Below are 219,114 nucleotides of genomic sequence, written 5' to 3'. Positions count from 1 at the left end.
AAGTGGAGCATCTGACTCTGGGAAGCAATCGCTGGCTTCTGTTTGACCCCGATGTGATCTGGACACCCACACGATCAGATCCATGGGCTTCGAAGGCCGCGAATCAGCCCTGCCTCGACCAGCCGTTGAGAGGACGCGTTGTGCAATGCGGCCTCAGGACCCCAGCGTGCCCAGCCGATTGAGAGGCCAGAACCTCCAGAGCGCCCGGCCGATGATTTGATCTTCAGGCAGGAAAGGACCGCCTGGCCAATAGCGTCCATCCCAGCTGTTGCTGCGGTTGTCACCAAGCGCGAGCACGTGCCCTTCAGGCACCGTCACATTCAGCGTGCGGCAGAGGCTCATTCCCTGTTCATCAACCGGGCAATACCTGGTCACATAGGGCTCATCCACGGGGTCTCCATTCACTCGGACTTCACCTCGCGGGTTCACGGAGACCTGGTCACCACCCACAGCGACAACCCGCTTGATGTAGGCATCACATGCAGGATGACTCAGTCCGGGGATCAGTCCCAGAAGAGGAAAGTTGGCCAGAGCACAGCGGAACGCGGGGGGGGATCCAGCGGTTTTCAATGCTGGATCAAAGGCATGCGGTGAGTTGAACACCACAATTTCTCCACGCTTGGGCCCCCGTCTGGCGTAGGAGAGTTTTTCAACGAGCAGGCGGTCCTGGATCTGCAGACCAGGAAGCATCGAACCGGAGGGGATGAAGCGTGCCTCTGCCACGTAATGACGGATCCCGAGATACAGGGCCAAAGTGAAGATCACAGGTCCCCAGAAATCCCAGAACGGATGTCCCTTCTGGCCCTGCGATTTGGAGGGGGCCGCAGATGAATCCGATTGAGAATCAGCTTGTGAAGGCGAAGCGTCGTGCTGAGCGTCTGGCAACGGAAACCTTGCTGACCTGGGTCATCCAAGATAGGCCTGATGGCGATGGCCTCCTAGCCTCAGCTGAGAACGCTCACACCCATGGTCAGACCTCGGTGGCAAGGTGTGAAACCCTCCGCAAGCCGTCGCTTCTGGCTTGGCTGGGACCGACTGGTCGCAGGAATTGCAGCTCTGAACCTGGCCTGGGTCGTCTTCGACGTGACCTATGTGCCACTGCGCAATTTCTGGCTGCAGCGCACACTGTTTCCCCTGCCCTCGATCAGCCTTGCCGTTCCGCTGCCCTGGCTACCTGACATCACACCCCTGTACGACCCGGTGAAGGGAATTGAGCCTCATCAGGACACCGAGGCTTACATCCAACATTTTCAGCGCCTGGAACGCACCGCCGCTGCCAGTGGCATCAACAGCCCTGCAGCCAAGCAGCTGCGTTTGGAAATGGTGGTGCGCAACAGTCAGCTGATCGATGAAAACCCCTTCGTCAGCTCCAACAAAACGGGAACGCTGGAGAAACTCAAAAGTCGCCTGAGGGCGAGGGCAGGAATGGATTCAGCCAAACAATCGGCCGCCCATCTGCTTGGAGATCGCTATCTGACGGATGAGCGATGGGCAGCGGAACGAAGGTTCTGGCGCAACAGCATTCTTCCGCTTGCTTCCACGAATTACTGGCGCGGCACGGATGAAAACGGGCAGCCGATCGATCTGTCGTGGAGGATCGATCTTCCCTTCCAGATTCTTTTTCTTCTGGACATCATGCTGCGCGCGATTCGGCTGAAGCAGCGCTACCCCGCTATCGCCTGGAGAGACGCACTGCTGCGTCGATGGATTGATTTGCCACTGCTGATTCCGTTCTGGAGGCTGCTTCGGATCGTGCCGGTAACAGAGCGTCTGTCCAGCGCACGCATGATCCAGCTGGAACCCCTCAGAGCCGCGGTGAGCCGCGGCGTGGTCGCTGTTCTCGCTCTCGAGTTGTTTGAAGTGATCACACTGCGCATCCTCGACGCAGCGCAGGACGCGGTGCGCTCACCCCATTGGCCCGACAAGATCCGACGTCTGTGCAGCCATCAGAGCGTCGAATCGGATGGGGAAAGGGAGCTTGCTGAGCTGCTGCGCCTCTGGCTGCCATTGGTCTTGACCCAGGTCGGGCCAGGCATGCGACCCCAGCTGGTTGCCTTGGTGAGTCATGCGCTGCGACGCAACCTTGAGGACAAGGCAATCCCAACGCCGCTGCGAGCACTGCCTGGGATTGACAAAGCCGAAAACCAGCTCAGCCTTCAGCTATCGACAGGCCTCGTTGACTCTCTGTTGAATCTCTCCCGCAACGCAGGCGATCGTTTTGCACAGAAAGATCCGGTGCTTCAGGAGCTGGGAATTCAGACCATCGACCGATTCTGGGAGGAATTAGCGAAAACTCTTGAGCAGGGTCCAGTTCTTGAACGCAGCCAGGAACTCGTGGCGGCTTTTCTGGAAGATTTCAAGAGAAGCAGCATGAACCAACTGAGGGTCCAGAAGGATGTCGATGAGCTGATCACAGAGCTCGACGGATTGAACTTCAGCTCAGAAGCAACTCGGACCAGACCTCGGGCTTGAAACCAACCAGAAATCGACCATCCGGACACTGAACAAATGGACGCTTGATCAGCTTTCCATCGGCAGCCAGTGCTTGAAGGGCCTGATCATCGGTCATGGCTTTGACCACATCGGCACCAATGGCTCTGTAGCTCTGTCCACTGGTGTTGAACAAGGGCTTGACCTGGCCAAACTGCCGATACGCCTGATGCAGAAGATCGGCTGAAGGAGGAACGAGCGTGATGTCGATCACCTCGCATTCGAACCCTTCATTCTCAAGCCACGAAAGCGCTTTTCGGCAAGTGCTGCAGCGGGAATAACTGAAGACTGTGAAACCGGCCACAGTCAACGGCTCAGGAGACTCTTGACGGCACCAATGAGGCTGTTGGAGCCTTGACCGACTCCATCACCGGGATGCGAGCGGATGGTGATGTCACCGTTGACCGTCGTGCGACAGCTGAGGCGGTAATTGGCAGGTCGATCAGCCAGGTAGACCTCTTCAACATCACTGATTGGAGAAAGGTTCTGAGCTCCCTCAAGAACTTCGATGACGCACGTGCCGCACTGACCGACACCACCACAGTTGTTGAGGTTGTTCAGACCTTTGTAAGGGTTGACACCAGCCGAGAGAGCCGCTTTGCGCAGGTTGGCACCCTCAATGCAGCCAATGTCCTGGCCTTCCTGCTCAAAACGGATGGTGGGCACGGATCTTTTACATCAAAGTGTCACTTAATTTACAAGCCTCACGGGTGTAGCCGAGGATCAGTCCGCCAATCCCGGCAGAGCGAGCTGTCCTCCCTGAACCGATGACTGATCAGGCGGAAGCTGCCTGAACACAGGTCTCCAGCAGGGGCTGTACCGCATCCACGTCGCGCCAACCGCCGATCTCGGTCACACGACCTTCCATGTTTTTGTAGGTACGGAAAAATTCAGCAACATCCTCAAGCTGACTGGGTGCGATCTGAACAATGCTGTTAATGGCCTGCTGACGTGGGTCAGCCACAGGCACACAGAGAATCTTGCCGTCGTAATGGCCCATATCGGTCATATCAAGCACCCCGATGGGTCTGGCCTGAATCAGACATCCGGCAAAGGTGGGTTCCGCCATGATCACCATTGCATCAAGAGGGGATCCATCCTCAGCCAGGGTGTTGGGAATAAAGCCGTAGTCGAATGGATATCTGACCGATGGATGCAGCACTCGGTCCAGGGCCATGACCCCGGCTTCAGCGAAGTATTCGTACTTGTTGCTGCTTCCAGCTGGAATCTCAACGATCAGATTCACCACTCCTGGAGACGGAGATGGGGTAAGAGCCCTGAGATCCATAACTCTCCTGGACAGTGACGGAGGAGTGGGTGGGGCGATCAGTCAGCACAGCGGCCAATGGAATGCCCAGTCCTGTAACGGCGAGAGTGAACCCGAGAACAGCAAGAGCAGGAATAGCCGCGAACTGCGCTGCATGCGCAGGATGTTTGGGGGCAGGCTCAGGGTCCATTCAGTGGTGATCGGGGACATCCCAGACTTCAGGCCGAGTGCTTTGAAGTCGTTCAGAACGCCCGAAGACGACCTGTGGGGAAATTGAGCTCTGAATCCGAGAAATCAGAACTCAATTCCATTCTGACACCACTGCAAGTCTTATGCAGCAGGGCGATCCTGCCGATCACGACGCGAGGCGAGATCAGACGGAGCTTCAGGGAGTCCGTCAAGTCGGGCCCTGATCAGTTGCAACTCATCGAGAATCGCTCCAAGCACTTGCTGCGTGGCTGTGGAGGGTGAATTGAGCACCTCAACGGTGACCTCTTTGATCCGCAAGACATCCTTGGCGAATCGAGCGACCTCGTTGGGGTGAAACAGAAGAGGATCTTTTTGATCGCTTCTGTATTCAGGGTTGAGCTTGCGGGGGTTGAAAACAGGGTTGAGGTTGCGTGGATCGGTGTTGGTGTAGCGATACACAGATGCACGCGATCGATTCAACGACTTCTGGACATCGTCAATTCCAACCAACGCATCCGACTGAGAAAGAGCAGCGGCAGCATCACTTCGAAAATCCGATGATTCACTCACGGCCGGTACTGAAACTTCTAACGGCCGAGGAAACATGAGACAGCGCTGGGACAGCTTGGATTTCGCAGAACATAGCAGCTGAGACTCAGGACGCCAGCATCGATCACAGCAAAAGTGACAGTTCCCGGATCGACCGTTTTCTTGGCGGTGATAGCTTCCATGCCCCCTCTATAAATTCCTGTCATGCGCGTCTCCCGCCTGTCGCTGGTGACGTTGAGGAACGTGCCCGCTGACGCTGAAATCCCGTCTCATCAACTGCTTGTTCGTGGTGGATACATCAGACGCGTTGGATCAGGCATCTATGCCTACCTCCCCTTGATGTGGCGGGTGCTGCGCAAAATCAGCACGATCGTCCGTGACGAGCTTGACAGCCTCGGCGCACTTGAGACGCTGCTTCCGCAGCTCCAACCCGCTGAACCATGGGAACGCAGCGGGCGATGGCAGGGCTACACCGCTGGCGAGGGCATCATGTTCCACCTGGAGGATCGCCAGGGCCGACGCGTGGGCCTCGGCCCCACCCATGAGGAAGTCGTCACGGAGCTTGCTGGGGAGCTGCTGCGCTCCTACAAACAGCTGCCGGTCACGCTTTATCAGATTCAGACCAAATTCCGCGACGAGATCAGACCCCGTTTCGGGCTGATGCGCAGTCGGGAATTCATCATGAAGGACGCCTACTCCTTCCATGCCGACGAAGCGGACCTGGAGCAGACCTATGCACTGATGGCCGGGGCCTATGCCCGCATCTTCAAGCGCTGTGGTCTCAACGCCGTTGGAGTGGATGCTGACAGCGGCGCGATTGGAGGAGCCGCGTCCCAGGAATTCATGGTGATGGCCAATGCGGGCGAGGACCTGATTCTCTCCACGCCGGATGGCAGCTACGCCGCCAATCAGGAAAAAGCGGTGTCGCATCCATGCCCAGCAGAGCCACTGCCTCCGGGGGAGGAACGAAACCTTGACACGCCTGCTCAGGCAACGATTGAGGATCTCTGCTCTGCCAACGGCCTCTCCCCATCTCAGACCGTCAAGGTTCTGGTGCTGCTGGCCCGGCTCGACGATGGTCGAGAGCAACCGCTTCTGGTCAGCCTGCGAGGGGATCAGGAGCTGAATGATGTCAAGTTGACAAACGCCGTGACCCAGCGCATGGGGTCCTCCGCTCTGGAGATTGCACCGATCAACCCAGAGCAACTCCGGAAGCAGGGCCTCGAGTCCCTTCCCTTCGGCTCGATCGGTCCGGATCTTGCCGACAGCACACTGAAGACGTCACGAAGCTGGGAAACCCGATTTGAACGCCTGGCGGACCCAACCGCCATGGATCTTGAGCGCTTCGTCTGTGGCGCCAACAGCGCCGACAAGCATCGCTGGGGAGCGACATGGAGCTCCATGCCCGCTCAGATCCAAGCTGATCTCCGCAATGCCAAGGCCGGAGATCGGTCTCTCCACAACCAGGAGCAGATCCTTGAGGAGCGGAGGGGCATCGAGGTGGGCCACATCTTCCAGCTCGGCAGCAAATATTCCGACGCACTCGAGGCGCGCTTCACCGACAAGGACGGCAAGCAGGCATCGCTGCTGATGGGCTGCTACGGCATCGGTATCTCTCGGCTCGCTCAAGCGGCAGTAGAACAACATCACGATGACGCGGGGATCTGCTGGCCGGTGAGCATTGCGCCCTTCCAGGTGATCGTTGTTGTGGCGAACGTTCAGGACTCGACACAGCTGGACCTGGGAGAGTCTCTCTACGGATCGCTGCAATCGGCAGGAGTTGATGCCCTCCTGGATGACCGCAGCGAACGTGCAGGAGTCAAATTCAAAGACGCTGATCTGATTGGCATCCCCTGGCGGATCGTTGTCGGTCGCGAAGCCGAAGCCGGAAGGGTCGAGGTGGTGGAGCGCTCCACCCGCTCAAACAGCACCATGGCGCATCAAGACGCGCTGACCTCCGTACTCGAGGCAGTCCGGGGGTGCACCTAAACGAGATCTGCTCCGCCTTAAAGTTCCTCAAACTTTTCCTGCCATGCGAATAGCGCTGCAACGCCTCAGCCGACAACTCAGGGGATTCACTCTGGCTCTGTGCCTTGGTCTTTCCCTGTTGCTCACCGCCTGCGGCGACACCGTCTCCACCCTGACCGGTGACTACGTCGAAGACACAGTGGCAGTCGTTCACTCTCTGCAGACCACGCTTTCACTCCCCTCCGATGCAGAAGGGCTGCAGACCTCGGAGCAGGAAGCCCACGACCTCATCAATGACTACATGTCGAGGTATCGGCCCAAGCCCCAGGTGAATGGTCTCAGCTCCTTCACCACCATGCAGACGGCCTTGAATTCTCTGCAGGGTCACTACAACACCTACACCAACCGGCCGGTGCCTGAAGCACTTCGCACTCGTGTTGAAAAGGAGTTGAGCAAAGCCGAGAAATCTGCTCTCCGAGGCACCTGACCCTTCAATCCGGGAGGCGTTTCAGAATCCAATCACAATTTCGCAACTCTCTTTGACCTCAGGCAGGTGGATCTGAGAGAGTTCCGGATTGTGCAGAATGGCGGCTTCGGGCCGCGGTGTCTTTGGCCAATGTTGTCGTCATCGGTGCGCAGTGGGGTGACGAAGGGAAAGGAAAGATCACAGATCTCCTCAGCCGTTCCGCTGATGTCGTTGTTCGCTATCAGGGCGGAGTCAACGCTGGCCACACCATCGTTGTGGACGATCAGGTTCTGAAGCTTCACCTGATTCCCTCTGGAATTCTTTATCCCGACACCGTTTGTCTGATCGGTTCAGGAACCGTCGTCGATCCCAAAGTGATGCTTGGCGAACTCGACATGTTGATCGAGAACGGGATCGACATCGCTGGGCTGAAGCTCTCCTCCACGGCGCATGTGACCATGCCCTACCACCGCCTGCTCGACCAGGCGATGGAGAAGCAGCGAGGCGATCGCCGCATCGGCACCACGGGACGGGGTATCGGTCCGACTTACGCGGATAAATCTCAGAGAAGCGGCATTCGGGTCATCGATCTTCTCGACGAAACACGTCTGCGCGATCGCCTCGAAGGCCCACTGAATGAGAAGAACCAGCTTCTGCAGACCATCTACGGCGTGGAACCGCTCGATGCGGAAGCGGTGATCCGTGAATATCTGGCCTACGGCAAACGGCTGGCCCCGCATGTGGTGGACTGCACCCGCGAGATTCACCAGGCGGCACGCGGTCGCAAGAACATTCTCTTCGAGGGCGCACAGGGAACGCTGCTCGACCTTGACCACGGCACCTATCCCTACGTGACCTCTTCGAACCCTGTGTCAGGCGGTGCCTGCATTGGGGCTGGCGTGGGTCCGACCCTGATCGACCGGGTGATCGGAGTGGCCAAGGCTTACACCACCAGAGTTGGAGAAGGACCATTCCCCACCGAGCTCGATGGCAGTCTCAACGATCATCTCTGCGATCGAGGTGGTGAGTTCGGCACCACCACCGGCCGCCGCCGGCGCTGCGGTTGGTTCGACGGTGTGATCGGACGCTACGCCGTTGGTGTGAACGGCCTTGATTGCCTGGCCGTTACCAAGCTCGATGTTCTGGACGAACTCGACGAACTTCAGGTGTGCGTGGCCTATGAACTGGATGGAGAAAGGATCGAATACTTTCCTTCCTGTGCAGAGGCGTTCGCACGCTGCCAACCGATTTTCGAAACGCTGCCGGGCTGGCAGTGTTCAACAGCTGAATGCCGCACGCTTGAGGATCTTCCCGAGAAAGCCATGGCGTACCTGCGATTCCTGGCCGATCTGATGGAGGTTCCGATCGCCATCGTGTCACTGGGTGCCGGTCGCGATCAGACCATCGTTGTTGAGGATCCAATCCACGGTCCAAAACGGGCACTGCTCAGCGCCTGATTCCGACAGAGCCCATCAGGCGTAAGACTGCCGCAGTCAGCACCTGTTTGTTCATGGCCGATTCCTCCCGTTTCCAGCCCAACGCTTCCCTGGATGTGGTGGGAATCGGCAACGCCATCGTGGATGTACTGGTCCAGACCAAGGACGGATTTCTCAGCGAGCACGGTCTGCAGAAAGGGGGAATGTGCCTGATCGATGAACAGCAGGCAGAAGCTCTTTACAGATCCAGTGGTCCTGGACTGGAAACCTCCGGGGGATCGGTCGCTAACACCATGGTCGGCATCGCTCAGCTTGGCGGGCGAACCGGGTTCATCGGTCGGGTGCGTGATGACCAGCTTGGATCGATCTTCAGCCATGACATCCGTGCCGTGGGCACTCGATTTGAGACACCCTCCGCAACCACAGGCGCGACCACTGCACGCTGTCTCATTTATGTGACACCCGACGCAGAGCGCACGATGTGCACCTTCCTCGGAGCCTCAACTCAGCTTGAACCGGAGGATCTCGACCTTTCCATGGTCAAGGAGACCAAAGTGCTCTATCTCGAGGGCTACCTCTGGGACAGCCCTGCAGCCAAGAGAGCCTTCATCGCCGCGGCGGAGGCTTGCCGTGCCGCCGGCGGGAAGGTCGCGCTCTCCCTCTCCGATGGCTTCTGCGTGGATCGCCACAGAGAAAGTTTTCTCGAGCTGGTGAACGGGCACGTCGATGTGCTGTTCGCCAATGAAGTGGAGATCAAAGCGCTTTATCAGACTGAAGATTTCGACACCGCAATTGAGATGGTGCGCGGTTGCTGCTCAGTGACGGCAGTCACCCGTGGAGCCGAAGGATCGGTTGTGCTTAGCGGCGATCAGCGTTGGGAGATCGGCATCTACGGACTCGGGGAACTGGTGGACACCACCGGGGCAGGTGATCTCTACGCCGGCGGATTTCTGCATGCCTTCACCCAGGGCGATTCACTGGAGCGCTGCGGGCAGCTGGGAGCCCTTTGTGCCGGACAGATCGTCACCCAGCTTGGTGCTCGCTCCCAGGTGTCTCTTCCGGCGCTGATCAAGAAGCATCTGAACTGAGGGCATCGAGCGCCCACGCCCCATAGGCATCTCCCGCCTGCGCTGCCAAGTGAAGGACTTCGGGAGTGTCGTAGCTGTGACTTGCTTCGAGAGAAGCAAGAAGCTGCTCCAGGCGCTGAGGGCTCGTCTTGATGATCAGCTGCACTTCCTGCGAACGCTCGATCTTCCCCTGCCAGCGGTAACAGGACTGCACAGGCATCAAGGTGACACAGGCCGCCAACCGCACCGTGATCAATTGGTCAGCAAGGGCTTCTGCCTTGGACTGATCAGCCTCCGTGGTGAGCACCAGTCTCAGGTCCGTTGTCATGGGCATTCAGCTGTTGACACAACTGGTTCACGCTATGAACCACCTCCACGCTGGGCATCGGGTTGGGGCGTTTCAGCTTCCAGAGGCGGATGGAGTGTTGGTGTGCCAGCTCACTCCAGAGTTGATCCGCAGCACCGCCCGACTGACGACACAGCACATCGGTGATCTGCCAGCGTCGACACAACGCAGCCTCCAGCCCCCCGGTGCGATCACCGGTCCCAGGCCTCAACACCGCCAGCCGTTCACCGGACAAGCCCGCAAGACCGGCCTGGCGGATGGCTTCAGGTGTGGGCAGGACCCTGGCATGAACAAAGGCTCCTGCCGTCCTGGCTGCCGTTGCTGCGGCGGCCAGCTGCCGCGCGCCGACGGCAAGCAGCAGATGGTGGCCTGAAAGAGCGCAGCTTGAGAGATCACTGACTGTTGCAAGCAGTGAGTCATCCGACACAACGTGATCAGGCCGCTCGAATCGAAGCAGCGGCAGATTGCACGTGGCGCTGGCCAACCGGAGTTGAGCACTGATCTGCAGAGCGAAGGGATGGGTCGCGTCCAGGACCAAGGTCACGCCCTGCGCTGCCAGGTGTTGCTCGAGCGCTTCCTGAGATGGGAATGGCCCCACATGCAGGTCAGCGAGATGCATGCCGGCATAGGCCCTTGCCGCAGCTGCACTGACAACGCTGATACTGACGCGGTGACCGGACTGCAGCAGAGTCCTCGCGATTCCTGGTCCCTCACCGGTTCCGGCAAAGACCAGCACATGGTTCTGGCGATTCCGCCAGCGGTGCATCAGGATGGCGCTCACCGACCAGGCCGAGGATGAATCACTGCGTACTTGAGGTGGATGTTCTACAGGCTCCCACCCTGCGATACACCCAAGACAATCAGACACCAATCGCTGAAATGGAGGTTGGTTTTGATGCGTTGCGTCCCGATGACCCCAGAGGTCAACTGAAGGTGGTGGGATGGGGCAATCTTGCCCAGGATCTGCAAAACCGTGTGCAGGTGGGCCAGCGCCTGCTGATCGAGGGCAGGCTTCGGATGAACACGGTGCCCCGTCAGGACGGCACCAAGGAAAAACGCGCTGAATTCACGCTCGCTCGGCTACACCCGGTGGCAGGTGCAGCCGGCTCCGCGGCTCCCGCTCAACCTGCAGCTTCTGCTCCTGCAAAACGCACTGAAGCTGCTGCTGCACCCACAGCTGCTCAGGAGCCAGCAGCGCAGTGGAACACCGCGCCGTTGGTTCCAGACACGGATGACATCCCGTTCTGAACCACAGCAAATGCTCTTCAGCGCTGATCTGCGCCGGGGCTGAAATGCTCTGAAGCCCGCTGCAACAGCTGGCCCAGCTCACGCTCGAGTGCCGCCAGGTCCAGGCGGAATTCCTGCCATCGCCCACGGTCAATCTGTTCCAGCAACCAGGCCCTGTCCTGCTCAAGCTGCTGAATCAGCGCCGTTGCATCCTCCATTGCGTTCTGATCCTGATCTTGCGCTTGGGTGCTGTCCATCAACTGCGGCAACAGGCCCATCCATCCTGAACCCCGCATGGTCAGAATGGCGCCACTTCCAATGCCGCATGAACGATCTGCTCTCGCCAGGAAGCCTGGTCACCATCGCCGGAGGTGTGCTCACCGTGGTGGGCGCTGTGGCCTACGGGACCGGCGCCGCCAACTTGAGCCTTCCGACAATTTTTTACGGAATTCCGATCCTGCTGGGCGGACTGGCCTTGAAGTCATCGGAATTACCGCCGGCCAAGCGCGTCACGCCCAAAGCGCAGCTGAAGGGAGAACGCCAAGCTGCCACTCCTGAACTGGGAAAACTTCTCGGCGATGTCACGCGTTGGCGCTATGGCCAGAAAGCCCACCTGGAAAGCTCTCTGGAATCGCTGAAGCTCTGGGATGAAGACAACCCTCCTCAGCTGCTGGAGATTGAGGAGATCATGCACAGCGGTCATTACGGACTGCGGTTGCGTTTCGCCTGTGAAGCCGTTCCCCTTGAGATCTGGCAAGAGCGCAGAGACCGCCTGAGCCGATTTTTTGCCAAAGGCTTCGAGGCAACCATCAAACCTCTGAGCGGAGAACGACTGGATTTGATTCTTCTGCCAGTGGGTGTTCCGGCATCGGATCAGCAAGGTGAAACCGGAGAACTGGCGAATGGATGATGCCCTCAGGGTCTCTGTTCTGAGTGAGGCTCTTCCATACATCCAGCGATTCGCAGGCCGCAGGATCGTGGTCAAGTACGGCGGTGCGGCCATGGCCCATGCTGAACTGCAGACAGCTGTCTTCAGAGACCTTGCGTTGCTCTGCAGCGTCGGAGTACAGCCGGTTGTTGTGCACGGCGGTGGGCCAGAGATCAATCACTGGTTGAAGCGACTGGCCATTGCGCCGGAATTCAGAGACGGTTTGCGTGTGACCGACCCCGAAACGATGGACGTGGTGGAAATGGTCCTGGTCGGGCGGGTCAACAAACAGATCGTGAACGGACTCAACCGACTTGGCGCCAAAGCGGTCGGTCTGAGCGGCAGTGACGGCAGTCTGGTGGAAGCCCGCGCCTGGGGAGATGGCAGCCACGGGATGGTCGGCGATGTGGCCAAGGTCAACCCCGACGTGCTCGAAGCCCTGCTGGAACGCGGTTATGTGCCCGTGATCTCCAGCGTGGCCGCCAATCCCGATGGCGTGGCCCACAACATCAACGCCGACACGGTTGCTGGCGAAGTTGCCGCCTCCCTGGAAGCCGAAAAGCTGATTTTGCTGACCGACACACCAGGCATCCTGCACGACCGAGAAGATCCAGGATCTCTGATCCGTCAGCTGAAGCTTTCAGAAGCCAGGCAGCTGATTCACGAGGGTGTCGTGGCCGGGGGGATGACACCCAAGACCGAATGTTGCATCAGAGCTCTCGCCCAGGGAGTTTCCGCTGCCCACATCGTGGATGGACGCGTCGCCCATGCCCTGCTCCTGGAAGTGTTCACCGATGCCGGCATCGGCACCATGGTGGTGGGACGCAGCTGAAGGATGAGCACAGGGCTTGCAGCAGCCGAACGGGCACTTGAACGGGGTGATTACGGCCTCTGCCTACGCCTTCTGGAACCCCTGGCCGCTGCCAACCCGATCACTGAACAAGAAGGAGCTGCCATACGGATGGTGATGGTGACGGCCTGGATGGGACAGGGCGAAGAACGCAAAGCGATCGCCACCTGTCGTCTGCTCACACGCTGCAAGGATCCTGATCTGCGCAACCGGGCTCGTCAGTTGCTGAGTGTGCTCGAGGCTCCAAGCCTTGAGCGTCCAGCACGCTGGTCGATGCAGTTACCGACGCTGGACATGGCCCCCCGCATGGGGAAAGGGAGCCCCAGCAGCAGCAGACGACGAAAGCCCACTCCACCACCTCCTCCTCCTACCGGTCCAACCCAGGCACCGTCAGCAGGTTTTGCCGTGCTGGTGCTGACAGTTCTGCTCGGACTGACCTTGTTGCTCAGCGGATGCGTTCGGGTCACAGCAGAGATTGATCTGGCGGGTCCCGATCGCCTGGCGATGAGCTGGCGGATCAACAGCCTCAGTGGCCACAGTCTTCCCTGGCAGCAGAACTTCGCCAAGGCGCTGCGTGCCGAAGGCCTGAACTGGACGGTGCAGAAAGACCGAACGGGCTCTCTCAACCTGACCAGCCCCACCCTGGGGTCCGACCAGGCCGCCAGGCTGATGCGCAGCAGTGTGGAGCTGGCTGGACGCAGCGCGGGCGTGACCCTTCCAACGCCCGATCTGTCGATCGTGGAGAGGAACTGGTTGATCGGAGTGCAGCAACAACTGAATCTGCGCCTCGACCTCTCACCCCTTGCCGAGTTCCCCGCAGGTGATCTGCAGGTCAGCGTCAACCCTGTCCACGATCTCCGGCAGGTCAACAGCAGTCCCATGACCGGTCGGTTGAAGGGGGATGTTCTGCTCTGGACCCTCGACAGCGGCAGCGTCAATCAACTGCAGATCCGCCGCTGGCAGTGGAGCCCGCTCGGGCTTGGCAGTGTGCTGATCGGTCTGCTGCTGCTGCTGAGTTTTCTGCTCCAGTCGATGCGGGTTCGACTCGGCTTCGGCTATCCCGAGCTGCCGTCCTGATTCACAGCTGCAAAGGATCCGGGTCAACAGCAAGGGAAACGTCTTTGGGGAGCCCTTCCCAAAGACCGGTACCGGCAGGCAGGGGGATCTCACTGTCCTGGGGACCGTGGAGCAGCAGCTGCCAGCGACTGCGGCCCGCCACCCGAGCCACAGGCGCAGGCGCAGGACCCAGCAGTTGCCAGCCTGCAGCGGCAATCCCTGCACGGATCCTTTCAGCCAGAAGGGTTCCCGCAGTCGCCGTATCGCTCGCGGACTGTCCCGAAAGGCGAATCAGGCAGGCCCGAGCAAAGGGAACCAATCCGGCTTCGCGGCGCAGGGTCGATTCCTCCTCCAGAAAACGTTCGTAACGACCATCCACCAGGTGTCGGATCACTGGGTGGTCAGGGCTGTAGGTCTGAACCAGCACCTCACCAGGCTTCTCCGCACGCCCAGCTCGACCAGCGAGTTGAAGCAGAAGTTGCAGGCACTGCTCTCCAGCCCTCAGATCGGGTCGATGCAAAAGACCATCGGCGGCAAGCACCGCTGCCAGAGTCACGCGTGGCAGGTCCATGCCCTTGGCCAGCATCTGCGTTCCGACCAGCACATCGGCCTCACCCTCCGCGAACTGGTCCAGCAGTCTGCGATGACCATCACGACCACCTGTGGTGTCGCGATCAAACCGCAGCAGACGCAGCTCACTGAGTTCCTCGCCAAGACGCTCCAACACCCGCTGAGTGCCTGCACCAAAGGGCTTGAACGCCAGGGAGCCGCATGACGCGCATGCGGGTGTGATGGGCGCCCGATGGTCACACCAGTGACAGCGGAGCCACTGCTGCGTACCCCGATTGCCATGAACCGTGAGAGGGACATCGCAATGGGGACACATCACCACCTCTCCGCAGCTGCGACAGCTCAGAAAAGTGTTGTATCCGCGCCTCGGCACCAGCACGACGGCCTGCTCCCCTTTCTCCGGGAGCTGCGCCAACCGGTCCATCAGGGCACGACTGATCAGGCGCTTATTGCCCTCGGCCAGTTCATGCCGCATGTCGATGATCCGGACCGGTGGCAATGGCTGGCTGGAAATGCGAGAGCGCAGTCGTGCAAGAACCAAAGGTCCCTGAGGCTGGAGACGATTCCAACTCTCGAGCGAAGGTGTTGCGCTGCCAAGCAGCAGACGGCCGCCCTGCAGCCTCACCCGCTCTGAAGCCATGACCCTCGCGTGGTAGCAGGGCATGGGCGAGTCCTGCTTGTAGGAGTTGTCATGTTCCTCATCCAGCACCAGCAGGCCCAGGGGGCGCAGGGGAAGAAACACAGCGGAGCGCGTGCCCACCACTACCACGGGATCGCCGCTCTCGAGACAGCGACGCCAGGTGCGAACCCGCTCACGGGGGTTGCAACCGCTGTGATATTCCAGAACCCTCCCTCCGAAACGCTGTCGACAACGATCCACGAGCTGAGGAATCAGGCCGATCTCCGGAGTGAGCAGCAGAACGTGACGGCCAGCCAACAGCTCCGCGGCTGCCAGCTGCAGGTAGACCTCGGTCTTGCCGGAGCCGGTGATGCCCCAGAGCAGCAGACCTCCACCCTCAGGAAGTGATTGAAACCGATTGACCACGGACTGTTGCTCATCCGTCAGCAAGCGCGGTGACTCCAGCTCAGCAGCACAGGCTGATGCTTGGTCTGATCCACGAGGGCCGTTCTCCGATTTGCGTTGCCTGTGGATCAGGCCCTTGCTCTCCAGGCTCTTGACCGTGCCCGACTGAAACCCCTCCGCCAGCAGGTCACGCTGCCAGGCGCCACCGCCTCTGCGTTCGAGCTCTGCCAGCAGTGCGCTCTGCCTGCTGGCCTTTGGAAGAGCAGAGAGATCGGCAGCATCAAGCCGCTCAACCCACCAGAGCTGGCGCAAGGCAGGTGCCGAACCGCTCCGCTGGCCCAGCCATCCCGGAGGCAATGCCGCCTTGAGCATGCGAAAGGAACTGGTGTGACAAAGGACCGCCATCGCATCCAGCCAGGTCCGCCAGGATGGATCGACTGCAGCGCGCTGCACCAGCTCTTCAACGGGATTAAGCCGTAGGCCATCGCTGTCAGCAGAATTCGCCTCCGCTGAGATCAATCGACAGCCCGTGACCAACCCCTGCAGTCGACGACCTCGCAGACGGACCGCCACAAGATCGCCCAGTCCCACTCCGAGACCAAGGCTGTCGCAATAACTGAAAGTCCGCCCGTCGCGGCCAGCCTCCAGCCAGACTTCAACTTCCGAGACCGACTGCACGGCAGGAGGACTGGAGGATTGATTGACGGGGGTTGCCGACATCACATGTTTTTCTTAAGATACAGATGTTGGACAGCTCAACAGCTGTTGTCGGAACAGAGCAGAGTTCCGTCCAGTGGGAAGACACGAAGCTCGAGCCAGGGTCAATCCCGACGGCCGACCGGTCTGCGAACGCCCCTGACAGCCCTGCCCTAGCCCAAAGCCCACCAATTGATTCTCGATCACTGTTCTTAGCCGTCTACCTCCATTGCCGGGGGAGATCTGAAAGCTGTGATGCGCCTCCAGGCCGAGCCTGGTTGCGTTTTAGTTGACTGATTTATTTCCGTAAACCCTCACCATCCCAATCCCCATGAGTCCTGCTGCGAGCAAGTCAGCTCAGCCCACCGCTGCAGCGCCCAAGACTGCTTCTTCCAAAGCGGCGTCTTCCAAGGCGACTCCATCCATCGTGATGCTGGCGGATTCCAAGGGCCTCCCGAAGGGTGTGAGCAAGAAGGCCAAGACGGAATCGAAGACTTCAGCGGCAAAGTCCTCCGCCACGAAGTCCTCAGCGAAATCGAAATCGACCGCCAAGGGCAGCGCAGCCAAGAGCGCAGCAGCTGCCAAGACGACCAAGGCAACGAAGAGCGCGAAAACCTCTGCAGCCGCAACCCGTGCCAAGAGCTCGGCCGCTGCCAAGCCCACTGATCTTGATGCCGCAGCTGATCAGTTGCTGGCCAAGACCTCCGGCAACCCTTCCGCAAGCAAGGAGGAGAAAGCCAAAGCAGACGCCAAGGCCAAGGTCTTGGCGAGTATCAAGGTTGGCCCCAAAGGGGTCTACACAGAAGATTCAATCAGGGTTTACCTCCAGGAGATCGGCAGGATCCGCCTGCTGCGCCCAGACGAGGAAATCGAACTGGCCAGAAAAATCGCCGATCTTCTTTACCTCGAGGAGCTGGCGGCTCAGTTCGAAAGCGATAACGGCCGTGAACCCGACAACAAGGAGTGGGCGGCATTGGTGGAGATGCCGTTGATTCGTTTCCGCCGCAGACTGATGCTCGGCCGCAGGGCCAAGGAAAAAATGGTTCAGTCGAACCTGCGCCTTGTGGTGTCGATCGCCAAGAAATACATGAACCGGGGCCTGAGCTTTCAGGACCTGATCCAGGAAGGCAGTCTCGGCCTGATTCGTGCTGCGGAGAAATTCGACCACGAGAAGGGCTACAAATTTTCCACTTACGCCACTTGGTGGATTCGCCAGGCGATCACACGGGCCATCGCTGATCAGAGTCGAACGATTCGCCTTCCGGTTCACCTCTACGAGACCATTTCCCGCATCAAGAAAACCACCAAAGTGCTCAGCCAGGAGTTTGGCCGCAAACCGACGGAAGAAGAGATTGCCGAATCAATGGAAATGACCATTGAAAAGCTGCGCTTCATCGCCAAGAGCGCCCAGCTTCCGATCTCCCTTGAGACTCCCATTGGCAAAGAAGAGGATTCTCGCCTTGGCGACTTCATCGAAGCCGACATCGAGAATCCCGAGCAGGACGTGGCCAAAAACCTCTTGCGAGAGGATCTTGAAGGCGTGCTGGCCACCCTCAGCCCGAGGGAACGCGACGTGCTCCGGCTTCGCTATGGCCTTGATGATGGACGCATGAAGACCCTGGAGGAGATTGGTCAGATCTTCGATGTCACCCGTGAGCGCATCCGCCAGATCGAAGCCAAGGCATTGCGCAAGCTGCGTCATCCCAACCGCAACGGGGTGCTGAAGGAATACATCAAGTGATTGCACCACAGCAACTCTCAGATCAATAAAAAAGGAGGCTTTTGGCCTCCTTTTTTATTGATGCCTGCTTGGGACTTCAACCTTTCAGTGCCACTCGAATCAGTGCGACTCGATGCTGTCGGTGAATTCCTGAAAGGCCTTCTTCAATCGCTCAACGGGTGTTTCCGATGGTGGGCATTCCTGGTTGGTGGAACGGGTGTAGGCCTGAAGAATGCGTGCTTCAGGTTCTAACAGTGCTGCGACTGCAGCCTTGAGCATCACAACATTGCGCTGAGGCGTTAATCCAGACAGATAGGAATGCAGGGACCACGGTCCTGAGTCATCCTGCTTCTCCAGCCGCAGGGGCCTGATCAACTGGTAAGCCCGATCACCATCGGAGTCAGTGGTCTGCCTGAGACGTGCCACCAGCATCACCCCGCTCGTCAGCAGGACCAGTCGGATCGATCCCTCGCTCAACAAAGGCAAAAAAGGCACCGATTCATCGGCCTGAGCCAGTGAGGAGCCGGCGGATGACTGGCTCAGCTTCACCCCGTTGACCACAGGACCAGGCATTGCGACCCTCGAGAACGCTCAGATCGTAAAGCTGCTTGTCTTGAAAAGTGAGTGATGCCGCTGAGCTGGAGGGCCAAGGAGCGATCACGGGCCTGCAATCTGTGAAATCTTGAACGGAACTGGGCCTTCGACTCCGTAGGCTGAATGGCTGTTTCAACGTGCCCATGGCTCTCGAGCAACTGCGCATCGCCTCCCGCCGCAGCCAGCTGGCCATGGTGCAGACCAACTGGGTGAAAGCCGAACTTGAGAGAGCCCACCCAGGCCTGGCGATCTCCGTGGAGGCCATGGCCACGCAAGGCGACAAAATTCTGGATGTGGCGCTGGCGAAAATCGGCGACAAGGGCCTCTTCACCAAGGAACTGGAGGCCCAGATGCTGGTGGGCCGAGCAGAGATCGCCGTGCATTCGCTCAAGGATCTACCCACCAACCTGCCCGACGGCCTGATGCTCGGTTGCATCACCGAGCGGGAAGACCCCGCCGATGCCCTGGTGGTGAACAGCAAGAATGCTGAGTACACCCTGGAAACGCTGCCGGAGGGATCCGTCGTCGGCACCAGCTCGCTGCGCAGACTGGCACAGCTGCGTTATCACTTCCCCCATCTCCAGTTCAAGGACGTTCGCGGCAACGTCATTACCCGACTCGAGAAACTGGATGCCGGTGGCTACGACTGCCTGATCCTCGCGGCGGCAGGCCTGACTCGACTCGGATTCGGAGATCGGATCCACCAGATCATTCCTGGCCACATCTCACTGCATGCCGTGGGACAGGGAGCCCTTGGCATCGAATGTGTCACAGACAACAAAGATGTTCTCAACATCATTCAAGTGCTTGAGCATGGCCCCACCGCCGGACGATGCCTGGCGGAGCGAGCCTTCCTCCGGGAACTTGAAGGCGGCTGCCAGGTACCTATTGGAGTGAACAGCCGCATTGATGGCCATGAACTGGTTCTCACCGGCATGGTGGCCAGCTTGGATGGCAAGCGAATGATCCGTGATGAACGCCGAGGCCCCCTTGGCAATCCTGAAGATGTGGGCCTGAAACTCGCAGCAGACTTGAAATCTCAAGGTGCGGGGGAGATCCTGAAGGAAATCTTCGCGTCGGTTCGCCCCGAAGCCTGACTATGTCCCTGCTGCACACAGCGGTCGGAATTTTCACCATTTCCAATCCAATCGGCAATCTGCCGATCTATTTGTCATTCACGAATGGCAATAAGCGTCAGGACCGTGCGATCGCTCGAAGCAGCGCATTCACGATGGTGATCGCTCTGCTCCTTGCCACCTGGGTAGGCAACGATCTTCTCAGCTTCTTTGGCATCGGGCGACCCGCCTTTCAGGTGGCAGGCGGATTGATCGTGGTGCTGATTGGCCTCTCGATGCTGCGCTCCGAACCTTCGAAGGTTCACCATGATCCGGAATCCGTGGCACGCGACCAGAACTCATCAGTGAAGGGAATCGTGCCCCTGGGCATTCCCCTGTTGGCAGGTCCAGGCACCCTCACGGTGGTGATCGCGGATCCAAACGCCGCCAGCTTGGGAGGAAAACTCAGCCTCAGCCTCGTAGTGCTCGCCATGAGCCTGCTCGTTTATCTGATTTTCAATGCTGGTGAGCTGCTCTCATCCAGGATCAGTGCGTCTGCTTTACAGGTGCTCACGAAAATCATGGGGTTGATCCTCACTGCGATTGCGGTGCAGATGCTGTTCTCAGGATTAAGTGCAGGCTTCCCGGTGCTTCGGGGAATCGGGCTCACCGGGTGATCATGACTGGCGTGCCCACGTCCACCAGTTCGTAGAGCTTCTGAACGTGGGCATTGAGCATGCGTACGCAGCCATTCGACACCGCCGCGCGGATTTTCACCCAATGAGGCCAGGGAGTTCCATGAATTCCGAATTGGTTGGGTCCCTGCTGGAGGAAGCCGATCCAGCGATGGCCGAGTGGGCTCGCAGGCCCTGTCACCGGATGAACCCGGCCGGATTTCGTGCTTTCGTACTGAGGATTGACAAGCTTGGTCTCGACCCGGAACACACCCGTGGGCGTTGGAGTCTTGGGGTCACCAATCGCCACAGGCCAGCGCCCGATGGACTGACCAGCACGGATCACACTGATGCGTCGCTGCTTGAGATCGAGATGAATGCTGGTCTCAGCATTCACTGAATGCACAGTCGCTGAAGCAAACATCGGCGGCGACAGCTGAGGAGAAGCAACTGCTGGACCCGATGCAGCCAGAGCCAAGGAAACGGCTCCAAGAGCCATCAGAGGAGAACAGCCAACGCACTTGAGACCCATCACCAGACAGCCAAGACTCACTGGTCTCAACGTATCCATCGGTCGGAGGAAAAACCGCACACCAATGGAGGACTTTCTGAAGAAACGAGCTCGAACCACAGCGGGGATCGTTCCTGGCCTTTGTGATGGAGTGAGACATCCGCTGAGTCGTGCGATGCCAGAGCAACTTCAGTGGACCGAGCCGGAAGCACGACTCGTGCTCCAGGCCATCAAGAACGTGGGAACAGCCGGCGGAGTGTTGTCGCTGCCGCCAATCACCCTGGAGATGATCCGAGCGATTCAGACCCACGTTCTGCATTCTGAAATCGACCTGCAAGATCTGGAGATCGTTGCTCCAGCGGCCTATCCCGACCAAATCAGCTCTGGAAGCAAGCGTGACCAGCTGATTCAGATCCTGGTGCTGATTCCATATGTGGACATGTCGGTCGATCCGCGCATGGTGGCAGTGGTGGATGACTTCGCCGCTTGCCTGCGTGTCAGCCCGGAGACTCTGAACGATCTCCATCAGGTCAGGGACAACCACCTCAGGCGGTTGCTGCTGAATTATGGGCGGCGGAGCATGGGCGAGTTTCTGATGCTGGATACACCGTCCAAATTCGTTCGTGGAGTGATCAGCGCCATTCATCAGGCCATTGGCGACCCCGTTGTTGCGCAGCGTTATCAGTCCTTGAAATCGTTCCCGGAAGGAAGCCTTGGTCACAGCTTCTTCCACTGGTATCGCGACCGTCAGTGGGCCCTTCCCGGCGAACACAAGAGCACATCAGAACTGTTGGTCAACCATGATTGCTGCCACATCCTGGGCGGCTTCAACACCGACACTCAGGGAGAAATGAATGTGGCAGCGTTTCAGGCCGGTTTATTCAGCGATGGCTTCGGATTTGAATCACTGCTTGAGGTGATGCTCGATTTCCATCTCGGCAAATCCTTCAGCACGTCCACCGGACTGATCGCACCGGAGACTGGTCAGTTCGTACCTGATGCTGCGATGGCTGGGTATGAGAAGGGACTGGCCTGCAACATCAACCTGATTCAGGAGCTTGATTTCTGGGGTGTTGCCGAACAGCAGGTCATCGCGCTGAGACAGCTGTACGCGATCCCTCCAACACTCGGACCTATTCTGCTGAAACCCTGAACGCGCGCTTCAGGACAGCACAGAAAAGGCAAACCAGAGCAGAAAAACAGCGTAGGCGAGGTTGATGAGCTGGCTTCCTGCCCTCAGACGCTGGGGATTGCGCTCACGGTCACAACAATGCAACACCGCTGCCTGCAGCATGTAAATGCCGAACACCAGGATGAGCGAACCAAGGGTCACGGTGCCCCAGTCCAGAGACGAGGCAACCAAAGCGACCACACCCCAGGCGAGGTTGGCGAATCCCACCTCGATCTGGAAATCATTGCGCTTGCCGAGATCCCAGCCCATCCGCACCGCATCGCTGCGATGAAACACGGCATGGCGGACGAATGACAACAGCCCCACACCGCCGACTGACCAGAGCGCTACCCACTGAACGGCAGAAGTCATCTGGCCTGAAGACAGAGCGTTAAATCCAAAGAAAAGGCCGATGCCACCCACAACCCAGGTGACTTGCATCAGCACCTTGGCAATCCGGGGGTGGGTGGGCAGCATCATCATGTTGAACTCTCAGCAACAAGTGGATTAATCCACAAGCTTGGGATCGATCTCAGCCAGATAACGAGCCTCACAGGTCTTGATGATCTCAATGGCTTTGTCCGTCCCGAAGAATCCGTTCACGGTGCAGGTTCCTGGCTTCTTCAGATCCTTGTAGTGCTCCCAGTAATAAGTGGTTTCCTTTTTCCAGTGATCACCAAGGTCCTCAAAGCTCTTGATGTGATCCATGCGCTTGTCATCGGCCAGCACAGCGATGACCTTGTCATCAACCTCGCCACCATCATCAAAGGTCATGATGCCGATGATTCGAGCTTCAACGATCGAACCTGGAACCAGAGGCTCAGTGACATTGACGATCTCAATATCAAGTGGATCGCCGTCTTCATCCCAGGTCCGGGGAATGCAGCCGTAAGCAAAGGGATAGGCCAGAGAGGAATAACCAACCCGATCCAACTTCAGGTGACCGGTCTCGGTGATCAGCTCGTACTTGTTGATGGTGTTCGAGTTGAGCTCCACGATCGTGTTCAGACGCAACTCGGTTTCGTCAGCAAAGGCCGGCAGCACATGCAGCAGGTTCGGCATGCTGCGGCTCGGAGCCTGGTCGAGATTGGCCATGGAGGACGGCGTTCGGAGCGGTGATATTACGAGCACGTCTCAACGCTGCTTCGTGCTCAACCGTCTGGTTCAGCTCTGACATTCACCACACACCGATTCAGCGCAAAGCACCGGGCAGAGGGTTAGGCCCGGACGGCGAACAACTGCTCCAGCTTGGCTTCCAGGTAGTTCAGGAAGGGATCACTTGAGAGAGACCGGCCGGACACCTGCTCCACAAGCTGTTCGGCATTGAGGGCACGCCCGATGGGGTGGACGTTCTCTCGCAGCCAACCGAGCATGACGCCGAGATCTCCACGGCGAACATGCTCTTCGGGGGAACCAATCGCCGCCGTCATTGCCTCGCTCAACTGTGCGCTCACCAGGTGCCCAAGCAGATAGGAGGGGAAATAGCCAAACAGACCTTCGCTCCAGTGCACATCCTGAAGGCAGCCCTGCGCATCATCAGCAGGGGTGACCCCCAGCAATTCGCGGTAACGACGGTTCCATTCGCTCGGGAGGTCCTCCACCGACAGCCCCTCTTCCAGAAGAGCCAGCTCAAGATCCGTTCGAACAAGGATGTGAAGTCCATAGCTGAGTTCATCCGCTTCCACCCGGTTGCATCCGGGAGCCACCGGATTCATCGCCTTCCACAGATCCGACGGCGAACCCAGGGGTGCACCCGCAGCGGCAAAGCGTTCCCACCAGAGTTCTGAAAAGGGCTGGCTGCGGGCCACCCGGTTTTCCCAGAACAGCGACTGACTTTCATGCACGGCCATCGACGTGGCCTGACCGAGAGGCCAGGCAAACCACTGATGCGTCGAGGTGGGCAGTCCCTGCTCGTACAACGAATGACCCCACTCATGAGCTGTGGCCAGAAAACAGGACAGAGGCTGACCAGCCACCACTCGCGTGGTGATGCGGAAGTCGCAAGGACCCAGTGTGATTGAGAAGGGGTGCGGGGAAGCCGCAACGCATGTGATCCCTTTATCCCTGCCCCAGTCGCTGAGGAGCTGATCACAGAGCTGCTGCTGAGTCGATGCGGGCAGATCCCAGCTGAGAGACGACGGTCTTGGGCTGCCCTTGAGTTGCTCCAACAACTCAGGCAAACGTCTGCGCAGCGGCGCGAACAGATTCTGAAGCCGCTGAAGCGTGAGGTCAGGCTCGAACGGCTGCGCGAGAGTTTCCCAGCAACTTCGCGGTTCTGCCAGCTGACGGGCCTGTTCCTGACGCAGCTCCACCATCCGGCGAAGGGCTGGTGCAAACAGAGCAAAGTCGGAAGTCCTCCGTGCCTGTTGCCAAAGGTTGTAACCCTGGGATTTGGCCGTGGCCAGAGCACTGACCAGATCAGGGTCCAGTGCCTGCTGCCGCCGGAGATCCTTCTCCAGCAGATCAAGATTGCGGGCCTGGCCGGTGACAAGTTCAGGGGGATCTCCACTGTTGGAGCGGGTTCGCCACTCATCACGGGCTTCCGCGATCAGCTCCGCATAGTGCTCGGAGCTCTGGCGTGCATGGAGCTGGCGAGCCAGCAGAGCCAGTTGCTCACCCCGCCAGGCTGCACCACCACTTGGCATTCGGGTGTTTTGATCCCAGTAGAGCGTCCTGGTTATGGAATCCATAACCTGGGTTTCGTGAAGGTGCGAGCCAAGACGATCCCAAGCCGTTGTCCCGGCAGCCATTGGCTTCATCGATCTGAAAAGACCTTAACCAGCTTCGAGGTCGGAGCACAGAGCCCAGGAAGCAAATCAAGGATCGATTGGCCTTCAAGTCATCAACTGTCAGGACAGCTCCTGATCGTCATTTGCACTGGTATCGGGTTCCCCATCTTCAGCGCGCAGAGCCCTCTCGAGAGCATTGACCTGGGCTGTTCGTTCAGGGGATTCAACAATGACGCCAACTTGTCGGACAGCGACCAGCTTGCGCCACAGCAGAGTGATGAGCCAGGAGGCCGTGGCGAAGACTGCTGCGAAATACAGGAGTCGCATGATCTCCCAAGAGCCGGGGAAACGCTGTTCTAGTTGAAACGGCGGTTCAAGGGCGGAGTCGAGATCGGCCGTCCGCTTATTGCAGCTCTTCACCATCTTCAGGAGAGCCGCACTCCTGATCTCTTTGTTCCTCGAGCGAAAGCCGTTTCAACTGGCGCTGGGCATCCTGTCGCCTGAACAGCTCATGAAATCGATTGATCAGATAGTCGACGTCTGTCATGAACCAAGCCCTGCTTCGCAAGCTGACCGCACAATCAATGCATTCTCGCGCGGATCTGACGATGGGTTCAATCCTTGCGGCAATAGCCACCACCCATGGGGTTCCAACCAGACGGACAGTTTTCATCCATCGCTGGGCGCAGGGTGTAGCTCATCAATCCGAGAGCGCTGCACTTGCCGTTTGACATGTCGATGTAGCCCATCGGGCACTCAGCAGTGAGTTTCTTGACCACCCGTTGCGACCTTGCAGGAAGCGGTGAAATGCTGACCACGGGAACCAGGAACAGCAGAAGCCAGACCAGTCTGTTGAACATCTATTGACCAGAACCGCTGCTCAAGCACCAGGCTAGAGCTGAAGTTCAATGCCGATGCCCAATGGCAGCACTGCTCAGCCTTCAGGAACGTGAAGCCCTTCGCGCCACTCTGACGCACTGGCAGGTGGGGGATGAGCGCCTCAAACGCCAGTGGCAGTTCAGCGATTTCAGTGAGGCATTCGCCTTCATGACCAGGGTTGCCCTGTTGGCGGAATCAAAGCAGCACCATCCCAACTGGAGCAACGTCTACAACCGGGTGACGATCGAACTGACCACACACGACCTGGGAGGACTCAGCAATCTGGATGCCGAGCTGGCGCGATCGATCGACGCCTTGCAGTAGCCCGCTGCCAGAATGGTTCCAGGGCAGAGATTTTTTCTATGACATCCAGCGTGAAGCGAGCCGCGGTGCCGGTGACGATTCTCACTGGCTTTCTTGGAGCAGGAAAAACGACGCTGTTGAACCACATCCTGAGCAATCAGGAGGGTCTTCAGACAGCTGTTCTGGTGAATGAATTCGGGGAGATCGGCATCGACAACGAGTTGGTGGTGAGCACCAACGAAGACATGGTCGAACTGAGCAACGGGTGCATCTGCTGCTCCATTAACGGCGAGCTGCTGGAGGCCGTCGACCGCATCCTCAGCAGACCCAAACCGGTCGAGTACCTGGTGGTGGAAACCACTGGCCTGGCTGATCCGCTGCCCGTTGCCATGACGTTCCTGGGCAGCGAGCTGCGTGATTCAACGAGGCTCGACTCGATCATCACCTTGATTGATGCTGAGAACTTCGGAGCAGAAGCCATTGCCAGCGAAGTCGGTCGTTCACAGGTGATCTATGGCGACATCCTGATGCTCAACAAAACCGATCTTGTGGATGAAGGGCGCTTGAAGGATGTCGAACAACAGCTGCGCGACGTCAAAAAAGATGCACGCATCCTGCACTCAGTGAAGGGGGATGTGCCGCTGCCCCTTCTTCTGAGCGTGGGTCTGTTCGAATCCGATCGAGTGGTGAACGAAAGCCACGACCATGGGCACAGTCATGACCACGGGCACAGCCATGACCACGGGCACAGCCATGACCACGGGCACAGCCATGACCACGGGCACAGCCATGACCACGGGCACAGCCATGATCATGGATCCGCCGATCATCTGGCCATCGAAGGCTTCACATCACTGTCGTTCTCAAGCAGTGATCCCTTTGACCTGAGAGCCTTTCAGAATTTTCTCGACAACCACCTGCCTGAAAGCGTTTTTCGCGCCAAAGGAATCCTCTGGTTCAAGGAAAGCGAGCGACGTCATGTCTTCCACCTGGCGGGGAAACGATTCTCAATCGACGACAGCGACTGGACCGGAACCCGCAGGAACCAACTGGTGCTCATCGGCCGTGGACTCGACCATGACGCCCTGAGACATCAGCTTCAGGACTGCGTTGTCGTGTCTGTTGATCAGTAAGAGCAGGCGAAGTTGCCCCGTATCCAGCAAACATGATTAGGGTGGCATGCAATGAGGAGAGGGCATGGTTGAAGTTCTCGCGGCTGGCGGCCTGTTGATGGCTCTGGCATTTGCCTTCTGGCTGCTGCTCGACTCCGACGACGACAACGGTGGCGGTGGTTTGATGGAGCCAGCCCTTGTTCCAATTCCCGTGCGTCGCAGCGACCGCTGAACAGCAGGTCTCAACTTGATTCTCTGTCAAAACCCTCACCTCAGGTGAGGGTTTTTTATGCATACATCCAAGTTGTTGAATACGCTTCGCTGAGATGCTGCTGCGCGTGTCTACCCAGCCTTCCTGCCTCGACGCATCGGACTCGGTCAGGATGGAGAGCGCAACTCCTGCTGGCTTCAAGGAACAGACCCGAAAACGTGCTCAGCCCCTGAACACCTCTCGCTGCCTGTAATCCAATCGTGAACAGCGATCGATCCTCAATGGCAGATCCCCTTGAACAAGGACTACTCGCCAGGACGCGCAGCTTGATATCAGGCCGCTTTTTGCTGGTGGCGGGAGCCGTGGCGATTGGGTTCCTTGCCCTGCTTCCGGTCATCGGTCTACTGGGCGAAGGACTCAGCGGCGTGAGCAACGGCAATGCCAGCCTTCGGCCGGATGGTCTGCTCCAGATCCGCGGCACAGTGGTGTTACTGATCGGCACCAGCCTGTTGGGGGGTGTGATCGGAACCGCCAACGGCTGGCTGCTGGCGAACTGCCGTTTCCCTGGCCGCCGCTGGCTGCGGATCGCCCAGCTCATCCCACTGGCCAATCCGTCGTATCTGCTGGCGGCGACCCTGGTGGATATCGGCAGTCTGGAGGGAATCAACATCAACGGAATGGGATGGGGAATCGTTGTGATGGCGCTGACCACCTACCCGTATGTGTTCCTGCTCAGCACTGAGAGCTTCACCATCTGTGGACGCCGGCAACTGGAAGCCTGCCGCTCGCTAGGAGTGGGGCCTTGGAACAGTTTCCGCCGGATCGCACTGCCCATGGCTCTGCCGGCGATCGGTGCCGGCATTGCCCTGATGGGCATGGAGGTTTTGAACGAATATGGAGCCGTGCAACTGCTCGGCATTCCCAGTCTGTCGGCTGGAATCATCGAGGCCTGGCGAATCGAGGGCAATCCCGCTGGTGCTGTGGGACTCGCTCTGATCACCCTCTGCATTGTGATGGTCCTTCTGTTCGGCGAACGCAGGCTGCGCAGCCGCAGCCGTCGCTGGTCCGAAGGCGTAGCCGGCGGAGAGTCACCGGCATGGACGCTGAACGGCTGGCGAGCTCTCTGCGCCCAGACATTGGCAGCAGTACCTCCGTTCATCACGCTTGGTATTCCGCTGTGGTGGGGCGGAATGAACTGGCAACAGCTGGCCACCGGCCTGACACCCGAATTGCTGCTGCTGACCATGCGCACGCTGGGGCTCGCGCTTGGAGCGACCCTGCTTGCGGTCCTGGCAGCTCTGTTGCTGGCCGTCGCCAAACGCTGGAGTCGTGCCAGGTGGCTCAGAGCTGTGACGTTTCTGGCAGGCATGGGCTATGCCATTCCAGGTGCAGTTCTGGCGCTGGCTCTGCTGGTGGTCGGCGCCCCCTGGCAACTGTCTCCAATCCTGCTTCTGCTCTGGGGGTACAGCGATCGCTTCCTCGCTGTGAGCAAAGGTGGCATTGATGCTGCTCTGGAGCGACTCTCTCCCAGCCTTGATGAAGCAGCAACAGGGCTGGGCTTGCGTTGGCCGACCGTGCTCAGACGCGTTCATCTGCCGCTTCTGCGTGGCCCCATCCTGGTTGGCAGCCTGCTGGTGTTCGTTGACACCGTGAAGGAGCTGCCGCTCACATTCGCGCTGCGACCTTTCGATTTCGACACGCTTGCGGTGAGGGTGTTTCAGTACGCAGGTGATGAGCAACTCGCTGCTGCGGTCTGGCCAGCACTGATGATCCTGGTCCTCGGTCTGATTGCTTCATCAGCTCTGGTGCCCCGATTGGATCGGGATATGGAGTAACGGTCGGGGTCAGAAGGCGAAACGATTGGGCACACAGTCGGGCCCGCGCCGCGGAGCCAGAACGGACAGCCAGCTGCTCTGGAAAGGGTGGAAACCATCGTCACTGACCAGCACCAGCGGAATTCGACCGTCTTTCATCGCCGGACCCCAGGCCATGCCCTCCCAGTTGGCTGATGGCAGACCCTCGGCCAGCAGATCCCAGCTTTGCAACGGTTGAATCAGGGGAGCGTTCGCTGATTCACGTGCAGGCAGACCCAGCATCTGCAGATGAGCAGCCCAACCGGCTGGCAACGCAAAACTGCGCAGCAGCCCAAGAACTGCTGCATCACCCTCAAGGGCCAGCAGTTCGGTCAAACCGAGCTTCCGACTGGCCGATGCACCTGCAGGTCCAATCTCGAATCTGCCAAGGGGCTCGAGCAGCTGATCCGGACCGGGGCGGAGACGGGCGATCCGAACCCAGTCCTTGACCTGTTGTGCCCTGTCCTGAATCAGCGGAGCTTCTGCTGCCATGACCAGATCACCGGATGCCATCTGCGTGAGTGCTTCAGGTCCTCGATTGGAGGCAAGCCCCTGCCCATCCCTCTCTTGCCAGTCAGCAAGGAGCGGGACCTCGCGCTGCAGGCGTCCATTCAAGAGGTTGTAACGCTGCAGTCTTGCTCTTCTCTCAGGGCTTCGGCGCCCCTCACTGACAATCCAGACCTGATGGCCATGGAGCACCAGCCCCTCACCGTCAAAGTTCGCAGGCAGAGGTGACCCCTTTCGATCCCTCAACAGCAGACGTCGACCACCCTGCAGCGATGCCTGCTCACCCTGCAACAGACGGCTCAGGCCAGTGAAAGAAACCAAATAACCAGTGGTTGCGTCGCTCAACAACCAGAGGCGATCGTGCTTTCCCTGATAGGCCACAGCGGAGAAGCCACCCACACGAGCTCCATCCAATCCCCGGTCTGGGAGTTCAAGGTTGCGAATCACCTCCCAGCCAGCCGCCAGAGGACAGGGAAGTGCCCGTGCCGGCGATGGCAAAGCCGGCAAGGCTGTGACCATCATGGTTTTAGGTGCCAAGGTCAACTGGAACATCATCACCACAGCCACGACCACGGCCACGACAACGGCCACATCCACAGCCACAGCCACGGGCAAAGTCGACAAGCATTCCGGTGGACGGTTCTGCTCAATGCCAGCCTGAGCGGTTTGCAGATCGCCGTGGGGATCGCCTTCGGATCGATCGCATTGATCGGCGATGCCCTGCATAACGTCGGTGACGTGATGGGACTCCTGCTGGGCTGGGGAGCGGAGAGCCTGAGCCAGAGACCCGCCAAGGGTCGCTTTAGTTATGGCTTCGGACGCTCCACCCAGCTGGCAGCCGTCGCCAATGCCGTCCTGATCCTGATGGCCTCCGCAGTGGTCTGCGTGGAGTCCATTCAGCGGTTCCGACAACCGGAGCTGGTGGTGGCGTGGCCGGTCGCCATCGCCGCAGGCGCTGGCCTTGTGGTGAACCTGGTCTCCGCCCGTCTGTTCGGTTCAGATCACCATGGTGATCTGAACCGCCGAGCTGCTGCTCTTCACCTGCTCGGAGATGCAGCGGTCTCGGCGGCGGTGCTGCTGAGCGCCTTGGTGACCTCCATCACCCGCTGGACATGGATTGATCCCCTCACAGGTCTTGGAGTCGGCCTGAGCGTGGGATGGCTTGGGATCATGTTGTTGCGCGATGGCCTCGCCGAGCTGATGGATGAAGTTCCCCATCGGATTGATCCAGCCGCCGTTCTGGCCGATCTGCAGGCAATGCCAGGGGTGCAGGGCGTCCATCATCTGCACATCTGGTCCATCGGCGGAACGCGCGTGGCCCTCACTGTTCACCTGCAGAGGGATGCGGGCCTGAGCGATCAGGATCCGCAGCTGCTGAGCGGGGTTCGGCAGGCGATGCACCACAAGGGCATCGAGCACTGCACGGTTCAGCTGGAGGAGCCCGATGAGGACTGCGGAGAATCACTGAGCTGAGCGACGCGCAGGGCGATCAGACCATCCATTTTCACGCCTGCCGCGGCCAGCAGATCCGCAAGAGTGACCACGAGGCGATAGCTGAGTGCCACGGCGAGCAGTGCTGCTTCAGGCACGGATGAACCCAGGCGCAGCAGCAGCACCGCCTCGAAGACACCCAGCCCCCCTGGAGCAGCGGGAACCACAAGCCCTGTGGCCCAGGCCAGTGAAAAGGCTGCCATCCAGTTGCCGATCGGCAGCACCGAGGTCAGTCCGAACACCTGAATGCAGCACCAGAAACCGGAGAAGCGTGAGGCGATGAACACCAGCTCGGCCATCAGCGGTGCCCAGGGATAAACATCACGTCCACTGCCCAGCTGTTCAAGGGGAGGCAAGGAGCCCAGATCGGGATCAGAGCGATTGAGTTGCCTTAATCGGCTGCGTTCAAGCCTGCAGAGCAAGGGCTCTCTCCAGCGCGGAAGCAGGAGCAGTGCAGGCAGTGGCGCCAGCAAGGCCAGTCCGTTCTGCCAACCACCGAAGGGCAGCCAGAGCAGGGCCGCCACCGCCATCAACATCGGCTCGAGCAAGACCGACACGAGGGCCGGCCCCGTACCGATGGAAGGACCCAAGGCCCGCACACGCTGAAGGAAATGCCACACTCCACCGGGCAAGTACTTGAGCAGATTGCTGCTCAGATACAAGGGGACAAGAGGAGTTGAGCCTGAGCCGTGGCCCAGCCATCGCACCAGAACCTGCCAGGCGCCGGCATTCACAACCAAACTCAGCCAACTGAGGCCGAGGGCCAGCACAAGCCACCACCAGCCCTGTGACGTGATCGACAAAGAGCGCAGACCTACGGCATGACCAGCCAGCGCCCAGCCCACAAATCCGAGAGTGATCAGAGTGATCCACAGCTTCAGACCTCCGGGGGGTTTCACCAAAAGCAGGGATCGGACATGCTTCAGCATGTCCACTCCTGCTGGGGATTGAACTGAAGAGTCTGCTTGGAAAGCTGTTGCCAGAGAGTTTCTGGAGAGAGACCGGCGCGCTGTGCAAGCTGTTGGAGAGCATCCCGCTCGGGCTTCACGGACTGGCTTCCGTCGGGCTTCAACATCTGCTTGGCCGACAGCTCGCCCCATGGAGTTTGGAGGACTCCTCGACGACGCGGCAGCACCCAGCGCCCCTGACGTCGTTCGCGCAGTCCCAGGGTTGGGCTGTCCCTCCACCAGATCCGGCGCAGATCCGCTGCCTGGTCAGGCAGCACCAGGGCCGTGACGGCGGTTCCTGGACGCCCCTTCTTCATCTGCAACGGATAACAGGCCACGTCTAAAGCACCCGCATCACGCAGCTGCTGGATCAGCCATGCCACGGCTTCAGCCGAAACATCATCAATCCAGGCTTCCTGGATGATCAGGTCCTGCCAACGGGGCTGGTTGGCTTCAACAGGGGGCTGTGAAAGCTGGCGGATCAGGCGCAACAGGTTGGGACGGTCCAGCTGACGATGGCCCAGCCCAGTACCAACCCTTTGCGGAGCCAACTGATTGGGCCATCCGAAGCCGTCAGCAAGCACAGCCATCAGAGCCAGGCCGGTCGGAGTTGTGAGCTCAGCTTCCGGCCAGTCGTCGCCCCAGCGCAGTTGCACACCATGACGTCGCGCCAGCTCGAGAACTGCCGGTGCAGGGACAGGCAGCCGCCCGTGAGCCGTCGCAACCGAGCCGCGTCCCGCTGGAGGAGGGACGCACCAGATCGATAGCGGCTGGAGATGCTCAATGGCAGCGCAGACACCAACCACATCCACCAGGCTGTCAATGGCGCCAACTTCATGGAAATGGACCTGCTCAGCTGGAATGCCGTGAACGGCCGCTTCTGCTTCGGCGAGTGCCGTGAACACCGACAACACCCGCGCCTGCAATGAAGGAGCGAGCACGGCATTGCCGATCCTTTGGCGCAACTCTCCCCAGTGTCGATGCGGTGGATGGGGGTCTCGCTCTTCAACATCCACACGGAGTCCCCTCAGACCGCCGTTTCGCGCCTCCTCAACACGAAGCACGTAGGCGTTCTCAAAACCAAGCTCCCTCAGCGGGGCATGAACCACCTCAGGGGGGACCCCCAGATCAAGACAGGCCGCCAGCAACATGTCTCCGGCCAGACCGGTGGGACAGTCCACCACGTAGGCAGCGGCATTGCCAGGGGTCATGTCAGCTCCGGATCGAGGCCCTCCAGCAGCCTTTCAGCGATGACATCAAGATCCTCGAGACGCTTTTTCAAAAGCTGTTCCACCTCGCGACGAGCACGGCGCTGCTCGCGTTGCGCGGTGGCCACATCCTGACCTGACAATCCCCAGATCCTGCCGAGCAGTGCCCGATCGTCAGCCCCGCCACGAGCGGCCCCCTCCAGGAGTGTCTCGGCCACCATGCCGGCCTGAAGAACACGGCTCCAGCGGCGCAGATCTTCCAGGGGTAATCGAACCTGATCCGGCAGCTCGAATTCGGTGGCTCCATTGCAACGCAGGCCTGCCTCAAGACAAGGACGTGTGCCCACCAGGACGCGCCGCACCTTCATCTCCTCCTCACGCGCAACCAGCCAGTGACCTGCCTCATGGCGCGCCACCCGTCGCAGCCGCATCTTTCCTCCGGGGAGAGCTTCTGCCAGGAGATGTCCCCCCATTCCCTCCAACTGGGAGGCGTCGAGGGTGAGTGCAAGCAAGCCGCCACCCACAAGCAGAGCGATCCAGGCGGCCGAGAGACCAACGAGCGGGCCAAACACCGCGAGCCCTGTGCAACCGGCCACCGCCAAACCGGCAGTGGTGCTGGAAACGGGAGAGGGATTCATCAGGTGCGAGCCGTTCGACTGTGGTCTGCAGGGCGGCGGGAGGCACCACCGCGCCCCTTGCCACCACGGGTGGGCATCGGTGCAATCACCTCGACGGACTGAACTTGAAGCATCTGCCCTTGGCGACGCACGTCAAGGCTGACGAAATGGCGCAGGTGCGCAAGCTCGATCTCGCCACTGAGTTGCAACTTGAACGGCAAGGGGCGAAAGCCATCAGCACGGGGTTGCTGACGCACCTTGACCACAACTTCCGATGCTTCCGGCTTCGTGTAGATGAGCTCGCCCCTGATTGAGAAGTAATCGTCACCCTCAGGCAACTCATCCATGGACGCATCCGCAGAGTCGATCTCCGCATCCGAGGCTGAGAGGGTGCTGGGCTCCCAGATTCCAGCGATCTGGAGATGCAACTGACCGGCTTCCCTGCACCGCGGGTACACCACCCAGAGGTGAGGCTTGTCCATGTCGAGATGACGGCGCATCAACGTCAGCATGCGGCCCAGAACAACAGCATCAAGCTCCTGGCCATCACCATCAATCAAATGGCCCCGGGTGCTCTGATCTTCAGATTCGGGCCGGAACAGTCCGCGCACAACGCCGATAGCCCGGTACTGCAGCGGCTCGGTCACCGCGGGGATGGGATGGTCGCGCATCAGATTCAGGGGCATCCACTGGCCCGCGGCAACTCTAGCCAGCTTCGACAAAGCGCCTCAGACTGGTTGGGCGTTCTCACGACACGGTGCCGGGTTACAGGCGTCAAACAACCGAAACTCTGGTCAGGCTGGGCGCAATCGCCTGCCTTTGTGTGATCGCAGGCTGGACGGTGGCCAAGCTCTGGCCCAAAACGCGTTCTGCAGCCACGGTCCAGAGACAGTCCTCCAACAACGAAATCTCAGGACTGGAGATGCTCAACATCAAGGTTCAGAACCATCCAAGCGACTGGCGCTGGGCATTGTTGCTGGCTCGTGCTCAATACGGGAACGGAGATCGCGAAGCAGCGTTTCGCACCTTGAGGCCTTTGCAGCGCCTTCACCCCGATCGGCTTGAGGTGATGACCCTATGGGCCCTTGTCGCACAAGAGACCAACCAGGGCGCAGAGCCAATCAAGCAGATGACTGAACGTTTCGACTCCCTGCCAGCTGAACGTCGGCTGCAACTCGGATTGTTGTTGGCCGATCTGGAGCGCTTGTCAGGAGCATCAAAAGCGGCTGCCGATCGCTATCGCAATCTGATCAACGACAACCCCAAACGACCTGAACCTTTGCTGGCGTTTGCACTTCTGAAACGGGATCAAGGTCGAGGAGACGATGCCATCGCTCTGCTGCGCAAGGCCATGCCGTTGAGCAAAACTCTGGTCACAACGGGTACTGCTCTCGAGACCCTTGAACTGCGCTGGGCGCTTGAAGCGGCACGCAATCGACCGGCAAGCCCGAGCCCTAAGGCTGTGACAACTCCCTGAGCGCCTCATCAATGGCATCAACTGGATCGGTGGCATCGTTCATGGACGTTGCTTGACGCAGATTCCGCATCAACTCCATTGGATTCGTGACATCCAGCACCGATCCCTTCTTCTTGGATTCCCCTGGAAGAGTGTTGTAGATGTCGCGATCCTCGTTGCGCTCCAGCACAGTCGGCTGTGACATCGTCGTCTGCGACTGAGCAGCGGGGCAAACCGGAAGCAATGCGCTGCACAGAGCGAACGCAAGACCAGAGGTCACGCGGAGCGATTGCATGAGATCAAGTGCTCGGTTCCGGGTGATGCTAAGGGTCTCCAATCAGGTGCATCAGGGTCTCCGTGCAGATCGCAAGCTGGAATGTCAATTCGATTCGCACGCGACTGGATCACGTCGTCCGCTGGTTGGATCAGAACGATGTCGATCTGCTGGCCCTTCAGGAGACCAAGGTCGATGATCCGCTCTTTCCGCTCGAACCCTTCCGTTCAAGGGGGTATGAGGTCAGCTTCCATGGTCAGAAGTCGTACAACGGCGTGGCGCTGATCAGCCGGCAGCCTCTTGAAGACGTGCGTTTGGGGTTCGTGGGAGAACTGGGGGTTGATCCTGAAACTGAAGAGCTGAGCCAGCAGAAGCGTGTGATCAGTGCTCTGGTGGATGGAATCCGGGTGGTCAACCTCTATGTGCCGAACGGTTCCAGCCTCAAATCCGACAAATACGACTACAAACTGAAGTGGCTCTCATGTCTTGCGAAATATCTGCGGGCAGCTCAGACAAGGGATGAACCCCTCTGCGTTGTGGGTGATTTCAACATCGGACCGGAAGCCAGAGACCTCCATGACCCTGATCGTCTCAGCGGCGGAATCATGGCTTCAGACGCCGAACGCAGCGCCTTGGCTCAAGCGCTTGGAGATGATCTCAAAGACGCCTTCCGGTTGTTCGAATCGGGCAGCGGTCACTGGAGCTGGTGGGACTACCGCAGCGGTGCATGGAACCGCGACAGCGGCTGGAGAATTGATCACATCTATCTCAGCAGCGACCTGCAGGAGCTTGCCCTGAGCTGCAAGATCGACAAACAGGAGCGTGACCGCGAGCAACCCAGCGACCATGCACCTGTGGTGGTTGACCTGTCCTGGGATCTGGAGGAGGAGTGCGAAGACGATCCCGAAACCTTCGGCATGGATTAAGCCACAGGCTGCTTTGAAGCAATATTGATCTCAAAAAGGCGATTCCCAGGCGCTTTTGCTGCGGCTTGAATCAAAGGGGGCAAGGACATGCTCGATCCGTCACAGTCTTAAACAAGCCGTTCTTGCGCGGGTCATGCAACGCCGCATGGGGCTGAAAATCGGCTCAAATCCTGCTCAGGCGCTGTTCAGACAGGGTCTGATCACATGCTCAAACACGATGCCGAGGCTTGTATCACAAGTTCCAGAATCCCCGCTTCGTACACAGATCAGCCGTTTTGGCACGTTCTTGGGTCAGGATGTGGCACGGTTTGCATCGGCCCCTTGGCATCCGCCCCCGTGACAGCACCAAGCTTGAACACCAGTCGCTCCCAGGAGCTCTTCAGTGCCGCCCAGGCTCTGATGCCTGGTGGCGTGAGCTCCCCAGTGCGTGCATTCAAATCTGTGGGTGGCCAGCCGATCGTCTTCGATCGCGTCAAGGGTGCTTACGCCTGGGACGTTGATGACAACAAATACATCGACTACATCGGCAGTTGGGGACCGGCGATCTGCGGTCATGCCCATCCCGAAGTGATCAGTGCGCTGCAGGAAACGATTGAGAAGGGCACCAGCTTCGGAGCTCCCTGTGCACTCGAGAACACGTTGGCGGAGATGGTGATCGAAGCCGTCCCCAGCGTGGAGATGGTTCGCTTCGTGAACAGCGGCACTGAAGCCTGCATGGCTGTGTTGCGTCTGATGCGCGCCTTCACAGGTCGCGACAAGGTCATCAAGTTCGAAGGTTGTTACCACGGCCACGCGGACATGTTCCTGGTGAAGGCCGGTTCCGGTGTGGCCACCCTCGGCCTGCCCGACTCACCTGGAGTCCCCCGCAGCACCACCGCCAATACTCTGACCGCGCCCTACAACGATCTGGAGGCCGTCAAGCAGCTATTTGCAGAAAACCCTGATGCCATTTCAGGAGTCATCCTCGAGCCCATCGTCGGCAATGCAGGGTTTATCCAGCCTGAGCCTGGTTTCCTTGAAGGTTTGCGCGAACTCACCAAGGAGAACGGCGCTCTGCTCGTCTTTGACGAGGTCATGACAGGCTTCCGCATCAGTTACGGCGGTGCCCAAGCCCATTTCGGTGTCACCCCTGATCTCACCACCATGGGCAAGGTGATCGGTGGAGGGCTGCCCGTAGGTGCCTACGGCGGTCGACGCGAGATCATGGAGATGGTGGCTCCTGCTGGCCCCATGTACCAGGCCGGCACTTTGAGCGGAAACCCCCTCGCCATGACGGCGGGCATCAAGACACTCGAGCTTCTGAAACAGCCTGGTAACTACGAAAAGCTCACCGCCACCACTGAAAAACTGGTCGCAGGCATCAAGGACGCAGCAACCTCTGCGGGTCTTCCCATCACGAGTGGAAGTGTGAGCGCCATGTTCGGCTTCTTCCTCTGCGAAGGACCTGTTCGCAACTTTGAAGAGGCGAAGGCTACGGACGCTGAACGTTTCGGCAAATTGCACCGCGCCATGCTTGAGCGTGGTGTTTACCTGGCTCCATCAGCCTTCGAGGCAGGTTTCACCTCCCTGGCCCATTCGGACGCAGACATCGAAGCCACGATTCAGGCGTTCCGCGACAGCTTCGCTGCGATCGCCTGAACTCTGAATCAGGGTCACTCCCCATGCCACATCCCAGCATCGGCATGGGTAGCCAGTTCAAAAAGGCGTTGATCGGGCTGACCCTCGTGATCGCATCACTGCAGAGCTCTGCCAGCCGCGCAGGCCCCTTGCAGACATGGCTTCAGCTCCCTGAGTGGCTGGATCTCAGCATCGACTACACGGCTGAGCCCATGGCCGGAATCAGCGGTGGTGCAAATCCATCAGCATCAAGCTGGTATCAGGCGGTGGTGCTCGACCTGTCCCTGAGCAGCGGGTTCGGGAAAAACCAACAGCAGTGGACTGAATTGGACCACTGGCAGCTCAATCTGCAGCTGACCAATGATGCCGGCAACCCCGACCTGAATACCGAGCTGGGATCAGCGTTCACACTGCAGACGCTGGTGAATCCAGTGGGCACCTGGATCACCGAAGCCTCTGTGGTCAGAAATCGCGGCGAGAGCTGGTGGCAAGCCGAACTGGGCGTGATGTCGCTGGATCCAGTCATGGCTGGGGAACCCGGCTTTCTGTCTGTTCCTGCCATGGGCAGTTACATCAGCTCAGTCCTGAACAACACTTTGAACCTGTTGATTACTGGAGTGCCGATCGATCCCTTCGTGGCGCCTGGAGTCAAGCTTCAGGCTCATTCAGAGTCTCTTGGTTCACTGGAATATGCCTACTTCTACCTGAACCCTCAGACCAGTATTGCGGCAAGCCTTGGCGTTGATCCAGGGGTGCCCGACGTCCAGGGCGGTGTTCAAGCTCTGCAATGGACAACCAATCCTCTGCGATCGAGAACTGATCTTTCGGCAGAAATCAACATTCCAGACAGCAATGAGAGCGTGATCAGACAGTTACCACTTCCTGAAGTTCAGCTTGGTGGCTATTTCTCATCAACACGTCTCCTGGTTGACAACGCAAGTGAGCTGGGAGAAGGCATCAACCGTGGCATTTACGGATCACTCACCTGGCCTGTTGATGTACCGCTCGGCCTGGATAATCGAATTTGGGCGGGTGGCACCGTCAGCCTGGACCCTGCCAATAACCCTTATCCAACATTCATCGCAGGGGGCTGGTTAAGCCAAGGCATCATTCCTGGCCGACCACTTGACGTGCTTGCTTTGGGCCTGGGTCGAACCAGTTTCAGCCCGACCATCAACCCGGGGCTGAGCCACGAAGGAACAATTGAGTTGAATTATTCCTTTTATGTTTCAGAAATTTTGCAAATTCAACCCGTAATGCAATGGATCATCAATCCAGGCGGCGAGGGCAAAATCCCAGGAATCTGGGCCGGAGGAGTACAGATTAATTTGAGCCTCTGAGAATCAGCGATAGTTCTCAAACTGAAGAGGCACATCCAGCTCATCCTCTTTTGAACGCAACAACTGAATCACCTGCTGAAGATCATCCTTACTCTTGCCTGTCACCCTGAGGCTGTCTCCCTGAATCGCCACGGTGACTTTCTTGAGCTCATCACGCACAATCTTGCTCATTTTCTTGGCAAGTTCCTGACTGAGTCCTTTCTTCAATTGAACGGTCTGCTGCACACGATTACCACCCACTGTCTCCGCCGGCTGGAAGTCAAAGATCTTCAGAGAGAGATTTCTTTTCGTCGCCTTGGCTCGCAGAATATCTTCAACAGCTTGAAGGGTCATGTCACTGGCGGTGGTGATCACAATCGCTGTGTCTTCAAGATCAATCTCTGAACCGGAATCCTTAAGGTCATATCGCTGAGACACATCCCTACGAACTTGATCAAGCGTATTCACCAACTCCTGACGGTCAAAATCAGAGACCACATCAAATGAATACGAAGCCATTGAACAATCGTCAGTGGTTAAAGGTTAGCAACGCTCTTGAAGCCGCTCTCAACAGGAGATCTGACAGCAAATGGAGTGCAATGAAAGCGTCATCTTCAATCAGCAATCCGTTCCAAACCCCGCTTCAGGCGGCCAGAAGGAAGACGGACGCGGCGACTTGGTGATGCACTCGGGTTGATCGCGTCGATCAACAGTCGATCACTATGGTTTCAACCGCGATTGCCTTGATTGTGTTCATCACGGACCTTCTCAACCAGACACCCTCGGCGCCGTACGCCTTGTCGCTCGTGTTTTCGGGAGCTGTGGTGATCGCCAGCATCATTCCCCTGGGTGCAGCCCGCTCACAGGCGGACTTCACCCTGGACGACATGAAAGCTCCGAGGGCCATGTTCGACCGCCTTCCAGACTGGGGAAAACGAGCCAGCTGGGCCCATCAGAACAGCTTCGAAGCGTTCGGCCTGCATGCTCCAGCCGCGCTTCTAGCCCTGATTGCCGTGCTGCACTCCGGAGAGCTTCAGGGCCTTGCCATGCCCGCAGCTCTGCTCCAGCCCGTGCTGCGTCTGATTTATTTGCCGGCCTATGTGGCCAATGTGCCGCCCCTCAGAGGACTGTGCTGGGCCGGTGCTCTGCTTTGCTCCGGAATCCTCTACATCGAGGGATTGAAAGCTCTGATGGCCGCCTAACTCTTGCCTTGCTGGAATTGTTTCAGGGCAGCAAGCAGTGAGGCAGGTGACTGAGGATCTACCATCAGCACGCTGCCGGCAGGCGAGTCAGCCATGCGCTGCCCCATGGCCATCCAGTTTTCAGCGAGCATCAGCCGTACTGCCTCTTCCGCTTCCGGGCTCTCGGACAGTGCCCTGGCCATGACGCGTGCCGCTTCGGACTTCGCTTCAGCCATCACACCCTGCTGCTTGGCCTGGGCTTCGGCCTCCAGCAGAAGCGCCTCCTTCTGGGCACGTGCATCCAGCACGAGAGCCTCTGCTCGGCCACGCGCCTCATTCAACTGAGCCTCCTTTTCTCCTTCGGAACGCAGAATCGCAGCGCGCTTCTCCCGTTCGGCAGTCATCTGAGCCTCCATCGCTTGCTTGACGCCCGGCGAAGGATTGATGTCGCGCATTTCAACGCGGGTCACTTTCACACCCCATGGATCGGTGGCCTCATCAAGCTCCTTCAGCAGAAGCTCATTGACCTCACTGCGAGTGGTGAAGGTCTGGTCGAGATCCAGCTTGCCCATCTCGGCACGAATCTGGGTCAACACCAGATTCACCATCGCTGCCTGCAGATTGTCCACGGCGTAATACGCCTGGGAATGCTCGAGCAACTGCCAGTACACAACCGCATCGACCTCGATGGAGACGTTGTCTCGCGTGATGCAGAGCTGAGGAGGAATATCCAGAACCCGTTCTTTGAGCGACTCATGACTCACCACCCGTTCGACAACGGGAATCACCACGGAAAGCCCAGGCTGCAACTCACGGTCGAACTTGCCCAGCCGCTCAACGAGACGAGAGCGGCCACCGCTAGTGACCTTGACGCTGCCACTGCCCAGAAGCGCGATCAGGATCAGTGCAGGCAGGCTCAGCAGCGCTTCCATGACGAATGGATGTCTGAGGCGACGCTAGTCCCCAAAGTGAGAAGAAGCAGCCAGCTGACATGCCACCTCTTTGGAGTCCCTTGATCTGGTTGCTGGTGGCGGGCGTTCTGCTGGTGGTGGAGCTGGTGCAGCCCAGTTTCGATGGCTTGATGTTCGCCGTCTTAGCCGGTCTTGTCGTGTCCGTGGTGACGGCCTTGCTGCCGCTGCAGGTCTGGATTCAGATCACCCTGTTCAGTCTCATCACAGTGCTGGGAACGCTGTGGCTGAGCAGGTGGTCTGCGCATCGCAATCCACGGCCCGGAAGGCGGCGGCTGAAAGACAACACCGCCGAGGTCCTGGCAACGATTCAGCCCGGAGGAGAAGGCAGGGTGCGCTGGCATGGCCAAAGCTGGGCAGCCAGTTCACTGGATGTAGAGACTCCTCTTCAGGCCGGAGATCGTGTGCTTGTGATCAGCAGGGAGGGCACCAGGCTCCAGATTCTGCCGACCCCGCCTTCGCCTTAAACGTCAGTCGAAAAACAACAGGCTGACCACCTTGCCCATGTCTTCGGCATTGCGACAGCTGGCAAGCAGTGTCTCGCTGTCATGGAACGCCAGACAAATCAGCTGATCACAACGACTGATGATGTCCTGGTTGCAGAGGCTGCTGGCCATCGGCAGAGGCAGATCGTCGTGTTCAGGCTTCTCGATCAGATGCAGAACCGTCTCCAACTGATCACGGATCTCAGGTCCTTGGCGACTCAGACTCTGCGGCAGAAGCACCGTGAGCTTGGAGGCATCCACAGCCAGCACTCCTCGGATCACCGCTGCATTGACCCCCTGCGCACCTGAGGTCACAAGAGAGTGGCCCTCCTGAGCAAGCGATCGGGCGATCAGCTCGATCAGATGAATGGCGACCACCGGAACATGACGACTTCCGAGGATGGCAATCCTCCGTGCTCCCTTGTCTTGGAGCAAGGCCAATTCCTGGGCAAGGGTGTCGACCCTGTCCATTGCAGGAAGATCAAGGGATCGGCTCAATGACTACCTGCGAGCGTTCCCAGACGCTAGCAGCGGTGAACCCTGTAGGGACAATCACTTTGAGCCGATCGCAAGGTGTTCCAGTCCCACGGAGCTGAGCAGGTCTGCAAGCCGGCAGTGTTCTTCCACAAGACGGAAGGCATAAGTGGCTTTCACCGCTTCGTGCAGACGCACATGACCGAACGCCTGCTCGATCACTTCAACGGTCCCGAGTGTGTCCTGCTCAACCTTGAGCAGTGGAACTTCCAGTTCATCCGCTCGACTGATCAACTGGGGGAGTGGATCACCAGCACCCGTCAGAATCAGACATTGCGTGGATGCCTCCAGAGCCGCCAGCTGGATATCGGTACGATCTGCACCGGTCACCACAGCCATGTTGCGGCGGCGGCGAAAGAACTCCATTGCTGAGTTCACATTCATCGCTCCGATGCTGAGCGTCTCGACCAACAGGTCGAGCTTCTCTCGGCAGCAGATCACTCGAGCATCAAGCCGACGCACGAGTTCGCCCACCGTGACGCTGCGCAGCAGCGGAGAACGGGGCATCACACCAAACACCTTGATTCCAAGGGCCTGGAGAGACGGCACAACATCACGTTCCAGGCTTTCCACATCATCGGGGATGACTGCGTTCAGCACCACCCCGCGAAGTCGATCACCGAGCTGCTGACTGGCGGCCAGCAACGCATCGACGCTGCGACTGTCTTCCCAGAGGTGCACGAGCACCACCGGTGCATCGAGATCGCGGGCCAGTTGCACCAGACTCAGGCCGTAGAGCAAACCCTCATGGAGATTGCCGGCGGCTTCCAGCAGGGTGACACTGTTTTCCGATTGCTCCAGACTGGTCCTGAGTTGCTCAAGTCCTTCTCCGGCGGCCAAGGTTCCCTTCGCAAGCCGTTCCTGGGCAGTCTCGGGGGACAGGAGATGCAGAGAGGGGATCAGGTCCTGATGAGGCAGACCGAGGGTCTCTCCCACGAAACGGACATCGTCATCGATCAACGGTGAAGACAGCACGCCCTGATCGGACTCCCTGTCCAGACTCGTGGCAAGCGGTTTTCCAAAAAGGACCCGAATGCCGACCGAGCGCAGATGCCTTGCAATCCCGAGCACCAGGGCGGACTTGCCGCTGAAGGGTTCACAGGATCCGATCAGCAGCGTTGAGCCCATCAGGGAGATCTGAGGTTGATGCCCACAATTTAAGGGGAACCATCCTCCCCAATCTGCTCAAGCAACAACCACTGCCAGAAGCTGTCCGGGAGATCCTGACGGCCAGCTTCCACAACTTGCATCAGCCAATCGAGCAGTTGATGCGCAGGGCATTCGAAGGGGTACAGCTGATCACCCTGTCCTCGAAATCGCAACTCACAGCGGCACGTCTGCAGCGGGGCATTGGCAGCGCTCCAGTTCAGCAGGTATCGATGGGGCTGAGCACCACTGCAGCCACGCTCTCCATCGAACTGGCCCAGGGGAAGTTGTTCGAGAGCATGCCTGAGGGCCTGCTCTCGACGCAGTCCCCCGCAATAAGGAGCGAACAGAGCCAGTTGAGCGTCACCGGACGGGCTGGACAACGTCATACCGTCGAGCTGTTCCAAGCATGCACCAGTTCACCGCCATGGCCCAGCCTGTGCCAAGGACCCCCGACGCAAGCTCCATGGCAGAGACCTGGTCAGGTCGCAGGGTGGGAATCACAGGAGCAGGAGGTGAACTGGGTCGTGCACTCACGCGCCGACTCAGACAGAAGGGCGCCTGGGTCGTTGCGCTGAGTCATCGCCCTAAGCCAACGGAACTGAACAGCCTGACCGGACCACAGGAGTGGGTCTGCTGGAGCTGCGGAAAGGAAGAGGAACTCGATTCCACCCTGAGTGGTCTCGATCTGCTCGTGCTCAATCACGGCATCAACCCCGGAGGCGATCAGAGCCCCGAGAGCCTGAACAAGGCTCTTGAGATCAATGCCCTCAGCCAATGGAGGCTTCTGCAGCGCTTTGAACAGCTGGAGAGGAACCTCCAGCAAGACACCCATCGTCCGGAACTGTGGGTGAACACCTCGGAAGCCGAGATCCAACCGGCCCTCAGCCCTGCTTATGAGCTGAGCAAGCGCTTGATCGGTCAGCTCGTCAGTCTGCGCTGGAGTGCACCGCGTCAGCAGCGGACGCAGCTTCCGACCCTGCGCAAGCTGGTGCTCGGGCCGTTCCGTTCGGACCTCAATCCGATCGGTGTGATGTCGGCTGATTTCGTGGCAGGTCAGATTCTCTGGCAAGCCGATTTAGGCCTACCGCTGATCATCGTGACCCCCAATCCACTCACTCTGCTGGCGATGCCGTTGATTGAGCTGGGGCGGTTGACCTACAACAGGCTGCTGTGGGCTAATCGCCACGATCCGTGAGGATCTCGCATCCATCGGACGTCACGACAATCGTGTGCTCCCACTGCGCGGAAAGGCTGCCATCACGCGTGACCACAGTCCAGCGGTCCCTGAGCGTGCGACAGGCTTTGCTGCCGGCATTCAGAATCGGCTCCACGGCCAGGGTCATGCCAGGACGCAACTTCACGTTCGGCAAGACGTCCGTTCTGAAGTTGAACACCGAAGGTTCTTCGTGGAGATTGCGGCCAACACCATGGCCCGTGTAGTCCTCCACCACACTGAAACCACCTTCATGGACGCGATCCTCAACGGCTCCAGCGATATCGAGCAGCGTGTTTCCTGAGCGGATCTGAGCCAGTCCTGCCATCAGTGACTCCTGAGCGACCTTGCTGAGGGTCGCCGCCTGATCACTGACCTCACCAACGCAGATGGTGACACAGCTGTCGCCGTGATAGCCCTCGAAAAAAGCTCCCGTATCAACTTTGAGCAAATCGCCGGCATGGATCACCTTTCTGCTGTTGGGGATGCCGTGCACCACCTCGTCGTTGATGCTGGAGCAGATGCTGGCGGGGAACCCGTGGTACCCCTTGAAACTCGGGGTTGCTCCCATTTCCCTGATGCGCCGCTCAGCATGGGCATCAAGATCGGCGGTGGTCTGGCCGGGCTCGACCATCTCCATGATTTCCCGGAGCACAGTCGCCACGATGCGACTGGCCTTGGCCATGATTTTCAGCTCTCTCGCCGACTTGATCTCCACTCCTCGACGCTGCTGGATGCGCGGGCCAGTGGCAGTCACGCTGCCGGTTTTGGTCGAAGCAAGCAGATCAGCGAACAAGTTCATCGGTGATTCCTTCGGGCAGTCCCGACGTCCTGCTGTCACGCTATCAATGGTGACGAGCTGATGCCGGTGGCTCTCTGGATGGCACGACTGCGGCGCTGGCACAGCAGGGTGGCGCCCTTGGTCCTTTTGCCGTTGATGACCACAGTCATCACAGGTCTGAGCTACCGGGTTGCGCGCGACTGGTTCGGAGTGAGTCGAGACAGCGCCCACTGGCTGATGAGCCTGCATGAAGGGGAATGGCTCGGACCGCAGCTTGAACCCGTCGTGGTTGTTCTCAATGCACTGGGAGTGCTCTGGATGTTGATCACCGGAGGCGGAATGATGCTGCAGTCCTGGAGGAATGCCTGGAAGAAACGCTCAGTGGACGGTGGGTCGGCAGGGTAAGCTGGTTGTTTGGCGTGATTACCCGGAGCTGGGATGGCAGCGGACCAGAAAGACACATCTGCACAAGAGAGCGCAGACGTCACAAGCACTGAGAACGAGTCCCCGAAGACTGCTGCTCCAGCCGCAAAGAAGGCTGTACGCCTCAATCCTGCTGAGCTGATCAGGGAATTTGAGCAAGCGCAGCAGAAAACCGACCTCCCAGACATCTATGTGGGCGACACCGTCCGTGTCGGTGTTCGCATCAGCGAGGGCAACAAGGAACGCGTTCAGCCCTACGAGGGAGTGGTGATCGCCAAGCGTCATGGCGGTGTCAATCAGACCATTACGGTCCGCCGGATCTTCCAGGGCATCGGCGTTGAAAGAGTCTTTATGCTGCATAGTCCTCAAGTTGCCTCCATCAAGGTGGAGCGCCGCGGTAAGGTACGCAGGGCGAAGCTTTTCTATCTGCGGGAACGGGTGGGCAAGGCCACCCGCGTGAAGCAGCGCTTCGATCGCTGAGGCTTAGGTCTCGTTCAATCCAATGCCATCACTCCTGTGATGGTCGAGGGGCCCATCGCCTTGCGCCGTTAGTTCAGTTGGTAGAACGCAGGTCTCCAAAACCTGATGTCGGGGGTTCAAGTCCTCCACGGCGCGTCCGATGGCCCCTTCTGCAGTTTCCTAGTTTCGAGCATGGAGTTGGATCTTCAACCTGGTGATGTGGTCAAGGTCCTCGAATCAGCCGCTCTCGGCTGGGTTCGTGCCCGTGTCATTCGCGTCAAATCCGGAGGACGTGTGGTCGTGCAGAGCGACCAGGGCCGTGAGTTCACTGCCCGTGGCAATCAAGTTCGTTTAATCGAGCCCGCAGGTTTTCGTCCCTGATCAAGCTGAATCCGTCCCTTCACGGGATCACTGAGGCCGGTGGCTGTCGCCACCGGTTTTTTATGACGTCGGCGGGCGTTTGCCGGAAGAACCGTTGTTGGTGGATGACCAATGATTCAAATCCGATTCACAACGCCGTGATGCTCTGCAAGAAGCCCTCAGGTTGGTCAGATCTGTTCATGCCCGGTGGATCAAAGCATCCAGGGGTCAGTTGAGCGGAATCTGAAACATGAGCCCATCGCCAGATCTGGTGGCAATCCAGGCGTGGTGGGTTCTGAAGTCACGTCGTTGAGAACCCGACCAACGCGCGTATTGACGGAGGGCAGGGCAACAGTCGATACTTTCGAAGTCGCGAGAGCGACACAGATCAGATTCCAACGGACGAGCACCGTCGATCTGAATCCGATCTGGGACCGTAGTTCAACCGGTTAGAGCACCGCCCTGTCACGGCGGAAGTTGCGGGTTCGAATCCCGTCGGTCCCGTTCTTCATCCCGAGCCCCACCATGGTGCGTGTTCGTCTGGCCCCGAGTCCAACGGGCACTCTCCACATTGGGACGGCAAGAACAGCGGTCTTCAACTGGTTGTTCGCGCGACACCAGAAGGGTCAGTTCCTGCTGAGGATTGAGGACACCGACAAAGAACGCTCCAAGCCGGAATTCACCGCGAACATCTTCGATGGACTGGCATGGCTCGGCATCGACTGGGATGAAGATCCCACGATTCAGAGCGAGCGCGTCCACGAGCATCGCTCTGCCATCCAGCTGCTGCTCGACCGTGGCCTCGCCTATCGCTGTTACGCCAGCGAAGAGGAGCTCGCGAACATGCGAGAGGCCCAGAAAGCTGGGAACAAAGCACCTCGCTACGACAACCGACACAGACAGCTCACGGCTGAGCAGGAAGCATCGTTCCAGGCCGAGGGCCGTGAGGCGGTGATCCGCTTCCGGATCGATGACAGTGAAGAGATCCACTGGCGTGACCTTGTCCGTGGGCCGATGAATTGGCGCGGAGCTGATCTCGGCGGTGACATGGTCATTGCCCGTCGTGCTCCGGCCGATCAGATCGGAGACCCTCTCTACAACCTCGTGGTGGTGGTCGATGACGCAGCCATGGCGATCACGCATGTCATCCGAGGCGAGGACCACATCGCCAACACCGCCAAGCAACTTCTGCTGTACCAGGCTCTCGAGCTGGCTGCACCGGTCTTTGCCCACACCCCGCTGATCCTCAATGCCGAGGGACGCAAACTCTCCAAGCGTGACGGCGTCACATCAATCAATGATTTCCGGTCCATGGGGTACACGGCGGAAGCGATCGCCAACTACATGACCCTGCTGGGCTGGTCCGTTCCCGAAGGGATGGAGGAACGCTTCACCCTCACGCAGGCAGCCGAAGTGTTCAGCTTCGATCGAGTGAACAAAGCCGGTGCGCGTTTCGACTGGGACAAGCTCAACTGGCTCAATGCACAGGTTCTGCATGGCCTCACACCGCAGCAACTGCTGGATGACATCTCTCCGCTCTGGCGCGAGCAGGGATGGAACCTGCCTGAGGACGTGAGCTGGAGTCTGGCTTTGTGCGAATTGCTCGGCCCCTCTCTCACCCTGCTGAACGATGGCGTTGACCAGGGACGACCCTTTTTTGTTTGCCCCGAGCTTGAGCACGATGGCCTCAAGCAACTGGAGGCCGACGGAGCCAAGGTCGCGATCGCTCAGCTTGTGAAATCACTTGAGAGTGATCCATGGGACGGCGGTGACACCACAGAGGCTCAGTCACTGCTTGCAGATGCTGCAAACAAAGCCGGCGTGAAAAAGGGCGTTCTGATGAAATCGTTGCGTGCCGCTCTGCTCGGCCGCCTGCAGGGGCCGGATCTGATCACGACCTGGTCATTGCTGGCCAGGGTCGGGCAGGACCTGCCCCGCCTGAAGCGCTGCCTCACCTGACTCCTCAGGCTCGGATTGAATCAAACCCAAAACGCGTGCCAGGGGTTGGGCTGTCAGTCCCTGGAATCCCACAGTCATCAGGATCGTGAGAAACACCAGACCCTGAAGTCGTCCTGCACCAAGAATCCCTGCCTGCTCAAGACGAATCGAAAACAGGGATGCCACAGCGGCCGTGACAATTCCGCGGGGCGCCAGCCATCCCATGAACAGGCGTTGGCGCCAGTCCAGTGGCAATCCGATCGTGGCCACGCCCACTGCCGCCGGACGCACCAGCAGCATCAGCACCAGGACACAACTGATGCCACCCCAACCCAGCGGACTGAGTTCAGCCCACGACACATCAGCCGCCAACAGCGGGAACAGCATCGTGATCGCCAATCTGGCCAGTTCGCGGATCAGCTCGTCCAGTTGAGCCGCCTGCGTTGAGGGACGACGGCCCACCACAACTCCGGCAGCGACTGATGCCGGCAAACCGGATTCGGGCAGCAGCCATTCGCAGATGGCAAACATCAGGAACAGAACGCCAAGGGTCAGCTGCAGCCGTAAGCCCACGGCATGCTCTGAAGGCAGACGCCTCAACAGCTCCGCCAGCAGCCATCCAACAGCAACTCCGATCAGCACCCCGCCACCGAGTCGCGACAGCAGACCAATCGCCAGACCTCTCCAGCCGTAGAGATCGCCGAGCAACAGCTCAAGCAGCAGCAGCGCCAGAACGGCTCCCACAGGCTCGAGCACCAGTCCCTCCGCTTCGAGCACATCGCCAAGGGGAGGAGCCAGGCGAATCTGTTGCACGATCGGCGTGACCACCGTGGGGCCCGTTCCCAACACAATGGCGCTGTAAACGGCAGCCACGGACCACCCCAGTCCGGCCAGCCAATGCGCTGCCAGGATTCCGGCTCCCAGCGAGAGCAACAAACGCAGCACGGAGATCCGCAGCACGGTCGCCTTGATGGTGTCGCCGGGCAAGCGCAGATTCAGCCCTCCGTCAAACAGAACGAGACTGACCAGCAGGCCAACGGTTGTCTCGAGCCCCTCCCCCAGGTCCAGGGGCTCCACAAGGCCAAGGCCGGATCGTCCGATCAGCAGTCCTGACAACAGCAACAGCACCACCCCTGGCAGTCCTGACAGGGCAGCGAGCAATCGCGCACCGGCCCCGGCAAACACCGTGATGCCCCAGAGCAGTCCAAGCCTCTCAGGCGTCATCGATGGATGCGAATTGCGGTTCCACACGCACGCCGATCACCGCTTCGGGACGGATCACCAGGTATTCCCCTTCGAGATCCCCGAGTGGGACGTTCACGAAAGCCTGACCACTCCCGCCATTCACCAGACCCTGGTACCACTCCTGGAATGTCTCGAGAGTCGGGAAATGCACCACCTCTGTTTGGCCTCCCGAGAGGTGAAGCGAAATCTTGTAGCGGCGAGGGGTGCGTGTCATCAGCGAACCGTACAGGCCCAGGGGAAAAGCTGGCTCCCCGCAGCCACATAGAGCGGGTGTCGAGGTTGACCGCTGCGGGTGGTTCCGATCACCAGTGGAGGAGCCCCCTGCAGCCGCAGAGCCAGAGCCGTGGCGAGCATCATCAGCACCTGCCGGTCACGGCAATAGAGGGCGCCCGACTCACCCCAGCCCAACCAGAGATCGCAGGCGGGTGAGCGGGACCACGACTGAAACCAGTCCGTCAGCACGCGGTCGCAATGCTGGCCCACGGGATCGGCGCAACGACGCAAAGCCGTCGGGGATGGTGAGATCCTCCCGAACAGATTGAGCACCACCAGCTGGTGATAGCCCCAGTTTCGAGCAAAATTCTGGAGTCTCCTCAGTGTGGGGTCATCACGACCAGCATCGGCCAAAGAAGGATTGAGACCAACAAACAGGAGCTGCCTGAGCGGGTCAGCCTGCGATGGCCTGCGGATTGAACGACGCAGCACCCAGCGGTAATGGCCGCAGGGACTGAAAGCGGCATCAGCTGTTGAGTAGGGCAAGTGCGGCTTCAAGAATCCTGCCGCTGGCTCGACCATCTCCGAAAGGGTTCACGGCCCTGGCCATCTGTTCATAGGCCTTCGGATCGTCGAGCAGGCGTGAAGCCTCCCGGGCGATCGAGTCGCTGTCGGTCCCGATCAATCGAGCGGTGCCGGCATCAACAGCCTCGGGTCGTTCAGTCGTGCGACGCAGAACCAGCACGGGCTTCCCCAACGCAGGAGCTTCCTCCTGGAGACCACCGGAATCGGTGAGCAACAGAGTGCACCCTTTCATCGCAGCGACCAGCCGGTCGTAGTCCAGCGGCTCGCTCAGAACGACTCTGGGATGGTCGCCGAGCAAGGCCCGCAGAGGCTCCCGAACCGTGGGGTTGCGATGCAGAGGCAGCAGCAGGACAGCATCAGGATGATCATCAAGCACCTGAAGCATGCCCGCAGCGATGCTGCTCAGTCGCTCTCCCCAGTTCTCCCGCCGATGAACCGTGGCAAGAATCACCCGCTGGTTGGTCCAATCGATCGGCAGATCGGACAGAGCAGGAGCCTGCTCAGCCATGTGCAGAAGCGCATCGATCACCGTGTTGCCAGTGACCATCACATGACCAACCACACCTGAGCAGTTCAGATTGGCTTTCGAGCGCTCGGTAGGAGCGAAATGCAACTGGGCAACTTGAGAGATCAGACGTCGATTGGCCTCTTCTGGGAATGGGTCCAAAAGATTGTCCGTTCGCAGACCGGCCTCCACATGACCAACGGGAATCTGCTCGTAGAAAGCAGCCAGGGCGGCAGCGAAGGCCGTGGTGGTGTCTCCCTGAACAAGCACCAGCCCTGGGGGGAACGCCTGGAAGTCATCGCGCAGGCCCTGAAGAGCCGCGCAAGTCACATGGGTGAGGGTCTGGCGCGGCGCCATCAGATCAAGGTCCTGATCGGCCTTCAACTGAAAGAGATCCATCACCTGCGTGACCATCTCACGATGCTGTCCAGTCAGAACAACCCTTGTTTCGAGCGCTGAACAGGCTCTGAATTCCTGAATGACGGGGGCAAGCTTGATGGCTTCCGGGCGGGTGCCAAGGACGATGGTGACGCGGGGCCTGGCAGCCATAAACCGTGAGTTGGTGGCGAAATCTTAAGCGGGTTTCAGACCCCTCCCAGCAAGCCTTCACTTGCCAATGGCCCAGCTTTGGCGAAGCTGATTAAAGACGTCCAGAAATTGTGTGAGCAAGCCGATCTTTCCACCGGGCTTTCCCACCGGGGCCGTCTCCCCGCCGGGGCATCCCTCTCCAGCAACCGCAACGATCGGCGATGGGAAGGATGAGGTGCCCAGCCTGGAGCAGATCGTGCGCATCGCCCATGACAAAGGACATTCAGACGTTCATCTCGGCGTCGGTGAAATTCCTCGCTACCGGGCCCGAGGCGAGATGCTGACGACTGAGTGGCCCTGCTCAACTCAGCAAACCTTCCAACGCTGGCTGAGGGAAATCCTGACCCCGCAGCAGATCGATGATTTCCATCAGATCAAGGAATTCGACGGGGCCCATGCGTTTCCTTTTGTGCGCGTGCGCATCAACCTTCTGGACTCACTGCGTGGGCCAGCAATGGTTCTGCGGCTCATTCCCCAGACGATCCTGACCCTTGAGCAACTCAATCTGCCCGAGGTTCTGTGTGAGCTGTCCTCACGGCCCAAGGGTCTCGTGCTGATCACCGGCCCGACCGGATCCGGGAAAAGCACAACACTGGCGGCGATGATCGATTGGATCAATCGAAACCAGAGTCGGCACATCCTCACGATTGAGGACCCGGTTGAGTTCGTGCACACAAGCCAGCGCTCACTGATCCGACATCGGGAGGTCGGGCTGCACACCCTGAAATTTCACAACGCTCTGAAAGCGGCTCTGCGTGAAGATCCCGACGTCATCCTTGTCGGTGAGATACGCGACCAGGAAACACTGAGTACGGCACTGGAGGCCTCTCAAACTGGACATCTGGTGTTTGGAACACTGCACACCAACTCAGCGGTCAAAACCGTGGAGAGAGTGCTTGGCATGTTCCCGCCTGAGGAGCAGGAGAGCGTGCGACGTTCTCTGTCGGAGTCTCTGCTCGGTGTGATCTCACAGGGCCTGGTTCGCACCACAGATGGCAAGCGGGCTGCCTTCCACGACATCCTGATCAACACGGAAGCCTGCAAGGACTACATCCAGCGCGGCGCTCTGGATGAAGTGGAGGAGATCATGGAACGGAGTGGGTTCGACGGCATGGTCACAGCCAATCAGTGCCTCCAGAATCTTGTTGAGGAGCAGAGAGTCGAACCGGACCATGCGGTCGCTCAGAGCCTGAAACCGAATGAGCTTGCTCAGGCCCTGAGGGGACGGGGATAACGATCACAACCTGCCGTCAGGCGGCAGGAATTCCAGGGGTTGAGACCCTGATCACAAACAGAATTCCGAGCGCAATTGACAAACCCAGCATGGCCAGTCGGCCATTCCAGATTTCGGCCTGGGGTGTGAAGCCTCTGCGCCAGGCGTTCAATTCGACGGAATCAACCTCCTCGACGTTGTTCTGCTGGCGCGTTTCGGCCTTGATCGACATCACCGGGATGCAAGTCGCGACACCCTATGAACTGAAATTCAGAAAGGCGGATTCGATTGATACAGAGGAGCGCAGTTTTCGAGAGCCCAACGTGCTGAAACGCCCAGAGCCAAAGAGCTGGAGATGGCTTCGGAATTCAGACGTCCAAGGGCAGCAGCCCCCACCATTGCGGCGTTATCGGTGCAGTAGCTGAGCGGCGCCAGGTGCACATCAACTCCCTGTTCAGCCCCCCTTGCATCCATGCATTCACGCAACCGCTGATTGGCCGCCACTCCGCCCACCATCACCAGTGTCGACAGTCCGAGATCGCAACAGCATCGGAGGCTGCGATCGACCAACACATCCACAACGACCTGCTGAAAGCTGGCGGCCAGATCAGCCAGGGGCAAAGGCTCGTCCCAAGTCCGACAAGCCTCCACCTGACGAAGCATCGCCGTTTTCAGGCCGCTGAATGAGAAGTCGTAGGGGTAGAACCCCCCTCCGGGTTTTGAAACACGGCCTTTCGGCAAGCTGAAACGGGTGACATCCCCATCAACGGCAGCAGCTTGAATCGCAGGCCCGCCTGGGTACTCAAGTCCCAGCAGACGTGCCACCTTGTCGAAGGCTTCCCCAGCGGCGTCGTCATGACTGCGCCCGAGGCGCTCCAGCACTCCCGTTGCTTCAACGCGAATCAGTTCCGTATGCCCGCCGCTCACCAGTAAGACGAGATAGGGCGGCGCTGGCGGGGATAAGGCCAGCCGGACCGAGGCCAGATGGGCTTCGAGATGGTGGATGGCGATGAACGGCCGGCCATGAAGAGCTGCCAGGGTGCGGCCCGTCACGGAACCCACCATCAGGGCCCCGACCAGACCTGGGGTGACGGTGGCAGCCACTGCATCCAGATCGCTGATCGACAGTCCCGCGTCATCAAGCGATTGGTCGATCAAGTGGGGGAGTGCTTCCACATGCCGGCGTGAGGCAATCTCCGGCACCACGCCACCCCACTGGGCATGCTCCTCGATCTGAGACGCAATCCGATGCGACAGAACCTGCAGGCGACCGTTGTTCTGCTCCACAACAGCCGCGGCAGACTCGTCACAACTTGTTTCGAGGGCCAGGACCTTGGCCATGCAGGTCAACAGCCTCCACTACCGTCAATTTGATACATCCTGCCTTTCCAGGGCAGATTCAACAGGAACCGTTCCGATGCGTCGTTTCTTCGCCCTCGCGCTGTCGGCCCTGCTGGTATTCGGCTTCGCACCGGTTGCCAGAGCTGATGTTGCAGGACTGACTCCCTGTTCTGAAAGTGCACGATTCCAGCAACGTGCCAGTGCAGCCTCAACACCACAGGCTGTCGCTCGCTTCAAGATGTACAGCAAGGCATCCTGTGGTGAAGATGGTCTGCCCCATCTGATCGTTGACGGTCGCTGGAACCATGCTGGTGATTTTGTCCTTCCCGGCCTGATGTTCCTTTACATCACCGGAACCATCGGTTGGGCTGGCCGTGACTATCTCAAGGCCATTCGTGGTCGCAAGGATCAGAACATGCTCGAGATTCAGCTGGACATGAAATTGGCCTTGAACTCCGTTGTCAAAGCAGCAACATGGCCCGTTGCTGCCATTGCAGAGTTCAACAGTGGCAAGCTGACTGAAAGCGATTCGAAAATCACAGTTTCACCCCGCTGATTACAAAAGCTTCTTTCTTCGACTGTTCAACGATGAAAAAATTTCTCTCCACTGCACCTGTGGTTGCCGCCATCTGGTTCACGTTGACTGCAGGCATCCTGATCGAGTGGAACAGATTCTTCCCTGACCTGCTGTTCCACCCCCTCTGATCGCTCAGGCGTCGGCCAGCTCCATCAACCTCTCTAGATCGATCAGTGCGGTGTCGAGGTCATCATTGATGACAACGGCATCGAATTCTTGCTGAGCTTGGAGCTCAGTTCTGGCACGATCCAGCCGCTTCGCAATCGCGGCCTCCATTTCGGTGCCGCGGCCACGGATGCGTTGTTCAAGCGCTTCAAAACTTGGGGGTGCAAGAAAGATCTGCAGAGCTTCAGGGAAGCTGCGACGCACCTGACGAGCACCTTCGAGTTCGATTTCCAGCAAGACGGGAGTGCCCAGTTCAAGTCTCTCCATCACGGGCTGTTTGGGGGTTCCGTAGCAGTTACCGGCGAATTCAGCCCACTCCAGAAGCCCTCCCTCGCGGACCAGTTGGTCAAACGATTCACGCGATTGAAAGAAGTAATGAACGCCGTCTTGTTCACCCTCTCTTGGAGCACGGGTGGTGGCGGAAACAGAAAGCCAGAGCTGGGGATGACGCTCGAGTAGGCGAGTCACCAGAGTCCCTTTGCCAACACCGCTGGGGCCTGTCAGCAAAGCGAGCCTGGCGTGGCGGTCGGTCGTTGCCATGGCTTGTGTGCGGTCAGGCAGCAGGGTAGGAAGGCACCCCAGTCGAAAGGCCACCGGCTAGCGATGGCGAAGAGCACGCTTCAGGTGATGGACCTCACCAGCCTTCGGGCGGTGCTGGCAGATCTGCGAGCACAGATCATTCCAAGTCGCTTTGAAAAAGCACAACAACCCAATCAGCAGAGCCTGCAGCTGGGCTTCAGAACCCTGAAAGGAATGGTCTGGCTTGAACTCAGCTGGCAGGCGGACGCCGCCAGATTGGTTCAGATTCCATCACCTAAGCGGATTGGGAGTGGCAGCACTCTGGCTCAGCAGGTTCAGCATGGCCTCAGGCAGCTGGCCCTGGTTGAACTGGAGCAGCGAAATTTTGAGCGGGTGGTGCTGTTTCATTTCGCTCCACGGCCTGGCGAGGCGAGCGTGCGCACTTTGGTGCTGGAGCTGATGGGACGTCACAGCAATGTGCTGCTGCTGGATGACCAGAAACGGATCACCGCCATTGCCAGGCAGGTCAGACAGCACCAGTCACGGGTCCGTCCGCTCAGTACCGGAGACCCCTACATCCCGCCGCCGTCGCTGCAGAGCCTGCCGCCAAGCTGCGAGGAACCGTTCGAACAATGGAAGCGCAGACTGACTTTGGTGCCGGTTGATCTCGGCAGAGCGCTGCGCGACACCTATCAGGGCATCAGCCCCGCGCTGACGAGGCAACTCATCAACGTCCCCTCGATGGATGAGGCACCGCCACCGCTCTCAGCCAGCACTTCTGTTGAGGAGATCAGCGATCACCAATGGCGATTGCTGCATAGGCGCTGGACGCGCTGGCTGAACCAACTCAGTTGTGACGACTTCATCCTTCAGCTGGATGAGGCCGGCGGCTATTGCGTCTGGGCCGATCCTGCCGACTCAGCCAGCCACAGCGAATCACTCAGCCTGCGTCTAGGGCTTTACTACACGAAGCATCTCAACCAGAAACAACTGCTGAAAGCAAGCCAGGACCTGCAACAGCTTCTGGAACAGAGCCGACAGCGGGAACAGGCTCAGCGTCTCGAGCAGGTCGAGCGGCTGAATGCCACTGGCGGCGCCGATGATCTGCAACATCGGGCGGATGCCATTTTCTGTCAGGCCGCCCCTGACAGGGAAAGCATTGAGCAGGCCCAGAAGCTTTACCAACGGGCGAAGCGACTGCGCCGGTCCATTCCCTTAATCGAGGAACGACTGGTCCACCACGATCAACGCCTCGCGCTGATTGACGGCAGCGCAAGCTTCCTGGCGGACCTGATGCAGGCGGACTGGGACGATGCCGACGACCGCAACAATCAATTGCTTGAGCTGAAGGCTGAGCTGGAGGAACTGCTCACGCCTCGCCGTCGCCGTCGCCGTAGCGGTCCTCCACCGGGGCAACCTCAGCCACTGGAGATCCGCTCTGAGGGTGGATTGGTGATTCAGGTGGGGCGCAATCACCGCCAGAACGAGTGGATCAGCCTGCGTCAAGCTCGTGCAGGGGATCTCTGGTTTCACGCGCAGGAGTGTCCAGGCAGCCACGTGGTGCTGAAGGCCTCGGAAGCGGCTGCTGCGGAATCAGACCTGCAGCTTGCGGCAGACCTTGCCGCCTGGTTCAGTCGGGCAAAGGGCAATCGACGTGTACCGGTGGTGATGACTGGTGTGGAACATTTGCAGAGAATTCCGGGCACTGCGCCGGGAACCGTGCGACATCGCCAAGCCGAGTTGGTCTGGGCGGAACCGGACCGTGCACACAGAGCCCTTGAAGCTTGGGACCCCCTAGCCTGATCCCAGCCAACTGCTCACTCACCTCTGACGCCGATCACGCCTGAAGAGTCCCCGAAGCTGTCACCGCCGCCGCCGATTCGGATCGGAGTTCAGGACGGTCCTCCCAACGACGTGGAGATGCCTCTGGTCGACCATCTGGAGGAGCTGCGTCAGAGAGTGCTGCGCAGTCTTGTCGCAGTGGTTGTCTGTGCCTTGGCCTGCCTTGTGGCGGTGCGTCCTCTGGTCAGAATTCTGGAAGAGCCCGCAGGTTCGATCCGCTTCCTGCAACTGGCTCCTGGCGAATTTCTGTTCGTGTCGTTCAAAGTTGCCGGCTATGCAGGACTCACGCTGGCGCTTCCCTACGTGCTGTATCAGGGGCTGGCCTTTGTTCTGCCAGGACTGACTCAAGGAGAACGACGGTTGATTGCGCCGTCTGTGGCTGGATCAGCTGTTCTGTTTCTGGCCGGCCTTGCCTTTGCCTGGTGGGCTCTTGTGCCTGCTGCTCTGAATTTTCTCGTCAGCTATGGCGCCGATGTTGTGGAACCGATCTGGTCGATTGAGCGCTATCTCGACTTCGTGCTCTTGCTCATGCTGTCCACCGGACTGGCCTTTCAGCTTCCTGTTCTGCAGCTTCTTCTGGGAGTCTTCGGACTGGTCAACTGGCAACGCATGCTCTCTGCGTGGCGCTGGGTCGTGTTGATCTCAGCCCTTGCAGGCGCTGTCCTGACGCCGTCGACAGACCCGGTCACCATGTTGTTGCTGGCTGGGGCAATCACCGCTCTCTACCTGATCGGAGTGCTTCTTGTTGCAGCGGTTCAACGGTTCAGAGCAGAAACTCCTCCAGAGTCCCCTCCCCCTGCAGCTGCAGACTGAGCGCCTTTCCGAGTCGCGGCTTGTCCCGGGTCGTGAGCAACCAGTCCCGGACAGTCTCCGCTTCCCCCAGTCTGTTGACGATTTCCAGGACTTCCGCGAGATGAGCCCGGTAGTCAGGCTCCTCCAAAGGGAAGGACTGTTGCTCGAGATAGGCCCACATCACCTGGATGTACATCCGTCTGCGCCTGGTGACCAGCTGAAGGTCATAGCTGGCTTGCCAGCGGGAGCGCAAAAGGTCGATGACTTCATCGACGCTCAGAGGGCGCGACTCCAGAGGGGAGGAGTAATCAGTGCGCACTGAACAAGACCTTGAACATCAATGAAAATCCAGTCTCCGCAGAGTGTGACATGACCCAATAGAGCCCATAATTGCGCCATCCAGTGCCCAACGAACGTCAGATATGACTCAGATGCCAGCCGCTGATGTGCCCGGAATGGGCCGCAGGCAGTTCATGAATCTGCTGACTTTCGGTTCCGTGACCGGCGTCGCCCTTGGAGCGCTCTATCCGGTGGTGAATTACTTCATTCCGCCACGGGCTGCGGGAAGCGGCGGAGGCACCAGTGCCAAAGATGAGCTCGGCAACCCCGTGACGCTCAGCGGCTGGCTCAGTAACCACCCCACAGGTGACCGCAGCCTTGTCCAGGGTTTAAAGGGTGATCCCACCTATTTGATCGTTGAAGGGGAAGACGCCATCGGCAGTTATGGCATCAATGCCATCTGCACCCACCTGGGCTGTGTTGTGCCCTGGAACAGTGGCGCCAACAAGTTCATGTGTCCTTGCCATGGCAGCCAGTACGACGCCACCGGCAAAGTTGTGAGAGGTCCGGCGCCCCTCTCACTGGCCCTGGCCAATGTGAGCGTTGAAGACGACAACGTTTTTGTGAGCCAGTGGAGCGACACCGACTTCCGCACAGGTGAGAAGCCCTGGTGGGGCTGATCAAGAACCTTTTGCCCACCGCTCTTTCCCGAAACACGCCTCCGATGCGCCGAATTCTCTCCTCACTTTTCGCAGCCCTGATCGTGGGTCTTGCCGTGTTCACGGCTCCATCAAGCAGCTGGGCTTACCCCTTCTGGGCTCAGCAGAACTACGCCTCGCCCAGAGAAGCCACTGGCAAGATCGTCTGCGCCAACTGCCACCTGGCCAAGAAAATCACTCAGGCAGAAGTTCCTCAATCCGTGCTTCCTGACACGGTCTTCAAGGCGGCAGTGAAAATTCCTTATGAGCAAGGGCTCCAGGAAATCGGTGCCGACGGCAGTGATGTCGGTTTACAGGTCGGAGCTGTCATCCAGCTGCCTGATGGCTTCACCCTGGCCCCACAGGACCGCTGGACCGATGAGATCAAGGAGGAAACCGAAGGTGTTTATTTCACGCAGTACAGCGACGATCAACCCAACATTCTTCTCGTAGGCCCGATTCCAGGTGATCAGCACCAGGAAATCGTCTTCCCTGTCCTTTCACCGGATCCTGCCACCGACAGCAACATCCATTTCGGCAAATATCAGATTTTCGTTGGGGGTAACCGAGGCCGTGGTCAGGTCTATCCGACCGGAGAAAAGAGCAACAACACCGTTTACACCTCGCCCGCCACTGGAACCGTCTCAGCCATCGAAGACGGAGAGAATGGAGCCAAGGTTCTCAGCATCGACACCGCTGACGGCGAGACCGCCACTGAAACCATTCCCGTGGGTCCTGCTCTGATTGTCGGAGTCGGTGACGCCATTGAAGCCGGGACTCCACTGACCGACGATCCGAATGTGGGTGGTTTCGGACAGGTTGATGCGGAAGTTGTGCTTCAGAACCCCGTCCGGATTTATGGTCTGTTGGCGTTCTTCGCAGCTGTTTCGCTCGCCCAGATCATGTTGGTTCTGAAGAAGAAGCAGATTGAGAAGGTGCAAGCCGCTGAGGGTGTCTGAGCTCAGTGTTGATCCCTGCAATTTTCACCTCCCCAGGGCCCGAGCTGTTTCAGCTCGGGCCTTTCGTACTGCGTTGGTACGGACTGCTGATTGCGGTTGCCGTCTTGATCGGACTCAATCTCTCCAGCTGGCTGGCGCGACAGCGTGGCCTCGATGCCAATCTGATCAGTGACCTGCTGCCAATCCTTGTACTGGCAGCAGTCATCGGTGCAAGGACGTACTACGTCGCCTTCGAATGGGATTCCTACCAACGCTCATGGTGGGATGCTCTCGCGATCTGGAAAGGAGGCATTGCCATCCATGGAGCACTCCTGGGGGGATCGCTGGCAGTCGTTCTGTTCTGCCGTTGGCGGCGGGTCTCCTTCTGGGATGTTTTGGACGTTCTGGTGCCCTCGGTGGTGCTGGGACAGGCCATTGGCCGCTGGGGGAACTTTTTCAACTCAGAGGCGTTTGGCGTCCCCACCGATTTGCCATGGAAACTTTTTATACCCACAGCAAACCGGCCAGGTGTTTTCAAAACTGCTGAATTCTTCCACCCCACATTTCTCTACGAATCCCTCTGGAACATTGGAATCTTTGTGTTGTTGATGGTGCTTTTCCGGCTCGGCCGCCAAAAAACAATCTCCCTGCCATCAGGAGCTCTCAGCTGCATCTATCTGCTCAGCTACAGCCTTGGCCGAATCTGGATCGAAGGTCTGAGGATCGACCCGCTCTGCTTGGGCGGACAACCTCCGTTCTGTGACGGTGGCCTGCGGATTGCTCAGCTGATGAGCCTCGGCTTGATGGCCATCGCCGGCTTCGGGCTGTTCTGGCTGTATGGACGCAAGTCGCCACTTCCGGATCCCGGCCTCAAGCAGGCAGACCCTTCATGACCATGATCTCGATTGTGGGAGCTGGCCCGGGAGCACCTGATCTACTGACCCGCCGTGCCGAAGACCGCATTGCCCATGCTGATGTTCTGATCTGGACTGACTCACTGGTGTCTCCCCAGATCGCGGATCTTGCGCCTGCCGGCTGCGAAAAGATCCGGACCAGCACACTCACGCTTGAGCAGGTTCTTCCCCTGATGATCGAGCGTGTGAGCTCCGGAAAGAACGTGGTGCGTCTTCACGACGGTGACCCCTGTCTCTACGGAGCGCTCAGCGAGCAGGTCAGCGGACTTGCCGATGCCGGAATTGAAGTGGAAGTGGTTCCTGGCATCAGCGCTTATCAGGCAACCGCATCGGCTCTCAAGGCGGAACTGACCATCCCAGGCCTTGTGCAAACCATCGTGCTGAGTCGCAGCGGAGGCCGAACCGGCGTTCCAGAACGAGAAGAGCTGAGGCACCTGGCCAGCCTGAGGGCCTCGCTCTGTCTGTACCTCAGCGCCCGCCATGTGGACGAGGTCCAGTCAACGCTGCTTGAGCATTACCCAGCAGACACCCCGGTCGCCATCGGATACCGGGTCAGCTGGCCTGATGAATCACTAGATCTGGTCCCTCTCGATCAGATCGCAAAGGTCACTCATGATCGCAATCTGATTCGCACGACGCTGTATGTGATCAGTCCAGCCTTTCGTACAACCAACCTGCGATCGAAACTCTATTCACCTGATCATGACCACTTGTTCCGACCCAAGCAGTAATCAATCCGGACTGGTGATGTTTTAAGATTGACAGGTGGGGCGATTAGCACAGTGGTAGCGCACTTCCTTCACACGGAAGGGGTCACTGGTTCGAATCCAGTATCGCCCATGCATCTAAAACCCTTGCTTAACAGGGTTTTATTCTCATTATCAAGTGCTGGTGTCGAGCGACTTTAGCCTCAACGAAGTGCACCAAAACCGGCAATCAAAGAATCATCAAAGGGATTGATTGTTCCCCATTTGAGATTCAGCACAGACCGTGCAAGTTCTCTCAAAGGATGCTGTCTTGGCAGTCTTCAGTCGTCACTCCTGTGGCAGAGCTGTGAGCACGCTTCATCGATCAGACACCTGCTTCATGCACAGCACCAAGCAGGACAAGTCCAACTACATTCTGTGCATCAGATTTCTCTTGTTATGGCAAAGGGCTACTGGATCAGCACCGGCACGATTCACACTCCACTGGCCATGGTCCCCTACATCAGTCGACTTACGGAATGGCTACCCACGGTCGGTGCAAAATTTCTGGTGCGCGATATTCAATCTGATGTTCGTGAAGGCTCCCCTGGTTCTTTGAATGTGATCATTGAATTCCCATCTCTGCAGTCAGCCGTGTCGGCCTATGAGTCATCGGACTATCAATCTCTGATTGAGCTGCGAACACCCCACTCGGACCTCACTCTGTCGATCTCAGAAGAATTGGTTGCCTAGATCTTCAAGGTGTTGATCACTACGGATGGTTTGAAGGCTTTCGTGCAAAATCAACCCGTCTTCGGGTCATCAACCGGAGATGCGTCGAACCAAGGAGGGGTGGGACCCTCCTTTTTTCTTGGCCCATGAGCACAACTTGGTATCACGACCGAAGTCAATCCGCAGTTCCCTCAGTGGATACGCCAAGATCTGAAGACTTTCTGGATCATTCGATGCTTCGAATGAAGAACCCGATTGTTCAGAGAATCTGGGCGATCATCACCTGGCGATGGCGCATGCAGATCGCCCTCAATGCGCCTTTCGCGCTGCTGTGGGTTGCTGATAAAACCAATCCAGCCGTGCATGCTTTCAATATGACCGCTCTCTCAGCGATCCATGCTGAATGGCTGGCGCCGATGATTGGCATTGCTTGAAGTTTCAAATCGCAGTCCCAATCAGCATTGAAAGATCAGCGATGACGGACCAGCGATGTTGATCAGCGCTGACGGAGCGTGAGCATCCAGAGCCAGATTGCAAACAGTGTCCCAACGGGAACAATGATCACAAGCAGCTGAGCAATCACCAGGTTGCGCACTTCAGGGTCCATGTTCAGAAGGGAATCACAAGTGACCAGCGCTGACGCCTGTACCGCCAACGCTTGCCTGAGTCCTCCGCCTCTGGCACTGCAGCTGCCACAAAACCTTTCGGATCTTCAGGGTTGTCGCTGACTTCAGCAGCCTCCTCCATCGGCACTTCATAACCGACAAATTGATCAGCTTCTTGCTTGCAAAATCGAACTGGATTTTGGGAAGTGCTGGTCCAGAGACCAACTCTGCGGACGCTGTAGCGTCCGGCGGATTCAGCCCAGCGATCACAGGCCCGCGAGGCTGATTCCGGCGACTCATACCGGCCCAGAGCCCCGATGAAGCTGATGAGATTGGGAACCTGGGTGACCACCAGAGCAGCCAGAAGAAGTTGCGTGACCCGGCTTGATTTCATCTTGCTGAACGCTCTCCCTCACGATCACCGAGAATCCGCATGCCATGAGAAGACAGTGGCTCAGTCAAGCCCGGCTGCAGTCAGAGAAGGTTGATTTCCGATGTGGCAACTCTCTCTGTGTGCCTCGTGGCACTGACAGAACTGGTAATCGAGCTTAATTTCATCGCAATGACTTCAGTGAGGGTCGGATGTGGTTGTCGGATTCCGAGCAGGCGAAGGATGGAGCCACCGTCTCAACCCTGCAGGAGATCGGTGAACTGCTTCGTCAGGCCCGCGTCGCCCAGGGCCTGAGCTGCGATCAGCTGGCTCAGTTGTTGAAAATGGGCAGCGAGCAGCTGCAGGCTCTGGAGACGGGTGATCTGGAGAGACTTCCTGAACCGGTTTTCATCAAAGCGATGACCCGCAGGGTCGCTTCCAAACTCGGCCTCGATGGCGACTCCCTGATCAGCAGACTTCAAGATGTTCTGCCAGCGCCCACGACCGCCAACAACCTGTCCGGTGCTCCTGGTGGTGCTGTAGCCAAAAAAGTTGTTGCAACGGTTCCCGAAAGCAGCAAAACACCAGTGATGCCTTGGCAGCGCCTGGCCCTGGCGGCTCTGGCAGTCGGCGCTGTCACCGGTGGAGCGATGGTGGTGGCCAGTCAGCGTCGCTCTGTTGAGCTTGCCTCCATGAAGGCTGTCACGGTGGTGAAACAACCCACTGAGACGCCCCCTCAACCCGTTTCCCCCGAGGACAAGGCCTCCGGACAGATCTCCATCAGCAGCCAAGAACCCAGCTGGGTCTCAATCCGTAATGGCGAAGGCGAGGTCGTCTATGAGGGAACACTCTCTGAGCGCAAAACCCTCCCTGCAGATTCACAACTGGAGATCCTCCCCGGACGTCCTGACCTGGTCTTGATCAGTGATGGAGACGATGCGCCGAAGCCGCTCGGACCCATCGATCAGGTGCGTTGGTACAAACTCAATCCTGAACTCTGATCTTGAGGTGCAGACCGGTGACATCCCTCACCAGAGCTGAACAACTTTCGAGACTCCACTGTTCAAGGCTGAGGTTCTGATTCACACGCTCCGGCACCAGCTTCAGGATCAGATCATTGTCTTTCACTTCGGCTTTCAACGTCTGAACCACGGGATCTGGACGTCGATCCAGCGCCGCGGCCAAACGCAGTAACAAAGCCATCTCTGACACTGTTCTGCGATTATCCCGGGTCTGAAGAGCCTGCCAGGATTCATGTCGCTTCTTGGGAAGACTGCGGCGGTGGTAACGGGCGATGGCCGCGATCATCAGATGCTCGGATTCGGAATAACCCAGCAGCTCGCCATGGCGAATGAGATACCAGGAATGCTTGTGATAAGCGCTCAGATTGATGTGCTGACCGCAGGCATGAAGCATGGCCGCAGCCCAGAGAAGATCCCGGCCGGATCCATCATCACGGTGCAAGGTCTTGTGGGTGCTGTCGTAAAGAGTGAGTGCGTGGCTGGCAACCCGCTCGGCACGGGCCTGATTGACCGCAAAACGTTGCACCTGATGGACGACGGTGCGCTGGCGGATACTGCTTTGAAAACTGAAGCGGTCTTCAAGAAGGCCATGGCGCAGCATCCAATCCACGATCAACCCTTCTCGCAGAGCCCGCTCGCTCAAAACCAGTTCATCGACTCGAAGCATCTGCATGGTGGTTTGCAGGATGAGCGAACCCGGCACGATGATTTCAGCGCGCCGGTCGTTGATGGCCGCCAGACCACGGCGCTGATCCGGAGTCATGACGGCCAAACGGTCCACGACACGGTTCAGGCGCTGCCTTGAAACCTTGTAACCATGAAGCTTGAGAGGTGGCCGGTCGTCTTCGCTGGCCGCCAACGCACCGATGGCCATTGCCGTGCCGCTGGTCGCAACAAGCACTGGTGTTTCTCCAGGCTTGATCCGTCGATGCACCTTGTCGACGGCCGGTTCCAGCGAGCCCTGGATGAACGCCTGCAGGAATGAGCGGCGTTGGGGAGGGATCGGATCATCCTTAACGAAATCCCGCTGAAGCCGCACGGCACCCACACGCGTGCTGGTGAGTGCGCGGGCATCCCGAGCGTCCGCCAGGATCAGCTCCGTGGAGCCTCCGCCGATATCGAGCACCAAATGGGGACGGTCGCCAAAGGGCATGCCTGACAACACGCCCAGGTAGATCAGCCGTGCCTCCTCCGGTCCACTGACCAGATCGACATCCAGATCAAGTTCATCTTTGACGGTTTGCAGAAAGTCCCTGCCGTTTGGAGCCTCTCGTACAGCACTGGTTGCTGCGACAACGACTTGCTCCACTTGATGGCTCAAAGCCAGCTCACGAAAACGGCGAAGGCTTTCCAAGCCTCGGGTCATCGCCTCAGGTGTCAGTTCACCTGTCTCGGGGTCTCTTTCCCCCAGACGGGTATTGGACTTTTCGGCCAGATCGATGCTGAAGGTCCCCAGTGCCACATCCACCGAAGCCACGAGCATGTGGGTGGAATTGGTGCCCACGTCAATTGCGGCCACAGTTCTGACTTTTGGCGATCCGCCCGGATCACGATGCGATGACTGTCTCGCCGTCTGATTGCTGGGGTCCACCGGGGCCGCTGGGGAAGACTCGGCACCTGACATGGCGCACCGTGATGGAGACGGGCCCACTCTGCCATCGGTGCTCCGGGCCGGGTCGCCGCTGATTAAGGTTCCGAAAACTCAGCTTCGGGTTCTGCGCACGTGACTGGCACGACCTTTTCTCGCGTCATGTCTCCCTGGGTGGCCCTGCTGCGTTGGAACAAGCCGACTGGTCGCCTGATTCTTCTTGTGCCAGCCGGTTGGAGTTTGTGGCTCGCGCCAGACGCCCCTCCCCCTGCAGCACTGGTCGTGCAGATCCTGATCGGCGGCCTGGCCGTGAGCGGGGCCGGTTGCATCGCCAATGACCTCTGGGACCAGAGGATTGACAGAGAGGTTGAACGCACACGCCAACGTCCCCTGGCCAGCGGTGCACTGAACCGGAGCCAGGCGACTGCTGGGCTCGTGCTGCTGCTGGTTCTATCGCTGGGGGTCGTGCTCAGCCTGTCGTCTCAGATGCTGATCTGCCTGCAACTGGCCGTCCTGGCCCTGCCGCCGATCCTGATCTACCCATCCGCAAAGCGCTGGTTCGCATTCCCTCAGGCACTGCTGGCGATCTGCTGGGGCTTCGCGGTGCTGATCCCCTGGGCGGCGTTCACAGGCGACATCACCCCGTCGATCCCCCTGATCGGCTGCTGGTTCTCCACCCTGTGCTGGACCTTCAGCTTCGACACGGTTTACGCCATGGCCGACCGTCCGGATGACGCTCGGCTCGGCCTGCGCAGCAGCGCACTGACTCTCGGGCGCAACGCCATCCGAACCGTGCGAACGGGATATGGGCTCACAGCAGCGTCGCTGGCCATAGCCGCTGCAGCCGCTGACGTGGGGATCATTTTCTGGCCCTTCTGGGTGATTGCCACCATTGGTTTATGGCGCTCCACACAAACCCTGCGAGCCAGTGAGCAACAACCGGCAGCGGTCTATGCCCGCCATTTCGGACGTCAAGTCCAGATCGGCACGTTGCTGCTCATCGGACTTGTGCTTTCACATCTGGTCTGATGTCGCAGTCCACACATCTCTGGTCATTGCCGAGTCCCTTGCAGGTGGGAGACAGCGTCACCATTGCTGCTCCAAGCTCGGCAATCTGCGATGAAGCCAGCCTGCATGCAGGAATCGCCGTGCTCGAGTCATGGGGGCTGTCCGTGAACACCCCGACCTGCCAGGGGCGGCACTGGGGCTATCTGGCAGGTCGCGACAGCGAACGATCCGGCGATCTGTCTGCACACGCGGGAAGCGCATTGCTGGCCTGTGCCCGAGGGGGCTGGGGAGCAGCCCGTCTGCTGGAGCATGCCATTCCCTGGGAAGAAAGGTGGTTTCTTGGATTCTCCGATGTCACAGCCTTGCTCTGCAGCCGCATGGCGAGCGGCTTTGGAGGCGGCATCCATGGACCACTGGTCACAACGCTGGCTGGGGAACCTGAGTGGAGCCAACAGCGTCTTCATGATCTGCTGTTTGGGCATCCGGTTGCGTCCCTTCAGGGAACGAGCTGGGCTGGAGGCATGGGAGCCGGCCCGTTGATCACGGTGAATCTGACAGTGGCATCCCACCTGCTCGGCAGCCGTCACCTACCCGATCTCCGTGGAGCAATCCTGGTGATCGAAGACGTGGGTGAAGCTCCGTACCGACTGGATCGGATGCTCACCCACTGGCGGCTGGTGGGCGCTCTCAACAATCTGGCAGGCCTTGGATTCGGCCGATTCAGCGGTTGCGACGACACAGAGAACAGCGATCCAGCTCACTCGTTCAGCCTGGAGCAGGTTCTGCGAGAACGCACTCAGGACCTGGGGTGTCCGGTGGTTGCGGATTTGCCAGTAGGTCACGGGAACGGCGGCAATGCGGCGCTGCCGATGGGCGTTCGCGCCCAATTGAACGGCATCAACGCCACCCTCACTCTGGAGCTGCCGACTCAACGCTGAGCGAGCACAGCCTCCGCCACGGTGAGATCAAACGGCGTGGTGACCTTGATGTTGGCGGGACCAGCATCCAGCACCCTGACTGGCCATCCCAGCCGTTCAAACAAGGAGGCATCGTCGGTGACCGACCAACCGAGGGCCCTGGCCTGTGCATGGCCTTCACGCAAAGCAGCAACAGCAAAACCCTGAGGCGTCTGTGCGGCCCAGAGCTCAGCCCGATCCGGTGTTTCAGCGATCAGCCCCCCTCCATCCACACGCTTGATCGTGTCGGTGACCGGTGTCGCAGCGATCACCGCATCACCCCCAAGAACCGCTGCAGCGCAACGATTGAACAGACTGGGATCAACCAGACAGCGGGCACCGTCATGGATCAGGACATGCCGCGCATCCGCGGGGAGTGCGACCAAGCCTCGCTCCACCGATTCCTGGCGCGTGCTGCCACCTTCGATCCAGGCGACAGGCTTGGTCGCTCCCTGCAGAAGGGGGGCAATCTCGTTCTGATCTGCAGGCTGACCGATCACCCCGATCCAATCGATGGCTTCAGCCGCAAACGCCGACTCCAGGGTCCAGGCGAGCAGCGGCCTGCCACGAAGCATGAGCAGCAGTTTGTTGCGATCAGCTCCCATACGCCGGCCGCTGCCCGCTGCGGCAATCAACAGATGCACAAGCGACTCCTGCTGCCAGCAGTCTGAAACGGCCTCCATACAATCAGCTCGCACCACCTGTGCTGCTGGTTCATGCGCGTTCTCGCTCTCAGCCCCGGAAGCCTTCAGCAACAGCTCGAGCGCCTGCCGGCTCTCGCTGCTGCCGCTGATCAGCTTGAGGCCAGCCTCCAGGTGGCCTGCGATCCATCCCATCGCGGGTTATGGACCATGCTTCCGGCGGTGAAGAAAGTGATTCCCTTCCCGTTCGAGGCGGATCCGAATCTCTCGGACTGGGCCAATCTTCTCGGCCTCGTCAGGGAACCTGACTTCCAGGCCTGTCTCAATTTCGCCACCGGACGGCAGGTGAATTTAATGCTGTCCATGAGCCATATCCCAATGCGGGTGGCCACGGAAGGCTTTGCCAGTACGGCCTCCGCCACGGTGGAAGCAGGCTGGACGCCACAGAAGCTTGAAGCGTTTCTCTCCCCGATGGGCGTTTCTTTGAATGCCGATGCCTTCCGGCTCAGCCTGCCTGCGGATGCCATGGAGAAAGCCCGCAGTGCTCAGCCATCAGGGGATGGCCCGCTGCTGCTGCTGGCGCCCGGCGCATTCCCTGGTGACTGGCCTCAGGAACGCTGGGCGTCACTCCCGGACACCATCCGCAGCAAGCTGCCCCAGTTGCGCAGCCTTGTTCTGCCGCCCGACCTGCCCGTCGCCGAGCGAGCCGCTGCCGTGGCCTGCGCTGATGTGGTGCTCAGCAGTTGTTCTCTGACCCAGTTGATGGCCACCTACTGCGGGCTGCCTCTGGTCGCCCTGGGCGCCAAAGCGGACCAGCTTCCCGAACGGGACATGATTCGCAGACTGGATCGCGAGGATCTGTCCACACTCACGGTCTCCGAAGTCATGCAAGCTCTCGGCTTCTGATGATGCGCCCCCGGCGGAGCAGACGACACGCTCTGCTCAGGGGCCGTAGCCGTCAACTGAGGCACCTTGCACGACCCTGGTTGCTGCCGGGGCTGGCACTGACCGTGTTGGTTCTCGGCGGAGCCATCGGTTACCGAATCACCGAAGGATGGGATTGGGGGGATTGTCTCTGGATGGTGCTGATCACGATCAGCACCATTGGCTACGGGGAAGTGGAGCCTCTGTCGCAGCCAGGGCGGTTGGTCACGGTGTTGATCATTGCCGGAGGTCTGCTGGTTGTTCAGCTCTCGATTCAGCGCGTGCTGGGGTTGTCAGAATCCGGGTACTTCCGTCAGGTACGGGAGCTGAGATTTCGCCGGATGCTGCGGCGCATGCAAGACCACGTCATTCTTTGCGGCTACGGCAGGATCGGTCGTGAGATCGGCGAGCAGCTGCTGCTCGAACAAGCACCGGTGCTCGTGGTCGAACTTGACCCCTTGCGAACAAAAGCCGCGGAAGAACGCGGACTCCAGGTGCTTCAGGCCGACGCCACCCTCGACGAAACCTTGATAGAGGCAGGGCTCGATCGTTGCCGAAGCCTGGTGAGCGCATTACCGAGCAATGCCGCCAATCTCTACGTGATCCTGAGCGCCAGGGGCCTTGAGCAGCGCTGTCGTTTGATCGCAAGGGCTGACAGCGAGGAAGCGGCAGCAAAACTTGAGCTCGCAGGCGCCAGCGTGGTGGTGAGCCCTTACGTGGCCGGTGGTCGGCTGATGGCCACGACGGCCCTGCGGCCACTGGCGGTCGACTTCACGGATCTACTCGCGGGATCCGACTGCGAGATCGAAGAATTCCGCCTCAGTGAAGACCCCTTGCTGATGTGTCAGATCGCCCATCGCAGCCTGCAGGAACTTGACTTGGCACGACGCACCGGCGCGATGGTGCTCGCCATTCGTGACAACAACACCCTGTTGGCCAATCCCAATGGCGAAGTCACCTTGGCCCCGGGCCAGATGCTTGTTGTGATGGGAAGCAAGCAGCAACTGCAAGATCTTCGACAAATTCTTGGCGATGCCATCGACGCGGTTGAAACGATGCGAGGCATGCAAACGAATGAATGAGAGCTGGTCCTGCTGGTCCGTACGATCAGCCGATCACAGGTCCTTGCATGAGCAGCATCCGCACCCTTGACGGCCAGATCGCTCTGGTGACTGGCGCCAGCCGTGGAATCGGTCGCGCCGTTGCCCTCGCCCTGGCCGAGGCCGGTGCCGAAGTGGTCGTGAACTATTCCAGCTCACCTGATGCAGCCGATGCAGTGGTCAGTGAGATCAGCGAATCTGGTGGTCAGGCTTATGCCCTTCAGGCCAACGTTGCCGACGAGGAAGCTGTCAACGGTCTGATCAAGTCCGTGATCGAGCGGAGTGGCCGGATCGATGTCTTGGTCAATAACGCTGGCATCACCCGCGACGGTCTGCTGATGCGGATGAAGACCGAAGACTGGCAAGCCGTCATCAATCTGAACCTGAGTGGTGTCTTCCTCTGCACCAGGGCCGTGACCCGACCAATGCTCAAGCAGAAAAGCGGGCGCATCATCAACATCACCTCGGTCGTGGGCCTGATGGGCAACGCTGGACAGTCCAATTACGCCGCGGCCAAAGCCGGCGTCGTGGGGTTCACCAGAAGCACCGCCAAGGAGATGGCCAGCCGGGGCATCACCGTGAACGCCGTGGCTCCAGGCTTCATCGCCACCGACATGACCAAGAATCTGGATGCGGAAGGCATTCTCGCGGCCATTCCCCTGGGTCAGTTCGGAACTCCGGAACAGGTCGCCGGGGCTGTTCGGTTTCTGGCCGCCGACCCTGCTGCGGCTTATATCACCGGTCAGGTTCTTCAGGTTGACGGCGGCATGGTGATGGGCTGAACACGGTCAGCTCCGGCCTGCTGCATCAAGGCTCAAGAGGTTGACCCAGCTCATCCCTCAGTTTGCGGATCCGCTGCAGCAATCTGAATCTGCGGCTGCGCTCCGTTGCGGTGAGAAAGATCCGCAACGGCACGTAGACCAGGGCCATGATCCCGGCCAGACCGGCCAGCAGAACAAAGAACAGCGCTCCTGAATTGGCCATGGATCAACGCTAACGAGCACAGCCCCCTCCGGCAGACATCAGCGCCCGGTGATTCGGCTTTCCCCACTTCCAGCAGGGAGTCAAGAGTCCTGTCGTTGTGGGACATTGACGACGGGTAAGTGTCGAACATGGCCAAGCTTCTCAGTTTTTCGGATGAATCCCGCGCTTCGCTGGAGCGGGGGATGAATGCTCTCGCCGATGCAGTGCGCGTCACCATCGGCCCACGCGGTCGCAACGTGGTGCTTGAGAAGTCATTCGGAGCACCCGACATCATCAATGACGGAGACACGATTGCGAAGGAGATCGAGCTCGAGGATCCCTTCGAAAACATCGGCGCCAAACTGATTCAGCAGGTGGCGTCCAAGACCAAAGACAAAGCCGGAGATGGCACCACCACAGCAACCGTGCTGGCGCAAGCCATGGTGGAGGAAGGTCTTCGCAACACGGCAGCCGGAGCCAGCCCGATCGAACTTCGCCGGGGCATGGAAGCGGCGGTTGACAACGTGGTCAAAGGCCTGGCTGAACGAAGCCAGGCCGTCAGCGGAGATGCCATTCGTCAGGTGGCCACGGTCAGCGCCGGCGGCGATGAAGAGGTGGGCCAGATGGTGAAAGAAGCGATGGACAAGGTCAGCGTCGACGGAGTGATCACCGTCGAAGAATCCAAATCGCTGGCCACTGAGCTTGATGTCACGGAAGGCATGGCCTTCGACCGTGGTTACAGCTCTCCCTACTTCGTCACCGACGGCGACCGCCAGATCTGCGAATTTGACAATGCACTGTTGTTACTCACTGACCGCAAGGTGAGTGCAGTGGCCGACCTGGTGCCGGTGCTGGAAGCCGTTCAGCAGTCCGGTTCTCCCCTGGTGGTTCTGGCCGAAGAGGTGGACGGTGAAGCTCTGGCAACCCTGGTGGTGAACAAAAACCGCGGCGTTCTGCAGGTCGCAGCTGTTCGCGCTCCCTCGTTTGGTGAGCGCCGTAAAGCTGCTCTGGCAGACATCGCCATCCTCACGGGCGGCACGGTGATCAGCGAAGACCGGGCGATGACCCTTGAAAAGGTCACGCTCGCCGATCTCGGCCGCGCCCGCCGCATCACGATCAGCAAGGAAAGCACCACGATCGTCGCTGGCGAGGAAAGCCGAGACGCCGTGGCGGAGCGTGTGGCCTCCATCCGACGTGAACTCGACAACACCGAGTCGGAGTACGACCGGGAAAAGCTCACCGAACGCATTGCCAAGCTCGCTGGTGGCGTTGCCGTGATCAAGGTGGGAGCACCCACCGAAACCGAGCTCAAAAACCGCAAGCTGCGCATCGAGGACGCCCTGAATGCCACCAGAGCCGCCGTTGAGGAAGGCATTGTTGCCGGGGGTGGCTCAACATTGCTGCAACTGGCAGGAACCCTTGATTCCGTTGCTGCTGAGATGCAAGGAGATCAGCGGACGGGCGTGGAGATTGTCCAGCGCGCCCTGAGTGCTCCCCTCAAGCAGATCGCCATCAATGCCGGTGCCAACGGGGACATCGTCGTGGAGCAGGTGCAACGCTCCGGCCAGGGCTTCAATGCCGTGACAGGCAATTACGAGGATCTGCTGCAAGCGGGCATCCTTGATGCCGCCAAGGTGGTTCGCCTTGGACTGCAGGATGCTGTTTCGATTGCATCACTGCTGATCACCACTGAAGTGGTTGTGGCCGACAAACCTGAGCCCCCTGCTCCGCCAGCACCAGGCGGTGATCCCATGGGCGGCATGGGTGGAATGGGCGGCATGGGCATGCCCGGGATGATGTAGAGCCACCAACGCACGCCTCGTTCTGCTCAAAGAGCCTGAACCAGGCGTGCGTGAATCCGACAGACAGCCAGTGCTTCGCGAGGGGGCTTGCTGCAGAGATGGCCCAGCTCCCTGTTCAGAGCCTGGAGCTCGCCCATCGGCAGACCGGCAACAGGCAGAGCCAGAACAAGTCCACCGACCATCGCCGGGAGGGAAATCAGGCGCAACACGGCATGAGTCTCGCGGGACTCAGTCAGTCTGCCTTTTCAAGTGCCTGCAGTAGGCCGCCACCTGAAGATCAACACCGGTGATGGCTGTCCCAACAACCACCGCATCTGCTCCGCCATCCATGGCATCAGCTGCGTTCACAGCCGAAGCGATGCCCCCTTCACACACCAGCAGGGTTGAGGAAGGAAGTTGTTCTCTCAGAGGATGGAGCAGGTTGATGGCCGGCGGAGACAGCTGAGCGGTGTCTTCCGTGTAGCCAAACAGGGTCGTCCCAACCCAGTGGCATCCGAGAGCGGCAGCCCTCAGGCCGTTTTCGACACTGTCGATATCCGCCATCAGCGTTGCGCCCAGTTCTGATCTCGCTTGTTGGATCAGCAGCTCAAGCTCTTGGCCCGATGGCCGTTGCCGAGCGGTTGCATCCAGGGCGATCACATCGGCACCAGCAGCCCAGACAGCCCTGACGTCTTCCCAGCGAGGCGTGATGTAGACCGAACTATCGGGGAAAGAACGTTTCCAAAGACCCACGATCAGAGCATCCGGACAACGCTCCCGAACAGCTCCGATGTGCTCGGGACTCTCAAGCCTGACCCCAACGGCACCGTTGCGAAGACTGGCTTCAGCCATGGCGGCGATCACATCGGGGTGTCGCATGGGAGAACCCTCTGGGGCTTGAACCGAAACGATCAAGCCGCCCTGGAGATGGTCCCGGGACAGGCGAGTCTCAGACGACACGACCATGACGTCTCAGGACGCTTTGGGCAGATCATGGTCGCTGACAGGTGTCAGCCAGCGGCGCAGTCGTTGAGGGCCGACTGCTGGAACCGGACGAAGACCCGGGGCCGGCTTGTCGGGACTGCTCTCGGGCTCCACCACGCGACCCACGTCATCCAGACAGTTTTTCAACAACGCGCTGAACCGATTCCCCCCAGGGCTCAGGGTCTCAGATTCCACAGCCGCGGTTGCTTCAGGTTTGGCATCAGGCGCATCAGGCGCTGCACTGGGTTCAGGCGCAGCAATCGGAGCACACTCCGCAACCGGCTGTGCCGTGGATGGTGACGAACAGTCTTCAGAAGCCAGCAAACCCTTCGGCAGGGAGTCGACCCCGAAGCGATGAACCCACTGCTGCTCAAGCCTGATCAACAACGGTTGATCGTCCTGTTGCAGCGCCTGTTCAATCAAGTGCTGAAGGCTGATCTGACGAGGGTCCTGATGCTGGTAAGGGGAATGGTTCACGGAATCAGGCAAGCTTGCGGTTGAGCAGAGGGCGGATCAGGAGGAACAAGGCGGCCGTCAGCAGCGTCAACACCAGAAGGCAGGTGGTGCCGGTAACGGATCCGTAGGGCGCTTCCAACAGAACCGATGACAGATCAAGCGGGCCGGCATATGCGGCGCGAATGGGTTCAATCGCGAAGGTAAGTGGATTTAGCGATGCAAGCCAGCCCAACCAGGGAGGCATGAAACTCAAGGGGGCCAATGCAGTGCTCGCGAACAGCAGGGGCAGGTTTGCCACGAAGATCACCGCAATCAGTTCGATGTGACCGGGCAGGGCAAAGGCCAGTCCGAGGCTCAATGCTGTGACTGCGAACACCAGCAGCAGCAACGTGACCATCACCAGCAGCAAACCAGCCGCGCCTGGCCACCCATAACCGAGCAGAGATGCAGTGAGCATGATCGCCAGGCTCTGCACAAGGCTCAACGTTGTGATGTAGATGACTGAAGCCAGAACAATCGAACTGCGACTGCGCAGCGGAGCGACCAGAAGGCGGTTCAGAAAGCCGAATTCACGGTCGAACATCACTGGAAGCCCTGCATTGAGAGCAGCACTGAAAGCGGTAAACACAATCACGCCCGCTCCAAGAAAACGCCCGTAGCTCATGCCTCCCGGCAGCAGTCCCTCGGGTGCGCGTGAGAACAGAGCTCCAAACAGAACCAGCCAGATCAATGGCTGGAGCACGCCAGCCACCAACGTGGATGGACGCCGTTGCAGCTGAAGGAACAGACGTCGCGTGAGGGCGAAGGTTTCCTGCAGAAGCTCAGCGATCGCAGAGCTGTTGTCGGAGCTGGAGGGGTTGGAACCGAGGGCAGGACTGGTCATTGACAAGACGGAAACTGAAAGAACATCAGGGCAGGCATCAACGCATCGACTGGCGTCGCTCTTGCTTGGGATCGCGCTGACCGGCCACAGCAAGCTCGGCATCCATCAGCGTGCGGCCCGTGGCCTGCAGATACACATCGTCGAGGCTGGGACGACTCTGTGACAGTGAGAACACTTCGAAAGCCTCAGTCGCCAACCGTTGCTTCAGCGCTGCAAGGACATGCTCACCATCGACAACGAGATTGAGTGAATAACCCTGAGCGCGATTAATCACGATCCGTCTCACGCCGTCAACCACTTCGAGAAGTTGACGAACGCGTTCCGCTTCCGGCTGATCACTGAATTCGCGCACTCTCAGAGTCACCCGATCTCCACCGAGCTCACGTTTCAGGGCTTCTGGGGCACCCTCTGCGATCACACGACCGGCATCGATGATCGCCATCCGATCAGCAAGTGCTTCCACTTCCTCGAGGTAATGACTGCTCAGCAGAATCGTCGTTCCCTGATCGCGAAGGTCTCGAAGCACCTCCCAAATCACAGCGCGACTTTCGATATCGAGACCGACCGTCGGCTCATCCAGAACAAGCAGCTGCGGTTGGTGGAGCAATCCGGAAGCAAGATCCAGGCGACGTCGCATCCCGCCGGAGTAGGTGCCGCAGCGACGATCGATCCAGTCACCCATCGACATCCGATCCACCAGTTGATCAATCCGGTTGTTCCGGTCCTGCCGCGGCAGATGGTAGAGATCACCCTGGAGCGCCAGGAGTTCGCGGCCAGTGAGGATCTTGTCAATCGCCACCTCCTGAGCCACGTACCCCATCAGTTGACGCACGGTTCGAGGTTCCTGAAGCGCATCCACCCCAGCAACAACGACACGTCCTTGGTCCGGGGCAAGCAGTGTGGCCAGGATGCGCAGTGCGGTGGTCTTTCCAGCTCCATTCGGCCCCAGCAATCCATAAAGGCAGCCCGAGGGGACCGACAGACTGAGTCCGCTCAGAGCCGAAACGGTCCCATAGGACTTTTCCAGTTGATCGAGCTCAAGCAGTGACATCCCGCCCACAGAAACAATCCTTTGAAATCTAGGAAGCAATCCCAGGGAATCCTGCACTCAGCGTCATCAGCCATCCCCTGAGCTGAAGATCGAACAGAGAAGCAGCGGGAAGACGGCTGATGATCAGCAACAGGCAGATCCCGAAGAGATAAAGAATCGACCAGCGAAACAGCCCTTTGGCTCGATCAATGCTGTCAGGCTCTTCGGAGAGTTTGCCGATCATCTGCAGCAAACGTCCATTGAAAGGAAGCAGCAACAGTCCATAGAACAGTCCTCCCTCCGGCAGTGCCCAGACCCCGAGCATGCTGATCACCACAGTGGCCCAGCCGTAACGGCGAATGGCACGAGCTGTCACCACAGACCCCTTCACCACAGGCAGCATGGGAATGCCGACGGCTCGGTAGTCGTCGCGCAGAAGCAGGGCCAAAGCCCAGAAATGCGCAGGCGTCCAAACCATCACAAGCGCGAAAAGCCACCAGCCGCTCAGCCCCACATGTCCGGTGGCTGCCGCTGCGCCCACCAAAGGAGGAATGGCACCAGCAACGCCGCCAACAACGATGTTCTGGGTTGTCCTTGGCTTGAGCAGGGCTGTGTACAGCAAGACGTAGCTGCAGAGGCCGAGCAACGACAGTCCTGCGGCGAGACAGTTCACACCACTGACCAGCAGCATTGCCGCCGCCAGGGTGCAGGAAATTGCACCGATAAAAGCGGCTGTTGGCGACAGTCGACCCGAGGGCAGCGCACGACCGCTGGTGCGCTGCATGCGGCCGTCAAGTTCCTGCTCCCACAGACAGTTGAGGACTCCTGCGGCTGCGGCCGCAAGTGCTCCACCTCCGAGCGTGCAGGCCAGCCGAGGAGACGAGAGTGGCCAGCCCTCGGTCAAGGCCATGCCCCCGAGTGTCGTGGCCAACAACAGAGGAATCAGTCGCGGCTTGGCCACTTCAAGCCAGGGAGGAAGCTTGATGCGCTTGCGCGAGGGAACAACCTGTTCGCGCGTGATTGGAGCCGAGGGTGCAGCTGTGGTGGAACTAGCCATGACAGGCCTCCAGAGCGGAAGAGTCGAGAACGACGGGCAGTGGATCTGATGGAGCTGGTTGACGCCTGCAGGTCAGCCCTGCGAGAACGGCAACCAGAAGACAAGCCACAAGCTGATGAGCCACGGTCACTCCGGGCTGTGAAAGGCCAAGACGCAGCGTCGTGACACCAAGGCCGATCTGCATGACCACCAGCGAAGGAGCCGTGATCAGAAGCGGCCACTGCTCTCGCCCCCAGCGCCCACTGAGCAAGGCCACCAGCACGAACAGCAGCACAGAGAGAGCAGCCGGCGTGGCCGCGGCACGATGCCAAGACAGCCATTGACAAGACTGACCGGCTTCAAGACAGCGCTGTGAGGCCCAGGACGTGGCCATGCCGGCACCCAGAAGGCACTGAGCTGAAACCGCCAGCACACTCAAGGAGCCAAGAACGGTCCACCAGCGGGGGGCAGCAACGGACTGGGGGGATGACAGAAGAGTCTGGGTCAGACCACTGACCGTGATCACCAGCGTGAGAGCCAAGGCCAGATGAGCCGTGACCACCCCGGAAGGCAACAGCTTCAACACCGTGAGCGCTCCAAGGCCTCCCTGCAGAGCAACCATCAGCACCAGAAGCCCGCTGAGCGGTAGCAACCATCCGGGCAGATCGCGGCGGTACCACCACACGACAAACATCTGCACGAGAAGTGCCACGCCGACAACAAAGGCGTCGAGACGGTGAAACCATTCGAGGAACACCTGGACGTTCATCTGACGACCAGGCAGCAGACTGCCGTAACAAAGAGGCCAGTCAGGGCAGGCAAGACCTGCTTCCATGACCCTCGTCGCTCCGCCGATCACCACCAGAGCCACGAGGGCCACCACGAGATGGGCAGCCAACTGAGCCAGGCGGAGACGGATCGGATTGAGAGACGATGCAGTCAACGCAAACTCCTTAATGGAGATGGTTATCCACGGAACGTAGCCGTCTGAATCAGAACGGCACGATGTGTAGCCGAGTGCAACATCTGCAATCTCAGACTTGATGCGACTTTGCTGACAAGAGAGCCCTTGAACTCAGAAAAGCCGAAGGATTTTCAGGCTTGCTTAACAATCAACGCGTGGTGATTATTAACCAACCTCCATAGCCTGAAGAGACACAAGTTGAGGTCCGGGGTGCCCATCCCCTCAGCAATTCTCACCCTGGTCTTAGGGATGCTTCTCGTACTCGGGGGGCTATGGATCGGCCAGAACATCAACCTTCTTCCAGTTGATGCCAGTGCCAACGCGCCGATTTACGACGAGTTGTTTCGCGTTTTGTTCAGCATTGGCACAATTCTCTTCGTAGGAATAGTCGGATTAATTCTTTTCAGCCTTGTACGTTTCCGTCGCCGCCCCGGACAGCTCGGCGATGGCTTGGCTTTAGAGGGAAATCTTCCACTCGAAGTGTTCTGGACTGCAGTCCCGGCAATCGTCGTTCTCTTCGTTGGCCTCTACAGCTACGACATCTACGAACGCATGGGTGGGATGGTTCCACTCGGCCATGGCAATCATGGTTCGGAGACGGTGGTGGATCAGCGCATCTGGGGTGGCATCGGCTCGGCGCAGGATTCCCAAACGGCAACGACGGCGGGCATCCCGCCATTGCCCATTGAGGTGACAGCGATGCAATTCGCATTCCTCTTCCATTACCCCGACGGTGACTTCATTTCCGGAGAAATGCATGTCCCTGTCGACCGACCGGTTTCACTGAGGATGGAGGCCAAGGACGTGATTCATGCGTTCTGGATTCCCGAATTCCGTCTGAAGCAGGACGTGATCCCCGGACAGCCGACGTTGCTCGACTTCACTCCGACCCGCACGGGCAGTTACTCGATCGTGTGTGCAGAGCTCTGCGGTCCTTACCACGGAGGCATGCGCTCCAGCGTCGTGGTCGACAGCGCCGATGACTTCGACACCTGGCTCCAGTCCAACCGAAAGCTCCCCGCTGCTGAAGCATGACGATCACAGCCCCCCAAACAACAGCGCCTGCGTCACCTTCTCTGCAGCCGACGGGATGGCTTCGCTATCTGAGCTTCAGCGTCGACCACAAGGTGATCGGTCTGCAGTATCTCGTTTGCGGATTTGCCTTCTATCTGATTGGTGGCGCCATGGCGGGCGCGATCCGAACCGAACTGTTGAGTCCGGTTTCAGACTTCATGGCCAGGGATGTTTACAACCAGATCCTCACCCTGCACGGGACGGTGATGATCTTTCTCTGGATCGTTCCGGTGGTCAACGGAGCCTTCGGAAATTATCTGATTCCCTTCTATGTGGGCGCCAGAGACATGGCCTATCCCAGACTGAATGCAGTTGCTTTTTGGCTCATTCCTCCAGCAGGACTGATGCTCATCTGCAGCTATTTCATCACAGGTGCTGCCCAGTCAGGCTGGACAGCGTATCCGCCGCTCAGCATTACAACGCCTGCTACAGGTCAGATCATCTGGATTCTGAGTGTTCTTCTTCTGGGTGGAAGTTCAATCTTTGGCGGCATTAATTTCATCGCCACAATTCTCAAACTCCGCCGTCCTGGACTGAAGCTGATGCAGCTTCCGATGTACTGCTGGGCGATGCTTGGCACCAGCATTCTCGTGGTTCTCTCCACACCAGTTCTCGCGGGAACACTCATCATGCTGAGCTTCGATATTGTTGCTCACACGGGTTTTTTCAATCCTGGCATGGGCGGAAACGTTGTTGTTTATCAACACCTTTTCTGGTTTTATTCTCATCCAGCGGTTTACATCATGGTGCTGCCTGCCTTTGGGCTGGTGAGTGAAATTCTTCCAGTTCACTGCCGAAAGCCTCTTTTCGGTTACACAACCATGGTGTATTCGATCATGGCCATCGTTGTTCTTGGATTGGTGGTGTGGGCTCACCACATGTTCACCAGTGGCACTCCACCCTGGATGCGTCTGTTCTTCACGATTGCGACAGCCTTCATCGCGGTACCAACGGGAATCAAATTCTTCAACTGGCTCGCAACACTCTGGGGAGGCCGAATCAGCTTGAACAGTGCTGTGCTGTTTTCCTGTGGCTTCATTGTGAACTTCGTGCTCGGAGGAATCACTGGTGTCGCGCTCGCACAGGTTCCGTTTGATGTTCACGTTCATGACACCTACTTCGTTGTTGCTCATTTCCACTACATCGTCTACGGAGGCTCGGTGTTTGTGATTTTCGCTTCGATCTATCACTGGTACCCAAAAATCATCGGACGCATGCTCGATGAGCATCTCGGGCGTTTGCATTTCCTGCTGACCTTCGTTGGCTTCAACCTCTGCTTTGCTCCCCAGCACTGGCTTGGCCTGAACGGCATGCCTCGACGGGTTGCCGAGTACGACCCGCAGTTTGAGCTCGTCAATCAGATCAGCAGCGCAGGAGCACTGATGATGGCCATCAGCACCCTTCCCTTCCTCTGGAATGTGATCGCAAGCGCCTTTTACGGCGTCATCGCAGGTGATAACCCATGGAGAGCACTCACTCCTGAGTGGCTGACGTCATCACCACCACCGGTTGAGAACTGGAAAGGAGATCCCCCTCTGGTGACCCATCCCTACGGCTACGGCACCCCCGCCGACGAAATCGATCTGAACTCCGCCAGCGGCAGTGATCTTTGGAGAAGCGGTCAATGACATCACTCACTCCTCAAAACGCTCAGCTCGATCACATGGATGATCACGGAGCAGACCACGGGGCTGAACATCCGGATCACCGCATGTTTGGTCTGGCCGCCTTCCTGGTGGCTGATGCCATGACGTTCGCGGGCTTCTTCGCCGCTTATCTCACCTTCAGGGCAGTCAATCCGTTGATGCCGGGTGCGATTTATGAGCTTGAACTGCCGCTGCCAACACTCAACACCATTCTGCTGTTGGTGAGCAGCGCAACCTTTCACCGCGCTGGCGTGAACCTACGCAGACAGAACAACGAACGTTGCAGGCTTTGGCTGATGCTGACGGCCGGTCTCGGCCTGGCCTTTCTCGCCAGCCAGATGGTGGAGTATTTCACCTTGCCCTTCGGCCTCACGGACAATCTCTACGCCAGCACCTTCTATGCCCTCACGGGCTTCCACGGTCTGCACGTCACCCTGGGGACCCTGATGATCCTGATCGTGTGGTGGCAATGCCGCACACCTTCAGGTCGTGTCAGCGCCAGCAATCATTTTCCGCTCGAGGCCGCCGAGCTCTACTGGCATTTCGTGGATGGAATCTGGGTCATTCTTTTTGTGATTCTGTACCTGATCTAACGAGCATCGAGATCGAATCAAGTGAAAGAACTTCGACGCAATCCTTGCCCGGGTTGCAGTCTGGAGTCAGAATTGATGTGTCTTTTCCGATAGACATGCTGGTTGGAGAGGAATTACTGAACAAGGCGCGAGCTCTCAGCAACCGCCCTGAAGATGAAATCGCCCGGGGCTGCGGTTATGTCGGTCCGAGTGGCCGCCTGATGCGCAAAAGTTTTTACAGAGCCCTGGTGGAAGCCAAGGGATACAAACTTCCCTCCAGCAATGGTGGTTCCGGCGGAGGCAGCCGAGGGCGACAGGCCGAATTCCGCACGCGCGTTCACGGCAACGGCAATCTTCTGATCGGCCATGCCTACACCAAACGCCTTGATCTTGTTCCTGGCCAGGAGTTCAAGATTGAGCTCAACAAGGATTCCGGCACGATCACGCTTCTTCCGCTTGCCGAATCCAGCTGACTGAAACAGTTGGGGATTGTTCCGTCAGGCAGGGCATCCGATCACCCAAGACCTTCACCCAAGGAGACAGCGATCAGCTGCTCCTTGGATTTGTTGTTTTAGGCTGTTTTGTTCAAGCGATGGCGGGAGGATCCTGGCCGTCATCGATGCTGGAACTGAACGCGATCAGCTCGATTCCGCTGAACAGGAAGCTGATGCCGACCAGCGTTCCGAGGACCCAGAGCAGACCCCAGAACTTGAGGGTGACGATCAACAGGCCTAGGATGAAGGTGATCACTCCGTTGGCGATCGCCCATCCAGCTCCGGGCTGACCGCTGTTGGAAAGTCCGTTGACAAAGGCCACGACGCCCTCCACAAGGAAGACGATGCCGATGGCCAAGGCAAACGCAGCAACCTGCTCTGCGGCTTCACCGGGATCACGGAAGTTACCGATCATCGATCCTCCGGCCACGATGAACAGCGTGGACACCACCAAACGCCAGAAGCAAATCCAACGCCCCATCCGACCGGATCGAGCAAGGTTGCTGATCCAGCCGACCACACCGCCGACAAGAAACAGCACGGCAATCACGCCTGTGGTCCAGAACGAGGCGATGACTGGGAAGATCAGGGCCAGGACGCCCAAGACGATCAAAAGAATGCCTTCTGCGATCGAAAAGGCTTTGAAGGTGCCCAGGGATTCGGAGCGGTCCTCGGAATTCATGAACAGTTCAGAGTGAACAACATCCGAAAGGTATTGAGACCTCACAAATCCGGCCATGGTTTGTGATCGCCGCTCAACCCCAGCCGTGCTCTGCAAGCCAGGCAGCGCTGATCGGAGGTGTTTCGTCCTGGGGGCCACCGGCACTGATGAGCCGCTCCGTGTAGCGAGCCAGAAGATCGATCTCGAGGTTCACTTCATCGCCTACCTGCAGATCACGCAGGGCCGTCACCGACCACGTGTGCGGAATCACGGCAAGCCAGAACCGTGCCCCTGCCTCTGCGCAACCCGCCACAGTGAGGCTGATGCCATTCACCGCAACACTGGCCTTGTCGCAGATGTAGCGGCCGAAATCCGCATCCCGCCAACGCAGTTCCAGATGCCATGACTGGGGCAGAGACTCCACGGCAACCACCTCACCGATCCCGTCCACATGGCCGCTCACAAGATGTCCTCCCAAACGGTCAGACAGTCGAAGAGCAGGTTCGAGATTCACAGAGCCTCCTCCAGCGGCCTTCGCACCCAGGGTGGTGCGCTGCAGCGTCTCCTCACTCACATCCGCCAGAAAGCCGTCACCCACCAGTGAGGCCACGGTGAGACAGACACCGTCCACGGCGACGCTGTCACCAAGCTGCAGTGGAGCGAAAGCGCTGCATCCCTCGACGAGCAGAGCACGGCCACGTCGCTCGACCTGACCGACCGCCTGGACCAACCCCGTGAACATTACCCAGCTCCATCCCCTCTGCACTGGTCATAATCGAGAGAGCGGCGGAGCCGTACTTGATCGAGATGAGCGTGGCGGGAATCGCCCTGGATGCCAGCAGCCGCAGTCCGATCGTGCTGCTGCGGGACCCATCCCGAAGTCGCCAGGTGCCGATCTGGATTGATCAGGCTCAGGCGCACAACATCATGGCCGGCCTCAATGACACGCCTCAGCCCAGACCCCTCAGCCACGACTTGATGGCTTCATTGCTCGACGCAGGGGGATTGAAGCTGGAGCGAGTGATCATTCACGCGATCGAAGACAGCACCTTTCGTGCGGTACTACGCGTCTGCGACAGCGACCACGACACTGAGGCGGCCGACACGGATGCGCTCGAGACTGCTGTGGAAGCGGATGACAACCTTCTAGAGATCGATGCACGCCCCAGTGACGCGATCGCCCTGGCCATCCGCACCGGCAGCAGCATCTGGATGCTTGAGGAGGTCGTCGCGGAAGCCTCGATTGCCGTGGATGCCGAAGCGGATGCAGAGGATCGCGATGAATTCCGTCGCTTCCTCGACGGGATCAGTCCCGCCGCCCTGGGACGGCACCTGGAATCACGCCAGCCGGGGGATCCCAGAGACGCCCAGGGCGACACCCCGGCACCTTGAGCAGCACACTCCCCCGGCCTGTTCTGCGTCGCTCATTCGGCGACGGAGCCGATGTGAGCCTGTTCACGCTCGGCACCATGCGCGCCCTCCAGTCTCCAGACCAGATGCTGGAGGTTTTACGTGCAGCTCTTGCTGCTGGCATCAACCATCTCGAGACAGCGCCGGCCTATGGGCCCGCTGAGGCCTTTCTCGGAATGGCCATCGCGCAGCTGAATCAGGAAGGCTCCAAACCGGCCGAGAGTGGCTGGGTGATCACTAGCAAGTTGCTTCCCGGGCAGAGTTTTCAGGCCGGGCGAGAAGCTCTGGAGGCCAGCCTCGGCCGGCTCGGGATCGACACGCTGGACAATCTGGCCATTCATGGCCTGAACCTGGACAGCCATCTCGACTGGGTGCTCTCCGGCGATGGAGCGCGGCTGATCGACTGGGCTCTCACAAGCGGCAAGGTCCGCCAGGTGGGCTTCAGCAGCCACGGATCCAATGCTCTGATCGAGCGTGCCATCGCCAGTGACCGCTTCCGGTTCTGTTGCCTGCATCTGCATCTGCTGGACCCCACGCGCATGCCCCTGGCACAGCGGGCCCTGGAGCGATCGATGGGGGTGCTTGCGATTTCACCGGCAGACAAAGGTGGTCGCCTGCAGGCACCGAGCGATCTTCTGAAAGCCGACTGCCATCCCTTCCAGCCCTTGCAGCTGGCTTATCGCTTTCTGCTTGCCGCAGGCATCAGCACACTCACCGTCGGAGCCCAGAGCGCCGCAGACCTCAAACTGGCCCGATCACTCGCAGCCAGCGACGGTCCATTGGATCTCGAGGAGCAAAGGGCGCTGGCTCAGCTTGAGCAGCTGCGTGAGGGTCGTCTGGGGCATGAGCTCTGCGGCCAGTGCCGTGCCTGCCTGCCATGCCCCAACGACGTTCCGATCCCAGAGTTGCTGAGGTTGCGCAATCTTGCCCATGGCCATGACCTGATGGAATTCGCCGGGGAGCGCTACAACCTGATCGGCCATGCCGGGCACTGGTGGGAAACGGTCGATGCGAGCCAATGCGACCGCTGCGGTGACTGCCTGCCACGCTGCCCTCACCAGCTGCCGATCCCCGAACTGCTGGCGGAGACCCATCGACTGCTGGCAGCCGCGCCGCGACGGCGGCTATGGGGCTGACGCCTGCCAGAGCTGCTGCAAACGTTGCTGCTCGGCAGCATCGGGTGGCAACAGCATCCAGCTCTGTGCCCAGACCGATTCCGGCGGAAACACGAGAGGGCGCAGTCGCACCGGAATCCGACCTTCCGCATCAACAAGCTCACCTCTGGGCAGTGGCGGAATCCAGCCCTGTGCCAGCAAGCGAGACAGCAACGGTTGCGTCCAGGCTTTCAGCACCCAGTCCTGGGGAATGGGTTCAGCAGTCTGAGACGGCCGAGCCAGCAGCGTCCAATGCAGTGGTGCTCCTTGCTCTGGCAGAACAGCCGTGAGCCTGGGATCACGCTGGAGGGCCGCCATGCAGCGCTGCAGAGGCAGCACGGCAACCCTGGCATCGCCCTGCAGCAGCCAGTTCATGCCGAAACGGTCATCAAAACTGAGAGCCGACGCACGCAGGCGACGCAAGGCATCGCCCTCTCTCATTGTCTCGGCGAGAGAAATCAGCAGTCGCGGACTGGAGGGCAGCAGCAGCTTGCCCTTGAGCTGCGGGTCGAGCAGAGCGTCCCAGCCGGCCTCCGGCGCAGAAGATGTCTTGCCATCACGCCGAATCACCATGACCCACGGGCTGAAGGCCACCGGCAACAGCAGACTCCTCCAAACCAGAGGAGCCTCGTTGAGGAAGCGTTGGCCCAGAGGGCCGATCCTCGACTGAAGAGCATCAGCAGCGATCGCCTGCAAGCGCTCAGGGCTGATCACCGGCAACCAGCCGTCGGTCAGAGCCAACAGGTCGGTTGGCGAAGGCCACGGACTCTCCAGAGCAGGCGCCCCTGAAAGCGCATCGAAACGCCAGGGGCCCGGCAGATCACGACGCCAGATGGAAGGCAGGGTTTCTGGTGATGCACGCAGCGTGGGAACCGATCCTCCCCTGCTGCAGCCGCTGAGCCCGGCAGCAGCTGTCACAGCAGCGAACTGGAGAAACCGACGACGGTTCAACAATGGCGCCGGGACGACAACAGGCTTCATGGTCCGAACCTACGGGGCGACAGTGCCTGCATGGCCGGCCGCGAGCAACTGATCGACTGCCCGATCACAACACTGCACGAGAGTGTCGACGGAAACGCCTCTCCATTGAGCCAGGAGAGCAAGGCCACCGGCACCGACTCCTTCTTTCACATGGCCCTGTTCGAAGTCGCGCAGGCGCGCGTGGCGGCTCGCAGAGAAGCGCAGACCAGCGGCATAGGCCTGCAGTGAAACGGAATAGTGCTGCTCCACATTGCTGAGCAGCGTGGTCAAGGAAGACTCAGACGTTGCAGCCTGCAGACGCTCCGCGGCAAGCCATGCAGTGGTGCCGATCAGCACCCGATCGCAGAGCTGCTGACGGTGATCCACCGGAACCGCATGAAGCGCCAGGGCAAGCACCGCAGCCATCTGACTTCCACCGGCAAGCAGAACAGGCTGATCCGCATCGAGCACTCCGAGTAAGAGCCCTGTGGCAAGGGCCTGAAAAGGATCACCCACTGCCGCGAGCAAGACCTTTGCATCGATGCTTGGGTAGCCAGGCAGGCAAGACAGACCCTTGCTCACCAGCTGCTGCTTGAGCGCCATGGGTGGATGCAGAGCACTGCCACTGACCAGTGCCTGAACAGGCAAGCCCAGACCTGTCAACACGGCCAGGGCTGTGGTGGTGCCGCCAGGGACACATTCCGCCAGCAGCAGTGGCCGACGCAGTCGTTGCCCGAGGCGCCGACCGCGATCCAGCAGCTGCTGCACCCGTTTGGGCTGCATTGCACGGCCGCTGGAGACGCACCCAGCAGGGCCGGAACCCGGATCTTCAAAGCGGAGATGGGGGAACTGCGGTGGCATCGGCAATCCGAGAGCTGCAATCTGCGGATCGAGACCGAGCTGCTGGCAAACCACCCAGCTGATCAAGGCTGGTGACACCCCTGCTGGGAGAGGTGGCAGAGACCAGAGCGGAGGAACGGATGGCCCCCTCAGCAGCAGTTCAGCATCGGCCAGAGCCGTGGTGCGGCGCGCTGCTGGGGTGCAGCCCGCCGCGGAGATGCCCGGTTGTTCGGCGGTCCTTGTCGACGCGAGCAGCAACAGCAGATCCGGCAGCGGTTGGGCGGGGTCAGACCAGAGGCTTACAAAGCGAGTTGCTTGAACCGTGGCCGGCGAGCCGGTCAGACGACGCACACCAAACGGAGGGTCAGAGGGGGTCGAGGGCGACCAGTCCATGAAGCAGCGGTGGAGGGTCAGGGACGGGGGCCTGCAAGCGGGGGAAAATCCAGTAGGCCAGGGCGTGGAGAGCGAGGACGTACACCAGCTGCTGAATGAGCACAAGAGCGAGAGCCATCAGCTGAACCAGCAGCAGATCAGGCGCAAGAGGTAACTGCAGCAATTCCAGCAGCCTGTCCAGCAGGCCTGCACCAGCTCGGGTGATGATCACCCAAAGGTTTTCACCCACCAACAAAGAAAGCGCAACAACCCTCACAAGGAATCCGGCAGCACCGATCAGCAGGCCGATCCCCCAGCTCAGCCACCAGCTGCAGCGATGCAGCCAGCACCAGCCGAGCCAAATGGAGAGAACGCCATAGGGAAACAGCATCAAGGGTCCACGCACCGGCCCCATCAAGGCGATCAGCAAAAGAATCGCCACCGCCAGGCCCTCAACCCCGGCCCGGGCACCTCGACGGACCGCCAGCAGGGCGAGTGGCAGAGGCAGGGCAAGGCGAAACAGAGCTCCACCAACCGGGAGGTAATACAGCGCCAGCCAGATCAAAGCAGCCGCGGCCGCCAGATAGGAAGATTCCATCATCCGCAGGGCCTGGCGATGGCTGAGGGCTGGTCGCATCAGGAAGCAGGCTTCGGCTGGAGGTTGGAGGACTGATTCAGATCGCTGGCGGGCACCTTTTCGATAGTCTCCACCTCAAAACCAATGCCAGCACGCCGAAGAGCCTCTGTGACTCCCTCCGCAGGAGCAGCTGGATCTGCTGCTGAGAGGCGGATCATGATGCGATAGGGCAGGGTGCGCTCAGGAGTGGGTCTCGGCTCAGGGCTGTCAGTTGCAACAGCCGGTGCTGGCGGTTGTTCACGTTCGGTTGTGCGATCGGATTGGCGCTCGAGCTCGCTGGCCTCCCCATCTTGGTTGACACTGGCTTTTGGCTTGTCGGTCTCGTTCTCGATCGCGTTGACCTTGGCCTGCTGCTCGCCCTTGTCGGCAACCACGCTGGTGCCTGGATCGGCCTGGGTGCCAGCTGGGCTGACCTCCCCAGCCTGAGAGTCAAAGCTTTCTGACAGCTGCTGGCCGAATGGTGTGCCATCACAGGCCTGCAGCAGCATCAGCATGGGCAGCAGCCACAGGACAAACAGCCTGATGCCCATCAGGAATCGGCAGGGCGAATCACGCGCACGGCACTGGCGCGCAACCGACCTGACTTCGTTGTGGCGGGAGGCTTTTTCGCCGCAGGCTTCTTGGCTGCGGGTTTCTTCGCCGCAGGCTTTTTGGCTGCAGATTTCTTGGCTGCAGGTTTTTTTGTGGTGGAAGCCTTGCGGCCACCCTTCTTGCTGGCGGCCTTGGCCTCCAGCAGCTCAACCGCCTGCTCCAGGGTGATGTCGTCTGCACCCTTGCCTTCAGGAAGCGAGGCATTGACCTTGCCCTGCTTCACATAGAGACCGTAGGGGCCGTCATAGACCTGCACCGATTCATCACTGCCCTCGGGCTTGCCGAGATCCTTGAGCGCGGTCCGACCGCCTCGACCACGTTTGGGCATGGCCAGCAACTCAAGAGCACGGGTGAGTCCCACTGCAAGGACGTCGTCATCGCCCTTTAGCGAGCGGTAGTCCTTCTCACTCTTGCCCTTGTCCCAAACCACGTAGGGGCCGAAACGACCCAGCCCAGCCTGGACCCTGCCGCCGTCAGGATGTTCTCCCAGCAGCCTGGGCAGCCGCAGCAGACCCAGAGCATCATCAAGGCTGAGGTCTTCGGGCTTCACTCCCTTGGGCAGTGATGCGCGCTTGGGCTTGGGATTCTCATCACTCACCTGGCCGCGCTGCACATAGGGCCCGTACTGACCAAACAGCAGATAAACGAGATCACCGGTTTCCGGATCCTCACCTAAAGCCTCAGGCCCATCAGCCTTCTGCTTGAGGATGAGCTCGGCCTGATCGTGATCAAGATCAGCGGGGGTGATCTCACGCGGAAGGGTGGCTTTGATCAGCTCCTCCTCACCGTCGTCACCGACACGTTTGGCTTCGAGATAGGCACCAAAGCGACCGATTCGGACCACACAGGGAAGACCCTCGAGGTCGATCGTGCGCGAGGCACCGGGGTCGATGTCGCCTTCCCGCAGGTGCACCTGGGATTCCAACCCCTCGTTGCCCTTGTAGAAGCTCTCTAGGTAGGGCAGCCACTGCACCTTGCCGTGAGAGATCTCATCAAGGGTGTTCTCCATCCTGGCGGTGAAGGAGGTATCAACCAGATCGGGGAAGTGCTCTTCGAGCAGAGCCGTCACCGCAAAGGCTGTGAAGCTGGGCGTGAGTGAATTGTTCTGCAGGGCGGCATAGCCGCGATCAACGATCGTTCCAATGATCGATGCATAGGTGGAGGGCCTGCCGATCCCCTCCTTCTCGAGCATCTTGACCAGGGAAGCTTCCGAGAACCGTGCCGGAGGCTGGGTCTGGTGGCCGAGAGCCTCAACGTCTTTGAGATTGGGAGAATCTCCCTGCTTGAGCGCTGGCAGCAACACTTCCTGGCCTTCCAGAGCCGCATCGGGATCATCACTGCCCTCGACGTAGGCACGGAAGAAACCAGGGAAATCAATGCGCTTTCCACTGGCACGGAACACCGCATCAGCAGCACTCAGATCAACGGACAGCATGGTGAGGCGGGCCTCGGCCATCTGGCTGGCGACGGTGCGCTTCCAGATCAGCTCATAGAGAGCCAGATCCCTGCCATCGAGACCTGTCTCCTGGGGAGCACGAAAACTCTCACCGGCAGGACGAATGGCTTCATGCGCCTCCTGTGCGTTTCGGGCCTTGGTGCTGAACTGCCTGGCCCCCTTGCTCAGGTAGTCCTTGCCGTAACGCGATTCCACACAGCTGCGGGCAGCGCTGATCGCCTGATCGGAGAGATGCACCGAATCGGTGCGCATGTAGGTGATGAAACCTCGCTCATAAAGACCCTGAGCGCAGCGCATGGTTTCTCTGGCAGAAAGCCGAAGCTTGCGGTTCGACTCTTGCTGCAGGGTGCTGGTTGTGAACGGCGGAACGGGCCGTCGCACCGTGGGTTTTTCCTCCACTGACGAGACATTCCATGCCACCGACTTCACCGTTTCGGAGAGGGTCAGGGCATCGCTTTCGCTGAGAAGGCGGACCTTGCTCCCGGCCTTGAGCTCACCGGTGTTTTCATCAAAATCATTGCCGGTGGCAATGCGCTGCCCCTCCAGGTGGGTGAGCTTGGCGTCAAAACGACTGCCGGCCTGCTCGAGACCGGCCTTGAGGTCCCAGTAGCTGCCGCTGCGGAATGCCCGACGTGCGCGTTCCCGCTGGACCAGCAGACGGACGGCCACGGACTGGACACGGCCCGCGGACAGGCCCCAGGCCACCTTCTTCCACAGCAGCGGCGACAGGGTGTAGCCCACCAGACGGTCCAGGATGCGTCGCGTCTCCTGGGCATGCACGAGTTCCATATCCAGCTCACGGGTCTGGTCGAGAGCACGCCCGATCGCCTCCTTGGTGATCTCGTGAAACACCATTCGTTTCACCGGAACCTTCGGCGCAAGCAGCTGCAAAAGATGCCAGCTGATGCTTTCACCCTCACGGTCTTCATCAGTCGCCAACAGAAGCTGGTCAGCACCTTTGAGGGCGTCCTTCAGCTCTTTGACTGTTTTTTTCTTGTCCTTCGGCACCACATAAAGGGGCTCGAAATCAGACTCGGTGTTCACGCCGAGATTGGCCCACTTCTGGCCTTTTTGGGCCGCTGGAATCTCACTGGCGTTGTTCGGGAGATCGCGTACATGCCCCATGGAGGCTTCCACCCGGAAGTCCTTGGGGAGGAATCCACGGATGGTGCGGGCCTTGGTGGGGCTCTCAACGATGACCAGGGTGTGCGCCAAAGGAGGGCAGATAACCGTTCCCTTCTTTATCGCACCGCCGCTCCAGTTGCAGCGAATACGCGCGATGCCACAAGGAGGAACGGAAGCGCAGCTAAAGTCCCCCGAACCGCTCCGCCCTGCGCGCGCCATGCCCGAGATGGGTGCCTTGCTTCTCGACACCCAGCCTCTGGCAGCGCCGGGTGATCTTCTCAATCTTGCGCTGAACGCCGGTGCTGTTGCTCCGGAAGGCGCAGTGTTGCTGGCGATGCTGGCCACTCTGCTGGTGGATCTAGCCGGCGAAAAAGTCTCTGTGCGCTGGGTTCCACCCATTTGTTACGCAGGTCTGGGCACAGCCCTGGTGTTGCTTGCCCTGCAGTGGAACGCCCCACTGGAGCCATCCTTTCTGGGAGCATTTCTCTCCGATCACCTGGCGATTGCCTTCAGGGCGGTCGTCGCCAGCTCAACGCTGCTGTCCCTGCTGATCAGCTGGAGGTATGCCGAACAGGGAGGGACCCCTGTCGGTGAATACGCCGCAATCCTGCTGGCAGCGACGCTTGGAGGCATGCTGCTCTGCGGGGCCACCGATCTGGTGAGCATTTTTGTGTCCCTGGAAACCCTGTCAGTCGCGAGTTACCTGCTTTCCGGGTACATGAAACGCGATGCGCGCAGTTCGGAAGCGGCGCTGAAATATTTGCTGGTGGGCTCTGCCGCAGCTGCGGTGTTTCTTTATGGCTCCTCACTGCTTTACGGACTCAGCGGCTCCACCAGCCTTGAGGCGATCGGGCAGTCACTGCAGACCAGTCCCACCCCTCTTGCTGCCTTGGCGCTGGTGTTCGTGCTGGCCACCGTGGCGTTCAAGATCGCTGCAGTCCCCTTCCACCAGTGGACACCGGACGTCTACGAAGGATCTCCGACACCGGTGGTCGCCTTTCTGTCAGTGGGTTCGAAAGCCGCCGGCTTCGCCCTGGCTCTGCGCATCCTGGTGGGCTGTTTCGGCAGTTTCGACACACAGTGGAAGCTGCTGTTCACCGTGCTCGCGGTGCTCAGCATGACCCTTGGCAACGTCGTCGCGCTCGCCCAGACCTCGATGAAACGGATGCTGGCCTACAGCTCCATCGGTCAGGCCGGATTCGTGATGATCGGCCTGGTGTGCGGCACCGAGGACGGTTTCGCCGCCATGGTCCTCTACATGGCCGCCTACCTGTTCATGAACTTGGGGGCCTTTGCCTGCATCATCCTGTTCTCCATCCGCACCGGCAGTGATCGCATCTCCGATTACGCCGGTCTCTATCAGAAAGATCCCCTGATCACGCTTGGGCTGAGTCTCTGCCTGCTGTCACTCGGAGGCATCCCACCGATGCTGGGCTTCTTCGGCAAGATCTACCTCTTCTTTGCCGGCTGGGCTGATCACCAGTATCTGCTGGTGGTGGTTGGACTGATCACCTCAGTGGTGTCGATCTACTACTACATCGGAGTGATCAAGATGATGGTGGTCAAGGAGCCCCAGGAAGCATCCGATGCAGTGAAGTCCTATCCGCCAATCCAGTGGAACACCCTTGGACTGCCGCCACTCCGAGTCGCTCTGGTGACCTGCGTGGTGGTCACCGCTGTCGGCGGAATCCTCTCCAATCCACTCTTCCAGTGGGCCAGTGATGCGGTGGCAGGGACCCCGATCCTTCAACAAGCAATCGCCAATGCCTCCGGAGCCACCCTTGGCTGAGGGATCAGCGAATCAACGCTCCCCCGTTGCTGAATTGCGCGGAGTCGACAAGATCTATGGAGCCGGAGCTGGCCTGGTCAGGGCTCTGGATCAACTTGATCTAACCGTGCGCAAAGGCGACTATCTCGCGGTGATGGGGGCCAGCGGCTCCGGCAAAAGCACTGCGATGAACATTCTGGGATGCCTCGACCGCCCCAGCAGCGGCTCTTATCACCTCAATGGAAATGCAGTGGAGGAGCTTGATGACGATGCCCTTGCGGATTTGCGCAATCAACAGCTGGGTTTCGTGTTTCAGCAATTCCATCTGCTGCCTCACGCGACGGCTCTCGAGAACGTGATGCTGCCGATGATCTACGCAGGGCTATCACCCCAGCAGAGACGGGACAAGGCCAGAGAGGCGCTGGACCGTGTGGGCCTTGGCGAAAGGATGCAGAACAAGCCGAATCAGCTTTCCGGCGGTCAACAGCAGAGAGTCGCCATTGCGAGAGCCATCATCAACCAGCCTGCCCTTCTTCTCGCTGATGAACCCACCGGCGCCCTCGACTCACGCACCACCGATGACGTGCTGAATCTGTTCGATGCCCTGCACGACCAGGGCATCACGCTGGTGCTGGTGACCCATGAAGATGACGTGGCGGCTCGTGCCGAGCGGGTGGCCCATTTCCGTGACGGGCGCGTGGAACGCTGGGATGGTCGAGCCCACGACTCCAAGCCGACCTGATTGGCCTGATTAGGCTGGTTCGTGGGTGTACTGGATTGCATGGTCTCCACAGCCACTCCGAAGACCAGGCTGCTGCTCGTCGATGACGAGGCCCGTCTCACGGAACTCCTGAAAATGGAACTGGAGGTTGAGGGCTATGAAGTGGATGTGGCCGCGGATGGAGCCACCGGCCTGATCCGAGCCCGCACGGAACCATCCCCAGATCTGATTGTTCTGGACTGGAATCTTCCGGACTTCAGCGGTGTGGACATCTGCCAGCGAATCCGCAGCAGCGCCATCACCACACCGATCCTGATGCTCACCGGCCACGATGATGTGGCTGATCGTGTGACGGCCCTGGATGCTGGGGTGGACGACTATCTGGTCAAACCGTTTTCGATCGAGGAATTAATGGCACGACTGCGGGCCATGCAACGACGTGCCAGCACATTCTCTGCAGGGTCCGGCGACGGTGATCATCCTGAAACACTTCAGGTCGCTGACCTGGTCATGAACACCAGCACAAGAGATGTGACCCGTGCAGGGCAGTTCATTCAGCTGTCCGTGAAGGAATACGAGTTACTCAATTTCCTGATGCGTGGTCAGGGGAAAGTGCTCGAACGCTCTGAAATCATGAGCGGAGTCTGGGGTGAGAACTTCTACGGCGATGACAATCTGCTCGATGTCTACATCCGCTATTTGCGCCAGAAGATCGAATCGAGTGAACGTCCAACCTTGATCCACACCGTGAGAGGTGTGGGCTTCATCCTGCGAGAAGAGCGTCAGGCTCAGACGTCTGAACCTTGAGCACGCTCGAGACTGGTCATCAGCTGCCCCACCAGCAGTGACACCGCATCGGCTCCGGAAGCAGTGAGCGGGTTGAGGTCCAGATCACCAGGATCAACAGCCACCCAGCCGCCGGCTTCAGGCTGACGCAGTTCAAAGTGCAGATGAGGTCCTGTACTGAGGCCGGTGCTGCCCACGCGGCCGATCACCTCACCCTGGCGAACCTTCTGGCCGGACTTCACGTAGATCTCTGAAAGATGTCCGTAAAGGGTCCGACGTTTGGACTGGGCATGATCCAGCTCCACAGCAATGCCGTAACCACCCGCCAGACCACTGCTCAGCACGGTTCCTGACAATGCAGCGACCACCGGGGTCCCTTCAGGAGCAGCCAGATCCTTGCCGGCATGCATCAACCATCTCCCGATGATCGGATGGATCCGCCAGCCGAAGTCACTGGTGGTGATGGCTGAACCGATGACCGGGAACAGCAGCTTGCGATCACCGTTGCCAGAGATCGACGCCGGTCGGGGCGACACGGCAAACACCGTCTCGAGACGGAACGTGGCCGAGGAGCCTGCCAGCAAAGCCTTCACCGGTACTGCAATCGGAGGAAGCGGTGCGCCATCAAAACCGCGTCTGGACAACCCGGTCAGCGTTTCATCACGACCTTTCCAGACAACGCGCGGTTGGAGCCGACTGCTGCGGCGGCGCACCGCCACACCACTGCTGCATTCCTGCTGCGACAGCGCACCGCTTCGGCAGGCCTGCTGGAAGGCTGGAACATCAATGGGGCGGGCCTGCTCCCCGGTTTCAAGCTGGCGGCGCTCGAGCGGTGTGATGACGCGATTTCGCTCCAGGGACTCCAGCGAACGATCGAAGCTGAGCGGCGGCGGAAGCGGCTTGAGCTCAGGAGGGGTCACTGGCCCCTGCAGGGCAGGAATCGACAGCAGAACCGATGCGGCAAGCCAACGCAGAACCAACGGATCAAGACGGTCTCATCGAGCGAGACTTTAGAGATCCTGTTCAGAACTGTCTGCCCAGCGGGTCCAGCTGGTCCTCCGGGTCCCCTGCTCCAGCAGCAGACGTCCGTCCATGCCGATCCCTCGCACCTGCCAGAGCTCTCCCGTGCCTGGATCAACCACCGATGCAGCCCATAGACGCTGCTCGGCCTGAAGGACCACCATGCTGGGATCAAGCGCCAACTCGGAGGCGCGGTCGAGTGCGCGCAGCACGGCTCCCTGCCAGACCCTCAGCCGGCATCGCCCTGAACAAAGCAGTTCCCGCAGGGAGATCGCTCCAGGCGGCACCGGGTTAGTCACATTGAGCCCGACCCCGATGCGAGCCAGACGAACCTGACTGCCTCGGAAGACCAGGGTGGGCAGCACTCCGGCCAGCTTGCGGGACTCAATCATCAGATCATTGGGCCACTTGATCGACACCTGCAGGCCAGTGGACTCGACCTGCTCCGCCAGGGCGAGAGCCACGGTGAGACCGAACAACCCCGTTGAGCATCGCTGCTGAGGCCAGGGGAGAGCCGCGCTCAGCCAGACACCGCCCATCGGCGCCATCCAGCGGCGTCCGTACTGTCCATGTCCACGAATCTGATGGTCAGCCAACACAGCGCGAGGGGAGAGGCCAGACCAGGGCTGCTGCATCAACCATTGAGACAGCTCACTCTCGGTGCTGGCACAGACGGCCAAACGCCTCAGCCACCAGGAATCATGGCCATAGCGGCGTAAATCGTGCAGCAGTCGCCCCCGGCCCGTGCGCACCAGGGTCAATGGTGCTGCTCCCACCAGGGCCGCAGGCGAGCGACAGCGCTTTCCAGATCCTCAACTGGACGGACAAGCGCCAGCCGCAGCCAGCCACGGCCCGCATCACCAAAACCGGAACCAGGCGTCAGCGCTACGCCGCAGTGCTCCAGCAGCTCAGCCGCAAGCTGTTCGTCGCTCCAGCCGATGGCACTCGCCCATTCCGGGATGGGCATCCAGAGGTAGAGAGCCATGGATGGCATCGGCACGGTCCAGCCGAGATCAGCCAGGGCCTGTCGCATGCGATCGCGGCGCTGGCGATAAACGGGCAGGAGACGTGATGGCCAGTCGGCATGTTGATCCAGCGCAACCACTGCGCCCCGCTGGAGCGCCTGGCACTGGTTGAAATCAACAACACCTTTCAGCTGGCGCAAGGCATGGATCAATGGAGCAGCTCCCACCGCAAACGCCAGCCGGAATCCCCCGAGACACCATCCCTTGGACAGGGAGAAGAATTCAATTCCTCGCTCCCGCCAATGGGGGCAGCGCAGCAGAGACGGGGCATCACCCTCCAGCGCCAGATCCACATAGGGGTTGTCGTGGGCCAGCACTAGATCATGTTGACTCGAACGGTGCATGGCCTCGTCAAGCCAGGCCTGCTCTCCGGTGCAGGCGGTGGGATTGTGAGGAAAACCGAGCACCATCAGACGCAACTGCTGCCACTGCTCTGAGGAGAGCGCGTCGAAATCTGGAGCCCAATCCCGCTCAGCGGTGAGCGGAAGACTGTGAATGTCGGCATCCGCCAGTTCCAGGCCACCCCGATGAGAGGGGTAGGAGGGGTCAAGAATCAGAGCCGAATCGCCGGGATCAAGAACTGCAAGAGGCAGATGCGCCGTGCCTTCCTGCGATCCCACCAGCAGGAGCACTTCCGTCTCGGCATCCACTTGAACGCCGAATCGCTGCTGAACCCAGGCGGCAGCAGCACGCCTGAACGATTGTGTCCCTGCATGGAGGCAGTAGGAGGCGCTGGAGGGATGCTCAAGCACCTCGGCCATCGCTTTCACAGCCGCGACTGGTGGTGCCAGATCGGTGGAGCCGAGAGACAGGTCAATCAGAGCCTGGTGCTGCTGCCGATCGCTGTCGACGTAGGCCGATTTGCGTCGGTCATTGCGATCAAAGACACCGCTACCGAGCCTTGCGAGTCGATCAGAGGTGATCATCCAGAGACGTCTTCGGTTGAGGGCGGGTGATCACGACGGATGACCACGAACCGTAGTCAGATCTTGTCAATGGATCGACGGAGCTCTTCAAGGTCGTTGTCGACCTCAGACACATTCACCGGCTGCACTGCATCCGTTTTGCCCTGATCAGCTGCTGGCAAGGCAACAGCTTCGGGCCCACCCGCCAGTTGCTGGCGCAGAGCTGCGAGATCATCATCAACATCATCTCCACCCTCAAGGGCTGCGAACTGGCTCTCCAGATCGGCGCCTGCCAGTTCAGCCGCGGCCTGACTGCTGGCTTCCATCGCCTGAACCTTGTCCTCCATCCGCTCAAAGGCGGCCATGGCGGAATTACTGCCCATATTCCCCACGGCACTCTGGAGCTGCTGCTGCGCCTTGGCCGCCTGAGCCCTGGCCTTGAGCATGTCTTTTTTGGTGCGCGCCTCGGCGATTTTTCCCTCGAGTGCCACAAGACTCTTCTTGAGGGTTTCCACCTGAGCGTCCTGACCCTGCACCTGCTTGGCCAGAGAGACAGAGGTCTCCTGGAATGTCTTGCGCCGGGTGAGTGCCTCTCGGGCCAGATCCTCTTCGTTCTTCTTGAGAGCGAGCTCGGCCCGTTCGTACCAGGTGCGAGCCTGGGATTCCGCTTGGTCGGCCTGATTGCGAAGACGCTTCTGACTGGCGATCGCCATGGCGACAGCCTGGCGCAGCTTCACCAGATCCTCCTGCATGTCCGCCACGGACTGGTCGAGAATCTTGACGGGATCCTCGGCCTTGCTCACGAGATCGTTGACATTGGCGCGCAGCAGTCGGCTGAGCCGGTCGAAGAAACCCATGGATCGGGGCGAGCAGCAGCCTGAGGGTAGCGAGCAAATCAACAGTGCCTGCCTAAGGTCGTCTCAAATCGGCAATTGGCATGGGTCGGGCCCCGAAATCGCAGCGACGACGCTTCGGGAAAGGTGAAGTGCTGATGCCACCCGAACCGGCTCCCGTTGAGGCGATCAGCGGATGTCTGGAGGCTCTCCAAAGCAACTGGAGACAGGAGGGTTCCCTGGCTGCGCTCTGGCAAGACTGGCCGAAACTGGCTGGCGATCCACTCTCCAGCCATTGCCAGCCGCTAGCCCTGCGGAGCGGAATGCTGACCGTGGGAGCCAGTCATCCCCAGTGGCGCCAGGCCTTGCTGTACAGCAAACCGCAGCTGCTCGCCGCCATCCGTGCAGCAGGCCATCCCGTTCGCGATCTGCGGATCCAGCAACACCATCCTGCGCCGCGTCAGGGGGGCGGAGATCCGCTCGAGGAGTGGAAACGCCATCCCAGTCGTATTGATGTGCATGGCATCGCGCCATGTCCACGTTGTGGGACGCCCTCTCCCATGGGAGAAATGGCCCAGTGGGGGCATTGCAGTTTCTGCCGCCGCATCCAGCTGAGCGAGTTGTCGGAACCTGGTGAACGCGATCAGTAGCGTTCGGGTCGTGGTCTTGTCCAGGTGAGATCCACCCCCTGATCACGAAGATCCTCAGCACGCTGCTCGAGCCGAGACCTGTCCAACCTCCACAGTTCGTAGATGCCGACGCTCGCCAGTTTCTGCGGTTTGAGTCCCTGCCAATGCTGCTTGGCTGCTGTCCCCTGGTTGATGACAACAAGCACCGAGGGCGAAGCATCCAGCTCCGTGCGAGGCAAACCCTGGAAACCTTGTCGCTGCTCTCGGCTGAGACGATCAGCGAGGTTGACGAACGCAGATGTTGATTGGCCTTCGTAGAGCACCACCTGGTCTGTGTAGAAGTGGAGTGAAGGCTTGAGCACACCGACCATCGCCAGCGGTTCCCCTGGCCGTCGTAGCGCCACAACCTGTTGTGCGACCTGGCGCACCGGCAGCTGACGAACCCGATCCCCAAGCTGGATCATCGGCACGAGCGCAATGAGCTGAAACAGCACCATGGGTCCCTGCCAGGCCAGCAGTCGTCCGGGCACAGCGCCCCAGAAACTCCTGGTTCCAAGCAGGACGGCAACCACGAAACACACCGCAGCCCTGATTACCAAGCCGCTGACCAGCAGCTCAGCCGGCAGGGTGGGCATCTCAGGATCCTGAATCAGTGGAATCCAGAGGGGCGATGCCAGCAGACCAGCCGACAGGATCACTGTGCAGAGTGCAGTTGAACACCAGGCAATCCACAAACCCTTGCGTTGCTGAAGAGACGGGGGCAACGCTGTCAAAGCGATCAGCAAGGCGGCGGCCGGTGTGGCTGGAAGCCAGTAGCTGGGCAACTTGGTTGCCGCCGCAGTGAACAGCAGAAACACCGCCAGCAACCAGCAGCCGGCGAAATGGCCCAGGCTGTCCCTGGCGGGAATGCGCCGCAAGCAAGCGCCACCCGCGAAATCGGCGATCACCCGTCCCAGTCCGAAGACCAGCAGCGGGGTGAAGGGGAATGACGCCACCACCAGCACAGGACCGAAAAACCACCAGGGCTGGAGATGGTCGTTCACCACACTGGTGAGGCGCTGAAGATTGTGATATCCGAAAAAGCTGTCCCAGAAAGGCTGCCCCTCCACCAGCAGCTCGGCTGCATACCAAGGAAGACTGATCAGGCCTGTGATCAGAAGTCCTTGCAAAGGCCTCAGAGACGACCACAGACCTGACAGATCCCGGCGGATCAAGGCGAACAGCACCAGGGTGATGCCTGTGAGCACAACCGCCACCGGTCCCTTGGTCAGCACGGCAAAGGCCAGAACGATCCAGGCCAGCCACCAACGCCGACCCGATCCACTCGCATAGCAGCGCCATTGGCAGAGCAGGCTGAGAGCGAGCATCCCAGTGAGCAACGAATCACTGACAGCGGTTCTGCTCCAGATCAGCACCAGCGGAGACAGGGCAAACGCCAGAGCTGCGGCAGTGGCTGTCCGACGCGGAAACGAATCACCCCGCACCGGATAGCGCAGCAGGGTGTCCCCGAGAGCGAGCATGGTCAGCACCGAGGCCAGGGCCGAAGGCAAACGGGCCGCCCAAGTGCCGAGCGGATCCCAGACGCTCCCCGCTGGAAGGGCATATCCCAGACCCATCAGCCAGTACACCAGGGGTGGTTTATCAAACCGGGGCAACCCGTTGACCCTGGGTGTGAGCCAGTCACCGGTCTCCGCCATGGCGCGGCCCGAAGCCGCGAACAGGGGAGGCGTTTCATCAACGAGACCAGTGCTGCCGAGCTTCCAGCAGAAGATCGCCACTGCCAGCACAAGGATGAGCAGCATTCCATTCCGCCGCTGCTGAGCGGTTGGCTGCTGAACGGTTGGAAGAACCACTGAAGAAGTCGGGGCTGATGAATCCGCTGTCATCAGGAGATGGTGCCATCCCCCGGTGTCAGCCCCCTACGGATCCAGGCTTCGACCCGAGTCGCCAATCCGTCCTGACTCGCGCAGCGCTCAACCCAGCGACGACAGGCACGACGGTCGATGGCCGATGCCTGAAGTGTTGCTTTGGCAAGAGCTTCCCGATCATCGGGAGCCACCAGCCAACCGGTTTCGCCGTTCTGGATGATCTCTCCGGGACCGCCTCGGTCGTAGGCGATCACCGGCACACCACAGGCCAGGGCCTCAACCACAACATTGCCGTAGGCCTCATTCCACTTCGGTGTGTTGAGCAGCGCTCTGCAACCGCCAAGTTCGCGCTGCAGCTCTGCGGTGGGCTTGAAGCCACACCACTCAATTGTTCCTGCGGGCACCGCACTCTCAACGCGCCTGGCATAGGCGTCGTCCTCGACCAGCCCCCAGACGCGCAGTGTCTCGCCAAGCTGAGCCGCAACCGATGCCGCATCCTCAAGCCCCTTTTCAGGAGCCACTCGTCCGGCCCAGCCCAGGGGACCATCCGTTGTGAGCTGCAGCTGATATCGGGAGAGATCAAAACCATTACCCACCACCTCAGGCGGCTCAACCAGAGCGAAGTCGTCGGCCTGCCGACAGGTGTGAAAGGCGAGGCGACGCTGGTCCCAGCGAGCCAGATCGGCTACAGCACAGTCCATCACCGCGGACACGGACCCCATACTCACCAGGTGGAAGATTTTCGGCTCGACATGGGGAGTGAGCCATAACGGCAGCCAGTCGTATCCGAAATTGAGTAGTGCATCTACATCGCTGGCCAGTTCAAGCGCACGATCCCAGAGACGAGGCAGCACAGCGTCAGCGGGAATCTGCATGGGAGCGTTCCGGTCCGCATGCTGCCAGCTCGGCTGATCAACACCCGCAACGGTGTGGAGTGTCACCCGCTCATCCGTCACCGGTGAACAGGAGCCCTCCGGGGCAACGAGGTGCAGGCGATGGTCACGCTGGGCAAGGCCCTTCACCAACGACGCCAGGGTGAGCTCAACACCACCGCCCCGGCCGCTGCCGAGCTGTCCGACGGGTGTGCTCACAAGCACAAGATTCAGGGAACGATCGGTCATGCCTTCAGGTCTCCGGGACGCGTGATCGACGCCGAAAGCCAGGGCTCCCAGAGACGCTGTCGCTGACTCACCAACAGCACTGAAATCAGCACCAGCAGGACCGCCAGCCATTGCAGGGTGTCGAGGCGTTCTCCCAGCAACACTCCGCCAGAAGCGAGCGCGAACACTGGCGTGAGGAAGCCCAGCGTGCTGAAACCGGTGAGATCCTCGCGATTCGCGAACCAGAAAAACAGGGAATAGGCGAGAGCACTGCCCAGAAGCGAGGCATAGGCCATCTGAGCCCAGTCGAGAGCCGACCAAGCTGGAATCAGAGCTGTGCTGGCATCCAAACCATGCCAGATGAGCAGAGGCACTCCACCCAGCACCATGTGCCACCCGGTGACCGCCACGGGATCACTGGTTTTGCAAGCGAAGCGACACAGCACAGTGCCCAGCGCCATCGCCAGTGCCGCTAGCAGCATCCAGCCGGTGCCGTCCTGCCATCCGGTCTGCAGATCGGAAAGATCAGCCTGCAGCCACCAGTGCTGGAGCAGCGGTGCCGGGACTCCAAGACAGACGATGCCGGACAGCCCGACCACAAGGCCGATCCAGCCGATCGGATTGATCGATTCCGCGAACAGCCAGCGTGCGAGTAGAGCCACGATCAGGGGCTGCGAATCGATCAGAACCGATCCGAGGCCTGCACCAGTGCCCTGCAGTCCTTTGGCCAGAAAAAACTGAAAGAGAATTGCATCGACCAGGGTGAACACCAGAAACCAGCCCCGGTCGGCAGGATCAATGGTCAGCCTCCTCCCCAAAAAAGGCACGGCAATCAACAGCACGATGCCAGCAGGAAGCAGACGCAGACAGGCCACCAGAGGAGCCCCGCCCGACTCCACCAGAGGGGCCATGGCCGCCATTGCAGTACCCCACAGAGCGAAGGGCAACACCATCAGCAGCCCGCGCTGGAGGGTCGTCATGGAAGTAGGCCGGCAGGGTCCTTTTTAAGATCCGGCGAGTTGAACTGAGGATCATGGGGTGGCTGTGGCGCCGCAAGTCCAAACGCCGCATGGCGCGCATCGTCATTGAGGGGGCGATCAGTGGCTCGACACGACGCCGGGTGCTGAAGGCTCTGCGTGACGTGCAGGAGCGCGAGTTTCCGGCTCTCCTGCTGCGCATCGACAGTCCAGGGGGAACGGTCGGCGACAGCCAGGAAATCCATGCCGCTCTGCTGCGGCTGCGTGAAAAAGGCTGCAAGGTTGTGGCCAGCTTCGGCAACATTTCCGCCTCCGGTGGTGTGTATGTCGGAGTGGCAGCCGATTCGATCGTGGCCAATCCCGGCACGATCACCGGCTCGATCGGCGTGATTCTGCGGGGCAACAACCTCTCGGAACTACTGGCGAAAGTCGGTGTCCGCTTCGAAACCGTGAAGAGCGGTGCTTTCAAGGACATCCTTTCCCCTGACCGGGCCCTCAGCCCTGAGGAACGAGAGCTGCTCCAGAGCCTGATCGACAGCAGTTACGACCAGTTCGTCGGCGCCGTTGCCGAGGGCCGTGGGCTGGACGAGGACAAGGTCCGAACCTTCGCTGATGGGCGGGTGTTCAGTGGAGCGCAAGCGAAAGATCTCGGCCTTGTTGATGAACTGGGCGACGAGGAACAGGCTCGGTTGGTGGCAGCCCGCTTGGCCGAGCTTGATGAAGAGCGCTGCAGGCCTGTGACCCTGGGCAAACCGCGCAAGCGTCTGCTGCAGAACCTGCCTGGATCAAGCCTGCTACTGCGACTCGATCAGTTGCTGACCACGGAGCTTGAGCTCAGCGGCCAACCTCTGTGGATGTACAGACCATGACAGCCCCTCGGCTGTTGAGAGGTCTGCGCGGTGCCACCACATGCGCTGACAACAGCGCAGACGCCATTCGAGAGGCTGTGGCCGAGCTGGTGGATGCCCTGATGGATCAGAACGCTCTGGGCCCCGATCAGCTGGTCTCGGTCACGTTCTCCGTGACCGCCGACCTGGACGCCAGCTTTCCCGCAGCGGCGGCGCGCCACCGATCAGGTTGGGAGGACGTGGCCCTTCTGGATGTTCAGCAGATGGCCGTTCAGGGTGATCTTGCACGTTGTATCCGGCTGCTCGCCCATGCCTGGATTCCTGCTGAGCGGCCGCTGCACCATCCGTACCTGAGGGGAGCCGCGCGCCTGCGCCCGGACCGATCTGGTCACAACTGACAGATCAGGGGCCGACCCCCGAAGCACCTGCATTCGGGAGATTCTCAGGACAATTCATTGACGACTCACGGCATTCGCGCCGACTGCTCCCGAATCACGATGAAACGACATTGTTTTCACACTCCTCGTCGCAGCGCAGCACTGGCAGCCCTGATCGGTGGCGGAGTGATCGGGGGAACGGCAGTGCTGCCCCTCGCCACACCGCCGGCCGTGGCTCAGAACACCCCGTCGCTGCTGGAATTCCGCTGGGATTCAGATTCTGGATATCGCAAGCTTTATTTCGTTCAAACCAGCCAACGCCGGCGCGAACGCTCGGAATACTTTTTCATGTTGCGCAAGAAAGATCGCAAAACCGCGATCCTCAAGCTGAGCATCACGGTGCCCAGCTATTTCAACGCGCGCATTCGCCCCAAAAATCTCACGCTCTGCAAAATGTCGATGGGCGGAATGCTTTCAAGAAGCAAGTGCAAGGAAGTGCTGCCGGCGGTGTTTGAAGTCAATGAGAAACAGACAGCCATCGAGGTTTTTCCCGACACTCCGATCCCGACAGGCGGCACCTACGCCGTCGTGATGAACGTCTTCAACCCGAGCCAGGGTGGAATGTTCCAGTTCAATGCCCTGGCGCAAGCCCCCGGAGACGTTCCCGTATCCGGCTACCTCGGCAGCTGGCTTGTGGATATCGACTGACCCCGGCTGATAAACTCGCTCCTTGACCAAAGGCCGGGTGCCGGAAAAATCCCATGACGAAACGAACTCTCGGAGGCACAAGTCGCAAGCGCAGGCGCGTTTCCGGTTTCAGAGTGCGCATGCGCACGCACACCGGACGTCGTGTGATCCGCAGCCGCCGCAAGCGCGGGCGTTCTCGCCTGTCCGTTTGATTCGTTCGGATTGCCGCGATGGTCCTGCCGGCATCCATGCGTCTGCGCGGCCATCGCTGTTTTGACCATCTGCATCGGAAAGGCAAACGCTTCCACGGCACCTTGATGGTGTTGAGAAAGGCATCGGCTCACCATTCCCTGCTCAAACGCGCGACAACTCCGACGGAGTCGATGAGCCCGCGGAGTCCTGAAACCTGCCGTGTGGCTGTGGTGATCAGCAGCAAAGTGAGCAAGCGCGCCGTGATCAGAAATCGATTGAGGCGACGCCTGCACGATCATCTGCGTTCAAGGTTCGAAAACGCTCCGGAACACGCCAGCGTCTGGCTTCTGGTCAGTTTGAAGCCTGGAGCAGCCACAGAGGATCACGACTTGCTGGAAGAATGCGACAGATTGCTTGTACAGGCGGGCCTGAAGCCATGACCAGCTCCATCCAGGAAGACACCTTCTATGAGGGCGGCCCAGCGAAGGGTGATCTCATCTTCAACATTCTTCTGGGTTTCACCCTGATTGCCCTGCCATTCACAGTCGGGGCGGTCGTCCGGGCTCTTTGGCTGCGCTTCCGCATCACCAGTCGGCGGGTGTCCGTGAGCGGCGGCTGGATGGGCAAGGACCGCAGCCAGGTGGTCTACAGCCAGATCCGCGAGGTGCGCTGCGTACCCCGAGGCTTTGGCGCATGGGGTGACATGGTTCTCGTGCTCACGGATGGATCACGTCTTGAGCTTCGTTCGATGCCGAACTTCCGTGAGACCGAGGCCTACATCCAGGAACGCATCAAGAGCAGGCCCGAATCCAACGGCTCCAGCACGGACAGCATTCCAAGCAAAGGCTTCGCTGCCTGATCCTGCGCACCAACGCAACGGCTTCGACGCTGTTGCACACTGGCATCACCCTTCACCGCCCATCGGAACGCCATCGTGATCGGTTACATCTCCGACAATCTGCTGCTGCCGATCCTGGATTTCTTCTATGGATTGGTGCCCAGCTACGGGCTCGCGATCGTGGCTCTCACGGTGGTGATCCGCCTGGCTCTGTTCCCACTCAGCGCAGGATCCATCCGCAGCGCACGGCGCATGCGCATCGCCCAGCCGGTGATGCAGAAGCGGCAGGCAGAGATCAAGTCCCGCTTCGCCAGCAATCCTCAGAAACAGCAGGAGGAACTGGGCAAGTTGATGAAGGAGTTCGGCAGCCCGCTGGCCGGTTGCCTGCCTCTCTTGGTGCAGATGCCGATCCTGTTCGCGCTCTTCGCCACGCTGCGTGGGTCACCCTTCGCCGACGTTCCCTACACCCTCAATCTCAAAGTGCTGCCCGCCGAGCAGATCGCGGCGGTGGAGCCAAAACCGTTCACGAGTGCGAGCCACTCGATCTTCGTTACGGAGACTGATCACGTCCCTGTGATCGCCAGCCTGCCCGGTGGAACCAAGATCGGCACCGGTGACAGCGTTCAGATCCAGCTTCAGACCAAGAGCGGTGAAGCGTTCGATGAGGTCTTGGACGGTGTCGAGAACGGCAAGTCTTTCCTGCCTGATTGGACCGTCACCAAAGGCGAATCGATTGTGTCGGTCTCTGAAACTGGAGAGATCACCGCGCTGGCTGCCGGTGATGCGACCGTCGAAGGCAAGATCCCCGGTCTGGCCGCACGCAGTGGCTTCCTGTTCATCAAGGCTCTTGGACAAGTGGGCTTCTACACCGAAGGAGCCGTTAACTGGGATATCGCCATCCTTGTTGGCTCCTTTGGTCTGAGTCTGTTCATTTCCCAGCTGCTGTCGGGGATGGGCATGCCTGCGAATCCGCAGCAGTCCACAGCCAACAAGATCACCCCGGTGTTGATCACTGGAATGTTCCTGTTTTTCCCACTGCCGGCAGGCGTTCTGCTTTACATGGTGATCGCCAATATCTTCCAGGCACTGCAGACATTCCTGCTGACCCGTGAGGCTTTACCGGACAATCTGCAGGCCATCCTGGACGAACAGCTCAAGCAGCAACCCGCACCAGCCGCAGCCGGCGGGGTTCCCGGAGGCCGCTTGCCTTTCGAGCCAAAGGGCGGCAACAAATGATTCCCGGCCTTGAGCCGGTACCGCTCAGGGAGCTACAAGCTCTGGGAACCTCCAGGGTCTGGTCAGTGGATGGTCAACTCGATGAGATGCCCAGCCTCACCCCCGTGCGAGGCACTCTCAGGGCAGAACACCTCGGCAATCTCCTGGAGGTTGAAGGGTCGGTGCAGACCATCGTCTGCCTTCGCTGCGACCGCTGCCTCGGTCACTTCAACCAGCAGCTCAGTGCCATCTCCAAGGAACTGATCTGGCTGGGCCAGGAGCCGAGCGACGATCATCTCGCCGAAGCGGGTGTCGACCCGACTTCACCCGATGGCCTCATGGAGTGCCTGAACCCACGCGGTGATTTCGAACCGGAACGCTGGGTTTTCGAACAGCTGAGCCTTCAGATGTCTGTCGTCAATCGCTGCGGGGAGCATTGCCCAGGCATGCCGCAAAAACCATTGGACGCTTCCGCAACCAGCAGGGAGACAACACCTGATCCCCGCTGGCAGGCCCTGAAGGATCTGCAGTCTTCGATGCAACGCAACAGGACGAACCATGACTGATAACTGGATCGCACAGCTGGATTTGTTGATCCGGTCGGGCACACCGTTGATCTGGATCCGCAGCCATGAGGAGGAGCGCGTGGAAACGCTGCTGCGACAGACCTCGGAGCGACTTCCCGACCGCACATTGACCTGCTGGGATTTCGTGGGAGGCCTCAGTGGCGCCCTGGGCCAGGAACAGCTGGGCGCCCGACAGCCGATGGCGGTGCTGCAGTGGCTGCAGGAGCGCTCCCCTTCCAGTCCAACCCTTCTGCTGCTCAAGGATGTCCACCGGTTCTGTGAAGACCCTGGAATCGCGCGCATGCTGCGGAACCTCGCCAGCCAACTGCGAACCACTCCACACACCTTGATCGTGACCTGCGGTCAATGGACGCCCCCAGCTGACCTGGATGAAGCCCTCACCCTGATGGACCTGCCTTTGCCCCAGGAGCAGGAGTTGCGAACACTGTTGGCCAACATCGCCAGAGCCAGCGGTCGGGCCCTGGAGGCTGATGTGCTCGAGGAACTCACCCATGCCTGCTGCGGCCTGAGCGAAGCGAGGGTGAGGCATGTGGCCGCCAAAGCACTCGCACAACGTGGATCGCTCAGCCGCGAGGACCTGGTGGATGTGCTGGAGGAGAAACGGCTTTCCCTGGCCCGCAGCGAAGTGCTGGAGTTCTGCCGAACCGATGCAACGCCTGGCGACATCGGCGGGCTCGAAACGCTCAAGCATTGGCTTGACCAACGACACAGAGCCTTCAACGACGATGCACGCCGATTCGGACTTCCTCTGCCTCGAGGGGTACTCCTGGTGGGACCGCAGGGCACCGGCAAGTCCCTCACCGCCAGAGCAATCGCCCATAGCTGGTCGATGCCTCTGCTTCGCCTGGATGTGGGCCGCCTCTTCTCTGGCCTGGTTGGAGCCAGTGAAGCCAGAACCCGCGACATGATTCAGCGGGCGGAGGCGATGGCGCCCTGCGTTCTCTGGATCGATGAGATCGACAAGGGATTCGGCAATGACAGCCGCAGTGATGGGGGCACCAGTCAGCGTGTGCTGGCCACCGTGCTCACCTGGATGGCAGAGAAACGCTCTGCGGTGTTTGTGGTGGCCACCGCGAACGGTGTGGAGCGCTTACCGGCGGAGCTGCTGCGGAAAGGACGATTTGATGAAATCTTCCTGCTGGATCTGCCATCGAGAGAGGAGCGTCTGAGCATCCTCAGCCTTCACCTGCAACGGCGCCGCCCTGGCCTCAATCTGCCGCTCTCCACCGTGGTCGATCGCACGGACGGCTACTCCGGCGCTGAGTTGGAACAAGTCGTGATTGAAGCGATGCACCTGGCCTTCGCCGAAATCCGTGAACTCACGGAAAGCGACATGATCCTGGCGGCATCGCAGCTTGTCCCCCTGTCACGCACGGCAAGGGAGCAGATGGAAAGCCTCAAGCAATGGGCCAGCGCCGGGCGGGCCAGGCCCGCATCATTGCGAGCCGTAACGAACCCTGACGCGGCGTAACAATCCACCCCCTCAGACCGAGACGGACCCAGCCAGGCTCCGTAAGTTCCAGGAACCGTCGAAAGACCGGAATTGAACCGTTCCTCTGAAATCACCACTCAACTGGCAGCTGCCTGCCTTGGAGCCGGGGTGATCACCACGGTTGCCGTCGCTCAAGGCCAGAACCCTGTCACAGCACTGGGAATCACCCTGTTCTCAGCCGTGGCGGCTGTGATGGTAGGCCAGGTTTTCTGATAGCAAACAGAGCGCTGACAGCGGACGCTTAGGCTGCCGGCGCAATCATCCGAACCCCTGTGCTCGATCAGCGTCTGGTGCGAGAGAACCCTGAGCTGATTGCCACTCAGCTGGGACGCCGAGGTCTGGATGTGGATCTCAGCTCCCTCCAGCAGATCGCTCAGCATCAACGGGATCTCGAACAAGAGCGCAGCACGCTGCAGGCTGAGGGAAACCGCATTGGCAAGGATGTGGGGCAACAGATCAAAGCCGGTGCTGATCCCAAGGGAGCCGAAGTCGCGGATCTGCGTCAGCAAGGCAACGCCATCAAGCAGAAGGTGTCCGTTCTCGAGGACGAGGAGAAGCAGCTCGCCTCACGCTTGAAGGAACAGCTGCTCACCTTTCCCAACCTGCCATCGGCTGACAGCCCAGATGGAAAGGATGAAAACGACAACATCGAAGTGCGCAGCTGGGGCGTCCCACGCCAGCAAGAGGGCCTGGAGGAGCATTGGGCAATCGCTGACCGTCTCGGTTTGCTGGACAGCGAGCGATCCGTGCGCATCGCCCAGAGCCGGTTCGTGACCTTGTTCGGCCAGGGCGCTCGTCTCGAGCGTGCTCTGATCAATTTCATGCTCGACCTGCATGGGAGAAAGGGCTACCGAGAGGTGCTGCCACCTGTGCTGGTCAATAGCGCCAGCCTCACAGGATCAGGCCAGCTGCCGAAGTTTGCTGAAGAGAGCTTCCGCTGTGCTGACGACGATCTCTGGCTGACACCCACTGCCGAAGTTCCTGTGACCTCTCTGCATCGCGACGAAATCATTCCAGGAGATCAGCTGCCTCTGAAGTACGTGGCCTACAGCCCGTGCTTCCGCAGGGAAGCGGGGAGTTACGGCCGAGACACCCGAGGACTGATCCGCTTGCACCAATTCAACAAAGTCGAGCTGTACTGGTTTGTGCACCCCGACCACTCAGCGGAAGCTCACGCGCAGATCACAGCGGATGCGGAGGCGGTGCTTCAGGCTCTGGAGCTGCCCTACCGGGTACTGGAACTCTGCACAGGTGATCTGGGTTTTTCCGCTTCACGCACCTATGACCTCGAGGTGTGGCTCGCAGGCGCCGGTGCCTACCGGGAGATCTCCAGTTGCAGTGTCTGCGGTGATTTCCAGGCGCGGCGTTCCTCGATCCGCACCAAGGAAGGGAAAGTGACCCGGCTTGTGCACACCCTGAATGGCAGTGGTCTGGCGATCGGCCGCACCATGGCAGCTCTGCTTGAAAACGGTCAGCAGCCCGATGGCAGTGTGTTGCTGCCTCAGGCACTCGTGCCGTACTTCGGTGAGGACAGAATCCAGCCAGAATGAGCTGATTGAAACGGGTTCCATGAACGTTCTGGCCTCACTGCTGGCTCTGGGGCTGTTGATCGTCATTCATGAAGCGGGCCATTTTTTGGCAGCCCGACTGCAGGGCATCCGCGTTAACGGCTTTTCAGTTGGGTTTGGGCCGGCCTTGCTCAAAACCGAGCAGGGGGGCGTGACCTACGCCCTGCGATTGCTCCCCCTGGGTGGATTCGTTTCATTTCCCGAAGACGATGAAGAGAGCGACATTCCCAAAGATGATCCGGATCTGCTGCGTAACCGGCCGATTCCCCAGCAGATGTTGGTGATCAGCGCTGGTGTGCTGGCCAATCTGGTGCTGGCCTGGTTGGTTCTTGTGGGACACACCGCCACCACAGGAGTCCCTGGGGAACCAGGAGCAGGCGTGATGGTGATGAGCGTGCAAGGCGGTGAACCGGCAGCTCTCTCTGGACTCAAACCTGGCGACCGCATCCTTTCGATCGACGCCATTGATCTCGGAAGTGGAGAGCCGGCCGTCCAGGCCGCCGTCGATCCGATCCGTAACAGCCCTGGTCAGCCGCTCAAGCTGCAGGTGTTGCGTAACGATGTGCTCACACCGCTCCAGCTCACGCCAGCCGACCAGCAGGGTGTCGGTCGCATCGGCGCCCAGCTTCAGGAAGTCGTCAGTGGCTCCACTCGTCCCGTGCGTTCGCCGCTGGAAGCGGTCAGCGTATCCAGCCAACAGTTCGGCGGGCTCTTCAGCAGAACGGTGTCGGGCTATGCGGGCTTGTTCACCAATTTCGGCGCCACCGCTCAGCAGGTTTCAGGCCCGGTGAAAATTGTGGAAATGGGTGCCCAGCTCTCGAGCCAGGGCGGCTCGGGTCTCGCCCTCTTTCTGGCGCTGATCTCGATCAACCTGGCCGTTCTCAATGCCTTGCCCCTGCCTCTGCTCGACGGCGGACAGCTGGTCTTTCTTCTGCTTGAGGGGTTGCGCGGACGCCCACTGCCGGAACGGTTTCAGCTGGCTGTGATGCAGTCCAGCCTGCTGTTGGTGCTCGGCCTCAGTGTGTTGCTGATCGTGCGTGACACAAGCCAACTGCCTGTGGTGCGTCAATTGATTGGCCAATGAAACTGTATGGTTGCTGATTGAACTGCTCCTTTTCAACCGCTGCATGGCCAAGAAGTCGATGATCGCCCGCGATGCGAAGCGCAAAAAAATGGTTGAGCGCTTCTCAGCCAAGCGGACTGCCCTGATGACCGCCTTCAACGCAGCGCAGGACCCCATGGAGCGCCTTGAGATCCACCGCAAGATCCAGGCACTGCCCCGCAACAGTGCTCCAACCCGCATGCGCAACCGCTGTTGGGCCACGGGCAAACCCAGAGGTGTTTATCGCGACTTCGGCCTCTGCCGCAACCAACTGCGCGAACGCGCCCACAAAGGTGAACTTCCCGGCGTGGTGAAGTCCAGTTGGTAATTTGTCGAGAGTCAGCTCAAAAGTGATGCAGTTGAGGAGGTGTTTGAACACCTCCTTTTTTGATGGATGTCACACACCGAATCAAATTGGATTCAGTGGGATTGACGTTTCAATCCTGTGAAGTGCCAGAATCAACATTGACAGAAAGACATAAACAACAGTGCAAGGTCAGACACAGTCGATCTCCTTTGACGGTCGGGAGATTCGGCTGACCACGGGGCGGTATGCCCCCCAGGCCGGTGGCTCGGTGATGATCGAATGCGGTGACACTTCGGTGCTCGTCACAGCCACCCAATCCAAAGGTCGCGAAGGCATCGATTTCCTTCCGCTTATCTGCGACTACGAAGAGCGTCTTTACGCAGCAGGGCGCATTCCAGGAAGTTTCATGCGCCGTGAGGGCAGACCTCCCGAGCGAGCCACACTGATCTGCCGTTTGATCGACAGGCCGATGCGGCCTCTCTTCCCCAGCTGGATGAGAGACGACATCCAAATCGTGGCCACCTGCATGTCGCTTGATGAGCGCGTCCCTGCGGATGTGCTGTCGGTGACTGGCGCTTCAATGGCCACACTGCTGGCGGGCATTCCGTTCCAAGGTCCGATGGCCGCGGTTCGGGTTGGCCTCCTGGGCGACGATTTTGTTCTCAACCCCAGCTTCCGAGAGATCGAACGCGGAGATCTCGATCTGGTCGTGGCCGGCACCCCCGATGGTGTGGTGATGGTTGAGGCCGGGGCGAACCAGCTGCCTGAAGGAGATGTGATTGAAGCGATCGACTTCGGGTACGAAGCGGTCTGTGAGCTGATCAAGGCCCAGGAATCCATCCTGAAAGAGGTCGGAATCGAGCAGGTGAAGCCCGAGGCGCCCAGCGAAGACACCACCCTGCCGGTCTATCTGGAGAAGGCTTGCAGTAAGTCGATCGGCGATGTGCTCAGCCAGTTCGATCAGAGCAAGGCCGAACGCGACGAAAAGCTCGATGCCATCCGTGATCAAACCGCTGAAACCATTGAGGGTCTAAAGGACTCCGACCCCGTCCGTCAGCTGGTTTCAGGCAACGGCAAAGCACTGCCAACCAGCTTCAAAGCCCTGACCAAGAAGCTGATGCGTCAGCAGATCGTCAAGGACGGCAAGCGTGTTGACGGAAGAAGTCTTGATCAGGTGCGTCCGATCAGCGCGGCCGCAGGCGTGCTGCCCAAGCGAGTGCATGGCTCTGGTCTGTTCCAGCGCGGCCTCACACAGGTGCTGTCGACCGCAACCCTCGGCACACCCAGTGATGCCCAGGAGATGGACGATCTCAACCCCAACACTGAGAAGACCTATCTCCATCACTACAACTTCCCTCCCTACTCGGTGGCCGAGACCAAGCCGATGCGCTCCCCTGGCCGGCGCGAAATCGGCCATGGAGCCCTTGCAGAGAGAGCCATCTTGCCCGTGCTGCCAGCGAAGGACACCTTCCCCTATGTGGTGAGGGTGGTGAGTGAGGTTCTCAGCTCCAATGGCTCCACCTCAATGGGTTCAGTGTGCGGCAGCACCCTGGCCCTGATGGACGCCGGTGTGCCCTTGAAAGCACCCGTCAGCGGCGCCGCCATGGGTCTGATCAAAGAGGGCAAAGAGGTTCGAATCCTCACTGATATCCAGGGCATCGAGGACTTCCTCGGCGACATGGACTTCAAGGTGGCTGGCACCGACAAGGGGATCACAGCTCTGCAGATGGACATGAAGATCACCGGTCTGGAGATCAAAACCATTGCTGAGGCCATCAATCAGGCGCGTCCAGCCCGTCTTCATATCCTCGAAAAGATGCTGGAGGCGATCGACACCCCACGTGATGGCATGTCACCCCATGCCCCCCGCCTGCTCAGCTTCCGCATCGATCCGGAACTGATCGGCACCGTGATTGGTCCTGGTGGCCGAACCATCAAGGGGATCACCGAACGCACCAACACCAAGATCGATATCGAGGACAGCGGCATTGTCACCATCGCGTCCCATGACGGTGCGGCGGCTGATGAAGCTCAGAAGATCATCGAAGGGCTCACCCGCAAGGTGAATGAGGGCGAGGTGTTCAGCGGTTCGATCACCCGGATCATTCCAATCGGCGCCTTTGTGGAGATCCTTCCTGGCAAGGAGGGAATGATCCACATCTCCCAGCTTTCAGAAGCTCGGGTGGAGAAGGTCGAAGACGTCGTGAAGGTGGGCGACGAGGTCACCGTTCGTGTCCGCGAAATCGACAACCGCGGCCGGATCAACCTGACCCTGCGCGGTGTGCCCCAGAACGGTGAAGACATCGAGCCTGAACCTGCCCCCACACCCGTTGCGCCTCTCTCCTGAGGTTCGCCTCAGACCTGAAAACCAGGATCGATTGTCTGCATGGCCCCTGCCGCTCGCTTCTCAAGCACGGCATGGGCTTTTCCATGGCTGGCAATCAGACAACCCGCCTGACGCACATCGCCAGTGTTGTAGGAGAGAGGTCGACCATCTGCATGAGTGAAGGCACCACCAGCCGCCAGCAACACAGCCTCAGGGGCTGCCATATCCCAGTCTTTGGGGGCACTCTTGCCTGAGAGCGAGATGTAGAGATCGGTCTCACCGCGCAGGATTGTGGCCACCTTGCAGCCCACACTGCCAACAGCCTTGGAGCCGGCGAGCGGAAGAGCAGCGATCAGGCGCTCCAGGCGATCATCCCGATGACTGCGGCTCGCCACCATGATCAGGTCGCCCTCGGCACTGCGGTCGCTGAAGCGAACGGGACTGCGCTTGCCGCTGCGATCTTCACACCAGCTGCCATCACCCACCAGACCGAACCACAGCTCATCCGCTTCCGGTAGCAACACCACACCCAGCACCGGACGCTGACCCCGCACCAGCGCCAGATGAACCGCGTATTCACCAGTGCCTTGCAGAAAATCCTTGGTGCCATCCAGAGGATCCAGAATCCAGAGCCATTCGGCCGGCAATGACTCACCCTCAGTGAGTTGCTCCTTGGCCGTCTCCTCGCTGAGCAAGGTCCAGCCAGCATCAGGAAACGCGGAATGCAGACCATCCAGCAACCATTGATTCACGGCCAGGTCCGCCGCAGACACAGGTCCCTCTCCACCATTGTCAACACTCAGCGCCCTCGAAAAACCGTGAGGAGGCTGCTCACCACGGGCATAGGCCCGCAGGATGTCGGCGGCTCCCCAGCAGAGAGGGCGCAGTGCCTCGAGAAGGCTGTCCTGACTGATGCCGGCAGGCAGGTTCATCGCAGTCGGCATCATGGAGAGATCTGGGCGGAGCCATTGTGAAGCAGCGCGCCGAACCGGAAGCTGGTGTTCTGTATCTGGTGGGTACGCCGATTGGTCATCTGGGCGACCTTTCCCCGAGAGCACGGGCCCTGCTGATCGCCGTGGACACCATTGCCTGCGAAGACACCCGCCACAGCGGACAACTGCTCACAGCACTGGGATCGAAAGCACGCCGCTGCAGCTTTCACCAGCACAACACTCATAGCCGCATTCCTCAATTGCTGAATGAACTCAGCAGCGGCCACAGCGTTGCCGTGATCAGCGATGCCGGATTGCCCGGGATCAGTGACCCTGGTGAAGACCTTGTGGCTGCCGCACATCAGGCCGGCCACGCCGTGATCTGTATTCCTGGCCCCTGCGCTGCCACCACAGCACTGGTCAGCAGTGGCCTTCCCAGTGGCCGCTTCTGCTTTGAGGGGTTTCTACCGGCCAGAGGGCGCGAGCGGCGCGAACACTTGGCAGCGGTGGCCGCAGAACAACGCACCACCGTGCTGTACGAGGCTCCGCATCGACTGGTGAAACTGCTGGAAGAACTCCAGGAACTGTGTGGTGATCAACGTGCTCTTCAGGTGACCCGTGAACTGACCAAGCGTCATGAACAACAGGTGGGACCCACCGTGATCGCTGCCCTGACACATTTCAAGGACCACCCTCCCCAGGGTGAATTCACCCTGGTGCTGGGTGGGGCTCCGCAACAGGAACAAGTCGCCATGACTGACGCTCAGTGCCGTCAGCAACTCGCAGCACTGATCGAGCAAGGGATGAAGCCGGGCGATGCAGCCAAGGATCTGTCGAGAAGTGCGGGACGATCACGGCGTGAGCTGTATGCACTGCTGCATGAAGAGCAGAAACAGGCAGACTGAGCGGAGCTTCGCGACACTCGCGGCATGTTGCTGCGCCTGAGACTGCTGCTGATCACACTGGGCGGCAGTGCCGCCTTGCTGGTGGTGCTTTGCCTTGGAGCGCAGAACCTGAGTGATCGCTACAGGCTGAAACTGGGCGTTGGAACGACAGCCCCGCTCCCAGCCGGTTTCATTGTTGGCGTCAGCACTGTTCTGGGCGTGATCAGCGGCGGCAGCCTCGCCGTGGTGTTGATGCCGAACTCACAACGGTGAATCAGGCGTCCAGTGAATACAGGGCGCCTTCGAGCAGGAGCCGAGTGATTCCCCTGGCCAGCAGGTGGCGAGAGGTGCTCACAAACACCTGGGTGTTGGGAACCTTGATCACGCGCTGACTGCGTCCGCACTGACGCTTTGCAGAGCGTGGACTGGAATACAGACAGAGGGCCTGACGCGTGAGCTCCTCGGGATTCAGAACACCCAGTTCAGGGAACTCGCTGAGCGGCCTTGGATCCAGCTCTACGGTCTTGTCAACCAGCATGTAGACACTGTCGGGGAGCACGCCGGCGGCAAAAGGCCGACAGCTGACCTGCTCCCTGCTCACTTGCGGCAGATCCACAGGCAGAACGGCGATCTCCTGGAAGACAGCGTCCGGTGGCCCATCGAAGGCCTCGTCATCAGCGACATCGTCAACATCGTCACCACCGAAATCGTCGGCATCATCAAGGGCGAGGGTTGCACTGCCATCGTCATCGGCCGCGTTGTCTTCCGTCTCCAACTGCTCAGGCTCGACAAGTCGCTCAGTGGGTTGCCCAGGATCCTTTGCAGCTTCAGGCTGCTTTAGGGATTCTGGGGGATCAGCCTGGGGAGTGGTTGCGGCAACGCGCGCTCGCGCTGACTTGAGTTGGTCGTATTCCTGCGGAGTCAGCAGAGTGCGAACCGTGCGGCTGACCGTATTGACGCTGCATCCGTAAACGGCCGAAAGAGCAGCGCTGGACTCGCCGGCGCGATAACGAACTAAAAGCTCCTGCTTTTGACTGTCAGTAAGCCGGCTGGGTGCCATGGAGCAATTTGAGCAGCCTTCAACCATAGATGCAGCACTCTGGTTTGACTGCAAGAATGCCCCGGATGCTCCCTTAGCTCAGCTGGATAGAGCAACTGCCTTCTAAGCAGTCGGTCGATGGTTCGAATCCATCAGGGGGCGTGAGTTACACCAAGGGTTTTCGGGAAAGACGGGACCCCTTTTTTCATCCAGGAAGGCGACTGCGGACAAAACGCGGACAGCTCCACCCCATACGGGGGAGTCAGGCGGGTGGAAGACCACCTGATCGAGTGATGTGAATCCAATTGATTCCGGAGATGGTGAAGAGACCCCGAAGGGAATGGCATCCAACTACTACATCTAAACCAATGAAAAAAATCGCTATCACTACCGTTGCTGCTTTAGCTGCTGTTATCGGAGCATCAACATTTCCACCTCAATCAGCAGATGCTGTTTCCTGCCGAAACGATGTCGTCGGAGGGCAGTTGGTAAAAATCTGCTGCACTAATAATGGATACTGCTATAGAGGATGATCATCACGCCGGGAAGCCTGAAGCCATGAATACTAGGCCGAGAGCTATACAAGACCCGAAAGGGAAAAGCAGGGGGCGTTGAGTGGTCGCTATCGATCTCCCGACCGAACATTCACAAGCAAACAGTATATTTCTATTGCTTTAATACGCCAGCAACAGTTAGCGCTGCTTCTGTCAATAGACATCCCTTATTTAAAAAAGACCTGAGGCACGCTACTCTACTCTGATCATCGAGAAAATTACCAGAAAAAGTTATTGGCGTGTGCTCAAAGTAGAAGACAACTGATTTAGTCAAGGGCATCGTAAGGGTGTCAATCTTCGTTATGTTCTCATAGTTACAGCTATTCAAGCCAAACGCGCCGCAATACTCGATATGGTTTTCGTATAGCCTCAAAGCTGGGGCTATAGAGTTATTACCCAAAGCAAATAGCTTTGGCATAAAGCTCAAGCCATTAAAGCTAGAGCGTAAATTAGAGTCAAAAATAGGCTTTGTCTCGTTCAAACCAAGCTACCGTCTATACAGTAAAATTAACAGTAAAATCGGAGATTGTCATTGACAATATGGACAGGAAGTGGTGTCGCTATCAATCTCCAGACAAAACAACTCACACCAACCACGCCCCCCAAGGTGCGGAGTTTTTTTAGTGCCCTGGACTTCTAGGACTACATATCACTGACGGAACTGAACCCCAGGGCTACGTTTCTCGAGTCGATCGCACAACGATCATGAAAGCGAGCGTGCCAGTGCTGGCAGCAATGCTCAGCTGTGCAGCGTTGGGGGAAACAACCTGCAATTTATCCACCGAAGCCCAATCGCTAGTGGTGTCAAAACGCTCTTCAGCCCCTGCTCCGGGGCTGGTGTCACAAACCCTTCAACAGCGTAGTGATCGCGTAGTGGGCTACTGGACATCCTCTTCAGGCGCTGACGTCGATCTTGCTTACACAGGCAAACCTGAAAGCCTCTGGATCCAGGTGTATTTCAAACCAGGGCAATTCGACCCACATCGGGACTACACAGCAAAGTGGTTGACCAACGACCGCTTTACTTACACAGACCTGAGTGGGTCGAGAGTTGAAGGCCGCGTATCAGCCTCCGGAAACATCATCAAGCTCGAAGGGGCCGATGGCTGGAGGGGAACCTGGCGGCGCAAGCGCTAAGTGATCAACAGCTCCCCCAAGTGCCGGGTTTTGTAGTGCTATGGCTTGCGCGTAGCCATTAAGCAGCCAGTGCTTTCAGCAATGCAGCGAGATCTGATGCCGAGCCCTCAGCATGTACGCCTTCAATCTTCACTGTGATTGTGTTGACCCCGTTGCCGCCCCCAGCAACAGGGTCGGTGCTGCAGCCAAGGCCGACGCACACAAGCCATACGGATGCGAATTGGCCTGAGGGGTGTGCAAGTTGCTCTCAGCTCAGACCAGAAGTTTTATCTCTCCTCATAAAAAGTGCATCAACACTGGGATGTCCAGCTGCTGCGTCACTGGCCTAAACCCATTGACGCTGGCCAATACGGCGGCGGAATATCTGCCTGCGATGGTTTTGATTGCTCGCCCTCATGGCCAAATGCCGCACAAGCACCGACCAGGGCCTGTGATCAGATTCCACATCGAGGAGAATTTGCTCATCAAACTGTGTCGATAGCCATCAAGAAATGATTCGCACCGTACTCACTGCTTCCGCCCTTGCACTTGGCTCTCTTGTGACACCTGCCTTTTCGGAACTCAAGAACTCAACGATCGAATATGGAAATTTCAGCTTCACCAATCCCCTCATATCAATCAATTATGCGCAGTCCTGGCATGAACCTGTTGAATATGCACTTGCGATAACAACCAAGGATCCAGTCAAGGCAGACAATGGTCAAGGGCAATCAACAGCACTTTTAGTGAACTGTAAATCAGGCCGTTATTCCATAGCCCTCGGCAATACTCGAGAAAAAAAATTCGAAGAAACAGTTAAACTTTATTTTGTCAACTTTTGCAGTTTTCACAAAAAAACATTCGATCATGCCCTCTGGTGATAACCCGACCATTCCCTAACAACCAAGGGCTTCACACCTTGGAAGATTGATAGCAGCGGCACCGTCTTGGTCTTCTGACAGCCATCGTTGCGAAATACCAAACAAAGACCGCCCACTTGTTGATCGCCATGCGCCGAAGAACGGTGTCGGCTGTTTAATGAACGACCAGCGGGGCAAGGTTTCCCAGTTCAGAAACGACAATCCAACCACGCACGCGCAGAGGGTCGTTTAAAAACCATGCCAATACTTCCTTAACCCACTGCAACTACTGATTAACCAAGATTATTTCTGAACACTTCAGCCTTGAGATCCCAATCAGAACCAGAATCTGGAATGCGAAAATCAATAGCATCCCAAACTGGAATAGATAGATAGTCAGCAAGCATTGACGCGTCTTCCCGGATTGCACGCAGTGCACCGTGATCAATAATATTGATACGCTCTCCATTCATACAAACAAGATTCAACTCATAGCTGTAATAACTGTTTTTATTTCCACTGACATATTCTCGCAATAACTGAATTGCACAGATATCGTCAAAACCGAAAGACTTTCCATTGTTGTAAACAACTCGCGACGAACCATTGAAAACTGATTTTTGCTTAGCAAGGCGCCATAAGGACCAAAGTCCAAATCCTAAGAAGGATAGGCTAATCAACACGCCAATATCCATTGCCCCTGTGGAGAAGGCCAAAACACAAAATATCAATCCAAAAACAGCAAATAAAATTGAAAACAAATATGCGACAAAAGTTGGCCGAAACTCGATAGAGCTGTTCATAAGTCCAGGCATTCTCTGCAACCTGTGCGTACAGAAATTCGTACCACCTCTAATCAGGGGGTCCCACGAAATCCTGAACGCCAATTCATCGTTGAAGCTTTCAAGATTAAGAATTTCACGCTTATCCTGAAACAATGAAAAAAAGCCGCTGAGAATGCCCATGCCGAGAAAAATAGATCAAGTTCAAGCTAAGTGAAAATTTTTTTTAATGACATAATCACTCAACATGTATCAACCTGATTTTTTTGATTGCATTTACAAGATAAGGACCTGGGAAGCCCAAGCCACTGCTTCGCCACAATGCCATCGAAGTATGGGAGACCATTCAGAAGTTACGTGGATGGAAACGGTGCCCCCTTGGCGGTGATTCAAGCCGATACTATGACTGCTCAACAGATCTGATATGTATGCCAGAAGAGCAACTCAAAGCGTTTCTTGAGAAAGTCAAAGGCGACACCAACCTTCGGGAGAAGCTCAAAGCAGCAGTCGATTCCGATGCAGTTCTTGCGATTGCCAAAGAAGCTGGGTTTAGTATTTCTGCTGATGACCTGAAGAACGAACAATCCGGATTGATTTCTGAAGAGGAACTGGAAGGAGCCGCAGGGGGTGCAAGCACGATGAATCTAGAGTGCTGCGGGAAAACGCTATGCCCAAAACCCCTAACCATGTGTTAGTCCTGGGAGGACTGAAAAAACCTTGCTAAAAAAACTTTTTACAGCTAAAATATTAACTCCTGCAGTAACAGGGGCTTTTTATTTCATCAATAGCCTCGCTAATCCCATAATCAAGCCTTCAATCCCTGGCACGATTGAGCTCAGTTGAGCAAAGATGAGGCAGGGCTTAATCAGCTATCAAGCCTGCTATCAACCAGCAACTCCGGCCAACACTCGTTCAGCAGCAGCGATCAATTCCGACTCCCTGGCATTAGTGCCGTAGTTCTGCGCATAGTCGCTAATAAACAACTATAGCCATTTATCGGCAAACGCAGCGCGTATGGTCTTTGCAAAGCCCCTTAATACTGCTTAATTAGCCATCCAATAACTGGCGCTAATAAATATTTAGCTCTGCCACGAGTGGGAGTTTTTGTCACCGACTCAAGAGCAACAACGTTGGAACTGACTACTGCAGCTCGCATCAGCAGTCAAAGCAGGGCAATGTACCGAGCAATTAGGCGTTGAGCTCAATGCAGCGGTCCCTGCACCTGTCGTTATCGCTGAGCGGCGTTGCAGCACTGGCTCTCTCTAACGGGGCTCTGCTGTCTGCTGCTGCTCAAGAGACAGGCAGCGCAGAAAATCTCGGGGTGATGGAAATCAACCTCAAGGATGCCGTCAAGTTCAACTGGGGATTTCAAGGCGCACTGCAAGGAGCAGGCACACCGAATCAGGCTGGTATCGGCGGCTTCTTGCCAATTGCTGTTGGCGAGAACAGTGTGTTCTTTGCTGATGTACTGCTCAACGCCAACTTCTCTGATCGTGAGGGCGATAGCAGCATCGTGAACACCGATGTCGCTGGTACCACCGTCAGCACCTCTACTCGGCTGGGTTACCGCTGGCTGAATGGTGACCGCTCCTGGATGTTCGGGGTGAATGCTGGTTACGACAGCCGGCCGATGAATACAGGCAATGCTGATTCAGGTGTCACGCTCTACGACAAGGAAAGTGTTTTCTTTCAGCAGGTTGCTGCAGGCTTAGAAGCAGTATCCGATAGCTGGAACTTCAATGCCTATGCCCTGATCCCAGTTGGAAATACAGAGCAGCGTCTCAATAGTCGTTATTACGGCGGTGCTCTAAACACTTACGGCTTGGATGTTGGTTATGCAATCACCCCTGAGTGGGGCGCCTCCATTGGTTATTACTACCAACACGGCGATGACCTTTATGCAGGTGATGCATCAGGCGTGCTTGCAACTCTGGCTTATGAAATTACCAATGGCCTAACATTTGGCGTCAACGTCTCCTATGACGAGGCCTTTGAGACCAGAGTGTCAGGTAATCTTGAGTATCGCTTTGGCACGGGTAATGCAACAACAGCAGAGAAGAAAACTTGGCAAACACCAGTGATTCAATCACTCACCGAATCACTCAAACATCGTGACGTAAGGGTGCACGACGGACATAAATTCAATAACCAGAGGTGTGGAAACAATGGTGGCGCGGATGGAACTTATAAGGTTGACAACAACGCATCGAAGCATACAACAAGGTTCAATGTGAGAGTTAGAAATCCGGTCGGGCATGGATTTCACCATGAAAATTGGAAGTATCATTGCGAGAACAGACGCGCTGAACCACCCGCGGCCTACTACCCATACCAGTATTGGGTACACTCACGACAATAAACATTTTGAAAGCGAGTTTGACAAATCATTCCATACTTAAAAGTCTCTTCAAGAAACGGGATCTTTTATTTCTTTAAATACCCTCCTAGACCCATAATTCCGCCTCCAACACCTGGCACCCAAATCGTTCAAGAATGTCTTCCATTGATGGCTTCTGCATTGAACAATTCCATTTCAAATATTTGGGCAAAGTAAACTCAACCTCTGCATTCAACATCTCTACTAACGTGCTTATCTCCTCAAGTGATTCGCCGCGGCAATAGCCTTGAATTACAAGCGCTGATGCCGCTTACATGCCTAAATCTCACCACAACTTGATGCCACTCCTCTGGGGTTTGATTGAGTCGAGCATCAAATGCGAATGGGAGTTTCTGTTGCCCTAGAGATGCACGCTATCTCTTGCTTCTGTTGCTCCTAGTGCTCTGTACCAATCGCTCCAGCATCCTTGAGCCCCAATGGCAATTAATGGCTCCCCTGGCGTGGCACCCACCTGCAGCCCACCAATTCAGGCCAGACAGCTTCTATGGGGCGGCAAAAGAAGGATTTGGCTAGAGCTGGGAAATCCTTGGCGATGCGCTGAGTGGCTATAGACGTGGCTGGAGCGACAACCTTCTTCACCCAAGTCTGACAATGCTGCCTGCAGTAGAGACAATGGAATGAACTAAGCCCTTTCTCACAGATGTCAGAAGAACAACTCAAAGCCTTTCTTGAGAAGGTCAAAGGCGACACCAGCCTTCAGGAGAAACTCAAAGCAGCAGAGGATGCCAATGCAGTAGTTGCCATAGCTAAAGAAGCGGGATTTAGCATTTCTGCTGATGACTTAGGAAAAGGTCAAAATAATGAGATATCAGATGAAGAGCTTGAAGGCGCGGCTGGGGGACAGAAGGTAACAGTCGATAGCATTTACTGTACGGAATTGCCCAGCACCCACAAATGCTGCTTTCATACAACTAAATGCGAACAGTAATCAAGGCATCTAAAAGTAGTTTGAGTTTACACACTCAAAGCTCATTCAAATCCAGGGGCTTTTTATTGCCTTATTAGGCCCTGGAATCCTACAAATAAACCTTCAATACCTGGCACGATTGAGCTCAGGTGGAAGATTTCAGCTCGTCTGATCGGCAAGAGCTGAAAGAGGCCATCACTTCAAATCCAGAATTGGGTTGTATTGCATTGTTCGCCAGCATCGGTCGGGCGAAGGCAGTGCTGAGCGAGGTCAACCCTTTCACCTCACCTGGATAACCGGTGACGGTGGCGGCTGGTGATCTGCTGGTGCTGCTCTCTTCTGCACTGCGTGGTGTGCACTGAGTGATGGCTGCGAAGCGAAGACCACAAAAAGGGTCGGTGGAGTCAACTCCGAGCCAATACCCGACTGCACACGCCTGCTGAAAACAACGCAGCCCGGCAACGGTGCAGGCAGTTGATCGATGGCGGCGCTGATGCAGTGGATTGGCTGGATCGGTTCACCGCTTTACATTCCGCAATGATCCGCTTAACATTTGCACATCTGCAGAAAGTTCATGTTCGGTACCTCTGATCTCCTAGTCCTGATCGTCAGTTTCGGCGCTGCTTGCTTCACGCTCAGCCTCTACAAGGCAGCTCGCCCCGCTCAGTGATCGGCTGACTGTCCAGTTTGAGATGGACCGTTCGGGTTAAATCTCTGCGAGAGTCTTTTCTCTCTAGACGCGGTCAAAGACCATCGACAGTCTCGTCATTCTGTCCATCAGCCTTGTTGTCCTGGTGCTGATGGTGATCAGCTCGAAGCTCTACAGCCGCCAAGCTGAAGGCTGAAACCTCCCGCAGCAAGGAAGTTTCTGTCCCCCGCAGTGGGGACATCCCCTCGGCTTGGTGATGTGTTTTCGCCTTCACCCAGCGACTGTGAATACAGATGAAACACCACCATGAAAGCGATACCTCTGATGTCTGCCCTTGTCAGGATCGCGGCGATTACAGGTTGCAGTAGCAGCACACAAGCCGTGTCTCAACCAGATAAGGCAACCCCGCAGATTGTCTATGAAGGCGACTGCGCATAGCTTGACCCCGAAATCAGCTGCGAATCTCAGTCATTTGCGGGAGGCTGCTGATTTGCTCATTCAGAACGGCTTCGACAATGCCATGGAGATAAGCCGCTCGCCGCAGATTTTTCATCGTTAAAGATTCAGGTTTGACCGTGCTCATGGAGTGAACAATCAGCTCCAGGGCAAACAAATTCTCTTTGCGGTTCATGGGACAAGTGCCGGTTGACCTCACCATTTCCGGATTCAGCGCCTAACTCGGTGACCTGCCTCATGCAGGGCTGTGAGGTTGGTCACACGCTCTTTCGCTCGAAAGGGGGATGGTGAATTCAAGCCATCTGATCGATGGTGAAACCAGACAGGACAACGCCATGGAACCCATCACCGCCACCGTCGTCATCGTTGCTCTTGTGGCACTGGCTTGCTGAGCTTCACCATTTCAGCGAGCTTCGCTTCTATCAGCCTGACTTCAGCGTTGCCTTCAAGTCTTCGCAAAAGTTGAAGTGTTTCATGTAATAAAACAGCGAAGAGGTATAAGAACTCAAATCGACTGCTATGAAGAATCATGATTCCACTTTTATGCCATGAGCAGCTCAGCCGTATTCCCTTTTACAAGCATTCTCATTGTACCCGTATTTTTAACAATTTTATCCATCCCAACTCACGCACAAGATGTTATGGGTATCTGCACCTGGACCAAAGGAAATTCGCAGCCGCGAAAACAATCTTGCACGATGCAGCATTTAAATTCTGGAAGCCTGACGATAACGACTCACAGACGCAATTATGTTTTCAAGCCCTATAGCTCCCGAGGTGGCTATAAGTACGACAACAGGATTTTTCAATTACATGGAGATTTAAATGCAGACTCCAATAACGAGACTTCCTTCAGCTTGATCAGCACCGAAGCCAGTAAACCATTTAAAAAATTAGTGTTCCAATCAGAGAACCCATAGAAATAAATTTCATGTGTTGAACTGGCTGCCCAATATCACAACGACCTGGACAGATTAAACATGAAAAGCAAATTAGGGAAAACAAGAAATATTTAACTCTGAATTTTCAGTGGATTGAAATATTGGATGAGCATCCCGGTTTTTATAGATCCATTGAGCTCCGTTGCCATCCACATAAGTTCTCTTACGGACGATTTCATCCTCGCCATCCCTTCCAACTCCAGGGAGGACTTCCTCTGTCATTGGTCCTTGGGCGTAAAATTCAATAACAACCTTATGACTTGAATCCATAATTCTCACAATTTCCGAGCCGGGCTTTTGAGTTTCAACAATTCTTAGACCATGACCGATTGACATAGGACCCCTACATCCCCAGGCAAAGTTTTTTGCTTGGACTGGAAACAAAAAAATAGATGCTGATAATGTATTCGTGAAAATGAGTAAGATAAAATTGTTCATTTTTCCGCATGAAATTTTAATCCAGCTTAGTCCGCCATATGACTTGAAAAAACTGGATGCGAACAGCAGCAATGAATGAAAGGGATGGGGCTGAACACCACCGCGTGATGGAGCGGGAGTGTTGGAAATGGGGCAGTGGACTCAGTTGCACACCAATGAGTTGCTGCACACCCAGGGAAACAACATTGCAGCCAGGCAAGGCTGCAGGGAGCTGATCAATGGCGCCGCGGACGCAGTGGATTGGCTTGAGTTGACGGGCAGAAATAATTCAGACAATCAAAAACCCCACTCGTGAGAGCGGGGTGAAGTCGAACATGCTGATGCGCTTCTAAAACGAGAAGTTCAGGCTCAGAGCTGGCTGGCGGTGTCGAATCACCCGCACTGGAGCCACCAGGCGTCTTCGAGGCATGGCACCCACACGCACAGTTTTCACATCTCCCCTGAAAACACACCTGTCAAGTCGAGCTGAGTAGCGATGGCGATAACCGCAAGCTTGATCTGCAGCCCATTGTTGTTGTGGGCTCCTCAGGACATCAGTTCTGCGAACACACCGTTGCTGGCTCGTAGAAAAGCGACCGCGAGGACCACATCCGTCCAACGCGTGGACTGGAGACGTCATGGCAAGCATGGAAGCTGATCCAACCAAAGCCATCGAGGAAGCAGCAAGGATCTGTTTGTAAATCATGGTTGTGAAGTGGAGTGTGAACTGCGGAGAGGTTCTGTACCGCCGCAGTTCACACCATCCCCGATTTCAGCGTCTGTCTCGATGACCTGGCTCATGCAAAGCTGTGAGATTGCTCACAGACTCTGTCGCTCGAAAGGGGGATGGTGATTTCAGACAGAACAACGCCATGGAACCCATCACCGCCACCGTCGTCATCGTTGCTCTTGTGGCACTGGCTTGCTGACCCTCACCACCTCGGCGAGCTCTTGGTTCCACCGACCTATTTATGCTTGGTTTCCCAGGCACGGTGCCGCCTCATCATTCATTTTGAAATGGATTTCACCAGTCCATTTGAATCTCCTATCTCGACGGTAAATCGTCCCCAGCGCTTTCCGTGATCGGCAATATTGAAAAATTCGTTGACTGATCTTCCTTTAAGATAGGCCATGGTGAGTTCATTATTTCCCGCAGCGGATGGGAACCTTGATTTAATCAATCCATTTTTAATAAACTCCCAACGACCAATCTCCTCTCGGCCATCATGCATCCTTAAATAGGCAGCAACCTGTGGCTCTAAGTAAAGAGAATACTCGTCCCCATCCTGCAACACGTCTTCTAACGTGTTGCCTACGATCAAGTTTTGAATTTCACTCGAACGAAGCTGCTTTGCTTCTTCTGTTAGCAAAATCGAATTAGCCTCTGAGGCCTACTCCGCTGACGTCGCAGCGGCGATCAGAGATAGCGAAAGAGCAACGGCCATTCCGCCAGCGATCAAATTACGACGGGAAATATCTTTATTATCCATAGAATAAGAGATCTTCTTGAAGTCATCGCATGCCTTCGTTGGTACACGGCTGTCAACAAGTCGGCGGTGGCTATTCAGCATGGACCTGAATTAGTTGACAAGCTTGATACTTGGCCCATTGCGCAACGCCCGGGGGCTAGCACAACAAATCAATAAACCAGAGCCCACCAATCAATGGATACAACTTAACCCAATGAGCGCTGCAGAGTAAGAATAAAACGACTACCAACCCCAACCTCTGAGTGCACTCGCACGCTTCCACCCATCCCTTCAATCAACATTTTGACGATGGACAAACCTAGGCCTGAGCTACTCTCACCACGGCGCAAAGACACTCCATCGGCACGCATGAAGCGTTCAAAAATACGTTCCTGCTGATCATCCGGTATCCCTTGACCATGATCAACAACACTGAATAGGATGCATTCGTCCTGAACCTCAAAATCCAAATCAATAGCGCTGTGTGGTTCTGAATACTTGACAGAATTACCGATTAAATTCTTTAGACACTGCACAAGACGATCATGATCTCCAACAGCCCAGACCGGAGGCTCAAATGCATGTTCATTCAATGTAATCGCATTGCCCGGAAAGGCTGCCTGCGCAAGACGAAAGGCTTCACGAAAGCTAGTCAAGCAATCAAACGGCTCCCTTAAAACCTTCAGCTGATTATTATCAGCACGGCTGAGATCCAAGAGATCACTCAGCATTCGATTGAGCCGCAAGACCTCACGATTAGCGAGTGCTAAAGCATCTCGAGATTGCACTCTCAGATTCTCATCACGATTTAGAACAGACTGTATAAAGCCTGAAATCACCGTCATTGGTGTACGAAATTCATGTGAAATAGTTGATGCAAATTGCTTCTGATCGGCCGATGATCGACGCAATCTCCCCACCATTCCGTTGAACTCTTGCAGAAGAGGTTGAAATTCACGGGGACGATCACGGCTGCTGAGGTCCGCACTTTCCAGCTGGTTCAGCTCAATGCGAGCGAGTTCAGATTTAATCCTGCGCACCGGACGAAAAACTAGTCTCAAACCAACCAGCAGGGCCACGGCCAGGGCCAGCATCAGCACTAACTCGGAGACCAGTTTGATCTGCATGAGCGTGCGCACCAGCGGCATGGAGTACACGGGACGTATGTACACATAGAACCCCGTCTCAACGCCACCTGGCAGCTTGACCGCCTGGACGGCCAAGGGAACATCTTCATCTGCCTCATCAACGGTGAATCCAGTCGATGAAGCGATGGCATCCTTGGCATACCGGGACAATTCGGTGATTTCGTAGAAACGATCCGCATCTCGAGTGGCCTGCAGACCCGCTTCACCAATGATCAGACCCACCTTGCCGTTTTCAAAGCTCAGGCCTTCAAGCCAGCTGCGATAGTCCTCAATCGAGCAACATGCATACGCCTCATCCACGGACATCTGATCCAAACGATCAGAGATCACGTTGTAGGAGGAGACGATCTGACGGGAAAGTGTTTCTTCGAGGAACTCGTTAAAAAAATGACGACGCAGCTGCGCTGTGACGACTGTGCTGATCACAGACTGAAGCAAAATCAGCAGAAGACTGATCCCGAATAAGCGACGGGCAATGGACCAGGAACGATGCTGATGTTTCATCAACCTCCTGAAGAGAGGACGCATCACGAGTCCTCACAAATAGGCCTGCCTCCATACATTGCCAATAAAGACTCGAGGCGCTGGTTTGTCATCTGCGGAAATTCAGGCGTCGGTAGCTCATATCCGGGGAAGCCGCGAGCATTCAGCACCACACGTCCCTCAAGACTAGATCGGTCGAGATTCAGAAACGCCTGTTGCACCAGGCGCAAGTGCTCTTGGCGCTGCAAGTCTTCTGGGCGATTCAGAGCCACCACGTAGTCATTTCGACGTGGTGTCCCAATCCACACAACAGCGAGTTGCTCGCGAAGTGATTCAGGAACGAAATGATCCTGCTGATCGTTGAAACTTGGCACAAATACGAAGTCAAGTTGACCATTCGCCACTTGAATCGGTAAGTGACGTTGCAGAGGCTCATGCGAGCAATAAGCCATCACAGATGGATCCAGTCCCTCTTCCTGTAAGGCCAGCATCGGTTGCAAGAACGTCGACCCAGAGAAGCGGCTACCAAAACCAACCCGTCTCCCCTTTACCGACGCCAAACTGGGCTCTTCACCGGAGTCAAGCTTCTCCATCCAACGCCGACGACCCAGCATCACAACCCGATACGAAGGCTTTTGAACCACCAATGGCCTCGCATCGGGCAAGGCCTTCAACAGGCGGTAACCGCCGTAAACCCCCACCAGAATCAAATCTGCCTGACCACGTTCCATCAGTGAATAACTATGGTCGTAATTAATTGCAGGAATGTATTTAACCGTCAAACCTGTTGATGATTTGAGATAAGTCGTCAAGTGCTGCATGCGCCGGCTCATCTGAGCCTGAGGTTCCCAAGGAGGTTCGGTAATCCTGAGATCTATCGATGCCGCCTCAAGGCTTGATACGTCTGGAGAAGTTTCTTGAGTACAGGACGTCAAGAACAGCAACGATGCCAAAATCAATGGCCACCGCCAGAGACCAATCCAAGCCATTACGCCTCATGCCACGAGGTATGAACACGCTAGGCATATGACTTGGTCATGGCCGCCCCCTCTTGCTTTGCCTACAGTTTCATCAACACCGCAACAGCGGCATGGCGGAAACAGACGTCGATATCCTGATCGCCGACGACGAAGCCAATATCCTGATGCTGCTCGAAATGGAGCTGCAGGCCGAGGGATACAGCACAACCTGCTGTGAGGACGGCGGAAAGGCCTTGGCCGCAATCCGTGAAGCGCAGCCTTCCATTGCACTGCTTGACTGGAATATGCCAGTTATCAGCGGATTGGATGTCTGCCGACGACTGCGTGATACCGGCAATCAACTGCCAGTGATCATGATCACGGCCCGCGACGAAATGGACGATCGCGTCGCTGCTTTAGAAGCTGGTGCCGATGATTTCATTGCCAAGCCATTCAACATCCGTGAGGTGCTGGCCAGGGTAAAGGCCCTGCTGAGGCGAAGCACCGCCGCCAGCCCCGATCAGCTCAGCTTTGGCGATCTTCATCTCAATGGCCCCGAGCGACGCTGCGATTACTCGGGGGTGACGTTAAATCTGACAGTCAGAGAGTTTGACCTTTTGGAATGCTTCATCCGCAATCCACGACAAGCCTTGAGTCGATCTCAGTTAATTCAGAATGTTTGGGGAGACGACTACTTTGGAGATGAAAATGTCGTCGACGTTTATGTGCGATATCTGCGCAAAAAACTGGAAAACGTGAAATCAGAACGAATCATTCAAACGATCCGAGGCATCGGCTTCGCCTTGAGATCGGAGGATCAACAAGGCTGAAAAGTCACCACTGCTTTCTTGTGGATCATTGCCAATCACGGAAGACATGAAAGCTTGAGAGCCTCTTTGATTGCAACTTTTCGGTTCATACACGCAACAAGCTTTGATCGCTTGAACCCACTGACTGCTGACTGCCTCTGAAGCCGCCGGGAAGGGAAGTCAACCAAGACTGTCTGTTGGCGAATGTGGCCCGCCAATGGGTGGTGCTTGAACGATATGGAAGCAGTCTGAACCCCACTCGGATCGAACAGGCCCAAAGAGCATTGATGGTCTGAGTTGCACCTGTCCAGGCGATGATTGAAAAACATCTGCAGGTTTTTCGATGGCACGCTTCATGATCCACTGGTGCGCACCTGATCCCACGAGCGAGAAATACACCCAAGCGATCGTGGATTACATCAAAGGCGGCAAACCCATGGATGAATATGCCGGCTTCAAAGTGCTGGCACGTCAGATCCACCCTCACCTCGGTGGAGGTGTGCTGCTGGTGGACGCCGACAACCTGGCAGCCGTGCAGAGACACACTTATCCATGGACCAAGGGACTCGGTGTCACGGCGACGATCACCCCCGGACTCAGCGATGAGGAGTATGTCGAACTGGAAGAAAGCATGGCCAGTTGACCCAAGGGCCGGATCCAAGTGCTCACATGCCAACAGGTTGAGCTCAAACCAAGTGGAGCCACCGCAAGAGCTGGCTCCACTTGGCTTCGAGATGGAAGCGGTTGATCCACGCAGTGAGAACCTGAACTACAAAACCGGCAGGGCCGAAGCTTTGGATGACGACAACACGTCAGCCGAACGTCCTTCCGTTCCAACCCAGGGCACTCGCGGGAACATCATCAAAGGTGATGTAAATCCTGTCGGCAGGGATTCCAGTTCGAGCCGTGATCAGCTCACAGAATGCTCTTGTCATCGCAGGCGGGCGCAGGGCCCCAATCGACTTGACCTCAACGAATGCAGCAGGAGCGGATGTGCCGCCGAAGGTCATCGGCACACCGGTCTCGAGGAGCGTCATCACATATTCCTCAGGTTTACCGGTCTGCTCGGCAAGCATCGCTGACATCTCAAGCAGCAGCTCGTCACAACGATCAACAGAAGCCAACGACGTCCGCAGATTGATCAGGGGCATGGTCATCAGTTGCAAGAGTCACTGAGTCTGAACACAGAGCTGTCTGCATGTGACCCGTACTGTGCAGATCTTGCTGGCATGGACGGAGAGAAGCTGGTCCACAAACACATCGTTGAAAGACAAGCTTCATCACAACGAGCAACAGAAAAATTTTTCATGACCCTTCAACGAATCACTGAGCTTCGTCGAACACCAATTCATCAATCTCAGAACATTCGCCATCAGTGCTGGCAGTCACTAGGATTTTATCATTAGAGGCAACAGTTTTCACAGAAAACTTACCCGGCGGTTGGATCCACACAGCACGTTTCGCTTCGAAACTGAATCCATCCACTTCACCGGCACGCGAATCTCGAATCACACCATCAACGATTTGAATATCATCCCAGCTTTCTGCTCAAGCCCCAATACTTCTGCTGTTGACCAAATCAATCTTGAAAACAATTGATCCAGAGCTCACATCCTCTGACAATACTCTCATCGCATCCAACAGAGCCTTCGTCTTGACAACTTCAACCTCACAATTCAGATGAAGGTAATCATCAGCCCGAGCAGGCGAGACCGAGAGAATCAGAACCCCAAAAAGCAAAAAGAGTTTCACAACAGGAAGGATGAGGTCAGCAAAAAACAAGAGGCTCAAAGACGATGGCTGAAAATCTAGGATTTAATGCACGTCTTACCCCAGTTGAACATCAGGACCCAGAAAAAGACAGCGCCTCCCAACGCAACCTTCCAGGTATGACTAGAGAAAAAGCCGTCTCTCTCAATCTTCTTTGCCTTATTCTCATCGGTACCGTAATTAGCTGCAAGAGTATGCACAAGGCCGTACAGCTGCAAACAAACAGCAAGACCTACAATTCTTGCAATTTCAGCAAACAATTGATTCATGAGAGACTTGGCATTAAGGGAAGACTACCAAGCAACCAACTAGGCTGATTAAAAAGTTCAGGTCAATGACCACAAACAGACTGATACTGACTTCCTTATCGCTTGGTGTGCTCGTGGGCCTGCTGGCAGTCGCTCAGGGGATGAAGACGAACAGCAATGAACAGAATGAGGCAATGCCAGCCACTGAAGTTTTTAACACAAAATAATATCCAGAAAGAGTGGTGATAATTCATCTTGTCGACATCATCAACCAATGCTTGCCAACGATCTACTGCAATCAATAGCGGTAACGCTTGGCCACTTCACCCTTGCCTTTCGCTCCCTGCTTGTTCTGCCAGGAGCGGTTAACAACTTTTTTATTTTCGTACCCGAGTATTTGATTGGTTGCACTGTCTTCTCTACACCAGCGTGCAGAGACTTGATGATCAATCATTTCACGGCCGTTCTGATCCTCATCCACAAGACCAGCGAAGAAATCGATCTGAAATGCTCTCGTTTCTGCTCGGAATCTTTCAGCATCGCTGTAAGCTGTTAAATCTTCCTTGTCGATCTCGCTTAAGACAAGTTTCAACTCTTTCGCTCGATCGACTGGTTGAGCTGGCTGCTCATCTCTGAAGCTAATAATCATCACTTCAGCTTGCTGAGCTCTCCACTTTTCACAGGCTTCTTTCGCTTTCAGGTCAGACGGATAACGGCATCCTGCAAGACCGAACGAAAGCAGTGTGATGAGCAGCGATTTCATCATGGGCTCGATGAACAACCAAGACCTGCACTGATAAAGCCAGCCTATCAAAACGATGCGATCAAAACCTGCATTTGCATCATTGTGACCTGGCTGAATGCCTGCTCTTTTTTTGAACCACATTCAACACATGCAGTGGCCAAATTGACGATGTTGTGATGACTGCAAATTGAGGGTTGGTCAGTTGATTCGCCCGGACATCGCTGGAGAGTTGGGATAGCCGTCCAAGCAGGTTCGGTTTTAGACCTTGATTCCGAGAAGTGATGGGGCAAATTAGTTGTATCCCATCGTGTAGAGGTGAGGCTGTGATTGGACAAACCAGGCTGTATTGCAGCAAAGGCGATGGATTCCGCCTCGTCGAAGTACCAACAGAGCAAGCTTCAAACGAAGCCAAAAGGCTCAACAATCAAGGCTGGCGAGTCGATGCTGCCATTCCTGTTTGAACATCAGAATGTCTGCTTAGACAAGTCGGCATGCAACAAAAACACCGGGAAGCACCGCATGGTGGCAATGCGGCACATCGACTCGAAGTCAGACGTGATAAAAAAACAGCCTCGATTGAGAGCGCTCATTCCCAAGATTCATTCTCAAGACGATCAACCAGTCTTCAATGCTTCAACCGATGACAGCCGTGTGAGAGCACGACTGGGGATGATGGTGTTTTGGGTTCTAGCACTGCAGAGACACCCACAAGAACAATCACCAGTTCTGACCTATGGGGTATGTGACCGAACCAGAAGCGCTTTATCGCTTCAATAACACACTGCTTTGACCACACTGAGACGTGGTGCTGGCTTGAACTCAGCATGCTGCTGGAAGCCACTGCAACAAGCTCAACAGGGGGGGGGGTCGCTAGGAGCGCCAAAACTCCCTCAAAAGCCACAACGGCCAGCGTCGCAACATTTGATCGTTTACAAACCGTTACTGTTCGATTAAATTGTTAACACTTAAATCGCGATGCCTGATGGCTCATTCGCAAAGCTCTGTCCAATCGACGTCTGCAATGGACTACGAACAGCTTCTGGAGGAAATGGAAAAGCTGAATATCGCAGACCTGCTCTTGATTCACCGCCGAATTTCCATGCGGTGAACCCAATCCTCGAAGATTGTTGGGACCAAAATATCGAAGCGCTTAACAGTGCAGCGTTCACGGTAAATTTCAGCCAATACAACAGCCCCGAGAATTAAACTATCAAGCTCAATCAATAGCAATACTGGAATCTGCAACATTTAGAATAAAACAATCAGAGATCTCAGTGGACATACAAATCCATGGATAGTACGTGACGAATCGCTTTCAAAGCGATTGAAATCATCCATTGCTGAAGTTCAACACGCGTCTGATCATTGGCACAATGTTACTGAGTCGCAACTTAATAACTGCGGATCATCACGTTGACTTCCATTAAAAGTGATTGGGAGGAACCAAGCTGGCTGTGCCCTGGCCAAATCCTTCCAATTTTGAAGACATCAACATGAGCCGTTGAACTCAGCTGAGTTCAACGGCATCAGGGTGGAGCAGCGTCAATCCAGTTCAGCGAGAGATGCTTGAACAGCAGCTCACCCGCGGACAGTGGTCTTTTGATCGTGCTTGACGGGGCGCTGACGGCTTTTCAGAGCCTTCAGCATCCCCTTCTCAAGCGACGTCAGCTTGGGAGCGGTCTCGTGCATCGCAGCCCTCGCACGCTCTTTCGCGGCATCCATGAACCTCTCTGTCTTGTCCTTCGCTTCAAAAGCCATGGTCGTCTAACGGTCCTCCATCAAAAGTTACACACACAACTCGACGATGTCCGCAAATCCATCCTGTCTTCCAGGCCTGAACCGGACAAGCTGCCTGAGAACCCTTGCGCGCAGTCTGGCGTTGCACCATTAGGCCAAATCAGCCGGCATGAGAAAGCCGTGGAGCCGCCAGAACCGATCGAGACAAGTGGAGCTGCTGTCACACAACAAGGTTTGGCCATCGCAGCAAAACTCAAGATCAACGAACAAGACGTGAAACACGATGAAGGACAAATGCTCAATTCAAAGCAAGTCGAAAAATATGACCCTCATTCTGAAAAGGTGCGTGAGCATGGTGTGAACACAATTCACAGCAAGCAAGTTCAGCGAGTCAAGCAGGATTCGCAGATACACAATCCATCAACGACGGAGTGTCAAGGGGTCTCGCCCCGAGAAGAAATCTCTCGCTGTATCTCTACACGACGCAACTTGACCCAGGCCTGTCCAAGTATGGTCGCCTTCTGAGTATCGACGCGACCAAGATCAGCATCGCCAGGAAATTGGCGCCTTTCTGCGGCAAGCAACTCCTCCTGTTCTTCGTTGGTCAGCATGGGAGTCCACTTTCGAAGCACCACTGTAGAGAAAAGATGAAGCATGCCTGGCGAACGACAATACGCAATCATTGAATAAGTCCTAATGCTTATGGCCCCTTCCAGATGAAGACCGTAGAAAGCACCTAACGCCTTTGGCGACATCAGGTTGTGAGGTTCTGATCAGCGAAGCTGGAGAGCCATGCCATCACGAAATGACCATCCGCCCTTTGTCGGGGTCAAAGCAGGAGACTTGGTTCTCGTGCAGTCAACGCACAATCCCGATCCCACTGATACCAACTGGTGGATGGGATGGATTGTTGGCAACCCAGATCAATTCAAAGAGATTCATGGTGTGACGATGCTGGCTGTTGTCGATAGCGACACTGGAGAGATTCGGCATGTCAATGCCGAACAGACAACTCGATTAAGCCTCGCAGGCATGGAGCAGAACAAAGTTATCCCACTGATCAGAGGATGACCAGTAGCAACAAGTCATGCATAATCAGGAAGAAACTCATACCAGATATCACCCAGGTCGGCTGACCTTAATATTGGCAATAACGCTTGTAATTACACTGTCGGCTCTGATGGTTTTTTCAGGGCACCAGGCCTGGAAAAAGCAGACGCTTTTAACACAGTCGTTCGAAAAATGTATGGAAAAGGCACCCTTCAGAAGCGCAGTAAAATCAGACATTTCAGAAGAAACATTGAAACCTGAAGACCTGCAAAAACATTTTGATGAATTCAATCAAATCTTCGATGCAACCGGTTTACCACCAATCTGGAATGGACAAAAGCTGCTTCCCTGGAAGGAATACCACCAAAAATCCATCCAGATTGCCCACGAATGTCATCAAGAATTGGGAATCACACGACCCCAACAGCAGCTACGCGGCTCATACGCCAAGCCGGTGTGGGATCCAAAGTCAGAAATCTGGCAACCTGATCAAGCTCCAGGCTGATCTCAGAGCTTGAGATGTCGAACCTTGAGCACTGGTTCGACAGCGAATCATGCCTGGGGTGACGTTCGTCTTCACTAGCCCGCACCAGAGCTCAACAGCACCTGTGATGTCACAGCAAACAATCAACAACTGATCGCAATGATCGAATGATCCACCTGATGGTGTGCGCTGAGGCCACGGGGAGCTGATCCATAAAGACATCATCATGGAGTTGCAGAAGGCGAGGGTCCAGTGGCATCCAACACTCAGCCTCTAGCAGGTCTCACCGAAAGCCAACGCCTTGGACTGCGTGATGTCCTGCTGGATGTCAGCAAAACCAGAACCTGGTCATGGGAGCTTCCAGTCCTTCTGCGAGATCGATGCTGGCTGCGACTCGATCGAATACAACTCAGAGAACTGATGCGATGCATCCCTCCGGATGGACGCGATGAGGCACCTGAGCTGGTGCACTACCAGCAGCTCAGGGCGCAAGGGATCGATCCCTTACTCGCTCAACAGAATTGTTGGCTGGAATTTGGAATGGAAGATTGTCAACGTGCTCTGCATGCCTACTGGCAGAGTCAAGACAGAACAAACCATGGCTGGTCAGCGCAAAGGTATCGACAGCTTGTGAGCCTTTACCGAGACCAGATTGAACGAGGTCAACCGTCAGTACCAATGCTGATCTTGGCGCGTAAGGAAACTGATGAGGAACACCAGATCCACTGGATTACGGAACACACTCCATTCAAAGAACTTGTCAATAAAAAGCCATGTTTTTGCTGAAGCACAGGCTTACTGGGATCGTCAATAGTTTCACAGGCATGAGATTTTAAGTATGACGAGAAGCAGGACGTTTCATCACACCAGATGACTCCTTGGGAATGAAGAGGAATTTTGATCTCCACCGTCCGTAACACGAGGCTTTGCGAGACTCAACTGAACACATTCAGAGTGGAATAGCCCAATTCTCACCGCCAGGAAAGTCATTGGTTGAATGATTGAAAACCCTTCGATATCGGCAAGCAGAAAGACAAGCGTTCAAATGATACAAGAATGCGTATTAAGGCGCTCATGGAGGGTTAGAGCGCAGTGTTAATCAATGACAACAGAAGAGCTGCTTCCATGAGGCCAAGTTTCTACGAATTTAAAACCAACTATGACGGCCAGCCGGAGCAATGGAGAAAAAGACTGATGGCCATTTACAAGACCGATGCAGATGCCGCCATTGCAGCATGGACCCTGATCATGTCGATGGACGATTTAATGCTGGAAGTCGAAGAAACGGCCATATTTCTGGACCAGATCTACTCCAACAAATAAATATTCTTAATTAGCAGAAACCTATGAAATCACCAGAAGGATATTCCTTTATACACAAAACAATTAGCAATGCATCAGCAATGTCAACCAACTTATTCTGGAGCTTTATTCTTTTAGTCTTTTGCTTGCTGGCATTACCTACTCAAGGAAATGCAAGCACTCTGAAGTTCAATATCGTCACCGATGAATTCTATGGGCTTAATGCAGAACGAATATTACTTGTTCCCGTTGCTGATGCAGCCGATCAGACTGTGCTGATGACTGGCAAATGCACAAGCAGGGCAGCAAGCGACCTCTATCTTGAAGATGGACCTGAAAATGCCAAAGAAAAATGGTTTGTTGTAACCGAGAATGACCACATCAAACCTGATCAAACAATATGCCTGACAGGAAATTTACCAGCTTGGTTCGAAAAAACAGCATCACTCCGTTAGCACAAATTTAAAACACATAAGCATCGCATTCTCTCAAGCAAATCTCTCAGATTGGCGTTCGTCGATCCAATCCGTGGCGAAATCCACAGTCAAACAGAACGTGAATAATTGACTCCTCGACCTGGAAATGAATAGCAGCCATTGACGGATCAAAGCAAGAGACAACTCAAGCCATGGCACAAGATATCAACATAGAACAACAACAATAAAAAACTCTGAACAATGGGGAGCCTGGCAATCCGTAGCTAAAGAAGAGAGTGGACGATCATTCCATCATGGCAAAAAAAACCACAATTCTTTCGGATTTCAAAGCCTTTATCAATAAAGGCAATGTAGTTGATCTGGCCGTTGCTGTTATCATTGCAGGCGCATTCGGGAAAGTCGTTAACGCAACCGTAAAATTAATCATGACGAATGCACTTGAGCCGGCATTAGAAAAAGCAAATGTTCAATCCTTGGCTCAATTACCAGGGGGAGAAATCATTGTTGCGACGATCAACTTTATTGTGATTGCTTTTGCCTGCTTCATTGTTGTGAGAATTGTAGAGAGAATGAAACGGAAAGAAGAAGCCGTTGAATCCTCAAAGCCAGACCCGCAGGCTCAACTTGCCTCAGCCATAACACGACTCACTGAAGTTATGGAAGAGCGATCATCTTAAAATTAAAATCATTGATGGTTGATCATCAACATCCAACGCTTCTGAAGAGAAGACTTGGTCAAGCGATGCGTGATGATCAACTGTCCCACCCAAACGCTGTGGTGAAATGTATGACATACACAACTTCAAAGAGATCCAACAATGAAATCTCGATGACATCGTCGATGCATTCAATCTCAGCAACTGTTAAGCAGCCTTACGTCGTCGCAGTGAGAAGTTTGGAATGAAGCGCTTGAGAGTGTCGACCTTCTCATCCAATCTCTTCTTGGCAGAGGCCAGTATGGCTTCACTCATCCAGAAGCTGTAGAGCTGTACAGCTGTCACAAAAAGGACTGCGCCAACAACAACCAGAACAAGACCGGACAATTTGCTTAAATCCATTGAGCATCGCATGCATCCCTCTAATCAATAGACATGATCCTTGGGTCTGTCAGCATTCCCGCTGGTTCAGTCGCGAATCGTTAATCCGGTCGGATCTATGGCTTGGGAAAAGTCAACGGTATTAGGCATCACAATCCTTCCTGGCAAGACGTCTTGAATCTCGTTCAAGACAAACTGACGCGATTGAGAATGAACGAGTAGATACTCTTGGCAGAAAGACGACATCGAGCATATCAAGCTAGTATTGACTGACATTGTCTGATGCGCTCAGGCCAGAAATCCTGCTCATGACCACTGAAATATCAACATGAATCATGATCTGAATGAAGAGCTAAATTCACGCTCAATTGAATTAGAAGAATTGTCGAAAATGATGCCAGACGATCGAATTGCAAGAATCGTCTGGTCCAGAATCCAAAATGATTTAGAAAATAAAGACAGTCTCATCTATGGAATCCAATACTGTATTTCAAATATTTATCATTTCATCAAGATCCAGATCCAGGAAAACGAACAGACTCGCGACGCACTCATCAGCTGCAAGGAACTGATTGAACATTTGGGATGGAAGCCTGAGGATGTACTAGCACAAAACCATTCAAAAACTATTTTTATTGACTACATCAAAGAAGTTGTGGCAATGTATACAGACACAAGACAACATCATTGCGAAGAAGCCCAATGCATTCTCGCAATGAATATGATTCATATGGTTTTACAAGACATCGAATACGTCATCAAAACAAGACCCGCTCAAGAGAAACGCTTGCTCCCAGCGATGAAAACAGCAGCTAATTTAAGGAATCAAATGCTTAATATCTTCGGATATCATCCCCAAAAAAAAGATACAGGTCTTGAAGAGTGATAAACCAACAAATACACCACATTGAGTCGCAATAAAAACTTAAAGCTTCCACAACAAGCCTTTAATAATTGACTTCAATCCCAGCATTTAGCACTTTAATCTTGAGCCATTCGTCATACATACGCGGCTCAAAACGACGAACAATCCTTCCCCTCACTTTGTGAAGAAAATCTCGGTTTGCAGTCACATTGTATTCATACAATTTCTGATCGGCCATAGACTTAATCACCAAGTCGCTCAACCTGATCAATCCCAGATCTGAAATATCACTCGGCGACCAATTCTTGAAAAACTCCACCAGATTACATTCACCGGCTTTAATGATTTTAATCTCTCCTCCAGAATGCTGCTTCCGGTAGTATTCCCATTCGATCCGATCATCAATTCTGTTACTCCAAAGGGCTGACTCATGAGCGCTCTTCCAAACTTTTTTACTCGGCATCGCAAATCACACTACGATTGAATGATTTATCATAATCAATATCGTCCTAAACATAAAGTGAAAAAAGCGCAGCTCGACTCGGTGCGTGCAGAATCAAGAACCAGTGCCATCAACGGAAACGCATTCCACAACGCGAAGGAACGACCAGCAGACGAGCAATGCGATGCGATGAATGACAACCCTGAGAACGTCCGACGCCGCGATTGCCTGCCTCGCCATCTGACCTTCAATCATCTGTAGTATTGCTCTGCTGTTGTGTTAAACGACTGTTTAAAGATCCCAATGAGACATGAACATCGATGACGATCACAATTTACGGAGGTCCGCAAACGCGAGCATCGATGCCCCGGTGGTACCTGGAAGAGAAAGGCATTCCTTATGAACTCGTCGACATCGCCCTGAGTTCGGGGCAGAACTTGCAAGCCGACTTTCTTTCAATTAATCCCTTTGGAAAACTTCCGGCAATGTGCGACCAGTCGGTCAAAGATGCAGAAGGAAAGCCGGTCACCTTGTTCGAATCAGGCGCCATTCTGCTTCACCTTGCCGAACATCATGGCGGGGAAGCGATGATTTCGTCTGAAAAGTCTCAGATCAGCCAGTGGACTCATTTCGCCAATTCGACTCTGGCCTTTGCCATTTTTGTTCCAGACCAGAAAGCGAAAATACTCCCAAGACTGCTGAATCAACTTAACATTCAGCTGTCAAAGGGCTTTCTCGTCGGCAACGCTTGGGGTGCTGCTGACTGTGCTGTGACAGCTTACCTTGCCTATATCAAGCTGTTTTTTCCGAATGAAGATCTCACTCCTTATCCCCAGATTAATTCACTAATCGAGGAGACCAAAAAGAGACCTGCCTACAAAAAAGTCATGGGAATCAGTTGAGCAATCACAAAGCTGTAGCAACAGCTAAAAAATAATCTATGAAACTGAATCAAATCGAGCGAAGTCACAAGAAGGCGAACCTTGTTACGCGAGAAAGCACCATTTCTCATATTCACCGTTAGGGTCAACGGTTTCAATACTGCAAAGTTCGCGGTTACATATGGATCGATCACATCCAAAAACACCTGCAACCTGGGTGCTGCCTGTTTCAATCGCCTTCACTGGTCTCTGCATCTTCGGAGCAGGCTTGGTGATCCACGAACCTTTGGAAAAAATCGCCACCCGCCAAAGTCACACCATCATCATCAAACATGCAATGACTGAGCCTCTGATCATCGAACCCACCAGGCCTTGACCAGCACTTGAGTCTGCGTCATGGACAAGACTGAAATTGAACACAACAGAACATCCCGTTCCCTAGAGAGCCATTGAACGAGGCAGCAGCAGCACAAAACCTCTGCATCGAACAATCACTCACTGACGCCTGATCGCAACAGACTCTGGCGGGCTCGGACTTGCCTGAGGTTTCGCAGAACACAGTATAAATACTCATTACCATCCATAATCGATGGCATCCACCGGTTAACGCACTGAAGGTCTGGCAATGATTGCGTTTTTAGCCTTGTTCTGGATGTTTGTGCTCGCGGTTTATTTCCGCTTCCGGGATGATGAGATGAATCCAGACAGCTGATGCTGATCGCCGTAGCCCTGCTACTGCTTCTCTCTTTCTGCTTGTCAGAGGTTGAGGGATAACGAACGGGTGACCCTTGATCGCAAGCCAAGGGCTCCATCATCGCGCCAATGAGCCCCCAAAGCGTGATGACTTGAAGCTGGGCGAGCTCTGAGGAAGCAAAGCTGTAAACAACGAAAACTGCGAGAATCAAACGTAGCCGTCAGAATGAAGATCAACAATTCATCAAACAATGGCGAAGGGCTACTGGCTGGCAACAGGCACCATCAATGATCCAAGAGGGTTCATGGTTTACGCAGCCGCCGCCGAGCCCTATCTCCAGAAATGTGGGGCAAAAATGTTTATCCGAGATGCGCACACTGACGTCAGGGAAGGGAATCCCGGCCATCTCACTGTTCTGATTGAATTTCCGAGCATTGAAGCAGCAAAAGCCGCCTATGAAGCACCTGAATATCAAGATATGATTCGCCTGAGAATGAACAACAGCGAAGCCTGTTTCAGCATTCTCGAGGAAGGAGACAAGCTCGCCCACTGAGCTTCACGAAGGATCAGCGGCGTGAACGAAGGAAGTCAACCACGAATCCAAGAAGGTCATTTCACCCTCCGAGAAGATACAAGTGATGCAGACTGATCGACAACCTCATGCCATCTTGAAGACCTGATCGTGGTCTCGACAGGATGCGATTGGTCGTCTACAAAACACCCGACACTGTCATCCTCTGCAGTGTCGGATTAGACGGCGGAATTGGATTGCGAGGGTGCAAGGAAACTCATTGGCGCCTGCGAACAACCTTCAGCGCTGATGCATCTTGGTCTTCATCCATTCAATAATATCTTGCTCTAACCACACCACAGTTCGTGCACCAATTTGTATCTGCTTGGGAAAGCTACCTTTTTCCATGTGGGTATAAATAAACGTTTTTCCAACACCAGTCATCTCAATCACCTGAGAAAGCCTGAGGAACCGAGGTACAACAGTTTCATTGGCCAAGGCAAATGATATTCGAGATGGGCATAGAGCAAGTCAAGAGCTCAGGATTTGATCACATCATGGCTTGGATGAGAATGCCCACTACGTGCGACAGCACGGCCTTGTCCTTGATGAGAATGGGCAATACCAAGCTTATGCAGCTTTGCATGCTCTTCAATCTGATCTGTCAACTGAACAGAGCCAGCACCGAATGCCGTGTAAATCCCATACAAGAGAGTCCCCAGGACCGCAACGGCCAGCGAGCCAATCATTAAATATGCAGAAAGATCTTGATTTGCAAGCTCCATGAATTCGTTGTAATGCTCACTGAATCTTGGCTGCACAAAAAACTCGTGCTGTAACGATTGCTTCGCCAAACATTTACAATTGGCATCGATACAGCCCTTAAAGATTAACGCTCACTCGTACATTACTTGTGCGCATATTGTGCGAATGCAACCAACAGCAAGACAACACGATGCAGATCTAAGTAAGCAAATGAGCGGCAAAAACACGCAAAAGCACGAGTTCGGCGATGCCACTATTATTTTTTATCAGAAAAAATTTTCAGCCGTCGCCGTAGAAGGTTCTGCGGCGAACCTCTGCGAACATCCACGAACACTGAACACCGTCTCAAAGGCGAAGACGAGCGGCCCGGGCCTGATGACTAAGCCGCCTGGCGGCTCTTAGCCAAACTCTGGTTTTTTGGCCACAGCAAATCAGGCCACGACGCACTGAGATCATGGCCATGAGCTGGCATGGCTTGACCTGTTAGCAAACCAAGGCGTCGCCCACTCGCAGACGCAACAACAAAAACTCGATGGAGCATTGGCAGCAGCCATGGCTCAGAGGAGGAACCAACACCTGGCGGCGTGATCTCTGAATAAGAGAACAACGCTCAACAACAGCACATTCGCGCTGTGACTAGTTGTACGATAGGTTTGCTTAACCGCGTTTTAACCTTCGAAGCACGTTCGAGAGACAAGTTCCTGAAAGCAGGTGAGATAGATGAATCCAGACAAACAGCACCGCAAACTTGTCAGGCTCAAGCTCAAAGCGGAAGTGTGCTTGACGAGAGAGCAAGCTCAGAAAATCATTCGCAAAGCGGATAAAGCCCACAGAAAGCTGTCTGAAGGCCAGAACAAGGCTGCTTAACGGCGCCAAGGGACAACAATCATCCAAATCCTTCGAACCGGTAGAGATGCGGGTCGACAGATGGGTTGATTGTGGTGACGATCGGTTGAACTGCCACCGTCTCGGGTCCATGGACGAAACCACACTGGCAATGGAGGAGCATTGGCCCGTTGAGGAGCAGCTCAAACGAGTCAATCAAGCCTGTGATCAGATCGAACAGATCCTGGATGACCTGGTTCAGGACACGGCATGTTCCAATCATGCAATTCGCGATCTGCTGAGCACACTGTCCGAAGACTGGTCTGACAGCCAGCAGCTGGAGGCCTGTTGATCAAGCCCCTGCTACACAAAATCAAGTCTCCTGACTCAATTCATTGCTCGTCGTGCAGCATGTGATGCGGGACGCTGAGGCCAACTGATGCCAGGTTGTCAATCCAATCGTCGACAGGTTCGATTGGTCGTCTAACTGCGACTCCGATGCTTCCACTGAGTGGAAGCATCGGACTAGGCGAGACCACGCACTCGCCGGGTGCTCAGCGAAAGCTGGCTTGAAACCCTGCGATGACGTGAGATCAGCAGGGCAGCAGAGGAGTAATACCTAATCCTTGTAAGTGCGTGTGTTTACTCTTTCCTTAGGTGTCGAACCAGGGTTAGACCAGAGGAAGAACAAACGTACTTCCATGCCGACTTATCCTCCCTTGGGTCCTCCTACCTCAAACATCATCGATGCGGCTTCGGCTTTTCTGTCGATCCGCCCTGGTCAGTTTGTCATCGTCAGAGAGCTGACTCCTGCAAGTGGAAGAGCTGATATCGAAAGGAACTGGTGGCTTGGACAGGTGATTTTTTGCGAGGGATGGGAGAAACATTCAAGACTCAACTCGCTGTTCCAGGTCGCAGATGTTGATGACGGAGCCATTCGCTGGGTTCATCCCACTCAGGTGACCCACGTTCTGCACGGACTGGACGGGATTGGGCAGGAAGGCTGGGATGGATTCGAGGATTAGTTCATTCGCGGCAGCAGCTGTCAGACAAAAAAAGGAGGCCTTCGCGGCCTCCATCTACCTATCACCAAAGGAGAAGTGCTCGACGCCTCTCCTGCCTTCAGTATGTGTATCGCAAGGAACATGTGCCTGAGATCACATACTCATTGCCGAAAGGCAGCTCGCTCTGGTATCGAGGATCCCGCACCAGAAATCGATCAGCTCAACGATTGACGTCTTGCTGCAGAGCCACGATCGAGGGCCGAATCATCAAGTCCGGTGGTTGGGGATTCAGCGCCAGCTCGGCGGAAGCCTCCAGGACTGATTGAGTGAGGGGCTCTGAGGAGCATGAGTCTGAAGACGGTCATGCAAGCCAGTGATGGTTTGATGCTGCAAAGATTGTCAAGATTGGGGAGTGCTCGTGTGCCGTAGCGATGCCTAACCAGCCGACACAGCAAGCAACAAGAAGAATTCTGGAGTCCAGCGGCACGTTGATCGAAAACGATCACTTTGTCTATGCATCGGGAGACCATGGATCTGGATGGATCGCGAAGGATCTCATTAATTTGAAGCCTGAATTGGCCTATGAACTAGGCCAATTGCTCGGCCAAGAAATTCGTCGTCATGGCATACAACCTGATGTTGTTTGTGGACCTGCCATTGGCGGGGTCATTTGTGCCCAATACACGGCACTGGCACTTGGCAGCCGCTGTATCTTCAGTGAACGAGTCATCAACGAAAAAGGTAAAACCATCAACTTTGAAATCAAGCGTGGTTACGCGGAGGTGATCAGAAATCAATCAGTACTGATTGTCGACGACATTATCAACACAGGATTTTCAGTGCGGCTCACCTTCCAAGCTGTAGTCCAAGCGGGTGGCAAACCCATTGGGATTGCCTCTTATGTGAATCGAGGCAATGTTGGAGCAAAAGAGTTGGGGGTTAAAAATTTCATTTATCTCGATGAAATCAGTCTTCCAGCCTGGCCTGAGGAAGCCTGCCCGCTTTGCAAAGATTCCAGGCCTGTTAATGTTCAGTACGCCCATGGAGCAGAATTCAGCCAACGATACTGAAGAACTTGTTTTTTTAGAAAAACTTGAACTTTCAATCGTTTCACATTCAGGCACTCTTTGGCTGATCGACTAGAGCTGCTGAGAATTCCTGAAAAGCAGCTGCTGCATCCGAGGGGCTTGAATTGTATTTCAATTCCCATTGTTCAACCAGAGCACGCATGTCTTGCCACATGTCGACCATGGCGAGTGGATTGAATCCCTCGGGTTGGGAGGAAGTATTGGACATGGACGAACAAGTGGCACCAGACCACCTCCTTCTACTTGATCAGCTGCGGCATTGCTGATCCGTGATCGAGAGCAGCAACAATCAGCGATCTCAGATCGAATCAACTCCGCGCCTCGCAAAGCGGCATGATCAAGAGAACTGATGCCCTAGTTCATGTCGCGAGTTACGCAACTCATCAAAAAACTCGACAAATTGCTCAGCAAGCACGACACATTTGGGGACAACCCGGAAGCCTTTGTCGAGGAAATTCTTGACAATCTCGATGGTGAAATCAAAGCCATCCACGACAAAAACAAGCCAGAGCACTGGGCAGCGATCTACGTGGAGCGGGACCGCGCTCGCATCAAAACATCCGTGCTCAACAAAGTGATGGACAACAGCTCGCAGTGAAACCAGAGGAACTCGATGCTCATCAAGCCTCTGCCCTCCTGGCATCGATGATCCGGGCCAGCTCCAGCATGTATCCAGCCGTGCACCAGCGGCCATGGCTACGAGAACGGTTTTCGACGTCTGAACGGATTTCTGCGGTTTCTGCCATCAGCAGATCCAATTCACTCTGGGGGAGTTCATAGAGCTCTTGAAGCTCCACCTCACGACCCAACAGGTGACTCCGAAACCATTTGCGCACCTGTTCCTGAAGCGGGATCTCCTGTGACATGCAACCGAGGCAGTAACAGCCAGTCTGACCGTAGAACCTGAGTTCAGCGGTCAGCCAGCACGCAGCCAAGGCTTGCTCATTGAACCTGAGCTCGGTTTATTGATGCAGATGCGCACACTGGATGACTCGCGTTCTCAGAAACAACTGGCTTCCACTTGCCATTGCAGCGCTATCTCTCAGCGGGCTGCTCTGGCTTGAGCTCATCGCTGTTTAGGCCTAACCCACTTCCTCGCACCGTTGACATGGGTCACAATCGGCCATGACCGAGATGGCCGTATGTGGGTCGCTTTGCTTCTAACAGGACCAGTCACACCACCGATGCCGGCAGTGGAAAGGCAGAAACCCATACCTAGAGAACAGCCAAGTTTGCAAATAGACAGCTTCCAATTCAAAATTGATCGACAGAGATTCAATTGTTCAACCGGGGCTTTGGACACAGGCAACAAAGCTCCTCACGCTTACAGTCCGTCGAACAATCGCTTTGAAAGTGAGGTGCAAATTCATGCCGCTCGCTGCAAAACCCGTTTCTAATCAGGGTGTCTTAATGGTGAGATATCAGCAGTTGCAATCAACTGAAAAAAAATTAAAACACTAAAAGATCACAGTGGTTCATCCGGCCCTGGCAAGGGCTTCCTGTTTTTCCTTTGAGGTAACAAAGATTTCAAAGCACCAATCATGTCGTTGGTCCTAGAAACAAAAATAAAACTACCTAGAAAGAATACTGTGGCAACCACAAAAACAATCGAAGTCAGCGCATCAAGCTCAAGATTTCCAATCACCAAACCAGTCATGCTTTGCAGGCCGAACAACTCAACATTGCGATGCTTTAACAGTAACCTCCACCGCTGTGTTGAGGCAACGTCGCAACAAACACGGCTCCCTGACTGCCAGTGAAAGCAACAACGCTGAATGCGAATGCATCAAGACATCGAAATCCCGCTGAAGGACTCCAAACGGCGTTGATGCGAGTCATCGCGCGCGATCGGTGAATCAGCCAACACATCACCACACCGTCTTGCCGGTCGACCGGCGAGCCTGCAGGAGTACGGAATGTGGTCGGACGACTAGCCGTTACGGTGGACCTGGCTTAAAACACGTTTCAAAGAACAACCGAAGCTCACGATGCGCTCATCACTCCTGATCCTGCTCGCTCTGCTCGTGGCACCGAGTGCAGCACTCGCCCAGAAAAAAATCCCCAAGGCACAGGGACATAACCAATGCCCCCTGGGTTACGTCAACACGCTTGGCACAACGTGTGTTTCTCCGATTTACTATCAGGTTGCACCCACGAATGGAGAAGCCTGCAAGGAAGGGTGGATGAACATCGGAGCCGGCTATTGCAGAAAAAAATGAGCTTCGATCAAGTCTCAATCTGACTGCCCATCTCTTGGCATGTTCAAACGTCCATGACGAGATGCCTACGAGTCAGCAAGGGTGGAACCATGAGACTTTATTCAAGTCCTCACTGCTGGTCGCAGCAGGCAAGTTGGCATGACGGCAACGACGGCGCATGCCCAACCCCGAACAATCTCTGAATACGCGCAAAACCGACCGTACACGGATTCGACGTGTTAAGCAAAAGATTGATGATGACAGCTATGAATTCGAAGTGAGCAAAAACAACCAAACGTGGGTTGTAAATGGACCATCAATGCAACGTACTGCCAAAACGAATCGACAATTAGTCCTCATTCTCTACATCGAATGGGCATTGAAGCAGACTGGATGATCATCGGCTGTTGTTACATTAAACCAAGGGAATGAAACAGGCCCCTGCTTACAAATACAAGAATACAAATCGAGGTGAATGCCACGAGATTAATGGCAGCGATATCGAAAACCAGCGGACTGCGCTCAGTTTGTCCAGAAGCTCTAGTAGAGAACGACTGATTGATATCGTCCCAATAGGCAAGCACAAAACCTTTTTTGGCCGTAAGGCTTCCAGCACCGGTCACGATTTGGCTTTGACCCTGACTTGCCAGCTGCTGACGATCGATCTTCTCAGCTTCACGCCTGAACGCGTTTTGAAACCAGCTGACGTGACTCAAAAAGCCGATTGTGAACCAGAAAATCAGCGAAACACCAACCAGAGCACTAAGCATCACCATGCCTAAACGCCTCTTTTGCATCAACTAACGATCAATCATCTTCTCGATGCAATCCAAACGAGCGTCGATTCACATAGACGGCAATCATTTGCAATGATTGGCGGTCGCGAGTAAAATTATCTACAAATGCTTGTATCAGGTACTTGCCACGTCAGTCATTCAAGTCGGCCTCTCTGCTTCGGTGCGCGTAACGGGAATGATTAGGATTTCCCAGACGGCAACTGTGCTCGGTAATCGTCGGCAACAACATCCAAGAGCCCCAGGACGTAGCGATCGCTCGCTCCGATATCAGATTGAAGAGTCTGAAGACTCATTCGGATATCTTCGATCGCGCTGTTGATTTGATTTTCAAGCTGTGACTGGCTTGGCTGCCACTCCTCAGTGAATGAGGTCGACGAGGCAATTTTGAGGTTTGTGGAATCCTGGTGCTTCGGAGGCATGGATCCTCGTCGTGGAGCCTGAGAATTCCTTGCTTGGTACGCCATGGTGGTCCGCTTTACAGAATCTTTTCATCGACATGCCAAGAAGACTGTCAAATAGCCAACCAACGCGCCATTCAAAGACGACGCCGGTGAAAGTGCAGACCAGCCGGTCCAGAACAGGGCAAGGCCCTAACAGAGATGTGGACGAAGGGAGTGACTTCGCTGACGGCCATCCTCAGCGGATCAAGAACCACGTTTGCGCCCAAGCACTTTTCTCGTCACCACACCGTCTTCTTTCTGATAGAGAACAAGACGATTCTCTTCCAATGTATTCAAACTCAGGATACCTCTAGAACGATATTGACGATTAAATGGAACCACCCATGATGTACCCATGGCCATCACATAGATCAACTCTTGCTGATCAGCACTGATGCAAAAACGCACTTTTGAATCCTTATAAATACCAACATCGCTGATATATTCGGCTTTGAAAAAGTCACAACCCTGAGCACGCTGAAACTCGTCTTTGATATTGGCCACTGCAGAGCTGTTGAAACTGAGACCGAGCAGCGCCAAGACCCCAATCCCTGGGATGCACTTCATAACCCCTCACGCGTTGCACAACAGAAGCAGCATGGCGCGTCACAGCAACGATGCAAGCCGGTTTGAAACCAGCAACTCGCGAAATGACGGTCTTCAACAACGCTTCACAGCAGAGACCAGGAATTTCAATCGCTACTTGAGCGTGATCTGATCAATACATGCGGTTCTGGGCGGGGCAGTAATTTTTCGCCATCACAGAGCTCAGTTTTGTCAACACGCGACTTCAGAGAATCTGAAAATGCGAAGCCTCGCTTCACTGATCCAGTGTTTCTCCAACATGCTCAGGCCAGCGTTGGGCCATGGTGGGAGACTCGCATTCGTACCCTGATGAAACAGGATTGCGCAGAGGAAGCCGGTGCTCTGTTCAGGGAGTTCGAAACACCGGAAACAGGCTTTTGAAATTGTTTGAACTGACCTAGCGCAATCATCCGGCCAATCGCAGTGATCACGGGCTGAAGCCTGGCCCTCAACGAACAGAATTGAATTCTCACAAGCTGCTGAAACGCTCAACAAGAGGAAGAACTGGGATCCTGGTAACAGGGACTCCTGAACCAGGCAGAACTCAAAGGCTTGCCATCCCAGCAAGTCACGCTCATGATGCTCCCATCTGCAAGGATCCTTGATGAGCCTCCGTCTCGTTCGTGCTCACAAGAGGTTGATCGTGAAAATACAACAAAAAACTGGTCTTTCTGATTATCAGATCCTGTGGATAGCTTTTGCAAAAGGAGTTGTTGTTGGCATTATCCTCACGATTATTTTACTTTGAAATCGAGATCAATACTATTCAAGCTTCAACTACAATGCCCTTAGTCTCTCCATTTTTATTCACTTTTTCTACTTATACGATGACAGATAACAAAAATGATGCGACAACCAACAACGAAATCATCAAAATAAACAGAGCTCTGACTTACACAGAAATGATGAACGAAGGCCGGCAGAGCATGACACCTGGAAATCAGGAACAGGGCAATGGGCTTCAAGAACGCGGAAGGGACTTGAATAAATGTAGAACACATTCAGAACCTGATCTAACCCCAAGTTCGCCTTGACAGGATATGTGAATAGCCAGCGAAAGGCACCCCAAGAAGATAGAGATTAAAGAATTTTCTTTAATCTAGTACATCGCTGGTATGTATAAATATCCTAATTATTCTCAGATTGTCAAACCGATTCTAAGGATAATTCAAGGATCTACGACTTTGACGAACGGACATTCAGGCTTAAGCAATCAAGGCTGTCGTAGGTCTCAATACCAGAGTCTGGATTGACACCAGTAGCCCTCGAGCACATATCCTCTCGTTGCGGAGCATCAATAATGGCTCCGGAAAAATCTGCTCCATCAATGGTCGTTGCCATAAAGAAGCTCTTGGTCAATACTGCATCTCTGAAGTTCACATTTGTGAGGTTTGCCTCTTCAAAATGCGTTGCATAGGCGATACTGCCCTCAAGATTTGCGCCTTCGAGATCTGCTCTTTTCAGCGTCGCCACACTAAATAAAGCACCTCTCAAGTCAAGACCAGACAGGTCATAGTTCGCCAGGTCGTATTTAACAAACTCCTTGGTGATCGGCTTTCCATCTTCATCTCGTTCGTAAAAAGGAAATTTCTCCTTAAAGGCCTCTGTGGCTTGGTCACTTCCTTGCAGACTTCGATCAAGTCCAAGATCCGGAAGACCTCCGCCACTCGGATAGATTGCAAAGGCCTTTGATGGCAGCATCAGCAACGCGCCGAACAGAATCGCAACAAAAGATCGAAATAATGGCCTGATAATGCGATTAACTGATTTCATCAGCACTCCTTTTATTGAAAAACCTAAGGCAAGCAAGTGCGGCACTTTGACAACATGACCCGCTGAGACGAAACAAATCGAGCAGTGACGAGAGAAATATCTCACCACGTCGAATCGCATTGATTGCCTGCGCGGGTCCAAGATGAATAATCAAAAACTATACGCAACCTAAGATTCAAGTAGAGTTCTCTACCAAATTTGGAAGATCAAACTCAAGCACTTCTTGCAGAACTGATTCGACAAGCTCTCATCAGAATCCACAGTGGTGAAGCAGGAGTTGATTCAGCACTTTACAGAGCTATTTACACTCTTCAGGAACAAAATATCATCGAAAATATTGCGTCGACACTTCAATAAGGCCTCAGCAGCGTCAACGCTGTGAAAATCAAACAGACAAGCTCCAGAAATATAATCTTCAGAGAAAATTCAAATTGTTGAATTAGCCGGTCAAGTAGATATAGCCGGACACCAAATTCATTGAAAGCCATATCAACGCCGAAAAATAAACGGCGGCAAAAACAAACTCTTCAACAAATTCAAATGAATTCATGGGTTTAGTACAGCGTTGCTCTACGGATAAATTGCATCGCAGCGAGCGCACCTAAAAAGAACACTGTTGGAATACCCAATGCATTCACGGCCAGAGTCCTGACGGTAAACACAGGGTAACCTCCATCTTCCCTTTTGAAAGGTGCCAGAGGGCTATCGATCCACTCTTTACGGTTCTGGATTGAAGGCACTCCAAAAAACTGTTTTCCCCAGACAAGAATTTCCCATCGGGTCAACCAGAACGCGGTGCTGATAACTGAGAAAGCTATTGGAGAAGCCACCAATAGGATCTTGTAGTTGAACACAACAACAACGTGATTTCAAACACACTAGAAGGACGTCTTGCTCTCTAGGTATTGATTGATGCACTATTTTGACCTCAATGCTTCACCCGCATTGACTCATTTTTGTCAATCAAATTGAGAGCAACAAGGTGATTTTTTCAGGCATGCAGGCATCATTTGCGCTTCAAGACCAGCCCAAATCAATCGATCTGCCTTGATTTGCATTGACAGCGTCAATCACGATGCAGCGCTGGGCAACATACGCATCAGCCTTGATTCACAATTTTACGCACTGCTGACACAGATGTTTGAGGCAGAAAGCTTCGTGCGACGAAGACATTCGACCACCTTTACGAAACATATTGGCTGATTGACAAACACGGAACTCAATCACTTCGCCTAACCAGTTTCCGTATTGATCAAGCCACGACCTGAGCACAAATCTGAAAGAGCAGTCCGGCCCCCCCGGTCTCCACCGCACAGTGAGGGCATGACAGCCTTGAGTGGACAAAGACTCACGACCAACTGAACACCACATGGACAACACGCTGGTGTGCGGGCCTGCAACAGGGTCTGCAACCGTGCTGCTGGCTCATGGTGCCGGTGCTGGCATGGAGAGCCCTTTTATGCAGCACATGGCCGAGGGCCTTGCGCAGCAGGGGTGGCAGGTGATCCGCTTCGAATTTCCCTATATGGCACAGCAACGCTTCAGTGGTCGCAAAAAACCACCCAACAAAGCAGACATCCTGTTGCAGTGTTACGCCGAGCAAGTGCAGTCTCTCTCCGCCAAGCAAGCGCTGATTATCGGGGGCAAATCCATGGGTGGGAGGATCGCCAGCCTGCTTGCCGATGCGTTGTGGAGCCAAAACAAGATTCTGGGATGCATCTGTCTTGGTTATCCCTTTCACCCTCTTGGCAAACCGGAAACGTTACGAACTGAGCATTTGCAGAATCTGCAAACGCCAACTCTGATCATTCAGGGAGAGCGGGATTCCATGGGCAACAGGGAGGACGTGAACAACTATGCGCTCTCGGAACAGTTGCAACTCGCCTGGATACCCGATGGAGATCACAGTTTCAAGCCACGCAAACGGTCAGGGCGCAGCGAACTTCAGAACTTGAATCTGGCTGTTGAACACATGCATGACTTTCTCAACAGAGTGGTGCGGCCGTCATGCTGAGGGTTCGGCCATCACGTCTGGTTCCCACCAAGCATGTCGTCGTAGCCCTCATAGGGGTTGTATTCCGCCCAGCCAGGACTGGCCTGATCCATCAGGCCGAACTCACCGTCAATCATGTCGGCGCGGGTGTTGCCATAGGGAACTGTGTTGCAAGTGATCCCACCACCCGCAACAGGCTGGCAGTCATCAAAACGCACCTGCCCCCGAACGGGATTGGCCAGACTGGTGCCGATGGTGACCAGAGCGACGCTCGTTAGAAACACGCGCACGGCGCTTGATGCATGGCAACTCATTCTGAATGAGATCGTGAACAGCGGATCAAAGGTCTGCACACAGACGTTCGCTGTCCCGCAATGTCTCAAAGGCTTTCTGCCCCCGTTGTTCAGCAAGCTGAACCATCACCACCTCCGCCTGCAGACCGAGCAGCAGGGTCTGGCAGGGATAGAGCTGGCGATCGGCGGCACGACGCTGCATCGCCTCAGTGAGCACGAGAGCTCGATCACAGCTGGATGCATTGGCGCTCTTGAAACATGCCAAGAGAAGTGGACGCACTTCATCCAGAGACGCTGCATGAACCGGCGCCTCAAAACTGCCAATCACAAGGGCGGCCATTCCAGACATCCATACCCTGAGCAAATTGTTCAAAAGGTTGTTAACCAAGAGGCGTGAAGAGATCAACGACCTGACGTGCTTCCAGCAATTCAGCAACCAACTCTGGAGCTGACCGTGAGATCAGCTGAAAGAATGAAATCACTCGATCGATGATCGGATGTATACCGACTGGACTGCGGTCGCACTCTTACTGTTTACTTCCGTACCGCTGTTGGCTGTCGTGGCAACAGCGGCATTTTTTATTTGGCAAAAGAGGAAGTCACCACTGTCTTGATGACCACCTCTTTGAGCTTCTCAGCTCTTTCCTCGAGGGAGCCAACAACAGAACGCCCTGGGAATGTTGACGTTGCGGGAGAGGCGACAGGCTGAAGCACACCTCTGCCCAGACAGTCATGACAGGTCCGGAAGCGCTGCTCGCTGATGCGTTTGATGCCACTGCCTCCGCAGCTGGAGCAGATCGCCATCTCTGAACCAAAAAACGCAACTTCAGTGTGGGAGCTACAAGCAGCTGCGATCCCGAAGGCTTCCTTAAGAATCTGGCTCATCCCAGCATCCCTGCAACGGCACGGGTCGAACCCGAATCTCTTGCAGCAGCTCGCGAGCCGACAAGGAGCAGTGCTGCTCGACCAAACCCAGCGAAGCGGCCAGCCATCCCACCACCCGCTGCGATGACCACTGCTTCTCCAGGAGAGGTGCCAGCCCTGCAGCCTGTTCACGTTTGGAGAGCTTCTGCCCCTCCGAATCGCAGAGCAGCGGTGTATGTCGATAGCTGGGAGGTTGCTCCTCCAGCGATGCGATCACCGCCTGCTGGGCAATACACACCGGGGCCAAATCAGAACCCCGCACCACCTCGCTGATCCCCAGTGCCAGCTCATCCACTGCCGTTGAAAGGTGATAGGCGATGAATCCATCCGCTCGACGCAGAACCAAATCACCGCAGCAAGGTTCATACACCGCCTTCACTTTCAGCCTCCAGGCCGGCAGACGTCCATCCTGCAGACCCCAGCCTCTTGCCATCTCTCTGCAGGTTCCTGGATAACGACGACCACCCAGCTCACGCCTGGTGCATCGGCAGGCATACAGCAGCTGGTCATGCCGAAATGCGGAGAGGCAGGTGTTGTAAAGCTCGAGCCGCTGGCTCTGCATGATCACTGGACCATCCCAGTCCAGTCCAAGCCAATGCAGGTCTTCGAGAGCTGAGTCGACCGCGCCAACCCGAATGCGCGGAGTGTCGAGATCATCAATCCTCAGCAACCATTCACCACCCTCAAGACGTGCCTGCAGCCAGGAAATCAGGGCCGTGCGCAGATTGCCCAGATGCAGGGGACCCGAGGGAGTCGGAGCAAACCGGCCGCGATAACCCAGGAGACGCTGTTTGCGCCCCTGCTCAAAAACGACCCGGAGACGATCAGGAAGATCCACACAAGAAAGGGTGGCCCCAGAGGACCACCCTGATCAAGCATTCCGGCAGGGAATCAGCCCTGAACGCGATCCTTGAACATCTTGCCTGCGGTGAAAGCGGGCACGCGCTTGGCGGGAATCTTGATCTTTTCGCCGGTCTTGGGGTTCAGACCCTGACGGGCAGAGCGCTCGCGAGGCTCAAAGGAGCCGAAACCGAGAATGGAGACCTTTTTGCCCTCCACAACGGAATCGATGATGGTTTCGATGGCGGCATCCACCACCAGAGACACATCGGTCTTGGTGAGCTCGGTGCGGGCGGCAACCAGGTTGACGAGATCGGCTTTGTTCATTGGGTGGGGGAAAGTGGCGGAAGCGGTTGGATCGACGATGCGGAGGTCGACATCCGCACGGCTTCCCTGAGCGCGCTAATCGTATGGAGACAATCGCTGTGCGGCAACCGAAAAACACCGTGCCGCAATGCTTTCACCGAATCTCATGCGAATCAGACCGTGTCAAATGCTTCTTCGGCCTGCTGATTCCAGCTGTTAAACGGGGCCAGATGACCACCACAAAGAGCGCCAAGGCCCGCCCCAGAAGCCAGTGCTGGAGTGGCTTCTGAAGGAAGCCACCGGCGTAATTGCTGCAGACTGCGCTGCTGCCGAGGCCAGTGAAAGGTGCGCCGGTGCTGCAAAGGTGCCAATTGATCCTTGGCCACTGGCATAAGCAAACGTCCGCAGAACAGCACATTCACAGGCACCGGCGCATGCACAACGGCATGACCAGGAGTAGGGCCTGGCGTCCAGAGCAGTCGCAGGCCTGAACGCGTGAGAGTCTCCTCGGAGAACGTTTCGAGCTGCTGAACGCCCGGCAGCAGATAGGCCTCCTGTTCCTGGACGAGCACGGGCCACTGCATGCGCTGCTGCAGACCCCGCAAGCGTCCATGCCCTTCCCGACTGGTGAGAAGAATTCGGGCGCTTCGGCCTCGCGCCAGTTCCCGCAAAGCGTCCAAGCTGGCTTCGGTGAGCGGCGGACAGTCGATCAGAACGGGCTCAGGATCCACGTCCAGCCACCAGGACGAGCCCCCGCGACAGTCGCGGTTAGGCGGAAACAGCCAGAGATCAGGCCGGATTTGCACAGGCGGGCGGCCTGGCTCCAGCGAGGAGGTCATCACAGACACGATGAATCACCGGAGCTGTTACTACTTTGAAGGCTTCACCTGCCTCCTGGGAGTGGATCTTTGAGCACGATCCGGCGAGGCAAACCCTGGCCTCTTGGCAGCAGCCTCACCGCCCATGGAGTGAATTTCTCGGTGGCAGCTCCAGGTGCCAACCGGGTTGAACTGCTGATTTTCCCCACGGCTGAGGCCAGCAGCCCGGAGCAGCTGATCGATCTCAACGACAGCAACCACCGCTCGGGCGATTACTGGCATGTGGAGGTGGAGGGACTGACATCAGGTTGCTGTTACGGCTACCGAGTCTTCGGACCGCTCGCGCAGGGGGGCCATGGCTTCCGGCCCGCCAAGGTGCTGTTGGATCCGTGTGCGCGCGCCATCACGGGCTGGTCGATCTATCAACGCGAAGCCGCCACCGGGGCTTCACCGAACACCCATTGCTGCCTGAAGGGGCTGGTCTGCGAGCGGGACCGCTTCGATTTCGATTCACATCCCAGACCTCGACACAGTTGGCAGCAGACGGTGATCTACGAGCTGCATGTGGGAGGCTTCACCCAACGCAGCGACTGCGGCGTGGCCCCTGAGCGACAGGGCAGCCTGCTGGGAGTCATCGACAAGATCCCGTATCTCAAGCAGTTGGGCGTCACCACGATCGAACTGCTACCCGTGCAGGCCTTCGATCCTCAGGATGCCCCCCCTGGGCGAGACAACGTCTGGGGCTACAGCCCTCTGAGCTGGTTTGCTCCGCATCAGGGCTATGTGGGCGGTGGTGACCCCATGAAGGCCAGAGATCAGATGCGCGATCTGGTGGCGGCCTGTCATGACGCTGGCCTGGAGGTGTTGCTCGATGTTGTTTACAACCACACAACCGAAGGCAACGCTGATGGCCCCACCCTGAGCTGGCGTGGATTCGCCGATCGCACCTACTACCACCAGAGCGACAAGGGGGACTACCAAGACGTGAGTGGCTGTGGCAACACCATTGCCGCCCACCAGCCGCTCAGCCGTGAACTGATTCTGGAATCGCTGCGCTGCTGGGCACTGGAACTGGGAGTGGATGGCTTTCGCTTCGATCTCGGCATTGCCCTGAGTCGCGGCGAAGGCCTGAAGCCATTGGACAAACCCGCACTGTTCGAAGCGATGGAGGCCGACCCCCTTCTCAGTGATCTCAAACTCGTGAGCGAACCCTGGGACTGCGGTGGTCTCTATCGACTGAATGACTTCCCGGCTCGGCGCATCGGAACCTGGAACGGCCGGTTTCGTGATGCCTTGCGCAGCTTCTGGAAAGGCGACGATGACAGCACTTGGGCCATGGCACAGCGCCTGCGCAGCAGCCCCGACCTCTATGACGGCAAACCGGCGGGCTTAGGCCGCTCCGTGAATCTGCTGACGGCCCATGACGGTTTCACACTGATGGATCTGGTGAGCTTCAACAGCAAGCACAACCTCGCCAACGGTGAAGACAACCGCGACGGTGAAAATCACAACAACAGCTGGAATCACGGAGTTGAAGGTCCCAGCAGTGACCCTGCCATCACTGCTCTGCGCAAACGGCAGCAACGCAACATGCTGAGCACCCTGCTGCTGGCGCGCGGCGTGCCCATGCTGTTGATGGGCGACGAGGTTGGCCGCAGCCAGGGGGGTAACAACAACACTTGGTGTCAGGACACACCGCTCAGCTGGATGATCTGGTCCGAGGAGCACTGCGACACAGAGCTGCTCACCTTCGTGCAGCGACTGCTGCGACTGCGCTCAGAGCTAGCCGAGCTTTTGAACCCGGTGGTGAGCCACTGCGAACAGCAACAGCAGCGCCGCAAGAGCGATCCCGATGGCTTGTGGCGCCAGTGGCACGGGGTGGAACTGGGCAAACCCGACTGGGCCAGCTGGTCCCATTGTCTGGCGATGAGCCTGCATCGCGGCACACGGGGAGCCGTGCTCTGGGCCGGCTTCAACGCTTACTTCAAGTCCATGCACTTTGATCTGCCCCAGCCGGCGTCTCCCTGGCACCGCCTGATCGACACTGCGCTTCCTGCAGGTGAGGACCTTCCCCACACCCTGGAACCGTGGAGTCCGGACGGCGTCCCACTCGAAGGCCGAAGTCTGGTGGTGATGGTGGCTCGCGAGTACGCCAACAGCATCAAGCTGTAAGCAGCGAACCTCCGGAGAGCCTGGGAGCTGAAAACGAAGCGGGCGGCGGGAATCGAACCCGCATCATCAGCTTGGAAGGCTGAGGTTTTACCACTAAACTACGCCCGCATTGATACAAACGAACCAGCTTCCGCAGAGCGGAACTGGTGCGGTCATATCCCCGAGCATTATGACCGTCAGCGTGCCTGATCATTCGGATTGACCACTTCTGCTGCTCGCCCTGAGGGCTCCCGCCGCCGTCTGATGTTTTCGTATGGACTCGGAGACGCAGGGACCGGACTCGCCGCCACAACACTCGGTTTCTACCTGTTTCCCTTTTTCACCTGTGCAGCAGGACTTCCGGCGTTCGTTGCTGGCTCACTGCTCACGGTGATCAAAATCTGGGATGGCGTGAATGATCCGCTGATCGGCTGGATGAGCGATCACACCAAAAGCCGCTGGGGGCCAAGACTTCCCTGGATGTTTGGAGCAGCACTGCCGCTAGGCATCAGCTTGGCCGCCATGTGGTGGGTCCCAGAGGGGGATATCAGCGAGCGCACGCTGTATTACGTGCTGATGGCCATCCTGCTGATGACCTCGTACACGAGCGTGAATCTGCCGTTTGCCGCGCTCTCTACAGAACTGAGCCCAGACACTGCAATCCGAACCCGTCTCAACGCAGCTCGTTTCACCGGTTCCATCATTTCAGGAACGATGGGGCTGCTCGTTGCCTTTTTCGTGTTGCGCGAAAGCGGCGGTGGGTATGTCTTGCTGGGACGCATCACCGGCACGATCGCAGCCCTAGCGACCCTTCTCTGTTGCTTGGGCTTGGCCCCCTATGCCAAAACAGCTCAACGTCCAAGTGGCAATGAGGAGCCTCTACGCAAACAGCTGCATCGCGTCCGCTCCAATTCCCGCTTTCTGATGGTGCTGGGGCTGTACCTGCTGCTTTGGTTTGGCCTCCAGCTCATGCAGGTTGTTGCACTGATCTGGCTTGTTCAGGTCATTCATGTTCCGGCAAGTATCGCCACCTTGCTCCTGCTCGCTTTCAACATTGCGGCCCTGATCGGGCTTCAACTCTGGAGCGTGTTGTCCAACCGCCATGGCCGAATCAAGGCTCTCGGCTGGGGGTCGAGCATCTGGATCACAGCTTGCCTGCTCTCGATGGCCCTGTCTCCAATCGCTGAAAACAGCGGCCGCAACGCTTTGGTTCCCGTTGTCGCACTGATCATGCTGGTCGGGCTGGGCGCCTCAACGGCGTACCTGATTCCCTGGTCGTTGCTTCCCGATGCGATCGATGCTGATCCCACACATCCAGCGGGTCTTTACACCGCATGGATGGTGTTCGGTCAAAAACTGATCATTGGGCTGAGCATGAGCGTGTTCGGCACATTGCTCTCTCTAACTGGCTACATCTCCACCGAGACTTGCGATGGAGCCTTAAGTTTTGTCGAGCAGCCTCAATCAGCTCTGATTGCCATCCGCCTTTGCATGGGCCTCATTCCAGCAGTATTGGTCGTTCTTGGGCTGGTGGTGATGCGACGCTGGCCTGACCGCGGCGCCCATCTGCAACGCGCATGACCTCCTTCCGATTCCGAACCCAGTTGAAATCGCCCCGCTGGCTGAACAGGCTGGGCAGCAGTCTGATCATCGGCGGACAGGCAGTCACCGCCACTGTCAAAGGAAGGATCAACACCGTTGATCTTCTGGATCAACTTCAGGAAGCCGGACCTGGAAGTTTCCTGATCGTGATCATCACGGCACTGGCTGCGGGGACGGTGTTCAACATCCAGGTCGCCAAGGAACTGAGCAACATGGGCGCCAACGCCACGGTTGGTGGCGTCCTGGCGATTGGCCTGTCTCGTGAGATCGCGCCGCTGCTGACCGCCACCCTGCTCACAGGCAAGGTGGCCACCGCCTACGCGGCACAGCTCGGCACCATGAAAGTGACCGAGCAGGTGGATGCCATCACGATGTTGCGCACCGACCCGGTGGAGTATCTGGTCGTTCCCCGCCTGATCGCCATGGTGGTGATGGCTCCGGTGCAGTGCCTGTTGTTCTTTGCCGTGGCACTGCTCGGAGGCCAAATCAGCAGCACGGAGATCTACCAGATCCCGCCCGCGGTGTTCTGGACCTCAGTGCGCACCTGGCTCGTACCCGATGACCTTCCTTTCATGCTGGTGAAAGCTCTGGTCTTCGGAGTGCAGATCGCGGTGCTGGCCTGTGGCTGGGGCATGACAACCCAGGGAGGGCCCAAGGAAGTTGGCACCAGTACAACCGGTGCAGTCGTGATGATCCTGGTGACCGTGGCTCTCATGGACGTCCTCCTGACTCAGATCCTCTTCGGAGGTTGAAGCAATCTCTTAATGCCATGACCTCAACACCCTCTGAGCCTGACAAGGACACCGTGAGCATCAGCCCCAGCCCTCGACTGGCTCTGCTGATCATTGTCTTCAGCCTCTGCCTACTGCCACTGCCGTTCAATCCATGGCCGACCGTCGTGGTGGGGCTGTTTGGTGTTTTCCTGTTGGTGCAGACCTACAGCCTGCGGCTGGAATTCACCGGCGACACGCTGGTGGTGTGGAGAGGTCAGCAGGAGCTGCGCAGATTCCCTTACGCCGATTGGCAAAGCTGGCGACTGTTTGCCCCCTGGCTGCCAGGCCTGTTTTATTTCCGCGAAATCAAGAGCATCCACTTCCTGCCGATCCTCTTCAACCCCGCTGAGCTGCGTCAGCAGTTGGAACAACGGGTGGGGTCCCTGGAGACTCCGAAGCCCTGAACGCAACCTTCACTTGAACGCAACGAGAACGTTGTGTTTGGGCCATGAGCCTCGCAATCCGCTGAAATGAGTTCAGGAGAAGCCGACCATGCCTGACGACAACGATCTGCCACTCCAGGACGCGGCGCCGGCCACAGAGGCGGCCAGCGAGGCATCCATCGCAGCAAGCGGTGATGTGGAGCCTGCGGCTGAAACGCTGATCCAGCTGGCCCTAAGGGATCTGCAGTCGCGGCGCGACGGACTGCAACAGGAGATTGACACTCTCCAACAGCGCAAAGAGCAACTGGAGAAGGACATGGCCGCCAGCTTTGCTGGCCAATCCGATGCGATCGCCAGACGTGTGAAGGGGTTTCAGGAGTATCTGGGTGGAGCCCTGCAGGGACTGGCCCAGTCGGTGGAGACGCTGGAGCTTGTGGCGCAACCGGTGGTGGTGAAGCCTTCACCCCTGGATGCCCAGGCAGCTGAAGCCGCCGCCGAACAGGCCATGGCGAACAGCGGCGGCGCTCCGGCTCTGGCCGACACCTTCCGTCCCGACGAAGAGCTGATCCGAACCAACCTCAGGCGATTTCTGGAGCAGCCCGACTTCTATGCCGAACCCTGGAAACTGCGCCGCAGCCTCGACGACAGCGACATCGGTGTGCTCGAAGACTGGTTTTTCAATCAGGGCGGCCGGGGAGCTCAGGCCAGCCGCGGCAGTCGACCTCGCAACGTGCTGCTGGGCGCTGCCCTGATCGCCGTCATCGGCGAGCTTTACGGCGATCAGTTTCAGACGCTGGTCCTGGCCGGACAACCTGAACGCCTCGGTGACTGGCGACGAGGCCTGCAGGATTCGCTCGGCCTGGGGCGGGAAGATTTCGGTCCCAGCAGCGGCATCGTGCTGTTTGAACGTGGCGATGCCCTCGTGGAGCGCGCCGACCGGCTGGAGGAACGCGGTGAAGTGCCCCTGATCCTGATCGATGCAGCGGAGCGGGTGGTGGACATTCCCGTGCTTCAGTTCCCGCTCTGGCTGGCGTTTGCAGCCGGTCCCGGCGAAACCTACGACTACGACGAAGACCTGCTCTGATGCCCCTGTTCACGCTGCTGCTGGGTTACCTGCTCGGCTCCATCCCAAGCGGCTTCCTGGCCGGCAAATGGTGCAAGGGCATCGACCTGCGCAGCATCGGCTCCGGCTCCACCGGCGCCACCAATGTGCTGCGCAACGTGGGCAAAGGCCCAGCTCTGGTGGTGTTCCTGCTGGATGTGGCCAAAGGAGCAGCCGCGGTTCTCATCGCTAGCGCCCTCACCCAGAACAATCCACTCAACGACTGGATTCAGGTGCTGGCCGGTCTCGCTGCCCTGGCTGGTCATATCTGGCCGATATGGCTGGGATTCAAAGGCGGCAAGGCCGTGGCCACCGGGCTTGGTTTGTTCCTGGGCCTGGCCTGGCCAGTGGGGCTGGCTTGCTTCGGGATGTTCATGGCCGTGTTCAGCCTCAGTCGGATCGTGTCACTCGCCAGCGTTGTGGCAGCGCTCAGCCTGCCGCTGCTGATGGCCGCTGGCTCCGGCAGTAACGCCAATCTGGTGGTGGCCCTGGTGGCGATGGCGCTGGTGCTCTGGCGCCACCGCAGCAACATCCAGCGGCTGATCAACGGCACCGAACCCAAGGTGGGCCAAAAGTCTTGAATGCAGATGGTGTCACTGAGATGGTCTCCAAAGGAGGTTGTGATCAGTTCACCAGCTCGTCGCAGCAGGCGGCAAAAGCTTCACTCGGGTCAGTCGCCCTGGTGATCGGGCGACCGATCACCAGCTGACTCGCTCCTGCTGCGATCGCCTCAGCCGGTCCCATCACCCTTGCCTGATCACCCACCGCAGCGCCTTTGGGGCGAATCCCCGGTGTCACCAATGCAAACGGTTCCGGGTGCTGTGAACGCAGAGCCGCGGCCTCTAGCGGAGAGCACACACAGCCGCCGATGCCGGCTCTCGCCGACAGCTCAGCCAACGCCGGCACACGCTCGGCGATGCCCTGGGCAATGGCGAGTTCCCGTTGCAGTCGCTGCTCCTCCCAGCTGGTGAGCACCGTGACCGCCAGCAGGGTGGGAAGCTGCATTCCAGCGCTTTGCGCCCCCTCCAACGCCGCGGCCTGGGCCGCCCGCAACGCTTCGCTGCCGGCGCAGGCATGCACGGTGATCAGCTCCGCCCCCAGCGCCGCCGCACGACGGCAGGCCCCCGCCATCGTGGCTGGAATGTCGTGAAATTTGAGATCGAGAAACACCCGCAGGCCCTGCTCGCGCAGCTGCGCCACCACTTCAGGTCCCGCCTGCACGAACAGCTCCAGACCCACCTTCACCCAGCACAATCCCTTCACCTGAGCGGCAAAGACCAGGGCCTGATCTGGAGCCATGCCGTCGAGGGCCACGATGATCCGATCGGCGGGATGAATGGCCATCAGCCCACCAGCCGTCGGAAGGTTTTCTTGCCGAGCTGCAGCACTTTGCCCTGAAGTTCCGCCGCCGAGGCGAACTCCTGATTCGGATCAGTGATCTTCTCCCCTTCGAGCCGGGCTGCGCCGCCTTTGATCTGACGCCGGGCCTCGCTGCTGCTGGCGCAGATGCCCACAGCACTGAGCAGATAGAAGGCCTTGGCTGGAAAATTCACTGCGGAAAGAGAGGCTTCGGGCACATCCGCTCCGGCATCACCGCCACTGCTCACCAGGGTGGCCGCATCGCTCTGGGCTTTTTGGGCTGCCTGCATTCCATGCCGGCTGGCGGTCACCGCCAGAGCCATCGCCTTCTGCTTCTCGCGTGCGTTGTCCGGCAAATCCTGCGCACTCAGATCGGTCAGCAAGGTCACGTAGTCGTCAATGGCAGCATCGCCGACCTTCTCGAGCTTGGAGTACATCGACAGTGCGTCTTCCTCCAGACCCACGGTGTTGCCGAGGCTTTTGCTCATCTTCTGAACGCCATCCAGGCCGACCAGAATCGGCAGCAGCAACCCGAACTGCGTGCCCTTGCTGAAATGGCGCTGCAGATCGCGGCCCATGGCCACGTTGAACTTCTGATCGGTGCCGCCCAGCTCCACATCAGCATTCACCGCAACGGAGTCGTAACCCTGCAGCAGCGGATAAAGGAATTCATGCAGGGCGATCGGTGCGCCGCTGCCATAGCGCTTGGAGAAATCATCCTTGGCCAGCATCTGGCCCACGGTGGCCGTCCCCAGCAGGCCAATGACCTGAGGCAGATCAAGCCCTGCCAGCCACTCGCTGTTGCGGCGCACCTCCAGGCGGCCGGGGGTTTCGAAATCGAGCAGTGCCGTCTGCTTCGGCTGGCCCTGGCCCAGCTGAGCCAGGTAAGTGGCGGCATTGGCCTCAACCTCTTCGGCGCTGAGCTGCACCCTTGTGGCGCTCTTACCGGTGGGGTCGCCGATGCGGGCGGTGAAATCGCCGATGATCAGAACTGCCGTGTGCCCAGCATCCTGAAAGGCCCTCAATTTGCGGAACAAGATGCTGTGCCCCAGGTGGATGTTGCTCCCGGTTGGGTCGATTCCCAGCTTGATGCGCAGGGGCCGGGCCTCTTGCTCTGCCTGCTTCAGCCTCGCCGCCAGCGATTGATCGGGATCATCACCATCACCAGCTGGAAACAGATCAGCCATGCCTCGCGACAGCCATGCCGGCAGAGACGGTGTCGAGGCCATGGGCGAGTGGAGCGATTGCGGGCTGAATCGTACGGGCCGCTTCAGCTGGGTGGCTGTTCCAGCTGACTTTTCATCCGCTCCAGGGTGCCTTGCATCTGCTCAAACATCTGCTCCGGGGTGATCCCGAACTGGCCCAGCTGGCTGCGCAGCTGCTCCACCGTGAGCTTGGCCTGGAAGTCCTCCGACAGTTCAAAGCGTTTCATGAACACGCGGTAGCGCTCCATCAGCTCTTCCATCGTGGCGATGAACTTTTTCTTGCCTTCACGGTCAAACTTGCCGTAATCGGATCCCAGCTGCATCAACTGCTGGTAGTCACCGAACAGACGCTTGGCCTCCTCCTGGACGATGTCTGAGTCGAAGAACGCCATGACCGATCGATCAACTGGCGTGATTCTGGACAATTTGAGCTCCCCCTAACAGTGCGGATCCACGCCCCCTGATTGCGGTCAACATGAACAGGTCAGCGGCAACGGCCTCGAGCCTCTCCCTTCCTTGGATCTCAGCGAACGGATCCCGTCTCTGCAGCAACGGTCCCGCCAGGGCCACAGCCTGCTCAAGCGCAGTCGCACCGCGATCGCTGCCGCCGACCTTGTGCTGCTCAGCAGCTGGACGGCCTGGTTCGAAGGCCAGGGACCTCTGGTGGCGGCCTGCAGCAGCGAGGACGACTGCCTGCTGAGGCTTCAAAGCAGTGCGGCCACCCTGTTGCTGTGCACAGACACCCTCGAGGGCGGCAGTGGCATCAGCCTTGCGCGTCGGGCAAGGGACCACAACCCCGACATCAAGGTGTTGATGCTGCTTCAGCGCCCCATCCCGCGCACGATCCTTGAGGCCATCGATGCCCGCTGTCATGGGATCTGCTCGGCCCAGGCCACCGGAACAGGCACGGTGGCTGCAGCACTCACGGCCATCGACACCGACGGGCAGTACCTCGATCCCCTGATCAGTGGCGTGTTGCACCACAGCAGATTGCGCTGCAGCGGCGATCAGGTACCGCTGCAGGAACTCACCATGCGGGAAGAGGACGTGCTGCGGGGCCTCTGCAGAGGCATGACCAATCAGGAGATCGCCGACGCTTTGGTGGTCTCGATTGACACCGTGAAAACGCATGTCGGCAGCCTGCTGCGCAAGTTGCCGGCCAGGGACCGCACCATGGCTGTTGTCACAGCATTTCGTGAGGGGCTGGTGCAGGTTCCCACCAGGCCGCCGCGCTGGACCTAGGGTCCTGGCGAGGCTGCAAGGGAGAAACGCGGCGATGGCTCGCCGGCACTGGCTCGATCCACTGGCCCGCAAGGTGCTCCAGGCCATAGGTGACCTGCCCAGGGATCCAGAGCGCGTGGACACCAGTCCTTGGCCTGAAGAAGAGACAACGGTCACTCCGAGTTGGTGCATCGACGTGAACAGGGCCACGGCTGAACAATGGCGCCAGTTACCGGGCTGCAGCGAAGAGATGGTGGATCAGCTGCTGCGTCTGCAACAGGGCGGGGTGCAGTTCAGCCAGATCGAGGATCTGGCTCAGCTGCTCGACATCTCGGAAAGTCTCTGCGAGCAGTGGAGACCGCATCTGATTTTTCGCTGGCACGGAGATGCCCCTCAGTTACCCGAACAGTCACCGCTGGATCTGAATGCCGCCAGCCCCACCCTGCTGGACAAAACCCTCCATTGGCCGGATGAGCGGCTGGAACGCCTGATCACCGAGCGACGGCGCGAACCGTTTCAGAATCTCGCGGATCTGCAGGAGCGTCTCTGCCTGCCCCCGGCAGCTGTGGAGGCTTTGATCGGGCGTGTCCGCTTCGGAGCCAGACCAGCCGGGCCGAGCCTGCCGCCGCGAGGTTGACGGCAATGCCTTCCCCTCCCCGCCAGGGCAATCTTTTCGAGCAGCCCGCCCCTGCCTTTCATCAGAACGATCCTGCTGGATTGACACTGAATGGGCAGCAGCTTCAAAGCTGGCAGGAGCGCATCCACAGCTTCCAGAGCCCTCTATTTGAATGCGAAAGCCCCAGACAGGAGCAAGGCAGCCTGTTCGGCAATGAAGACGCTGCAGCGGCCGGGGTTCAGCCTTTGTCACTCGAACCGCTGCCGCTGAGTTTCTGGCGCTGGCCGCAGAGCCCCCATCAGGGGGCGGCGCTGTACTGGGTCATGGATCGACCCACCGGCCTGAAACACCCGATCCTGCTTTACATCGGCGAAACCATGGCGGCCGATCGGCGTTGGAAAGGGGAGCACGATTGCAAGGCCTATCTCGCGGCTTATCAGGAAGCCTGCATGCACTGCGGTCTGAGCTGCAGAACCAGCATCCGTTTCTGGGGTGATGTGCCCAGAACCACCAAGGCGCGACGGCAGTTGGAACAGACCCTGATCCGTCGCTGGCAGCCGCCGTTCAACAAGGAAACGCGCGATCGCTGGGCCACGCCGTTTCAAGCCGACTGAGCGCAGCTCCTAGCATCGGTTCAGGCAACGGCTCCCCATGAAAATCTCCCTCTCTCCGGCCACCCCTGAGGCCTGGAGTGGTTCCGTTCTGGCGCTTGGCATTCCCCAGGACGACCCCCAGGGTCTGGTGGAGGCGATGGAACAGCGCTTCAACATTCAGCTGTCGCAATGGCTGAAGCAGAAGCCCTTCACAGGCAAGAGCGGCGATCTGGCCAGCCTTCAACTGCTGCGCGGCGACTGCACCACCCTGGTGCTGCTTGGACTGGGAGAAGCCGGGTCCATCGAACGGGACAGCCTGCGGATGGCCGCCGCCGCCGCCGCCCGCGCCGCAGTGGGGCAGGGCGCTTCCCTCGGCCTGCTGCTGCCGTGGGGATCCGAGGACCCCATCGGTGATGCCAATGCCGCTGCTGAAGCTGTGCGCCTGGCTCTCTACAGCGACCTGCGCTTTCGCAGCAAGCCCGAACCCAGTCCAAGACCTGAACAGGTGGAGCTGCTGGGCCAATGGCCTGCCGGACTGAATCAAACGCTGGAAACGGTTCATCCGATCTGCGCCGGCGTGGAGCTGGCCAGGGAACTGGTTGCTGCACCACCCAACAGCGTGACTCCGGAGGAACTGGCCCGCACTGCGGCAGCTCTCGCCCATGAGCACGGTCTTGACCTCACCGTGCTCGAACGCTCCGACTGCGAGGAGCGCGGCATGGGCTCCTACCTCTCGGTCTGCCTGGGCTCGGACATGGATCCCAAATTCATCCACCTCACCTATCGGCCCAGCGGAGTCGCCAGGAAACGTTTGGTTCTGGTGGGCAAGGGACTCACGTTTGATTCCGGCGGATACAACCTCAAGGTTGGTGGGGCGCAGATCGACATGATGAAGTTCGACATGGGCGGAAGCGCGTCGGTGTTCGGAGCGATGCGCAGCATTGCTGAGCTGCGCCCCGCAGGAGTGGAGGTGCACATGGTGGTGGCCGCCTGCGAAAACATGATCAACGGCTCCGCGGTTCACCCCGGCGACATCGTCACGGCATCCAACGGCACCACAATCGAGATCAACAACACCGATGCGGAGGGACGCCTCACCCTCGCCGATGCCCTGGTGTATGCCTCCAAGCTCAAACCCGACGCCATTGTTGATCTGGCAACGCTCACCGGTGCCTGCGTGGTCGCACTCGGTGATGAGATCGCCGGACTCTGGACCCCGGATGATGCGCTCTCAAGTGATCTGGAAACCGCTGCAAACGATGCCGGAGAGGCCCTCTGGCGCATGCCTCTGCACAGCTCCTACCGAAAGGGCCTCAAATCGCTGCTGGCCGACATGAAGAACACCGGACCACGCCCCGGTGGATCGATCACCGCCGCCCTGTTCCTCAAGGAGTTCGTGGAGGCCGGCATTCCCTGGGCCCATATCGATATTGCCGGAACGGTCTGGAGTGACAAAGGCCGCGGCATGAATCCCTCTGGTGCCACCGGATACGGCGTGCGCACGCTGGTGAACTGGGTGATGCAACAGGCCTCAACCGCCGAGGCCTAAATTCAGCCTTAACGGATCAAGCTGCATGGCCTCCAGCCCTCTTCGCTGGTATGTACGCGCCCAACTGGGTGTTCTGCTGTTGCCGGCGGGTCTCTGCCTGTTCGGGGAAGCCGTCAGCCGCAGAACACTCCAGCTTGCGGGAAGTGATGGTGGTCCCTGGTGGTGGTACGGCACGCTCAGCCTGATCGCCATCAACGCGGGCGTGGGGCTGATGATCGAATCCGGACTTCTGCGTGGTTATCCCGGACGCCAGAAAACGAGGGCGGAAGCGCAGGATTGACGACGCGAATGGTCTGAGTTCAGAGCCTGATCTCTGTCAGGACGCCGCAACCATCGTGAGCGCATGGGGATTTTCGAGCGCATGAATCTGCCAGCGTGCCCTCTCCGAACAACTGGCCATGACGCGCTCAAGGTCGTCGGAGGCCTGTTTCGGGGATGGATACGGACCAACATGACGCGTCACGAGACCGTCTTTGATGGTCAGCAGATACATACAGACCTTTCACAACTCACAGGAGAATGGTACGCAGTCCAATCTGTATCGTCGATGGCGTAAAAGCCGCACCTTCACTGAGAAGTGACTGAATCGGAGCGCAGCGATCGCTACAGAATTTCCTCAGATTCCCGCAATCAAACCATCAGAAGTTGATGAGCCGCGCTCTCGACAACGATCTAATTCGCCCAAGAATCTCCGCTGCGAGCTTGATCACCCCAGACCTCATCGAGGCGTTTATCTCGTCCGCAGGCCCAGCGGTAGTACTTGTACTTCACTGAATTCAATTCGGCGAAATTCTGGTGGTAATCCTCAGCAGGCCAGAACTTTTCAAGAGGTTTGATCTCCACCTTGAGAGCGGATTCAGACACTCCCAGCTCCCTGGCCGCTGCTGACTGACTGGCGAGAGCCTCGCTGTTCTGCTGATCACCACTGGTGAAGATCACCGGTCGGTAGGAGTCGCCGCGATCGCAGAACTGACCTGCACCGTCGAGGGGATCCACATTGCGCCAATACGACTGGAGAAGCCTCGGATAACTGATCTTTGCCGGATCAAACAGCACTTCCACCACCTCCTGATGCCCGGTGGTCTCAGCACTCACCTGGTTGTAAGTCGGCTCGGAAACACTGCCGCCGCTGTAGCCGCTTTCCACAGAGATCACGCCCGGAAGTTTCTCCAGATCACTCTCCATGCACCAGAAGCATCCCCCAGCAAGCACGGCGCTCTGTTCCTCCGCAAACACTGGAGAAGGTGAGATCAGGAGCCAAGCTCCCACAACCATCGACAACAGGAACCGAATCACAGGCGAACTCAGGTAGACAGCTGATCGAGAATGGCGGCAGCGGCGCGATCGGTCACTCCCGGCTCCCCCAGCGTTTGGCGCAGTCGTTCATAGCCACTCAACATCGTTTGTCGCGCTTCAGGACTCTCTAAGAGCGGAATGGCTTGGGCAAGCAACTGGTCGGCAACAAAGTCTTCTTGCACAAATTCGGGGACGAGACGCTCATTGAGCAGCAGATTCACCGGCGAGATGTGATCCACATGGAACCCCAGCAGATTGCGCGCCACCCAGGCCGTCATCCGGCTCACCCGGTACCCCACCACCTGGGGCACCCCTTGCAGAGCCAGCTCAATATTCACTGTTCCCGACTTGCCAAGCGCGAGATCCGCCGCACTGAACAGGGCAGGTTTAAGAGCATCCGCATCTGCTGCTGGAATCACCCGTCCACGCACGCCGGCGGCTTCAAGCCCCTCCTGCAGGTCACGCTCAAACCGACTGAGGCCTGCAGGCACCATCACCATCAGCTTCGGATCACGTGCCTGCAACCGTGCAGCCACCTCAACAAGCGCGGGCATCAGATAGCGCAGCTCCTGCGGCCTGGATGCTGGCATCAGCAGCAGTAGCCGTCCCTGCGGATCAAGACCGAGCTGTCGACAAGCTTCAGTACGTTCAGGCTTGCCTGCAGCAAGATCAAGCAAAGGATGACCAACCCAGGTGACCTGCGCACCATGGGATGCATAGAAGGATGCCTCCTGGGGAAAGATCGCAAGGATGCGATCGGTGAAGGACAGAAGGCTGCTCGTGCCGTTGTCATTCATGCGCCACGCCCATTCCTGTGGGGCGATGTAGTAGGTGATCGGCACCTCAGGCAATTTGCGGCGCAGACGCTTGCCAAGACGCACATTGGCGCCCATGTAGTCAATCAGCACCACTGCATCGGGTGGCCGCGCACTGAGCTGCTTGTTGACCCGCGACTGCAGCTTCAACGTCGGCACGACCTGGGGAAGATGCTCAAGCAGGCCGATCGAACCCAGTGGCGCCGTATCGGCCAGCAGTTCCGCTCCGGCTGCATGCATGCGTGGCCCACCCAGGGCCAGCACCTCGAGATCGAGGTTCCTCAGGCGAGCTTGCCGATGAAGCGCCTGCACCAGAAGGCTTCCCTGAAGATCACCAGACACCTCACCGGTGCTGATCAGCACACGCACCATCAGCGACCACCGACAGCGGGCATGGGGCCACGCCGTCCCTGACCGATCGATCCCTCGAGGAAGGAGCAGAGATGATCGGCCAGAGGCATCAGAGGCTGCTCACGGGCCAGGCGCAGACCTTCAGCGATGACGTGATCTGAGCGATAAAGCAGCGCCCAGACATCTTGAAGCTGCTTGATTTCCTGACCCTGATCCCTGCGATCAAGTCCCCGCCTGCGCAGACCCACGCGGTTGAGGCCGCGCACCCTTCCAGGATGCCCCTCAACGAGGCAGTAGGGAGGCACATCCCTGTCCACCCTTGTCATGCCTCCAACCATGGCCATCCCGCCGATCTGCACGAACTGGTGGATTCCCAGGCATCCGCCTATCACAGCCTTGTCCTCGATCAGAACATGACCGGCAACCTGGATGCCGTTGGACATCACGATGCTGTTGCCCAGAAGACAGTTGTGCCCCAGATGGCAGTAGGCCATCAACAGGTTGTGGTCGCCGATGCGGGTCTGCTCACCCTCGTCGGTCGCCCGGTTGATCGTGACGCATTCACGAATGGTGTTGTGATGTCCGATCACCACCTCTGTCGGAGCTCCCTTGTATTTGAGATCCTGAGGCTCGAGCCCGAGGCAAGCACCGGGGAAGATCTTGTTGTGGTCACCGATGACAAGTCGACCATCAAGCACCGCGTGAGGGCCGACCCAGGTGTTCGAGCCGATGCGGACATCAGGACCCACAACGGCACCAGGACCGATCACGACACCGGCGGCGAGCTCAGCCCGGGAATCGACCACCGCAAGCGGATGAATCTGGGGAGGACGGTCCTCAGCAGTCACGGCGGGGGATCGCTGTTCACTCATCATGCTCAGTCAACCAGCGAGAACATGAGCTCGCCTGAGCAGACCAGCTGACCATCCACCGTGGCCTCAGCCTTCACCTTGCCAAAACGCTTGCGTTTGAGACTGAGCAGCTCACAGGTGATCAGCAACTGATCACCGGGAATCACAGGACGGCGGAAGCGAACGCCATCGATACCAGCAAACACAAACAGACCTTTGGGCAGATCGGGCATCTGGGTGACGATCAGGCCACCCACCTGTGCCATGGCCTCAACGATCAACACCCCGGGCATTAACGGGCGCCCAGGGAAATGGCCCTGAAACTGAGGCTCATTGAGCGTGACATTCTTGATGGCCACTGCTTTTTCACCAGGCACATGCTCCAGAACGCGATCCACAAGCGCGAAGGGATAGCGGTGAGGGAGTAGTCCCATGATCTGCTCCGCGGTGAGCAGAGGCTGAGCTGCGGCGGTAGCGGAGGAGGAAGTCAAAACGTTTCAGCGCTGAGCATCGGATCGATCGGCCAGGACCGCTGCCAGGTCGGTGTGCAGACCATGGGAGCCGCGGTAGACCAGCACCTGCGCCCGCGGAAAACCCACAAGCGCCAGATCACCGATCAGGTCCAGAAGCTTATGGCGCACCGGTTCATCGGGATAGCGCAGAGGTGGATTCAGCCATTGGTCGCCATCACAGACCAGGGCATTATCGAGGGCTCCACCTTGAATCAGCCCCGCTGCACGCAGTTGATCGACCTGCTCACGGAAGCCGAAGGTACGGGCCGGAGCGATCTCTGCCACGAAGCTCTCTGGCGTCAGCTCCAGGGCACATTGCTGACGACCGATGGCCGGCTGGGGAAAATCAATCACACCCACGAGCATGAACTGCTCAGCTGGAGTCGCGGTGATCACACTGCTGCCTCGATGCAGAGCGATCGGTTCCTGCAGTTGCGGCCGAGCGGGAGCAGGTGTTGATGCCGGGGCAAGTCCAGCCTCAGCGATGGCTTCCACCCATCCCTGGGAGGAGCCGTCCAACAGGGGGATCTCGCTGCCTTCAACTTCGAGATGCACATGCGTGAGGCCACAGCCGGCAATGGCAGCAAGCAGGTGCTCCACCGTGGCGAGCTTGCGATCACCAAGCTCAAGGGTGGTGCAGAGCGGGCTGTCTCGCACCTGCGAAGGCTCAAGCCTGAGCGGCTCACCGCCGTTTGCCGGCCAGCTCACCCAGACGCCCGGCTGAGAGGAAGGCTGAAGGGTGACAGAGACTTGATCACCACTGTGCAGGCCGATGCCGCTGCGGCGGGCTGGTCCCTCCAGGGTCCAGGCTCCGTCGTAATCATGAGGCCAAAAGCCCATCAGAATTTCCAGCCGACGCCCAGATTGAAGCGGTACTCGCCAGTGAAGTTTTGGCTGGCCACCTCCAGACGCAGAGGTCCCACGGGTGTGGTGACGATCACGCCAACACCTGGAGAAACACCCGAACCGGGTTTGTCGAGCAGCTCACCAGGTTTGCCGGGAACATTGGCTTGAGAGCCGAAATCGGTACCCGCATCGATAAACACTTCGCCGGCAAAGATGCTGAAGATGGGGAAGCGGTATTCAATGGTTGCTTCTCCGAAACTGCGACCAACTGCCAAATCACAGTCGAACCAGCCGCGAACCGAATTGGATCCACCCAGACAGAAGGCTTCATAGGGAGGAAGATCGCCGATCACGGTGCCAGCCTTGATTTGGAAAGCCAGGGCCTGAGGACAATTCTCCGGTTCACCCTCCTTAGGGCGACAGCCTTTGGCGAACTTCAGCCATTTCACAGGGATGAAATGGGTGTAGCTGGTGCGGATGCGATTGAAGGTTGGAGAATTCTCACCAATCGAGAGATACTGCTCCGTTCCAAAGCTGAAGAAGTTGCCTGAGGTCGGATTGCGACCGTCATTCAACGTGCTGTAAGTGGTCGCAACACGAACACTGGCGAGTGTGTTCTGATCAGCGCAATTGAAAGCGGTACAAATCACCTCGTCTTGGTTGACTCGATCCTTTTTGATCCTTCGGCTGGCAATGCCGTAAGGCCTCGTATCACCCGCATAATTAATCGGGCGAACAGCCTGAAGATTCAGTCCAGCAAGAACCTGCCAGGGCACCCTTTTGAAAGGATCGCCGCCATTCAGTGGGCGCGCAAAAATAACATTGCCGCCAATCCGTTCCAGTGCGATCGAATCACCCTCGAAATCAAACCAACTGGTGTCCGAAAACGCATCACTGGCATCTTCAACATTATCGAACTTGCTATCGGCAGGATTATTCTTCGAGCTAATTGAGTACACATATGAGGAATTGTTGTCCTGGTAACCATCCAAAGCAACGATGTCTCCATCGCTCTGACTTTGAAAGACCTGAGGAACTTCCCGGCTCAAAAACAATGAAGTGCGGAAAGAGGTGCGATGGCGATCGCCTTTGATCCAGGGGTCGGAGAACGTGAGGTTGGCAAGACCGCCGAACTGTCCGTAGGTCAAGTTCAGTGCCAGGTCCCAGGCACGCCCGAACAAATTGCTGTCGGACAGCTGGAGTTGACCAAAAACACCCTGACTTTGGCTGTAGCCGAGACCGCCTGAAAGCGAACCAGTGGACTGCTCGACGACGCCAAGAACGATGGTGATGAAACCTGGCTCACCCGTCACCGGCCTCAGGGTCACCTTCACATCACTGAACAGGGATGTGCCGTACAAACGCCGGATATCGCTCTCAAGCTGGGTGCGATTGAAGGGTTCACCTTGCTTGATGGAGATCTCTCTGCTCACAACCCACGGCTTGGTCTTGCCCTTGATCGGCTCACCTTTCTCGTTGGTGTCTTCCCCTTCCTTGTTGATGAATTGCACCTCGACACCGGCCACAGTGCCGATCAGCACCTTCAGCTGCACGACGCCATCTGGACTCACCCTGGTTGGCCCACTCACGCGAGCCAGTGAATAGCCCTGATCGGCATACCACTTCTGCAGCTCCTTCATGCGCAGCTGCAACTCATTGAGGTTGAGCGTGCGGCCGTAATCGGAACTGAACGTGTCCTCAATCACCTGAGGCTCAATCTTGTTGTCTTCAGGCTCGAGAACAACCTGAGTCATCACAGGATTGGGCACCACCTGAACAGCAAGCTGAACGCCCAAGGGACCGTTGACCGGTTCAATGCGCACGTCTGAGAACCATCCGGTGGCGTAGATGGCATCGAGATCAAGCTTCAGCTCCTCCCTCGTCACCCGGCTGCCAGGGCGCACACGCATGGCGTCGTAAGCAGCGAGCTCGAGCCGTTCCTGCTCGGGGTGTCCATCGATGCCCTCAATGATCACCTCGGTGATCAGCACCCTGGGCTGTTCAGGCCCTTCCTCAATCGGCTCGGCTACGGGAGTTGCCGCTGGAGCAGGGGTGACCTCAATCTGTTCGACCTCGATCTGCTCTTCCGTTATCTCCGATTCAACAGCTTCTGCCTCAACGGCTTCTACCTCAACACCCTCTGCATCAACCGCTTCCGCCTCGGCATCCACCCGAATCTCTTCAGCCTGCGCAGCTTCAATCTCCATTTCTTCTGGCTCAGCCTGAGCTTGAGCAGGCAGGCCGCTGATCAAGGGAAGAGCGAGGGCAAACCCCACTGCACCTCGCCGAACGGCGTTCTTGGTTCGGCTGGAGGAGAAAGCGACCATTGGGGAGACGGAAGTCGGCCGAGCCGGCCACAAACGTCGCTGAACTTAACTGCAGTTGCGGGGTGTCGGGCAGGCCCCTTGTACCCGTTTGCAGACCTCCCCGTAGGCCTCGATCACCCCACCCAGGTCCTTACGGAATCGATCCTTGTCGAGGATGCGCTCCTCCACATCCGTGCAGGACAGATCCCAGAGTCGACAGGTATCAGGGCTGATCTCATCGGCCACAAGCAGCTCACCGGCAGCATTCAGTCCAAGCTCAAGCTTGAAATCCACCAGCTGCAGGTCAAGACTCCTGAAAAAAGGAATCAGCACGGCATTCACGTTCCTGGCCAAGAGCTCGATCCGCTCCCGCAATTCGCTTGAGACGAGACCCAGCAATGCCAGGCGAGCATCCGTCAGCAACGGATCACCGAGATCATCATCCTTGTAATAAAGATCGAGCAAAGCCGGCTCAAGCACTGTTCCCTGGACGATCGGCGTCTCGCGACAAAGCGAACCGGTCGCGATGTTGCGCAGCACGACCTCAACAGGAATCACCTCGACGCGCTGGACAACCATCCAGGTCTCCGCGGCGATTCCGCAGTAATGGGTGGGAATTCCCTCCCGCTCCAGCACTTCGAACAGGCAGGCTGAGATCCTGCAGTTGAGACGCCCCTTGTCATCCAGCTGAGCCTTTTTCTGAGCATTGAATGCCGTGGCGTCATTCTTGAACTCCACCAGAACTTGCTGGTCGCTTGAACCGGCATAGATGCGCTTGGCTTTGCCCTCATAGAGAAGGTCGCCGTGAGGAATGGTCATGGCTGCTCGTTGACTCCGGTCGCGCCGGCTTCAGGTGATGGAGGAGATTCTCCCAGCGCAGCATGGCCACCCGGTTCCCGTGGAGAACGCAGTTCCTGCTGAAGCTGCTGGCGTTGCTCAAGAGACACTCCTGGAAGATCCTCAACGAGATCCAGCAGGGTGAAGCGATCATCCAGCCTGGTTGCCAAACGCCGCAAGCGTTCCCGGGGACGCTCACCGCTGCCGCCGCTGGCAAGCTCCAGCCGCAGCTGCAGCCGCAGCAAGTCCTCCGCCTGATTCCAGGCCTGCTCCGCCGCCGCCTGGTCAAGAGCCGCCTCGATCAATGTTGCGCTGCGTTCGGCTTCCATCACATCCAACAGGTCAGCCGCAAGACCCAGACGACGTGCCGCAATCCCCCCTGGCGTTCGCCCTGCAAGCAGGGTGATTGCAGCCTGATCGGGCTGCCCGGAGGCAATCTGCGCTTCGGCCAGAAGATCAAGAGCTGATCGAGTTGCGGGCAGTCCCTGCGCATCCAGACCCACGACCAGCTGTTCAGCATCAAGCCGGGTGAGATCTCCGTCCGCCAAACGCAACAGAGCCAGGACAATGCGCTCCTGGTCCAATGCCGCACTGGCAGCCTGCCAGGACAACAACAACCATTCCCGGCGACGAGGACCTGGACCGGGGCCGTAACGACTGAGGACCACCTGCGCGCTATCTGGCGCCTTGCAGGACATCAGAGCACTGGCATTGGCCATCACCACATCAAACGTTTGCGGGGCTGGCGCAATCAGCATGAGCCGATCACGCAGCCGCTGGAGACGTTCATTGACTCCGAAGCTGGCCGACTCCTCGCAGGCCTGCTTCAGATCAGGAAGCCCTCCTTCGATCAGTACAACCTCGAAGGCCTCCTGAGCCATTGGCGCAGCGGGTTGGAGCGACACCGAAGAGCCAGGCCCTGCGGAGCCTGGCGCCGCCGCCAAGAGAAGTGACAGAGGCAGAGGGAGCAAACCCATAGGCCGGAAGGCGTTCAACAAAGATGGAACGATCTCTCCGCCATCAACAACAGCGGAGCGACGCTCAAACTTAAGGGCCTCGGCCCGAAACGCTTGCCTCCATGGCCCATTCCAGCTCCCGTCCTCAGACCCTGCCTCCGCTTCGTCATCTGCTCGTGGTCGGTGGTGGTGGCCGTGAACAGGCTCTGGCCTGGGCCTTGCGCCGCTGCCCAGGAGTTGAGGCTGTCTGGGTGACTCCTGGGAACGGAGGAACCGAAGACCTCGACGACTGCAAATCGCTCTCGGTTGGGGAACATGATGCCGAGGGGCTGGTCAAAGCCTGCAGGGACCATGCGATCGATCTGGTGGTGATCGGACCGGAAGCCCCTTTGGCCGCTGGGGTGGCCGACCGATTACGGAATGCAGGACTGGCGGTGTTTGGCCCCAGCGCCGATGGAGCTCAACTGGAAGCGAGCAAGGCCTGGGCCAAGGCGTTAATGCACGACGCCAGAATTCCCACCGCGGGGCACTGGGCTGTCGCGAGCGCCAGTGAGGGACTGGAGCTGCTGGAACAGCTGCAACGACCACTGGTGGTGAAAGCCGATGGCTTGGCGGCCGGCAAGGGAGTGACTGTTGCTGAAACCCTCGAAGAAACTGCAGCAGCGATTCATGAAGCCTTTGCTGGACGCTTCGGCTCCGCAGGTGAGCGGCTGGTACTGGAAGAACGCCTGCAAGGTCCTGAGGTGTCCGTTTTCGCTTTGAGCGATGGCGAGCGGATGGTGTTGTTACCGCCGGCTCAAGACCACAAGCGGCTGCTCGAGGGCGACCGGGGACCGAACACCGGTGGGATGGGCGCCTACGCACCCGCTCCATTGCTCGATCAGGCCGGGCTCGAGCAGGTTCAGCAGCTCGTGCTCGAACCCACCCTGCAGGCCCTGAGAGAACGGGGAATCCAGTACAGAGGAGTGATCTATGCAGGCCTGATGCTCACCCAGGAGGGGCCCCAGGTGATCGAATTCAACTGTCGCTTCGGCGATCCTGAATGCCAGACCCTGATGCCCTTGATGGGTCCAGAATTCGCGAAGGTTCTGCAGGCCTGCGCCCTCGGCTGTCTGGATCAGGCACCCGAACTCACGGTTGCCCGAACGTGCAGCGCTTGTGTTGTCGCCGCCGCTGAGGGCTATCCCGAGACTCCACGCAAAGGAGATGCCATTCAGCTGCAGCCTGATCCCGACAAACAGCGGCAGCTGTTTCATGCTGGGACGCGTCGTCAGGGCAATGGCCAGGTGATGACTGCCGGAGGACGCGTTCTGACCCAGGTCGCCCAGGCGGCGGACTTTGATCAAGCCTTTGCCAGTGCCTACGCAGGACTTGCATTGGTGCGGTTCAACGGGATGCAGTTCCGTCGCGACATCGGTCATCAGGTGCGCCGGTCCTAGTCTTGTTGGATGTGCTCCGGCGGAATGGCCAGCGATCCAGCCACGGCTCAAAACGAGGCCCCTGCGGAATGGGCCACTCCAATCGCCGGAGCTGAGCAGACAACCGCAAGGGGGTTGTGGCCGCAGGCTCGCTCCTGGTGGGCCGAATTCAGCCTTCAGACCAAACTGCTGGCTGTAGCCACCCTGGTGGTGAGCCTGATGATGACGGGCATCACCTTCTTCGCGCTGAACGGCATTCAACGCGACACGGCGTTGAACGACACTCGTTATGCGAGGGATTTAGGCCTGCTGCTGGCGGGCAATGTCAGCGAGCTGGTGGCTGAAGGTCGTGATCGCGAGCTCGCCAATGTCACGGAAACCTTCTGGCGCTCGAGCAGAAGCCTCCGCTACATCTTTTTCGCCGACCCTGACGGCATTGTCTATTTGGGCATTCCCGTCAGCGGCAGTGATGATGCCAGCTATGCAGATCTGCGCCTGAGCCGGCGTCTGGAACTGCCTGATGAATTGCGCAACCGAACCCAGAATCCACTGGTCCGCCAGCACATGACGCCCCAGGGGCAGGTCACGGATGTCTTCGTGCCGATGGTGGAGAACAACAACTATTTAGGTGTGCTGGCTCTGGGAGTGAATCCCAACGAGACCGCTCTCGCGAGTGCAGCCCTCACTCGCGAGGTCACCGTGGCGGTGTTCATCTCAATCTGGGTTCTGGTGATTCTGGGTGCTGTGTTCAACGCACTGACCATCACCCGTCCTGTCAAAGAGCTCCTGAGAGGCGTCCGATCCATCGGTGATGGTGACTTCCGTGCTCGGATCGGCCTGCCGATGGGTGGCGAATTGGGAGAACTGCTGGATGGCTTCAACGCCATGGCCTCCCAGCTGCAGGACTACGACGCTGCGAACATCGAAGAACTCCAGGCAGCTCAGGTCAAGCAGGCGTCGCTGATTGCCACCATGGCTGATGGTGCGGTTCTGCTCGACGGGGATGGGCGCATCGTGCTCGTCAACCCGACGGCGAGACGCCTGTTCCGCTGGGAAGGTCGCAATCTCGAGGGCCAAGACTTTCTCAACGAGCTGCCGGAACTGCTGTCCGTGGAACTGCATGATCCGCTCGATGCCGTGTTCTCCAAACAAACGGACACCAATGAGCTGCGCAGCAGTGTTGGCGATCCACCGAGGACCCTGCGTTTCGTGATCCAGGCGGTTCGCGAGCCAAGCGGCGACACCCTCAAGGGCATCGCCGTCACCATCCAAGACCTCACACGGGAAGTGGAACTGAATGCCGCTCAGAGTCGTTTCATCAGCAACGTCTCCCACGAACTGCGCACACCGTTGTTCAACATCAAGAGTTACGTGGAAACTCTCCACGACATGGGAGACCAGCTCAGCGAAGATGATCGAAAAGAATTTCTGGGAGTCGCCAATTCCGAAACAGATCGCCTCACCCGACTGGTGAACGACGTTCTCGATCTGTCCAGGCTGGAATCCAATCGTGTCGTGCAGTTTTCTCCAGTCGATCTCCGGCCCGGCCTGGAGCAAGCCCTGCGCAGTTATCAGCTGAACGCCAGCGACAAAAAGGTTGAGCTGAGCTTGGAAGCCGACCGCGACCTTCCCGACGTTCTGGGCAACTGGGACCTGATCCTGCAGGTACTCGACAATCTGATCGGCAATGCTCTGAAGTTCAGTCGCAGCGGCGGACGATTAACGGTCAGGGCTTACACCTGGCCAGACAGTTGCCAGATGACACCGTCGGAAACGAACAGCGACAGCAGCGATGGGCCTACCTGCATCCTGAGTTCACCATTACCGAAGATCCGGGTCGAGGTGTGTGACACCGGCTACGGCATCAGTGAGGAAAGCCAGCAGCGCATCTTTGAGCGCTTTTATCGAGTTGAGAATGCTGTTCACACCGAGGTTGGCACTGGGCTCGGACTGTCGATCGTCCGAGGCATCCTCGAAAAACACGGCAGCATGATTTCGATGGCCAGTGAGCCCGACGTGGGCACGACGTTCTGGTTTGAGCTTCCACTGGCTCAGGAAGACCCTGAGGAATTGAGTTGGAGAGCTGAGCGCCAGAGTGATGATGAACGCCTTGCTTTGACCCCGAGCACATCCGCGGGCACAGAGGGCTGATCAGGCGTCGGGAGCCACTCCGCGGGCGATGCGTGAGAGCTCACTGCGCTCATCACTGATGACCCGATTCGGCACCCCAGAAATGATCCGTTCAAAGTTGGAGAAGGAATCCTTGATCTGAGGACCGTTGCCGGTGATCACGAACTCACGGATGCCCTTGTCATGCCATGAACCACGCATCTTGAACACGTTGACGGCGCGAGCCATCTCTCCACGGATCTCCACGTACTGCAACAACAAAATCGTGTCGGTGATGGTGGAAATATGGGAATCAGTGATCGAATGACTGCCCATGAACTCCTCTGAGGTGTTCGTGAAGAAGCCAGCGATTTCTTCCTGTTTCGCGTAACCGGTCACACCGATAACGAATTGACGGAAGGCGTTATGGCTGACGCCGCGGGCCAGGGCAGACAGCGAGTCGATCGCCATGCGTGAAGGCTTGAACTGACTGATCTCCGTCTTGATGATCTGCAGGTGATCCTCGAGGCCAGTCGATTCCGGATATGCGCAGATGATCTTGAGCAGACCGTCCTGCTCCATCTGTTCGAAATCAATACCCCAGCTGGTGCCGTTACGGAGCAGCTGGGCACGCGACTCCTCATAGGCGAACAGGATGGCGCGCTCTTTGTTGCGGCAAGCATCCTCGATGAAATTCGAGACGAGCAGGGTCTTGCCAGTACCTGTGGCTCCGGTGGCGAGAATGATTGAGTCTTTGAAGAACCCCCCGCCGCACATCTCATCGAGCCGAGGGACGCCCGAACTGATCCGCACATTGGAGGAGCGCTGCGTGAGTTGCATGGCACCGAGCGGAAAGATGCTGATTCCATGCGCGCCCATCGTGAACGGGAACTCTCCTTTCATGTGCGTTGTGCCGCGCAGCTTGAGAATCTCCACGGTCCGCCGCCGGCGTTCTCCTTCGAGCACGTTGCGCAGAATCACCACGTTGTCAGAAACGAACTCTTCAACTCCGTAGCGAGCAATCGGCCCATATTCGTCGATGCGCTCTGTCGTCATCACGGTTGTGACGCCGATTTCCTTGAGACGAGCAATCAGACGGAAAATCTCGCGTCGGACAACGAACACAGCGTCGTATTGCTGAAACACCGCGGTAATCGAATCGATCGCTACCCGTTTCGCCTTGTATTTGCGAATGGCGTAGTTGATCCGCTCGATCAGACCGGACAGATCGAAACTTCCGGCCACATCCTGACCATCGGGATCGGGAGAGGCATCAAGGATGAACAGCTTGTCCTGTTCGACCATCTCCTGAAGATTCCAACCGAAGCTGGCGGCATTGCGGAGGATGTCGAGCGGCGACTCTTCGAAGGTGACAAAGATCCCTGGTTCGTCGAAGTGGGCGACGCCGTTGTGCAGAAAATGCAGAGAGAAAACCGTTTTGCCGGTACCGGAAGTACCGCTGATCAGCGTGCTGCGACCGATAGGAAGGCCGCCCTGACACACATCATCAAAACCTTCGATCCCTGTCGGAAGCTTCTGAACCTGCATCTGTGGAGAACCACTGGAGCTGGAGATCTGCATAACGACGCTCTTATGGCTGCAAGGTAAGGAGAAAACGAGTCATCACCTGTGAGTGCACGGGCAGGCTTAAGAATCTGATTCGCCTGTCTCCGCCTCTTCCAACGCATCCATCAACGATGAGGTGAGGTTGTTGTCGGTGAGTTCGTCGTAGAGAAGGTCCAAACCGATCAGCACCCGCTCTCGATCGGACAGATCGCCGATGATCCGACGCACCGGTGGGGGGAGAATCTTCGACAGGGTTGGTGTCGCGAGGATTTTGTCCTCCTCTGCCAACTGCGGATTTTTGAGCACATCAATCACTTTCAGGGCATAAACGCCTTTGAATTCCGTCTCAAGGATGTTGCGCAGAGTCTTGAGGGCCCTCATGGAGTTCGGCGTGTTGCCGGCCACGTAGAGCTTGAGGATGTATGTCTTGCGTGGGCTCATGGGGCCACCTCCGGATCGGTGAGAACGCGATGTTCCCCGGCCGCGGGCGTCAGGGAAACCTCAGGAGGTATCGAACGTCGATACATCTCGCAGAGGTGAGCCATGACATCGAGCAGAGCGAGGCGATAGTCCTGAAGAAAATCGTTTTTATGCCCTTCAAGTCTGAGCTGCTTCCAGAAGTCGTCAATGAGATTCATGTGGATCTCCACAGCTCGGGTGATCGGCAGATCACCGAAAAAGGCTGTGTTCACGAAACTCTCCAGTGCCTGGTTGGCCGCAGCCGGATCCCTGAAATAGCTGATCAACAGATCCCGGTAGGTGCGCTGAAGCGACTGGACAAGGTCGCGCTGCTCATCAGGAGGCAGGTTGGCCAGAAAGCGTGAGGGGTCTCGCTTGTAGAAGACACCCAGATAGCCGAGACGCTCCTGCAGACGACTGGACAGCTTCCAGGCACTGCCTTCCATCGCAGGCATGGAGTTCTGTTCAGCACCGTCTTCCGGCCTGGCATCCTTCTGGCCCTGGCGCAGGAAGCGTGAAATGGAGGCATCAACGTTGTATCCAAGCTGCTCCAGCTGATCTCCAGGCAGATGGAGCTCTTCAGGGTGGTAATCCACACGACCCATCAACTCACCCACCACCACAGCGGGAAACAACAAACCTTCACTGCTGAGGGCTTCACGCGTCTTGTCGTCCAGCAGGCACTGCTCAATCACGACGGCATCCACCGCTTCGCGCTGGTGGGAGAGCAGTTCCACAACACCCTGACCGGACTCGACGGCACCGAGATCCACCGGTGAGTAGCGATTCACCGGCAGCCACTGGCGACAGATCTCAACAAGATCTCTCGTTTGAAGCAGCAAAGCGATCGTGAGTGCCGGACGAGCCATCCACCGCGACAAGGTCCTGAGCTGAATCTTGACGAAAGGGACTAAGAAGACCGAGGATCTTTGTTTGTCTTTCGATTGCGGCTCAGGCCAAATCGGCTTGTCCGAGCCTGACCGCGTCCCTCAGCACATGGCCGAAACCAGCTCCACAACCACTGCAGCTCCCGAAACGGGGTCCTACGCGATCGTCGAGGCCTCCGGTCAGCAGTTCTGGCTGCAGGCCAATCGTTACTACGATCTCGATCGGCTGAATGCTGAGGTCGACGCGACGGTCACTCTCGACAACGTTCTTTTGGTGAAGGATTCCAAGGGCACAACCCTTGGCAAGCCCTACGTCAAGGACGCCAGTGTCGAGCTGAAGGTGATGGCGCACCGCCGCGGCCCCAAGGTGATCGTTTACAAAATGCGCCCCAAAAAGAAGACCCGCCGCAAGAATGGCCATCGCCAGGAGCTGACCAGAGTCATGGTTCAGTCGATTTCCGTGAGTGGCAAAGCCATCAGCTGATCATCCGGGTCCTCCTCTACCAACGTTCATCCTCCGCTTCACATTCCTCCCCATGGCTCATAAGAAAGGCACAGGTTCAACTCGCAACGGACGCGACTCCAATTCGAAGCGTCTCGGCGTGAAGGCTTACGGCGGAGAATCCGTCACCGCCGGCTCAATCCTGATTCGTCAGCGCGGCACCTCAGTACTGCCTGGAGTCAATGTTGGTCACGGCAAGGATGACACTCTGTTCGCCCTGACCGATGGCGTCGTGAAGTTCGAGACGATCAAGCGCGGGCTGCGCAATCGCAAGCGCATCAACATCACAGCGGCGGTCTGATCAGCACGACCTCCTTCGTCAAGGGCTCCGCTCCGAGCTCAGCGCAAGACGGGTCGTCAACACCAGACCAATCACGGTGAGCCCCAGAACAACCCATGTTCTGGGGCTTTGTTGATGGAGAGCATCTGCAAGTTCCAGAGGCAAAGCGAGACCGAGCACCCCGACAAGCAACCACTCGCCCCAGCGGCGACCAACCCAGGTGGCCCAGGCCGCCACAAGGATCAAAGCGGCGTAGAGCCCCGAAACCAAGGCCAGACGCATCAGACGAGTTGGGCCAAGGAGCGTTCCCTTCACTGCCAGAGAAGAGAGGAATTGACGGTCTGCGTTCCCCCAGGTTTCGGCGAAATCAGAAAGTTCCGCGTAATGAACATCCCCAAACATGGCGGCCAGGCTGATCACAAACAGCACTCCAGCGAGCAGCAGCTTCTTGATCACAATCAAGCGAACCAGCAAGCGCCCTTGTCCGGCGATCTGCGCCATCGATCGTTTGGCCTAGACGGTCTCAAGTGGACGGTAGACCCTTGTTGTGATCAGCAATGGGTGAAACAGCTCGAGGAAGCGACTCTGAAGGCAGTGAAAAAAATCTTCCACCAACTGCGGGTCATCAAAGTGAAAGGGGTACTCACCGTCGTGCCCTTTGAAGAAATACCAGTTGAGTAGTGCCCGGCCGCCGGGAGTGAGGCGGCGGTGGAACTCCATCAGCTGCGCCGAAGGGTCGGGGAGGTGTTCCAACACATCAAGGCACACCACCGTGTCGAAACGCCGCCCCGGAAGGCTGTCGAGATCGCGATGGACACTCAAACGCTCCTGGAGTCCCAGACGGGCCGCACGATCCTGCACGAATGCACGGTTCTGAGGGTTGAGATCCACAAACCAGACATGCCGAACGCTCTCCAGCCCCGCTGCAGCGAGAGCATGCGTCCCGATTCCGCCTCCGAAATCAAGCACGTCACCATGGGCAAACTGCTGCTGCAGCCGCAGGGTGTCGGCGATGTAGTCGGCACTGCTGAGATGCCAGGCTGCCAATTCGAACAGGTGACCCGTGCCAACGGTGTCCTCATAGAAATCAGCAGCTCGCTCGGGGTCGAACGCTCCCGGATGCATCGCTGCCAGATCCTCCGTGCTCTGGGGCAATCGCTTGGCGACGTCCGCCGCTGAGAGCGACAGGTAAGACGCCAGATGCTCCTTTACAGAGAAGCCATGGTCGAGAAACTCCTGAATGTCCACACCAGCGGAGGCATTGAGTGGCTGCATGGAGCTTCAGGACGTGACCGGGCAAACCTACGTGCGAGCCCACTGCTGCCAAAGGCAAGGTGCCACAGTCGACAGCTGGATATGGCCTGCACCTTGACTGCGCCCATCGGCTTTGCCGTCATTGACAAGCCGGCTGGGCTCACCTCCCATGCCTGCGTCGCACGCATCAGGCGGCTGCTGGGCATCCGCAGGATTGGCCATGGCGGCACTCTGGATCCAGCGGTGACGGGCGTGCTGCCGATCGCTGTGGGTCAGGCGACCAGACTGTTGCCCTACCTCCCTGGTGAGAAAACCTATCGAGGCGTGATCCAGCTGGGGATCAGCACCAACACCGACGACCTTCAAGGTGAGGAACTGTCCAGACAATCCGTCCCCGAGCTGAGCTCAGAAAGACTGGATCAGGCACTCAGTCGGTTCCGCGGAGCCATTCGCCAGCAGCCCCCTCAGGTTTCAGCGGTCCACGTGGATGGTGAGCGTGCTTACGCCAGGGCCCGCCGCGGCGAGCAGATGGAGCTTGCAGCACGGTCTGTGACCATTCATCAACTGCATCTTTTGAGATGGGATGCTGCCCAGGCTCAGTTGGGCGTGGAGGTGCACTGCTCAGCAGGGACCTACATCCGTTCACTGGCCAGAGATCTGGGAGCAGCACTCGGATGCGGAGGTTGTCTGGCCAGCCTCAGGCGGACCCAGGCCCTCGGCTTCCATGACCACCAGGCGGTGCATCTGCCTGATGCTCCAGACGTCGTCGGCCAAGGCGAAATCAGCTTGCTTCGGCCCGAGCTGGCCTTGCCTCATCTGCCTCAGCGCCTGCTCACGGCCAACGAACAGCTGGACTGGAGCTTTGGGCGCAGGATCACTCCTGGCATCAGCGGCACGGCTGAGGCTGTGGTCGTTCTCAGTGAGGACGGGCGCATGCTCGGACTCGGTGTGCCCGATGCAGAGGGTGACCTGAAACCGAAGGTGGTGTTTGAAGCTCGAGGCTGATGCTGCAACCTCAGTAATTTGCTTTGAAGCAGACGGACGCCGAAGCATCCGATGGCAGGCCACAGCAAATGGTCCCAGATCAAACGCACCAAGGCAGTGGTGGATGCAAAGCGAGGTGCTGTGTTCACCCGGATCGGACGTGAAATCACAGTGGCTGCACGCCAGGGCAGTGACCCCGATGGCAATTTCCAGCTGCGCACCGCGATCGTCAAGGCCAAGGCCGCTGGCGTGCCAGCGAGCAATATCGAACGAGCCATCGCGAAAGGCTCTGGCAGGGCCGGTGACACGGAACAACTTGAATCAATCCGCTACGAGGGTTACGGCCCGGGCGGAGTGGCTGTGTTGGTGGAGGCACTGAGCGACAACCGCAACCGCACAGCCGCTGCTGTGCGGTTGGCCTTCAGTAAACACGGCGGCAATCTCGGGGAAAGCGGATGCGTGAGTTATCTCTTCAGGCACCGCAGTGAAGTGAGCCTCCTGGGCGCGGCAGTTAATGAAGAGGCGTTACTGGAATGCCTGCTCAATCTGGAGGCCGATGGTTATGAGCTGAGAAGCGGCGAAGAGGCATTGGTGCATGGTCCCTATGAAGCACTCGAATCCCTGCAGAACGGACTCCGCGATCAAGGCTGGGACGTTTCGGAATGGTCGCACTGCTGGCACCCTCTCACCCAGGTGCGACCAGACAGCGAAGACAGCATCCAACAGTGCCTGAAGTTGCTGGATGCCCTGGAGGAGCTCGACGACATCTGCAGTGTCAGCGCGAACCTCGAACTGAAGGACGTCATAAGGGATGACCTCAGCGAATGAATGGATCACAGCCCCCGCCTCCGGGAGTGGCGATCAGCAATCGATCCCCTGCATTGACCTGAAGCTGCACGCACCCATCCAGCACCTGCACAGTTCCGTCAGCCCTGGTTAACAGAGCCGTTCCCGTTTCACCCGGCTCTCCACCGGCCAGACCAAAAGGGGCGACGGTCCTGGAACCGGACAACAACGCTGCAGTCATCGGTTCCAGAAAGCGGAACTCCCTCACCAGGCCGTCTCCTCCACGCCAGCGGCCAGCTCCACCGCTGCCTCGGCGGAAGCCGAAACGTTCCAGCCTCACTGGAAATCTCTGCTCCAGAATCTCCGGGTCCGTGAGTCTGGAGTTGGTCATATGCGTCTGCACACCACTTGATCCACAGAAACCTTTGCCTGCTCCTCCGCCTCCGGCGATGGTCTCGTAGTACTGCCGACGCCCGTCACCGAAGGTGAGATTGTTCATCGTGCCCTGACCCGCAGCCATGACCCCAAGCGACGCAAACAGCAGATTGCAGAGAGCCTGCGAGGTTTCCACATTGCCGCCGACCACTGCAGCCGGTGCGCTGGGGTTGAGCAGGGAATCCTTCGGGACGATCAGGGTTAATGGCCGAAAACACCCGGCATTCAGGGGAATCGGCTCCTGAACGAGACAACGGATCACGTAGAGAACCGCAGCCTTGGTCACCGCCAGTGGCGCATGGAAATTGTGCGTGCCCTGGGGGCTTGTCCCACGGAAATCGAGCAAGGCCTGATGCTGTGTCCGATCGACCGTCAAGGCCAGCTTGAGCTTTGCACCGTTATCGAGCAAAACCTCAAAGGTCCTGTCCTCAAAGCGGCCGATCAGCCTCTGAACGGTTAAAGCCGCATGGTCCTGAACGTGCTGCAGATAGCGCCGAACACGCTGGCGGCCCTCAAGCTGCACAAGCTGGTCGAACAGTTCAGTCCCCAGATGATTGGCAGCTGCCTGTGCCTGAAGATCGGCCCAGAGCAGTTCGGGGTCTCTGGGAGGTGAGCTGAGACCCTGCAGACACTGATCCCAGGCCGAACGATCCGGCGCTCCCCGTGAGGTCAGGAAGTGATTGCGCACCAGCAGGCCTTCCTCCTCAATGCAGGAGCTGAACGGAGGCATCGAACCTGGCGTCAGTCCGCCTACATCCGCGTGGTGCCCGCGACAGGCCACAAAGGCGAAGGGATCGGGGTCTCCCTCCACGAAACAGGGTGTGATCGCGGTGATGTCAGGCAAGTGGGTGCCACCGTGAAATGGATCGTTGCTGATCACGGTGTCTCCGGCCGCCAACGCCGGCCTCTCCCCTCCGCGGATCTGACCCAGAAGATCCTCGACCGCATCACCCATCGAACCCAGGTGCACGGGAATGTGGGGAGCGTTGGCCACAAGCGCCCCCTGTGCATCGAACAGTGCACAGGAGAAATCCAGCCGCTCCCGCATATTCACGGAACGACTGGTCTGACGCAGCCGCTCTCCCATCCGCTCAGCAATTTGCATGAAACGATGATGAAAGAGGCTGAGATCAACGGGATCCGGGGCCAAGTGCTGGCCGGAACTCACCCCACTGGCATCCGCCCCGGCAGAGGACCCTGCGGCGACAGGCCTCGCTGAAGCCTCGAGCAGCACACTGCCGTCAACCAGCAGCCTGGCCATCCAACCTGGCTCCAGGACGATGGCCGACGTGGGGTCCAGGATGAGCGCAGGCCCCGAAAGATGCTGATCGCGCTTCAACTGCAAGCGCTGCAGCACAGGCACCTCACACCATCCCTGTTCTCTCCAGTGAACGCGAGCACGCTGAACCATGTCGGATGGAATGGCGGATGGAGTTGCTGCGGTTCCATGACCTTCAAAGCTTGATGGAGACGAGCTCTCCACCACCCCATCCAGCACCTCCACCTCGAGGCGTTCGACGATCAGATGAGCCGTGCGAGGCGGCGAGTAGCCGAAACGACGTTGATGCGCCTGGTCAAACAAGGTTTCCAGCTGATGCTGATCCAGGTCTTCAACAGCTGATGCCAGGGAGAGCATCAGCCCTTGTTCCGCAGAGGCATCGCGCAGCTCAAGCCTGATCTGATGCTCTGGTGCTGCCGTTGAAGCAGCCGTGAGCTTCTGCAGCTCCAGGATCGCTGTGTTCAGACCAGACCTCACCATGGCGGGCAGCTGAGCGAGCAGAGCGGCATCCAGAGAACGGCGGATGGACCGCTGATGCAGCTGACGCTGACGGGCCTGCCCAAGGCCATAGGCCGAGAGCACTCCCGCCAGTGGATGCAGCAGCACCTGACCCAGCCCCAGGGATTCGGCCAAGCGACAAGCGAGCTGCCCTGCGGCACCGCCGTAGGCAATCAGTGCACCTCCACGGATGTCATGCCCACGGAACAGCGACACATGGCGGATCGCTCCCGCCATTGCCTCGACAGCGAGGTCAAGAGCACCTTCGGCCAGCTGCTCGGGGGCCTGACCCAGTTGCGATGAAAGCAGCTGGAACTGATCCCGGGTCGACTGAAGATCAGGAGGCTGATCGCGGTCCGGTCCGAACACCGCCGGGAAGGCATTCACCTGCAGTCGGCCCAGCAGCACATGGGCATCCGTGATGGCCAGTGGTCCACCTCGGCGGTAGCAGGCCGGGCCTGGGTCAGCACCAGCCGAGCGCGGACCCACCGTGAGGCGACCTCCATCCCCACTGACAATCGATCCTCCTCCTGCCGCCACAGTGTGGATCGGCAGCCGCGACGCTGTCAGTTGAAATCCGGCAATCTCCGTTTCAGCACTGCGTTCCCACTCCCGATCGACAGCGCCTGACGGCAGGCAGAACACATCCGTGCTCGTGCCCCCCATATCCACACCCACCAGGGCGGCAGCACCAAGGCCAGCTTGTTGAGCCGCGGCCACAGCTCCGACCATGCCGCCGGCCGGACCCGACAGGATCGTGTCCTTGGCAAGCAGCGAACTGGGGTGCTGCAGAGCCCCACTGGACGTCATGACCCGCAATCGGGTCTGATCCCCCAAAGCGGTTTGAACCTGCGCCAGGTAGGCAGACAGCACGGGCCTGATGGCAGCCTCCACCAGCGTGGTCTGCCCTCGGGGGACCAGGCGCGGCAGTGGACTGGCCTCATGGGAACAGACCACCGTCTTGAACCCCGCGGTTCGAACCAGCTTCGCCAGAGCCTTTTCATGCACGGGATCCCGCCAGGCATGCATCAGGGCGATGGCGCAAGAGCGGATGCCGGCCTTGTGATGAAGCACAAGCCTCTGCATGAAACCATCGTCGAGCCGCAGGGCTTCCAACTCCCTCCCTTCCGCATCCAGACGACAGGGCACCTCTTCAACGGCGGTCAGCAGTGAAGGCGGCTCGGGAATGGCCAGCGCAAACAGATGCTGACGGTGCTGATCACCGATCAGCAACAGGTCGGCCAGGCCGTGATTGGTCACAAGCAGCACAGGCTCACCGGCTCTTTCAAGCAGTGCATTGGTGGCCACGGTGGTGCCCAACCGCAGTTCCTCGATCAATCCGGGATCAATCCGCTGCTCCGGAGTGAGCCCCATCAACTCGCGTACGGCAGCAACAGCGGGATCTCCGGGAACATCCGGCTGCTCCGACAGCACCTTGCGAACCAACAGCCGGCCGGAAGGATGGCGTGCCACCAGATCGGTGAACGTACCGCCACGGTCAATCCAGAACTGCCAGCGGCTCAAGACAACAACGGAAGGAGGGCACAGGCCGCATCATCCACCCAGAGATGCACGCCTGAGTGGCGCTGGAGCCAGCTGGCGGGAACGTCGGCGCTGGAGGGGTCAAGCAAGGCTGCGCGCAGAATCTCCGCCTTGGCCGCTCCGGTCACGATCAGATGGATCTCATCGGCACCCAGGATCTCAGCCAGACCGAGGGTGATGGCCTGCTCAGGCACCTCTTCGGAGTTTCCCCCGAAAGCACTGGCATTCTGAATCCGGGTGGCCTGCTGCAACGTCACCACGCGGCAGCGACTGCCGGCTGGTGATGGCGGCTCATTGAAACCCACATGACCGTTACCACCAAGGCCCAGCAGCTGAAGGCCGATACCCCCTGCCTGATCCAGCGCAGATCCATAGCGTCGAGCCTCCTGGGCAGGATCCTTGGCCGTTCCATCGGGCAGCTGCAACTGGCAGGGAGAAAGGTCGAGATAAGAACCCAGCTGGGTATGCATGTAGGCGGCGAAGCTGCGGCTATCTCCTGGCGGCAGACCCACGTATTCATCAAGGTTGAAACTCAGCCAGCAGCGCTTCAACTGTTCAAGCTGCGGCGCCGGCCATGTCATCAGACGCTGAATCAGAGCCGCATAGAACGGTTCCATGGTCCTTCCGGTCGCCATTCCCAACGGCTTGAAGCGTTCATGTTCAAGGGCCGTGGCGAGGTAGGCAGCCACGTGATCCACAATCGCCTCCATCAATGCGTGCGGATCCGTACGGTGCTGCACCGCACATCTGGACAGGAAATGGGGCACGCAACGATCGCGGAAGGTCAACCCATCAAGGCTGGCTTCGAACCGGTCCTCAATGCCACTGATGGGTCATCAGCCGGTCGGTACGGCCTGATCGTTGCGCCGCGGTAGTAGTGATGAAGAATTTCACGGAAATCAGCGCCCTGACTAGCCAGACCGTGGGCTCCCCACTGGCTCATGCCCACACCGTGGCCATAACCCTGGCCTTCTGCTTCCAGCGCGATCGTGCCGCGAGGAGTTGCTGGAGTTCTGTTAGCGCGGATCGATGAAGCTTGGCGGGCGCTGAGTGGAGGAGGGGGCAAGGGAGGCGCTGCAATGACGCGACCGGCTGGACCTTGATCAGCCGCTGCGCGTAGACCACTGGCGGAATCCCGCCAGAGTCCGATCAGCTGCGGCGGTGATTCCGAACCATGATCCCGAGAATCGGCGGACTCGCCTGCCCCTCCGCGATCTCCCTGCAGCAGGGAAAAGCTCACCATCGTGCTCTTCAAGCCCAGGCGCTGTCGCAGTTGGCGACCCGTCAGCACCAATGATCCAAGCGGGCCTTGAATCCGCGCTGAACGCACCCTGCCGGTGGAGCTGGTGCTGAGCACACTCAACCGCTCCACTCCGCCAGTCTCCTCAAAGCGGCGGCGCAGATCACCGGCCTCGAAACGCTGGTTCCAGCGATGAACAGGACTGTGCTGGTCGTGATCCTGAACGCTCACGAGGTAGGGAAGCTGGTTTTGCCAAACTTCTCCACTGGGCTCAGTGGATCCCCCCGAACTGCTGTGAAAAACAGCATTGATCAAACGGCCGCCATGCACCAGAACCAGCGAACGCGTTGTGGCAACCGCTTCCCTGGTGCTTGGAGTTTCAGATTCGATTCCCTTGTAGACCTGGCTGCTCACCGTGGCCTTCACGTCGAAATCCGCCTTGCGTCCCCGTTGGCGGAGGGCGTAGGTCCGCGCAGCGACGGCCTGGGCTTGCAGAGCTGCGAGCGGCCACTTTGCTGGCATCTCGCTCCCTACAACACTGGGAAGGTACGTCTCGATGCCCAGCTGGTTGATCGCCAGGATCCTGCCGCTGCGGACCACCAGCAGCAGGTCACCGCGATAACGGCGGCGCCCGAGCCAGATGCCGCGTGGGTCAGTCGTGCTGATGCGAAGCGAAGCATGGCCATCAGCGCGTCCATCCGAGATCGTCAGGAGACCATCCCGCAAGCGAACCTGCAGACGCTGAAGACGACGTTCCTTGTGGGCGAGTCCGTGCACCAGCAGAGGCTGATCACCATCGGCGCGCAGGATCAACTCCGAACGTTCGGCCACCAGAACACGCATCTGCGGCTCCTGAGCGGTCACCGCAGTCCTGGCTTCAGCAACAAGGGCAACCACCGCAACTGGCAGCATCAGAGCCACTCCAGAAGCAGCCCGACCGATGGAGATGTGCAGTACCACTCAGGAGGCCAATGGTTGCTCAGTGTGCCCCGCCCAGCGGACTGCAGCCAGGCCTTCATGGCAGATTGACCATTGAGCCCACCATGCCGTGCAGGTCACCTTTCTCGGCACCAGTTCTGGAGTCCCAACCCGAGCCCGCAACGTCTCAGCGGTGGCCGTGCGACTGGCTCAGCGCTCGGAATTGTGGTTGTTCGACTGTGGTGAAGGAACCCAGCATCAGTTTCTCCGCAGTGATCTGAGGCTGTCGCAGCTGCGCAGGATCTTCATCACGCACATGCACGGTGACCACGTTTTCGGTCTTCCAGGCCTGCTGGCCAGTCTCGGCCTGAGCGGCAGCAGTGGCGGAGTGGATCTGTACGGACCCGATCCACTCGAGAGCTATCTGGAGGGAGTGTTGCGCACCAGCTCAACCAGGATCGGCTATCCCCTCGAGGTGCATCAGGTCCGCCGTGCCGCTGAAGCCAATCGAATCGTTTTTGAGGACGCAGACCTCACCGTGCGGGCTACACCGCTGCACCATCGCGTTCCTGCCTATGCCTATCGCGTTGAGGAAAAACCGAAGCCCGGCCGCTTTGACATCAAAAAAGCGCAGGAGCTAGAGATCCCCCCCGGACCGGTTTATGCCTCACTCAAGCGGGGGGAAACCGTCACCCTGGAGGATGGACGGCGGATCGACGGCAGGACGCTGTGCGGGCCGGAAAGAGCCGGAGCAAGTCTTGTGTACTGCACGGACACCGTGTTCTGCGAAGCAGCCGTCGCCCTGGCGAAGGGTGCCGACCTGCTGATTCACGAATCCACCTTTTCGCATGCGGAGGCCGACATGGCCTTCCAGCGTCAGCACTCCACCAGCACGATGGCGGCCCAGACCGCGGCTGAAGCGGGTGTCGGTCAACTTGTTCTCACCCATCTCAGCCCCCGCTATGCACCTGGGAACGCAGTGACTGCAGACGATCTACTGACAGAAGCCAGAGCAATTTTTCCAAACACGGTCCTGGCGAAAGACTTCCTCTGCCTCGATGTGATCGCTTCGCCACGGACCGCATGCTGCAACAGTTCGTGATCGGTGGAGCCCAAACAGAGTCAGTTTGATACCTCAGCGTGATACAAGAGCTTGGTGCGCTGTATCCATCTGTCTCGGGCATCCTTCATGGTTCCTTTTCTCTCCAACCTGCGACAGTCGCTGAGCCGACTGCTGATCGTCCTGCCGGTGCTAGCTGTGCTGTGGATCAGCTCCCCCGCTCAGGCCGCCCAGTGGGATGCCGAGATACTGACGGTTCCTTCCAACTCTGAAGGCACCGCAGTGACCTTCAGTGAACAGCAGGTCAAGGCGGGGCGCAAAGTGTTCAACACCAGCTGCGGCACATGCCATGCCGGCGGCATCACCAAGACCAACCAAAACGTTGGCCTCGATCCTGAGACCCTGGCACTGGCCACACCATCGCGCGACAACATTGCCGCACTGGTGGACTACATGCAGGATCCCACCTCCTACGACGGCGAATACAGCATTGCTGATCTTCACCCCAGCATGCGCAGCCGTGACCTGTATCCGGCGATGCGTGATCTCACCGACGAGGACCTAGAGCTGATGTCGGCCTACATCCTCGTGGCTCCCAAGGTTCTCGGCCAGGAATGGGGCGGCGGCAAGATTTATTTCTGATGCGCATGGATCGATCCGTTCAACACCGGATCGATCTGCTGAACTGACTCGACAACATTCGGGCTTTCAGGGTGAAAGGTTGCCTGGATCGAGGGATCTTGGACGACGGCTGTACCACCACTCCTGCATCTCAGCCGTGAAGCGCATGGGGAACAGAGTCAGCACAGTGACCGTGGGCCTCGATCCAGGTTGAAGCAGTTCAACGGAATACGAAGGGCAACGACGCGACCCGAGATCTGCAACAAAGCGACGGCCGACACGGCGCCAGCTTGGCTCCTTGCTGCGCCATGCCAGCCGACAGCAGGGCCAGGGGAGTTCTTCGCGGTCGTAGAGGCGACAGCAGGGCCCGATCACTCGAAAGCTGTACTGGCCGCCGGGACTGGTGTGCACCGATCCGTGATCAAGCAACCGTTCCACTTCAGGTCTGAGCGGTGCAGCGGGAACGGCGGTCATCGGCAGGAGAGCCACGTGGCACCACACTGACAGCAAAAAGCCACCCCCGCGGGGAGGTGGCAAAGAACCCTGTCCTCAGGACTGGGGATCAAAAATCCTGGAACTCAGTAGAGCTCTTCCTCAGCATGGGTCTTGATGGTGCAGTCGGAGGTGGGATAGGCCACGCAGGTCAGCACGAATCCGGCTTCGATCTGATCGTCATCAAGGAAGCTCTGGTCAGACTGATCAACCGTTCCCGAGGTGAGCTTGCCGGCACAGGTGGAGCAGGCACCCGCGCGGCAGGAATAAGGCAGATCAATGCCTTGCTCTTCAGCGGCATCGAGGATGTACTGATCGTCGGGAACCTCAATGGTCTTGTTGAGACCCTCGCTTTCGGCGACCAGGGTGACCTTGTAAGAAGCCATGAATAGAGTGAATTTGCAAAAGCCCGTAACAAACGAGCCTGCCGGACTGATCATTTCTACATCGTCAAAGCGTCAAGGCACACGCTTGAACGCCTGTTTTGGTGTAAGGCCAATCAAAACAGAATAATTTATAAGGCCGGCTTATCAAGGTTAGCGCCGAATCTCGAGCAAGCCCCATCGACCTTGCTCCGCAAGCGGTTCAACCGTCCAGCCCAGGCTCTCCAGCACTTCTGCAAGCCTCGGCGCCTGTTCCACCAGCAGGCCACTCAGCAACCCCCGCCCCCCGGGGAGTAGCACAGATTGAAAGTGAGGCGCAAGGGCCTCAATCACCGGAGCAAGGATATTGCAGAGGAGCAGGTCAGCTGGCTGACCCTCAAGCAGCGTCGCCAGCATCTCCACCGAACCCTGGGTCACCCTGAGCGCATCAGGGGAACGATCATTCAGAACTGCGTTATCGGTCGTTGCCCTGACTGCCAGGGAATCGGTGTCGACTGACAGCACCTGACGAGCCCCAAGCCCGAGTGCCGCAAGTCCGAGCACTCCACTTCCGCAACCCAGATCCGCAACCCTCAAGCCTGAGGGGGGCTGTTGCTCAAGTGCTTCAAGACAGAGACGGGTGGTGGGATGACTGCCGGTTCCGAATGCACTGCCTGGATCCATCTTCAGAACAAGCCTTTGAGCGTGCTCGTCAGGCACATCAAGCCAGGCCGGCAGGATCAGCAGCTTCTCACCCACTGGGTCTGGCTGCCAGTGCTGTTTCCAGCTGAGGCTCCAGTCTTCATCAGCCAGTTCATCCCAAACCGGCTGCGCCAGAGGCAGGCCGAAGGTTTCAGCCAGGGGTATGAGGCTGCTAACCAGCTCAGATCGCTGGTCCTCGGGCCATTCATGGGCCGGCAACCAGGCCAGAAGAGTGCGCTGATCAGGCGTCTCAGGCGCATGTTGTATGGCCACCCGGTGCAGACCGAGATCGTCCAGCTTCCAGAGAAGCGACTCCTCCAGCTCGGCCTGAACCGGCAGAGACAAGCGCCACCACATCACAGCGTGACGGGATGGGCTTCCTGAATCCCGTTGATGCCGTTGATGGTGGCCAGAAGTGCAGGCGGAATCGGGTCATCAATGCTGAGCACCATCACGGCATCTCCCCTCACAATCCTGCGCCCCACCTGCATTGAGGCGATGTTGACGTTGTGTTCACCCAGCAGCGAGCCCAGATGGCCAATGATTCCAGGCATATCCCGATGGCGGGTGAACAACATGTGTCGGCTCGGCGGCACATTCACCGGGAATTCATCGATGGTGGTGACCCGCAGTTCACCATCCGCAAACACCGCACCGGTCACACTGTGACCACCCTGTCCACCGCGAGTGGTGAGCTGCAGTGACCCCCCCGCAAAATCGCGGCTGGCATCGTCCTTGACCTCCAGCACGTGGATTCCACGCCCCTTGGCCTCGAGAGAGGCATTGACGTAGTTGATCCGCTCTCCGAGAGCGCTGGTGAGCAGTCCCTTGAGTGCTGCCACCACGAGGGGTTGGGAGGGATGGTTGGCAAACTCACCCTGAAGTCGCACCTCCAGTTCCTGAACCTGGCCACCGCTCAGCTGACTCACCAGTAAGCCAAGGGTTTCGGCGAGCTGCAGGTGAGGTTTCAGACGCTCCATGATCTCGGCGCTGAGACCTGGAATGTTGACGGCACTGCGAGCTGGAAGTCCAAGCAGGACATCACGGATCTGCTCAGCCACGTCGGTGGCCACATTTTCCTGAGCCTCCTCGGTGGAAGCTCCGAGGTGGGGCGTCAACACCAGCCCGCGCTCGACTGCACGCAGTGGAGAGTCCTGGTCCAGCGGTTCAGAGGCAAAGACATCTAAACCGGCTCCTGCAATCACACCGTTATCGATGGCTTCAGCGATTGCAGCCTCATCAACGATGCCCCCACGAGCGCAGTTCACGATCCTGGCCGTCGATTTCATTGAGCGGAGAAGTTCCGCATTCACGAGATTTTCGGTATCGGGCGTTCTGGGGATATGCAGAGTGATGTAGTCGGCCTGACGGAACAGATCCTCCAGGGTCGTGAGTCGGACCTGCATCTGCTGAGCCCGGTCTGCGGAGATGAAGGGATCAAACGCGATCACCTCCATCCCCATCGCTTTGGCAACCTTGGCCACGTGTGAACCGATCTTGCCCAGACCCACAACACCGAGCACCTTTTTATAGAGCTCATTACCCACATATTTCTTGCGGTCCCAGGCACCTGCCCGCATGGATGCATGCGCCTGCGGCACATGGCGAGACAGAGACAACAACAAGGCCAGAGCATGCTCCGCAGCCGCGATCGTGTTGCCCTCGGGTGAATTCACGACCAGCACACCTCTCTTGGTGGCGGCAGGAACATCAACATTGTCGACCCCCACGCCGGCCCGACCGATGATGCGCAGACGGTCCGCGGCCTCGATCACATCGGCGGTGACCTGTGTGCCCGAGCGGATCATCAGAGCGTCATAGTCACCGATGATTGACTTGAGCTCGTCCTGAGACAGGCCTGTCCGCTGGTCCACCTGGGCGACCTGCCCGAGGATGTCGATCCCAGCCTGATCAATGGGGTCTGAAACAAGAACTTTGGTCATCCAGCGGCGGAGAGAAAGCCGTTGAGAAGTTTAGAGATCGGTCCGAACATCCCAGTTGAGAAGGAACATTGACTGGCTCCGAACCCGGGCTTGCCGCTGAAGTCCTGGACTTCCGTGGAGAATGGCAGTCCGCACCGCTCCGCTTATGCCCGTCTGCGTCCTGGTGCTCAAAGAACGCGCCGCCGCCGAGACTCTTGTCCAGGACCTTCAGGAGTCCGGCAAACCGCTGATCCGAGTCGTGCTGGTCGCGCCTGAACAGACTGAAGGTGCTGAAGCGGGCCGCCTCAAGGCGGAGCAGATTGACCAGGTCGATCTGCTGAACCCGAGCATGGCCCGCAGCCGCCGCCAGCGTTCCATGTCTCGCTGGCTGATGCCTTTCGGCTTCATGGCAGGGCTGACCTTCACCCAGATCACCACGCTCGAGACCTTTGCGCGCTTCGGCGCTGTCGGGGAAGCACTGATCGGCGGCCTGCTCGGAATGGGGTCAGGATTGATGGGAAGCTACGCCGCGGCAGCAAGTGTTCCCTCCGACAACGAGGACGGCGTCAGGATTCTGCGCAACCGCCACAACGAGCAGTTTTGGTTGTTGCTGCTCGAAACCCCAGCAGGCCTTGAAGTGCCCTGGCAACTCGTTCAGAAAGTTCGTCCCCAGCAGGTGGTACGCCTGAGCGAGCTGTGAGTCTTCCCCGTGAGACGTTGATCGAAGGGCTCGCGGAGCCAGAGGCCATGCATCGCCTGATCGAACAGGCGGAAGAAGTGCTGCGCACCTGGCAACCGAGCTGGAGTGGCTTTTTAAGCGGCCCTGAACTGGAGGACTCGCGCCGCCTCGAATCGCTCACTGAACTGCGAGTGGTCCGCGACGGTGGGAGACCAGACACCGAACGCTGTCGTCTCCAGCTCAGTCGCAGCGATCAGGACCTGCCACCGGAACCGACCCCAATCTCTGGATTGAGGCTTGAGGGCAATTTCCTCTTTGATCGGGCTGAACCGCAAGACATGCGTCAGGCCCTGATTGATCTTGGTGCGCAAGCTGATGGCCTCGGCGATCTCTGGCTTCGGGGAGATCGTGGCGCTCAGGCCGTCTGCACACCAGAGACCGCACTTAATCTCAACGGCCTGACCGGACAAGTGCGCGACGTCTCGCTGTCCGTGGAGGCGGTGAGCATCGACGGCTTGCAGTGGCCCGCCCAAAGACTGCCAAAGCGATTGACCAGCGTGGAGGCGTCCTGCCGCCTGGATGCCATCGCCTCAGCAGGCTTCGGACTGTCCCGCTCCAAGGTGATTCGTCAGATCAGAGATGGAAAGTTGCGGCTCAACTGGCATCCCGTTCGACAGGCGAGTCGTGAGCTGAAAGTCGGCGACCGACTCCAGCTTCAGGACAGGGGAAGCGTGGAAGTCTTGAATCTCGAAATCACCAAACGGGATCGCTGGCGAGTGGAGATGCTGCGCCGGTGAGCTGCTAACTTCAGTCCCATCCGGTTGGCTAGCGCACAACCGTCACCGCAGATCCTCTGAAAGGTGAAAACGCGGGCGATTAGCTCAGAGGTAGAGCACTACCTTGACACGGTAGGAGTCACTGGTTCGATTCCAGTATCGCCCACTTCCCTCGTGATCAGAGAACGAAAAGCATGACCTTGAGTGTCGTGGTCGGACTGGGACGCTCTGGAATCGGGGCAGCCCGTCTGCTCAGGGCCCAGGGATCAGAGGTGGTGGTTCTCGAGAAGAGTGAGAACGACGCTTGCAGGCGAAAGTCGGCGGACCTCAAAGAGCAGGGCATTGATGTCCAGCTCGGACAACCTCTGGAGATCTCCAGTTTTGAGCCCTGGCTCGCTGAGATCGATCAGGTGGTGATCAGTCCTGGCATCGCCTGGACGCATCCAACCCTCGAGGCGTTACGAACACGGGGAGTTCCGGTGAAGGGAGAAATGTCTCTGGCCTGGGAGACCCTCAAAACCCATCCGTGGATTGGCATCACCGGTACCAATGGGAAGACCACCGTGACCCATCTTCTCCACCACGTGCTCAACCACGGGGGGTTAAAGGCTCCTATGGCCGGGAATGTGGGGTATTCAGCCGCGGAGCTGGCTCTGGGTTGTCTTGAAGGCTCCAGCCCTCTGCCCGACTGGGTGGTCATGGAGATGAGCAGCTATCAGATCGAAGCGGCCACCGAAGTCGCTCCGCGCATCGGCATCTGGACGACCCTGACCCCTGACCACCTGGAGCGACATGGTTCGCTGGACGCCTATCGAGCGATCAAGCGCGGACTGCTGGAACGGTCCCAACTGGCGATTCTCAATGGCGATGACCCTGACATCAGCGGAACCCGTGGCGGCTGGGGACAAACCCAGGTGAGCTGGGTAAGCACCGGCCGGACCTGCTCAGACAACACAAGCGATCGGTTGAGCTTGAGTCACGACGGCTGGGTCTGCGAAGGAGAGCAAAGGCTCTTCTGCGCCGATGCTCTCGCCATGCCTGGAGAGCACAACCGCCAGAACATGCTTCTGGTCACGGCAGCGGCTCTCGAAGCTGGACTACCCCCGGAAACAATTGAATCAGCGTTGCGCTGCTTCGATGGGGTTCCCCATCGACTCGAATCGCTCGGAACCGTTCAGGGCGTTGCTGTTTTCAACGACAGCAAGGCCACCAACTACGACGCTGCTGCAGTGGGTTTGCAGTCCGTACCCAATCCGGTTGTGCTGCTTGCAGGCGGTCAGACCAAACAAGGCGATGCTCAGCATTGGCTGCAGCTTCTGAAGGAGCGCAGCAGCGCTGTTGTGCTGTTCGGCGCCGGGGCAGACGAACTGCGTGACCTGATCGAAGCATCTGCCTTCGCCGGTGCAGTCGCCATGCATCCAGGCCTGGATGAGGCTGTTCCACATGCTCTGGAACTGGCCCGACAGCAGCAGGCTGCGAGCCTTCTGTTGTCACCTGCATGCGCCAGTTTTGATCAGTACTCCGATTTTGAAGCTCGTGGCAATCACTTCCGGAAGCTGATCGAAACGAGTCGATCAACCTAGTCTGGGAAAAATTTTGTAGATCGCGTGGCCTACTGGTTGATGAAGAGTGAACCCGATGTTTACGGGATTCATCACCTTGAGCAGGAGCAGACAACTCTCTGGGACGGGATTCGCAACTATCAGGCGCGGAATTTCATGCGCACGATGGCTGTTGGTGATCAGGCCTTCTTCTATCACTCCAATTGCAAGCCCCCTGGGATCATCGGCCTGATGGAGGTGGTGGAAACAGGACTGGTGGATCCCACTCAATTCGATCCATCATCGAAATATCACGACCCTGCATCGAAACCCGAAGCACCACGCTGGGACTGCGTGCGCCTGGCCTATCGAGGCAGATTTCAAGACTTCTTGAGTCTTGAAGACTTGCGTCAGTCCTATCAACCGGAGGAACTAGCCGTCGTTCGACGAGGCAATCGACTGTCGATTCTTCCTGTGGATGACCGAATCGCCCAAGACCTCCTCAAGCGACTTGGCTCGATTCAATGAACCAAGGGAACGCCACCTGACAGAGCGCCTTCCTCTCACAACCATAATTCCCAGAGCCTGGATCGGATTCAGCCAGGCTCCCTGGCGCTTTGTGGGCCTCACAGCTCTGATGCTGATCACTGTCACTGGACTGAGCTTGATCTCCAAGGACCTCCAGCAGGGAGAAGGGTGGTGGCAGTCAACCATGAGCGATGTGCTCTTTGTTGCAACCATTCCCACGACGCTCCTGCCACTCGTGGCCTTGCTGCATCTGGCGGATCAACTCCTTCCTTCGCTCCAAAACTCGCAACAGGACGAGCCTGTCCCGGAGCGTCAACGACTGCGCTGGATCTTCCGACAGACAGCTGCCCTGGTGCTGCTCGAAGGGGTGATCCTGATCGGAGGCCTCAACACGATCAGGATCCTCGGCGCACTGATTGCCAGGCAGAGCGGCGTGCTTTCGGCTCTGATTCTGATCGCTGGAGGCCTGGCACTGATTCTCTGGACCCTGAGCCAGACCCTGGCCCTTCCACTTCTGGTCCATCACGGTCATCGTCCACTGGCGGCGATGGAACACAGTCGCCGGCTGGTTCAGACCAATCGGCTGAAAGTTCTCGCTCTGCTTGGTCTGCTGATCGGCGTCAATCTGATTGGCCTGATGGGGGCCTTCATCGGCCTGCTGCTGAGTATTCCGTTCAGCGCTTTGTTGCTGATGGCCAGTTGCCGGACTCAGACGCCCTGGGTCAGGGATTCACGGCGGAACATGTTGCCCACATAGAGGCGCGTGATTTCTCTTGACTCCACTCCATGCTGAATCAGGAATCCGGCAAGAGCAGCCTGAACAAGGCGGTATTGGTCCCAGTTCGGGCAGCGCTCAATGAACGCAACCATGGCTTGTTGCAGGGGCTGAGGAAGTTCGGACTGAAAGCTCACTGCTGACTGCTCAGAAGCAGTTGCCGCCTGGGCAACGACAGACGTTGGAGCAGCTGCTTGGCACCCCCCCAGCTGGTCTGGTGCTGATGCCTGAGCCTGCTGTAACTGATCGGCCAACTGCATGCAAACGCTTCGAATGCCAACTAGTTCTCCACAGATGCCGGCCCGAGTCAAGAAGCAGCTCAGGAGCCATTCCCACTGACTCTCCCAATGAGACTTCAGCCACCAGAACCATTTCCAGCAAGCGATCTCCTCCCGTAGTCGCGAAAGAGCCATCGGCGTGATTCGTCAACCAAAGTCGACCCACTGATTGATGTTTTCCACAGGTGTCGGCCGTACCAACGCAAACGCTCTGAAGCCTGTGGAAAACGCCCCCTCAAGCGTGGGGAATGCCGGGGAAAAATCAATGAAGAGCCATTGATTAGCTGCTCTAATCTTTGCCGCTGTCCCACGCCGTTCTCATCGCCTCGGCGATGGCCTGCGCAGCAGGATCAGGCCAGCAGACCTCCAGGCCACGGGCCTGGACACCATCACCACTACAGACGCCCCGAAGCGACCAGCGCGAACGATCACCTTCAAGGCAAGCCCACCAACTGCCACGCTCCAGTTCGACGGTGATGGATTCATCAGCCATGAGCTGATCGCAAATGGAGCGATGTTGATCTGTCAGATCAGCGATCAGTGAAGCCAGCTCGCAGGCTTCACCCTCCTTGAGTTCGAGGGCCCAGTGTTCTCCACCAATCAGAACGGAGAACACTGGCCGGGACGGGTCTCTGGACAATCTCCAGCCGGGGCCCTCCTGTTGAATCATCCAGGAAGGAGATCAGGCTGATCCTGTTCGTCACTCAGTTCAACGATGGCGCGCTGCACAGGCTTCACGCTGGACTCCTCAAGCAGACCATCGAAATCGTCGAAGCGACGCTGCTTGGCACGGAAGGCAATCCGAACAGTGGTCAGATAACGGTTGCTGGACTGACGGATCAGACTTTCACCGCGCTTGGCGAGATCCTGATGATCGACTCCGGCAGAGAGCATGCCAACAACTCATGAATACCCGATTCTAGGTGAGCAGATCGCTGTGGAAAGGAACATGCATGGGATAGCTGCGTTGCGGACGCCCTGGAACCCTCAGAACGATCTGACGGCCCAGCCCCATCGCCACCAGCGGCCTGCGCAAATGACTGAGTAGTGCACTGACCTCCTCCAGGTGCTGAGCATCCACACACTCGATGCGGATGCTGCCCCAGCTGCGTGACATCCTGCAGTCTCGAAGCGGTTCGAGCTCAGCCTCGATCTGCGGATCCTCCCTGTAGAAAGAAAACACAAGCCGTCTTAAGCGATCCATCGTTGCTCCCCGTAGCCTCGACCTGTCTCCAACCTGCCCATAGCGGTGGTTCAGCCCCTCGCTGCCGAACAAAACCTTCAGCTTTCCGACGCGTCTTACAACGTCGGCACCCTGGCGATCGATCTGGGAAGCACCACCACGGTGGTGGCATTTCAGTCTGCTGAGCGATCTGAAGTTGATTTGCTCGATCTGCCTGCCATTACCCGTGAGACAGGAGCGATCCCGTCGCTCATCTGGGCGGAGGATGCGGTCTCAGGTCCTGCGCTGGTGGGGCTTGAAGTGCTGGAAAACGGCCTGCATGAACGCGATGCCCCTCAGCTTCATCGCGACTTCAAGCGTTGGATCGGCATGGCATCAGATCCGCAGAGTGCCGAAAGGCGGCTCAGCCCTGAGCAGGCTGGTGCGCGGCTTCTGACTGAAATCTGGAAGCGGATGCCCCCTGAACTCAGCATCGAGCGGCTGGTGCTGACAGCCCCAGTGGATCAGGGCTCCGGCTATCGCGACTGGCTTCTCAAAGCCTGCGAACCGATGCAGGTTGCAGAGATCGCCCTGGTGGATGAGCCAACGGCAGCTGCACTCGGAGCTGGTCTGGAAGCTGGATCCAAGCTTTTAGTGGTCGATCTCGGCGGAGGAACTCTGGATCTGTCCCTGGTCGCTCTCGAGGGAGGTGAAGGTCGTGCTGCGCCAGTGGCCCAGCTGCTTCGCTTCCGCGGCCAGGACCTCACCAACAGCCGTCAGACACTGCGGCAGGCCAAAGTGCTCGGGAAAGCCGGCATCAACCTGGGTGGAAGGGATCTTGATCGCTGGATCCTCGACGAACTCCGTCCAGAGGGCCTGCCGGAAGAAGGAAATGGTCTGATGGCGCTGCTGAATGCGGCGGAACGGCTCAAATGTCGCCTTAGCGATCCGAATATTCTGAACCGGGAGACCCTCACGGAAACAGCCAACAGCCCTGATCTTGAGGCTCCGAGCAAGCTCTCGATGGATCGACACAAGTTCAGTCGACTGCTGCAGGAGAGAGGGCTTTTTGACGCCCTTGAAGGACTGCTCAGCAAGACCTTGCGTGATGCGGAACTCAACGGTTGTCCTGCCGAAAATCTCGACGGTGTGGTGGTGGTCGGAGGGGGCGCCCACCTCCCCCAGCTGCGGGATTGGCTCACCGAAAAGCTTGCGCCCACACCACTGCTGACACCTCCGCCGATGGAGGCGGTGGCCTGCGGCGCCCTGAGCCTCACTCCAGGAGTTCGCATGCAGGACCTGCTGCAGCGGGGAATCTCACTGCGCTGCTGGAACCAACGCAGCAACACCCATCACTGGCATCCCTTGTTTCTACCGGGCCAGCCCTGGCCCTCCAGCAAGCCGTTGGAATTGATCTTGAGCGCCAGCGGTCCAGACCAGCAGTCAGTCGAGCTGGTGCTGGGAGAGTCCAGGGGGGAGACGCGACATGAAGTGGTGATGGTCAACGGACTACCCAAGGTCATTGAAAAAACCGATGGATGGGATGACGTCACAAGGCGCCCGGACACCGCCTGTGAGCTCCCCCTGGACCCTCCTGGACAACCTGGAGAAGATTGTTTGAAACTGCGTTTCCATCTCAATGATCAGGCGGAACTGATCCTGGAGGGAGAGGATCTGCGGACCGGAGAAAGCCTGGACCCGAGACCACTCGGGACCGTGCGGTGATCGCGCCGTCCACAAGGACGTGTGTGTTGGCGACAACATCCATAGAAAGGTGTCTGTCGTTCCCTGACCACCCTTGGCGCTGCGTCGCCATCTCCCGAGGTTTTGGCTGATCGCCACACTGGGTGGTGTTGCAGCCCTTTGTGGTTATGCCTACTGGTGGGAACAGCAGTTGCCGGGTCGGCTGCGTGAAGCAGCGTCACGCGGAGATCTTGAGGCCTGCCTGAGCTACGGCGAACAGCTTGCGGCACTGCGATGGCTGGACCGGGAAGCACCCAGTGAACAGGCGGTCTGCCGTCGCCGTCAGGCTGAACTTGCCTGGGAAGGAGGCGACAGCAGCCAAGCACTCACCCTGCAGTCACAGCTTGTCAACTCGAATGTTGGCAGTGAAGAGCAGCGAGGCAGAGATCGGTCCAGATTGCTCCAGTGGCGACAGACCCTGCGCGAGCGGGCACTGGATCAGTTCAGAGCGGGAGATCTCGAACAGGCCCTCATCACTCTCAGGCCACTGGAACGTCAGGGCCAGAGGCCGGGAACACAGCTGAGCGACAGCCTGCGCGAGACCTGGAACCGCAACAAAGTCGATCACGAGCGGCTGAGGGACAAAGTGCAACGACAGCAGTGGTGGGAAGCACTGAGCGTGCTGAATCAACTGGACCACCCCTGGTGGCAGACCCATGCGCTACCTCTGCGCAGACAGGTGGAGGAAGCCATCCAGAATCTGCGCGATCGGCAGGAGCATCACAGCCATGGGGCTCTACCTGCTCACACGGTCGATCCTGAACGACTGAATACAGCTGTGGAAGAGCGGCTGTCCAGCGGCATGGATCCGTGGAGTGCCTTTGTTGCCGGGTGTGCTGATCTGGGCGGCGTTCTGGTTGAGGAAGGACCGGAGAGCCTCTGCAAGGCGAAGAGACGATGAAGACCATGCACTGGCAGGAGATTCAGTTCGCTGCCTGAACACTCCTCAGGAAAACGCCTTCCTCTCCATCAACATCCAGGAGTCTGAGCTCGATGGTTTCGCTCCGCCGCGTGGGAACGGATCGACCGCAGAAATCAGGCTGAATCGGCAGCTCCCGATGACCGCGGTCCACCATCACCAGCAGCATCACCCTGCGGGGCCGTCCCCAGGCCTGGATCGCTTCCAAAGCAGCACGGACGGTACGTCCGGTGAAAATCACGTCATCGACCAACAGCACATCACGTCCTTCGACGCTCACCGGCAGCTCAGTCGCCTGCACAGGCCTCATGGCCACTCGCTCGAGATCATCGCGATGGAAGGTCGGATCGAGCGTGCCCTGAGCAATCTCCCGACCGCTCTGCTCTTGAAGGAATCGGGCCAGCACCGCTGACAACTGAACACCACGGGTGGGAATTCCCAGCAGTAGCAGCTGCTCGACCTCTCCCACGCATTCAAGAACCTGGGAAGCCAGGCGCGACAGAGTTCTGCCGACGTCCTCGGCTGAAAGGATCTCGATCCGCTCACTGTTCCCAGACGTCACCATGACCGATGCAGTGGGATAGACGACTGTATGTCGGATATCACCTGCCAGATCCGCAAAAGCTGACCATCGTCAGCACAAGAGTTCACCAGCGGCGTGATCCGGGGGTAACTTATGAATCTAGAGAAGACCTTAAGAACGGATAGAGCTGAGTGAACGTCGCCGATCGCCATACAGGACGACCAAGCAGGGAGCGATCCATTGCTCCCGTTGTTCTGGCGATCCTGGACGGGTGGGGCGAGCGCAGCGATGCCAGTCACAACGCCATCCGAGCCGCCAGTACTCCCGTCATCGATGCGCTGCGTCACGCCTACCCCCAGACGCTGATTGAGGCAAGCGGCGCCTATGTGGGATTGCCTGATGGGCAAATGGGCAATTCCGAGGTCGGGCATCTCACCATCGGCGCGGGCAGGATCATCCGCCAGGAACTCGTGCGGATCGGCGACACGGTTCGCGACAACCAGTTGCGTGCCGTTCCGAAACTGCATGAACTGGCCGAACGTCTGCGTGCAAGCAACGGAACGCTTCACCTACTGGGCCTCTGCTCGGACGGTGGCGTGCACAGCCACGTGGATCACTTGTGCGGACTGCTGCGGTGGGCAGCCGACGAAGACCTGAAACACGTTGCGATCCATGCGATCACCGATGGACGGGACACCCCCACGCAGAGTGCTCCGATCTACTTGAAGCAGGTTGAGGACACCATCCAGTCCTGTGGAGTCGGTGAAATCGCCAGCATCTGTGGCCGTTACTGGGCGATGGACCGCGACAGGCGCTGGGAGCGCACAGCCCGCGCCCATGAACTGCTCACTTCCCCTGAGGTTCCGGTGAGCGAGCTGTCGGCGGCTGAAGTGCTGCAAGCCAGCTACGACGGCGGCACCACCGATGAGTTCGTTGAACCCACGCGTCTGAAGGCGACCCATCTGAACGATGGCGATGCCCTGCTGATGTTCAATTTCAGGCCCGACAGGGCCCGACAGATCATTCAGTGCCTGGCGAGGAACGACTTCGCCGATTTCGAACTCCCCCATCAGCCTCAGCTGGACGTGGTCACGTTCACGCAGTACGAAGCCGGGCTGCCTGTGGAGGTGGTCTTTCCTCCCGAGTCCCTTGATGACCTGCTGGGCCAGGTGGTGGCATCACACGGACTGCGCCAGTACCGAACGGCTGAGACAGAGAAATACCCCCATGTCACCTATTTCATGAACGGTGGCGTTGAGCAGCCGCTGGAGGGAGAAGACCGTCATCTGGTGCCCTCCCCACGCGTCGCCACCTATGACCTGGCCCCGGCCATGAACGCCGAAACCCTCACCGTGAGCTGCATCGAAGCCATCGAAAAGGGGATCTATTCGCTGGTGGTGATCAATTACGCCAATCCAGACATGGTCGGACATACCGGCGTGATGGAGGCCGCCGTCGAAGCCATTGAGACAGTGGATCAGTGCATCGGACGATTGCTCGATGCCGTGGGACGCATGGGAGGAACGATGATCATCACTGCAGACCATGGCAACGCCGAGCGGATGCAGGGCGATGACGGTCAAGCCTGGACGGCACACACCACCAATCCCGTTCCTCTGGTTCTTGTGGAGGGGGAACGCAGAAAACTGCGCGGCATGGGCAATGCGATCCGCCTGAGGGATAACGGCGGGCTTGCTGACATCGCACCCACTCTTCTGCAGCTGCTCGATCTCGAGAAACCCGATGCCATGACCGGCAGCACCCTGATCGAACCAATCGAGACGCCTGTGCCCTCCACCGCTCGCCTGCCACAACCGGTCTGATCGGCTCGGACATAAGATCTGCCCATGATTACCACCGTTCTCTCCTGGATCTGGATCGGCAGCGGCCTTTTGCTGATCCTGTTTGTGCTGCTGCACAGCCCCAAGGGTGATGGCATGGGTGGACTTGCCGCCAGCGGTAGCACCTCGTTCACAAGTGCCAGCAGCGCTGAAGCGACCCTCAATCGCATCACCTGGACCACCCTGGCGATCTTTCTCACGCTGGCTGTGATCCTGAGTGCCGGCTGGCTGAACTGAATCAGCAGGGCCGACATCAACAGGTCCAAGCAGATCGCGACTTAACGAAACTGGGGAGAGCCGATCCTTTCCGGGTAAGCCTCCTCACCATGCTCACGCACATCAAGGCCGAGGTTTTCAGCCTCTTCCGTCACTCGGAAAGGAAGACCAAGGCCTCTCAAGACTGCTGCGATCAGCAGAGTCCCAAGCGCAGCCAACCCATAGGTCACCAACACGGCCTGAACCTGGCCACCGATCAAGGCCAGCCTGCCCTTGTCAGCGAGAACCTGACCTGCTGGGTGACTGGAGATCAGTTCCGCACTTGCAAAGACACCGGTCAGGATCGCGCCAACCGTGCCGCCAACACCATGAACAGCAAAGGTGTCGAGGGAATCATCAAAGCGCAGTGAAACCTTGAGCTGAACTGAGCAGTAACAAAGCAGACCGGTGATCGCACCGATCGCCATCCCGGCCCCCGGCGTGACAAAACCAGCTCCAGGGGTGATGCCCACCAAACCGGCCACAGCACCGGTCGCCATGCCGACAGCAGTGGGCTTGCCATCACGCCATGTTTCGATCAGCGACCAGGCAACCAGTCCTGTGGCTGCAGAAATATGGGTGGTGGTGAACGGTAGCTCCGCACCATGCACCGAGAGCTGACTGCCGCCGTTGAAGCCGAACCAGCCGAACCAGAGCAGACCAGTACCAAGAAGGATCTGGGTCACATCGTGGGGAGGACGAATGGAATTGGGCCACTGTTTTCGCCAACCCACCAGGCCCGCAAGCAGCAGTGCCGACACGCCCGAGCTGATATGGACCACGGTGCCACCGGCAAAGTCGAGATCCTTGCCCAGAAAACCACCGCCCCAGAGCATGTGGGCCAATGGGGCGTAAACCACCAGCAGCCAGACAGGCGTGAACACACACCAGAAGCGGAAACTGATCCTTTCCACCAGAGCACCGGAAATCAGGGCCGGCGTGATGATTGCGAACATCCCCTGGAAGAGGGCGAAGCTCAGACCTGGAATTGCCAAACCATCCCAGATGTCCGGCACGTTCTCCAGCATCGCGAAGGAGAAGGGATTACCGATCACTCCATTCAGAGCGCCGCCGTCAGAGAAGGCAAGACTGAATCCGAAGCTGACCCACACCAGCGTGGCAATGCCCATCATCACGAAGCTCATCGCCATCGTGTTGAGCACATTGCGAGCCTGAACGAATCCGCCGTAGAAGAACGCCAATCCAGGGGTCATCAGCAGCACAAGGGCTGCCGAGGTCAGGATCAGAGTGTTATCGGCGGCCGAAAGCGCGGCATCACCTGCATATGCAGGAAACAGGGCAGAACTCAGCAGCTGAAACGCTGGAACCACCAGAAAGGCGATCAAAAATCGCCTCAGACGAGGCTGAAACACGTATTTTCTGTAACCCTCGATACCATTCCAGAACCTCGGCGCCAAAAACTGTTCATTGCGAACATTTTGAGAGGCGCTTGGAGTGATCCAGTCCTGAGACGTCGAGCAGGCAACAAAAAAGCCCCGCTGCTGCGGGGCTTGACGGACCGCCCAGGCGGCCCTGATCGAGAAGCTGCGACTCAGTAGTCGAAATCGCCACCGCCCATGCCGCCTCCGGCTGGTGCGGCTTCTTTTTTCTCGGGCATGTCGGCAACGATGCATTCGGTGGTCAGCACCATGCCTGCGATTGACGCAGCATTCTGCAGACCGGAACGAGTCACTTTCGCAGGATCCACGATGCCTGCGGCCAGCATGTCGACATAGTCACCGTTGGCGGCGTTGTAGCCATCGTTGAAGTTCTTGGCCTTCACGTTTTCAGCCACAACAGCACCGTTGACACCTGCGTTCTCAGCGATACGCATCAGCGGTGCAGTCAGAGCGGCAGCCACGATGTTGGCTCCGATCAGCTCTTCACCCTCAAGGCTGGAGGAGGCCCACTGCTCAAGCGTTGGAGCCAGGTGAGCAAGGGTGGTGCCACCTCCGGGAACGATGCCTTCTTCAACAGCAGCCTTGGTCGCGTTGATGGCGTCCTCAAGCCGAAGCTTCTTGTCCTTCATCTCGGTTTCGGTGGCAGCACCCACCTTCACCACGGCAACACCACCGGCGAGCTTGGCCAGTCGCTCCTGAAGCTTCTCCTTGTCATAGGTGGACTCGGTTTCGTCCATCTGCTTACGGATCTGCTCACAACGCGCTTTGACAGCCACGTCGTTGCCTTCGGCCACGATGGTGGTGGTGTCCTTGTTGATGGTCACGCGACGCGCAGTGCCCAGCATCTCGATTTTGGCGTTCTCAAGCTTCAGGCCGGCATCTTCAGTGATCAACTGACCATTGGTCAGCACAGCCATGTCTTCCAGCATGGCCTTGCGGCGGTCACCAAAACCGGGAGCCTTCACCGCAGCCACATTCAAGACACCGCGGAGACGGTTCACCACCAGGGTGGCAAGAGCTTCCTTCTCAATGTCCTCAGCGATGATCAGCAGAGGCTTGCCGGTGCGGGCAATCTGCTCGAGCACAGGCACGAGATCCTGCACGAGACCGATCTTTTTGTCGGTGAGCAGAATGTAGGGCTCGTCCAGGACGGCTTCCATTCGCTCGGTGTCAGTGGCGAAATAGGGAGAGATGTATCCCTTGTCGAAGCGCATTCCCTCGGTGACCTCCAGTTCGGTGGTCATCGACTTGCCCTCTTCAAGGGAAATGACTCCTTCCTTGCCGACTTTGTCCATGGCATCGGCGATCATCCGACCCACTTCCTCGTCATTACCAGCGGAAATGGTGCCCACCTGGGCGATGGCATTGCTGTCGGCAATCGGCTTGGCGTTTTCCTTGATCTTGTCGACCAGAAAATCGGACGCTTTGTCAATGCCCTTTTTCAGGGTGATGGCATTGGCACCGGCGGCAACATTGCGCAGGCCAGCTTTGACCATGGCGTGGGCCAGAACGGTCGCAGTTGTGGTGCCGTCACCGGCTGCGTCATTGGTCTTGGATGCAGCCTGGCGAATCAGAGCGACGCCGGTGTTCTCAATGTGGTCCTCGAGTTCAATCTCTTTGGCGATGGTGACGCCGTCATTGATGATCTGAGGAGCACCGAACTTCTTTTCCAGAACAACGTTGCGACCTTTGGGGCCGAGGGTCACAGCAACAGACTCGGCCAGGATGTCAATGCCTTTCTCGAGAGCGCGGCGAGCGTTCTCGTTGTAAATGATGCGCTTGGCCATGGGGGCGGAAATGGATGGGAAGGGATAGTTGGTGACTACCGACCTGTCTCAGGTGCGTGGCAGTCAGGAGCCGGTCAGTTGACGATGGCGAGGATGTCCTTCTCGGACAGGAGCACGAACTCATCGCTTCCGAGCTTGATGTCGGTGCCTGCGTACTTGCTGTAGAGGACCTTGTCGCCGACACCCACTTCAGGGGACTGGCGGGAACCGTCGTCGTTGCGCTTGCCGGGGCCAACCTGAACGACTTCACCCACCTGAGGCTTTTCCTTGGCGGTGTCGGGAAGCAGGATGCCGCCGGAGGTTTTCTCCTCGGATTCTGAAACCTTGACGAAAACGCGATCGCCGAGGGGCTTAACAGTGGAGACGCTGAGAGAAACAGCTGCCATGGGTTCTTGCAGGAGCAGGGACAGTGCGCCGAAGCGCCGATGCGACTCGAGCTGGCACTCAAGGTCGTCGAGTGCCAACCTATGTCCGGGTTCTGCACTTCGGCCACGGGACAAGCGTGCGGGTGACCGAACCACTCCCCCCACTCTCGCGACGGTGGTATCGTTGCCCCGCTCAGGAAGGGATTGCTCTAGACGCTTCCCTCTCACACCCCCTTACTTATGGCCGCTGCTGCTCCCGCCTCCGCCGGTACCAAGGGCGTTGTCCGCCAGGTGATTGGCACGGTTCTGGACGTGGAATTCCCCGCCGGCAAGCTGCCCAAAATTCTCAACGCTCTCCGCATCGAAGGCACCAACACCGCCGGGCAGGCGGTTGCTCTGACTGCTGAAGTCCAACAGCTGCTGGGCGATCACCGTGTCCGCGCCGTCTCCATGAGCGCCACCGACGGACTTGTCCGTGGCATGGAGGCTCTTGACACCGGTGCACCGATTTCAGTGCCCGTCGGCGAAGGAACCCTTGGCCGCATCTTCAATGTTCTCGGAGAGCCTGTTGATGAACAGGGTCCGGTTAAATCCGACACGACAGCTCCGATCCACCGTTCAGCCCCCAAGCTGACTGAACTTGAAACGAAGCCCAAGGTCTTTGAGACCGGCATCAAGGTGATCGACCTCCTGGCTCCCTATCGCCAGGGCGGAAAAGTGGGTCTCTTCGGAGGCGCCGGCGTCGGCAAGACCGTGCTGATCCAGGAACTGATTAACAACATCGCCAAGGAACACGGTGGTGTTTCCGTGTTCGGCGGTGTGGGTGAGCGCACCCGCGAGGGCAACGACCTTTACGAGGAATTCAAGGATTCCGGCGTGATCAACGCCGATGACCTCTCCAAGTCCAAGGTGGCGCTCTGCTACGGACAGATGAACGAGCCCCCCGGTGCTCGCATGCGTGTGGGTCTCTCAGCTCTGACCATGGCCGAGCATTTCCGTGACGTGAACAAGCAGGACGTGCTGCTGTTCATCGACAACATCTTCCGTTTCGTTCAGGCCGGTTCGGAAGTGTCCGCACTGCTCGGGCGCATGCCTTCCGCTGTGGGTTACCAGCCAACGCTCGGAACCGACGTGGGTGAACTTCAAGAGAGGATCACCTCCACCCTGGAAGGATCCATCACCTCGATCCAGGCGGTTTACGTCCCTGCGGATGACCTGACTGACCCGGCTCCCGCAACCACCTTCGCTCACCTGGACGCCACCACGGTGCTGAACCGTGGCCTGGCATCCAAGGGAATCTATCCAGCTGTGGACCCGCTCGACTCCACCAGCACCATGCTTCAGCCTGCTGTTGTGGGTGATGAGCACTACCGCACAGCTCGCAGCGTGCAGTCCACGCTTCAGCGCTACAAGGAACTGCAGGACATCATTGCGATTCTCGGTCTCGACGAACTCTCAGAGGATGATCGCCGCACCGTTGACCGTGCCCGCAAGATCGAGAAATTCCTTTCTCAGCCTTTCTTCGTGGCTGAGATCTTCACCGGCATGTCCGGCAAGTACGTGAAGCTCGAGGAAACCATCAGTGGTTTCAACCAGATCCTCGCTGGCGAACTGGATCATCTTCCCGAACAGGCTTTCTACCTCGTTGGCAACATCGACGAAGTCAAGGCCAAGGCTGCAAAGATGGCCGAAGAAGCCAAGTGATGGCGACTGGGGCATGAGATTCATGCCCCAGTCCTTTCATTTCGCGCCCAAGCTTTTACCCCAACACTTCACATCCATGTCCCTCACCCTCCGCGTGCTGGCACCAGACCAGAGCGTGTTCGATGGCTCTGCTGATGAGGTCATACTCCCAAGCACCACTGGGCAGCTGGGCATTCTTCCCGGCCACGTTTCACTCCTGGCAGCGCTTGATGTGGGCGTTTTGCGTGTCCGTGCGGACGGTGGCTGGAAATCCATCGCCCTGATGGGTGGGTTTGCAGAGGTGGAAGCCGATGATGTCACCGTGTTGGTGAATTCCGCTGAACTGGGAAGCTCGATTGATGGCAGCTCTGCCGAAAGCGAACTGCAGGCTGCACGCAGCGCCGTGAGCAAATTGGAAGGCCAGCCGACATCGCCTGAAAAGGTGAAAGCCCAGCAGAGCCTTAACCGCGCAAGAGCCCGCGCCCAGGCTGCAATCAATCAGAGCTGATGATTCGATCCTTGCCCCTTCGGCTTCACTCTTTGGGCAAGGTTTGATTCAGGAGATCAAATGTTTGATCTTGAATTTTTTGCAGAAACCAAAACCGGGTTGATCACCATCCAGATCAATGCAGCTCAAGGCTGACATTGACTGGCAATCAGCAAAAAGTCTCATACCTCCTGATTAATCAGGATTCCTTTCAAGAACGAGGCTGGATCAACCGCGATATTTTCAGGCGATCTGATTTCGAAATGAAGATGGGGACCTGTACTGCGTCCCGTATTCCCCATCCTTGCAATCAGATCACCACGACCGACATTCTCACCAACTTGAACAAGGGCTTCATTGCAATGCGCATAACGCGTCCTGTATCCATCGGAGTGCTTAATTTCAACCATCAATCCATAAGCACCGAGATAATCCGCGAAAACCACCTCCCCACGCCGTGAAGCATGAATGGATGTTCCAACGTGATTGGCGATATCGATACCTGAATGATGCCGCGACCAGCGCGGCCCAAAGCCCGAGGTGAAAACGCCTGATGCAGGCAGAGAGTAGGCCTTCAGCGACAACTCATTCAGATAGTCAGCGAAGGATGAAAATGAACAGACTTGGGCAATAGAATCGGGCGCCGCTTCAAAAGTCCCGGCAGACCAAGAAGATTCAGGCAACGGAGCAGAAGCGACCTCAGCTGCTGCAGCCTCATGCAAACAATGTTGCTCAAACAAAGCGACTATGGATCGCTTGTTCAACAGTGGCGAAGAAACCTGATCAATAGTTTTCCCACTCTTGCCGTGAAGGGCTGATCTTTCAGAATCCTGAATCCTGAATGGAGCGAATCCATTCAAAATCTCCACGCTTGATGTCACTGCAAACGTCGCAGAGGACAGTCCAAGCGCGAACAACGAAGAGAAAGAAATCAACCCATTAAAAATATTCCGTGAGAGTGTAACAGACTATTGCGG

257 protein-coding genes and 6 tRNA genes (1 of these 263 only partly in view) are annotated in these 219,114 nt (G+C 57.8%); 139 read left to right on the top strand and 124 right to left on the bottom strand.

The features are described 5' to 3' along the window. A protein-coding gene (locus tag AC6EI9_RS14310; RefSeq protein ID WP_498468372.1) for an amidohydrolase family protein crosses the window boundary here: on the top strand, positions 1-182 show its final stretch. The gene continues 1,099 nt to the left of window position 1, outside the view; only the last 182 of its 1,281 coding nucleotides appear in the window; the start codon falls outside the window, past its left edge; the stop codon is at positions 180-182. On the opposite strand, the gene lepB is transcribed toward AC6EI9_RS14310, so the two are convergent. Continuing rightward, positions 154-885: a signal peptidase I gene (gene lepB, locus AC6EI9_RS14305; protein WP_498468371.1), complete on the bottom strand. Its 732-nt coding sequence runs from the start codon at positions 883-885 to the stop codon at positions 154-156. The genes AC6EI9_RS14310 and lepB overlap by 29 nt on opposite strands. Positions 886-966: 81 nt before the next feature. Between lepB and AC6EI9_RS14300 the strand changes: the two genes are divergently transcribed. Then, a complete protein-coding gene (locus AC6EI9_RS14300) occupies positions 967-2,472 on the top strand; it encodes a hypothetical protein (protein WP_498468369.1) in 1,506 nt (501 codons plus the stop codon). Here the strand turns inward: AC6EI9_RS14300 and AC6EI9_RS14295 are convergent. From AC6EI9_RS14295 to AC6EI9_RS14275, 5 genes are all read right to left on the bottom strand, one after another. After that, complete coding sequence (locus tag AC6EI9_RS14295) at positions 2,435-2,794, bottom strand: Spx/MgsR family RNA polymerase-binding regulatory protein (protein WP_498468368.1); 360 nt, start codon at positions 2,792-2,794, stop codon at positions 2,435-2,437. The genes AC6EI9_RS14300 and AC6EI9_RS14295 overlap by 38 nt on opposite strands. 2 nt (positions 2,795-2,796) lie before the next feature. Then, complete coding sequence (locus AC6EI9_RS14290) at positions 2,797-3,156, bottom strand: 2Fe-2S iron-sulfur cluster-binding protein (RefSeq protein WP_498468367.1); 360 nt, start codon at positions 3,154-3,156, stop codon at positions 2,797-2,799. 109 nt (positions 3,157-3,265) lie between these two features. Further along, the gene (locus tag AC6EI9_RS14285; protein ID WP_498468365.1) at positions 3,266-3,778 is read right to left on the bottom strand and encodes an inorganic diphosphatase; all 513 of its coding nucleotides are present in this window, start codon (positions 3,776-3,778) and stop codon (positions 3,266-3,268) included. Further along, on the bottom strand, positions 3,720-3,947 hold the full coding sequence (locus AC6EI9_RS14280; RefSeq protein ID WP_498468364.1) for a hypothetical protein: 228 nt from the start codon (positions 3,945-3,947) through the stop codon (positions 3,720-3,722). Before AC6EI9_RS14280 ends, AC6EI9_RS14285 begins: the two co-directional genes overlap by 59 nt. A gap of 140 nt (positions 3,948-4,087) precedes the next feature. Continuing rightward, a complete protein-coding gene (locus tag AC6EI9_RS14275; protein WP_498468363.1) occupies positions 4,088-4,552 on the bottom strand; it encodes a DUF8631 domain-containing protein in 465 nt (154 codons plus the stop codon). A 147-nt stretch (positions 4,553-4,699) separates the two neighbouring features. Between AC6EI9_RS14275 and AC6EI9_RS14270 the strand changes: the two genes are divergently transcribed. The 4 genes from AC6EI9_RS14270 to AC6EI9_RS14255 all read left to right on the top strand — a co-directional run bounded on the left by AC6EI9_RS14270 (position 4,700) and on the right by AC6EI9_RS14255 (position 9,453). Continuing rightward, on the top strand, positions 4,700-6,484 hold the full coding sequence (locus AC6EI9_RS14270) for a proline--tRNA ligase (RefSeq protein WP_498468362.1): 1,785 nt from the start codon (positions 4,700-4,702) through the stop codon (positions 6,482-6,484). Positions 6,485-6,527: 43 nt separating this feature from the next. Then, positions 6,528-6,950 carry a photosystem II protein Psb27 gene (gene psb27, locus AC6EI9_RS14265; protein WP_498468361.1) on the top strand — a complete coding sequence of 141 codons (423 nt, stop codon included), beginning with the start codon at positions 6,528-6,530 and terminating at the stop codon, positions 6,948-6,950. Between the two features lie 116 nt (positions 6,951-7,066). Next, positions 7,067-8,386: an adenylosuccinate synthase gene (locus AC6EI9_RS14260; protein WP_498468360.1), complete on the top strand. Its 1,320-nt coding sequence runs from the start codon at positions 7,067-7,069 to the stop codon at positions 8,384-8,386. Positions 8,387-8,439: 53 nt separating this feature from the next. Next, positions 8,440-9,453 (top strand): adenosine kinase, encoded by a 1,014-nt coding sequence (locus AC6EI9_RS14255; RefSeq protein ID WP_498468359.1) that lies wholly within the window; start codon positions 8,440-8,442, stop codon positions 9,451-9,453. Here AC6EI9_RS14255 and cutA read toward each other — a convergent pair. Together cutA and AC6EI9_RS14245 are read right to left on the bottom strand one after the other, a co-directional pair. Then, the gene (gene cutA, locus AC6EI9_RS14250; protein WP_498468358.1) at positions 9,434-9,760 is read right to left on the bottom strand and encodes a divalent-cation tolerance protein CutA; all 327 of its coding nucleotides are present in this window, start codon (positions 9,758-9,760) and stop codon (positions 9,434-9,436) included. The genes AC6EI9_RS14255 and cutA overlap by 20 nt on opposite strands. Next, positions 9,720-10,559 (bottom strand): precorrin-6A/cobalt-precorrin-6A reductase, encoded by an 840-nt coding sequence (locus AC6EI9_RS14245; RefSeq protein ID WP_498468356.1) that lies wholly within the window; start codon positions 10,557-10,559, stop codon positions 9,720-9,722. The genes cutA and AC6EI9_RS14245 overlap by 41 nt, the downstream gene beginning before the upstream one ends. 14 nt (positions 10,560-10,573) lie before the next feature. On the opposite strand from AC6EI9_RS14245, the gene AC6EI9_RS14240 reads away from it, so the two are divergent. Beyond that, the gene (locus AC6EI9_RS14240; RefSeq protein ID WP_498468354.1) at positions 10,574-11,026 is read left to right on the top strand and encodes a single-stranded DNA-binding protein; all 453 of its coding nucleotides are present in this window, start codon (positions 10,574-10,576) and stop codon (positions 11,024-11,026) included. Between the two features lie 17 nt (positions 11,027-11,043). On the opposite strand, the gene AC6EI9_RS14235 is transcribed toward AC6EI9_RS14240, so the two are convergent. Continuing rightward, complete coding sequence (locus AC6EI9_RS14235) at positions 11,044-11,223, bottom strand: DUF8666 family protein (protein ID WP_498470098.1); 180 nt, start codon at positions 11,221-11,223, stop codon at positions 11,044-11,046. Positions 11,224-11,330: 107 nt separating this feature from the next. On the opposite strand from AC6EI9_RS14235, the gene AC6EI9_RS14230 reads away from it, so the two are divergent. Genes AC6EI9_RS14230 through AC6EI9_RS14220 form a run of 3 tightly spaced genes read left to right on the top strand, consistent with a single transcriptional unit; the run spans position 11,331 to position 13,860 of the window. Beyond that, on the top strand, positions 11,331-11,915 hold the full coding sequence (locus AC6EI9_RS14230; RefSeq protein ID WP_498468353.1) for a DUF2854 domain-containing protein: 585 nt from the start codon (positions 11,331-11,333) through the stop codon (positions 11,913-11,915). Beyond that, positions 11,908-12,765 (top strand): acetylglutamate kinase, encoded by an 858-nt coding sequence (argB, locus tag AC6EI9_RS14225; RefSeq protein WP_498470097.1) that lies wholly within the window; start codon positions 11,908-11,910, stop codon positions 12,763-12,765. Before AC6EI9_RS14230 ends, argB begins: the two co-directional genes overlap by 8 nt. A gap of 3 nt (positions 12,766-12,768) precedes the next feature. After that, positions 12,769-13,860: a DUF3153 domain-containing protein gene (locus AC6EI9_RS14220; RefSeq protein ID WP_498468351.1), complete on the top strand. Its 1,092-nt coding sequence runs from the start codon at positions 12,769-12,771 to the stop codon at positions 13,858-13,860. Position 13,861: 1 nt separating this feature from the next. Here AC6EI9_RS14220 and priA read toward each other — a convergent pair whose 3' ends face one another. Further along, entirely contained in the window at positions 13,862-16,153 is a 2,292-nt protein-coding gene (priA, locus tag AC6EI9_RS14215) for a replication restart helicase PriA (protein WP_498468349.1), read from the bottom strand. Positions 16,154-16,460: 307 nt separating this feature from the next. On the opposite strand from priA, the gene rpoD reads away from it, so the two are divergent. Then, positions 16,461-17,870 carry an RNA polymerase sigma factor RpoD gene (rpoD, locus tag AC6EI9_RS14210; RefSeq protein ID WP_498468348.1) on the top strand — a complete coding sequence of 470 codons (1,410 nt, stop codon included), beginning with the start codon at positions 16,461-16,463 and terminating at the stop codon, positions 17,868-17,870. A gap of 99 nt (positions 17,871-17,969) precedes the next feature. On the opposite strand, the gene AC6EI9_RS14205 is transcribed toward rpoD, so the two are convergent. Continuing rightward, positions 17,970-18,422 (bottom strand): DUF6561 domain-containing protein, encoded by a 453-nt coding sequence (locus AC6EI9_RS14205; RefSeq protein ID WP_498468347.1) that lies wholly within the window; start codon positions 18,420-18,422, stop codon positions 17,970-17,972. Positions 18,423-18,586: 164 nt separating this feature from the next. Between AC6EI9_RS14205 and hemC the strand changes: the two genes are divergently transcribed. Then, a complete protein-coding gene (gene hemC, locus AC6EI9_RS14200; RefSeq protein ID WP_498468346.1) occupies positions 18,587-19,540 on the top strand; it encodes a hydroxymethylbilane synthase in 954 nt (317 codons plus the stop codon). Positions 19,541-19,542: 2 nt separating this feature from the next. Beyond that, positions 19,543-20,175: a MarC family protein gene (locus AC6EI9_RS14195; protein WP_498468345.1), complete on the top strand. Its 633-nt coding sequence runs from the start codon at positions 19,543-19,545 to the stop codon at positions 20,173-20,175. On the opposite strand, the gene AC6EI9_RS14190 is transcribed toward AC6EI9_RS14195, so the two are convergent. Further along, complete coding sequence (locus tag AC6EI9_RS14190) at positions 20,165-20,596, bottom strand: L,D-transpeptidase (RefSeq protein ID WP_498470096.1); 432 nt, start codon at positions 20,594-20,596, stop codon at positions 20,165-20,167. The genes AC6EI9_RS14195 and AC6EI9_RS14190 overlap by 11 nt on opposite strands. 262 nt (positions 20,597-20,858) lie before the next feature. Between AC6EI9_RS14190 and AC6EI9_RS14185 the strand changes: the two genes are divergently transcribed. Beyond that, entirely contained in the window at positions 20,859-21,836 is a 978-nt protein-coding gene (locus tag AC6EI9_RS14185; RefSeq protein WP_498468344.1) for a hypothetical protein, read from the top strand. Between the two features lie 9 nt (positions 21,837-21,845). Here AC6EI9_RS14185 and AC6EI9_RS14180 read toward each other — a convergent pair whose 3' ends face one another. The 6 genes from AC6EI9_RS14180 to AC6EI9_RS14155 form a co-directional block, all read right to left on the bottom strand. Continuing rightward, on the bottom strand, positions 21,846-22,337 hold the full coding sequence (locus AC6EI9_RS14180) for a DUF6790 family protein (RefSeq protein ID WP_498468343.1): 492 nt from the start codon (positions 22,335-22,337) through the stop codon (positions 21,846-21,848). A 24-nt stretch (positions 22,338-22,361) separates the two neighbouring features. Further along, the gene (locus AC6EI9_RS14175) at positions 22,362-22,949 is read right to left on the bottom strand and encodes an inorganic diphosphatase (RefSeq protein ID WP_498468342.1); all 588 of its coding nucleotides are present in this window, start codon (positions 22,947-22,949) and stop codon (positions 22,362-22,364) included. Positions 22,950-23,071: 122 nt separating this feature from the next. After that, positions 23,072-24,604: a carboxypeptidase M32 gene (locus AC6EI9_RS14170; RefSeq protein WP_498470095.1), complete on the bottom strand. Its 1,533-nt coding sequence runs from the start codon at positions 24,602-24,604 to the stop codon at positions 23,072-23,074. Between the two features lie 99 nt (positions 24,605-24,703). Continuing rightward, positions 24,704-25,006: a hypothetical protein gene (locus AC6EI9_RS14165; RefSeq protein WP_498468341.1), complete on the bottom strand. Its 303-nt coding sequence runs from the start codon at positions 25,004-25,006 to the stop codon at positions 24,704-24,706. Continuing rightward, positions 24,987-25,130: a hypothetical protein gene (locus AC6EI9_RS14160; RefSeq protein ID WP_498468340.1), complete on the bottom strand. Its 144-nt coding sequence runs from the start codon at positions 25,128-25,130 to the stop codon at positions 24,987-24,989. Before AC6EI9_RS14160 ends, AC6EI9_RS14165 begins: the two co-directional genes overlap by 20 nt. Positions 25,131-25,197: 67 nt before the next feature. Beyond that, entirely contained in the window at positions 25,198-25,443 is a 246-nt protein-coding gene (locus AC6EI9_RS14155; protein ID WP_498468339.1) for a hypothetical protein, read from the bottom strand. Between the two features lie 61 nt (positions 25,444-25,504). Between AC6EI9_RS14155 and AC6EI9_RS14150 the strand changes: the two genes are divergently transcribed. The 4 genes from AC6EI9_RS14150 to AC6EI9_RS14135 all read left to right on the top strand — a co-directional run bounded on the left by AC6EI9_RS14150 (position 25,505) and on the right by AC6EI9_RS14135 (position 28,923). Then, positions 25,505-25,786, top strand: a complete 282-nt coding sequence (locus AC6EI9_RS14150; RefSeq protein ID WP_498468338.1) for a 4a-hydroxytetrahydrobiopterin dehydratase — start codon at positions 25,505-25,507, stop codon at positions 25,784-25,786. 38 nt (positions 25,787-25,824) lie between these two features. Then, positions 25,825-26,898, top strand: a complete 1,074-nt coding sequence (locus AC6EI9_RS14145) for a CobW family GTP-binding protein (protein WP_498468337.1) — start codon at positions 25,825-25,827, stop codon at positions 26,896-26,898. 64 nt (positions 26,899-26,962) lie between these two features. Further along, positions 26,963-27,109 (top strand): hypothetical protein, encoded by a 147-nt coding sequence (locus AC6EI9_RS14140; protein ID WP_498468336.1) that lies wholly within the window; start codon positions 26,963-26,965, stop codon positions 27,107-27,109. A 260-nt stretch (positions 27,110-27,369) separates the two neighbouring features. Then, entirely contained in the window at positions 27,370-28,923 is a 1,554-nt protein-coding gene (locus AC6EI9_RS14135; RefSeq protein WP_498468334.1) for an ABC transporter permease, read from the top strand. A 9-nt stretch (positions 28,924-28,932) separates the two neighbouring features. Here the strand turns inward: AC6EI9_RS14135 and AC6EI9_RS14130 are convergent, their stop codons facing one another. Next, positions 28,933-30,174, bottom strand: a complete 1,242-nt coding sequence (locus AC6EI9_RS14130) for an esterase-like activity of phytase family protein (RefSeq protein ID WP_498468333.1) — start codon at positions 30,172-30,174, stop codon at positions 28,933-28,935. On the opposite strand from AC6EI9_RS14130, the gene AC6EI9_RS14125 reads away from it, so the two are divergent. Continuing rightward, the gene (locus tag AC6EI9_RS14125; protein WP_498468332.1) at positions 30,127-30,921 is read left to right on the top strand and encodes a cation diffusion facilitator family transporter; all 795 of its coding nucleotides are present in this window, start codon (positions 30,127-30,129) and stop codon (positions 30,919-30,921) included. The two genes, AC6EI9_RS14130 and AC6EI9_RS14125, sit on opposite strands and share 48 nt — an antisense overlap. Here the strand turns inward: AC6EI9_RS14125 and AC6EI9_RS14120 are convergent. From AC6EI9_RS14120 to patR, 4 genes are read right to left on the bottom strand one after another with little or no spacing between them, the layout of a single operon-like run. Next, the gene (locus AC6EI9_RS14120) at positions 30,876-31,868 is read right to left on the bottom strand and encodes a lysylphosphatidylglycerol synthase domain-containing protein (protein ID WP_498468331.1); all 993 of its coding nucleotides are present in this window, start codon (positions 31,866-31,868) and stop codon (positions 30,876-30,878) included. The genes AC6EI9_RS14125 and AC6EI9_RS14120 overlap by 46 nt on opposite strands. After that, entirely contained in the window at positions 31,862-33,097 is a 1,236-nt protein-coding gene (larC, locus tag AC6EI9_RS14115; protein WP_498468329.1) for a nickel pincer cofactor biosynthesis protein LarC, read from the bottom strand. Before larC ends, AC6EI9_RS14120 begins: the two co-directional genes overlap by 7 nt. Beyond that, entirely contained in the window at positions 33,094-33,732 is a 639-nt protein-coding gene (locus AC6EI9_RS14110; RefSeq protein ID WP_498468328.1) for a hypothetical protein, read from the bottom strand. Before AC6EI9_RS14110 ends, larC begins: the two co-directional genes overlap by 4 nt. Then, the gene (gene patR, locus AC6EI9_RS14105) at positions 33,732-34,382 is read right to left on the bottom strand and encodes a heterocyst master regulator PatR (RefSeq protein WP_498470094.1); all 651 of its coding nucleotides are present in this window, start codon (positions 34,380-34,382) and stop codon (positions 33,732-33,734) included. The genes AC6EI9_RS14110 and patR overlap by 1 nt, the downstream gene beginning before the upstream one ends. An 86-nt stretch (positions 34,383-34,468) precedes the next feature. Here patR and AC6EI9_RS14100 point away from each other — a divergent pair, with 86 nt between their 5' ends. Continuing rightward, positions 34,469-35,188 carry a tetratricopeptide repeat protein gene (locus AC6EI9_RS14100; RefSeq protein WP_498468327.1) on the top strand — a complete coding sequence of 240 codons (720 nt, stop codon included), beginning with the start codon at positions 34,469-34,471 and terminating at the stop codon, positions 35,186-35,188. On the opposite strand, the gene AC6EI9_RS14095 is transcribed toward AC6EI9_RS14100, so the two are convergent. Continuing rightward, positions 35,166-35,372, bottom strand: coding sequence for a hypothetical protein (locus AC6EI9_RS14095; RefSeq protein ID WP_498468326.1), 207 nt, complete (start codon positions 35,370-35,372; stop codon positions 35,166-35,168). The two genes, AC6EI9_RS14100 and AC6EI9_RS14095, sit on opposite strands and share 23 nt — an antisense overlap. Positions 35,373-35,524: 152 nt before the next feature. Between AC6EI9_RS14095 and xth the strand changes: the two genes are divergently transcribed. The 3 genes from xth to AC6EI9_RS14080 all read left to right on the top strand — a co-directional run bounded on the left by xth (position 35,525) and on the right by AC6EI9_RS14080 (position 39,324). Further along, positions 35,525-36,367, top strand: a complete 843-nt coding sequence (xth, locus tag AC6EI9_RS14090) for an exodeoxyribonuclease III (protein WP_498468325.1) — start codon at positions 35,525-35,527, stop codon at positions 36,365-36,367. Positions 36,368-36,703: 336 nt separating this feature from the next. Then, a complete protein-coding gene (gene hemL, locus AC6EI9_RS14085) occupies positions 36,704-38,005 on the top strand; it encodes a glutamate-1-semialdehyde 2,1-aminomutase (RefSeq protein ID WP_498470093.1) in 1,302 nt (433 codons plus the stop codon). A 23-nt stretch (positions 38,006-38,028) separates the two neighbouring features. Continuing rightward, the gene (locus AC6EI9_RS14080) at positions 38,029-39,324 is read left to right on the top strand and encodes a carbohydrate porin (RefSeq protein ID WP_498468324.1); all 1,296 of its coding nucleotides are present in this window, start codon (positions 38,029-38,031) and stop codon (positions 39,322-39,324) included. Positions 39,325-39,327: 3 nt separating this feature from the next. Here AC6EI9_RS14080 and AC6EI9_RS14075 read toward each other — a convergent pair whose 3' ends face one another. After that, positions 39,328-39,822 carry a YajQ family cyclic di-GMP-binding protein gene (locus AC6EI9_RS14075; protein ID WP_498468323.1) on the bottom strand — a complete coding sequence of 165 codons (495 nt, stop codon included), beginning with the start codon at positions 39,820-39,822 and terminating at the stop codon, positions 39,328-39,330. Between the two features lie 203 nt (positions 39,823-40,025). Between AC6EI9_RS14075 and AC6EI9_RS14070 the strand changes: the two genes are divergently transcribed. Continuing rightward, positions 40,026-40,505: an MAPEG family protein gene (locus AC6EI9_RS14070; RefSeq protein ID WP_498468322.1), complete on the top strand. Its 480-nt coding sequence runs from the start codon at positions 40,026-40,028 to the stop codon at positions 40,503-40,505. Here AC6EI9_RS14070 and AC6EI9_RS14065 read toward each other — a convergent pair. Further along, a complete protein-coding gene (locus AC6EI9_RS14065) occupies positions 40,502-41,416 on the bottom strand; it encodes an SPFH domain-containing protein (protein WP_498468321.1) in 915 nt (304 codons plus the stop codon). The genes AC6EI9_RS14070 and AC6EI9_RS14065 overlap by 4 nt on opposite strands. Positions 41,417-41,475: 59 nt before the next feature. Between AC6EI9_RS14065 and AC6EI9_RS14060 the strand changes: the two genes are divergently transcribed. After that, complete coding sequence (locus AC6EI9_RS14060) at positions 41,476-41,919, top strand: NfeD family protein (protein ID WP_498468320.1); 444 nt, start codon at positions 41,476-41,478, stop codon at positions 41,917-41,919. Between the two features lie 3 nt (positions 41,920-41,922). Here AC6EI9_RS14060 and AC6EI9_RS14055 read toward each other — a convergent pair whose 3' ends face one another. The 3 genes from AC6EI9_RS14055 to ebsA are packed head-to-tail and all read right to left on the bottom strand — an operon-like array spanning position 41,923 to position 44,006. Then, entirely contained in the window at positions 41,923-42,435 is a 513-nt protein-coding gene (locus AC6EI9_RS14055) for a DNA-processing protein DprA (RefSeq protein ID WP_115125090.1), read from the bottom strand. Positions 42,436-42,489: 54 nt separating this feature from the next. Beyond that, on the bottom strand, positions 42,490-43,599 hold the full coding sequence (locus AC6EI9_RS14050; protein ID WP_498468319.1) for a phosphotransacetylase family protein: 1,110 nt from the start codon (positions 43,597-43,599) through the stop codon (positions 42,490-42,492). Positions 43,600-43,628: 29 nt separating this feature from the next. Then, on the bottom strand, positions 43,629-44,006 hold the full coding sequence (ebsA, locus tag AC6EI9_RS14045) for a type IV pilus biogenesis protein EbsA (RefSeq protein WP_498468318.1): 378 nt from the start codon (positions 44,004-44,006) through the stop codon (positions 43,629-43,631). Between the two features lie 20 nt (positions 44,007-44,026). Between ebsA and AC6EI9_RS14040 the strand changes: the two genes are divergently transcribed. Beyond that, positions 44,027-44,815, top strand: a complete 789-nt coding sequence (locus AC6EI9_RS14040) for an SDR family oxidoreductase (RefSeq protein WP_498468317.1) — start codon at positions 44,027-44,029, stop codon at positions 44,813-44,815. On the opposite strand, the gene map is transcribed toward AC6EI9_RS14040, so the two are convergent. Beyond that, positions 44,796-45,635 carry a type I methionyl aminopeptidase gene (map, locus tag AC6EI9_RS14035; protein WP_498468316.1) on the bottom strand — a complete coding sequence of 280 codons (840 nt, stop codon included), beginning with the start codon at positions 45,633-45,635 and terminating at the stop codon, positions 44,796-44,798. The two genes, AC6EI9_RS14040 and map, sit on opposite strands and share 20 nt — an antisense overlap. Positions 45,636-45,695: 60 nt before the next feature. Here map and AC6EI9_RS14030 point away from each other — a divergent pair, with 60 nt between their 5' ends. The 6 genes from AC6EI9_RS14030 to gltX all read left to right on the top strand — a co-directional run bounded on the left by AC6EI9_RS14030 (position 45,696) and on the right by gltX (position 48,815). Then, complete coding sequence (locus AC6EI9_RS14030) at positions 45,696-46,019, top strand: PepSY domain-containing protein (protein ID WP_498468315.1); 324 nt, start codon at positions 45,696-45,698, stop codon at positions 46,017-46,019. Positions 46,020-46,052: 33 nt separating this feature from the next. Continuing rightward, entirely contained in the window at positions 46,053-46,517 is a 465-nt protein-coding gene (gene rplS, locus AC6EI9_RS14025) for a 50S ribosomal protein L19 (protein ID WP_498468314.1), read from the top strand. 62 nt (positions 46,518-46,579) lie between these two features. Then, positions 46,580-46,652: transfer RNA gene (locus AC6EI9_RS14020), tRNA-Trp, on the top strand. A 36-nt stretch (positions 46,653-46,688) separates the two neighbouring features. Beyond that, a complete protein-coding gene (locus AC6EI9_RS14015) occupies positions 46,689-46,877 on the top strand; it encodes an SH3 domain-containing protein (protein WP_006043540.1) in 189 nt (62 codons plus the stop codon). Positions 46,878-47,286: 409 nt separating this feature from the next. Further along, positions 47,287-47,360 (top strand) — tRNA-Asp (locus AC6EI9_RS14010). Positions 47,361-47,381: 21 nt separating this feature from the next. Further along, the gene (gene gltX / locus AC6EI9_RS14005; RefSeq protein ID WP_498468313.1) at positions 47,382-48,815 is read left to right on the top strand and encodes a glutamate--tRNA ligase; all 1,434 of its coding nucleotides are present in this window, start codon (positions 47,382-47,384) and stop codon (positions 48,813-48,815) included. On the opposite strand, the gene AC6EI9_RS14000 is transcribed toward gltX, so the two are convergent. The 4 genes from AC6EI9_RS14000 to wecB are packed head-to-tail and all read right to left on the bottom strand — an operon-like array spanning position 48,759 to position 51,891. Further along, positions 48,759-50,018, bottom strand: a complete 1,260-nt coding sequence (locus AC6EI9_RS14000; protein WP_498468312.1) for a cation:proton antiporter — start codon at positions 50,016-50,018, stop codon at positions 48,759-48,761. The two genes, gltX and AC6EI9_RS14000, sit on opposite strands and share 57 nt — an antisense overlap. Further along, entirely contained in the window at positions 50,008-50,253 is a 246-nt protein-coding gene (locus tag AC6EI9_RS13995; protein ID WP_498468311.1) for a hypothetical protein, read from the bottom strand. The genes AC6EI9_RS14000 and AC6EI9_RS13995 overlap by 11 nt, the downstream gene beginning before the upstream one ends. Further along, a complete protein-coding gene (locus AC6EI9_RS13990) occupies positions 50,253-50,810 on the bottom strand; it encodes a DUF1643 domain-containing protein (protein WP_498468309.1) in 558 nt (185 codons plus the stop codon). The genes AC6EI9_RS13995 and AC6EI9_RS13990 overlap by 1 nt, the downstream gene beginning before the upstream one ends. Then, positions 50,779-51,891, bottom strand: coding sequence for a non-hydrolyzing UDP-N-acetylglucosamine 2-epimerase (wecB, locus tag AC6EI9_RS13985; RefSeq protein ID WP_498468308.1), 1,113 nt, complete (start codon positions 51,889-51,891; stop codon positions 50,779-50,781). Before wecB ends, AC6EI9_RS13990 begins: the two co-directional genes overlap by 32 nt. A gap of 112 nt (positions 51,892-52,003) precedes the next feature. Here wecB and AC6EI9_RS13980 point away from each other — a divergent pair, with 112 nt between their 5' ends. Then, on the top strand, positions 52,004-53,164 hold the full coding sequence (locus AC6EI9_RS13980; RefSeq protein WP_498468307.1) for a type IV pilus twitching motility protein PilT: 1,161 nt from the start codon (positions 52,004-52,006) through the stop codon (positions 53,162-53,164). Between the two features lie 16 nt (positions 53,165-53,180). On the opposite strand, the gene AC6EI9_RS13975 is transcribed toward AC6EI9_RS13980, so the two are convergent. Next, positions 53,181-53,375 carry a high light inducible protein gene (locus AC6EI9_RS13975; RefSeq protein WP_498468306.1) on the bottom strand — a complete coding sequence of 65 codons (195 nt, stop codon included), beginning with the start codon at positions 53,373-53,375 and terminating at the stop codon, positions 53,181-53,183. Positions 53,376-53,413: 38 nt separating this feature from the next. Then, positions 53,414-54,484: a tRNA (adenosine(37)-N6)-threonylcarbamoyltransferase complex transferase subunit TsaD gene (gene tsaD, locus AC6EI9_RS13970; RefSeq protein WP_498468305.1), complete on the bottom strand. Its 1,071-nt coding sequence runs from the start codon at positions 54,482-54,484 to the stop codon at positions 53,414-53,416. 76 nt (positions 54,485-54,560) lie between these two features. On the opposite strand from tsaD, the gene AC6EI9_RS13965 reads away from it, so the two are divergent. Both AC6EI9_RS13965 and psaJ read left to right on the top strand, forming a co-directional pair. Further along, positions 54,561-55,040, top strand: coding sequence for a Photosystem I reaction center subunit III (locus AC6EI9_RS13965; protein ID WP_067092821.1), 480 nt, complete (start codon positions 54,561-54,563; stop codon positions 55,038-55,040). A gap of 32 nt (positions 55,041-55,072) precedes the next feature. Further along, positions 55,073-55,189, top strand: coding sequence for a photosystem I reaction center subunit IX (gene psaJ / locus AC6EI9_RS13960; protein ID WP_066905917.1), 117 nt, complete (start codon positions 55,073-55,075; stop codon positions 55,187-55,189). A 4-nt stretch (positions 55,190-55,193) separates the two neighbouring features. Here the strand turns inward: psaJ and gmk are convergent, their stop codons facing one another. After that, the gene (gene gmk, locus AC6EI9_RS13955; RefSeq protein ID WP_498468304.1) at positions 55,194-55,766 is read right to left on the bottom strand and encodes a guanylate kinase; all 573 of its coding nucleotides are present in this window, start codon (positions 55,764-55,766) and stop codon (positions 55,194-55,196) included. A gap of 63 nt (positions 55,767-55,829) precedes the next feature. Here gmk and AC6EI9_RS13950 point away from each other — a divergent pair, with 63 nt between their 5' ends. Beyond that, the gene (locus AC6EI9_RS13950) at positions 55,830-57,548 is read left to right on the top strand and encodes an Rqc2 family fibronectin-binding protein (protein ID WP_498468303.1); all 1,719 of its coding nucleotides are present in this window, start codon (positions 55,830-55,832) and stop codon (positions 57,546-57,548) included. Between the two features lie 117 nt (positions 57,549-57,665). Continuing rightward, positions 57,666-58,400, top strand: a complete 735-nt coding sequence (tatC, locus tag AC6EI9_RS13945; protein WP_498468302.1) for a twin-arginine translocase subunit TatC — start codon at positions 57,666-57,668, stop codon at positions 58,398-58,400. Here tatC and AC6EI9_RS13940 read toward each other — a convergent pair. Further along, the gene (locus AC6EI9_RS13940; protein ID WP_498468301.1) at positions 58,351-58,698 is read right to left on the bottom strand and encodes a DUF3067 family protein; all 348 of its coding nucleotides are present in this window, start codon (positions 58,696-58,698) and stop codon (positions 58,351-58,353) included. The two genes, tatC and AC6EI9_RS13940, sit on opposite strands and share 50 nt — an antisense overlap. 103 nt (positions 58,699-58,801) lie before the next feature. On the opposite strand from AC6EI9_RS13940, the gene petC reads away from it, so the two are divergent. The 7 genes from petC to AC6EI9_RS13905 all read left to right on the top strand — a co-directional run bounded on the left by petC (position 58,802) and on the right by AC6EI9_RS13905 (position 63,060). Then, complete coding sequence (gene petC / locus AC6EI9_RS13935) at positions 58,802-59,338, top strand: cytochrome b6-f complex iron-sulfur subunit (RefSeq protein WP_498468300.1); 537 nt, start codon at positions 58,802-58,804, stop codon at positions 59,336-59,338. A 44-nt stretch (positions 59,339-59,382) separates the two neighbouring features. Next, positions 59,383-60,315, top strand: coding sequence for a cytochrome f (petA, locus tag AC6EI9_RS13930; protein WP_498470092.1), 933 nt, complete (start codon positions 59,383-59,385; stop codon positions 60,313-60,315). 20 nt (positions 60,316-60,335) lie between these two features. Beyond that, entirely contained in the window at positions 60,336-61,187 is an 852-nt protein-coding gene (gene lgt / locus AC6EI9_RS13925; protein ID WP_498470091.1) for a prolipoprotein diacylglyceryl transferase, read from the top strand. Then, on the top strand, positions 61,184-61,939 hold the full coding sequence (gene cobM, locus AC6EI9_RS13920; protein WP_498468299.1) for a precorrin-4 C(11)-methyltransferase: 756 nt from the start codon (positions 61,184-61,186) through the stop codon (positions 61,937-61,939). The genes lgt and cobM overlap by 4 nt, the downstream gene beginning before the upstream one ends. A 37-nt stretch (positions 61,940-61,976) precedes the next feature. Beyond that, positions 61,977-62,048, top strand: a tRNA-Val gene (locus tag AC6EI9_RS13915). A gap of 305 nt (positions 62,049-62,353) precedes the next feature. Further along, the gene (locus AC6EI9_RS13910) at positions 62,354-62,647 is read left to right on the top strand and encodes a DUF1330 domain-containing protein (protein WP_498468298.1); all 294 of its coding nucleotides are present in this window, start codon (positions 62,354-62,356) and stop codon (positions 62,645-62,647) included. A 275-nt stretch (positions 62,648-62,922) separates the two neighbouring features. Beyond that, on the top strand, positions 62,923-63,060 hold the full coding sequence (locus tag AC6EI9_RS13905) for a hypothetical protein (RefSeq protein WP_498468296.1): 138 nt from the start codon (positions 62,923-62,925) through the stop codon (positions 63,058-63,060). 175 nt (positions 63,061-63,235) lie between these two features. Here the strand turns inward: AC6EI9_RS13905 and AC6EI9_RS13900 are convergent, their stop codons facing one another. Next, a complete protein-coding gene (locus AC6EI9_RS13900) occupies positions 63,236-63,625 on the bottom strand; it encodes a hypothetical protein (protein ID WP_498468295.1) in 390 nt (129 codons plus the stop codon). A gap of 188 nt (positions 63,626-63,813) precedes the next feature. Here AC6EI9_RS13900 and AC6EI9_RS13895 point away from each other — a divergent pair, with 188 nt between their 5' ends. Next, positions 63,814-64,602 carry a helix-turn-helix domain-containing protein gene (locus tag AC6EI9_RS13895; protein ID WP_498468294.1) on the top strand — a complete coding sequence of 263 codons (789 nt, stop codon included), beginning with the start codon at positions 63,814-63,816 and terminating at the stop codon, positions 64,600-64,602. On the opposite strand, the gene AC6EI9_RS13890 is transcribed toward AC6EI9_RS13895, so the two are convergent. Next, the gene (locus AC6EI9_RS13890; RefSeq protein ID WP_498468293.1) at positions 64,586-66,247 is read right to left on the bottom strand and encodes a Ppx/GppA phosphatase family protein; all 1,662 of its coding nucleotides are present in this window, start codon (positions 66,245-66,247) and stop codon (positions 64,586-64,588) included. The two genes, AC6EI9_RS13895 and AC6EI9_RS13890, sit on opposite strands and share 17 nt — an antisense overlap. Positions 66,248-66,373: 126 nt before the next feature. Between AC6EI9_RS13890 and AC6EI9_RS13885 the strand changes: the two genes are divergently transcribed. Next, positions 66,374-67,240, top strand: coding sequence for a 4-hydroxybenzoate polyprenyltransferase (locus tag AC6EI9_RS13885; protein WP_498468292.1), 867 nt, complete (start codon positions 66,374-66,376; stop codon positions 67,238-67,240). Further along, positions 67,240-68,157 (top strand): S66 peptidase family protein, encoded by a 918-nt coding sequence (locus AC6EI9_RS13880; protein ID WP_498468290.1) that lies wholly within the window; start codon positions 67,240-67,242, stop codon positions 68,155-68,157. Before AC6EI9_RS13885 ends, AC6EI9_RS13880 begins: the two co-directional genes overlap by 1 nt. Here the strand turns inward: AC6EI9_RS13880 and ispD are convergent. Then, positions 68,148-68,819: a 2-C-methyl-D-erythritol 4-phosphate cytidylyltransferase gene (gene ispD, locus AC6EI9_RS13875; RefSeq protein ID WP_498470090.1), complete on the bottom strand. Its 672-nt coding sequence runs from the start codon at positions 68,817-68,819 to the stop codon at positions 68,148-68,150. The genes AC6EI9_RS13880 and ispD overlap by 10 nt on opposite strands. A 72-nt stretch (positions 68,820-68,891) precedes the next feature. Here ispD and AC6EI9_RS13870 point away from each other — a divergent pair, with 72 nt between their 5' ends. From AC6EI9_RS13870 to fabG, 3 genes are read left to right on the top strand one after another with little or no spacing between them, the layout of a single operon-like run. Continuing rightward, entirely contained in the window at positions 68,892-69,722 is an 831-nt protein-coding gene (locus AC6EI9_RS13870) for a glycosyltransferase family 9 protein (protein ID WP_498468289.1), read from the top strand. Continuing rightward, positions 69,722-70,822, top strand: a complete 1,101-nt coding sequence (locus tag AC6EI9_RS13865; RefSeq protein WP_498468288.1) for a potassium channel family protein — start codon at positions 69,722-69,724, stop codon at positions 70,820-70,822. Before AC6EI9_RS13870 ends, AC6EI9_RS13865 begins: the two co-directional genes overlap by 1 nt. A 47-nt stretch (positions 70,823-70,869) precedes the next feature. Further along, entirely contained in the window at positions 70,870-71,622 is a 753-nt protein-coding gene (gene fabG, locus AC6EI9_RS13860; RefSeq protein WP_498468287.1) for a 3-oxoacyl-[acyl-carrier-protein] reductase, read from the top strand. Positions 71,623-71,647: 25 nt separating this feature from the next. On the opposite strand, the gene AC6EI9_RS13855 is transcribed toward fabG, so the two are convergent. Continuing rightward, on the bottom strand, positions 71,648-71,824 hold the full coding sequence (locus tag AC6EI9_RS13855; RefSeq protein ID WP_115125113.1) for a hypothetical protein: 177 nt from the start codon (positions 71,822-71,824) through the stop codon (positions 71,648-71,650). Positions 71,825-71,952: 128 nt separating this feature from the next. Here AC6EI9_RS13855 and groL (AC6EI9_RS13850) point away from each other — a divergent pair, with 128 nt between their 5' ends. Then, positions 71,953-73,605 (top strand): chaperonin GroEL, encoded by a 1,653-nt coding sequence (gene groL / locus AC6EI9_RS13850; protein ID WP_498468285.1) that lies wholly within the window; start codon positions 71,953-71,955, stop codon positions 73,603-73,605. A 26-nt stretch (positions 73,606-73,631) separates the two neighbouring features. On the opposite strand, the gene AC6EI9_RS13845 is transcribed toward groL (AC6EI9_RS13850), so the two are convergent. From AC6EI9_RS13845 to AC6EI9_RS13815, 7 genes are read right to left on the bottom strand one after another with little or no spacing between them, the layout of a single operon-like run. Then, complete coding sequence (locus AC6EI9_RS13845; RefSeq protein ID WP_498468284.1) at positions 73,632-73,787, bottom strand: hypothetical protein; 156 nt, start codon at positions 73,785-73,787, stop codon at positions 73,632-73,634. A 46-nt stretch (positions 73,788-73,833) separates the two neighbouring features. After that, positions 73,834-74,550: an N-acetylmannosamine-6-phosphate 2-epimerase gene (locus tag AC6EI9_RS13840; RefSeq protein WP_498468283.1), complete on the bottom strand. Its 717-nt coding sequence runs from the start codon at positions 74,548-74,550 to the stop codon at positions 73,834-73,836. Between the two features lie 6 nt (positions 74,551-74,556). After that, positions 74,557-75,045, bottom strand: coding sequence for a hypothetical protein (locus AC6EI9_RS13835; protein WP_498468282.1), 489 nt, complete (start codon positions 75,043-75,045; stop codon positions 74,557-74,559). 4 nt (positions 75,046-75,049) lie between these two features. Further along, positions 75,050-75,907: an ABC transporter permease gene (locus AC6EI9_RS13830; RefSeq protein ID WP_498468281.1), complete on the bottom strand. Its 858-nt coding sequence runs from the start codon at positions 75,905-75,907 to the stop codon at positions 75,050-75,052. A 37-nt stretch (positions 75,908-75,944) separates the two neighbouring features. Beyond that, a complete protein-coding gene (locus AC6EI9_RS13825; RefSeq protein ID WP_498468280.1) occupies positions 75,945-76,958 on the bottom strand; it encodes an ABC transporter ATP-binding protein in 1,014 nt (337 codons plus the stop codon). A 28-nt stretch (positions 76,959-76,986) separates the two neighbouring features. After that, complete coding sequence (locus AC6EI9_RS13820) at positions 76,987-77,994, bottom strand: heme o synthase (protein WP_498468279.1); 1,008 nt, start codon at positions 77,992-77,994, stop codon at positions 76,987-76,989. Further along, entirely contained in the window at positions 77,987-78,916 is a 930-nt protein-coding gene (locus AC6EI9_RS13815; RefSeq protein WP_498468278.1) for a COX15/CtaA family protein, read from the bottom strand. Before AC6EI9_RS13815 ends, AC6EI9_RS13820 begins: the two co-directional genes overlap by 8 nt. Before the next feature lie 231 nt (positions 78,917-79,147). On the opposite strand from AC6EI9_RS13815, the gene AC6EI9_RS13810 reads away from it, so the two are divergent. From AC6EI9_RS13810 to AC6EI9_RS13795, 4 genes are all read left to right on the top strand, one after another. Then, positions 79,148-79,972: a cytochrome c oxidase subunit II gene (locus AC6EI9_RS13810; RefSeq protein ID WP_498468277.1), complete on the top strand. Its 825-nt coding sequence runs from the start codon at positions 79,148-79,150 to the stop codon at positions 79,970-79,972. After that, positions 79,969-81,639 (top strand): cytochrome c oxidase subunit I, encoded by a 1,671-nt coding sequence (gene ctaD / locus AC6EI9_RS13805; RefSeq protein WP_498468275.1) that lies wholly within the window; start codon positions 79,969-79,971, stop codon positions 81,637-81,639. Before AC6EI9_RS13810 ends, ctaD begins: the two co-directional genes overlap by 4 nt. Continuing rightward, positions 81,636-82,250, top strand: a complete 615-nt coding sequence (locus tag AC6EI9_RS13800) for a cytochrome c oxidase subunit 3 (RefSeq protein ID WP_498468274.1) — start codon at positions 81,636-81,638, stop codon at positions 82,248-82,250. The genes ctaD and AC6EI9_RS13800 overlap by 4 nt, the downstream gene beginning before the upstream one ends. A gap of 95 nt (positions 82,251-82,345) precedes the next feature. Further along, positions 82,346-82,702, top strand: a complete 357-nt coding sequence (locus AC6EI9_RS13795) for an AbrB family transcriptional regulator (protein WP_067092772.1) — start codon at positions 82,346-82,348, stop codon at positions 82,700-82,702. Between the two features lie 112 nt (positions 82,703-82,814). On the opposite strand, the gene AC6EI9_RS13790 is transcribed toward AC6EI9_RS13795, so the two are convergent. Both AC6EI9_RS13790 and AC6EI9_RS13785 read right to left on the bottom strand, forming a co-directional pair. Continuing rightward, complete coding sequence (locus AC6EI9_RS13790; RefSeq protein ID WP_498468273.1) at positions 82,815-83,405, bottom strand: HdeD family acid-resistance protein; 591 nt, start codon at positions 83,403-83,405, stop codon at positions 82,815-82,817. 73 nt (positions 83,406-83,478) lie between these two features. Then, positions 83,479-84,126 carry a riboflavin synthase gene (locus tag AC6EI9_RS13785; protein WP_498468272.1) on the bottom strand — a complete coding sequence of 216 codons (648 nt, stop codon included), beginning with the start codon at positions 84,124-84,126 and terminating at the stop codon, positions 83,479-83,481. 65 nt (positions 84,127-84,191) lie between these two features. Here AC6EI9_RS13785 and AC6EI9_RS13780 point away from each other — a divergent pair, with 65 nt between their 5' ends. Both AC6EI9_RS13780 and AC6EI9_RS13775 read left to right on the top strand, forming a co-directional pair. Then, positions 84,192-84,776, top strand: a complete 585-nt coding sequence (locus AC6EI9_RS13780; RefSeq protein ID WP_498468271.1) for a bifunctional nuclease family protein — start codon at positions 84,192-84,194, stop codon at positions 84,774-84,776. A 77-nt stretch (positions 84,777-84,853) separates the two neighbouring features. Beyond that, on the top strand, positions 84,854-85,930 hold the full coding sequence (locus AC6EI9_RS13775; protein WP_498470089.1) for an aldo/keto reductase: 1,077 nt from the start codon (positions 84,854-84,856) through the stop codon (positions 85,928-85,930). Here the strand turns inward: AC6EI9_RS13775 and AC6EI9_RS13770 are convergent. The 5 genes from AC6EI9_RS13770 to topA are packed head-to-tail and all read right to left on the bottom strand — an operon-like array spanning position 85,919 to position 92,019. Beyond that, entirely contained in the window at positions 85,919-86,929 is a 1,011-nt protein-coding gene (locus AC6EI9_RS13770; RefSeq protein ID WP_498468270.1) for a twin-arginine translocation signal domain-containing protein, read from the bottom strand. The genes AC6EI9_RS13775 and AC6EI9_RS13770 overlap by 12 nt on opposite strands. Before the next feature lie 9 nt (positions 86,930-86,938). Then, positions 86,939-88,141 carry a nicotinate-nucleotide--dimethylbenzimidazole phosphoribosyltransferase gene (locus AC6EI9_RS13765; RefSeq protein WP_498468269.1) on the bottom strand — a complete coding sequence of 401 codons (1,203 nt, stop codon included), beginning with the start codon at positions 88,139-88,141 and terminating at the stop codon, positions 86,939-86,941. Next, complete coding sequence (locus AC6EI9_RS13760; RefSeq protein ID WP_498468267.1) at positions 88,113-88,757, bottom strand: DUF2232 domain-containing protein; 645 nt, start codon at positions 88,755-88,757, stop codon at positions 88,113-88,115. The genes AC6EI9_RS13765 and AC6EI9_RS13760 overlap by 29 nt, the downstream gene beginning before the upstream one ends. Further along, on the bottom strand, positions 88,757-89,287 hold the full coding sequence (locus AC6EI9_RS13755; protein WP_498468266.1) for a hypothetical protein: 531 nt from the start codon (positions 89,285-89,287) through the stop codon (positions 88,757-88,759). Before AC6EI9_RS13755 ends, AC6EI9_RS13760 begins: the two co-directional genes overlap by 1 nt. Beyond that, positions 89,287-92,019: a type I DNA topoisomerase gene (gene topA, locus AC6EI9_RS13750; protein ID WP_498468264.1), complete on the bottom strand. Its 2,733-nt coding sequence runs from the start codon at positions 92,017-92,019 to the stop codon at positions 89,287-89,289. Before topA ends, AC6EI9_RS13755 begins: the two co-directional genes overlap by 1 nt. A 127-nt stretch (positions 92,020-92,146) precedes the next feature. On the opposite strand from topA, the gene AC6EI9_RS13745 reads away from it, so the two are divergent. From AC6EI9_RS13745 to AC6EI9_RS13735, 3 genes are read left to right on the top strand one after another with little or no spacing between them, the layout of a single operon-like run. After that, on the top strand, positions 92,147-93,718 hold the full coding sequence (locus tag AC6EI9_RS13745; protein ID WP_498468263.1) for an NAD(P)H-quinone oxidoreductase subunit N: 1,572 nt from the start codon (positions 92,147-92,149) through the stop codon (positions 93,716-93,718). Further along, complete coding sequence (locus AC6EI9_RS13740; RefSeq protein ID WP_498468262.1) at positions 93,693-94,439, top strand: ABC transporter ATP-binding protein; 747 nt, start codon at positions 93,693-93,695, stop codon at positions 94,437-94,439. The genes AC6EI9_RS13745 and AC6EI9_RS13740 overlap by 26 nt, the downstream gene beginning before the upstream one ends. 39 nt (positions 94,440-94,478) lie before the next feature. After that, positions 94,479-95,225, top strand: a complete 747-nt coding sequence (locus AC6EI9_RS13735; protein ID WP_498468261.1) for a response regulator transcription factor — start codon at positions 94,479-94,481, stop codon at positions 95,223-95,225. Here the strand turns inward: AC6EI9_RS13735 and AC6EI9_RS13730 are convergent. From AC6EI9_RS13730 to AC6EI9_RS13715, 4 genes are read right to left on the bottom strand one after another with little or no spacing between them, the layout of a single operon-like run. Then, positions 95,207-96,184, bottom strand: a complete 978-nt coding sequence (locus AC6EI9_RS13730; protein ID WP_498468260.1) for a M23 family metallopeptidase — start codon at positions 96,182-96,184, stop codon at positions 95,207-95,209. The genes AC6EI9_RS13735 and AC6EI9_RS13730 overlap by 19 nt on opposite strands. 30 nt (positions 96,185-96,214) lie before the next feature. Further along, the gene (locus tag AC6EI9_RS13725) at positions 96,215-97,000 is read right to left on the bottom strand and encodes a biotin--[acetyl-CoA-carboxylase] ligase (RefSeq protein WP_498468259.1); all 786 of its coding nucleotides are present in this window, start codon (positions 96,998-97,000) and stop codon (positions 96,215-96,217) included. Beyond that, positions 96,982-98,175: an aminotransferase class I/II-fold pyridoxal phosphate-dependent enzyme gene (locus AC6EI9_RS13720; RefSeq protein ID WP_498468258.1), complete on the bottom strand. Its 1,194-nt coding sequence runs from the start codon at positions 98,173-98,175 to the stop codon at positions 96,982-96,984. The genes AC6EI9_RS13725 and AC6EI9_RS13720 overlap by 19 nt, the downstream gene beginning before the upstream one ends. 56 nt (positions 98,176-98,231) lie before the next feature. Continuing rightward, positions 98,232-99,011, bottom strand: a complete 780-nt coding sequence (locus AC6EI9_RS13715) for a PspA/IM30 family protein (protein ID WP_498468257.1) — start codon at positions 99,009-99,011, stop codon at positions 98,232-98,234. A gap of 80 nt (positions 99,012-99,091) precedes the next feature. On the opposite strand from AC6EI9_RS13715, the gene AC6EI9_RS13710 reads away from it, so the two are divergent. Beyond that, positions 99,092-99,637: a DciA family protein gene (locus tag AC6EI9_RS13710; protein WP_498468256.1), complete on the top strand. Its 546-nt coding sequence runs from the start codon at positions 99,092-99,094 to the stop codon at positions 99,635-99,637. Here the strand turns inward: AC6EI9_RS13710 and AC6EI9_RS13705 are convergent. From AC6EI9_RS13705 to AC6EI9_RS13695, 3 genes are all read right to left on the bottom strand, one after another. Next, positions 99,631-101,418: an ArnT family glycosyltransferase gene (locus tag AC6EI9_RS13705; RefSeq protein ID WP_498470088.1), complete on the bottom strand. Its 1,788-nt coding sequence runs from the start codon at positions 101,416-101,418 to the stop codon at positions 99,631-99,633. The two genes, AC6EI9_RS13710 and AC6EI9_RS13705, sit on opposite strands and share 7 nt — an antisense overlap. An 83-nt stretch (positions 101,419-101,501) precedes the next feature. Beyond that, positions 101,502-102,605 carry a glycosyltransferase family 4 protein gene (locus tag AC6EI9_RS13700; RefSeq protein WP_498468255.1) on the bottom strand — a complete coding sequence of 368 codons (1,104 nt, stop codon included), beginning with the start codon at positions 102,603-102,605 and terminating at the stop codon, positions 101,502-101,504. After that, positions 102,602-103,564: a DMT family transporter gene (locus tag AC6EI9_RS13695; RefSeq protein WP_498468254.1), complete on the bottom strand. Its 963-nt coding sequence runs from the start codon at positions 103,562-103,564 to the stop codon at positions 102,602-102,604. Before AC6EI9_RS13695 ends, AC6EI9_RS13700 begins: the two co-directional genes overlap by 4 nt. 53 nt (positions 103,565-103,617) lie before the next feature. Between AC6EI9_RS13695 and sppA the strand changes: the two genes are divergently transcribed. The 14 genes from sppA to AC6EI9_RS13625 all read left to right on the top strand — a co-directional run bounded on the left by sppA (position 103,618) and on the right by AC6EI9_RS13625 (position 115,121). Further along, the gene (gene sppA, locus AC6EI9_RS13690) at positions 103,618-104,430 is read left to right on the top strand and encodes a signal peptide peptidase SppA (RefSeq protein ID WP_498468252.1); all 813 of its coding nucleotides are present in this window, start codon (positions 103,618-103,620) and stop codon (positions 104,428-104,430) included. Continuing rightward, on the top strand, positions 104,427-104,807 hold the full coding sequence (gene aroH, locus AC6EI9_RS13685) for a chorismate mutase (RefSeq protein WP_498468251.1): 381 nt from the start codon (positions 104,427-104,429) through the stop codon (positions 104,805-104,807). Before sppA ends, aroH begins: the two co-directional genes overlap by 4 nt. 99 nt (positions 104,808-104,906) lie before the next feature. Then, complete coding sequence (locus AC6EI9_RS13680; RefSeq protein WP_498468250.1) at positions 104,907-105,494, top strand: DUF2808 domain-containing protein; 588 nt, start codon at positions 104,907-104,909, stop codon at positions 105,492-105,494. A gap of 53 nt (positions 105,495-105,547) precedes the next feature. After that, positions 105,548-105,685, top strand: a complete 138-nt coding sequence (rpmH, locus tag AC6EI9_RS13675; RefSeq protein ID WP_074159280.1) for a 50S ribosomal protein L34 — start codon at positions 105,548-105,550, stop codon at positions 105,683-105,685. 18 nt (positions 105,686-105,703) lie between these two features. Next, positions 105,704-106,105, top strand: a complete 402-nt coding sequence (rnpA, locus tag AC6EI9_RS13670; RefSeq protein WP_498468249.1) for a ribonuclease P protein component — start codon at positions 105,704-105,706, stop codon at positions 106,103-106,105. Next, positions 106,102-106,524 carry a PH domain-containing protein gene (locus AC6EI9_RS13665; protein ID WP_498468248.1) on the top strand — a complete coding sequence of 141 codons (423 nt, stop codon included), beginning with the start codon at positions 106,102-106,104 and terminating at the stop codon, positions 106,522-106,524. Before rnpA ends, AC6EI9_RS13665 begins: the two co-directional genes overlap by 4 nt. Positions 106,525-106,599: 75 nt before the next feature. Next, positions 106,600-107,739, top strand: a complete 1,140-nt coding sequence (yidC, locus tag AC6EI9_RS13660; protein ID WP_498468247.1) for a membrane protein insertase YidC — start codon at positions 106,600-106,602, stop codon at positions 107,737-107,739. Next, positions 107,736-108,284, top strand: coding sequence for a YceD family protein (locus tag AC6EI9_RS13655; protein WP_498468246.1), 549 nt, complete (start codon positions 107,736-107,738; stop codon positions 108,282-108,284). Before yidC ends, AC6EI9_RS13655 begins: the two co-directional genes overlap by 4 nt. Beyond that, the gene (locus AC6EI9_RS13650; RefSeq protein ID WP_115125146.1) at positions 108,277-109,776 is read left to right on the top strand and encodes a Ycf46 family AAA ATPase; all 1,500 of its coding nucleotides are present in this window, start codon (positions 108,277-108,279) and stop codon (positions 109,774-109,776) included. The genes AC6EI9_RS13655 and AC6EI9_RS13650 overlap by 8 nt, the downstream gene beginning before the upstream one ends. A gap of 72 nt (positions 109,777-109,848) precedes the next feature. Further along, complete coding sequence (locus AC6EI9_RS13645) at positions 109,849-110,010, top strand: hypothetical protein (RefSeq protein WP_186489955.1); 162 nt, start codon at positions 109,849-109,851, stop codon at positions 110,008-110,010. Positions 110,011-110,069: 59 nt separating this feature from the next. Next, complete coding sequence (gene serS, locus AC6EI9_RS13640) at positions 110,070-111,347, top strand: serine--tRNA ligase (RefSeq protein ID WP_498468245.1); 1,278 nt, start codon at positions 110,070-110,072, stop codon at positions 111,345-111,347. A gap of 19 nt (positions 111,348-111,366) precedes the next feature. Further along, on the top strand, positions 111,367-112,449 hold the full coding sequence (rseP, locus tag AC6EI9_RS13635) for an RIP metalloprotease RseP (protein WP_498468244.1): 1,083 nt from the start codon (positions 111,367-111,369) through the stop codon (positions 112,447-112,449). Positions 112,450-112,492: 43 nt separating this feature from the next. After that, positions 112,493-112,795: a 30S ribosomal protein S14 gene (rpsN, locus tag AC6EI9_RS13630; protein ID WP_498468243.1), complete on the top strand. Its 303-nt coding sequence runs from the start codon at positions 112,493-112,495 to the stop codon at positions 112,793-112,795. 160 nt (positions 112,796-112,955) lie between these two features. Further along, complete coding sequence (locus AC6EI9_RS13625) at positions 112,956-115,121, top strand: polyribonucleotide nucleotidyltransferase (protein ID WP_498468242.1); 2,166 nt, start codon at positions 112,956-112,958, stop codon at positions 115,119-115,121. Between the two features lie 8 nt (positions 115,122-115,129). Here the strand turns inward: AC6EI9_RS13625 and AC6EI9_RS13620 are convergent, their stop codons facing one another. Beyond that, positions 115,130-116,047: a 3'(2'),5'-bisphosphate nucleotidase CysQ family protein gene (locus AC6EI9_RS13620; protein WP_498468241.1), complete on the bottom strand. Its 918-nt coding sequence runs from the start codon at positions 116,045-116,047 to the stop codon at positions 115,130-115,132. 23 nt (positions 116,048-116,070) lie between these two features. Here AC6EI9_RS13620 and rsmI point away from each other — a divergent pair, with 23 nt between their 5' ends. Beyond that, entirely contained in the window at positions 116,071-116,937 is an 867-nt protein-coding gene (gene rsmI / locus AC6EI9_RS13615) for a 16S rRNA (cytidine(1402)-2'-O)-methyltransferase (RefSeq protein ID WP_498468240.1), read from the top strand. A 24-nt stretch (positions 116,938-116,961) separates the two neighbouring features. Next, entirely contained in the window at positions 116,962-117,189 is a 228-nt protein-coding gene (locus AC6EI9_RS13610; protein ID WP_498468239.1) for a hypothetical protein, read from the top strand. A gap of 1 nt (position 117,190) precedes the next feature. On the opposite strand, the gene AC6EI9_RS13605 is transcribed toward AC6EI9_RS13610, so the two are convergent. Continuing rightward, positions 117,191-117,976 (bottom strand): helix-turn-helix domain-containing protein, encoded by a 786-nt coding sequence (locus tag AC6EI9_RS13605; protein WP_498468238.1) that lies wholly within the window; start codon positions 117,974-117,976, stop codon positions 117,191-117,193. A gap of 67 nt (positions 117,977-118,043) precedes the next feature. Here AC6EI9_RS13605 and AC6EI9_RS13600 point away from each other — a divergent pair. The 3 genes from AC6EI9_RS13600 to AC6EI9_RS13590 all read left to right on the top strand — a co-directional run bounded on the left by AC6EI9_RS13600 (position 118,044) and on the right by AC6EI9_RS13590 (position 120,506). Further along, positions 118,044-118,117: transfer RNA gene (locus AC6EI9_RS13600), tRNA-Arg, on the top strand. A gap of 1,229 nt (positions 118,118-119,346) precedes the next feature. Beyond that, complete coding sequence (locus tag AC6EI9_RS13595; RefSeq protein WP_498468237.1) at positions 119,347-119,646, top strand: hypothetical protein; 300 nt, start codon at positions 119,347-119,349, stop codon at positions 119,644-119,646. Between the two features lie 491 nt (positions 119,647-120,137). Further along, positions 120,138-120,506, top strand: a complete 369-nt coding sequence (locus tag AC6EI9_RS13590) for a hypothetical protein (protein ID WP_498468236.1) — start codon at positions 120,138-120,140, stop codon at positions 120,504-120,506. Between the two features lie 272 nt (positions 120,507-120,778). On the opposite strand, the gene AC6EI9_RS13585 is transcribed toward AC6EI9_RS13590, so the two are convergent. Beyond that, positions 120,779-121,450, bottom strand: a complete 672-nt coding sequence (locus AC6EI9_RS13585) for a hypothetical protein (protein WP_498468235.1) — start codon at positions 121,448-121,450, stop codon at positions 120,779-120,781. Positions 121,451-121,695: 245 nt separating this feature from the next. Between AC6EI9_RS13585 and AC6EI9_RS13580 the strand changes: the two genes are divergently transcribed. The 3 genes from AC6EI9_RS13580 (at position 121,696) to AC6EI9_RS13570 (ending at position 124,593) form a co-directional block, all read left to right on the top strand. Continuing rightward, positions 121,696-121,962, top strand: a complete 267-nt coding sequence (locus AC6EI9_RS13580) for a Nif11-like leader peptide family natural product precursor (RefSeq protein WP_498468233.1) — start codon at positions 121,696-121,698, stop codon at positions 121,960-121,962. 509 nt (positions 121,963-122,471) lie between these two features. Continuing rightward, on the top strand, positions 122,472-123,626 hold the full coding sequence (locus AC6EI9_RS13575; RefSeq protein WP_498468232.1) for a carbamoyl-phosphate synthase: 1,155 nt from the start codon (positions 122,472-122,474) through the stop codon (positions 123,624-123,626). A 679-nt stretch (positions 123,627-124,305) separates the two neighbouring features. Further along, the gene (locus AC6EI9_RS13570; protein WP_498468231.1) at positions 124,306-124,593 is read left to right on the top strand and encodes a Nif11-like leader peptide family natural product precursor; all 288 of its coding nucleotides are present in this window, start codon (positions 124,306-124,308) and stop codon (positions 124,591-124,593) included. Positions 124,594-125,672: 1,079 nt separating this feature from the next. On the opposite strand, the gene AC6EI9_RS13565 is transcribed toward AC6EI9_RS13570, so the two are convergent. The 5 genes from AC6EI9_RS13565 to AC6EI9_RS13545 form a co-directional block, all read right to left on the bottom strand. Beyond that, the gene (locus tag AC6EI9_RS13565; protein ID WP_498468230.1) at positions 125,673-125,852 is read right to left on the bottom strand and encodes a hypothetical protein; all 180 of its coding nucleotides are present in this window, start codon (positions 125,850-125,852) and stop codon (positions 125,673-125,675) included. A gap of 817 nt (positions 125,853-126,669) precedes the next feature. Further along, positions 126,670-127,128 carry a hypothetical protein gene (locus AC6EI9_RS13560; protein WP_498468228.1) on the bottom strand — a complete coding sequence of 153 codons (459 nt, stop codon included), beginning with the start codon at positions 127,126-127,128 and terminating at the stop codon, positions 126,670-126,672. Positions 127,129-128,042: 914 nt separating this feature from the next. Further along, positions 128,043-128,405 (bottom strand): hypothetical protein, encoded by a 363-nt coding sequence (locus AC6EI9_RS13555; RefSeq protein WP_498468227.1) that lies wholly within the window; start codon positions 128,403-128,405, stop codon positions 128,043-128,045. A 305-nt stretch (positions 128,406-128,710) separates the two neighbouring features. Further along, complete coding sequence (locus tag AC6EI9_RS13550; protein WP_498468226.1) at positions 128,711-130,156, bottom strand: sensor histidine kinase; 1,446 nt, start codon at positions 130,154-130,156, stop codon at positions 128,711-128,713. 23 nt (positions 130,157-130,179) lie between these two features. Further along, positions 130,180-130,956 carry a PhnD/SsuA/transferrin family substrate-binding protein gene (locus AC6EI9_RS13545; RefSeq protein ID WP_498468225.1) on the bottom strand — a complete coding sequence of 259 codons (777 nt, stop codon included), beginning with the start codon at positions 130,954-130,956 and terminating at the stop codon, positions 130,180-130,182. A gap of 269 nt (positions 130,957-131,225) precedes the next feature. Here AC6EI9_RS13545 and AC6EI9_RS13540 point away from each other — a divergent pair, with 269 nt between their 5' ends. Next, the gene (locus tag AC6EI9_RS13540; RefSeq protein WP_498468224.1) at positions 131,226-131,924 is read left to right on the top strand and encodes a response regulator transcription factor; all 699 of its coding nucleotides are present in this window, start codon (positions 131,226-131,228) and stop codon (positions 131,922-131,924) included. 322 nt (positions 131,925-132,246) lie between these two features. Then, a complete protein-coding gene (locus AC6EI9_RS13535; RefSeq protein ID WP_498468223.1) occupies positions 132,247-132,546 on the top strand; it encodes a DUF3303 domain-containing protein in 300 nt (99 codons plus the stop codon). Between the two features lie 169 nt (positions 132,547-132,715). Here the strand turns inward: AC6EI9_RS13535 and AC6EI9_RS13530 are convergent, their stop codons facing one another. Beyond that, positions 132,716-133,054 (bottom strand): phenylpyruvate tautomerase MIF-related protein, encoded by a 339-nt coding sequence (locus AC6EI9_RS13530; RefSeq protein ID WP_498470087.1) that lies wholly within the window; start codon positions 133,052-133,054, stop codon positions 132,716-132,718. A 645-nt stretch (positions 133,055-133,699) separates the two neighbouring features. On the opposite strand from AC6EI9_RS13530, the gene AC6EI9_RS13525 reads away from it, so the two are divergent. Then, a complete protein-coding gene (locus AC6EI9_RS13525) occupies positions 133,700-133,990 on the top strand; it encodes a hypothetical protein (protein ID WP_498468222.1) in 291 nt (96 codons plus the stop codon). Positions 133,991-134,219: 229 nt separating this feature from the next. On the opposite strand, the gene AC6EI9_RS13520 is transcribed toward AC6EI9_RS13525, so the two are convergent. Beyond that, complete coding sequence (locus AC6EI9_RS13520; RefSeq protein WP_498468221.1) at positions 134,220-134,807, bottom strand: hypothetical protein; 588 nt, start codon at positions 134,805-134,807, stop codon at positions 134,220-134,222. A 219-nt stretch (positions 134,808-135,026) separates the two neighbouring features. Here AC6EI9_RS13520 and AC6EI9_RS13515 point away from each other — a divergent pair, with 219 nt between their 5' ends. Beyond that, on the top strand, positions 135,027-135,443 hold the full coding sequence (locus tag AC6EI9_RS13515; RefSeq protein WP_498468220.1) for a hypothetical protein: 417 nt from the start codon (positions 135,027-135,029) through the stop codon (positions 135,441-135,443). 801 nt (positions 135,444-136,244) lie between these two features. On the opposite strand, the gene AC6EI9_RS13510 is transcribed toward AC6EI9_RS13515, so the two are convergent. After that, a complete protein-coding gene (locus AC6EI9_RS13510; RefSeq protein WP_498468219.1) occupies positions 136,245-136,424 on the bottom strand; it encodes a hypothetical protein in 180 nt (59 codons plus the stop codon). A 159-nt stretch (positions 136,425-136,583) separates the two neighbouring features. On the opposite strand from AC6EI9_RS13510, the gene AC6EI9_RS13505 reads away from it, so the two are divergent. From AC6EI9_RS13505 to AC6EI9_RS13470, 8 genes are all read left to right on the top strand, one after another. After that, on the top strand, positions 136,584-136,928 hold the full coding sequence (locus tag AC6EI9_RS13505; protein ID WP_498468218.1) for a hypothetical protein: 345 nt from the start codon (positions 136,584-136,586) through the stop codon (positions 136,926-136,928). A gap of 267 nt (positions 136,929-137,195) precedes the next feature. Beyond that, positions 137,196-137,474, top strand: coding sequence for a DUF3104 domain-containing protein (locus AC6EI9_RS13500; protein ID WP_498468217.1), 279 nt, complete (start codon positions 137,196-137,198; stop codon positions 137,472-137,474). 73 nt (positions 137,475-137,547) lie between these two features. Further along, the gene (locus AC6EI9_RS13495) at positions 137,548-137,958 is read left to right on the top strand and encodes a hypothetical protein (protein WP_498468216.1); all 411 of its coding nucleotides are present in this window, start codon (positions 137,548-137,550) and stop codon (positions 137,956-137,958) included. 231 nt (positions 137,959-138,189) lie between these two features. After that, positions 138,190-138,723 (top strand): hypothetical protein, encoded by a 534-nt coding sequence (locus AC6EI9_RS13490; protein WP_498468215.1) that lies wholly within the window; start codon positions 138,190-138,192, stop codon positions 138,721-138,723. Between the two features lie 339 nt (positions 138,724-139,062). Then, complete coding sequence (locus tag AC6EI9_RS13485; RefSeq protein WP_498468214.1) at positions 139,063-139,260, top strand: hypothetical protein; 198 nt, start codon at positions 139,063-139,065, stop codon at positions 139,258-139,260. 23 nt (positions 139,261-139,283) lie between these two features. Next, positions 139,284-139,694 carry a hypothetical protein gene (locus tag AC6EI9_RS13480; RefSeq protein WP_498468213.1) on the top strand — a complete coding sequence of 137 codons (411 nt, stop codon included), beginning with the start codon at positions 139,284-139,286 and terminating at the stop codon, positions 139,692-139,694. A gap of 275 nt (positions 139,695-139,969) precedes the next feature. Then, complete coding sequence (gene mscL / locus AC6EI9_RS13475; protein ID WP_498468212.1) at positions 139,970-140,353, top strand: large conductance mechanosensitive channel protein MscL; 384 nt, start codon at positions 139,970-139,972, stop codon at positions 140,351-140,353. 688 nt (positions 140,354-141,041) lie between these two features. Then, positions 141,042-141,599, top strand: a complete 558-nt coding sequence (locus AC6EI9_RS13470) for a hypothetical protein (RefSeq protein WP_498468211.1) — start codon at positions 141,042-141,044, stop codon at positions 141,597-141,599. Between the two features lie 61 nt (positions 141,600-141,660). Here AC6EI9_RS13470 and AC6EI9_RS13465 read toward each other — a convergent pair whose 3' ends face one another. Next, on the bottom strand, positions 141,661-142,041 hold the full coding sequence (locus tag AC6EI9_RS13465; RefSeq protein ID WP_498468210.1) for a hypothetical protein: 381 nt from the start codon (positions 142,039-142,041) through the stop codon (positions 141,661-141,663). A gap of 21 nt (positions 142,042-142,062) precedes the next feature. On the opposite strand from AC6EI9_RS13465, the gene AC6EI9_RS13460 reads away from it, so the two are divergent. The 3 genes from AC6EI9_RS13460 to AC6EI9_RS13450 all read left to right on the top strand — a co-directional run bounded on the left by AC6EI9_RS13460 (position 142,063) and on the right by AC6EI9_RS13450 (position 144,148). After that, entirely contained in the window at positions 142,063-142,281 is a 219-nt protein-coding gene (locus AC6EI9_RS13460) for a hypothetical protein (RefSeq protein ID WP_498468209.1), read from the top strand. Between the two features lie 59 nt (positions 142,282-142,340). After that, entirely contained in the window at positions 142,341-142,922 is a 582-nt protein-coding gene (locus tag AC6EI9_RS13455) for a glutathione S-transferase family protein (RefSeq protein WP_498468208.1), read from the top strand. Between the two features lie 923 nt (positions 142,923-143,845). Then, entirely contained in the window at positions 143,846-144,148 is a 303-nt protein-coding gene (locus tag AC6EI9_RS13450) for a DUF1330 domain-containing protein (protein ID WP_498468207.1), read from the top strand. Positions 144,149-144,406: 258 nt separating this feature from the next. Here AC6EI9_RS13450 and AC6EI9_RS13445 read toward each other — a convergent pair whose 3' ends face one another. Together AC6EI9_RS13445 and psbN are read right to left on the bottom strand one after the other, a co-directional pair. Next, entirely contained in the window at positions 144,407-144,604 is a 198-nt protein-coding gene (locus AC6EI9_RS13445; protein ID WP_498468206.1) for a helix-turn-helix transcriptional regulator, read from the bottom strand. A 41-nt stretch (positions 144,605-144,645) separates the two neighbouring features. After that, positions 144,646-144,960, bottom strand: coding sequence for a photosystem II reaction center protein PsbN (psbN, locus tag AC6EI9_RS13440; RefSeq protein ID WP_498468205.1), 315 nt, complete (start codon positions 144,958-144,960; stop codon positions 144,646-144,648). A 121-nt stretch (positions 144,961-145,081) separates the two neighbouring features. Here psbN and AC6EI9_RS13435 point away from each other — a divergent pair, with 121 nt between their 5' ends. From AC6EI9_RS13435 to AC6EI9_RS13420, 4 genes are all read left to right on the top strand, one after another. After that, complete coding sequence (locus AC6EI9_RS13435; RefSeq protein WP_498468204.1) at positions 145,082-145,273, top strand: hypothetical protein; 192 nt, start codon at positions 145,082-145,084, stop codon at positions 145,271-145,273. 574 nt (positions 145,274-145,847) lie between these two features. Next, the gene (locus AC6EI9_RS13430; RefSeq protein ID WP_136975551.1) at positions 145,848-146,048 is read left to right on the top strand and encodes a hypothetical protein; all 201 of its coding nucleotides are present in this window, start codon (positions 145,848-145,850) and stop codon (positions 146,046-146,048) included. A 349-nt stretch (positions 146,049-146,397) separates the two neighbouring features. Further along, positions 146,398-146,721 (top strand): DUF3104 domain-containing protein, encoded by a 324-nt coding sequence (locus AC6EI9_RS13425; RefSeq protein ID WP_498468203.1) that lies wholly within the window; start codon positions 146,398-146,400, stop codon positions 146,719-146,721. A 410-nt stretch (positions 146,722-147,131) separates the two neighbouring features. Next, positions 147,132-147,770 (top strand): phosphoribosyltransferase family protein, encoded by a 639-nt coding sequence (locus tag AC6EI9_RS13420; protein WP_498468202.1) that lies wholly within the window; start codon positions 147,132-147,134, stop codon positions 147,768-147,770. A gap of 46 nt (positions 147,771-147,816) precedes the next feature. Here AC6EI9_RS13420 and AC6EI9_RS13415 read toward each other — a convergent pair whose 3' ends face one another. Beyond that, positions 147,817-147,996: a hypothetical protein gene (locus AC6EI9_RS13415; RefSeq protein ID WP_498468200.1), complete on the bottom strand. Its 180-nt coding sequence runs from the start codon at positions 147,994-147,996 to the stop codon at positions 147,817-147,819. A 153-nt stretch (positions 147,997-148,149) separates the two neighbouring features. Between AC6EI9_RS13415 and AC6EI9_RS13410 the strand changes: the two genes are divergently transcribed. Continuing rightward, positions 148,150-148,386 carry a hypothetical protein gene (locus tag AC6EI9_RS13410; protein ID WP_498468199.1) on the top strand — a complete coding sequence of 79 codons (237 nt, stop codon included), beginning with the start codon at positions 148,150-148,152 and terminating at the stop codon, positions 148,384-148,386. A gap of 22 nt (positions 148,387-148,408) precedes the next feature. Here the strand turns inward: AC6EI9_RS13410 and AC6EI9_RS13405 are convergent, their stop codons facing one another. Both AC6EI9_RS13405 and AC6EI9_RS13400 read right to left on the bottom strand, forming a co-directional pair. Beyond that, complete coding sequence (locus AC6EI9_RS13405; RefSeq protein ID WP_498468198.1) at positions 148,409-148,654, bottom strand: hypothetical protein; 246 nt, start codon at positions 148,652-148,654, stop codon at positions 148,409-148,411. A gap of 599 nt (positions 148,655-149,253) precedes the next feature. Beyond that, the gene (locus tag AC6EI9_RS13400) at positions 149,254-149,463 is read right to left on the bottom strand and encodes a hypothetical protein (RefSeq protein WP_498468197.1); all 210 of its coding nucleotides are present in this window, start codon (positions 149,461-149,463) and stop codon (positions 149,254-149,256) included. A 313-nt stretch (positions 149,464-149,776) separates the two neighbouring features. On the opposite strand from AC6EI9_RS13400, the gene AC6EI9_RS13395 reads away from it, so the two are divergent. Beyond that, positions 149,777-150,007, top strand: a complete 231-nt coding sequence (locus tag AC6EI9_RS13395; protein ID WP_498468196.1) for a hypothetical protein — start codon at positions 149,777-149,779, stop codon at positions 150,005-150,007. A 157-nt stretch (positions 150,008-150,164) separates the two neighbouring features. After that, positions 150,165-150,383 carry a hypothetical protein gene (locus AC6EI9_RS13390; RefSeq protein WP_498468195.1) on the top strand — a complete coding sequence of 73 codons (219 nt, stop codon included), beginning with the start codon at positions 150,165-150,167 and terminating at the stop codon, positions 150,381-150,383. Between the two features lie 13 nt (positions 150,384-150,396). Here the strand turns inward: AC6EI9_RS13390 and AC6EI9_RS13385 are convergent, their stop codons facing one another. Both AC6EI9_RS13385 and AC6EI9_RS13380 read right to left on the bottom strand, forming a co-directional pair. Beyond that, positions 150,397-150,783: a hypothetical protein gene (locus tag AC6EI9_RS13385; RefSeq protein ID WP_498468194.1), complete on the bottom strand. Its 387-nt coding sequence runs from the start codon at positions 150,781-150,783 to the stop codon at positions 150,397-150,399. 644 nt (positions 150,784-151,427) lie between these two features. After that, positions 151,428-151,763: a hypothetical protein gene (locus tag AC6EI9_RS13380; RefSeq protein ID WP_498468193.1), complete on the bottom strand. Its 336-nt coding sequence runs from the start codon at positions 151,761-151,763 to the stop codon at positions 151,428-151,430. Between the two features lie 291 nt (positions 151,764-152,054). Here AC6EI9_RS13380 and AC6EI9_RS13375 point away from each other — a divergent pair, with 291 nt between their 5' ends. After that, positions 152,055-152,189 (top strand): hypothetical protein, encoded by a 135-nt coding sequence (locus AC6EI9_RS13375; RefSeq protein ID WP_498468192.1) that lies wholly within the window; start codon positions 152,055-152,057, stop codon positions 152,187-152,189. 335 nt (positions 152,190-152,524) lie between these two features. Further along, positions 152,525-152,842, top strand: a complete 318-nt coding sequence (locus tag AC6EI9_RS13370) for a hypothetical protein (RefSeq protein WP_498468191.1) — start codon at positions 152,525-152,527, stop codon at positions 152,840-152,842. A gap of 142 nt (positions 152,843-152,984) precedes the next feature. On the opposite strand, the gene AC6EI9_RS13365 is transcribed toward AC6EI9_RS13370, so the two are convergent. Beyond that, complete coding sequence (locus AC6EI9_RS13365; protein ID WP_498468190.1) at positions 152,985-153,701, bottom strand: pentapeptide repeat-containing protein; 717 nt, start codon at positions 153,699-153,701, stop codon at positions 152,985-152,987. Positions 153,702-154,135: 434 nt separating this feature from the next. Continuing rightward, positions 154,136-154,279, bottom strand: coding sequence for a cytochrome b559 subunit beta (gene psbF / locus AC6EI9_RS13360; protein WP_498470086.1), 144 nt, complete (start codon positions 154,277-154,279; stop codon positions 154,136-154,138). A 671-nt stretch (positions 154,280-154,950) separates the two neighbouring features. Here psbF and AC6EI9_RS13355 point away from each other — a divergent pair. Then, positions 154,951-155,595 (top strand): alpha/beta fold hydrolase, encoded by a 645-nt coding sequence (locus AC6EI9_RS13355; protein ID WP_498468189.1) that lies wholly within the window; start codon positions 154,951-154,953, stop codon positions 155,593-155,595. A gap of 11 nt (positions 155,596-155,606) precedes the next feature. Here the strand turns inward: AC6EI9_RS13355 and AC6EI9_RS13350 are convergent, their stop codons facing one another. The 6 genes from AC6EI9_RS13350 to AC6EI9_RS13325 form a co-directional block, all read right to left on the bottom strand. After that, positions 155,607-155,864, bottom strand: coding sequence for a lactate dehydrogenase (locus AC6EI9_RS13350; RefSeq protein ID WP_498468188.1), 258 nt, complete (start codon positions 155,862-155,864; stop codon positions 155,607-155,609). A gap of 49 nt (positions 155,865-155,913) precedes the next feature. Next, on the bottom strand, positions 155,914-156,207 hold the full coding sequence (locus tag AC6EI9_RS13345) for a hypothetical protein (RefSeq protein WP_498468187.1): 294 nt from the start codon (positions 156,205-156,207) through the stop codon (positions 155,914-155,916). 239 nt (positions 156,208-156,446) lie between these two features. Further along, positions 156,447-156,752, bottom strand: coding sequence for a hypothetical protein (locus AC6EI9_RS13340; protein ID WP_498470156.1), 306 nt, complete (start codon positions 156,750-156,752; stop codon positions 156,447-156,449). Beyond that, a complete protein-coding gene (gene gluQRS, locus AC6EI9_RS13335; RefSeq protein ID WP_498468186.1) occupies positions 156,736-157,629 on the bottom strand; it encodes a tRNA glutamyl-Q(34) synthetase GluQRS in 894 nt (297 codons plus the stop codon). The genes AC6EI9_RS13340 and gluQRS overlap by 17 nt, the downstream gene beginning before the upstream one ends. A 53-nt stretch (positions 157,630-157,682) precedes the next feature. Next, positions 157,683-157,958 (bottom strand): HU family DNA-binding protein, encoded by a 276-nt coding sequence (locus tag AC6EI9_RS13330; RefSeq protein ID WP_006043393.1) that lies wholly within the window; start codon positions 157,956-157,958, stop codon positions 157,683-157,685. Between the two features lie 152 nt (positions 157,959-158,110). After that, positions 158,111-158,776, bottom strand: a complete 666-nt coding sequence (locus tag AC6EI9_RS13325) for an MBL fold metallo-hydrolase (protein WP_498468185.1) — start codon at positions 158,774-158,776, stop codon at positions 158,111-158,113. 69 nt (positions 158,777-158,845) lie between these two features. On the opposite strand from AC6EI9_RS13325, the gene AC6EI9_RS13320 reads away from it, so the two are divergent. Continuing rightward, positions 158,846-160,927: a glycogen debranching protein gene (locus AC6EI9_RS13320; RefSeq protein ID WP_498468184.1), complete on the top strand. Its 2,082-nt coding sequence runs from the start codon at positions 158,846-158,848 to the stop codon at positions 160,925-160,927. Between the two features lie 37 nt (positions 160,928-160,964). Here the strand turns inward: AC6EI9_RS13320 and AC6EI9_RS13315 are convergent. After that, positions 160,965-161,035: transfer RNA gene (locus AC6EI9_RS13315), tRNA-Gly, on the bottom strand. A 135-nt stretch (positions 161,036-161,170) separates the two neighbouring features. Here AC6EI9_RS13315 and AC6EI9_RS13310 point away from each other — a divergent pair. From AC6EI9_RS13310 to plsY, 5 genes are all read left to right on the top strand, one after another. Further along, positions 161,171-162,487, top strand: a complete 1,317-nt coding sequence (locus tag AC6EI9_RS13310; protein WP_498470085.1) for an MFS transporter — start codon at positions 161,171-161,173, stop codon at positions 162,485-162,487. A 23-nt stretch (positions 162,488-162,510) separates the two neighbouring features. Then, positions 162,511-163,260, top strand: a complete 750-nt coding sequence (locus tag AC6EI9_RS13305) for an MlaE family ABC transporter permease (RefSeq protein ID WP_498470084.1) — start codon at positions 162,511-162,513, stop codon at positions 163,258-163,260. A gap of 17 nt (positions 163,261-163,277) precedes the next feature. After that, positions 163,278-163,685, top strand: coding sequence for a DUF3119 family protein (locus tag AC6EI9_RS13300; RefSeq protein ID WP_498468183.1), 408 nt, complete (start codon positions 163,278-163,280; stop codon positions 163,683-163,685). A gap of 88 nt (positions 163,686-163,773) precedes the next feature. After that, positions 163,774-164,748 carry a DUF3086 domain-containing protein gene (locus AC6EI9_RS13295; RefSeq protein ID WP_498468182.1) on the top strand — a complete coding sequence of 325 codons (975 nt, stop codon included), beginning with the start codon at positions 163,774-163,776 and terminating at the stop codon, positions 164,746-164,748. Next, a complete protein-coding gene (plsY, locus tag AC6EI9_RS13290; protein WP_498468181.1) occupies positions 164,748-165,347 on the top strand; it encodes a glycerol-3-phosphate 1-O-acyltransferase PlsY in 600 nt (199 codons plus the stop codon). Before AC6EI9_RS13295 ends, plsY begins: the two co-directional genes overlap by 1 nt. A gap of 43 nt (positions 165,348-165,390) precedes the next feature. Here the strand turns inward: plsY and pyrF are convergent, their stop codons facing one another. The 3 genes from pyrF to AC6EI9_RS13275 are packed head-to-tail and all read right to left on the bottom strand — an operon-like array spanning position 165,391 to position 167,722. Next, a complete protein-coding gene (gene pyrF / locus AC6EI9_RS13285) occupies positions 165,391-166,110 on the bottom strand; it encodes an orotidine-5'-phosphate decarboxylase (RefSeq protein ID WP_498468180.1) in 720 nt (239 codons plus the stop codon). Beyond that, positions 166,110-167,354, bottom strand: coding sequence for a tyrosine--tRNA ligase (gene tyrS / locus AC6EI9_RS13280; RefSeq protein ID WP_498468179.1), 1,245 nt, complete (start codon positions 167,352-167,354; stop codon positions 166,110-166,112). The genes pyrF and tyrS overlap by 1 nt, the downstream gene beginning before the upstream one ends. Positions 167,355-167,395: 41 nt before the next feature. Continuing rightward, the gene (locus tag AC6EI9_RS13275) at positions 167,396-167,722 is read right to left on the bottom strand and encodes a DUF1825 family protein (protein ID WP_498468178.1); all 327 of its coding nucleotides are present in this window, start codon (positions 167,720-167,722) and stop codon (positions 167,396-167,398) included. 124 nt (positions 167,723-167,846) lie between these two features. Between AC6EI9_RS13275 and AC6EI9_RS13270 the strand changes: the two genes are divergently transcribed. The 5 genes from AC6EI9_RS13270 to AC6EI9_RS13250 are packed head-to-tail and all read left to right on the top strand — an operon-like array spanning position 167,847 to position 171,589. After that, positions 167,847-168,572 (top strand): LuxR C-terminal-related transcriptional regulator, encoded by a 726-nt coding sequence (locus AC6EI9_RS13270; protein WP_498468177.1) that lies wholly within the window; start codon positions 167,847-167,849, stop codon positions 168,570-168,572. A gap of 34 nt (positions 168,573-168,606) precedes the next feature. Further along, the gene (locus AC6EI9_RS13265; RefSeq protein ID WP_498468176.1) at positions 168,607-169,188 is read left to right on the top strand and encodes a hypothetical protein; all 582 of its coding nucleotides are present in this window, start codon (positions 168,607-168,609) and stop codon (positions 169,186-169,188) included. Positions 169,189-169,193: 5 nt separating this feature from the next. Then, positions 169,194-169,781: a GIY-YIG nuclease family protein gene (locus AC6EI9_RS13260; protein WP_498468175.1), complete on the top strand. Its 588-nt coding sequence runs from the start codon at positions 169,194-169,196 to the stop codon at positions 169,779-169,781. A 37-nt stretch (positions 169,782-169,818) separates the two neighbouring features. Next, complete coding sequence (locus tag AC6EI9_RS13255; protein ID WP_498468174.1) at positions 169,819-171,309, top strand: leucyl aminopeptidase; 1,491 nt, start codon at positions 169,819-169,821, stop codon at positions 171,307-171,309. A gap of 25 nt (positions 171,310-171,334) precedes the next feature. Next, positions 171,335-171,589, top strand: a complete 255-nt coding sequence (locus tag AC6EI9_RS13250) for a hypothetical protein (RefSeq protein ID WP_498468173.1) — start codon at positions 171,335-171,337, stop codon at positions 171,587-171,589. A 36-nt stretch (positions 171,590-171,625) separates the two neighbouring features. On the opposite strand, the gene AC6EI9_RS13245 is transcribed toward AC6EI9_RS13250, so the two are convergent. From AC6EI9_RS13245 to AC6EI9_RS13205, 9 genes are all read right to left on the bottom strand, one after another. Beyond that, positions 171,626-171,802, bottom strand: coding sequence for a hypothetical protein (locus tag AC6EI9_RS13245; RefSeq protein ID WP_498468172.1), 177 nt, complete (start codon positions 171,800-171,802; stop codon positions 171,626-171,628). Between the two features lie 179 nt (positions 171,803-171,981). Then, entirely contained in the window at positions 171,982-172,584 is a 603-nt protein-coding gene (gene msrA / locus AC6EI9_RS13240) for a peptide-methionine (S)-S-oxide reductase MsrA (RefSeq protein WP_498468171.1), read from the bottom strand. 29 nt (positions 172,585-172,613) lie between these two features. Continuing rightward, a complete protein-coding gene (gene lpxB / locus AC6EI9_RS13235; RefSeq protein WP_498468170.1) occupies positions 172,614-173,792 on the bottom strand; it encodes a lipid-A-disaccharide synthase in 1,179 nt (392 codons plus the stop codon). Then, positions 173,792-174,643: an acyl-ACP--UDP-N-acetylglucosamine O-acyltransferase gene (gene lpxA / locus AC6EI9_RS13230; protein WP_498468169.1), complete on the bottom strand. Its 852-nt coding sequence runs from the start codon at positions 174,641-174,643 to the stop codon at positions 173,792-173,794. Before lpxA ends, lpxB begins: the two co-directional genes overlap by 1 nt. 5 nt (positions 174,644-174,648) lie before the next feature. Further along, positions 174,649-175,056 (bottom strand): 3-hydroxyacyl-ACP dehydratase FabZ, encoded by a 408-nt coding sequence (gene fabZ, locus AC6EI9_RS13225; protein ID WP_170951787.1) that lies wholly within the window; start codon positions 175,054-175,056, stop codon positions 174,649-174,651. Positions 175,057-175,119: 63 nt separating this feature from the next. Further along, positions 175,120-175,974 (bottom strand): UDP-3-O-acyl-N-acetylglucosamine deacetylase, encoded by an 855-nt coding sequence (lpxC, locus tag AC6EI9_RS13220; protein ID WP_498468168.1) that lies wholly within the window; start codon positions 175,972-175,974, stop codon positions 175,120-175,122. Continuing rightward, complete coding sequence (locus AC6EI9_RS13215) at positions 175,974-178,307, bottom strand: BamA/TamA family outer membrane protein (protein ID WP_498468167.1); 2,334 nt, start codon at positions 178,305-178,307, stop codon at positions 175,974-175,976. Before AC6EI9_RS13215 ends, lpxC begins: the two co-directional genes overlap by 1 nt. 45 nt (positions 178,308-178,352) lie before the next feature. Next, complete coding sequence (gene purC / locus AC6EI9_RS13210; RefSeq protein WP_498468166.1) at positions 178,353-179,105, bottom strand: phosphoribosylaminoimidazolesuccinocarboxamide synthase; 753 nt, start codon at positions 179,103-179,105, stop codon at positions 178,353-178,355. Continuing rightward, positions 179,102-180,028 (bottom strand): hypothetical protein, encoded by a 927-nt coding sequence (locus tag AC6EI9_RS13205; RefSeq protein ID WP_498468165.1) that lies wholly within the window; start codon positions 180,026-180,028, stop codon positions 179,102-179,104. The genes purC and AC6EI9_RS13205 overlap by 4 nt, the downstream gene beginning before the upstream one ends. A gap of 173 nt (positions 180,029-180,201) precedes the next feature. Here AC6EI9_RS13205 and purD point away from each other — a divergent pair, with 173 nt between their 5' ends. Next, positions 180,202-181,518: a phosphoribosylamine--glycine ligase gene (gene purD, locus AC6EI9_RS13200; protein ID WP_498468164.1), complete on the top strand. Its 1,317-nt coding sequence runs from the start codon at positions 180,202-180,204 to the stop codon at positions 181,516-181,518. A gap of 9 nt (positions 181,519-181,527) precedes the next feature. Continuing rightward, complete coding sequence (locus AC6EI9_RS13195) at positions 181,528-183,648, top strand: HAMP domain-containing sensor histidine kinase (protein ID WP_498468163.1); 2,121 nt, start codon at positions 181,528-181,530, stop codon at positions 183,646-183,648. Here the strand turns inward: AC6EI9_RS13195 and kaiC are convergent, their stop codons facing one another. The 3 genes from kaiC to AC6EI9_RS13180 all read right to left on the bottom strand — a co-directional run bounded on the left by kaiC (position 183,649) and on the right by AC6EI9_RS13180 (position 186,500). Next, the gene (kaiC, locus tag AC6EI9_RS13190; RefSeq protein WP_498468162.1) at positions 183,649-185,187 is read right to left on the bottom strand and encodes a circadian clock protein KaiC; all 1,539 of its coding nucleotides are present in this window, start codon (positions 185,185-185,187) and stop codon (positions 183,649-183,651) included. 66 nt (positions 185,188-185,253) lie between these two features. Then, entirely contained in the window at positions 185,254-185,613 is a 360-nt protein-coding gene (kaiB, locus tag AC6EI9_RS13185) for a circadian clock protein KaiB (RefSeq protein ID WP_067095928.1), read from the bottom strand. Further along, positions 185,610-186,500, bottom strand: a complete 891-nt coding sequence (locus AC6EI9_RS13180) for a circadian clock protein KaiA (protein ID WP_498468161.1) — start codon at positions 186,498-186,500, stop codon at positions 185,610-185,612. The genes kaiB and AC6EI9_RS13180 overlap by 4 nt, the downstream gene beginning before the upstream one ends. Positions 186,501-186,627: 127 nt before the next feature. Between AC6EI9_RS13180 and rplU the strand changes: the two genes are divergently transcribed. Beyond that, positions 186,628-187,002: a 50S ribosomal protein L21 gene (gene rplU / locus AC6EI9_RS13175; protein WP_498468160.1), complete on the top strand. Its 375-nt coding sequence runs from the start codon at positions 186,628-186,630 to the stop codon at positions 187,000-187,002. A gap of 52 nt (positions 187,003-187,054) precedes the next feature. Continuing rightward, positions 187,055-187,321: a 50S ribosomal protein L27 gene (gene rpmA / locus AC6EI9_RS13170; RefSeq protein ID WP_114994614.1), complete on the top strand. Its 267-nt coding sequence runs from the start codon at positions 187,055-187,057 to the stop codon at positions 187,319-187,321. Between the two features lie 18 nt (positions 187,322-187,339). Here the strand turns inward: rpmA and AC6EI9_RS13165 are convergent, their stop codons facing one another. Continuing rightward, positions 187,340-187,801: a DUF2127 domain-containing protein gene (locus AC6EI9_RS13165; protein ID WP_498468159.1), complete on the bottom strand. Its 462-nt coding sequence runs from the start codon at positions 187,799-187,801 to the stop codon at positions 187,340-187,342. Positions 187,802-187,813: 12 nt separating this feature from the next. Next, a complete protein-coding gene (locus AC6EI9_RS13160) occupies positions 187,814-188,575 on the bottom strand; it encodes a class I SAM-dependent methyltransferase (protein WP_498468158.1) in 762 nt (253 codons plus the stop codon). 81 nt (positions 188,576-188,656) lie between these two features. Between AC6EI9_RS13160 and truB the strand changes: the two genes are divergently transcribed. Both truB and AC6EI9_RS13150 read left to right on the top strand, forming a co-directional pair. After that, positions 188,657-189,559, top strand: a complete 903-nt coding sequence (gene truB / locus AC6EI9_RS13155; protein ID WP_498468157.1) for a tRNA pseudouridine(55) synthase TruB — start codon at positions 188,657-188,659, stop codon at positions 189,557-189,559. 51 nt (positions 189,560-189,610) lie between these two features. Continuing rightward, a complete protein-coding gene (locus AC6EI9_RS13150; protein ID WP_498468156.1) occupies positions 189,611-190,366 on the top strand; it encodes a YebC/PmpR family DNA-binding transcriptional regulator in 756 nt (251 codons plus the stop codon). On the opposite strand, the gene AC6EI9_RS13145 is transcribed toward AC6EI9_RS13150, so the two are convergent. Genes AC6EI9_RS13145 through AC6EI9_RS13135 form a run of 3 tightly spaced genes read right to left on the bottom strand, consistent with a single transcriptional unit; the run spans position 190,356 to position 196,278 of the window. Next, positions 190,356-194,060, bottom strand: a complete 3,705-nt coding sequence (locus AC6EI9_RS13145; RefSeq protein ID WP_498468155.1) for a hydantoinase B/oxoprolinase family protein — start codon at positions 194,058-194,060, stop codon at positions 190,356-190,358. The two genes, AC6EI9_RS13150 and AC6EI9_RS13145, sit on opposite strands and share 11 nt — an antisense overlap. Further along, the gene (locus tag AC6EI9_RS13140) at positions 194,057-194,866 is read right to left on the bottom strand and encodes a glucosamine-6-phosphate deaminase (protein ID WP_498468154.1); all 810 of its coding nucleotides are present in this window, start codon (positions 194,864-194,866) and stop codon (positions 194,057-194,059) included. The genes AC6EI9_RS13145 and AC6EI9_RS13140 overlap by 4 nt, the downstream gene beginning before the upstream one ends. Further along, entirely contained in the window at positions 194,863-196,278 is a 1,416-nt protein-coding gene (locus tag AC6EI9_RS13135; protein WP_498468153.1) for a SpoIID/LytB domain-containing protein, read from the bottom strand. The genes AC6EI9_RS13140 and AC6EI9_RS13135 overlap by 4 nt, the downstream gene beginning before the upstream one ends. 88 nt (positions 196,279-196,366) lie before the next feature. On the opposite strand from AC6EI9_RS13135, the gene rnz reads away from it, so the two are divergent. After that, the gene (gene rnz, locus AC6EI9_RS13130; RefSeq protein WP_498468152.1) at positions 196,367-197,338 is read left to right on the top strand and encodes a ribonuclease Z; all 972 of its coding nucleotides are present in this window, start codon (positions 196,367-196,369) and stop codon (positions 197,336-197,338) included. A gap of 87 nt (positions 197,339-197,425) precedes the next feature. After that, on the top strand, positions 197,426-197,938 hold the full coding sequence (gene psbV, locus AC6EI9_RS13125; protein WP_498468151.1) for a photosystem II cytochrome c-550: 513 nt from the start codon (positions 197,426-197,428) through the stop codon (positions 197,936-197,938). 66 nt (positions 197,939-198,004) lie between these two features. Here psbV and AC6EI9_RS13120 read toward each other — a convergent pair whose 3' ends face one another. The 4 genes from AC6EI9_RS13120 to serA all read right to left on the bottom strand — a co-directional run bounded on the left by AC6EI9_RS13120 (position 198,005) and on the right by serA (position 201,416). Next, positions 198,005-198,391 (bottom strand): DUF8632 family protein, encoded by a 387-nt coding sequence (locus tag AC6EI9_RS13120; RefSeq protein ID WP_498468150.1) that lies wholly within the window; start codon positions 198,389-198,391, stop codon positions 198,005-198,007. Between the two features lie 104 nt (positions 198,392-198,495). Further along, positions 198,496-198,795, bottom strand: coding sequence for a ferredoxin (locus AC6EI9_RS13115; protein WP_498468149.1), 300 nt, complete (start codon positions 198,793-198,795; stop codon positions 198,496-198,498). Positions 198,796-198,945: 150 nt separating this feature from the next. Beyond that, positions 198,946-199,830, bottom strand: a complete 885-nt coding sequence (gene prmA / locus AC6EI9_RS13110) for a 50S ribosomal protein L11 methyltransferase (protein WP_498468148.1) — start codon at positions 199,828-199,830, stop codon at positions 198,946-198,948. After that, positions 199,830-201,416 carry a phosphoglycerate dehydrogenase gene (gene serA / locus AC6EI9_RS13105; RefSeq protein WP_498468147.1) on the bottom strand — a complete coding sequence of 529 codons (1,587 nt, stop codon included), beginning with the start codon at positions 201,414-201,416 and terminating at the stop codon, positions 199,830-199,832. Before serA ends, prmA begins: the two co-directional genes overlap by 1 nt. Positions 201,417-201,561: 145 nt before the next feature. Between serA and AC6EI9_RS13100 the strand changes: the two genes are divergently transcribed. The 6 genes from AC6EI9_RS13100 (at position 201,562) to AC6EI9_RS13075 (ending at position 205,676) form a co-directional block, all read left to right on the top strand. Continuing rightward, positions 201,562-202,095 carry a hypothetical protein gene (locus AC6EI9_RS13100; RefSeq protein WP_498468146.1) on the top strand — a complete coding sequence of 178 codons (534 nt, stop codon included), beginning with the start codon at positions 201,562-201,564 and terminating at the stop codon, positions 202,093-202,095. Next, positions 202,092-202,871 carry a photosystem II electron transport protein, Sll1252 family gene (locus tag AC6EI9_RS13095; protein ID WP_498468145.1) on the top strand — a complete coding sequence of 260 codons (780 nt, stop codon included), beginning with the start codon at positions 202,092-202,094 and terminating at the stop codon, positions 202,869-202,871. The genes AC6EI9_RS13100 and AC6EI9_RS13095 overlap by 4 nt, the downstream gene beginning before the upstream one ends. A 73-nt stretch (positions 202,872-202,944) precedes the next feature. After that, a tRNA-Val gene (locus tag AC6EI9_RS13090) sits at positions 202,945-203,016 on the top strand. A 28-nt stretch (positions 203,017-203,044) separates the two neighbouring features. Further along, a complete protein-coding gene (gene murD / locus AC6EI9_RS13085) occupies positions 203,045-204,433 on the top strand; it encodes a UDP-N-acetylmuramoyl-L-alanine--D-glutamate ligase (protein WP_498468144.1) in 1,389 nt (462 codons plus the stop codon). A 39-nt stretch (positions 204,434-204,472) separates the two neighbouring features. Continuing rightward, positions 204,473-204,919, top strand: a complete 447-nt coding sequence (locus AC6EI9_RS13080) for an EVE domain-containing protein (RefSeq protein ID WP_498468143.1) — start codon at positions 204,473-204,475, stop codon at positions 204,917-204,919. Next, the gene (locus tag AC6EI9_RS13075; protein WP_498468142.1) at positions 204,903-205,676 is read left to right on the top strand and encodes a hypothetical protein; all 774 of its coding nucleotides are present in this window, start codon (positions 204,903-204,905) and stop codon (positions 205,674-205,676) included. Before AC6EI9_RS13080 ends, AC6EI9_RS13075 begins: the two co-directional genes overlap by 17 nt. Here AC6EI9_RS13075 and AC6EI9_RS13070 read toward each other — a convergent pair. The 4 genes from AC6EI9_RS13070 to AC6EI9_RS13055 form a co-directional block, all read right to left on the bottom strand. Further along, positions 205,628-205,831 carry a DUF2811 domain-containing protein gene (locus tag AC6EI9_RS13070; protein ID WP_170951789.1) on the bottom strand — a complete coding sequence of 68 codons (204 nt, stop codon included), beginning with the start codon at positions 205,829-205,831 and terminating at the stop codon, positions 205,628-205,630. The two genes, AC6EI9_RS13075 and AC6EI9_RS13070, sit on opposite strands and share 49 nt — an antisense overlap. 430 nt (positions 205,832-206,261) lie before the next feature. Continuing rightward, positions 206,262-206,642, bottom strand: coding sequence for a DUF1818 family protein (locus AC6EI9_RS13065; RefSeq protein ID WP_498468141.1), 381 nt, complete (start codon positions 206,640-206,642; stop codon positions 206,262-206,264). Next, positions 206,639-206,866: a DNA-directed RNA polymerase subunit omega gene (locus AC6EI9_RS13060; RefSeq protein WP_067095871.1), complete on the bottom strand. Its 228-nt coding sequence runs from the start codon at positions 206,864-206,866 to the stop codon at positions 206,639-206,641. The genes AC6EI9_RS13065 and AC6EI9_RS13060 overlap by 4 nt, the downstream gene beginning before the upstream one ends. Before the next feature lie 25 nt (positions 206,867-206,891). Then, positions 206,892-207,176 (bottom strand): hypothetical protein, encoded by a 285-nt coding sequence (locus tag AC6EI9_RS13055; protein ID WP_498468140.1) that lies wholly within the window; start codon positions 207,174-207,176, stop codon positions 206,892-206,894. A gap of 39 nt (positions 207,177-207,215) precedes the next feature. Between AC6EI9_RS13055 and AC6EI9_RS13050 the strand changes: the two genes are divergently transcribed. After that, positions 207,216-208,859 (top strand): Hsp70 family protein, encoded by a 1,644-nt coding sequence (locus AC6EI9_RS13050; protein ID WP_498470081.1) that lies wholly within the window; start codon positions 207,216-207,218, stop codon positions 208,857-208,859. 73 nt (positions 208,860-208,932) lie between these two features. Further along, a complete protein-coding gene (locus tag AC6EI9_RS13045) occupies positions 208,933-209,778 on the top strand; it encodes a hypothetical protein (protein WP_498468139.1) in 846 nt (281 codons plus the stop codon). Between the two features lie 22 nt (positions 209,779-209,800). Here the strand turns inward: AC6EI9_RS13045 and pyrR are convergent, their stop codons facing one another. Continuing rightward, the gene (gene pyrR, locus AC6EI9_RS13040; protein ID WP_498468138.1) at positions 209,801-210,361 is read right to left on the bottom strand and encodes a bifunctional pyr operon transcriptional regulator/uracil phosphoribosyltransferase PyrR; all 561 of its coding nucleotides are present in this window, start codon (positions 210,359-210,361) and stop codon (positions 209,801-209,803) included. Positions 210,362-210,510: 149 nt separating this feature from the next. Here pyrR and gpmI point away from each other — a divergent pair, with 149 nt between their 5' ends. Together gpmI and secG are read left to right on the top strand one after the other, a co-directional pair. Then, positions 210,511-212,142: a 2,3-bisphosphoglycerate-independent phosphoglycerate mutase gene (gene gpmI, locus AC6EI9_RS13035; protein ID WP_498468136.1), complete on the top strand. Its 1,632-nt coding sequence runs from the start codon at positions 210,511-210,513 to the stop codon at positions 212,140-212,142. Between the two features lie 24 nt (positions 212,143-212,166). Further along, positions 212,167-212,397, top strand: coding sequence for a preprotein translocase subunit SecG (gene secG / locus AC6EI9_RS13030; RefSeq protein WP_067095859.1), 231 nt, complete (start codon positions 212,167-212,169; stop codon positions 212,395-212,397). 41 nt (positions 212,398-212,438) lie between these two features. Here secG and AC6EI9_RS13025 read toward each other — a convergent pair whose 3' ends face one another. The 3 genes from AC6EI9_RS13025 to groES all read right to left on the bottom strand — a co-directional run bounded on the left by AC6EI9_RS13025 (position 212,439) and on the right by groES (position 215,988). Then, positions 212,439-213,761 (bottom strand): ammonium transporter, encoded by a 1,323-nt coding sequence (locus AC6EI9_RS13025; protein WP_498468134.1) that lies wholly within the window; start codon positions 213,759-213,761, stop codon positions 212,439-212,441. A gap of 206 nt (positions 213,762-213,967) precedes the next feature. After that, the gene (gene groL, locus AC6EI9_RS13020) at positions 213,968-215,602 is read right to left on the bottom strand and encodes a chaperonin GroEL (protein WP_498468133.1); all 1,635 of its coding nucleotides are present in this window, start codon (positions 215,600-215,602) and stop codon (positions 213,968-213,970) included. 74 nt (positions 215,603-215,676) lie between these two features. Then, positions 215,677-215,988 (bottom strand): co-chaperone GroES, encoded by a 312-nt coding sequence (groES, locus tag AC6EI9_RS13015; protein WP_066911278.1) that lies wholly within the window; start codon positions 215,986-215,988, stop codon positions 215,677-215,679. 219 nt (positions 215,989-216,207) lie between these two features. Between groES and atpD the strand changes: the two genes are divergently transcribed. Further along, positions 216,208-217,671 carry a F0F1 ATP synthase subunit beta gene (gene atpD, locus AC6EI9_RS13010; RefSeq protein ID WP_498468132.1) on the top strand — a complete coding sequence of 488 codons (1,464 nt, stop codon included), beginning with the start codon at positions 216,208-216,210 and terminating at the stop codon, positions 217,669-217,671. 76 nt (positions 217,672-217,747) lie between these two features. After that, entirely contained in the window at positions 217,748-218,158 is a 411-nt protein-coding gene (gene atpC, locus AC6EI9_RS13005) for an ATP synthase F1 subunit epsilon (RefSeq protein WP_498468131.1), read from the top strand. Between the two features lie 161 nt (positions 218,159-218,319). Here the strand turns inward: atpC and AC6EI9_RS13000 are convergent, their stop codons facing one another. Then, a complete protein-coding gene (locus tag AC6EI9_RS13000; RefSeq protein WP_498468130.1) occupies positions 218,320-219,018 on the bottom strand; it encodes a M23 family metallopeptidase in 699 nt (232 codons plus the stop codon). Between the last annotated feature and the right edge of the window lie 96 nt (positions 219,019-219,114).

This window comes from Synechococcus sp. MIT2312 (assembly GCF_059772315.1).
Note: the sequence above shows the minus strand (reverse complement) of the source record. Positions and strands in the feature narration are given on the sequence as shown.

Coding starts and splice junctions, on each gene's coding strand:
- AC6EI9_RS13060 (WP_067095871.1), bottom strand. CDS start 206,866: ATGCTCTCTGCCGGAGTCGATCATCAGGATCTCGCCAAGCGCGGTGAA.
- kaiC (WP_498468162.1), bottom strand. CDS start 185,187: ATGCAGATCTCCAGCTCCAGTGGTTCTCCACAGATGCAGGTTCAGAAG.
- mscL (WP_498468212.1), top strand. CDS start 139,970: ATGGCAAAAAAAACCACAATTCTTTCGGATTTCAAAGCCTTTATCAAT.
- AC6EI9_RS13535 (WP_498468223.1), top strand. CDS start 132,247: ATGGCACGCTTCATGATCCACTGGTGCGCACCTGATCCCACGAGCGAG.
- AC6EI9_RS13100 (WP_498468146.1), top strand. CDS start 201,562: ATGCCCGTCTGCGTCCTGGTGCTCAAAGAACGCGCCGCCGCCGAGACT.
- AC6EI9_RS13340 (WP_498470156.1), bottom strand. CDS start 156,752: ATGAGCCAGATTCTTAAGGAAGCCTTCGGGATCGCAGCTGCTTGTAGC.
- msrA (WP_498468171.1), bottom strand. CDS start 172,584: ATGGTTGTGGGAGCTTGGCTCCTGATCTCACCTTCTCCAGTGTTTGCG.
- AC6EI9_RS13180 (WP_498468161.1), bottom strand. CDS start 186,500: ATGGCTCGTCCGGCACTCACGATCGCTTTGCTGCTTCAAACGAGAGAT.
- lpxA (WP_498468169.1), bottom strand. CDS start 174,643: ATGAGTGAACAGCGATCCCCCGCCGTGACTGCTGAGGACCGTCCTCCC.
- AC6EI9_RS13275 (WP_498468178.1), bottom strand. CDS start 167,722: ATGGCGTTCTTCGACTCAGACATCGTCCAGGAGGAGGCCAAGCGTCTG.
- AC6EI9_RS13975 (WP_498468306.1), bottom strand. CDS start 53,375: ATGTCGATCAAGGCCGAAACGCGCCAGCAGAACAACGTCGAGGAGGTT.
- AC6EI9_RS13900 (WP_498468295.1), bottom strand. CDS start 63,625: ATGAAATCAAGCCGGGTCACGCAACTTCTTCTGGCTGCTCTGGTGGTC.
- kaiB (WP_067095928.1), bottom strand. CDS start 185,613: ATGAGCCCACGCAAGACATACATCCTCAAGCTCTACGTGGCCGGCAAC.
- tsaD (WP_498468305.1), bottom strand. CDS start 54,484: ATGGCCAAGGTCCTGGCCCTCGAAACAAGTTGTGACGAGTCTGCCGCG.
- petC (WP_498468300.1), top strand. CDS start 58,802: ATGACTCAGATGCCAGCCGCTGATGTGCCCGGAATGGGCCGCAGGCAG.
- AC6EI9_RS13855 (WP_115125113.1), bottom strand. CDS start 71,824: ATGGCCAATTCAGGAGCGCTGTTCTTTGTTCTGCTGGCCGGTCTGGCC.
- pyrR (WP_498468138.1), bottom strand. CDS start 210,361: ATGGTGACGTCTGGGAACAGTGAGCGGATCGAGATCCTTTCAGCCGAG.
- AC6EI9_RS13510 (WP_498468219.1), bottom strand. CDS start 136,424: ATGGCTTTTGAAGCGAAGGACAAGACAGAGAGGTTCATGGATGCCGCG.
- AC6EI9_RS13260 (WP_498468175.1), top strand. CDS start 169,194: ATGCCTTCCCCTCCCCGCCAGGGCAATCTTTTCGAGCAGCCCGCCCCT.
- tyrS (WP_498468179.1), bottom strand. CDS start 167,354: ATGGCCTCGACACCGTCTCTGCCGGCATGGCTGTCGCGAGGCATGGCT.
- AC6EI9_RS13465 (WP_498468210.1), bottom strand. CDS start 142,041: ATGCCGAGTAAAAAAGTTTGGAAGAGCGCTCATGAGTCAGCCCTTTGG.
- AC6EI9_RS14130 (WP_498468333.1), bottom strand. CDS start 30,174: ATGCAGGGCATCGCCGATCAATGCGATCGATCCGAAGGCGATCCCCAC.
- AC6EI9_RS13245 (WP_498468172.1), bottom strand. CDS start 171,802: ATGTATCTGCTGACCATCAAAGACGGTCTCGTGACGCGTCATGTTGGT.
- rplU (WP_498468160.1), top strand. CDS start 186,628: ATGGCCGAAACCAGCTCCACAACCACTGCAGCTCCCGAAACGGGGTCC.
- AC6EI9_RS13700 (WP_498468255.1), bottom strand. CDS start 102,605: ATGACCGATCGTTCCCTGAATCTTGTGCTTGTGAGCACACCCGTCGGA.
- AC6EI9_RS13610 (WP_498468239.1), top strand. CDS start 116,962: ATGTTGCTGCGCCTGAGACTGCTGCTGATCACACTGGGCGGCAGTGCC.
- AC6EI9_RS14075 (WP_498468323.1), bottom strand. CDS start 39,822: ATGGCTTCGTATTCATTTGATGTGGTCTCTGATTTTGACCGTCAGGAG.
- priA (WP_498468349.1), bottom strand. CDS start 16,153: ATGTCGGCAACCCCCGTCAATCAATCCTCCAGTCCTCCTGCCGTGCAG.
- AC6EI9_RS13890 (WP_498468293.1), bottom strand. CDS start 66,247: ATGTCAGGTGCCGAGTCTTCCCCAGCGGCCCCGGTGGACCCCAGCAAT.
- rnpA (WP_498468249.1), top strand. CDS start 105,704: ATGGTCCTGCCGGCATCCATGCGTCTGCGCGGCCATCGCTGTTTTGAC.
- lpxC (WP_498468168.1), bottom strand. CDS start 175,974: ATGGGCTTTTGGCCTCATGATTACGACGGAGCCTGGACCCTGGAGGGA.
- rpmH (WP_074159280.1), top strand. CDS start 105,548: ATGACGAAACGAACTCTCGGAGGCACAAGTCGCAAGCGCAGGCGCGTT.
- AC6EI9_RS13885 (WP_498468292.1), top strand. CDS start 66,374: ATGTCTCCCTGGGTGGCCCTGCTGCGTTGGAACAAGCCGACTGGTCGC.
- AC6EI9_RS13500 (WP_498468217.1), top strand. CDS start 137,196: ATGCCATCACGAAATGACCATCCGCCCTTTGTCGGGGTCAAAGCAGGA.
- AC6EI9_RS13830 (WP_498468281.1), bottom strand. CDS start 75,907: ATGACCAGTCCTGCCCTCGGTTCCAACCCCTCCAGCTCCGACAACAGC.
- truB (WP_498468157.1), top strand. CDS start 188,657: ATGGCCTGCACCTTGACTGCGCCCATCGGCTTTGCCGTCATTGACAAG.
- AC6EI9_RS14165 (WP_498468341.1), bottom strand. CDS start 25,006: ATGGTGAAGAGCTGCAATAAGCGGACGGCCGATCTCGACTCCGCCCTT.
- aroH (WP_498468251.1), top strand. CDS start 104,427: ATGACAGCCCCTCGGCTGTTGAGAGGTCTGCGCGGTGCCACCACATGC.
- AC6EI9_RS14170 (WP_498470095.1), bottom strand. CDS start 24,604: ATGGCTGCCGGGACAACGGCTTGGGATCGTCTTGGCTCGCACCTTCAC.
- AC6EI9_RS13330 (WP_006043393.1), bottom strand. CDS start 157,958: ATGAACAAAGCCGATCTCGTCAACCTGGTTGCCGCCCGCACCGAGCTC.
- psb27 (WP_498468361.1), top strand. CDS start 6,528: ATGCGAATAGCGCTGCAACGCCTCAGCCGACAACTCAGGGGATTCACT.
- AC6EI9_RS13345 (WP_498468187.1), bottom strand. CDS start 156,207: ATGGCCGCCCTTGTGATTGGCAGTTTTGAGGCGCCGGTTCATGCAGCG.
- AC6EI9_RS13455 (WP_498468208.1), top strand. CDS start 142,341: ATGACGATCACAATTTACGGAGGTCCGCAAACGCGAGCATCGATGCCC.
- AC6EI9_RS13785 (WP_498468272.1), bottom strand. CDS start 84,126: ATGTTCACGGGGTTGGTCCAGGCGGTCGGTCAGGTCGAGCGACGTGGC.
- AC6EI9_RS13720 (WP_498468258.1), bottom strand. CDS start 98,175: ATGATCACCTCTGATCGACTCGCAAGGCTCGGTAGCGGTGTCTTTGAT.
- AC6EI9_RS13325 (WP_498468185.1), bottom strand. CDS start 158,776: ATGACCTCCTCGCTGGAGCCAGGCCGCCCGCCTGTGCAAATCCGGCCT.
- AC6EI9_RS13065 (WP_498468141.1), bottom strand. CDS start 206,642: ATGATTCAACAGGAGGGCCCCGGCTGGAGATTGTCCAGAGACCCGTCC.
- AC6EI9_RS14235 (WP_498470098.1), bottom strand. CDS start 11,223: ATGGAGGATGCAACGGCGCTGATTCAGCAGCTTGAGCAGGACAGGGCC.
- purD (WP_498468164.1), top strand. CDS start 180,202: ATGGCCCATTCCAGCTCCCGTCCTCAGACCCTGCCTCCGCTTCGTCAT.
- AC6EI9_RS13800 (WP_498468274.1), top strand. CDS start 81,636: ATGACATCACTCACTCCTCAAAACGCTCAGCTCGATCACATGGATGAT.
- AC6EI9_RS14070 (WP_498468322.1), top strand. CDS start 40,026: ATGGTTTCAACCGCGATTGCCTTGATTGTGTTCATCACGGACCTTCTC.
- purC (WP_498468166.1), bottom strand. CDS start 179,105: ATGACCATTCCTCACGGCGACCTTCTCTATGAGGGCAAAGCCAAGCGC.
- AC6EI9_RS14140 (WP_498468336.1), top strand. CDS start 26,963: ATGGTTGAAGTTCTCGCGGCTGGCGGCCTGTTGATGGCTCTGGCATTT.
- fabG (WP_498468287.1), top strand. CDS start 70,870: ATGAGCAGCATCCGCACCCTTGACGGCCAGATCGCTCTGGTGACTGGC.
- AC6EI9_RS13775 (WP_498470089.1), top strand. CDS start 84,854: ATGCGCGCCCTCCAGTCTCCAGACCAGATGCTGGAGGTTTTACGTGCA.
- AC6EI9_RS14030 (WP_498468315.1), top strand. CDS start 45,696: ATGCCGGTGGCTCTCTGGATGGCACGACTGCGGCGCTGGCACAGCAGG.
- fabZ (WP_170951787.1), bottom strand. CDS start 175,056: ATGGGACTACTCCCTCACCGCTATCCCTTCGCGCTTGTGGATCGCGTT.
- AC6EI9_RS14280 (WP_498468364.1), bottom strand. CDS start 3,947: ATGGACCCTGAGCCTGCCCCCAAACATCCTGCGCATGCAGCGCAGTTC.
- AC6EI9_RS13910 (WP_498468298.1), top strand. CDS start 62,354: ATGGCAAAGGGCTACTGGATCAGCACCGGCACGATTCACACTCCACTG.
- AC6EI9_RS14300 (WP_498468369.1), top strand. CDS start 967: ATGGTCAGACCTCGGTGGCAAGGTGTGAAACCCTCCGCAAGCCGTCGC.
- AC6EI9_RS14185 (WP_498468344.1), top strand. CDS start 20,859: ATGCCAGAGCAACTTCAGTGGACCGAGCCGGAAGCACGACTCGTGCTC.
- prmA (WP_498468148.1), bottom strand. CDS start 199,830: ATGTGGTGGCGCTTGTCTCTGCCGGTTCAGGCCGAGCTGGAGGAGTCG.
- AC6EI9_RS13540 (WP_498468224.1), top strand. CDS start 131,226: ATGGCGGAAACAGACGTCGATATCCTGATCGCCGACGACGAAGCCAAT.
- AC6EI9_RS13300 (WP_498468183.1), top strand. CDS start 163,278: ATGACCTCAACACCCTCTGAGCCTGACAAGGACACCGTGAGCATCAGC.
- AC6EI9_RS13365 (WP_498468190.1), bottom strand. CDS start 153,701: ATGCGATTCGACGTGGTGAGATATTTCTCTCGTCACTGCTCGATTTGT.
- AC6EI9_RS13405 (WP_498468198.1), bottom strand. CDS start 148,654: ATGTCACAGGAGATCCCGCTTCAGGAACAGGTGCGCAAATGGTTTCGG.
- AC6EI9_RS13215 (WP_498468167.1), bottom strand. CDS start 178,307: ATGGTCGCTTTCTCCTCCAGCCGAACCAAGAACGCCGTTCGGCGAGGT.
- AC6EI9_RS13605 (WP_498468238.1), bottom strand. CDS start 117,976: ATGGCACCCAGCCGGCTTACTGACAGTCAAAAGCAGGAGCTTTTAGTT.
- AC6EI9_RS13995 (WP_498468311.1), bottom strand. CDS start 50,253: ATGACACGCACCCCTCGCCGCTACAAGATTTCGCTTCACCTCTCGGGA.
- AC6EI9_RS14190 (WP_498470096.1), bottom strand. CDS start 20,596: ATGTTTGCTTCAGCGACTGTGCATTCAGTGAATGCTGAGACCAGCATT.
- AC6EI9_RS13195 (WP_498468163.1), top strand. CDS start 181,528: ATGTGCTCCGGCGGAATGGCCAGCGATCCAGCCACGGCTCAAAACGAG.
- AC6EI9_RS13355 (WP_498468189.1), top strand. CDS start 154,951: ATGGACAACACGCTGGTGTGCGGGCCTGCAACAGGGTCTGCAACCGTG.
- AC6EI9_RS13395 (WP_498468196.1), top strand. CDS start 149,777: ATGCGCTCATCACTCCTGATCCTGCTCGCTCTGCTCGTGGCACCGAGT.
- cobM (WP_498468299.1), top strand. CDS start 61,184: ATGACCATGATCTCGATTGTGGGAGCTGGCCCGGGAGCACCTGATCTA.
- AC6EI9_RS13165 (WP_498468159.1), bottom strand. CDS start 187,801: ATGGCGCAGATCGCCGGACAAGGGCGCTTGCTGGTTCGCTTGATTGTG.
- AC6EI9_RS14180 (WP_498468343.1), bottom strand. CDS start 22,337: ATGATGATGCTGCCCACCCACCCCCGGATTGCCAAGGTGCTGATGCAA.
- AC6EI9_RS13385 (WP_498468194.1), bottom strand. CDS start 150,783: ATGCAAAAGAGGCGTTTAGGCATGGTGATGCTTAGTGCTCTGGTTGGT.
- AC6EI9_RS14050 (WP_498468319.1), bottom strand. CDS start 43,599: ATGGGCTCAACGCTGCTGATCGGATCCTGTGAACCCTTCAGCGGCAAG.
- AC6EI9_RS14240 (WP_498468354.1), top strand. CDS start 10,574: ATGAATCACTGCGTACTTGAGGTGGATGTTCTACAGGCTCCCACCCTG.
- AC6EI9_RS13790 (WP_498468273.1), bottom strand. CDS start 83,405: ATGAATTCCGAGGACCGCTCCGAATCCCTGGGCACCTTCAAAGCCTTT.
- AC6EI9_RS13080 (WP_498468143.1), top strand. CDS start 204,473: ATGAAGAGTGAACCCGATGTTTACGGGATTCATCACCTTGAGCAGGAG.
- groL (WP_498468133.1), bottom strand. CDS start 215,602: ATGGCCAAGCGCATCATTTACAACGAGAACGCTCGCCGCGCTCTCGAG.
- AC6EI9_RS13415 (WP_498468200.1), bottom strand. CDS start 147,996: ATGTCCAATACTTCCTCCCAACCCGAGGGATTCAATCCACTCGCCATG.
- cutA (WP_498468358.1), bottom strand. CDS start 9,760: ATGACAACGGACCTGAGACTGGTGCTCACCACGGAGGCTGATCAGTCC.
- rpsN (WP_498468243.1), top strand. CDS start 112,493: ATGGCCAAGAAGTCGATGATCGCCCGCGATGCGAAGCGCAAAAAAATG.
- AC6EI9_RS13695 (WP_498468254.1), bottom strand. CDS start 103,564: ATGACGACCCTCCAGCGCGGGCTGCTGATGGTGTTGCCCTTCGCTCTG.
- AC6EI9_RS14255 (WP_498468359.1), top strand. CDS start 8,440: ATGGCCGATTCCTCCCGTTTCCAGCCCAACGCTTCCCTGGATGTGGTG.
- AC6EI9_RS13530 (WP_498470087.1), bottom strand. CDS start 133,054: ATGCCCCTGATCAATCTGCGGACGTCGTTGGCTTCTGTTGATCGTTGT.
- ctaD (WP_498468275.1), top strand. CDS start 79,969: ATGACGATCACAGCCCCCCAAACAACAGCGCCTGCGTCACCTTCTCTG.
- AC6EI9_RS13420 (WP_498468202.1), top strand. CDS start 147,132: ATGCCTAACCAGCCGACACAGCAAGCAACAAGAAGAATTCTGGAGTCC.
- atpD (WP_498468132.1), top strand. CDS start 216,208: ATGGCCGCTGCTGCTCCCGCCTCCGCCGGTACCAAGGGCGTTGTCCGC.
- AC6EI9_RS13435 (WP_498468204.1), top strand. CDS start 145,082: ATGAGCGGCAAAAACACGCAAAAGCACGAGTTCGGCGATGCCACTATT.
- AC6EI9_RS14155 (WP_498468339.1), bottom strand. CDS start 25,443: ATGTTCAACAGACTGGTCTGGCTTCTGCTGTTCCTGGTTCCCGTGGTC.
- AC6EI9_RS13655 (WP_498468246.1), top strand. CDS start 107,736: ATGATTCCCGGCCTTGAGCCGGTACCGCTCAGGGAGCTACAAGCTCTG.
- AC6EI9_RS14145 (WP_498468337.1), top strand. CDS start 25,825: ATGACATCCAGCGTGAAGCGAGCCGCGGTGCCGGTGACGATTCTCACT.
- AC6EI9_RS13780 (WP_498468271.1), top strand. CDS start 84,192: ATGAGCGTGGCGGGAATCGCCCTGGATGCCAGCAGCCGCAGTCCGATC.
- wecB (WP_498468308.1), bottom strand. CDS start 51,891: ATGGCTGCCAGGCCCCGCGTCACCATCGTCCTTGGCACCCGCCCGGAA.
- AC6EI9_RS13965 (WP_067092821.1), top strand. CDS start 54,561: ATGCGTCGTTTCTTCGCCCTCGCGCTGTCGGCCCTGCTGGTATTCGGC.
- gltX (WP_498468313.1), top strand. CDS start 47,382: ATGGTGCGTGTTCGTCTGGCCCCGAGTCCAACGGGCACTCTCCACATT.
- argB (WP_498470097.1), top strand. CDS start 11,908: ATGGATGATGCCCTCAGGGTCTCTGTTCTGAGTGAGGCTCTTCCATAC.
- AC6EI9_RS13950 (WP_498468303.1), top strand. CDS start 55,830: ATGGCGAAGAGCACGCTTCAGGTGATGGACCTCACCAGCCTTCGGGCG.
- secG (WP_067095859.1), top strand. CDS start 212,167: ATGATTACCACCGTTCTCTCCTGGATCTGGATCGGCAGCGGCCTTTTG.
- AC6EI9_RS13740 (WP_498468262.1), top strand. CDS start 93,693: ATGCCTCCGGAGCCACCCTTGGCTGAGGGATCAGCGAATCAACGCTCC.
- AC6EI9_RS13160 (WP_498468158.1), bottom strand. CDS start 188,575: ATGCAGCCACTCAATGCCTCCGCTGGTGTGGACATTCAGGAGTTTCTC.
- AC6EI9_RS14220 (WP_498468351.1), top strand. CDS start 12,769: ATGAGCACAGGGCTTGCAGCAGCCGAACGGGCACTTGAACGGGGTGAT.
- AC6EI9_RS13765 (WP_498468269.1), bottom strand. CDS start 88,141: ATGGACTGGTCGCCCTCGACCCCCTCTGACCCTCCGTTTGGTGTGCGT.
- AC6EI9_RS14120 (WP_498468331.1), bottom strand. CDS start 31,868: ATGCTGAAGCATGTCCGATCCCTGCTTTTGGTGAAACCCCCCGGAGGT.
- AC6EI9_RS14135 (WP_498468334.1), top strand. CDS start 27,370: ATGGCAGATCCCCTTGAACAAGGACTACTCGCCAGGACGCGCAGCTTG.
- AC6EI9_RS14040 (WP_498468317.1), top strand. CDS start 44,027: ATGCACCAGTTCACCGCCATGGCCCAGCCTGTGCCAAGGACCCCCGAC.
- AC6EI9_RS13250 (WP_498468173.1), top strand. CDS start 171,335: ATGGCCTCCAGCCCTCTTCGCTGGTATGTACGCGCCCAACTGGGTGTT.
- AC6EI9_RS13650 (WP_115125146.1), top strand. CDS start 108,277: ATGACTGATAACTGGATCGCACAGCTGGATTTGTTGATCCGGTCGGGC.
- AC6EI9_RS13905 (WP_498468296.1), top strand. CDS start 62,923: ATGCAGATCGCCCTCAATGCGCCTTTCGCGCTGCTGTGGGTTGCTGAT.
- AC6EI9_RS13055 (WP_498468140.1), bottom strand. CDS start 207,176: ATGGATCGCTTAAGACGGCTTGTGTTTTCTTTCTACAGGGAGGATCCG.
- AC6EI9_RS13410 (WP_498468199.1), top strand. CDS start 148,150: ATGTCGCGAGTTACGCAACTCATCAAAAAACTCGACAAATTGCTCAGC.
- AC6EI9_RS14015 (WP_006043540.1), top strand. CDS start 46,689: ATGGAGTTGGATCTTCAACCTGGTGATGTGGTCAAGGTCCTCGAATCA.
- AC6EI9_RS13550 (WP_498468226.1), bottom strand. CDS start 130,156: ATGAAACATCAGCATCGTTCCTGGTCCATTGCCCGTCGCTTATTCGGG.
- serA (WP_498468147.1), bottom strand. CDS start 201,416: ATGACCAAAGTTCTTGTTTCAGACCCCATTGATCAGGCTGGGATCGAC.
- AC6EI9_RS13755 (WP_498468266.1), bottom strand. CDS start 89,287: ATGGGCATCAGGCTGTTTGTCCTGTGGCTGCTGCCCATGCTGATGCTG.
- AC6EI9_RS13525 (WP_498468222.1), top strand. CDS start 133,700: ATGGCTGAAAATCTAGGATTTAATGCACGTCTTACCCCAGTTGAACAT.
- tatC (WP_498468302.1), top strand. CDS start 57,666: ATGCCTCTGGTCGACCATCTGGAGGAGCTGCGTCAGAGAGTGCTGCGC.
- AC6EI9_RS13735 (WP_498468261.1), top strand. CDS start 94,479: ATGGTCTCCACAGCCACTCCGAAGACCAGGCTGCTGCTCGTCGATGAC.
- AC6EI9_RS13425 (WP_498468203.1), top strand. CDS start 146,398: ATGCCGACTTATCCTCCCTTGGGTCCTCCTACCTCAAACATCATCGAT.
- gmk (WP_498468304.1), bottom strand. CDS start 55,766: ATGGCAACGACCGACCGCCACGCCAGGCTCGCTTTGCTGACAGGCCCC.
- AC6EI9_RS14195 (WP_498468345.1), top strand. CDS start 19,543: ATGTCCCTGCTGCACACAGCGGTCGGAATTTTCACCATTTCCAATCCA.
- murD (WP_498468144.1), top strand. CDS start 203,045: ATGACCTTGAGTGTCGTGGTCGGACTGGGACGCTCTGGAATCGGGGCA.
- psaJ (WP_066905917.1), top strand. CDS start 55,073: ATGAAAAAATTTCTCTCCACTGCACCTGTGGTTGCCGCCATCTGGTTC.
- AC6EI9_RS13310 (WP_498470085.1), top strand. CDS start 161,171: ATGTTTTCGTATGGACTCGGAGACGCAGGGACCGGACTCGCCGCCACA.
- AC6EI9_RS13390 (WP_498468195.1), top strand. CDS start 150,165: ATGCCCAACCCCGAACAATCTCTGAATACGCGCAAAACCGACCGTACA.
- sppA (WP_498468252.1), top strand. CDS start 103,618: ATGGGGTGGCTGTGGCGCCGCAAGTCCAAACGCCGCATGGCGCGCATC.
- AC6EI9_RS13825 (WP_498468280.1), bottom strand. CDS start 76,958: ATGTCACTGCTTGAGCTCGATCAACTGGAAAAGTCCTATGGGACCGTT.
- AC6EI9_RS13460 (WP_498468209.1), top strand. CDS start 142,063: ATGATTTATCATAATCAATATCGTCCTAAACATAAAGTGAAAAAAGCG.
- AC6EI9_RS13565 (WP_498468230.1), bottom strand. CDS start 125,852: ATGAACCGCAAAGAGAATTTGTTTGCCCTGGAGCTGATTGTTCACTCC.
- AC6EI9_RS13265 (WP_498468176.1), top strand. CDS start 168,607: ATGGCTCGCCGGCACTGGCTCGATCCACTGGCCCGCAAGGTGCTCCAG.
- AC6EI9_RS13840 (WP_498468283.1), bottom strand. CDS start 74,550: ATGGTCGTGTCGTCTGAGACTCGCCTGTCCCGGGACCATCTCCAGGGC.
- AC6EI9_RS14150 (WP_498468338.1), top strand. CDS start 25,505: ATGGCAGCACTGCTCAGCCTTCAGGAACGTGAAGCCCTTCGCGCCACT.
- AC6EI9_RS14060 (WP_498468320.1), top strand. CDS start 41,476: ATGCCACCTCTTTGGAGTCCCTTGATCTGGTTGCTGGTGGCGGGCGTT.
- AC6EI9_RS13620 (WP_498468241.1), bottom strand. CDS start 116,047: ATGATGCCGACTGCGATGAACCTGCCTGCCGGCATCAGTCAGGACAGC.
- ebsA (WP_498468318.1), bottom strand. CDS start 44,006: ATGACGTTGTCCAGCCCGTCCGGTGACGCTCAACTGGCTCTGTTCGCT.
- AC6EI9_RS14270 (WP_498468362.1), top strand. CDS start 4,700: ATGCGCGTCTCCCGCCTGTCGCTGGTGACGTTGAGGAACGTGCCCGCT.
- map (WP_498468316.1), bottom strand. CDS start 45,635: ATGAACTTGTTCGCTGATCTGCTTGCTTCGACCAAAACCGGCAGCGTG.
- AC6EI9_RS14110 (WP_498468328.1), bottom strand. CDS start 33,732: ATGAATCCCTCTCCCGTTTCCAGCACCACTGCCGGTTTGGCGGTGGCC.
- AC6EI9_RS13120 (WP_498468150.1), bottom strand. CDS start 198,391: ATGACCGCCGTTCCCGCTGCACCGCTCAGACCTGAAGTGGAACGGTTG.
- AC6EI9_RS14230 (WP_498468353.1), top strand. CDS start 11,331: ATGAACGATCTGCTCTCGCCAGGAAGCCTGGTCACCATCGCCGGAGGT.
- AC6EI9_RS13705 (WP_498470088.1), bottom strand. CDS start 101,418: ATGCTGCTCATCCTTGTGCTGGCAGTGGCGATCTTCTGCTGGAAGCTC.
- plsY (WP_498468181.1), top strand. CDS start 164,748: ATGCCCCTGTTCACGCTGCTGCTGGGTTACCTGCTCGGCTCCATCCCA.
- rplS (WP_498468314.1), top strand. CDS start 46,053: ATGGCAGCGGACCAGAAAGACACATCTGCACAAGAGAGCGCAGACGTC.
- AC6EI9_RS13570 (WP_498468231.1), top strand. CDS start 124,306: ATGTCAGAAGAACAACTCAAAGCCTTTCTTGAGAAGGTCAAAGGCGAC.
- psbV (WP_498468151.1), top strand. CDS start 197,426: ATGGTTCCTTTTCTCTCCAACCTGCGACAGTCGCTGAGCCGACTGCTG.
- AC6EI9_RS13545 (WP_498468225.1), bottom strand. CDS start 130,956: ATGCAGCACTTGACGACTTATCTCAAATCATCAACAGGTTTGACGGTT.
- AC6EI9_RS13575 (WP_498468232.1), top strand. CDS start 122,472: ATGCAGCGGTCCCTGCACCTGTCGTTATCGCTGAGCGGCGTTGCAGCA.
- AC6EI9_RS13450 (WP_498468207.1), top strand. CDS start 143,846: ATGGCGAAGGGCTACTGGCTGGCAACAGGCACCATCAATGATCCAAGA.
- AC6EI9_RS13295 (WP_498468182.1), top strand. CDS start 163,774: ATGCCTGACGACAACGATCTGCCACTCCAGGACGCGGCGCCGGCCACA.
- patR (WP_498470094.1), bottom strand. CDS start 34,382: ATGCGCGACCATCCCATCCCCGCGGTGACCGAGCCGCTGCAGTACCGG.
- AC6EI9_RS13580 (WP_498468233.1), top strand. CDS start 121,696: ATGCCAGAAGAGCAACTCAAAGCGTTTCTTGAGAAAGTCAAAGGCGAC.
- pyrF (WP_498468180.1), bottom strand. CDS start 166,110: ATGGCCATTCATCCCGCCGATCGGATCATCGTGGCCCTCGACGGCATG.
- larC (WP_498468329.1), bottom strand. CDS start 33,097: ATGACCCCTGGCAATGCCGCTGCCTACGTGGTGGACTGTCCCACCGGT.
- AC6EI9_RS13870 (WP_498468289.1), top strand. CDS start 68,892: ATGCGCGTTCTCGCTCTCAGCCCCGGAAGCCTTCAGCAACAGCTCGAG.
- AC6EI9_RS13715 (WP_498468257.1), bottom strand. CDS start 99,011: ATGGGTTTCTTCGACCGGCTCAGCCGACTGCTGCGCGCCAATGTCAAC.
- AC6EI9_RS13470 (WP_498468211.1), top strand. CDS start 141,042: ATGAATCATGATCTGAATGAAGAGCTAAATTCACGCTCAATTGAATTA.
- AC6EI9_RS13115 (WP_498468149.1), bottom strand. CDS start 198,795: ATGGCTTCTTACAAGGTCACCCTGGTCGCCGAAAGCGAGGGTCTCAAC.
- AC6EI9_RS13865 (WP_498468288.1), top strand. CDS start 69,722: ATGATGCGCCCCCGGCGGAGCAGACGACACGCTCTGCTCAGGGGCCGT.
- AC6EI9_RS13430 (WP_136975551.1), top strand. CDS start 145,848: ATGGACGAAACCACACTGGCAATGGAGGAGCATTGGCCCGTTGAGGAG.
- AC6EI9_RS13255 (WP_498468174.1), top strand. CDS start 169,819: ATGAAAATCTCCCTCTCTCCGGCCACCCCTGAGGCCTGGAGTGGTTCC.
- AC6EI9_RS13760 (WP_498468267.1), bottom strand. CDS start 88,757: ATGCGACCAGCCCTCAGCCATCGCCAGGCCCTGCGGATGATGGAATCT.
- AC6EI9_RS14080 (WP_498468324.1), top strand. CDS start 38,029: ATGCCACATCCCAGCATCGGCATGGGTAGCCAGTTCAAAAAGGCGTTG.
- AC6EI9_RS13590 (WP_498468236.1), top strand. CDS start 120,138: ATGATTCGCACCGTACTCACTGCTTCCGCCCTTGCACTTGGCTCTCTT.
- AC6EI9_RS13845 (WP_498468284.1), bottom strand. CDS start 73,787: ATGGTCGGTGGACTTGTTCTGGCTCTGCCTGTTGCCGGTCTGCCGATG.
- AC6EI9_RS13820 (WP_498468279.1), bottom strand. CDS start 77,994: ATGGCTAGTTCCACCACAGCTGCACCCTCGGCTCCAATCACGCGCGAA.
- AC6EI9_RS14275 (WP_498468363.1), bottom strand. CDS start 4,552: ATGTTTCCTCGGCCGTTAGAAGTTTCAGTACCGGCCGTGAGTGAATCA.
- lpxB (WP_498468170.1), bottom strand. CDS start 173,792: ATGGTGCGTGTGCTGATCAGCACCGGTGAGGTGTCTGGTGATCTTCAG.
- AC6EI9_RS14205 (WP_498468347.1), bottom strand. CDS start 18,422: ATGCCTGGTCCTGTGGTCAACGGGGTGAAGCTGAGCCAGTCATCCGCC.
- AC6EI9_RS13150 (WP_498468156.1), top strand. CDS start 189,611: ATGGCAGGCCACAGCAAATGGTCCCAGATCAAACGCACCAAGGCAGTG.
- AC6EI9_RS13880 (WP_498468290.1), top strand. CDS start 67,240: ATGTCGCAGTCCACACATCTCTGGTCATTGCCGAGTCCCTTGCAGGTG.
- rseP (WP_498468244.1), top strand. CDS start 111,367: ATGAACGTTCTGGCCTCACTGCTGGCTCTGGGGCTGTTGATCGTCATT.
- atpC (WP_498468131.1), top strand. CDS start 217,748: ATGTCCCTCACCCTCCGCGTGCTGGCACCAGACCAGAGCGTGTTCGAT.
- AC6EI9_RS14000 (WP_498468312.1), bottom strand. CDS start 50,018: ATGACGCCTGAGAGGCTTGGACTGCTCTGGGGCATCACGGTGTTTGCC.
- hemC (WP_498468346.1), top strand. CDS start 18,587: ATGGCTCTCGAGCAACTGCGCATCGCCTCCCGCCGCAGCCAGCTGGCC.
- AC6EI9_RS13585 (WP_498468235.1), bottom strand. CDS start 121,450: ATGGGCATTCTCAGCGGCTTTTTTTCATTGTTTCAGGATAAGCGTGAA.
- AC6EI9_RS13770 (WP_498468270.1), bottom strand. CDS start 86,929: ATGAAGCCTGTTGTCGTCCCGGCGCCATTGTTGAACCGTCGTCGGTTT.
- groL (WP_498468285.1), top strand. CDS start 71,953: ATGGCCAAGCTTCTCAGTTTTTCGGATGAATCCCGCGCTTCGCTGGAG.
- petA (WP_498470092.1), top strand. CDS start 59,383: ATGCGCCGAATTCTCTCCTCACTTTTCGCAGCCCTGATCGTGGGTCTT.
- AC6EI9_RS13665 (WP_498468248.1), top strand. CDS start 106,102: ATGACCAGCTCCATCCAGGAAGACACCTTCTATGAGGGCGGCCCAGCG.
- AC6EI9_RS13515 (WP_498468220.1), top strand. CDS start 135,027: ATGGATTCCGCCTCGTCGAAGTACCAACAGAGCAAGCTTCAAACGAAG.
- AC6EI9_RS14175 (WP_498468342.1), bottom strand. CDS start 22,949: ATGGCCAATCTCGACCAGGCTCCGAGCCGCAGCATGCCGAACCTGCTG.
- AC6EI9_RS13795 (WP_067092772.1), top strand. CDS start 82,346: ATGCTGGTTGGAGAGGAATTACTGAACAAGGCGCGAGCTCTCAGCAAC.
- AC6EI9_RS13895 (WP_498468294.1), top strand. CDS start 63,814: ATGTGGTTGTCGGATTCCGAGCAGGCGAAGGATGGAGCCACCGTCTCA.
- AC6EI9_RS13680 (WP_498468250.1), top strand. CDS start 104,907: ATGAAACGACATTGTTTTCACACTCCTCGTCGCAGCGCAGCACTGGCA.
- AC6EI9_RS13485 (WP_498468214.1), top strand. CDS start 139,063: ATGAGGCCAAGTTTCTACGAATTTAAAACCAACTATGACGGCCAGCCG.
- AC6EI9_RS14095 (WP_498468326.1), bottom strand. CDS start 35,372: ATGTCACAGCCGACTGTGCTGGAGCGCAACGAGGATCGCGACATCTAC.
- AC6EI9_RS14160 (WP_498468340.1), bottom strand. CDS start 25,130: ATGACAGACGTCGACTATCTGATCAATCGATTTCATGAGCTGTTCAGG.
- AC6EI9_RS13480 (WP_498468213.1), top strand. CDS start 139,284: ATGAAATCACCAGAAGGATATTCCTTTATACACAAAACAATTAGCAAT.
- AC6EI9_RS14065 (WP_498468321.1), bottom strand. CDS start 41,416: ATGGAAGCGCTGCTGAGCCTGCCTGCACTGATCCTGATCGCGCTTCTG.
- AC6EI9_RS13520 (WP_498468221.1), bottom strand. CDS start 134,807: ATGTGGTTCAAAAAAAGAGCAGGCATTCAGCCAGGTCACAATGATGCA.
- AC6EI9_RS13710 (WP_498468256.1), top strand. CDS start 99,092: ATGGGTCGGGCCCCGAAATCGCAGCGACGACGCTTCGGGAAAGGTGAA.
- rpoD (WP_498468348.1), top strand. CDS start 16,461: ATGAGTCCTGCTGCGAGCAAGTCAGCTCAGCCCACCGCTGCAGCGCCC.
- AC6EI9_RS14285 (WP_498468365.1), bottom strand. CDS start 3,778: ATGGATCTCAGGGCTCTTACCCCATCTCCGTCTCCAGGAGTGGTGAAT.
- groES (WP_066911278.1), bottom strand. CDS start 215,988: ATGGCAGCTGTTTCTCTCAGCGTCTCCACTGTTAAGCCCCTCGGCGAT.
- rpmA (WP_114994614.1), top strand. CDS start 187,055: ATGGCTCATAAGAAAGGCACAGGTTCAACTCGCAACGGACGCGACTCC.
- AC6EI9_RS13745 (WP_498468263.1), top strand. CDS start 92,147: ATGCCCGAGATGGGTGCCTTGCTTCTCGACACCCAGCCTCTGGCAGCG.